The 228,196-nt window shown below is 69.2% G+C and carries 207 protein-coding genes, 3 tRNA genes and 3 pseudogenes (1 of these 213 cut by a window edge); 106 read left to right on the top strand and 107 right to left on the bottom strand.

Features of this window, described 5'->3' with window-relative positions; translation table 11 throughout:
• Window positions 1–717: the 5' portion of an amino acid permease gene (locus ABIC28_RS11965; RefSeq protein WP_097212600.1), read on the bottom strand. It extends 678 nt beyond the left edge of the window; only the first 717 of its 1,395 coding nucleotides appear in the window; the start codon lies at window positions 715–717; its stop codon lies beyond the left edge, outside the window.
• A gap of 336 nt (window positions 718–1,053) precedes the next feature.
• On the opposite strand from ABIC28_RS11965, the gene ABIC28_RS11960 reads away from it, so the two are divergent.
• On the top strand, window positions 1,054–2,415 hold the full coding sequence (locus ABIC28_RS11960; protein ID WP_354579014.1) for an HNH endonuclease signature motif containing protein: 1,362 nt from the start codon (window positions 1,054–1,056) through the stop codon (window positions 2,413–2,415).
• 78 nt (window positions 2,416–2,493) lie between these two features.
• Here the strand turns inward: ABIC28_RS11960 and ABIC28_RS11955 are convergent, their stop codons facing one another.
• A complete protein-coding gene (locus tag ABIC28_RS11955; RefSeq protein WP_097212394.1) occupies window positions 2,494–3,315 on the bottom strand; it encodes a thioesterase family protein in 822 nt (273 codons plus the stop codon).
• A gap of 158 nt (window positions 3,316–3,473) precedes the next feature.
• Between ABIC28_RS11955 and ABIC28_RS11950 the strand changes: the two genes are divergently transcribed.
• Window positions 3,474–4,103 carry a TetR/AcrR family transcriptional regulator gene (locus tag ABIC28_RS11950; RefSeq protein WP_097212393.1) on the top strand — a complete coding sequence of 210 codons (630 nt, stop codon included), beginning with the start codon at window positions 3,474–3,476 and terminating at the stop codon, window positions 4,101–4,103.
• Window positions 4,104–4,146: 43 nt separating this feature from the next.
• The gene (locus ABIC28_RS11945) at window positions 4,147–5,124 is read left to right on the top strand and encodes a pseudouridine synthase (protein WP_209927232.1); all 978 of its coding nucleotides are present in this window, start codon (window positions 4,147–4,149) and stop codon (window positions 5,122–5,124) included.
• Window positions 5,125–5,132: 8 nt separating this feature from the next.
• Here the strand turns inward: ABIC28_RS11945 and ABIC28_RS11940 are convergent, their stop codons facing one another.
• On the bottom strand, window positions 5,133–6,065 hold the full coding sequence (locus ABIC28_RS11940) for a glycoside hydrolase family protein (protein ID WP_354579011.1): 933 nt from the start codon (window positions 6,063–6,065) through the stop codon (window positions 5,133–5,135).
• Between the two features lie 174 nt (window positions 6,066–6,239).
• On the opposite strand from ABIC28_RS11940, the gene ABIC28_RS11935 reads away from it, so the two are divergent.
• Window positions 6,240–6,692 (top strand): hypothetical protein, encoded by a 453-nt coding sequence (locus ABIC28_RS11935; protein ID WP_354579009.1) that lies wholly within the window; start codon window positions 6,240–6,242, stop codon window positions 6,690–6,692.
• Here the strand turns inward: ABIC28_RS11935 and ABIC28_RS11930 are convergent.
• Both ABIC28_RS11930 and ABIC28_RS11925 read right to left on the bottom strand, forming a co-directional pair.
• Complete coding sequence (locus ABIC28_RS11930; protein ID WP_179800595.1) at window positions 6,689–6,916, bottom strand: transposase; 228 nt, start codon at window positions 6,914–6,916, stop codon at window positions 6,689–6,691. The genes ABIC28_RS11935 and ABIC28_RS11930 overlap by 4 nt on opposite strands.
• A gap of 209 nt (window positions 6,917–7,125) precedes the next feature.
• Window positions 7,126–7,497, bottom strand: a complete 372-nt coding sequence (locus ABIC28_RS11925) for a DUF6326 family protein (protein ID WP_354579007.1) — start codon at window positions 7,495–7,497, stop codon at window positions 7,126–7,128.
• 246 nt (window positions 7,498–7,743) lie between these two features.
• Here ABIC28_RS11925 and ABIC28_RS11920 point away from each other — a divergent pair, with 246 nt between their 5' ends.
• The gene (locus ABIC28_RS11920) at window positions 7,744–8,883 is read left to right on the top strand and encodes a sensor histidine kinase (RefSeq protein ID WP_354579005.1); all 1,140 of its coding nucleotides are present in this window, start codon (window positions 7,744–7,746) and stop codon (window positions 8,881–8,883) included.
• Window positions 8,880–9,536, top strand: a complete 657-nt coding sequence (locus tag ABIC28_RS11915; protein WP_072753353.1) for a response regulator — start codon at window positions 8,880–8,882, stop codon at window positions 9,534–9,536. The genes ABIC28_RS11920 and ABIC28_RS11915 overlap by 4 nt, the downstream gene beginning before the upstream one ends.
• Here ABIC28_RS11915 and ABIC28_RS11910 read toward each other — a convergent pair.
• The 3 genes and pseudogenes from ABIC28_RS11910 to ABIC28_RS11900 form a co-directional block, all read right to left on the bottom strand.
• A pseudogene (locus tag ABIC28_RS11910) lies at window positions 9,533–9,859 on the bottom strand (integrase core domain-containing protein); the annotation flags it as partial. The gene ABIC28_RS11915 and the pseudogene ABIC28_RS11910 overlap by 4 nt on opposite strands.
• A gap of 3 nt (window positions 9,860–9,862) precedes the next feature.
• Window positions 9,863–11,308, bottom strand: coding sequence for a phytoene desaturase family protein (locus ABIC28_RS11905; protein WP_354579003.1), 1,446 nt, complete (start codon window positions 11,306–11,308; stop codon window positions 9,863–9,865).
• A 10-nt stretch (window positions 11,309–11,318) separates the two neighbouring features.
• Entirely contained in the window at window positions 11,319–13,031 is a 1,713-nt protein-coding gene (locus tag ABIC28_RS11900; RefSeq protein ID WP_354579001.1) for a DUF3556 domain-containing protein, read from the bottom strand.
• A gap of 165 nt (window positions 13,032–13,196) precedes the next feature.
• On the opposite strand from ABIC28_RS11900, the gene ABIC28_RS11895 reads away from it, so the two are divergent.
• Window positions 13,197–13,787, top strand: a complete 591-nt coding sequence (locus ABIC28_RS11895) for a TetR/AcrR family transcriptional regulator (RefSeq protein WP_269589416.1) — start codon at window positions 13,197–13,199, stop codon at window positions 13,785–13,787.
• A 122-nt stretch (window positions 13,788–13,909) separates the two neighbouring features.
• On the opposite strand, the gene ychF is transcribed toward ABIC28_RS11895, so the two are convergent.
• The 4 genes from ychF to ABIC28_RS11875 all read right to left on the bottom strand — a co-directional run bounded on the left by ychF (window position 13,910) and on the right by ABIC28_RS11875 (window position 16,524).
• Window positions 13,910–14,989, bottom strand: coding sequence for a redox-regulated ATPase YchF (gene ychF, locus ABIC28_RS11890; protein WP_072846694.1), 1,080 nt, complete (start codon window positions 14,987–14,989; stop codon window positions 13,910–13,912).
• A 62-nt stretch (window positions 14,990–15,051) separates the two neighbouring features.
• Window positions 15,052–15,477 (bottom strand): CD225/dispanin family protein, encoded by a 426-nt coding sequence (locus ABIC28_RS11885; protein ID WP_097212381.1) that lies wholly within the window; start codon window positions 15,475–15,477, stop codon window positions 15,052–15,054.
• A 66-nt stretch (window positions 15,478–15,543) separates the two neighbouring features.
• Window positions 15,544–15,921 carry a hypothetical protein gene (locus ABIC28_RS11880; protein ID WP_143548475.1) on the bottom strand — a complete coding sequence of 126 codons (378 nt, stop codon included), beginning with the start codon at window positions 15,919–15,921 and terminating at the stop codon, window positions 15,544–15,546.
• 24 nt (window positions 15,922–15,945) lie between these two features.
• Window positions 15,946–16,524 carry a class I SAM-dependent methyltransferase gene (locus ABIC28_RS11875; RefSeq protein WP_097212379.1) on the bottom strand — a complete coding sequence of 193 codons (579 nt, stop codon included), beginning with the start codon at window positions 16,522–16,524 and terminating at the stop codon, window positions 15,946–15,948.
• A gap of 156 nt (window positions 16,525–16,680) precedes the next feature.
• Between ABIC28_RS11875 and ABIC28_RS11870 the strand changes: the two genes are divergently transcribed.
• A complete protein-coding gene (locus ABIC28_RS11870; protein ID WP_077042527.1) occupies window positions 16,681–17,247 on the top strand; it encodes a LysM peptidoglycan-binding domain-containing protein in 567 nt (188 codons plus the stop codon).
• Window positions 17,248–17,382: 135 nt separating this feature from the next.
• Window positions 17,383–18,972: an FMN-binding glutamate synthase family protein gene (locus ABIC28_RS11865; protein WP_097212378.1), complete on the top strand. Its 1,590-nt coding sequence runs from the start codon at window positions 17,383–17,385 to the stop codon at window positions 18,970–18,972.
• A gap of 21 nt (window positions 18,973–18,993) precedes the next feature.
• Here the strand turns inward: ABIC28_RS11865 and ABIC28_RS11860 are convergent, their stop codons facing one another.
• Window positions 18,994–20,379, bottom strand: coding sequence for a lipase family protein (locus ABIC28_RS11860; protein WP_097212377.1), 1,386 nt, complete (start codon window positions 20,377–20,379; stop codon window positions 18,994–18,996).
• Window positions 20,379–21,665, bottom strand: a complete 1,287-nt coding sequence (locus tag ABIC28_RS11855; RefSeq protein ID WP_354578996.1) for a hypothetical protein — start codon at window positions 21,663–21,665, stop codon at window positions 20,379–20,381. Before ABIC28_RS11855 ends, ABIC28_RS11860 begins: the two co-directional genes overlap by 1 nt.
• A 298-nt stretch (window positions 21,666–21,963) precedes the next feature.
• Here ABIC28_RS11855 and ABIC28_RS11850 point away from each other — a divergent pair, with 298 nt between their 5' ends.
• From ABIC28_RS11850 to ABIC28_RS11835, 4 genes are all read left to right on the top strand, one after another.
• Window positions 21,964–24,354 carry a cellulase family glycosylhydrolase gene (locus tag ABIC28_RS11850; RefSeq protein WP_354578994.1) on the top strand — a complete coding sequence of 797 codons (2,391 nt, stop codon included), beginning with the start codon at window positions 21,964–21,966 and terminating at the stop codon, window positions 24,352–24,354.
• Window positions 24,355–24,511: 157 nt separating this feature from the next.
• Window positions 24,512–25,999 (top strand): DNA-3-methyladenine glycosylase 2 family protein, encoded by a 1,488-nt coding sequence (locus tag ABIC28_RS11845; RefSeq protein ID WP_354578992.1) that lies wholly within the window; start codon window positions 24,512–24,514, stop codon window positions 25,997–25,999.
• Window positions 25,996–26,499 (top strand): methylated-DNA--[protein]-cysteine S-methyltransferase, encoded by a 504-nt coding sequence (locus tag ABIC28_RS11840; protein WP_502945010.1) that lies wholly within the window; start codon window positions 25,996–25,998, stop codon window positions 26,497–26,499. The genes ABIC28_RS11845 and ABIC28_RS11840 overlap by 4 nt, the downstream gene beginning before the upstream one ends.
• Before the next feature lie 107 nt (window positions 26,500–26,606).
• Window positions 26,607–27,731, top strand: coding sequence for an AI-2E family transporter (locus ABIC28_RS11835; protein WP_179800597.1), 1,125 nt, complete (start codon window positions 26,607–26,609; stop codon window positions 27,729–27,731).
• 21 nt (window positions 27,732–27,752) lie between these two features.
• On the opposite strand, the gene ABIC28_RS11830 is transcribed toward ABIC28_RS11835, so the two are convergent.
• Window positions 27,753–30,734 carry an AAA family ATPase gene (locus tag ABIC28_RS11830; protein WP_354578990.1) on the bottom strand — a complete coding sequence of 994 codons (2,982 nt, stop codon included), beginning with the start codon at window positions 30,732–30,734 and terminating at the stop codon, window positions 27,753–27,755.
• Entirely contained in the window at window positions 30,731–31,912 is a 1,182-nt protein-coding gene (locus ABIC28_RS11825; protein WP_354578988.1) for an exonuclease SbcCD subunit D, read from the bottom strand. Before ABIC28_RS11825 ends, ABIC28_RS11830 begins: the two co-directional genes overlap by 4 nt.
• A 120-nt stretch (window positions 31,913–32,032) precedes the next feature.
• Between ABIC28_RS11825 and ABIC28_RS11820 the strand changes: the two genes are divergently transcribed.
• Both ABIC28_RS11820 and ABIC28_RS11815 read left to right on the top strand, forming a co-directional pair.
• Window positions 32,033–33,202: a DNA recombination protein RmuC gene (locus tag ABIC28_RS11820; RefSeq protein WP_097212372.1), complete on the top strand. Its 1,170-nt coding sequence runs from the start codon at window positions 32,033–32,035 to the stop codon at window positions 33,200–33,202.
• A gap of 89 nt (window positions 33,203–33,291) precedes the next feature.
• A complete protein-coding gene (locus tag ABIC28_RS11815; RefSeq protein ID WP_307861279.1) occupies window positions 33,292–34,065 on the top strand; it encodes a DUF6542 domain-containing protein in 774 nt (257 codons plus the stop codon).
• Window positions 34,066–34,116: 51 nt separating this feature from the next.
• On the opposite strand, the gene ABIC28_RS11810 is transcribed toward ABIC28_RS11815, so the two are convergent.
• Window positions 34,117–35,130, bottom strand: a complete 1,014-nt coding sequence (locus ABIC28_RS11810; RefSeq protein ID WP_097212370.1) for a 4-hydroxy-3-methylbut-2-enyl diphosphate reductase — start codon at window positions 35,128–35,130, stop codon at window positions 34,117–34,119.
• Window positions 35,131–35,225: 95 nt separating this feature from the next.
• Here ABIC28_RS11810 and ABIC28_RS11805 point away from each other — a divergent pair, with 95 nt between their 5' ends.
• From ABIC28_RS11805 to ABIC28_RS11795, 3 genes are read left to right on the top strand one after another with little or no spacing between them, the layout of a single operon-like run.
• Entirely contained in the window at window positions 35,226–35,852 is a 627-nt protein-coding gene (locus tag ABIC28_RS11805; RefSeq protein ID WP_097212369.1) for a lipid droplet-associated protein, read from the top strand.
• Entirely contained in the window at window positions 35,849–37,123 is a 1,275-nt protein-coding gene (xseA, locus tag ABIC28_RS11800) for an exodeoxyribonuclease VII large subunit (RefSeq protein ID WP_077042538.1), read from the top strand. The genes ABIC28_RS11805 and xseA overlap by 4 nt, the downstream gene beginning before the upstream one ends.
• The gene (locus ABIC28_RS11795) at window positions 37,120–37,341 is read left to right on the top strand and encodes an exodeoxyribonuclease VII small subunit (RefSeq protein WP_037176321.1); all 222 of its coding nucleotides are present in this window, start codon (window positions 37,120–37,122) and stop codon (window positions 37,339–37,341) included. The genes xseA and ABIC28_RS11795 overlap by 4 nt, the downstream gene beginning before the upstream one ends.
• Window positions 37,342–37,354: 13 nt before the next feature.
• On the opposite strand, the gene ABIC28_RS11790 is transcribed toward ABIC28_RS11795, so the two are convergent.
• The gene (locus ABIC28_RS11790; RefSeq protein WP_354578983.1) at window positions 37,355–38,974 is read right to left on the bottom strand and encodes an amidohydrolase; all 1,620 of its coding nucleotides are present in this window, start codon (window positions 38,972–38,974) and stop codon (window positions 37,355–37,357) included.
• 199 nt (window positions 38,975–39,173) lie between these two features.
• On the opposite strand from ABIC28_RS11790, the gene ABIC28_RS11785 reads away from it, so the two are divergent.
• Both ABIC28_RS11785 and ABIC28_RS11780 read left to right on the top strand, forming a co-directional pair.
• A complete protein-coding gene (locus ABIC28_RS11785) occupies window positions 39,174–39,521 on the top strand; it encodes a hypothetical protein (protein ID WP_097212367.1) in 348 nt (115 codons plus the stop codon).
• Window positions 39,514–40,155, top strand: a complete 642-nt coding sequence (locus ABIC28_RS11780) for a Dabb family protein (protein WP_097212366.1) — start codon at window positions 39,514–39,516, stop codon at window positions 40,153–40,155. Before ABIC28_RS11785 ends, ABIC28_RS11780 begins: the two co-directional genes overlap by 8 nt.
• Window positions 40,156–40,177: 22 nt before the next feature.
• Here the strand turns inward: ABIC28_RS11780 and ABIC28_RS11775 are convergent, their stop codons facing one another.
• The gene (locus tag ABIC28_RS11775; RefSeq protein ID WP_097212365.1) at window positions 40,178–40,747 is read right to left on the bottom strand and encodes a DUF4245 domain-containing protein; all 570 of its coding nucleotides are present in this window, start codon (window positions 40,745–40,747) and stop codon (window positions 40,178–40,180) included.
• Between the two features lie 100 nt (window positions 40,748–40,847).
• Between ABIC28_RS11775 and ABIC28_RS11770 the strand changes: the two genes are divergently transcribed.
• The 3 genes from ABIC28_RS11770 (at window position 40,848) to ABIC28_RS11760 (ending at window position 44,776) form a co-directional block, all read left to right on the top strand.
• Window positions 40,848–42,125 (top strand): hypothetical protein, encoded by a 1,278-nt coding sequence (locus ABIC28_RS11770; RefSeq protein ID WP_354578980.1) that lies wholly within the window; start codon window positions 40,848–40,850, stop codon window positions 42,123–42,125.
• A 116-nt stretch (window positions 42,126–42,241) separates the two neighbouring features.
• Entirely contained in the window at window positions 42,242–43,282 is a 1,041-nt protein-coding gene (gene glpX, locus ABIC28_RS11765; protein WP_097212364.1) for a class II fructose-bisphosphatase, read from the top strand.
• Window positions 43,283–43,372: 90 nt separating this feature from the next.
• Window positions 43,373–44,776: a class II fumarate hydratase gene (locus tag ABIC28_RS11760; protein WP_354578978.1), complete on the top strand. Its 1,404-nt coding sequence runs from the start codon at window positions 43,373–43,375 to the stop codon at window positions 44,774–44,776.
• 4 nt (window positions 44,777–44,780) lie between these two features.
• On the opposite strand, the gene ABIC28_RS11755 is transcribed toward ABIC28_RS11760, so the two are convergent.
• Both ABIC28_RS11755 and ABIC28_RS11750 read right to left on the bottom strand, forming a co-directional pair.
• Entirely contained in the window at window positions 44,781–45,317 is a 537-nt protein-coding gene (locus ABIC28_RS11755; protein ID WP_097212362.1) for an ester cyclase, read from the bottom strand.
• 30 nt (window positions 45,318–45,347) lie between these two features.
• Entirely contained in the window at window positions 45,348–46,001 is a 654-nt protein-coding gene (locus tag ABIC28_RS11750; RefSeq protein ID WP_354578976.1) for a L,D-transpeptidase family protein, read from the bottom strand.
• A 94-nt stretch (window positions 46,002–46,095) separates the two neighbouring features.
• On the opposite strand from ABIC28_RS11750, the gene ABIC28_RS11745 reads away from it, so the two are divergent.
• A complete protein-coding gene (locus ABIC28_RS11745) occupies window positions 46,096–46,581 on the top strand; it encodes a limonene-1,2-epoxide hydrolase family protein (protein ID WP_097212361.1) in 486 nt (161 codons plus the stop codon).
• Between the two features lie 26 nt (window positions 46,582–46,607).
• Here the strand turns inward: ABIC28_RS11745 and ABIC28_RS11740 are convergent, their stop codons facing one another.
• A complete protein-coding gene (locus tag ABIC28_RS11740; RefSeq protein WP_097212360.1) occupies window positions 46,608–47,180 on the bottom strand; it encodes a hypothetical protein in 573 nt (190 codons plus the stop codon).
• Window positions 47,177–49,066 (bottom strand): DEAD/DEAH box helicase, encoded by a 1,890-nt coding sequence (locus ABIC28_RS11735; RefSeq protein WP_354578973.1) that lies wholly within the window; start codon window positions 49,064–49,066, stop codon window positions 47,177–47,179. Before ABIC28_RS11735 ends, ABIC28_RS11740 begins: the two co-directional genes overlap by 4 nt.
• Window positions 49,067–49,231: 165 nt before the next feature.
• Between ABIC28_RS11735 and ABIC28_RS11730 the strand changes: the two genes are divergently transcribed.
• Window positions 49,232–49,357 (top strand): hypothetical protein, encoded by a 126-nt coding sequence (locus ABIC28_RS11730; protein WP_257017522.1) that lies wholly within the window; start codon window positions 49,232–49,234, stop codon window positions 49,355–49,357.
• 43 nt (window positions 49,358–49,400) lie between these two features.
• Here ABIC28_RS11730 and phoH2 read toward each other — a convergent pair whose 3' ends face one another.
• The 3 genes from phoH2 to ABIC28_RS11715 form a co-directional block, all read right to left on the bottom strand.
• Window positions 49,401–50,780 carry an RNA 5'-3' helicase PhoH2 gene (gene phoH2 / locus ABIC28_RS11725; RefSeq protein ID WP_097212359.1) on the bottom strand — a complete coding sequence of 460 codons (1,380 nt, stop codon included), beginning with the start codon at window positions 50,778–50,780 and terminating at the stop codon, window positions 49,401–49,403.
• A gap of 251 nt (window positions 50,781–51,031) precedes the next feature.
• A complete protein-coding gene (glyA, locus tag ABIC28_RS11720; RefSeq protein WP_097212358.1) occupies window positions 51,032–52,345 on the bottom strand; it encodes a serine hydroxymethyltransferase in 1,314 nt (437 codons plus the stop codon).
• Window positions 52,346–52,402: 57 nt separating this feature from the next.
• Window positions 52,403–53,629, bottom strand: a complete 1,227-nt coding sequence (locus ABIC28_RS11715) for a DUF885 domain-containing protein (RefSeq protein WP_209927258.1) — start codon at window positions 53,627–53,629, stop codon at window positions 52,403–52,405.
• Between the two features lie 102 nt (window positions 53,630–53,731).
• Between ABIC28_RS11715 and coaA the strand changes: the two genes are divergently transcribed.
• Window positions 53,732–54,664, top strand: a complete 933-nt coding sequence (gene coaA, locus ABIC28_RS11710; protein ID WP_097212356.1) for a type I pantothenate kinase — start codon at window positions 53,732–53,734, stop codon at window positions 54,662–54,664.
• 69 nt (window positions 54,665–54,733) lie between these two features.
• On the opposite strand, the gene ABIC28_RS11705 is transcribed toward coaA, so the two are convergent.
• Entirely contained in the window at window positions 54,734–55,501 is a 768-nt protein-coding gene (locus tag ABIC28_RS11705) for an isoprenyl transferase (RefSeq protein ID WP_097212355.1), read from the bottom strand.
• Between the two features lie 166 nt (window positions 55,502–55,667).
• On the opposite strand from ABIC28_RS11705, the gene trhA reads away from it, so the two are divergent.
• The 5 genes from trhA to ABIC28_RS11680 all read left to right on the top strand — a co-directional run bounded on the left by trhA (window position 55,668) and on the right by ABIC28_RS11680 (window position 60,692).
• Window positions 55,668–56,333, top strand: coding sequence for a PAQR family membrane homeostasis protein TrhA (trhA, locus tag ABIC28_RS11700; protein WP_209927259.1), 666 nt, complete (start codon window positions 55,668–55,670; stop codon window positions 56,331–56,333).
• Window positions 56,334–56,502: 169 nt separating this feature from the next.
• Window positions 56,503–57,978: a wax ester/triacylglycerol synthase domain-containing protein gene (locus ABIC28_RS11695; RefSeq protein WP_354578969.1), complete on the top strand. Its 1,476-nt coding sequence runs from the start codon at window positions 56,503–56,505 to the stop codon at window positions 57,976–57,978.
• Window positions 57,979–58,166: 188 nt separating this feature from the next.
• The gene (locus ABIC28_RS11690) at window positions 58,167–58,292 is read left to right on the top strand and encodes a hypothetical protein (RefSeq protein ID WP_257017520.1); all 126 of its coding nucleotides are present in this window, start codon (window positions 58,167–58,169) and stop codon (window positions 58,290–58,292) included.
• Between the two features lie 336 nt (window positions 58,293–58,628).
• On the top strand, window positions 58,629–59,678 hold the full coding sequence (locus ABIC28_RS11685) for an alpha/beta hydrolase (protein WP_245221029.1): 1,050 nt from the start codon (window positions 58,629–58,631) through the stop codon (window positions 59,676–59,678).
• A gap of 6 nt (window positions 59,679–59,684) precedes the next feature.
• Window positions 59,685–60,692 (top strand): alpha/beta hydrolase, encoded by a 1,008-nt coding sequence (locus tag ABIC28_RS11680; RefSeq protein ID WP_097212352.1) that lies wholly within the window; start codon window positions 59,685–59,687, stop codon window positions 60,690–60,692.
• Between the two features lie 26 nt (window positions 60,693–60,718).
• Here the strand turns inward: ABIC28_RS11680 and ABIC28_RS11675 are convergent, their stop codons facing one another.
• Genes ABIC28_RS11675 through mca form a run of 3 tightly spaced genes read right to left on the bottom strand, consistent with a single transcriptional unit; the run spans window position 60,719 to window position 63,940 of the window.
• Entirely contained in the window at window positions 60,719–62,746 is a 2,028-nt protein-coding gene (locus tag ABIC28_RS11675) for a thioredoxin domain-containing protein (RefSeq protein WP_354578966.1), read from the bottom strand.
• A gap of 10 nt (window positions 62,747–62,756) precedes the next feature.
• Window positions 62,757–63,047 (bottom strand): hypothetical protein, encoded by a 291-nt coding sequence (locus ABIC28_RS11670; RefSeq protein WP_097212350.1) that lies wholly within the window; start codon window positions 63,045–63,047, stop codon window positions 62,757–62,759.
• Window positions 63,044–63,940 (bottom strand): mycothiol conjugate amidase Mca, encoded by an 897-nt coding sequence (mca, locus tag ABIC28_RS11665; RefSeq protein WP_097212349.1) that lies wholly within the window; start codon window positions 63,938–63,940, stop codon window positions 63,044–63,046. Before mca ends, ABIC28_RS11670 begins: the two co-directional genes overlap by 4 nt.
• Before the next feature lie 196 nt (window positions 63,941–64,136).
• Here mca and ABIC28_RS11660 point away from each other — a divergent pair, with 196 nt between their 5' ends.
• Together ABIC28_RS11660 and greA are read left to right on the top strand one after the other, a co-directional pair.
• Window positions 64,137–64,562, top strand: coding sequence for a DUF4307 domain-containing protein (locus ABIC28_RS11660; RefSeq protein ID WP_097212348.1), 426 nt, complete (start codon window positions 64,137–64,139; stop codon window positions 64,560–64,562).
• A gap of 276 nt (window positions 64,563–64,838) precedes the next feature.
• Window positions 64,839–65,333 carry a transcription elongation factor GreA gene (gene greA, locus ABIC28_RS11655; protein WP_354578963.1) on the top strand — a complete coding sequence of 165 codons (495 nt, stop codon included), beginning with the start codon at window positions 64,839–64,841 and terminating at the stop codon, window positions 65,331–65,333.
• 101 nt (window positions 65,334–65,434) lie between these two features.
• On the opposite strand, the gene ABIC28_RS11650 is transcribed toward greA, so the two are convergent.
• Entirely contained in the window at window positions 65,435–66,391 is a 957-nt protein-coding gene (locus tag ABIC28_RS11650) for a GlxA family transcriptional regulator (RefSeq protein ID WP_354578961.1), read from the bottom strand.
• A gap of 120 nt (window positions 66,392–66,511) precedes the next feature.
• Here ABIC28_RS11650 and ABIC28_RS11645 point away from each other — a divergent pair, with 120 nt between their 5' ends.
• Window positions 66,512–67,024 (top strand): hypothetical protein, encoded by a 513-nt coding sequence (locus ABIC28_RS11645; protein WP_354578959.1) that lies wholly within the window; start codon window positions 66,512–66,514, stop codon window positions 67,022–67,024.
• 20 nt (window positions 67,025–67,044) lie between these two features.
• Here ABIC28_RS11645 and ABIC28_RS11640 read toward each other — a convergent pair whose 3' ends face one another.
• Window positions 67,045–68,367 (bottom strand): C40 family peptidase, encoded by a 1,323-nt coding sequence (locus ABIC28_RS11640; protein WP_097212345.1) that lies wholly within the window; start codon window positions 68,365–68,367, stop codon window positions 67,045–67,047.
• 306 nt (window positions 68,368–68,673) lie between these two features.
• On the opposite strand from ABIC28_RS11640, the gene ABIC28_RS11635 reads away from it, so the two are divergent.
• The 3 genes from ABIC28_RS11635 (at window position 68,674) to ABIC28_RS11625 (ending at window position 70,475) form a co-directional block, all read left to right on the top strand.
• The gene (locus ABIC28_RS11635; protein WP_097212344.1) at window positions 68,674–68,916 is read left to right on the top strand and encodes a hypothetical protein; all 243 of its coding nucleotides are present in this window, start codon (window positions 68,674–68,676) and stop codon (window positions 68,914–68,916) included.
• On the top strand, window positions 68,913–69,701 hold the full coding sequence (locus ABIC28_RS11630) for an FAD:protein FMN transferase (RefSeq protein WP_269589434.1): 789 nt from the start codon (window positions 68,913–68,915) through the stop codon (window positions 69,699–69,701). The genes ABIC28_RS11635 and ABIC28_RS11630 overlap by 4 nt, the downstream gene beginning before the upstream one ends.
• Window positions 69,702–69,767: 66 nt before the next feature.
• Window positions 69,768–70,475 carry a DM13 domain-containing protein gene (locus ABIC28_RS11625; RefSeq protein ID WP_097212343.1) on the top strand — a complete coding sequence of 236 codons (708 nt, stop codon included), beginning with the start codon at window positions 69,768–69,770 and terminating at the stop codon, window positions 70,473–70,475.
• Between the two features lie 68 nt (window positions 70,476–70,543).
• Here the strand turns inward: ABIC28_RS11625 and ilvA are convergent, their stop codons facing one another.
• The 4 genes from ilvA to ABIC28_RS11605 form a co-directional block, all read right to left on the bottom strand.
• A complete protein-coding gene (ilvA, locus tag ABIC28_RS11620; protein ID WP_218840977.1) occupies window positions 70,544–71,707 on the bottom strand; it encodes a threonine ammonia-lyase in 1,164 nt (387 codons plus the stop codon).
• 141 nt (window positions 71,708–71,848) lie between these two features.
• Window positions 71,849–73,006: a cystathionine gamma-synthase gene (locus ABIC28_RS11615; RefSeq protein WP_097212342.1), complete on the bottom strand. Its 1,158-nt coding sequence runs from the start codon at window positions 73,004–73,006 to the stop codon at window positions 71,849–71,851.
• Between the two features lie 21 nt (window positions 73,007–73,027).
• Window positions 73,028–73,570 (bottom strand): hypothetical protein, encoded by a 543-nt coding sequence (locus tag ABIC28_RS11610; protein ID WP_143548473.1) that lies wholly within the window; start codon window positions 73,568–73,570, stop codon window positions 73,028–73,030.
• 43 nt (window positions 73,571–73,613) lie between these two features.
• A complete protein-coding gene (locus ABIC28_RS11605) occupies window positions 73,614–74,996 on the bottom strand; it encodes a cystathionine beta-synthase (RefSeq protein WP_097212340.1) in 1,383 nt (460 codons plus the stop codon).
• 171 nt (window positions 74,997–75,167) lie between these two features.
• On the opposite strand from ABIC28_RS11605, the gene ABIC28_RS11600 reads away from it, so the two are divergent.
• A complete protein-coding gene (locus tag ABIC28_RS11600) occupies window positions 75,168–76,226 on the top strand; it encodes an SGNH/GDSL hydrolase family protein (protein ID WP_097212416.1) in 1,059 nt (352 codons plus the stop codon).
• Between the two features lie 64 nt (window positions 76,227–76,290).
• Complete coding sequence (locus ABIC28_RS11595; protein WP_097212339.1) at window positions 76,291–77,508, top strand: acetyl-CoA C-acetyltransferase; 1,218 nt, start codon at window positions 76,291–76,293, stop codon at window positions 77,506–77,508.
• Between the two features lie 76 nt (window positions 77,509–77,584).
• Here the strand turns inward: ABIC28_RS11595 and ABIC28_RS11590 are convergent, their stop codons facing one another.
• Entirely contained in the window at window positions 77,585–78,454 is an 870-nt protein-coding gene (locus tag ABIC28_RS11590) for a type IV toxin-antitoxin system AbiEi family antitoxin (protein WP_269589436.1), read from the bottom strand.
• A gap of 158 nt (window positions 78,455–78,612) precedes the next feature.
• Window positions 78,613–79,464 (bottom strand): Bax inhibitor-1/YccA family protein, encoded by an 852-nt coding sequence (locus tag ABIC28_RS11585; protein WP_097212338.1) that lies wholly within the window; start codon window positions 79,462–79,464, stop codon window positions 78,613–78,615.
• A gap of 247 nt (window positions 79,465–79,711) precedes the next feature.
• On the opposite strand from ABIC28_RS11585, the gene ABIC28_RS11580 reads away from it, so the two are divergent.
• On the top strand, window positions 79,712–80,053 hold the full coding sequence (locus tag ABIC28_RS11580) for a hypothetical protein (RefSeq protein ID WP_097212337.1): 342 nt from the start codon (window positions 79,712–79,714) through the stop codon (window positions 80,051–80,053).
• Between the two features lie 12 nt (window positions 80,054–80,065).
• On the opposite strand, the gene ABIC28_RS11575 is transcribed toward ABIC28_RS11580, so the two are convergent.
• Window positions 80,066–81,202, bottom strand: coding sequence for a methyltransferase (locus ABIC28_RS11575; RefSeq protein WP_257017518.1), 1,137 nt, complete (start codon window positions 81,200–81,202; stop codon window positions 80,066–80,068).
• 172 nt (window positions 81,203–81,374) lie between these two features.
• Between ABIC28_RS11575 and ABIC28_RS11570 the strand changes: the two genes are divergently transcribed.
• Window positions 81,375–82,787 carry a WS/DGAT/MGAT family O-acyltransferase gene (locus ABIC28_RS11570; protein ID WP_354578952.1) on the top strand — a complete coding sequence of 471 codons (1,413 nt, stop codon included), beginning with the start codon at window positions 81,375–81,377 and terminating at the stop codon, window positions 82,785–82,787.
• Window positions 82,788–82,875: 88 nt separating this feature from the next.
• On the opposite strand, the gene ABIC28_RS11565 is transcribed toward ABIC28_RS11570, so the two are convergent.
• Window positions 82,876–83,598 (bottom strand): M23 family metallopeptidase, encoded by a 723-nt coding sequence (locus tag ABIC28_RS11565; RefSeq protein WP_257017517.1) that lies wholly within the window; start codon window positions 83,596–83,598, stop codon window positions 82,876–82,878.
• 425 nt (window positions 83,599–84,023) lie between these two features.
• Here ABIC28_RS11565 and ABIC28_RS11560 point away from each other — a divergent pair, with 425 nt between their 5' ends.
• From ABIC28_RS11560 to ABIC28_RS11550, 3 genes are all read left to right on the top strand, one after another.
• Window positions 84,024–85,487, top strand: coding sequence for a wax ester/triacylglycerol synthase domain-containing protein (locus tag ABIC28_RS11560; RefSeq protein ID WP_354578949.1), 1,464 nt, complete (start codon window positions 84,024–84,026; stop codon window positions 85,485–85,487).
• A 115-nt stretch (window positions 85,488–85,602) separates the two neighbouring features.
• Window positions 85,603–85,869, top strand: a complete 267-nt coding sequence (locus tag ABIC28_RS11555; RefSeq protein ID WP_143548471.1) for a hypothetical protein — start codon at window positions 85,603–85,605, stop codon at window positions 85,867–85,869.
• Between the two features lie 348 nt (window positions 85,870–86,217).
• Window positions 86,218–86,589, top strand: a complete 372-nt coding sequence (locus ABIC28_RS11550) for a hypothetical protein (RefSeq protein WP_097212332.1) — start codon at window positions 86,218–86,220, stop codon at window positions 86,587–86,589.
• Window positions 86,590–86,599: 10 nt separating this feature from the next.
• On the opposite strand, the gene ABIC28_RS11545 is transcribed toward ABIC28_RS11550, so the two are convergent.
• Window positions 86,600–88,021, bottom strand: a complete 1,422-nt coding sequence (locus ABIC28_RS11545) for a DUF1254 domain-containing protein (RefSeq protein WP_179800587.1) — start codon at window positions 88,019–88,021, stop codon at window positions 86,600–86,602.
• A gap of 297 nt (window positions 88,022–88,318) precedes the next feature.
• On the opposite strand from ABIC28_RS11545, the gene ABIC28_RS11540 reads away from it, so the two are divergent.
• Window positions 88,319–88,507 (top strand): hypothetical protein, encoded by a 189-nt coding sequence (locus tag ABIC28_RS11540; RefSeq protein WP_209927271.1) that lies wholly within the window; start codon window positions 88,319–88,321, stop codon window positions 88,505–88,507.
• A gap of 380 nt (window positions 88,508–88,887) precedes the next feature.
• Here the strand turns inward: ABIC28_RS11540 and ABIC28_RS11535 are convergent.
• The 6 genes from ABIC28_RS11535 to ABIC28_RS11510 form a co-directional block, all read right to left on the bottom strand.
• Window positions 88,888–88,961: transfer RNA gene (locus ABIC28_RS11535), tRNA-Leu, on the bottom strand.
• A gap of 105 nt (window positions 88,962–89,066) precedes the next feature.
• Window positions 89,067–90,011, bottom strand: a complete 945-nt coding sequence (locus ABIC28_RS11530; protein ID WP_097212330.1) for a Ppx/GppA phosphatase family protein — start codon at window positions 90,009–90,011, stop codon at window positions 89,067–89,069.
• Window positions 90,008–90,565: a DUF501 domain-containing protein gene (locus ABIC28_RS11525; protein ID WP_097212329.1), complete on the bottom strand. Its 558-nt coding sequence runs from the start codon at window positions 90,563–90,565 to the stop codon at window positions 90,008–90,010. Before ABIC28_RS11525 ends, ABIC28_RS11530 begins: the two co-directional genes overlap by 4 nt.
• Entirely contained in the window at window positions 90,562–91,299 is a 738-nt protein-coding gene (locus ABIC28_RS11520) for a septum formation initiator family protein (RefSeq protein WP_097212328.1), read from the bottom strand. The genes ABIC28_RS11525 and ABIC28_RS11520 overlap by 4 nt, the downstream gene beginning before the upstream one ends.
• A gap of 22 nt (window positions 91,300–91,321) precedes the next feature.
• Window positions 91,322–92,617, bottom strand: coding sequence for a phosphopyruvate hydratase (gene eno / locus ABIC28_RS11515; RefSeq protein ID WP_077042577.1), 1,296 nt, complete (start codon window positions 92,615–92,617; stop codon window positions 91,322–91,324).
• Between the two features lie 102 nt (window positions 92,618–92,719).
• Window positions 92,720–93,409, bottom strand: a complete 690-nt coding sequence (locus tag ABIC28_RS11510) for a lytic transglycosylase domain-containing protein (protein WP_374102917.1) — start codon at window positions 93,407–93,409, stop codon at window positions 92,720–92,722.
• A gap of 213 nt (window positions 93,410–93,622) precedes the next feature.
• Here ABIC28_RS11510 and efeU point away from each other — a divergent pair, with 213 nt between their 5' ends.
• The 3 genes from efeU to efeB are packed head-to-tail and all read left to right on the top strand — an operon-like array spanning window position 93,623 to window position 96,943.
• A complete protein-coding gene (gene efeU / locus ABIC28_RS11505; RefSeq protein ID WP_257017516.1) occupies window positions 93,623–94,519 on the top strand; it encodes an iron uptake transporter permease EfeU in 897 nt (298 codons plus the stop codon).
• Entirely contained in the window at window positions 94,516–95,664 is a 1,149-nt protein-coding gene (gene efeO / locus ABIC28_RS11500) for an iron uptake system protein EfeO (RefSeq protein ID WP_373560263.1), read from the top strand. Before efeU ends, efeO begins: the two co-directional genes overlap by 4 nt.
• A complete protein-coding gene (gene efeB / locus ABIC28_RS11495) occupies window positions 95,645–96,943 on the top strand; it encodes an iron uptake transporter deferrochelatase/peroxidase subunit (RefSeq protein ID WP_097212325.1) in 1,299 nt (432 codons plus the stop codon). The genes efeO and efeB overlap by 20 nt, the downstream gene beginning before the upstream one ends.
• Here the strand turns inward: efeB and ABIC28_RS11490 are convergent, their stop codons facing one another.
• The 6 genes from ABIC28_RS11490 to ABIC28_RS11465 form a co-directional block, all read right to left on the bottom strand.
• Window positions 96,944–98,374, bottom strand: coding sequence for a sugar transferase (locus ABIC28_RS11490; protein ID WP_097212412.1), 1,431 nt, complete (start codon window positions 98,372–98,374; stop codon window positions 96,944–96,946).
• 256 nt (window positions 98,375–98,630) lie between these two features.
• Window positions 98,631–100,490: a putative bifunctional diguanylate cyclase/phosphodiesterase gene (locus ABIC28_RS11485; RefSeq protein ID WP_097212324.1), complete on the bottom strand. Its 1,860-nt coding sequence runs from the start codon at window positions 100,488–100,490 to the stop codon at window positions 98,631–98,633.
• Between the two features lie 12 nt (window positions 100,491–100,502).
• Window positions 100,503–102,629 carry an Rv1355c family protein gene (locus ABIC28_RS11480; protein ID WP_097212323.1) on the bottom strand — a complete coding sequence of 709 codons (2,127 nt, stop codon included), beginning with the start codon at window positions 102,627–102,629 and terminating at the stop codon, window positions 100,503–100,505.
• 15 nt (window positions 102,630–102,644) lie between these two features.
• Window positions 102,645–103,325 carry a hypothetical protein gene (locus ABIC28_RS11475; protein ID WP_097212322.1) on the bottom strand — a complete coding sequence of 227 codons (681 nt, stop codon included), beginning with the start codon at window positions 103,323–103,325 and terminating at the stop codon, window positions 102,645–102,647.
• Between the two features lie 256 nt (window positions 103,326–103,581).
• Window positions 103,582–104,007, bottom strand: a complete 426-nt coding sequence (locus ABIC28_RS11470; protein ID WP_097212321.1) for a hypothetical protein — start codon at window positions 104,005–104,007, stop codon at window positions 103,582–103,584.
• Window positions 104,004–104,480: a GyrI-like domain-containing protein gene (locus ABIC28_RS11465; protein ID WP_097212320.1), complete on the bottom strand. Its 477-nt coding sequence runs from the start codon at window positions 104,478–104,480 to the stop codon at window positions 104,004–104,006. Before ABIC28_RS11465 ends, ABIC28_RS11470 begins: the two co-directional genes overlap by 4 nt.
• 335 nt (window positions 104,481–104,815) lie before the next feature.
• On the opposite strand from ABIC28_RS11465, the gene ABIC28_RS11460 reads away from it, so the two are divergent.
• Genes ABIC28_RS11460 through ABIC28_RS11420 form a run of 9 tightly spaced genes read left to right on the top strand, consistent with a single transcriptional unit; the run spans window position 104,816 to window position 114,584 of the window.
• Complete coding sequence (locus ABIC28_RS11460) at window positions 104,816–105,610, top strand: glycosyltransferase family protein (protein WP_097212411.1); 795 nt, start codon at window positions 104,816–104,818, stop codon at window positions 105,608–105,610.
• The gene (locus ABIC28_RS11455; RefSeq protein WP_097212319.1) at window positions 105,607–106,257 is read left to right on the top strand and encodes a PIG-L deacetylase family protein; all 651 of its coding nucleotides are present in this window, start codon (window positions 105,607–105,609) and stop codon (window positions 106,255–106,257) included. Before ABIC28_RS11460 ends, ABIC28_RS11455 begins: the two co-directional genes overlap by 4 nt.
• A gap of 1 nt (window position 106,258) precedes the next feature.
• Window positions 106,259–107,284, top strand: coding sequence for an NAD-dependent epimerase/dehydratase family protein (locus ABIC28_RS11450; RefSeq protein WP_097212318.1), 1,026 nt, complete (start codon window positions 106,259–106,261; stop codon window positions 107,282–107,284).
• A complete protein-coding gene (locus tag ABIC28_RS11445; protein WP_354578940.1) occupies window positions 107,284–107,832 on the top strand; it encodes a dTDP-4-dehydrorhamnose 3,5-epimerase family protein in 549 nt (182 codons plus the stop codon). The genes ABIC28_RS11450 and ABIC28_RS11445 overlap by 1 nt, the downstream gene beginning before the upstream one ends.
• Window positions 107,829–109,136: an NAD(P)H-dependent oxidoreductase gene (locus ABIC28_RS11440; protein ID WP_354578938.1), complete on the top strand. Its 1,308-nt coding sequence runs from the start codon at window positions 107,829–107,831 to the stop codon at window positions 109,134–109,136. Before ABIC28_RS11445 ends, ABIC28_RS11440 begins: the two co-directional genes overlap by 4 nt.
• A gap of 2 nt (window positions 109,137–109,138) precedes the next feature.
• A complete protein-coding gene (locus ABIC28_RS11435; protein WP_097212315.1) occupies window positions 109,139–109,933 on the top strand; it encodes a WecB/TagA/CpsF family glycosyltransferase in 795 nt (264 codons plus the stop codon).
• 16 nt (window positions 109,934–109,949) lie between these two features.
• A complete protein-coding gene (locus ABIC28_RS11430; RefSeq protein ID WP_097212410.1) occupies window positions 109,950–111,422 on the top strand; it encodes a flippase in 1,473 nt (490 codons plus the stop codon).
• Window positions 111,423–111,445: 23 nt separating this feature from the next.
• Window positions 111,446–113,488, top strand: a complete 2,043-nt coding sequence (locus tag ABIC28_RS11425) for a glycosyltransferase (RefSeq protein WP_354578936.1) — start codon at window positions 111,446–111,448, stop codon at window positions 113,486–113,488.
• 1 nt (window position 113,489) lies between these two features.
• The gene (locus ABIC28_RS11420) at window positions 113,490–114,584 is read left to right on the top strand and encodes a glycosyltransferase family protein (protein ID WP_257017514.1); all 1,095 of its coding nucleotides are present in this window, start codon (window positions 113,490–113,492) and stop codon (window positions 114,582–114,584) included.
• On the opposite strand, the gene ABIC28_RS11415 is transcribed toward ABIC28_RS11420, so the two are convergent.
• From ABIC28_RS11415 to ABIC28_RS11400, 4 genes are read right to left on the bottom strand one after another with little or no spacing between them, the layout of a single operon-like run.
• Window positions 114,499–115,620 (bottom strand): glycosyltransferase family 4 protein, encoded by a 1,122-nt coding sequence (locus ABIC28_RS11415; protein WP_257017513.1) that lies wholly within the window; start codon window positions 115,618–115,620, stop codon window positions 114,499–114,501. The two genes, ABIC28_RS11420 and ABIC28_RS11415, sit on opposite strands and share 86 nt — an antisense overlap.
• Entirely contained in the window at window positions 115,613–117,121 is a 1,509-nt protein-coding gene (locus ABIC28_RS11410; RefSeq protein WP_354578933.1) for an O-antigen ligase family protein, read from the bottom strand. Before ABIC28_RS11410 ends, ABIC28_RS11415 begins: the two co-directional genes overlap by 8 nt.
• A 4-nt stretch (window positions 117,122–117,125) precedes the next feature.
• Window positions 117,126–118,439: a tyrosine-protein kinase domain-containing protein gene (locus ABIC28_RS11405; RefSeq protein WP_179800585.1), complete on the bottom strand. Its 1,314-nt coding sequence runs from the start codon at window positions 118,437–118,439 to the stop codon at window positions 117,126–117,128.
• A gap of 46 nt (window positions 118,440–118,485) precedes the next feature.
• Window positions 118,486–120,129, bottom strand: a complete 1,644-nt coding sequence (locus ABIC28_RS11400; protein ID WP_502945008.1) for a hypothetical protein — start codon at window positions 120,127–120,129, stop codon at window positions 118,486–118,488.
• Between the two features lie 178 nt (window positions 120,130–120,307).
• On the opposite strand from ABIC28_RS11400, the gene ABIC28_RS11395 reads away from it, so the two are divergent.
• Entirely contained in the window at window positions 120,308–121,099 is a 792-nt protein-coding gene (locus ABIC28_RS11395; protein ID WP_097212311.1) for an FkbM family methyltransferase, read from the top strand.
• A 16-nt stretch (window positions 121,100–121,115) separates the two neighbouring features.
• On the opposite strand, the gene lhgD is transcribed toward ABIC28_RS11395, so the two are convergent.
• From lhgD to ABIC28_RS11370, 5 genes are all read right to left on the bottom strand, one after another.
• Window positions 121,116–122,306 carry an L-2-hydroxyglutarate dehydrogenase gene (gene lhgD / locus ABIC28_RS11390; protein ID WP_097212407.1) on the bottom strand — a complete coding sequence of 397 codons (1,191 nt, stop codon included), beginning with the start codon at window positions 122,304–122,306 and terminating at the stop codon, window positions 121,116–121,118.
• 27 nt (window positions 122,307–122,333) lie between these two features.
• Window positions 122,334–123,224: a nucleoside triphosphate pyrophosphohydrolase gene (locus ABIC28_RS11385; RefSeq protein ID WP_097212310.1), complete on the bottom strand. Its 891-nt coding sequence runs from the start codon at window positions 123,222–123,224 to the stop codon at window positions 122,334–122,336.
• A 4-nt stretch (window positions 123,225–123,228) separates the two neighbouring features.
• Complete coding sequence (gene mfd / locus ABIC28_RS11380) at window positions 123,229–126,915, bottom strand: transcription-repair coupling factor (RefSeq protein WP_097212309.1); 3,687 nt, start codon at window positions 126,913–126,915, stop codon at window positions 123,229–123,231.
• Window positions 126,916–127,011: 96 nt separating this feature from the next.
• Complete coding sequence (locus tag ABIC28_RS11375; protein ID WP_097212308.1) at window positions 127,012–127,647, bottom strand: TetR family transcriptional regulator; 636 nt, start codon at window positions 127,645–127,647, stop codon at window positions 127,012–127,014.
• 166 nt (window positions 127,648–127,813) lie between these two features.
• Window positions 127,814–128,452, bottom strand: coding sequence for a TetR/AcrR family transcriptional regulator (locus ABIC28_RS11370; RefSeq protein ID WP_097212307.1), 639 nt, complete (start codon window positions 128,450–128,452; stop codon window positions 127,814–127,816).
• 139 nt (window positions 128,453–128,591) lie between these two features.
• On the opposite strand from ABIC28_RS11370, the gene ABIC28_RS11365 reads away from it, so the two are divergent.
• From ABIC28_RS11365 to ABIC28_RS11330, 8 genes are all read left to right on the top strand, one after another.
• Window positions 128,592–128,662: transfer RNA gene (locus tag ABIC28_RS11365), tRNA-Gln, on the top strand.
• 59 nt (window positions 128,663–128,721) lie between these two features.
• The gene (glmU, locus tag ABIC28_RS11360; protein WP_354578927.1) at window positions 128,722–130,200 is read left to right on the top strand and encodes a bifunctional UDP-N-acetylglucosamine diphosphorylase/glucosamine-1-phosphate N-acetyltransferase GlmU; all 1,479 of its coding nucleotides are present in this window, start codon (window positions 128,722–128,724) and stop codon (window positions 130,198–130,200) included.
• Window positions 130,197–131,180, top strand: coding sequence for a ribose-phosphate diphosphokinase (locus ABIC28_RS11355; protein WP_077042583.1), 984 nt, complete (start codon window positions 130,197–130,199; stop codon window positions 131,178–131,180). Before glmU ends, ABIC28_RS11355 begins: the two co-directional genes overlap by 4 nt.
• Before the next feature lie 72 nt (window positions 131,181–131,252).
• A complete protein-coding gene (locus tag ABIC28_RS11350) occupies window positions 131,253–131,894 on the top strand; it encodes a DUF2461 domain-containing protein (protein WP_097212305.1) in 642 nt (213 codons plus the stop codon).
• 40 nt (window positions 131,895–131,934) lie between these two features.
• Entirely contained in the window at window positions 131,935–133,164 is a 1,230-nt protein-coding gene (locus ABIC28_RS11345; protein ID WP_097212304.1) for a serine hydrolase domain-containing protein, read from the top strand.
• A 194-nt stretch (window positions 133,165–133,358) separates the two neighbouring features.
• Window positions 133,359–134,009, top strand: a complete 651-nt coding sequence (locus ABIC28_RS11340) for a hypothetical protein (protein WP_077042586.1) — start codon at window positions 133,359–133,361, stop codon at window positions 134,007–134,009.
• 55 nt (window positions 134,010–134,064) lie between these two features.
• Window positions 134,065–134,553 (top strand): GNAT family N-acetyltransferase, encoded by a 489-nt coding sequence (locus tag ABIC28_RS11335; protein WP_354579197.1) that lies wholly within the window; start codon window positions 134,065–134,067, stop codon window positions 134,551–134,553.
• A gap of 124 nt (window positions 134,554–134,677) precedes the next feature.
• Entirely contained in the window at window positions 134,678–136,375 is a 1,698-nt protein-coding gene (locus ABIC28_RS11330) for a cutinase family protein (RefSeq protein ID WP_097212303.1), read from the top strand.
• Between the two features lie 51 nt (window positions 136,376–136,426).
• Here the strand turns inward: ABIC28_RS11330 and egtD are convergent, their stop codons facing one another.
• The 4 genes from egtD to egtA are packed head-to-tail and all read right to left on the bottom strand — an operon-like array spanning window position 136,427 to window position 140,738.
• Entirely contained in the window at window positions 136,427–137,398 is a 972-nt protein-coding gene (gene egtD / locus ABIC28_RS11325) for an L-histidine N(alpha)-methyltransferase (RefSeq protein ID WP_269589450.1), read from the bottom strand.
• On the bottom strand, window positions 137,395–138,153 hold the full coding sequence (gene egtC, locus ABIC28_RS11320; RefSeq protein WP_097212301.1) for an ergothioneine biosynthesis protein EgtC: 759 nt from the start codon (window positions 138,151–138,153) through the stop codon (window positions 137,395–137,397). The genes egtD and egtC overlap by 4 nt, the downstream gene beginning before the upstream one ends.
• Entirely contained in the window at window positions 138,154–139,506 is a 1,353-nt protein-coding gene (gene egtB, locus ABIC28_RS11315; protein WP_354578922.1) for an ergothioneine biosynthesis protein EgtB, read from the bottom strand. It lies immediately after the preceding gene.
• Window positions 139,503–140,738 (bottom strand): ergothioneine biosynthesis glutamate--cysteine ligase EgtA, encoded by a 1,236-nt coding sequence (egtA, locus tag ABIC28_RS11310; RefSeq protein ID WP_354578920.1) that lies wholly within the window; start codon window positions 140,736–140,738, stop codon window positions 139,503–139,505. Before egtA ends, egtB begins: the two co-directional genes overlap by 4 nt.
• A gap of 168 nt (window positions 140,739–140,906) precedes the next feature.
• On the opposite strand from egtA, the gene ABIC28_RS11305 reads away from it, so the two are divergent.
• Window positions 140,907–142,076 (top strand): aminotransferase class V-fold PLP-dependent enzyme, encoded by a 1,170-nt coding sequence (locus ABIC28_RS11305; protein ID WP_097212405.1) that lies wholly within the window; start codon window positions 140,907–140,909, stop codon window positions 142,074–142,076.
• Here the strand turns inward: ABIC28_RS11305 and ABIC28_RS11300 are convergent.
• On the bottom strand, window positions 142,073–142,561 hold the full coding sequence (locus ABIC28_RS11300; RefSeq protein ID WP_097212298.1) for a heme-binding beta-barrel domain-containing protein: 489 nt from the start codon (window positions 142,559–142,561) through the stop codon (window positions 142,073–142,075). The genes ABIC28_RS11305 and ABIC28_RS11300 overlap by 4 nt on opposite strands.
• Window positions 142,562–142,867: 306 nt before the next feature.
• Here ABIC28_RS11300 and ABIC28_RS11295 point away from each other — a divergent pair, with 306 nt between their 5' ends.
• From ABIC28_RS11295 to ABIC28_RS11285, 3 genes are all read left to right on the top strand, one after another.
• Window positions 142,868–143,509, top strand: coding sequence for a 50S ribosomal protein L25/general stress protein Ctc (locus ABIC28_RS11295; RefSeq protein ID WP_097212297.1), 642 nt, complete (start codon window positions 142,868–142,870; stop codon window positions 143,507–143,509).
• 114 nt (window positions 143,510–143,623) lie between these two features.
• Window positions 143,624–144,205, top strand: a complete 582-nt coding sequence (pth, locus tag ABIC28_RS11290) for an aminoacyl-tRNA hydrolase (protein ID WP_097212296.1) — start codon at window positions 143,624–143,626, stop codon at window positions 144,203–144,205.
• Between the two features lie 80 nt (window positions 144,206–144,285).
• Window positions 144,286–144,798 (top strand): hypothetical protein, encoded by a 513-nt coding sequence (locus ABIC28_RS11285; RefSeq protein WP_097212295.1) that lies wholly within the window; start codon window positions 144,286–144,288, stop codon window positions 144,796–144,798.
• 24 nt (window positions 144,799–144,822) lie between these two features.
• Here ABIC28_RS11285 and ABIC28_RS11280 read toward each other — a convergent pair whose 3' ends face one another.
• Entirely contained in the window at window positions 144,823–146,460 is a 1,638-nt protein-coding gene (locus tag ABIC28_RS11280) for a fatty acyl-AMP ligase (RefSeq protein ID WP_097212294.1), read from the bottom strand.
• Window positions 146,461–146,686: 226 nt separating this feature from the next.
• Here ABIC28_RS11280 and ABIC28_RS11275 point away from each other — a divergent pair, with 226 nt between their 5' ends.
• From ABIC28_RS11275 to ABIC28_RS11255, 5 genes and pseudogenes are all read left to right on the top strand, one after another.
• On the top strand, window positions 146,687–148,387 hold the full coding sequence (locus tag ABIC28_RS11275) for a peptide chain release factor 3 (protein WP_097212293.1): 1,701 nt from the start codon (window positions 146,687–146,689) through the stop codon (window positions 148,385–148,387).
• Window positions 148,388–148,391: 4 nt separating this feature from the next.
• Window positions 148,392–149,044: pseudogene (gene pnuC / locus ABIC28_RS11270) on the top strand (nicotinamide riboside transporter PnuC).
• A 100-nt stretch (window positions 149,045–149,144) separates the two neighbouring features.
• Window positions 149,145–149,618, top strand: coding sequence for a hypothetical protein (locus ABIC28_RS11265; RefSeq protein ID WP_354578916.1), 474 nt, complete (start codon window positions 149,145–149,147; stop codon window positions 149,616–149,618).
• Window positions 149,619–149,641: 23 nt separating this feature from the next.
• Window positions 149,642–150,343, top strand: a complete 702-nt coding sequence (locus ABIC28_RS11260; RefSeq protein WP_097212290.1) for a response regulator transcription factor — start codon at window positions 149,642–149,644, stop codon at window positions 150,341–150,343.
• Window positions 150,340–151,680, top strand: coding sequence for a HAMP domain-containing sensor histidine kinase (locus tag ABIC28_RS11255; RefSeq protein ID WP_209927316.1), 1,341 nt, complete (start codon window positions 150,340–150,342; stop codon window positions 151,678–151,680). The genes ABIC28_RS11260 and ABIC28_RS11255 overlap by 4 nt, the downstream gene beginning before the upstream one ends.
• A 22-nt stretch (window positions 151,681–151,702) precedes the next feature.
• Here ABIC28_RS11255 and ABIC28_RS11250 read toward each other — a convergent pair whose 3' ends face one another.
• The 6 genes and pseudogenes from ABIC28_RS11250 to ABIC28_RS11220 all read right to left on the bottom strand — a co-directional run bounded on the left by ABIC28_RS11250 (window position 151,703) and on the right by ABIC28_RS11220 (window position 157,820).
• A complete protein-coding gene (locus ABIC28_RS11250) occupies window positions 151,703–152,560 on the bottom strand; it encodes an SDR family oxidoreductase (RefSeq protein WP_374102919.1) in 858 nt (285 codons plus the stop codon).
• 132 nt (window positions 152,561–152,692) lie between these two features.
• Window positions 152,693–153,697, bottom strand: coding sequence for an enoyl-CoA hydratase/isomerase family protein (locus tag ABIC28_RS11245; protein WP_097212287.1), 1,005 nt, complete (start codon window positions 153,695–153,697; stop codon window positions 152,693–152,695).
• 19 nt (window positions 153,698–153,716) lie between these two features.
• Window positions 153,717–154,419: pseudogene (locus tag ABIC28_RS27240) on the bottom strand (pyridoxine/pyridoxamine 5'-phosphate oxidase).
• Between the two features lie 101 nt (window positions 154,420–154,520).
• Complete coding sequence (locus ABIC28_RS11230; protein WP_097212286.1) at window positions 154,521–155,009, bottom strand: nuclear transport factor 2 family protein; 489 nt, start codon at window positions 155,007–155,009, stop codon at window positions 154,521–154,523.
• Window positions 155,010–155,109: 100 nt separating this feature from the next.
• Entirely contained in the window at window positions 155,110–156,891 is a 1,782-nt protein-coding gene (locus ABIC28_RS11225; protein ID WP_354578912.1) for an ABC-F family ATP-binding cassette domain-containing protein, read from the bottom strand.
• The gene (locus tag ABIC28_RS11220) at window positions 156,891–157,820 is read right to left on the bottom strand and encodes a 4-(cytidine 5'-diphospho)-2-C-methyl-D-erythritol kinase (protein WP_097212284.1); all 930 of its coding nucleotides are present in this window, start codon (window positions 157,818–157,820) and stop codon (window positions 156,891–156,893) included. The genes ABIC28_RS11225 and ABIC28_RS11220 overlap by 1 nt, the downstream gene beginning before the upstream one ends.
• Window positions 157,821–157,913: 93 nt before the next feature.
• Here ABIC28_RS11220 and ABIC28_RS11215 point away from each other — a divergent pair, with 93 nt between their 5' ends.
• Window positions 157,914–158,339, top strand: coding sequence for a VOC family protein (locus ABIC28_RS11215; protein WP_373560261.1), 426 nt, complete (start codon window positions 157,914–157,916; stop codon window positions 158,337–158,339).
• Between the two features lie 12 nt (window positions 158,340–158,351).
• On the opposite strand, the gene ABIC28_RS11210 is transcribed toward ABIC28_RS11215, so the two are convergent.
• A complete protein-coding gene (locus tag ABIC28_RS11210; RefSeq protein WP_143548467.1) occupies window positions 158,352–158,552 on the bottom strand; it encodes a hypothetical protein in 201 nt (66 codons plus the stop codon).
• A 25-nt stretch (window positions 158,553–158,577) separates the two neighbouring features.
• The gene (locus ABIC28_RS11205) at window positions 158,578–159,996 is read right to left on the bottom strand and encodes a WS/DGAT/MGAT family O-acyltransferase (protein WP_097212282.1); all 1,419 of its coding nucleotides are present in this window, start codon (window positions 159,994–159,996) and stop codon (window positions 158,578–158,580) included.
• Window positions 159,997–160,794: 798 nt separating this feature from the next.
• Between ABIC28_RS11205 and ABIC28_RS11200 the strand changes: the two genes are divergently transcribed.
• From ABIC28_RS11200 to ABIC28_RS11190, 3 genes are all read left to right on the top strand, one after another.
• On the top strand, window positions 160,795–166,275 hold the full coding sequence (locus tag ABIC28_RS11200; RefSeq protein ID WP_354578909.1) for an ATP-binding protein: 5,481 nt from the start codon (window positions 160,795–160,797) through the stop codon (window positions 166,273–166,275).
• An 823-nt stretch (window positions 166,276–167,098) separates the two neighbouring features.
• The gene (locus tag ABIC28_RS11195) at window positions 167,099–168,067 is read left to right on the top strand and encodes a helix-turn-helix transcriptional regulator (protein WP_354578907.1); all 969 of its coding nucleotides are present in this window, start codon (window positions 167,099–167,101) and stop codon (window positions 168,065–168,067) included.
• A 110-nt stretch (window positions 168,068–168,177) separates the two neighbouring features.
• Window positions 168,178–168,789, top strand: a complete 612-nt coding sequence (locus ABIC28_RS11190; RefSeq protein WP_097212278.1) for a TIGR03086 family metal-binding protein — start codon at window positions 168,178–168,180, stop codon at window positions 168,787–168,789.
• A 74-nt stretch (window positions 168,790–168,863) separates the two neighbouring features.
• Here ABIC28_RS11190 and ABIC28_RS11185 read toward each other — a convergent pair whose 3' ends face one another.
• Both ABIC28_RS11185 and ABIC28_RS11180 read right to left on the bottom strand, forming a co-directional pair.
• Window positions 168,864–168,989, bottom strand: coding sequence for a hypothetical protein (locus ABIC28_RS11185; protein WP_257017510.1), 126 nt, complete (start codon window positions 168,987–168,989; stop codon window positions 168,864–168,866).
• Window positions 168,989–170,422 carry an MFS transporter gene (locus ABIC28_RS11180; RefSeq protein WP_354578904.1) on the bottom strand — a complete coding sequence of 478 codons (1,434 nt, stop codon included), beginning with the start codon at window positions 170,420–170,422 and terminating at the stop codon, window positions 168,989–168,991. The genes ABIC28_RS11185 and ABIC28_RS11180 overlap by 1 nt, the downstream gene beginning before the upstream one ends.
• A gap of 187 nt (window positions 170,423–170,609) precedes the next feature.
• Here ABIC28_RS11180 and ABIC28_RS11175 point away from each other — a divergent pair, with 187 nt between their 5' ends.
• The 3 genes from ABIC28_RS11175 to ABIC28_RS11165 are packed head-to-tail and all read left to right on the top strand — an operon-like array spanning window position 170,610 to window position 173,981.
• Complete coding sequence (locus tag ABIC28_RS11175) at window positions 170,610–170,819, top strand: heavy-metal-associated domain-containing protein (protein ID WP_077042609.1); 210 nt, start codon at window positions 170,610–170,612, stop codon at window positions 170,817–170,819.
• 8 nt (window positions 170,820–170,827) lie between these two features.
• Window positions 170,828–171,709, top strand: coding sequence for a DUF8832 domain-containing protein (locus tag ABIC28_RS11170; protein ID WP_354578902.1), 882 nt, complete (start codon window positions 170,828–170,830; stop codon window positions 171,707–171,709).
• A gap of 1 nt (window position 171,710) precedes the next feature.
• The gene (locus tag ABIC28_RS11165) at window positions 171,711–173,981 is read left to right on the top strand and encodes a heavy metal translocating P-type ATPase (RefSeq protein WP_354578900.1); all 2,271 of its coding nucleotides are present in this window, start codon (window positions 171,711–171,713) and stop codon (window positions 173,979–173,981) included.
• A 71-nt stretch (window positions 173,982–174,052) separates the two neighbouring features.
• Here the strand turns inward: ABIC28_RS11165 and ABIC28_RS11160 are convergent, their stop codons facing one another.
• The 3 genes from ABIC28_RS11160 to ABIC28_RS11150 form a co-directional block, all read right to left on the bottom strand.
• A complete protein-coding gene (locus tag ABIC28_RS11160; RefSeq protein WP_143548466.1) occupies window positions 174,053–174,310 on the bottom strand; it encodes a hypothetical protein in 258 nt (85 codons plus the stop codon).
• A 191-nt stretch (window positions 174,311–174,501) separates the two neighbouring features.
• Complete coding sequence (rsmA, locus tag ABIC28_RS11155) at window positions 174,502–175,416, bottom strand: 16S rRNA (adenine(1518)-N(6)/adenine(1519)-N(6))-dimethyltransferase RsmA (protein ID WP_179800583.1); 915 nt, start codon at window positions 175,414–175,416, stop codon at window positions 174,502–174,504.
• A gap of 71 nt (window positions 175,417–175,487) precedes the next feature.
• Complete coding sequence (locus ABIC28_RS11150; protein ID WP_209927335.1) at window positions 175,488–176,615, bottom strand: resuscitation-promoting factor; 1,128 nt, start codon at window positions 176,613–176,615, stop codon at window positions 175,488–175,490.
• Between the two features lie 182 nt (window positions 176,616–176,797).
• Here ABIC28_RS11150 and ABIC28_RS11145 point away from each other — a divergent pair, with 182 nt between their 5' ends.
• Window positions 176,798–178,255, top strand: a complete 1,458-nt coding sequence (locus ABIC28_RS11145) for an amino acid ABC transporter substrate-binding protein/permease (RefSeq protein WP_179800582.1) — start codon at window positions 176,798–176,800, stop codon at window positions 178,253–178,255.
• The gene (locus ABIC28_RS11140; protein ID WP_097212272.1) at window positions 178,252–179,016 is read left to right on the top strand and encodes an amino acid ABC transporter ATP-binding protein; all 765 of its coding nucleotides are present in this window, start codon (window positions 178,252–178,254) and stop codon (window positions 179,014–179,016) included. The genes ABIC28_RS11145 and ABIC28_RS11140 overlap by 4 nt, the downstream gene beginning before the upstream one ends.
• Window positions 179,017–179,096: 80 nt before the next feature.
• Here ABIC28_RS11140 and ABIC28_RS11135 read toward each other — a convergent pair whose 3' ends face one another.
• Together ABIC28_RS11135 and ABIC28_RS11130 are read right to left on the bottom strand one after the other, a co-directional pair.
• Entirely contained in the window at window positions 179,097–179,633 is a 537-nt protein-coding gene (locus ABIC28_RS11135; RefSeq protein WP_097212271.1) for a DUF6578 domain-containing protein, read from the bottom strand.
• Window positions 179,634–179,761: 128 nt separating this feature from the next.
• A complete protein-coding gene (locus ABIC28_RS11130; protein ID WP_269589469.1) occupies window positions 179,762–180,589 on the bottom strand; it encodes a TatD family hydrolase in 828 nt (275 codons plus the stop codon).
• 20 nt (window positions 180,590–180,609) lie between these two features.
• On the opposite strand from ABIC28_RS11130, the gene metG reads away from it, so the two are divergent.
• The 3 genes from metG to ABIC28_RS11115 all read left to right on the top strand — a co-directional run bounded on the left by metG (window position 180,610) and on the right by ABIC28_RS11115 (window position 184,525).
• Complete coding sequence (gene metG / locus ABIC28_RS11125; protein ID WP_354578895.1) at window positions 180,610–182,190, top strand: methionine--tRNA ligase; 1,581 nt, start codon at window positions 180,610–180,612, stop codon at window positions 182,188–182,190.
• A 1-nt stretch (window position 182,191) separates the two neighbouring features.
• Entirely contained in the window at window positions 182,192–183,376 is a 1,185-nt protein-coding gene (locus tag ABIC28_RS11120; RefSeq protein ID WP_354578893.1) for a DUF2786 domain-containing protein, read from the top strand.
• A 93-nt stretch (window positions 183,377–183,469) separates the two neighbouring features.
• Window positions 183,470–184,525, top strand: a complete 1,056-nt coding sequence (locus ABIC28_RS11115) for a DUF2786 domain-containing protein (protein WP_245221034.1) — start codon at window positions 183,470–183,472, stop codon at window positions 184,523–184,525.
• Window positions 184,526–184,531: 6 nt separating this feature from the next.
• Here ABIC28_RS11115 and ABIC28_RS11110 read toward each other — a convergent pair whose 3' ends face one another.
• Entirely contained in the window at window positions 184,532–185,455 is a 924-nt protein-coding gene (locus tag ABIC28_RS11110) for a LysR family transcriptional regulator (RefSeq protein WP_097212266.1), read from the bottom strand.
• Between the two features lie 77 nt (window positions 185,456–185,532).
• Between ABIC28_RS11110 and ABIC28_RS11105 the strand changes: the two genes are divergently transcribed.
• The 6 genes from ABIC28_RS11105 to ABIC28_RS11080 all read left to right on the top strand — a co-directional run bounded on the left by ABIC28_RS11105 (window position 185,533) and on the right by ABIC28_RS11080 (window position 191,466).
• Window positions 185,533–186,699: an FAD-dependent oxidoreductase gene (locus tag ABIC28_RS11105; RefSeq protein WP_209927339.1), complete on the top strand. Its 1,167-nt coding sequence runs from the start codon at window positions 185,533–185,535 to the stop codon at window positions 186,697–186,699.
• Window positions 186,696–187,835, top strand: a complete 1,140-nt coding sequence (locus tag ABIC28_RS11100; protein ID WP_209927341.1) for an NAD(P)/FAD-dependent oxidoreductase — start codon at window positions 186,696–186,698, stop codon at window positions 187,833–187,835. The genes ABIC28_RS11105 and ABIC28_RS11100 overlap by 4 nt, the downstream gene beginning before the upstream one ends.
• A 492-nt stretch (window positions 187,836–188,327) precedes the next feature.
• The gene (locus ABIC28_RS11095; protein ID WP_097212262.1) at window positions 188,328–188,909 is read left to right on the top strand and encodes a TetR/AcrR family transcriptional regulator; all 582 of its coding nucleotides are present in this window, start codon (window positions 188,328–188,330) and stop codon (window positions 188,907–188,909) included.
• A gap of 174 nt (window positions 188,910–189,083) precedes the next feature.
• Window positions 189,084–189,308, top strand: coding sequence for a hypothetical protein (locus ABIC28_RS11090; RefSeq protein WP_354578889.1), 225 nt, complete (start codon window positions 189,084–189,086; stop codon window positions 189,306–189,308).
• Between the two features lie 33 nt (window positions 189,309–189,341).
• Window positions 189,342–190,103, top strand: coding sequence for an SDR family NAD(P)-dependent oxidoreductase (locus ABIC28_RS11085; RefSeq protein WP_209927346.1), 762 nt, complete (start codon window positions 189,342–189,344; stop codon window positions 190,101–190,103).
• 115 nt (window positions 190,104–190,218) lie between these two features.
• Window positions 190,219–191,466, top strand: coding sequence for an aminodeoxychorismate synthase component I (locus ABIC28_RS11080; RefSeq protein ID WP_354578887.1), 1,248 nt, complete (start codon window positions 190,219–190,221; stop codon window positions 191,464–191,466).
• Between the two features lie 6 nt (window positions 191,467–191,472).
• Here ABIC28_RS11080 and ABIC28_RS11075 read toward each other — a convergent pair whose 3' ends face one another.
• Window positions 191,473–195,633, bottom strand: a complete 4,161-nt coding sequence (locus ABIC28_RS11075; protein ID WP_354578885.1) for an nSTAND1 domain-containing NTPase — start codon at window positions 195,631–195,633, stop codon at window positions 191,473–191,475.
• 381 nt (window positions 195,634–196,014) lie between these two features.
• Complete coding sequence (rsmI, locus tag ABIC28_RS11070) at window positions 196,015–196,845, bottom strand: 16S rRNA (cytidine(1402)-2'-O)-methyltransferase (RefSeq protein WP_097212257.1); 831 nt, start codon at window positions 196,843–196,845, stop codon at window positions 196,015–196,017.
• Between the two features lie 72 nt (window positions 196,846–196,917).
• On the opposite strand from rsmI, the gene ABIC28_RS11065 reads away from it, so the two are divergent.
• A complete protein-coding gene (locus ABIC28_RS11065) occupies window positions 196,918–198,426 on the top strand; it encodes a dolichyl-phosphate-mannose--protein mannosyltransferase (RefSeq protein WP_097212401.1) in 1,509 nt (502 codons plus the stop codon).
• Window positions 198,427–198,593: 167 nt separating this feature from the next.
• The gene (locus ABIC28_RS11060; RefSeq protein ID WP_354578882.1) at window positions 198,594–200,201 is read left to right on the top strand and encodes an AMP-binding protein; all 1,608 of its coding nucleotides are present in this window, start codon (window positions 198,594–198,596) and stop codon (window positions 200,199–200,201) included.
• A gap of 48 nt (window positions 200,202–200,249) precedes the next feature.
• Here the strand turns inward: ABIC28_RS11060 and ABIC28_RS11055 are convergent, their stop codons facing one another.
• From ABIC28_RS11055 to ABIC28_RS11035, 5 genes are all read right to left on the bottom strand, one after another.
• Window positions 200,250–201,899: a BCCT family transporter gene (locus tag ABIC28_RS11055; protein ID WP_097212255.1), complete on the bottom strand. Its 1,650-nt coding sequence runs from the start codon at window positions 201,897–201,899 to the stop codon at window positions 200,250–200,252.
• 83 nt (window positions 201,900–201,982) lie between these two features.
• The gene (locus tag ABIC28_RS11050) at window positions 201,983–202,411 is read right to left on the bottom strand and encodes a DoxX family protein (protein ID WP_269588914.1); all 429 of its coding nucleotides are present in this window, start codon (window positions 202,409–202,411) and stop codon (window positions 201,983–201,985) included.
• 101 nt (window positions 202,412–202,512) lie between these two features.
• Window positions 202,513–202,872 carry a GntR family transcriptional regulator gene (locus tag ABIC28_RS11045; RefSeq protein WP_097212254.1) on the bottom strand — a complete coding sequence of 120 codons (360 nt, stop codon included), beginning with the start codon at window positions 202,870–202,872 and terminating at the stop codon, window positions 202,513–202,515.
• 28 nt (window positions 202,873–202,900) lie between these two features.
• On the bottom strand, window positions 202,901–203,329 hold the full coding sequence (locus ABIC28_RS11040) for a nuclear transport factor 2 family protein (protein WP_097212253.1): 429 nt from the start codon (window positions 203,327–203,329) through the stop codon (window positions 202,901–202,903).
• A gap of 59 nt (window positions 203,330–203,388) precedes the next feature.
• Window positions 203,389–204,657, bottom strand: a complete 1,269-nt coding sequence (locus ABIC28_RS11035; protein WP_354578878.1) for a PucR family transcriptional regulator — start codon at window positions 204,655–204,657, stop codon at window positions 203,389–203,391.
• 141 nt (window positions 204,658–204,798) lie between these two features.
• On the opposite strand from ABIC28_RS11035, the gene ABIC28_RS11030 reads away from it, so the two are divergent.
• From ABIC28_RS11030 to arsC, 3 genes are all read left to right on the top strand, one after another.
• Complete coding sequence (locus tag ABIC28_RS11030) at window positions 204,799–205,674, top strand: SGNH/GDSL hydrolase family protein (protein ID WP_097212399.1); 876 nt, start codon at window positions 204,799–204,801, stop codon at window positions 205,672–205,674.
• Window positions 205,675–205,751: 77 nt separating this feature from the next.
• Window positions 205,752–207,116: a spinster family MFS transporter gene (locus ABIC28_RS11025; RefSeq protein WP_354578876.1), complete on the top strand. Its 1,365-nt coding sequence runs from the start codon at window positions 205,752–205,754 to the stop codon at window positions 207,114–207,116.
• A 22-nt stretch (window positions 207,117–207,138) separates the two neighbouring features.
• Window positions 207,139–207,483: an arsenate reductase (glutaredoxin) gene (gene arsC, locus ABIC28_RS11020; RefSeq protein ID WP_269588917.1), complete on the top strand. Its 345-nt coding sequence runs from the start codon at window positions 207,139–207,141 to the stop codon at window positions 207,481–207,483.
• A 69-nt stretch (window positions 207,484–207,552) separates the two neighbouring features.
• Here the strand turns inward: arsC and ABIC28_RS11015 are convergent, their stop codons facing one another.
• Together ABIC28_RS11015 and ABIC28_RS11010 are read right to left on the bottom strand one after the other, a co-directional pair.
• Complete coding sequence (locus ABIC28_RS11015; protein WP_209927357.1) at window positions 207,553–207,993, bottom strand: Rv1352/Rv1906c domain-containing protein; 441 nt, start codon at window positions 207,991–207,993, stop codon at window positions 207,553–207,555.
• Window positions 207,994–208,167: 174 nt separating this feature from the next.
• Entirely contained in the window at window positions 208,168–209,400 is a 1,233-nt protein-coding gene (locus ABIC28_RS11010) for an arginine deiminase (RefSeq protein ID WP_097212249.1), read from the bottom strand.
• Between the two features lie 102 nt (window positions 209,401–209,502).
• Between ABIC28_RS11010 and soxR the strand changes: the two genes are divergently transcribed.
• Window positions 209,503–209,967, top strand: coding sequence for a redox-sensitive transcriptional activator SoxR (gene soxR, locus ABIC28_RS11005; RefSeq protein ID WP_027501142.1), 465 nt, complete (start codon window positions 209,503–209,505; stop codon window positions 209,965–209,967).
• A gap of 23 nt (window positions 209,968–209,990) precedes the next feature.
• Here soxR and ABIC28_RS11000 read toward each other — a convergent pair whose 3' ends face one another.
• Both ABIC28_RS11000 and ABIC28_RS10995 read right to left on the bottom strand, forming a co-directional pair.
• Window positions 209,991–210,623: a response regulator gene (locus tag ABIC28_RS11000; protein WP_169310525.1), complete on the bottom strand. Its 633-nt coding sequence runs from the start codon at window positions 210,621–210,623 to the stop codon at window positions 209,991–209,993.
• Complete coding sequence (locus ABIC28_RS10995; protein WP_354578872.1) at window positions 210,620–211,834, bottom strand: sensor histidine kinase; 1,215 nt, start codon at window positions 211,832–211,834, stop codon at window positions 210,620–210,622. Before ABIC28_RS10995 ends, ABIC28_RS11000 begins: the two co-directional genes overlap by 4 nt.
• A 127-nt stretch (window positions 211,835–211,961) precedes the next feature.
• On the opposite strand from ABIC28_RS10995, the gene ABIC28_RS10990 reads away from it, so the two are divergent.
• Complete coding sequence (locus ABIC28_RS10990) at window positions 211,962–213,029, top strand: ABC transporter permease (protein ID WP_097212246.1); 1,068 nt, start codon at window positions 211,962–211,964, stop codon at window positions 213,027–213,029.
• A gap of 51 nt (window positions 213,030–213,080) precedes the next feature.
• Window positions 213,081–213,764, top strand: coding sequence for an ABC transporter ATP-binding protein (locus tag ABIC28_RS10985; protein ID WP_354578870.1), 684 nt, complete (start codon window positions 213,081–213,083; stop codon window positions 213,762–213,764).
• A gap of 91 nt (window positions 213,765–213,855) precedes the next feature.
• Here ABIC28_RS10985 and ABIC28_RS10980 read toward each other — a convergent pair whose 3' ends face one another.
• The 4 genes from ABIC28_RS10980 to ABIC28_RS10965 all read right to left on the bottom strand — a co-directional run bounded on the left by ABIC28_RS10980 (window position 213,856) and on the right by ABIC28_RS10965 (window position 217,336).
• On the bottom strand, window positions 213,856–214,284 hold the full coding sequence (locus ABIC28_RS10980) for a hypothetical protein (RefSeq protein WP_257017508.1): 429 nt from the start codon (window positions 214,282–214,284) through the stop codon (window positions 213,856–213,858).
• A 281-nt stretch (window positions 214,285–214,565) separates the two neighbouring features.
• Window positions 214,566–215,399, bottom strand: coding sequence for an SDR family oxidoreductase (locus ABIC28_RS10975; RefSeq protein WP_181320861.1), 834 nt, complete (start codon window positions 215,397–215,399; stop codon window positions 214,566–214,568).
• 102 nt (window positions 215,400–215,501) lie between these two features.
• Window positions 215,502–216,884: an Ig-like domain-containing protein gene (locus tag ABIC28_RS10970; protein WP_209927368.1), complete on the bottom strand. Its 1,383-nt coding sequence runs from the start codon at window positions 216,882–216,884 to the stop codon at window positions 215,502–215,504.
• A gap of 308 nt (window positions 216,885–217,192) precedes the next feature.
• Complete coding sequence (locus ABIC28_RS10965; RefSeq protein ID WP_179800579.1) at window positions 217,193–217,336, bottom strand: hypothetical protein; 144 nt, start codon at window positions 217,334–217,336, stop codon at window positions 217,193–217,195.
• A 346-nt stretch (window positions 217,337–217,682) separates the two neighbouring features.
• Between ABIC28_RS10965 and ABIC28_RS10960 the strand changes: the two genes are divergently transcribed.
• Complete coding sequence (locus tag ABIC28_RS10960; protein ID WP_097212397.1) at window positions 217,683–219,098, top strand: aldehyde dehydrogenase family protein; 1,416 nt, start codon at window positions 217,683–217,685, stop codon at window positions 219,096–219,098.
• 109 nt (window positions 219,099–219,207) lie between these two features.
• Here ABIC28_RS10960 and ABIC28_RS10955 read toward each other — a convergent pair whose 3' ends face one another.
• The 7 genes from ABIC28_RS10955 to ABIC28_RS10925 all read right to left on the bottom strand — a co-directional run bounded on the left by ABIC28_RS10955 (window position 219,208) and on the right by ABIC28_RS10925 (window position 225,616).
• On the bottom strand, window positions 219,208–220,638 hold the full coding sequence (locus tag ABIC28_RS10955) for an Ig-like domain-containing protein (RefSeq protein WP_209927369.1): 1,431 nt from the start codon (window positions 220,636–220,638) through the stop codon (window positions 219,208–219,210).
• A gap of 268 nt (window positions 220,639–220,906) precedes the next feature.
• Window positions 220,907–220,982, bottom strand: a tRNA-Ala gene (locus ABIC28_RS10950).
• A 122-nt stretch (window positions 220,983–221,104) separates the two neighbouring features.
• Window positions 221,105–221,806, bottom strand: coding sequence for a phosphoglycerate mutase family protein (locus ABIC28_RS10945; RefSeq protein WP_209927371.1), 702 nt, complete (start codon window positions 221,804–221,806; stop codon window positions 221,105–221,107).
• Between the two features lie 10 nt (window positions 221,807–221,816).
• Window positions 221,817–222,566: a divisome protein SepX/GlpR gene (gene sepX, locus ABIC28_RS10940; RefSeq protein ID WP_097212240.1), complete on the bottom strand. Its 750-nt coding sequence runs from the start codon at window positions 222,564–222,566 to the stop codon at window positions 221,817–221,819.
• A gap of 186 nt (window positions 222,567–222,752) precedes the next feature.
• The gene (locus ABIC28_RS10935; RefSeq protein WP_097212239.1) at window positions 222,753–223,409 is read right to left on the bottom strand and encodes a GNAT family N-acetyltransferase; all 657 of its coding nucleotides are present in this window, start codon (window positions 223,407–223,409) and stop codon (window positions 222,753–222,755) included.
• A gap of 3 nt (window positions 223,410–223,412) precedes the next feature.
• Entirely contained in the window at window positions 223,413–224,672 is a 1,260-nt protein-coding gene (gene glp / locus ABIC28_RS10930) for a molybdotransferase-like divisome protein Glp (protein WP_077042639.1), read from the bottom strand.
• Window positions 224,673–224,695: 23 nt separating this feature from the next.
• Complete coding sequence (locus ABIC28_RS10925; RefSeq protein WP_097212237.1) at window positions 224,696–225,616, bottom strand: UTP--glucose-1-phosphate uridylyltransferase; 921 nt, start codon at window positions 225,614–225,616, stop codon at window positions 224,696–224,698.
• Between the two features lie 87 nt (window positions 225,617–225,703).
• Here ABIC28_RS10925 and ABIC28_RS10920 point away from each other — a divergent pair, with 87 nt between their 5' ends.
• The 4 genes from ABIC28_RS10920 to mscL all read left to right on the top strand — a co-directional run bounded on the left by ABIC28_RS10920 (window position 225,704) and on the right by mscL (window position 227,956).
• Entirely contained in the window at window positions 225,704–226,297 is a 594-nt protein-coding gene (locus ABIC28_RS10920; protein WP_257017507.1) for a 5-formyltetrahydrofolate cyclo-ligase, read from the top strand.
• Between the two features lie 88 nt (window positions 226,298–226,385).
• Entirely contained in the window at window positions 226,386–226,688 is a 303-nt protein-coding gene (locus ABIC28_RS10915) for an FmdB family zinc ribbon protein (protein WP_097212236.1), read from the top strand.
• 89 nt (window positions 226,689–226,777) lie between these two features.
• Window positions 226,778–227,467, top strand: coding sequence for an SAF domain-containing protein (locus ABIC28_RS10910; RefSeq protein WP_354578864.1), 690 nt, complete (start codon window positions 226,778–226,780; stop codon window positions 227,465–227,467).
• Between the two features lie 96 nt (window positions 227,468–227,563).
• Entirely contained in the window at window positions 227,564–227,956 is a 393-nt protein-coding gene (mscL, locus tag ABIC28_RS10905; RefSeq protein WP_097212234.1) for a large conductance mechanosensitive channel protein MscL, read from the top strand.
• 145 nt (window positions 227,957–228,101) lie between these two features.
• Here the strand turns inward: mscL and ABIC28_RS10900 are convergent.
• On the bottom strand, window positions 228,102–228,196 hold a 95-nt coding region (locus tag ABIC28_RS10900), incomplete at its 5' end, for an MspA family porin (protein ID WP_354579191.1).

Below are 228,196 nucleotides of genomic sequence, written 5' to 3'. Positions count from 1 at the left end.
GGTGTTGATCGCGCGGGGAATGGTGCGCTCCGGGTCCTCCGCCTCCCCCGCGGTGATACCGATGATCTCGGTGCCTCCGAAGGCGAACATGACGATCGCGAAGCAGCTGACGAACCCACCGAACCCGGTGGCGAAGAAGCCGCCGTCGGTCCACAGATTGCTCACGCCCGTTCCGGTGTCGTGGATCCCGAACCCGAAGATCAGGATCGCGATTCCGCCGGCGATCATCGCGACGATCGCGACGATCTTGACGAGGGTGAACCAGAACTCCACCTCGCCGAAGACCTTCACGCTCAGCAGGTTGATCGCGCCGATGAAGAAGATGATGGAGAGCACCCAGATCCACCGAGGTACGTCGGGGAACCAGAACCCCATGTAGACGCCGAAGGCCGTCACGTCGGCGAGGCACACCACGATCATCTCGAAGGTGTACGTCCAGCCGGTCATGAACCCGGCCAGCGGCCCGAGGTGCTTGCTCGCGTACTCGCCGAACGAGCCCGAAACGGGATTGCTCACCGCCATCTCGCCGAGCGCGCGAAGCACGATGTAGATCGCCGCCCCACCGATGAGGTAGGCGAGCAGTACGGACGGGCCCGCCCGGTTTATCGCTTCCGCCGATCCGTAGAACAGCCCGGTCCCGATCGCCGAACCCAGCGCGATGAACCTGATGTGGCGTGCTGTCAGACCTCGGGTCAGCGCCGCGGCGGTGTCTTTCACAATCGATCTCCCTGGACTGTGCTGGTGGATCCGGCCAGGCCGGCCCCTCGCACTGTGCGGCGAGTCACACCATCGCGATATGTATAGTCCTGTATATACAGCTGCGTCAAGGCTTCGCCGCCGCCCGTTTTTCCCGCCGCCCCTGACGGCCGCAGGCGACTGAGAGGTCAAGGCCGCGGACGGGCGGCCCGAAATGGGCCGCCAACCCGGGGCTTAAACATTTGCGGCGGAGCTCCACAACGTCACCGTCGGCCACCACGCAACCCTCACCCTCCACGTGCAGCGTCAGATCAGATTTCCCTTGTGATCGAACATACATTCGAATAGACTTCGAACATGGATCTCGACGAGATGCTCATCGCGCCACCGGATGTGGTCGCGTGGCAGCTCGCGGATGCCGAACTCCTGAAGTTGGTTCCCGAGTTGTCGTTGCGGATGCGTCAGCTCGAGGCACTGCGGGTGCGTCTGATGCATCAGGTCGATCAGCGGTGCGTGGCCGAAAAGGTCGGCGCCTCATCGCCGGGCAACTGGCTCGCCGGGGCGACCACCATGACCCCCGGCCAGGCCAACAGGATCGTCCGACTCGGCCGGGGACTGGCCGAGCATCCGGAGGTCGCCGCCGCATTCGACGCCGGAGAAACCGACTACGACCAGATCCGGGTGATCGTCGAACTCCTGAACAAGGTGCCCGAGCCCGACGCCCCGGCCCGCTCCGACGACAATGCCGCGACCGACGGCGACGGTGACGCCGAGAATGTGTTCGACATCATCGGAACCGACGCCACCCGAACACAAGCCTGCGCCCGCTACCTGCTCTACGCCGCCCGCACCGAAGACTCCACCACCCTCGCCCGCCGCGCGAAGGCGCTTGCCCTGCTCCTGTGTGAGGACGACAAGAAGAAGTCCGACTCCGAGAACGCGGAACTCAACGAGTTCTACGCCTCACCCGGGCTCGGCGGCCGCGTCCACCTCAAAGGACACCTTGACGCCGCGTCCGGCGAAGCCCTCCTCACCGCCCTGTCCGCCCTGTCCAAACCACGCCCCGGAGCCGACAACCGCGACGGACAAACCAGCAAAGACCAACGCACACCCGCCCAACGCCGGGCCGACGCCCTCACCCATATCGTCCGCAGCTATCTGGACTCCGGGCAGGCGCCCACCGAAGGCGGCGAGCGGCCCCACATCAACGTCTTCGTCGACGCCGACGACCTCGCCGCCACCACCGACGAACACAACCACCACGGGCGACGCCGCGGACCGGCCTGGATGCCCTGGCTCGGACCGATCTCCCTCGACCTCGCCGCCCAGATCTCCTGCGACGCCGACATCACCCCCATCACCATGGATTCCGACGGCAACCCCATCGACGTCGGACGCACCACCCGCCTCATCCCACGCAAACTCCGCCGCGCCCTGAACGCTCGGGACTGCGGCTGCGCCTTCCCTGGCTGCGGACGACCCGCCGCCTGGACCGAAGGCCACCATATTCAGCACTGGTCCAACGGCGGACCCACCAACCTGTCAAACCTGGTACTGCTCTGCCGCTTCCACCACACCACCATCCACCGCGGCGACTGGACAGTGACCATCAGCAAAGACGACGGCCACCCATGGTTCACCCCACCACCATGGATCGACCCCAGACGACAACCCATGCCGGCACACAACCGGCGCAACCAACTCACCTTCGCCGCATAAAAGGTGAAACGACAGGGCACCGCCCGACCACCCGAATACGGGACGAGTCGGAGCGGTGCCCTATGTCAGTCTCGCGGTCTATGCGGTCTGAACCGCGAGTTCTGGCTGCGGACGGACGGTGAGGATCTGTTGCGCACAGCCGACGGGTCCGCGGACATCGTGCAGGACCGTGCTCGTCAGCCCCTGCCCAGTCGGGCCGAACGTGACCGTGGTGTCGAGCCCGGTCCACCTCCCCTCCGGCTGGCGGTACAGATGGATGGTCAGGTCCAGGTTCGGGAACATCCACTCGGCGGGGTCCCGCCGCACTCCGATGCCGTTCGCGGTGTCGACCAGGGCGAGGAAGGAGGCCAGGTCACCGGCCTGCTCCCCGACCACCAGGTCCACCGACGTCGATGCCCAGACCGTCGCGCGTCCCGCACTCGGTGCACCGACCTGCCGGGTGTCGAGCGAAGCGATATACCCGCCGGGCCACACCGAATCCATCGGCCACAGTGTGGCCGACTCTGGGCTCGGCAGGGTGTCGGGTTCTCCGCCGGCGACGAGCGCGGTGTCGAGATCGGCCAGATACCAGGCCCGGGCTGTGACCACGGCACGGCCCGCGATGACCACGGTTGCCTGGACCAGTTCGATGGTCCGGCCGGGCCGGACGGTCTCGACGTGAACGTCGAACTCCTCCAACGCGATTCGTCCGAGGATGTCGAAGCCGATGCGACTCATCGGCAGCGCGGGGCGACCTTCGCGTAGCCGCATCCTCTCGATCTCGTGGACCACCAATCCGGCCAGCGGACTGAAATGCTGCTCGTCGGCCGCCCACGCGCCGCTCGCATGCGGAGTCGGGACGAACCGATTCTCCGAGACCCGCTCGAAGTAGCCGGCCCCGTGTCCTGTCGCCTCGGTCATCGGACGCACCTTTCACCATTTCTCGACCCTTGGGTCGAACTTTATCCCATCTGGTCGAATTACCGCCTCAATGGTTGATCCTGTTCATTCGGTTGAACCCGATTACCTGCCATTTCGCGGTAGATCGTCCCGACCCAGACTCCCGATATGATCGGGCGATGACTTCGACCGTGGAAGGGGAACCCGCCGCCCAAGCGGGGCGCGCCACCCGCCGTCGCGATCGTCGCAAGGCCGAGATGATCTCCGCGGCGCTCGAGATCCTGTCCAGCAGCGGCTACCAGGGCATGCGATTCGAGGACGTCGCCGAGCGCACCGATATCGCGAAAGCGACTCTGTACCACTACTTCCCGAGCAAGGATGCGCTCGTCGCCGAGGCTCTGGAGAAGCTCACCACCGACGTTCTGACCAGCCTTGGCGGGGCGCTCGAAGCCGCCACGGACCTGTCCGCGACCGACCAGTTGCGCGCCCTGATCGCCGAGCAGTTGCACATCCTCACCGTGCGCTACCCCGAGGTCGGCAAGGTGTTCTCGTTCCCCGCACCGTGGCCGCCGGTCCACAGCGAGGCGATCAAATCGATGCGCATGCGCCACGACCAGCTCTTCCGCAGGGTCGTCGATCTCGGCGTCGCAACCGGTGAGTTCGACTGCCCCGATCCGTCGGTCGCCCTGCACTGCCTGCACGGCATTCTCAACCACGCCTCGATCTGGCTCCGCCCGGACGCCGACCCCGACGGTCAGACCCGCGCCGCCGTCGTCGACGAGGCGATGCGTCTGTTCGCGCGCGCCTGACCTCGCGAAACCCCGCGGCACGTCCGCGCCAGTAGTCGGTGGGATGATGATGCTCGTGCCGATGCCCTCACCGCTGCCCGTCAAGAACGGGGTCGGACCGACGCGGCTGCGCGTCCCGACGTCCGGGCCGTGGGCGACGATCGCCGAGTATGTCATCGCGAGGTTCGACCACCTGGACGCGGACGGACTGTACCGGCGGCTCGACGCCGGCGAGATCGTGGGCACCGACGGCAGTCCGATCGGTCGCGGCACGGCGCTGGGCGCGTACCCGTTCGTCTGGTACTACCGCGATCTGCCGGTGGAGGACCCGGTTCCGTTCCACGAGGAGATCCTGCACGTCGACGACGACCTCGTCGTGATCGACAAGCCGCACTTCCTCCCGACCACCCCGAGCGGGCGGTACCTGCGCGAGTCCGCGCTCGTCCGATTGCGGGTCCGCCTCGACAACCCGGACCTGACGCCGATCCATCGACTCGACCGCGGGACCGCGGGCCTGGTGATGTTCTCGGCCCGCCCCGCGACGCGAGGCGCCTACCAGTCGCTGTTCGAGAAGCGGCTGGTCACGAAGGTCTACGAGGCGGTGTCGGCGCGACCGAACGGCTGGGACCCGGACGCACCGACGCTCGCCGGGCGCGTCGTTCCCGTCGTCTACCGCAACCACATCGAGGCGCGGCGGGGCGAGTTGCGGGCCGTCGTCGACGACTCACGCGAGCCCAACGCCGAGACGGCGGTCGAGATGCGCAGCACCGGCGTGAGCGCCTCCGGACGTGCCGTGCTGCACACGGTCCTGCGTCCGCACACCGGGCGGATGCACCAGTTGCGGATCCACCTGGCGGCGCTCGGCGTCGGGATCCTGGGCGACCGCTTGTACCCCGACCTGCAGCCCGAGGCGCCGGACGACCATTCCCTCCCACTCCAATTGCTCGCGCGGGAACTGGAATTCACCGATCCGCTGTCGGGGATGCCGCGACGGTTCGTCACCCGCCGGACCTTGAGCGAGGCGCCCGTGTCGGGGCGCTGAGCATGCGGTTACGCAGGCTCTCTCATCACGCCGACATGGCGCACCGTCCCGGAAAGGCCTGGAAGCTCTTGCGCGGGCGACCAGGTGTTCAGCCCATCCGTGCTGTCGGAATAGAGGTACTTTCCCTCGGTGTAGGCGTCGAGATATATCCGCCAGGCGTTGTTCGGCAACTGAACCAGGGCTGGGCCCTCCAGCATCGAGCCCCAATTTCCGGCCGGGACGAACGAATAGGGTCCCGTCACCGACGGCGCGACCGCATGCTCGATGACCTTCTTCGTCTCGTTCTTGGTGAAGGCGTGATAGGTCGATCCCACCTTGACCACGGTGGTGTCGATGTGGTCCGCGCCGATCCCGTCGAGCGGAACGGGCAGGCCCCAGATTCGGAGCGACGGATCCAGCGCGGTCATCAGATACGGCACGAATCCGCCGCCGGTCGACATCGACAGGATGACGCTGACGCGCTCGCCGTCCACGAACCATTCGGGTGCCCAGGCCTTGGTGGTGAACGGCGACAGCGACGGTCCGTCGCTGAACCCGGCCGACCCCGAGGAGCCCGGCGGGCTCGCCGAGCCCGTTCCGTCCCCCGTGCCCGGCAGGAACGCGCAGCAGAGCGGGACCGGCCAGGCCCCCAGGAACGTCCAGTTGATGCGGTCACTGCTGCGCGCGAAGCCGATGTTCGCACCGTCGACTGTCGTGTAAGTGAGGTAGTAGAGCCCGTCCGTGTGCCGGAAGATGCTCGGGTCGCGCACCACCCCTGACGGCGGCCGATACGCCGACAGTCGTAGGGGCTGGAAGTGAGTGGCGTCCCCCGACTCGTATACATCCAGGTCGTGGTCGCTGATGTTACTGAACGTCACCATCGTGTATCGCCAGTCCGGCGGTGCGGCGCCACTGCTCCCAGGGAGCGCGACCAGCAACCCCGCGACAGCGAGCATCACCATCGATATGGCGGAAAAGCCGTTTCGTTTGGTCGGCATCACCTGTGCAGCATCTCTGACAGCAGGCTCACAATGCGTAGCTTTGGCCGCAGGCGCTGCGGATCGTTACCGATGGCGGTGTGGTCGGATGCGCCCGCTTCTCGGAGAGGCGGGCGTATCGACTCCTATGATGCGGGCATGTTCGAGTTCGTACTCTGGGGCTCCACTGGACTCATCGTGGCTGGGCTCCTCGCATTCTGGTGGCGTCAAGATGTCCGAGAACGCAAGGAGGCCGAGCTCTTCAAGCGGTGGGCCAACGCGACGGTATGGAACAGCGATCCATCGGCGAAGATCGTGGTGATATCTCGGACGGTCGAGAATGTCGCCTCGCTCAGCGACGGCGTCGTGGAGATCGAAGCGATCTTGACCTCAGACTCGCCAGTAGTCGCGGAAGCGGGATGGTATCTCCTCATCACGGGCTGGACGGATGCTCGAGACCGTGCGAAACGTGGCGAACCCATCGCGTTCGGGCCCGCTGAGATCCTCGACTCGTTCCCGCCCCACACGCCTGAGCTCGTAGATCGACTGAGGGGGCGAGGGGATCGACCACCTCGCCTCGCGAGTCGACTGCTCGGGCTCAGGGGACTCTAGGGCGTGTCTCCTACTGCGTTGAGCCAGAGCATGATGGCTCGGAGGACGGCTCCGCCGCGGTATGTGAGGGCGAGATTGTCGTAGCGGGTGGCGAGCCCGCGCCATTGCTTGGTCTCGTTGAAACCGCGCTCGATGACGTTGCGACCCTTGTAGTCCTCGGCGTCGTAGGTGACGGGGCGACCGCCTCGGTAGCCGCGCCGCGTGCGGCGCCCATCTGTACCCACTAATCGGCCCTCACAGCACCTGGACCGCTTCCAAGACTTTGATGCCGTTGCGTTTGCCGGTAGGTGCCTTGGAAGGCCCCTACGCGACGTCCCAGTGGTAGTTGGTGTCCCACCGCCAGGAGGCCCACACCGCGGCACCCGAGGCAGATGGCTCCGAACAGGACTGGGACTGCTCTTGGGTTCACGCTTGCTGTTGGGCGCGAACGGTTTCACGGTCCGGGCTGGTCGCCATGGTCGCCGACGGTGCGGGGCCAGGTCCAGGCGTACCGCACGATGAGGGCGAGAAGGATCAATTCCAGAACGATGCCGAGGCCGTAGAAGTACAGCCAGGACGCGCCCACCGCGTTGAATGCCGTGACGGGGACGTAGAGCGAGGCCACGATGAGGTTCGTGATGCGGTTCGCCCGGGCGGGCAGCGTCATCGACAGCACGACCATGAGGATCGGGATGGCCATGAGGGTCAGCGCCGTGGTCGAAAAGATCTGGGAGAGGTCGAACTCGAAGACCTTGCCGTCGAGGATGTCTTCGATGACGCCGGGCGTGAAGAAGTTGAGAATGTCCACGTAGGCGTATAGGAACATGAAGCTTGTCCACGTTGCGGCGAGCTTGGCTCTCACCGGGATCCGCTGGTCTTCCAGTGTGGCGGTGGGTTGACCTGTTCTCATCATGGGCTCCGTTGTTGTGGTGAGGATCGGTAGGTCTACGATCGCTGAGCCCGGCGGCGGGCGCCTCGGCCCGGAGGCTGGGGTTCGCCTGGCCGATGGCATGGTCTCTCTCTCGTTCTTTCGGCGGGTACGCCGAGGCGCGCCGACCCCTAGGCTGTAGCCGTGGTCACTGTCCGGCGCTCCATCTGGCATGAGCCGCGGCCTGCTGACGCCCCACCCATCGGTCGGCTCGACTGGCTGCTTGTGGGCGTGTTCGCGGCCGCCGCCTTGGTCGAGGGCATCGCTCGGCCGGGCTTGGCCTGGCGACCACTTGTGACGGTGCTCGCCCTGGCGGTGATGCCTGCCCTGCTCTGGCGGCGGGGTCGCCCCCTGATGGCCGCCCTGGTCGGGTGGGGCGTCGCCGGGCTGCTCTCGGTCCTCCAGCTGACTGCGCACGCCGAGGACCTCGGCCTCTACTCCATGATGGCCGTCCTGATCCTGCTCTACTCCCTGGTGCGGTGGGGCTCGGGCCGGGAGATGGTCTTGGGGACGGCGTTCGTGACGGCCGTCGTCGCGCTGGGGATGTACGTCTCCTCCGCGGGCTGGGCTGACGTTTTCGGCGGGAGCGTCCTCTTGCTGTTGTTCGTCGCCCTCGCGGCGGTGTTCCGCTACCGCGCGGACCTCTGGCATCGCCAGCAGCGCGAGATCCGCAATCAGGAGCGCGTGAGGCTGGCTCGCGAGCTGCATGACACCGTGGCCCACCACGTCTCGGCCATCGCGGTGCAGGCGCAGGCCGGTGGCGTGGTTGCCGGCATCGAGCCTGAGAAGGCTGCCGAGATCCTGGCCGCGATCGAGTCTGAAGCGTCGCGAACCCTGGCGGACATGAGATCCATGGTGCGGGTGCTGCGTGAGGAGGAAGCCGTCGCCTACTCACCGCAGCTGGGTGTCGCGGACCTGCCTGCTCTGGCGCGCGCGGACGCGACGCCCACCGTCGAGGTCTCGCTGGACGGTTCGTTAACCCGGCTGGCACGACCCGTGGATGCCGCGCTCTACCGGCTCGCGCAGGAGTCGCTGACCAACGCCGTACGGCACGCCCGGAGCGCGACCCGCGTCGGGATCGACGTACGCCGGGAGGGCGACGCCGTCAGGCTGCGTGTCAGCGACGATGGACAGACCGAGCCGGGGCCGGCCCCGGAGCCTGGGTTCGGCCTGCTGGGCATGGCCGAACGCGCCCAGCTCCTCGGCGGATCGCTCTCCGCGGGGCCGGGGCCCGAGGGTGGCTGGGTGGTCGAGGCCGTGATGCCGGTGGAGGCGATGGCATGAGCATCCGTGTTGTCGTAGCCGACGACCAGGACTTGGTCCGGACCGGGCTGGTGATGATTCTCGGCGCGCAACCCGACCTCGAGGTCGTGGGGGAGGCAGCAGACGGGCTCGCAGCGCTCGACCTGGCGACCCGGCTGCGTCCCGATGTCCTCCTCGTCGACATCCGGATGCCCGGGCTCGACGGCGTCGAGGTGACGCGGCGCCTGGCCGGGCCAGACGTGACGGACCCGATGGCGGTCGTCGTGATCACCACCTTCGACCTCGATGAGTACGTCCTCGGCGCCCTACGCGCCGGCGCCCGCGGCTTCCTGCTCAAAGACGCCGGGCCGGAGCTCCTCGTGCAGGCTATCCACGCGGCGGCCAACGGGGACGCGCTGATCGCCCCCAACGTCACCCGCCGGCTGCTGGCGACCTTCGCCGACCAGGCGCCGGTGGTACCGGTCCAGCCCATCGACCCGCTCACCGAGCGCGAGAAGGAGGTGCTCGCGCTGGTGGCACGGGGCCGGACCAACGCCGAGATCGCCACCGAGCTCTTCGTCGGCCTGAGCACGGTCAAGACCCACGTCGCATCGTTGATGACCAAGCTCGGCGCCCGCAACCGCGTCGAGATCGCGATGTGGGCATACGACACCAGACGCGTGAGAGTCGATTAGTGGGTACAGATTGCAGCGTAGGCCCGTGGGGTTCGGTAGCCCAATGATGAGTGCGGCCGGTCGTGGTTGTACTCCTCCTTCCAGTCGCTGATGGTGACCTTGGCGTGGGTCAGGGACCAGAACAGGTGCATGTTGAGGCGACCGTTGAAGGACTCGATGAAGGGGTTGCGCCACGGCTCCCCGGGTGGGATGAACAGCATCCCGGTCCTCGTGCCAGCCCAGTCGGTCAGCGCAGCAGCGATCATCTCCGGCACGTTGTCCAACCGCAGCACCGCCGTGCCACCACCACGAGTGGCCGTGATCCGGTTCAGTTCAGTGGTAACCCGTCAGTCGGCTCGGCGCCGGAGGGGCTGCACATCGACGCCCAGACTGCGCAACGCGCTGGCGGCAGCGCCTGCCCCGCACATTCCGTGTACGCCCGCACCTGGCGGCGTGGAGGCCGAACACAAGAACATGCCATCGACACCGGTCGCGTACGGGTCGAGCGCGAACCCCGGTCGCCCGACCATCTGGAGCGGCGAGTTCGCCCCTCCCCCGATGTCGCCCCCGACGTAGTTCGCGTTGTGACGCTCGTACTCTGCCGGACTGGTCGCGTGCGCTGCGACGACCCGGCCGCGGAAACCGGGCGCGTACGCCTCGATCTGGTCCAGCACGACCTCCGTCGCGTCCCCGTCGTAGCCGGACGGGACGTGCGCATACGCCCAGATCGGATGCACTTCCTCGACCGACCGGGTCGAGTCGGCCAGGTACTGCTGCCCGACGAGCACGAACGGCCGCTCCGGCATCCGGCCCGCGACGATCGCGGCCTCCGCTGCCGCCACCTCGCCGGCGGTGCCGCCCAGATGGACCGTGCCGGCGTGGCGCGCAGATTCGTTGGTCCACGGGACCCCCTCGCGCACGGCCAGGTCCACCTTGAACGCGGCCGGGCCGAACTTGTAGGACCGGTACCGGCGCTGGCCCCGCCCGCCGAGCCGATCACCCAGGATCTCGGCAACCGCCTGCGGAGTCGTGTCGAACAACGTCACGTCGGCGGCCGGCAGGTCGGCGAACGATCGGACCGGAGCGTTGAACTCGATCTCCCCTCCGCGCTCGCGCAGGAGGGAGACCAGCGCCGAGGTGATCGCCTGCGAGCCGCCCTCGGCGACCGGCCATCCGTGACGATGTCCAGCAGCCACCAACATCACGCCCACCGACGCCGACAGCGGACGGTTCAGCGGCTGGAACATGTGCGCCGCGCACCCCATGAACAGGGCCCGGGCCTGCGGTGTGCGGAAGGCCCTGGCCAGGACGGTTGCCGGGAGTCCGGCCCGGATTCCGAACCTGGCCAGGGCGACCGGATGCCTGGGCACTCGCAGGAGCGGCCCGAGCACCTCGGGGGCGAGGGTGTCGAAGGTGCGCGCGAGGGGCCCGAAGACCCTGCGCCAGGCGTCCGCGTCCACCCCCATCCCGGCGGCCGTGCGATCGACGTCGCCGGCCAGCACACCGGCCGACCCGTCCGCCAGAGGATGGACGAGGTCGATCTCGGGCCACCGCCACCGCAGGCCGTGTTCAGCGAGCGGCAGGGTCGCCAGGTACGGCGAGGCGACCCCGAGCGGGTGCACCGCAGAACAGACGTCGTGCAGCAGTCCGGGCAGCGTCAGTTCACTGGTGCGCGCGCCTCCTCCCGGACTTTCGGCACCTTCCAGCACCGTCACCTTCACTCCGTGCCCGGCCAATCGGACGGCGGCGGCCAGACCGTTGGGGCCGGAACCGACCACGACTGCGGTCCTCACGTTCGCCATGTCAGCGGGCCTGAGGGTTTTCGCTCACCGTCACCGGCATGTCGTCGGCCCACGGTTGCCGGTTGACCATGTCCGCGACCCGAACCGTGCCCCGCTCGAACTCACCGGTGGCGGCGTCCAGCAGCCGGTAGGCCTGGGTCTGCTTGTGGATCGGCTGGGCGTCCAGGACCAGGACCCGCAGTTCACCGGAATCGAAGGCACACAGGCTTTGGAGCGTCTCGACGAGCTGCTCGGAATGCAGGTGACCGTCACCGAAGTTCCAGCCGAGCACGACGCCGGCCACCGTCTCGCCGTCGAGTTCGACGTACTCCGTGGTGGGTTGGTCGGCCAGGAGTCGGGGCAGCAGTGCGGCGTGCGCGCGGCCGTGCGTGTGGATCGCGCGGAACGCGAAGCCGGTGAGCCGCGTGACCCGGGCCTCGTCCTCGCCGCCGTAGATCTTCTCCAGCTGGCGGTGCGGCAGCATCGCGAAGCGGATCGTACCGTCGGTCAGCTTCTGCTCGCCGCTGGGCGAGAGGCACCAGACGGTGGTGTCCCAGTTCCCGGCGTAGTACCGCATCCCGAGCAGGAAGCAGATCCGCTCGGGGAACAGGTTGCCGAGGATCACCAGGAGGAAGCTGACGGCCGGGATCAGCAGGACCGCGGGATGCACGAGGTCGTCGAGCCCCAGGGATGCCTTGTCCACGAACAGCGTCAGCACGGCGAAGATCATGAAGACGTTCCACTCGAGCGGCGTCCCCATCGGGATCGTCACGATGATGTGCAGGTGGAACAGGATCATCACGGTCGCCGCGACCGTCGTGACGGTGCCGCCTCCGGAGAGGATCAGTACGAGCGGGACGCCGAACTCGATCGCGGTTCCGCCGTGGGCGAGCAACTTCGAGAGCCCGGAGGGGCGCAGGTCATCGGGGTACGAGCGGGTGAAGAGGTGCTTGATGCGCTTCGTTCGCCACAGCGGGCTGTTCGCCTCCATCGCCTGCACGACCGACGGGAAGTGCACGTTGAGCTTCGAGACCGCCGCACCCCACCAGATACACAGCAGGACGAACTTGGCGGCCACGATGGAGTCGGGGAACGGGACGAGGAAGGTCACGGCAATCGCGCCGTAGACCTCCGCGCGGGCGGCCAGGAAGATCGTCCGGTCACGCAGTCCTATGACCGCGAGCAGTCCCAGGACGACGGCCACCTTCTGCCAAGGCAGCTGAACCGTCCCGGCAGCGGTCGCGGAGACCAACGCCACCAGCAGCGAGACGAGCAGCGCGGCGTACGCGGCGATGTCTACGACGCCGCGCTTGTCTCCGGAGGTGAGCGGAACTCGCCTCGGCCACGGCGGCATCCGGATGGTTCCACGGCGGAACCAGTAGAGGAACGAACCCAACGGCGGCAGGAAGCGCAGGTTCAGGGGCCCGAATCCGCAGCCCAGGCCGGTGACCTCGAAGAGGATGCACCAGAGCACGACCTTCTGCCACACGACCGGCAGGGCCCACCACTGGCCGACGTCGAGCAGGCCGTCCACGCCGGGTGTGGTCAACGCGAACATTGCCGCGCCGAGAATGAACAGGGCGATCTTCGCGAGGTAGCCGACGTACACCACATCGGGTGTCCCGAAACCTTGTGAGAGGTAGTTCTCCGAGAGGATGCGCATCTGGGTGGGTCGGCGGCCGCGGCGCAACTCGTCCGCGTCGATGTCCGGTTCCACCGGTAGCAGGAATCCCATAGGTCCTCCGTAGCGCTCACCGTTCCGACACGCCGTCGCCTCGGTCGGCGACCGGGCCTCCGCGCGGCCGGTCATGGTGGAGAACGTAGTGCTTTGTAGACACTTTGACACAAGTGTTTACAGAAGAATTCTCCGAACTTTTCGACGCCCTATGATCGAGCGGCAATGAGACCCGACTCCAGCGTCGTGCGCGACCGCATCCTGGACGCCGCCGAACTCTGTCTGGCGCGCGACGGGATCCGCCGCACCACCGTGCGCGCCGTGGCCCAGGAAGCCGATCTCAGCCGCGCCTACCTGTACCGGTTCTTCACCGATAAGGCGACACTGCTCTCGGCGGCACTGATCCGCCGGGGCGCGGACTTCTGGGAGGACGCGGCCGATCGGATCGCGCGACAGGACAGCGTGTCCGGCATGCTGACCGAGGCGGTCGTGCTGTCGAGGCAGAATCCCTTGGGGCCGTTGGCCGTTGAACTGGCCGCCCGGGAACCGCACGAGTACGCCGAGATCATGGGCACCTACTCCCAGGACGTGGTCGCCCAGCTGTCCGACTTCTGGGTGGACCGGCTGCGTGACGCCCAGCAACGCGGCCTGGCCCGAGAGGACCTCGACCTGCCCGGGGCGGCGGAATGGCTGGTCCGGATGCTCGTCTCGCTGGTGGGGACGCCGGGATCGGCAGTCGACGTGGACGACCGGGAGGCTCTGCTGGCCTACCTGCAGACGTTTCTCGGTCCGGCGTTCAGCCCAGCGTCACGCTGAACACCTACAGCCACCGTGGCCCGACCCAGACGACAGAACCCGCAGGGCTGCGGACGAACTACTCCGGGCCTCTGCGGGTTCTGTTACGGGCGGGCGGCCTAACAAGCCGTTCGCCTGGGCTTTTACACGTTGAAGCGGAACTCCACCACGTCACCGTCGGCCATCACGTACTCCTTGCCCTCCATGCGCACCTTGCCTGCAGCCTTGGCCGCGGCCATCGAACCCGCCTCGTCCAGGTCCGCGAAGGACACGATCTCTGCCTTGATGAAGCCGCGCTCGAAGTCGGTGTGGATGACGCCTGCCGCCTGCGGGGCGGTGTCACCCTTGTGGATGGTCCAGGCGCGCGACTCCTTGGGGCCGGCGGTGAGGTAGGTCTGCAGCCCGAGGGTGTGGAAGCCGGTCCGGGCGAGCGCGTGCAGGCCGGGCTCGGACTGGCCGATCGAGTCGAGCATCTCCTGGCGGTCCTCCTCGTCCAGCTCGAGCAGCTCCTGCTCGACCTTCGCGTCGAGGAACACCGCGTCCGCGGGGGCGACCGACGCCCGCAACTCGGCGACCTTCGCCTCGTCGGTGAGCACCGCCTCGTCCGCGTTGAAGACGTAAAGGAACGGCTTGGTGGTGAGCAGGCTCAGCTCACGCAGCAGCCCGAAGTCCAGCTTGTCCTTGACGCTGAAGAGGGTCTTGCCCTCGTCGAGGAACGCCTGGGCCTTGACCGCCTCGTCGTGCAGCGGCTTGAGCTCCTTGTTCTTGCGCGCTTCCTTGTCCAGCCGCGGCAGGGCCTTCTCGAGGGTCTGCATGTCGGCGATGACGAGCTCGGTCTCGATCACCTCGATGTCCGAGGCCGGGTCGACGCGGCCGTCGACGTGCACCACGTCGTCATCGGCGAACACACGAACCACCTGGCAGATGGCGTCGGCCTCGCGGATGTTGGCCAGGAACTTGTTGCCAAGGCCTGCACCCTCGGACGCGCCCTTCACGATGCCGGCGATGTCGACGAACGAGACCGTCGCGGGCAGGATCCGCTCGGAGCCGAAGATCTCGGCGAGCCTGACCAGCCGCGGATCGGGCAGCTCGACCATGCCGACGTTGGGCTCGATGGTCGCGAACGGGTAGTTCGCGGCCAGCACGTCATTGTTGGTCAGCGCGTTGAAGAGGGTGGACTTGCCGACGTTGGGCAGTCCGACGATTCCGAGGGTAAGGCTCACGGTCTCCAGAGTCTACGGACCGGGGTGGGCGCCCTGCACACACCGGTCCGTAGACCTGCGGATCAGTACCCGCTGGTGCTGTCCTCGACGCTGCTGATCCCGGCGGCGAAGATCACCGCGAAGAGGATGACGTACAGCACCCCCAGGCCGATAGCCAGCCACAGCGCGATCTGGCCGAGCTGCTTGGTGCGGTCGGAGGCGTACTGGGCACCCTGGTAGTCACCGAGCGCCCACCTCGGGTACACCGAGGACGAGTGGTTGAACGCGGCGAACGCCAGCGGCCAGAAGAAGACGACCGCGGCCACCGCCCAGCCCGCGTTCGACGGCGGCGGCGCGGGCACAGCGCCGGGAACCGGAGGCCCGTACTGGACAGGGGCTTGCATCGGCTGCGGGGCCTGCGCGTGCTGCGGATAGGACGGGTACGCGGGCTGCGGATAAGACGGCGCCGCCGAGGACGTGGGCGCGCTCGCAAGATCGGTCTCGGACATGGTCCCCCCAGAAAGTCAGTCGGATACAGCGCAAGCACCCTATCCGAGCGAGTCGTCGCCCTGTCGTCAGTGCAGGCCCGGACTGCGGGCCTGCACCCATGGCTCAGCGAAGGCGGGCAAAACGAGTAGCCCACGGCCGTGACATGCGGTCTCCCGGCGCTCACAATGAGAAGAGCGCAATCCGAGGGCACCCCGGAACCGCGCGGTGCGCCACGCCGCCACCAGGAGGATCACCATGACCAGAAATTCACTCCGCGCAGCGATAGTGGCCGCGGCCACGGTGCCGGTGATCGCGTTCGGCCCTGCCATCGCCGCCGCCGGACCGGCATCGCCGATCCCCGCGCCCGTCCAGCCCGCATACCTCAACCCACAGCAGGGCCCCTTGGGTGCCGCGCTGACCTGCTCGCCCTTGGCCTTCATTCCGTTCGCCGGGCCAATCGCCATAGCCTGTTGGGTCTGAGGCGGCCGCTACCCTCGCTTGCGCGCGACCGTCACCGCCCACGTCGCGTCCGGCCGCCAGGGCCTCAGATCCCACGTCGCGAAACGCTGCTCGAGCACCAGCCCGGCCGACTCCAGGTCCGCGTCGAAGTCGCGGACCGTGTACCGGTAGTCGGTGGCGAACCCGGTCACCAACACCCCGCCGTCGGCCAGGTGCGCGGCAAACCGTTGCAGCACAGTCCGTTCCGTCCCTGGTTCGAGGAAGATCAGCACGTTCCCGGCCGCGATGATCGCGTCGAACACCTCGCCCGGCAGGTCGAGTTCGGCGAGGTCCGCCCGGTGCACGGTCAGTTCCGGGTGCGTCCGCGCGGCCTCCACCAACACCGGATCCAAGTCGACCGCCGTGACATGGTGACCGCGCCTGGACAATTCGACGCCGACACGCCCGGTGCCACATCCGGCGTCGAGTACCCGCGAACCCGGCGCGATCACGGCATCGACCATCCGGGCCTCCCCGTGCAGATCCACGCCCTGCGCCGCCAACTCCTCGAAACGCCGGATATAGGCGCGTGATTGCTCTTCGTTACGTTCGTTCTCCCAGCGCGTCACATTGTTCAGACTATGTTCAGATCGCCGTTCAGCCCCAGCGAAACTCTTTCGCGCCGCGTACGCTCTGTGAGCACGCCGAGGGCTGGATCATGCGGTCCCCGTGTGGATCAGCACTACAAGCGCTTCACCGACGATCACCTCTGAAAGGGGAACAACGTGGCGGACACCTTGCAGGCCGGTTCGAGCCTCACGGCCGGACAGTCGATCACCTCCAACAACGGCGCCTACGCGCTGACGCTGCAGGACGACGGCAACCTCGTGCTCAGCGAGGGCGGCAACGCTGTGTGGGCCAGCAAGACCAACGGCAAGAGCGCAGTCAAGGCCGACCTGCAGGACGACGGCAACTTCGTGCTGTACACCGAAGGCAACGACGCCGTGTGGGCCTCCGAGACCTCGGGTAACTCCGACGTCAAGCTGGTCGTCCAGGACGACCGCAACGTGGTGCTGTACGCGGGCGACAAGGCCGTCTGGGCCTCGGACACTGCCGTCGAGGTCGTGGCCGAGCCGGAGCCCGAGCCCGCCCCCGTCGCCCCGGCCGCCGCCGAGGCCCCGCCGGCGCCCCCGGCCCCGCGCACCCACACCGTCGCCCCCGGCGACACCCTCTGGGACCTCGCCACCCACTTCTACGGCGACGGCAACCAGTACCAGCGCATCGCCGACGCCAACGGCATCCCGAACCCGGACGCCATCAACGTCGGCCAGGTTCTGACCATCCCGGCGTAGTACACCCGCTCCACCCGACACGGCGGTCCCGGATCTCATTTCCGGGGCCGCCGTGTCGTTTTCGGCGCCCCGCACGCCGGGTGCAACACTCGGTCGACCCGACCGGCAATGGACGTGACACGAAAAGGATGCACCGTGGTGAGATGGCTGATCGTTGCCGGAGTGTGGCTCGCCGGACTCGCGGCACTGGCGCTCGCCCTCGGCATGGGATCCGGATGGCGGGTCGTCATCGCGATTCTCGCCGCCATCCTCGTGGCGCTCGCGGGCCTTGGCACCTGGGATCTGCTCCAGCGCCGGCACAGCATCCTGCGCAACTACCCCATCCTCGGGCACGCCCGGTTCATGCTCGAGAAGATCCGCCCCGAGATCCAGCAGTACTTCATCGAATCATCCACCGATGGAACGCCGTTCGATCGTGAGACCCGCGATCTCGTGTACGAACGCGCCAAGGGCACCAAGGACGACGAGCCCTTCGGCACCGAACGCGACGTACACGCGCCCGGGTACGAGTTCATGGCGCACTCGCTGCGGGCACGGCACGCCCCCGAGGCGACCCCGACGGTGCGGCTCGGCGGGCCCGACTGCACCCAGCCGTACGACATCGCGCTGCTCAACGTCTCCGCGATGAGCTTCGGCTCGCTGTCCGCCAACGCGGTCGAGGCGATGAACGCTGGCGCCGCACGCGGCGGATTCGCCCACGACACCGGCGAGGGTGGCATCAGCCCCTACCACCGCAAGCACGGCGGCGACCTGATCTGGGAGATCGGCTCCGGCTACTTCGGATGTCGCACGGCGGACGGACGATTCGATCCGCAGGTCTTCGCAGGTAAGGCCGTCGACCCCCAGGTCAAGGCGATCTCGATCAAGCTGTCCCAGGGCGCCAAGCCCGGCCTGGGCGGCGTGCTGCCGGGCGCGAAGGTGAGCCAGGAGATCGCCGACACCCGCGGCGTCCCGGTGGGGGTCACCGTGATCTCGCCGCCCGCACACAGCGCCTTCGACACCCCCGCCGGGCTGATCGAGTTCATCACGACGCTGCGTAGCCTCTCCGGAGGCAAGCCCGTCGGGTTCAAGCTCTGTGTTGGCTCGCGCTCGGAGTTCCTCGGCATCTGCAAGGCCATGCTGGAAGCCGGGACCTCGCCGGACTTCATCATCGTGGACGGCTCGGAGGGCGGAACCGGCGCCGCCCCCGTCGAATTCGAGGATCACATGGGCATGCCGCTGACCGAGGGCCTGATGCTCGTGCACAACGCACTGGTCGGCGCGGGCCTGCGTGACCGGATCAGGGTCGGCGCCTCCGGCAAGGTCGCCAGCGGCACCGACATCGTCAAGCGCATCATCCAGGGCGCCGACTTCACCTTGGCGGCCCGAGCGATGATGTTCGCGGTCGGCTGCATCCAGGCCCAGGCCTGCCACACCAACCACTGCCCGGTCGGGGTCGCGACGCAGGACCGCTCCCGTTCGAAGTCGATCGACGTGCCGGACAAGTCGGCCCGGGTGTACCGGTTCCAGAAGTCGACGGTGGCCAGCGCGAAGCAGCTGATCGCCTCGATGGGCCTGGACGGCTTCGACGAGCTGCGGCCGTCCATGCTCAATCGGCGCGTCGACGCGTTCACCACGAAAACCTATGCGGATCTTTATGAGTGGCTGCAGTCGGGCGAGTTGCTCGAGGACCCGCCCGCGGGCTGGCGCAGCGACTGGATCGACGCGGACGCCGCCCGATTCTGACCGCGCGGCCGGCGCCGCGCGTCAGTCCGCGAAGTTCCTGTCGATCCAGTCGATCGTCTGCATGCCGAACAGGTCGGTCCCCCACCCGTAGGGGTCGGCGAACAGCCGGTTCAGGTTGCAGTCGCTCGGCGCATAGGTGACGTCGGTACCACCGGCCCGGTAGCGGGCCGCGAGGTCACGGGAATCCTGTGCGGGCACAAGGGACATGGGCGAGTCGTCCTTGCCACACGAGGAGATCAGCACCTTGGATCTCGGCGCCTGGCCGCCGAGCCTGTTGTCGTCGTAGACATGCTGGAACTCGGGGATGTCGGCGGGACTCTGACCGCTGGAGAACAGCAGCCGGAGCGGCACGAAGGGCGCCGTGAAGTAGGACGGCATCTGACACTGCACGCGGTACTCGTCCGCCAGCGCCCTGCCGACCGGGTTGAGCTTGTCGTTGATCCGCATCTCCGGATACCAGGGCTCGAGCCCGAGCAGGGTCGCGAAGGCGAACCCCGAACCGACCGAGCCGTCCGCGGTCCGCATGAAGTTCCGCTGATCGATGACCATGCCCTCGAGGACAGTCGATTTGACGTTCAGCTCGGGTGCGTAGCCGGCCTGCATCTCCGCCGCGGAGGCCGCGCCGACTCCGCCGCCCGCGACGCCGAACAGCGCGATGGGGGCCTGCGGGCTCAGCCCCGTCCCGCCGCCCGAGGTGGCCGCGCGCAGCGCGTCGAGCTGGGCATGGCCTGCGAACTTCGCCGCGAAGACGCCGTGCGGATCGGGGTCGGCATCGTTGCCGACATCGGAGATCACGACGGCGTATCCCCTGCCGAACATCAGCGCGAGCGGCCCGAGCGCGGACCACGAGGCGCCGTCGAGGGCGTCACCGCCCGTCCACTGGGTGCTGGGGTGACAGTAGGCGCCGACGCTGTCGTTGGCCTCCTGGTACCCGATGACCTTCTTCTCCGACGCGGGCACGCCGTCGATCGGGATCATCACGAACCCGGTGCTGATCGTCGGGGTCACCCCGTCGTTCCCCGTGGTGACGTACATGATCTTGTACGCCTCGAGGTTTGCCGGCTTGAAGCCGGTGAACATCACCTCGACCCGCTTGGCCTTGAGGAGGGTGCCCGGCTTCTCGGCACCGGTGAGCGGCGGCTCGACGTAGAACGGATCGTTCGGCCGCAGCGCGCCGAGGATCTCGTCGCGGGTGCCGAACTCCCCGCCCTCGAACGCGCCCTCGACGAACGGATTGAACACCTCGCCCTGCAGCGCGGGCGTGTCGACCGCGACGGGCGGCGGCGGGGGTGCCTGCGCCGCACCGACACCCGGCGACAGGATCGCGAGGACGACGGCCGCGGCGGCTGCCGAGAGCGAGCGCACCCCGCCGATGCGGGGACGATGATGGCGCGGATCGGTCGACATCAGGACACCGTCACTTTCGTGTTCTGGAGGGCCGATTGCAGGATCTGCGGAATGTTCATCAACGGCCGGTGGCTCTCGATCTGGATCTCGTACGGGGTGTGGAGCTCCGCCTCGAGCCGCGGCCAGTCGTCTTCCACCGTCGCCTTGTACCTGGGCAGCAACTGGGTGGTGATGTAGTCCCACCGCTCCTCGTAGACCGACCAGTTCCAGCTCGGCAGCGGCGTCGTCAGGGTCGCGGTCCGGCCGTCCGGCAGGGTGGTGGTGATCTCGATGGGACGGAACGAGCGCGGCGGCAGCACGCCTGCGACCGAGGGTGACCCTGCGACCGTGGACAGGTAGCTGACGGCCTCGCCGACGTCGCCCTTGTAGGCCCGCACGTCGTCCCATTGTTCCCGGATGATCACGCCCTGTTCGCGACGCAGCAGGGCCACGTTGCCACGGGCGATCCGGTCCGCATCCGTCGAGGCGATGTCGCGCCACGCGTCCATCACGTCCTGCCCGAACAGCCCCGCCGCGCGCATCTCCTCGAGTGCGGGCAGGCCCTCGGTGACGTACGCGCGGTGCATCGGCATCAGATCCGAGAAGATGTTCTTCTGCATCACCAGGATCATGCCCAGGATGTGGTGCAGGTCGTCGCCGGTGACCGTGGCGCCTGCACCGGCCAACGCGCGCAACCCCTTCGGGAGCAGGTCGACGATCTGCGGTCCCGCGACCTCGGTCGCCGACGCGACGATGGCGCGCGTGGTCTGTTGCAGCTGTGGAAAGTCGTAGATGTTGGTGATCAGCTCGAAATCGATGAGCCCGCCGCCGAAGTCGGCGCCGACCTGCCCGGCCATGCCCGCCCACTGCAACTCGCGGTGCTGCAACTGCAGGTGCTCGTAGTACCGGTACGACCGGATCAGGTTCTCCCGGTTCGACTCCACCCCGGTGCGGGGATCCCACCGCGCCAGGTCGATGCCGGCCTCGGCGGTGACATCGGCCAGCCAGTACTGGTAGAGCAACGCCGCATATGAGCTCGGCGCCGCACCGGACGCCCTGGCCTGGTCGAGCAGCCGCGCGAGCACGCCGCGATCGGTCGGCAGTGCCGGGTTCACCCCGCCCGGTCCGTGCGCGGCATCGCGGTTGACCAGGGGCAGGTTCAGGTAGGTGTCCGCCTCGGACGCGGCGGCGGGCGCAGGCGTGCTCGGTCCCGCCACCGCCAGCCCCAGCACGACGGCGGCCAGCGCGGGCAGGCACCTCCGGAGAACGGAGGACCGCGACGGCGCGCGGGCGGTGCGAGCACTCATGGCTCTCCCGAGGTCGGAACATACCGCGAAGTAGGTTTTCCGAGACTAGTTCACGTTCCGCGAGGCTCTGGGCATTTTCGGCGGACCGGCCCCCCGGCAGCCTTTCTCCACGCCGGTGCCCGCTGCTACTGACCGCCGAGCGTGCAGTTGTTGCCGTCCCTCCTGGGCCGAAGCGACGGCAGGTGCACGCTCGGCCGGGGTCCGGTCCCGCGATTCGGACAATCGTCCAGTTTCGGGCGCGAGCAGAAGCGCAGGCACTTAGGATTCCGAGAACTCCTGAGTGAACGGAATGTGTCGGATGTCTTCGAATCGCCTTGCCTGGATCGCGACCCTGGCCCTGGGTGTGCTGGTGATCGTCCAGGCCGCCGCGGATCCGAGCGGCCTGCTGAGCCTGCTCGGCTGGACCGGCGCGGACCTGTGGCCGATCCGGGCGCCCTGGCAGATCGCGCCGTTCGTCGTCTACCTGCCGGTGCTGCTCGGCGTCACCTGGTGGGCGGTTCGGTCGATCGCCGGGTCCCGCTGGCTGTTCGCGGCCACCACAGGAAGCGTCGTGCTCGCCGTGCTCCTGGCGAAGTTCGCGATGTCGTTGGTGGCGGTGGGCGACCTCGGGACCGCGGCGTGGGGCAGCGGGTTCGCCCTCGCAAAGGCGATTCCCGCCGGACTGATCGTCGCGGGCGTCGTCGCGATCGCGGGCCGCCGCCGCAGCGTGGCCGACGCATCGGACGACGCGCCGTCGGTGTGGGCAGGAGCGCTGATCTTCGGCGCCGTCGCCCCGCTCCTGGCGGGACAGTGGTGGGCGGGCGCCCCCTACGACCGGTGGATGCCGGCGCCCAACGTCCTCAACGGCGTACTCGCGACCGTCGGCGGGATCGCCGTACTCGTCCTCGGCGCCATCGGCTGCCAGCGGGTGCTCGGCCGCCGGGTGACGGGCGGGACCGCGGCCACCTTCCTCGCCGGATGGTTCGCGGCGATGGGCGCGGGCGCGCTGCTCGCCGTCGCCGCATCGATCGTCGGGATGGTCTCCGACGACGGTTTCGCGGGCGACCTCTGGCCGCTGATGGGCGGGTACATCCGGCTCGCGGACGGCGTCGCCTACGGCGCCTGCACGGGATGGATCGTCGGACTCGCGGCGGTCTGGTCGCGGCGGCAGGCGACCCAGCCGTCGCCGATCCCCCGCCCGGCCCTGCGGGCGGGAGCGGTGACGTTGGCCGCCGTAGCGGTGACCGTCCCGTTCCTGGCCCGCCCCGATGCGCAGCCCGTGTCGCCTGCGCCCCTCGACTCCGTCGAGGCGGGAACCCTGCTGCCCCTGAGTGTCTCGGGTGAGGTCATCGCCGATGCGGCCGGCCGCGAGGTGCTGCTGCGCGGCGTCAACGTCAACCAGCTCGTCGACTTCTACGCGCCGCGGCCCGAGGTCCCCTCGACCCTGCCCCTGACCGACGCGGACTTCGCCGGTATCGCCGATCACGGGTTCAACGTGGTCCGGCTCGCGCTGTCCTGGTCCGCCCTCGAGCCGGAACGCGGCCGCTACGACGAGGCCTATGTCGACCAGATCCGGGTCGCCGTCGCGCAGGCCAAGGCGCACGGCCTCTACACCGTGCTCGACATGCATCAGGACGGCTGGTCGAACGCCCCATCCCCCGATGACGTCAGCTGCAGGCCGGGCACCTCGCCCATGTGGGGCTACGACGGCGCGCCCGAGTGGGCCACGATCACCGACGGCGCACCGCGCTGCCAGTTCACCGGGCGCGACATCTCGCCCGCCGGCGGCCGCGCGTTCAACAACTTCTACTACGACACCGACGGCGTGCAGGAACAGCTGGTCCAGGCCTGGGCGATGCTCGCGGGCGAGTTCAAGGACGAGGATGCCGTCGCCGGGTACGACCTGCTGAACGAACCGAACTTCGGCGAGACCGCGCCGCTCACCTCGTCGCTGCTGCTCGGCCGCTTCTACGACCGGACCATCGACGCCATCCGTGAGGCGGGCGCCGAGCAGATCGTCTACTTCGAGCCGAGCATCCTGTGGTCCGGCCTCGGGTTCGACAGCGGCCCCCCGGCCGGCTTCACCGACGACACCAACATCGTCTTCTCCCCGCATCTCTACGCCGAGTCCATCACGATGGACGCCTCGCTTGGCCTGCCGACGATCGTCAGCATCGAACGGGGCTTCACCCTCGCCGACCGAGTGGCGCACAAGTACGGCGACATCCCGGTCTGGACCGGTGAGTACGGCTACTGGGGCGACGGACTCGTCGACAAGGCCGCCCGCTTCGCACAGGAGCAGGACGCGCACATCCAGGGCGGCACCTACTGGGTGTGGAAGCAGGCCTGCGGGGACCCGCAGAACGGCATCCAGGAACTGGGCAACGGGCTGATGCCGGTGCTGTGCAGCACCGGGGAGGACGCCCCGCGGAACACCGCGCTGCTGGACCAGATCACCCGCGCCTACCCGCGATACGCGCCCGGACGGATCACCCACCTCGCGGCCGAGGGAAATCGGCTGGAGCTGACCGGCACCGCGGGCGAGGGCAGCTGCAGTCTCGAGGTCTGGTTCCCCAACCGGGTCGACGCAGGCGCCTCGGCCGTCGACACGGTCGGGGTCGAGGACGTCGCCTTCACTCCGCTCGGCGAGGGCTCGCTGATGACCGGATGCGCCACCGGCGACTACGAGGTCCGTACCCGCGGCGCCTGATCCGTCGAGTGTGCACCTGGGGCACCTCCCTGCACGAAGTGCTCGGGGGAATGTCGCTCGCTCTCGGACGATGCGACCCCAGGTGCACACTCGACGCCAGACAGTGATGTCCGATTTCCGCTAGCGCGGCCGCGGGCGCGCTGCCACAGTGGTGACTGTGACCGCAACGCATCTCGACTTCGACCGCTGCTACCGCGCCGTGTCCTCCCGCGACGCCCGCTTCGACGGGCAGTTCATCACCGCGGTGCGGACCACGGGCATCTACTGCAGGCCCTCCTGCCCGGCGATCACTCCGAAGCCGGGCAACGTCAGCTTTCTGCCGACCGCGGCCGCCGCCCAGCAGGCCGGGTACCGCGCCTGCCGCCGGTGCCTGCCCGACGCCGCGCCCGGTTCGCCGCTGTGGAACGTGCGCTCGGATCTCGCAGCCCGCGCAATGCGGCTGATCTCCGACGGTGCCGTCGAGCGCGGCGGGGTGGAATCGCTGTCCGCCTCCCTCGGGTACTCGTCGCGGCACCTCACCAGGGCGTTGACCGCGGAACTCGGCGCAGGACCGCTCGCCCTCGCCCGGGCACATCGCGCGCACACCGCCCGATTGCTGATCCAGACCACGGCCATGCCGATGTCGGACATCGCCTTCGCCGCGGGATTCTCGAGCATCCGGCAGTTCAACGACACGGTCCGCGAGGTGTTCGCGGTTGCCCCCTCGACGATGCGCACCGAGGCCGCCAAGCGCGCCGACGCACCGCCCGCCAAGGGTACGGTGTCGTTGCGACTGCCCTACCGCAAACCCCTCGACGCCGGCTGGCTGGCCTGGTTCCTGTCCGGGCACGCCGTCGCAGGCATGGAGCGCTGGTCCGACGGCGAGTACCGGCGAACGCTCCGACTCCCCCGCGGCTGCGGGGTGGTCGCGCTGCGTGTCCTGCCCGAGTACGTGCGGGCCGAGCTCACCCTGCGGGACATGCGCGACCTCGCGCCCGCCGTCGCCAGACTGCGACATCTCCTGGACCTGGACGCGGACCCCGAGGCGGTGGACGGCGCCCTCGCCGTGGATCCCGCGCTGGCGACGAGCGTCCGGGCAGCCCCCGGCATCCGGGTACCGGGCAGCATCGACGCGGACGAACTCCTGCTGCGCACGATGATCGGGCAACAGATCTCACTGGCCGCGGCGTCCACCCAGACCGCCCGCCTGGTGGCCGCGCTCGGCGCCCCGGTCGACGACCCGCACCTGACCCACAGCTTCCCCGGCACCGACGTCATCGCCGCGCGCGGCCGCGAGGTGCTCACCGGTCCCGCCCGCCGGATCGACGCCGTCATCGGGGTCGCTGAGGCGCTCGCCGCGGGCACCCTGACCCTGCACGCAGGCCGCACCGCCGAGGATCTGCGCGCGGATCTGTTGTCGTACAAGGGCATCGGACCGTGGACGGCCGACTACGTGGTGATGCGCACCCTCGCGGACCCCGACGTGCTGCTCGACACGGACCTCGTCGTCCGCCAGGGCGCACAGGCGACGGGCGCCGACCTGACCGACTCCTCGCGCTGGACCCCCTGGCGCTCGTACGCATCAATGCACCTGTGGCGTAACGCACTTGCCGCGCGCGGTGCGCTCGATCCCACACCGACCCCCGATACGGAGGACAAGAAATGATCGCCCAGTACGCCACCACCACGACCCCGATCGGCCCGTTCACCGCCCTCGTCGACGACGACGGCGCGGTTCTGGCGTCGGGATGGACGGACGACCCCGAGGAGCTGCGGGCACTGATCCACCCGAGCCTGCGTCCCACCGCGCTCACCCGGCTCTGCGATCTCGGCGCCGTCACCCGCGCCGTCGCCGACTACCACCGCGGCGAACTGACCAGCATCGATTCGATCACCGTCCGGCAACAGTCGGGCGAATTCCTGGTGCACGCCTGGGATGTGCTGCGCACCGTGCCCGCCGGGGACCCGATCACCTACACCGAGTTCGCCGGCCGCTCAGGACGTCCCGCCGCGGTGCGCGGAGCGGCGTCGGCCTGCGCCCGCAACGCCGCCGCGCTGTTCGTGCCCTGCCACCGGGTGCTGCGCACCGACGGCACGCTCGGCGGGTTCCGCTGGGGCCTGCCCGCCAAGCGCTGGCTGATCTCACACGAGGGGCACGCACGGTAGATTCGGTCCATCACCGCCAGGAAGGACCGACCGTGAGCGATCAGCCCACCGCGCCGCCGACCGAGCCGCGTCAGCACCACCCCCGCGACCGCGGCGAGATACTCGGCATGGGCGGCATGTGGCTCGCCAAGTGGTCGCTGTGCCTGGTGCTCATCGCCGCGGGCGGCTGGGTGGTGTGGACCCTGCTCGGCGTCCTGTGGGTCGCGGTCCTGCCGGTTCTGCTGGCGATCGTGGTCTCGACGGTGTTGTGGCCGCCCACCCGCGCGATGACCTCTCGCGGCGTGCCCCCTGGGGCGGCGGCAGGCATCACCCTGATCGCGTTCCTCGGCTTCTTCGGCGGGATCATCGCGCTGATCGTGCCCTCGGTGGTCGACCAGGCGCCCGAGCTCGCGAACAAGGCCAGCCAGGGCATCACGCAGGTGCAGGAGTGGATCAAGGGCCCGCCGATCAACCTGCAGGACGATCAGATCGACTCCGCGGTCCAGGCGATCATCCACAAATTGCAGACCAGTGCTCAGGCCATCGCGACCGGCGTGTTCAGCGGCGTCAGCGCGGCCGGTTCCATGCTCGTGACGCTCACGCTGGTGCTGGTGCTCGCGTTCTTCTTCATCAAGGACGGGCCGCGCTTCCTGCCGTGGCTGCACAGCGTCACCGGCGGTCGCGCCGGACGGCACTTCGAGGAGGTGTCCGTCCGGATCTGGGACACCCTCGGCGGATTCATCCGCACCCAGGCGCTGGTCAGCTTCGTCGACGCCTTCTTCATCGGCCTCGGCCTGATCATCCTGGGCGTGCCGCTGGCCCCGATGCTCGCCCTGCTCACCTTCATCGCCGGTTTCATCCCGATCGTCGGTGCCTTCGTCGCGGGCGCCCTCGCCGTCCTGGTCGCGCTCGTCGCGAAGGGCTGGACGACCGCGCTGATCGTCCTGGTCATCGTGATCGCGGTGCAGCAGCTCGAGGGCAACGTGCTCCAGCCGGTGCTGCAGAGCCGCACCATGAAGCTGCACGCGGTGATCGTGCTGCTCGCGGTGACCGCGGGCGGCTCCATGTTCGGGATCGTCGGCGCGTTCCTCGCCGTCCCGGTCGCGGCCGTGGTGGCCGTGGTGATCCGCTACATCGGCGAGCAGGTCGACCTGAAGCTGGACGATCGGGACCCCGACGCCGGGACCGAGACCGAGGTGGTGAGCGAGGCGGTGCCCGCCGCCGAGCCAGGCGATCTCGCGACCGCGGACTGACGCAGGCGCGCCCGGCCCGCACTATCCCGCGACGACCTCCACGCTCGACCCGGACCGCCCGCGGATCACGTGCAGCCGGCTCGGGATCCGCTGCCGCATCTCGTCGACATGGCTGACGATGCCGACCACCCGTCCGCCCGCACGGAGCTCGTCGAGGACCCCCATCACCGACTCCAGCGCGTCGGAGTCGAGGGTGCCGAATCCCTCGTCGATGAACATGGTGTCGAGCACAAGGCCTCCCGACTCCGCGGCGACGACGTCGGCCAGACCCAACGCCAGCGACAGCGATGCGAGGAATGATTCGCCGCCCGAGAGGGTCTTCGCCGAGCGCACCACCCCGGTGTAGTCGTCGCGGATGTCCAGGCCGAGCCCGCCCCGCTTGCCGCGCGGCCCTGCCCCGTCCGCGTGCACGAATTCGTAACGGCCACCGGACATCCGGCGCAGCCTGGTCGAGGCGGCGATCGCGACCTCCTCGAGCCTGGCGGCGAGGACATAGGACCGCAGCGACATCTTGCGGGCATTCTGTCCCCGCCCGGCGATCACCTCGGCCAGGCCCGCCAGTTCCGCGTGCCGCTCCTGCATCGGGGCCAGCGCGCCGACCTCCTTCGCCAGCTGCGCGACAAGCCGTTCGAGGTCCGCCAGCCTGCGGTCGGCCTCCGACGCGACGGCGATCGCCGAGTTCACCACCGCGTTCGCACCCTCGACCTCGGACTCGGCGACCGACGGGTCGACGGGGTCCATCCCGGCGACGGCGGCCACCTCCGCCTCAGCAAGGACCGATTCGGCCCGCACCCGCTGATCCCGCGCCTGCTCGAGCGCGGCCTCGATCGCCGCCACCCGACGCTCGTCCCTGGTGGCCGCGGCCGCCTCGTCCACCGACTCGAACCCGGCCTCGGCCGCCGCCCTGGCGACCTTCGCGGACAACGCCTCCGCGCTCTCCTGCGCGGCGGTGACCTGCGCGCGCAGGTCTCGCAGTCGCGACACCGCCGCCGCGAGCGCGTCGAGCCGGTCGCGGCGCGCCTGCGGGCTCTCGTCGACGCCCGAGGCCTCCGCGATCCGCTTGCTGATGGTCTCCAGCTGATGCACCGACCCCGCGATCCGCTCGTCGAGGGTCGCGAGTTCGGCCGTGGCGACGCGTGAACGTTCCTGCAGGCCTTCCTGTTCGGCTCGCAGCCCGGACAGGCGATCGGAGAGCGCCTGCTCACGCGCTGCCGACGCCTGCGCGGCCGCGTGCGCCTGGGTGGCCGCCGACAATTCTGCCGCGAGCCGATCCCGGTCGCGGTCGCCGCCCCGCTCGAGCAGGACCTCGATGGCCTGATCGATCTTCGCGAGGCGATCGGTCGCGACATCGACCTCCTGGGCGAATCGCTGCTCCGACACTCGGGCGGCGTCCTCGTCGGACCTGGTCACCATCGTCTCCGACGGCTCGGCCGGGTTCGGGTGCTCGGCCGAACCGCACACCACACACGGTTCGCCGTCGGCGAGTCCGGCCGCGAGCTCGGCCGCCATGCCTGCGAGGCGGCGTTCGCGAAGGTCGAGCAGCTCGCCGCGCGCGTCCTGGTGTCGGCCCCGCGCCGCCGACAGCTGGTCCGCGGCGTCCGCCCGGAGCTGTCGCTGCTGTGCGAGGGCGACGGCGGCGCCCTGCACGTCGGCCGCCCTGCCCCGCGCCTCGTCGAGGGCGGGCAGCGCCGCGACCGCCTGCCGCGCCGCGGCGAGATCGTCCTCGGCGGCGCGTAGCTGCTCGGGCAGCGCGGTCCGACGGAGCTCGAGTTCCGCTGCGGCGGAGGCGAGCTCGCGGCGCCGCTCGCCGAGCCGGTCCACGGTCTCCTGCAGGGCGTCGGCGACCAGCGATTCGGCGATGAGGTCGTCGAGCCGCGCGACCTCGTCGGTCCAGCCGCGGATCGTCGCGGCGATGACGCCGCGGTCCTCGGCGACCTCGGGCCAGGACAGCTGCTCCAGCAGCGCCCTGCCCTCGTCGACCGCGCCGACACCTCCGGCCAGGGTCTCCATCAGCTTCAGTTCCCGCGCAGCGGTTTCCGCCGCCGCGGCGGCCTCGACACGGATCTCGGCGATCGGCGCGGCCCGCACCGCCCTGGCGAGTTCCTCGGTCTGCGCTGCCCGCTCGTCCGCGCCCTCGGCGTGGGTGCGTAGCTCCGCCGCTGCCTTCGCGGCCCGCTGCTGCAGGCCCCGGATCCGGGTCACCTCGGCGAGCGTGGTGGTGGCCCGCGCGGCGACCGCCCTGGCCGCGACGAGTTCCGCGGTGGCGGTGTCCCTGGCCTCCTCCGCGTCGGCCCGCAACTTGTGCGCCCATGTCAGTGGATCGGCGTCGGCGCCCGCTTCGATGCCCGCCGCCGTGGAGACGCGAGCGAGCATCAGGTCAACGGACTTGCGTCCGGATTCCAGCGTCGCCGCGCTCTCGCGCCTGCGTTCGGCGAACCAGTCCTCGACCGTGCCGAACCGGGTGGTGTCGAACAGCCGCTCCAGCAGGTCACCCCGCTCGTCGGTGTCCGCGCGCAAGAATCGCGCGAACTCCCCCTGCGGGAGCAGCACCACCTGGAAGAACTGGTCCGCGCTCATGCCGAGCAGCCGGCCGATCTCCTCGCCGATCTCGTCGAGGCGGGTCAGGTTCTGACCGTGACCGTCCAGCCAGGTGAGCGTCGCCTTCGCGTTCTCCTTGGTGGTACCGGTGCCACGGAGTTTTGCCCGTTCGTATTCGGGGCTGCGGGTCAGGCGGAGCCTGCGGCCTCCGATCGTCGCCTCCAGCACCACCTTCGGCACCGAACCCGCGGCGGCGTGATCCGAGAGCAGTCGCTTGCCCTGCTGCCGGGCACCAGGGACCGTGCCGTACAGCGCGAAGGCCACCGCGTCGAGGATCGTGGTCTTGCCCGCGCCGGTCTGGCCGTGCAGCAGGAACAGGCCATCCGCGCCGAGGGCGTCGAAGTCCACCGTCGCGGTGTCGCCGAACGGCCCGAACGCCGAGACCTCCAGACTGTGCAGCCTCACGCGATCTCTTCCAGGGCCGCCGGTTCGCCGAGCTCGTTCTCGCGGACCGCGGCGCTCAGCGCGCGCTCGACCAGGCGCAGTTCGCTCGCCGTCGGCTCGCCCCGCATATCGGTGAGGAAGCTGGTGGCGATCTGCAGGTCGCTGCGCCCGCGAACGCGCTCCCCGTAGTGCAGGTCCGCGCTGCCCTCGGGTCGCTGCCATTCGAGGTGCACCATGTGCGGGAACCGGGTCTGCAGGGTGCGCATCGGGTCCTGCGGCCGGACCGGATCGGTGAGGATCACCGAGACGTAGTTGTCCTCGTCGGCGGTGAACCGTTCGTCGTCGAGCAGCTCGTCCACGGTGCCGGTCAGCTGGCTCAGCCCGCGCACCACCGGCAGGTCGACGCGGCGCACCTCCGCGAGACCCGCGGCGTCCAGATCGGCGATCCACACCGCCTTGCGGTGGGTCCGCTCGCCGAACGAATACGGCAGCGGCGACCCGGAATAGCGCACCCGATCGGTGAGGGTCTGCGGCGAGTGCAGGTGCCCGAGCGCCACATAATCGACGCCGTCGAACGCGGAGGCCGAGACCGTCTCGACCCCGCCGACCGAGATGGATCGTTCAGAGCCGGTCGCCTCGGCCCCGACCACGAAGGCGTGCGCGAGCAGGACCGCACGCGGCCGGCTGCCGTCGACGGCGCGGCCCCCGAGATCCGCACGGACGCGCGCCATCGCCGCATCCAGGATCTCGGCGTGCGAGCGCGCAGTCGGCACGCCGAGCTCCGCCCGCGTGGTCTCGGGCTCGAGGTACGGCAGGCCGTAGAAGGCGACCTCGCCGTGCTCGTCCTCGAGCAGCACCGGACGGTCCACCTCGGAGACCCGCGTCATCAGGTGCAGTCCGCCAGCGGCCGAGAACGCCGAGCCCGCGCCGAGCCGCGCCGGGGAGTCGTGATTGCCGGAGGTGGCGACGATCACCGCTCCCGCCGCACGGATGGCCTCGAAACCGTTGTTGCACACCGTCACCGCATCCGCGCTGGGGATCGCGCGGTCATACACGTCGCCGGGGACGACGACCACGTCCACCTCGTTCTCCGCGACAAGGGCCGCGATGGCCTCGAGCGCGCTCGCCTGATCGGCGAGCAGGTCCACGCCGTGGAAGGTGCGCCCGATGTGCCAATCGGAGGTGTGCAGGATTCGCATGCGCCGACCGTAGATCACGGCGCCGACACGATCGGTGACGCGCGCCGAGCACGGGCACGAGGGGCGCCCGAGGTCACTCCAGGGCGGAGCGTGTCGGTGCCCTCGTGCACCATCTGCCCCATGGACCCCGTCACCGCCTTCGGACTGCTCGTCGCGCTCGGCCTCGGCATCGCCGTCGGCTGGCTCTGGCACGCCTCCCGGTCCGGCCAGCACGCGGCGCGGGCCGAGGCCCAGCTCGCGGCGCTGCGCGAGAACGAGAGGACGCTGCGACAGTCCCTCGCCGCGGTGAACGAGGACTCGGCTCGGCGCACGTCGGGCGCGGTCGGCGAACAGGTCTCCCACCTGGTCGGCCCACTGCACGACGCGGTCGACGCGCTCGCAAACCAGGTCCAGCAGGTCGAACGCAGCCGGGTGCACGCGTACGCGGGGCTGTCCGAACAGGTCGCGGGCATGCATCGCGCCTCCCAGCTGCTCACCACCCAGACCGGCCAGCTCGTCACCGCGCTGCGCGCCCCGCAGATCCGTGGCCGTTGGGGTGAGATCCAGCTCGAGCGGGTGGTCGAGCTGGCGGGAATGGTCAAACACTGCGACTTCGACACCCAGGTCAGTGGCGAGGGCGTCCGACCGGACCTGCTGGTCCGGCTGGCAGGCGGCAAGCAGATCGTGGTCGACGCCAAGGTTCCCCTCGCCGCGTACCTGGACGCGGCACAGGAAGAGGATCCCCGCATCAGGGACGGTCACCTCACCCGGCACGCCCGACAGCTGCGCACACACGTCGACCAGCTCTCCGCCAAGGCCTACTGGGCCTCGTTCGATCCGAGCCCGGAGTTCGTGGTGCTGTTCGTCCCCGGCGACCCGTTCCTGGACGCCGCGCTCACCGCCGACGCCGAGTTGCTCGAGCACGCCTTCGCGAAGAACGTGATCCTGGCCACCCCGACCACCCTTGTCGCACTGCTGCGCACCATCGCGCACACCTGGCGGCAGGAGACGCTCTCCCGTGAGGCCGCGACCATTCACCGCCTGGGCCGCGAGCTGTACACCCGGCTCGGGGTGGTCGGCAGCCACCTGGACCGGCTCGGATCCCAACTGGGCAAGGCCGTCGACTCGTTCAATCTGACGGCCGCATCCATGGAGTCGCGGGTCATCGTGACCGCCCGCAAGCTCCACGAACTGGAGGTCGGGGACGGTGAGGTCGCCGAGATCGGGCGGATCGACTCGTGGCCGAGGGCCGTCGGCCTCGGCGAGAACTTGCCCACTAACGGTCGCGCCAACGAGGCGATCGGATCGTGAACGGCTAGTGTCTAAGGGTGTCTGCAACCCAACGTGCTCGCTCTGGGGTGCCGCTCGAGATGCGGTCTGTTCTCCCCACTGTGCCCGGCGTGCCCGCAGCGGCAGCCGTTCTCATCGCGGTGGCGACGACCTTCGTTGGATTCGCCATTGACGCGGTCCGTGGCAACGAACTGACGTCCGCGTTCTCCGTCTTCTACTTTCTTGGCTGTGTCGGCGCGGTCCTCGCGGTTCGCAGCCGCGGCCTGTTCGCCGCGATGGTCCAGCCGCCGCTGATCCTGTTCGCGGCCGTGCCGCTGGCCTACCAGTTCCTGACCACGGGATCCAAGGGCGGTCTCAAGGATCTGATGTTCAACGTGGCGATCCCGTTGGTCAATCGCTTTCCACTGATGTTGACCACCACCCTCGCCGTGCTCATCATCGGCGGGGTCCGGCTCTACCTCGGCCAGCAGGCGGTCCGCCCCCCTGCCCGCGCGAAGAGCAGGTCCGCGGAGGCAGGCGCCGCCCGCGGCACCGATCGCCCCGCGACCCGGCCGCAGCAGGCGGCACGACGAACCGATCAGCCGCGCACGGCGGCCCAGCGCACCGCACCGGCGCAACGCCCGCACGGGGCTCCGCAGACCCAGCCCGGACGCGCGGTGTACCGGGACCCGGCGCCGACCCAGGTCCAGCGTCGTCCGGTCCCCCCTCCGCCTGCGCAGGGGAACTCCGGCCGCAGGCCGGAACGCGCGCCGACCGCCGCGACCGCCCGGGTGCAGCCCCCTCGCGGCGCCGCCGACCCGTACACCCCCGTGCACCCGATCCCGCAGGTCCGATACCGGGACCGCGAGGACTCGGCTCACGATCAGCCGCGCGGCAGGTACTGACGCCCGCGGACCGGCTCCATGTGGGCCGGGACCGGGGCGTCACCGCCCGCGCTAGGAACCGGTGTTGCTCGGCTTGCGCAGCTCGCGCGGCAGCGAGAAGACGAGGGTCTCGTTCGCGGTGGTCACCGGCTGCACATCGTGGAATCCGTGCTCGGCGAGAAGCTCGATCACGCCGCTGACCAGGATCTCCGGCACCGAGGCCCCCGAGGTGAGACCGACCGTGGTGACGCCGTCGAGCCACGCGGTGTCGATCTCGCGCGCGTAGTCGACCAGGTAGCTCGCCCGCGCGCCCGCGCCGAGGGCCACCTCGACCAGCCGCACCGAGTTCGACGAGTTCCGCGACCCGACCACGATCACCAGATCGCACTCCGGGGCCATCGCCTTCACCGCGACCTGCCGGTTCTGGGTGGCGTAGCAGATGTCGTCGCTCGGCGGGTCCTGCAGCAGCGGGAACTTCTCGCGGAGCCGGGCCACCGTCGCCATCGTCTCGTCGACGCTGAGCGTGGTCTGCGACAGCCAGATCACCTTCGTCTCGTCGCGCACGGAGACGGCGTCGACCGACTCGGGTCCATCCACCAACTGGACGTGGTCCGGGGCCTCGCCCGCGGTGCCCTCGACCTCCTCGTGGCCCTCGTGCCCGATCAGCAGGATGTCGTAGTCGTCCCGCGCGAACCGCTTGGCCTCCTGGTGCACCTTCGTCACCAGCGGGCAGGTCGCGTCGATGGTCTTGAGGTTGCGCTCGGCCGCGGACTCGTGCACGGCAGGCGACACCCCGTGGGCGGAGAACACCAGCAGCGAGCCCTCCGGCACCTCGTCGGTCTCGTCGACGAAGACGACGCCGCGGTCCGACAGCGTCTCGACCACGTGCCGGTTGTGCACGATCTCCTTGCGCACGTAGATCGGTGCGCCATGCTTCTCGAGGGCCCGCTCGACCGTCTCGACCGCGCGGTCGACACCCGCGCAGTATCCGCGTGGTTCGGCGAGCAGGACGCGCTTGCCGGAGCCGCCCGGAGCAGGGGCGCTGGAACGGGCGATGCCCAGGTTCAGGGGGACTGCGGAAGACATGACACCAGGGTACGGGCAGCCTCGACGGGGCGCCCGATCAGGCACACCGCGCGCCCAGCTACCAAAAGGGGCATTCGTCAGGCAGTCTTAGGGCCATGATTCGTCCCCCTTTCGCTGCGCGGGTCGCTGCCGGGATCGCCGTCACGGTTGTCGAAGAGGTGCAGAAGCTGCCGAACACCGCGGTCGCGCTCCCCATGACCACCATCAGCCACATGCTGCAGACGACCATGCGCGTCCAGCAGTCGATGACGGCGCTGGCGATCAAGGGCGATCAGGCGTTCTCGATGCTCTTCCATCAGGACGAGGAACAGCCGGAGTGGGCGGTCTTCGACGAGGACACCGCGCCCGCGCCGTCGGGCGGCGACGGGGCCGCGGCCAAGCCCACGAACCAGGGCCGGTTCGCGCTGTACTCGATGCAGCCGGAGTCCGAGCCGGACGCACCCGCGGCGACGCCCGCGAGCGCCGCACCCGAGAAGGCGGCCGCGAACAAGTCCGCCAACGGCACGCCCGCGTCGACGAAGGCAAAGCCGGCAGCGACGCGGCCCGAGATCGCCGAGTACCTCGACTACGACAACCTGACGCTCGCCCAGCTCCGGGCGCGGCTGCGGACGTTGTCGGTCGAGGAGCTCGATGCCCTGCTGGCCTACGAGAACGCCGCCCGCGCCCGCGCCCCGTTCCAGACCATGCTCGGTAACCGGATCACCAGCGCCAAGGCAAAGTGAGCTCCGTCCAGCCGAGCCAGACGGGCGCGCCGACCTCGAACTCGCCCGAGCACCCGTGGCCGGTCCGATCCGTCGCGACCAAGGTCTCGCAGTGGATCGATCGCCTCGGCAGCATCTGGGTCGAGGGCCAGATCACCCAGATCAACGTCCGTCCCGGCACCCGCACCGCGTTCCTGGTGCTGCGCGACGCCTCCGTGGACATGTCGCTGTCGGTGACCTGCTCCCCCGCGCTGATCCGCGACTCCCCGGTTCCGCTGACCGAGGGCAGCCGGGTCGTGATGTTCGGCAAGCTGTCCTTCTACACGGGGCGCGGCACGGTGTCCCTGCGCGTCACCGAGATCCGGGCCGTCGGGATCGGCGAGCTGCTCGCCCGGATCGAGCGGCTGCGCGCGCTGCTCGCGGCCGAGGGTCTGTTCGATCCTCGGCTCAAGCGGCCGCTGCCGTTTCTCCCGCACACCGTCGGCCTGATCACCGGGCGGGCCAGTGCCGCCGAGCGTGATGTGCTCAGCGTCGCCGGAAAGCGTTGGCCCGCTGTTCAGTTCGAGATCCGCAACACCGCGGTACAGGGTCCGACGGCAACCGCGCAGATCGTCGCGGCGCTGGCCGAGCTGGACTCGAACCCGGCGGTGGAGGTGATCGTCCTTGCCCGCGGTGGCGGCAGCGTCGAGGACCTGCTGCCGTTCTCCGACGAGACCCTGTGCCGCGCGATCGCCGCGTGCACCACCCCGGTGGTCAGCGCGATCGGCCACGAACCGGACAACCCGCTCTGTGATCACGTCGCGGACGTGCGCGCCGCGACGCCGACCGACGCCGCCAAGCGGGTGGTCCCCGACGCGGTCGCCGAGCAGGCGCTTGTCGCCGAATTTCGGGCGCGCGGCGCGGCCGCACTGCGGAACTGGGTGGCACGCGAGGCGCGGTCGCTGGCCGACCTGCGCAGCAGACCGGTGCTCGCCGACCCGCTCGCCGCCGTCGAGCGGCGGGCCGAGGAGATCGCGCGGCTGCGCGAGGCGGGCAGGCGCGACGTCAACCGGCTGGTCGCCGGTCAGGCCACCGTCGTCGAGCACCTCGCGGCCCGGCTGACCACCCTCGGGCCTGCGGCGACGCTGGCCCGCGGGTACTCGGTGGTGCAGAAGGTGGTGCCCGGGTCCGATCCGGAGGTGCTGCGCTCGGTGGAAGACGCCCCACCCGGCACCCAGTTGCGGGTTCGGGTCGCCGACGGCGCGGTCATCGCCGCCGTCATGGGCAAGGACAAGTCAGGAGAAGCACAGTGAGCCAACCGGTATCGGAGCTCGGCTACGAGGCCGCGCGCGACGAGCTGGCCGACGTGGTCAAGATGCTCGAGCAGGGCGGCCTCGACCTCGACCACTCCCTCGCGCTGTGGGAGCGCGGCGAGGCGCTGGCCAAGCGCTGCGAGGAGCACCTCGCGGGGGCGCGGGCCCGGGTCGAGAAGGCGCTCTCGCACGCCGACGACGAGGGCGACCCGCGCTAGCGCGGAGCAGGCCTCAGCCGCCCGCCGAGTAGGTCGCGCGGCCGGCAAGGTAGGTCGCCTCCACCGTGAGATCGGCTATCGCGGCGGGTTCCACGGCGCGGGGGTCGGCGGACAGCACGACCAGATCGGCATATTTACCGGGGGCCAGCGTCCCGATGATCTCGTCGGCGAAGAGTTGGTGCGCGGGCCAGAGCGTCTGGGCGCGCAGTGCCTCCTCGACGGTGATGCGCTCCTCCGGCGCGAGAACCCGTCCGGTGCGGCTGGTCCTGGTCACAGCGACGGAGATGTTGCGCAGCGGCTCGACCGGCGTGACCGGCGAATCGTTGTGCAGGGAGACCCGGATGCCCGCGTCGAGGGCGGATCGCGCGCGCATCCAGTGCGAGCCGATCTCGTCGCCGAACAGCCCGTCGACGAGCACATCGCCCCAGTAGTAGAGGTGGTCGATGAGCAGGCTGCAGGTCACGCCCAGCCGGGCGGCCCGCCGAAACTGGGCCGCGGTCATCGCCCCGCAGTGTTCCAGGCGCAACCGGTGGTCGGCTCGGGGATGCTCGGTCAGCGCGGCCTCGTACACGTCGAGGATCGTGTCCACGCCGCGGTCGCCGAGGACGTGGCAGGCCATCTGCCACCCCAGCGGGAAGTACGCGCCGACGATCGCTGCGAGCTGTTCGCCCGTGTAGTTCGCCTGGCCACGGTGGTCGTGTCCGAGGCCGATCACGTTGAGCGTGGCGTCGGTGTTGAGGTACGGGAACGAGGTGTCGATGTTTCCCACCCATGGCGACCCGTCGACCCACAGCTTGATGCCGATCTGCCGGAACATGTCGTCACCGTCGTCCGGGGAAGACTCGGAACGCATTTCGGCGGTGGACATCTCGTACGTCCGCAGCCGGACGAGGGGGTGATCGCCCGCGTAGTGGGCGCGCATCAGCGGCAGTTGGTGCGGTGAGAACGCGAGGTCCGCGATCGTGGTGATGCCACGCGCGGCCAGCCCCTGCAACTCGGCACGCCACAGTGCCGCCGGGTCGACGTACCGGCTCTGCATGGGGCCCGCGAGGGCGAAGATCGCCGGGACCTCGTACGCCTTGCCGGTCAGTTTCCCGTCGGCGTCACGCTCGAAATGCGCGCCGGTCGGATCCGGCGCATCCTCGGGCAGACCCGACAGCCGCAGCGCCGCCGTGTTCGCCCACGCGAGGTGACCCGAGTTGTGCATCACCAGAACCGGCCGCTCCCCGGCGAGTTCGTCGAGCCAGGGCCTGGTCGGTTCTGGGAACCCCGATTGGAGCAACGGGTCGAGTCCGCTGAAGACGAGCGGCACCGTCGCGGGTGTGTCCGCCAGGGTGTCGCGCATGAGGGCGATCACCGCGTCCGCGTCCGGAACGATGACGGGACGGATGTCGACGACGGTCTCCGCGTAGCGGGTCATGTCCATGGTGGGGTGGCCGTGTGCCTCCACGAAACCCGGAAGCACCGCCCGTCCGCCGAGATCGACCACCTCCGTGTCGGCGGTCCGCAGCGCGAGGATCTCGTCCGCCGTCCCCACCGCCGAGATCCGCCCATCGCGCACCGCGAGCGCTTCCGCAACGGGCAGAGCCTCATCCAACGTGACAACGATTCCGTTGGTGAAGATCAGGTCCATGTCGCCTCCGAGGAAATTGACACTTCCGGATTCCTCTCACAGTCTGCGGCGTCGATGCGCGAAACCTGTCGAATCGTGCGAAGAGTGTGGGCACTGTTCCCCGACAACCCGGTGCTGGTACCGGTCGTGCGCTGAACGAACTCCCGATGAGCGGGAGCGCCCGCTGCCCACGTCACCGGCGACTCCCTAGCCTCGGCGCATGGCAGGCGAAAAGGTGTACGTCATCGACCGGGTGGTCACCAGGCCGGGGCGCGCACGAGAATTCGTCGACGCATACCTGGCCGAGTACGCCCCCGGAGCCCGCGGGCGGGGCATGACCCTCGAGCACGTGTTGGTGAGTCCGCCGATCTGGTTCGACGACGAGTCGAACACGATCACCGTCACCTGGACGCTCGACGGCGCGGAGGGCTGGTGGCGGATGACGTGGCAGGGACGCCCGGACCCCGGACTCGGGCAGTGGTGGAAGCGGATGGACGAGCTGGTGCTCGAGCGCACCCGCACGATGGCCTCCGCCGCACAGGACGTGGACGGGTTGACCGATGTTTAAGATCACCAAGCTCATTCACCACCGCCCCGACGTCGATGACGACGTCCGGGCCCGGCTGGCCGACGACCTGCGCCACACCGTGATCAAGGCGGGCGCGCACCGCGCGCTGATCCAGCCGACGCTGCCCGGTGTCCGCAACGGCGGCGACTTGCTCGCGCATCTCCAGTTCGACGCCGAGGATCGGTGGCGCGCGGCCGAACCCGCCGTCGATGCGCTCCTCGATCCCGCGGCCGTCGACCACGTCGACGGCGTCGAATACCGCGGCGAGCCCCGCGGACAGCTCGGCGTCGGCGCCGAGGGCGGGGTCTACCGGACGCTGCTGTTGCGTGTCGATCCCGGCGCGGCGGACACCGTGGTGGAGCGGTTCGAGGCCGAACTGCTCCGGATGCCCCGCCATGTCCCCGCGATCCGCGCCTGGCAGCTCAGCCGGGTGTCACGGGCGGAGGGAGCGTCGCCGTGGACGCACGTGTGGGAACAGGAGTTCACGGACCTGCAGGGACTGATGGGCCCCTACCTCGCGCACCCCGTGCACTGGGCGTACATCGACCGATGGTTCGACCCGGAGTGCCCGGACGTGATCGTCCGCGACCGGGTCTGCCACAGCTTCTGCACGCTCGACGGTTCGGCCGTCTAGCGGACCGGACGGAGGGCCCTGATCAGGGCGTCAGCGGCTGGGCCGCGTCGATGGCCGTGGCGAGCTCGGTGAACTCCTCGGTCGTGCCGCTGCCCTTGATGAGGACCCGGACATCGCCGAGATCGGTCACCCAGATCGGCTCGCTGCCCTCCTCGGCGTACTCCACCCACCGATCACCCGCGACCGGGGCGACACCCGTAGGGCTGCGCAGGTCGCCTGCGACCCAGGGCACCAGCGCCTCCTCGGTCGCCGCGCTCTGACTCAGCTGCAGGTAGCGGCCCTTCGGGGTGATGTAGCCGACGGTGGTCACGTCGCCGCCACTGTCACCGCCCACCACTCCGCGGCTGCCGGAGTTCGGCTGCCAGTCCTCGGGCACGGCGGGGTCGCGGACCGGGAACCCGAGCACACCGGCGTCGTACTTGAGCGACGCGTCGACGTCGAACTGCGGCACCGGCCCGGAGGTGGGACCGCCCGGGCTGAACGAGCAGCGACTCGCGACCCCGGCGACGATCAGGCACAACAGGACCAACGGGATGATCGACCACATCATGTCTTTGTTGTTCTGCAGAATCCGGGGTTTCTTCTCGGCCACGCAGCTAGTATCCCAGCCGCGCGTCAGCCGAGGTCCGGCGGTTCCCACCGGCGGACGTAATCGCCACCGGAAATCAAATATATGTTGTTAGATGTCCGGCATGCGCTCGAGGATCTGCATCCGCCCGCCTGCCATTCGCACCGCCGCGATCCGCGGGGTGCTCCTCGCGCTCGGCCTCGCCGCGGTCACCACGGCCGCGCCTGCAGCGGCAGTCGCCCAGCCCGCCGGCTACGCCACCCTGCTCGACATCGCGCCTGCCAACGCGAAGGCCGAGCGGGCGGGCGGGCTCGACCCCCGACTGCCGACCGACCCCGCTGTCCTCGGCAACGCGCTCGGCGAGGCCCGGGCGGCAGGCGTGCCTGCCGGCCGCTATTCCGCACTACTGCACCAGTACTGGCTCGTCCGCGGCGCCCGGTCGGCGGGCATCGACCTGGCCACCTGGGACCCGAACACCGGCCTCGCCGCCAACGCCACGCTGGTGGACCGGGTGTACGAGAACTACGGCCGGTACCAACGCGCCCGCGCCGAGCTGTACTGGGCCGGGATGGCGGGGATGGCGGGCGCGTCCTTCACCGGCGGCTTCTGGGACCTCGACATGGGCCGCATGGCGCTCGGTGTCGACGCCGTCCGCGGCCTCGCCGGCGCGGTGGCCGCGGCCACCGGCGCGCTGCCCGACGCGGCGACGACGCTGCTGCCGCCGGACGCCCGGGTGCTCACGACCGTCGGCCCGACCGTGACGGCGCAGGATCTGGACTGGTACCAGAAGCGCCTGCTGATCATGCAGAAGCACATCTTCTTCGACATGGTCCCGATGCACGAGGCGTACCTCGCGGGCGGGCGGGCCGCCGTCGACGAACTCGACGCGGCCGGCTTGCTCGACGACAACGCCAGGGCCGCGTGGGCGGGCATCTACTCCGGCACCCCGGCCGGCTACGCCGATGCCATGGTCCGTATGGCGGACCGGGAACAGAACCAGGTCGTCGCCGACCAGTGGGACGCCACGTCGGCGGCGCGCGGCGGCGTCGGGCGGGCCCTGACCTATGTGACGACCATCGCCGCGAAGCCCTCGGTCCCTGGCTCGCTGGCCCCTGGGGTGTTCGCCCCGGTCTCGGTCACCGGCGAGGTCGCAGGCGCCACCTACCGGCTGCGGGCGCCGCTGCCCGACTTCAACTGGGCGGATCGCGGACCGCGCTGGTCCTACATCGCCGGAGACATCGCGGTCGCCTATCGGCGCCTCGCCGAGGATCGACCGGGGGTGGCCGCCGCGCTGCTCACCCAGCCGTTCCGTCAGTTCGCCGACCAGCAGCGAGCCGTCCACCGCGCCCCCGACCTGCTCCGCGATCTGAGCACGGGATGGTCGCTCGAGCGGCAGCCGTAGCCCAGCCTCATCCGCGGGCCACCGGTGATGAGACAATCACGCTCGAGTCGAACCCTGACTTCCCCGACGGAATCTATGGCGGCGCCGCATGCGCCGACCACTAGGAGGCACCGCACATGACGGCCAGCACCCCATCGAGTCGCCGCGAGGCGCCGGACCGCAACCTGGCGATGGAGCTGGTCCGCGTCACCGAGGCGGGCGCGCTGGCCGCGGGCCGCTGGGTCGGCAAGGGCGACAAGGAGGGCGGTGACGGAGCCGCCGTCGACGCCATGCGTCAGCTCGTGAGCAGTGTGTCCATGCGCGGCGTCGTGGTCATCGGCGAGGGCGAGAAGGACGAGGCGCCCATGCTCTACAACGGCGAAGAGGTCGGCAACGGCGACGGCCCGGACTGCGACTTCGCGGTCGACCCCGTCGACGGCACCACGCTGATGTCCAAGGGCATGCCGAACGCGATCTCCGTCCTCGCGGTCGCCGAGCGGGGCGCGATGTTCGACCCGTCCGCCGTGTTCTACATGGAGAAGATCGCCGTCGGCCCCGACGCCGCCGATGTCATCGACATCACGGCCCCGGTCGCGGAGAACATCAAGCGCATCGCGAAGGTCCGCAAGTCCTCGGTCTCCGACGTCACCGTCTGCATCCTGGACCGGCCCCGGCACGCCCAGCTGATCGCCGACGTCCGCACGACCGGCGCCCGGATCCGGCTGATCTCCGACGGCGACGTCGCAGGCGCCATCGCCGCGGCCCGCCCCGACTCCGGCACCGACATGCTGATCGGCATCGGCGGCACCCCCGAGGGCATCATCGCCGCCGCCGCCATGCGCTGCATGGGCGGCGCGCTGCAGGGCCGGCTCGCCCCGACCGACGACGCCGAGCGCCAGAAGGCCATCGACGCGGGCCACGACCTGGATCGGGTGCTGCTCACCGAGGACCTGGTCTCCGGCGAGAACGTCTTCTTCACCGCCACCGGCGTCACCGACGGTGACCTGCTGCGCGGCGTCCGCTACAGCGGCGGCGGCGCGCACACCCAGTCGATCGTGATGCGCAGCAAGTCCGGCACCGTCCGGATGATCGACGCCTACCACCGCCTGTCGAAGCTGCGCGAGTACTCCTCGGTCGACTTCGACGGCGACCCGGACGCCCAGTTCCCCATGCCCTGAGGCGCTCCGCGCCTGTGAGTCCTTTTGGTCCGTATAGGGGCCACAAGGACTCACAGGCGGCGCAGCCGCTCGAGTGGCAAGCTGCTAGGTATGACTGAGAACGCCGAATCGCAGTTCCGCATCGAGCACGACACCATGGGCGAGGTCAGAGTCCCGATCGACGCGCTGTGGCGGGCCCAGACCCAGCGCGCGGTGGAGAACTTCCCGATCAGCGGCCGCGGCCTCGAGCGCGCGCAGATCCGGGCGATGGGCCTGCTCAAGGCCGCCTGCGCGCAGGTCAACAAGGACCTCGGACTGCTCGATGCCGTCAAGGCCGACGCGATCATCGCGGCCGCCGAGGAGATCGCCGAGGGCAGGCACGACGACCAGTTCCCGATCGACGTGTTCCAGACCGGCTCGGGCACCAGCTCCAACATGAACGCCAACGAGGTCATCGCGTCGATCGCGAAGGCGAACGGCGTCGAGGTGCACCCCAACGATCACGTCAACATGTCGCAATCGTCGAACGACACCTTCCCGACGGCAACCCACCTCGCGGCCACGGAGTCCGCGGTGAAGGCGCTGATCCCCGCGCTCGACCATCTGCGGCTCGCGCTGTTCGACAAGGCCGCCGCATGGAAGTCCGTCGTCAAGTCCGGACGGACCCACCTCATGGACGCCGTGCCGGTCACCCTCGGGCAGGAATTCGGCGGCTACGCCCGGCAGGTCGAGGCAGGTATCGAGCGGATCATGTCTGCCCTCCCCCGGCTCAGCGAGCTGCCGATCGGTGGCACCGCGGTCGGCACCGGGCTCAACGCCCCCGACGGGTTCGGGCCCTTGGTGGTCGCCGAACTCGTCCGGACCACCGGGATCGACGCACTCTCCCCGGCGCGCAACAGCTTTGAGGCTCAGGCCGCCCGCGACGGATTGGTCGAGGCATCGGGCGCACTGCGGACGATCGCGGTCTCGCTCACCAAGATCGCGAACGACATCCGCTGGATGGGGTCGGGCCCACTGACCGGACTCGGCGAGATCCGGCTCCCCGACCTGCAGCCCGGCTCGTCGATCATGCCCGGCAAGGTCAATCCCGTTCTGCCGGAAGCGGTCACGCAGGTAGCCGCGCAGGTCGTGGGCAACGATGCGGCCGTCGCATGGGGTGGCGCGGCAGGCGCCTTCGAGCTCAACGTGTACATCCCGATGATGGCCAGGAACCTGCTCGAGTCATTTCGCTTGCTCGCCAACGTCTCCCGACTGTTCGCCGACAAGTGCGTCTCGGGCCTTGTCGCCAACACCGATCACCTCAAGACGCTCGCGGAGTCGTCGCCCTCGATCGTGACGCCACTGAATTCCGCGATCGGCTACGAGGAGGCCGCCGCCGTCGCGAAGGAGGCGCTCAAAGAGCGCAAGACGATCCGCCAGACGGTGATCGACCGCGGGCTGGTTCCCGAGAAGCTGACCGAGGCGGAGCTCGACCGCCGTCTCGACGTCCTCGCGATGGCGAAGGTCCAGGAGTAGCGGCTCAGGCAGGCGGCGACTTCCGAGCGCGACTCCTGGCCCACAGCATCCGCACCAGGTAGGCCGGGCTCGGCTGCAACCAGCCGAGTTGCTCGGCCATGCCCAGATCATCGCGGTTGGCCCAGTGCTCGATCACCAGGCTGTCCTCGAGTCGTACCCAATGTGATTGGGTGACAGCGAAACTCCGGCCGGTCGGCGGGAATGCACCGGCGACGGCGCCGCCCTCGTCGAAGTTCAGGAACAGCCCGACGTGGCGACCGCTCATGGTCACCTCGACCGCGACGAGGTCGCCCTCCGCCACGATGTTCCCGATCTCGAAGTGCAGGTCCGCGAACGGCCTGCGCAGCCACAGCGCGGTCGCATGCCAGGATCCCGGTCCGCGGACCCGGGTGTGCGGCGGCTCGGTCTTGGTCTCGTGGTTGACCGCGTCCGGATGGATGATGGCGTCGAAGTCCTCGCGGCTGCCCGCGGCGACGAACTCGATGCTGCGCACGGCGATCGACTTCGCGTCCGCCGAGGGGGTGGATCGATCGCTGTTCACTCCGGCCTCCCGGCAGTCGACGAGCCTTGCTCAGTCCGCGATGGCGATGACCGCACCCGGCTGCAGCCACCGGATCAGCCAGACCAGGGCGCCCTCGCTCACCGCGACGCAGCCCAGCGTGGGTTCGCCGTTCGAGACGTGCAGGAAGAAGGCGCCGCCACCGCCGGGCACCCGCTCCTTGTTGACGCCCATCACCACCGCGTAGCGGTAGGCGGGGATCTCCAGCTCCTCGCTGGCCGACTCGTCGAAGGCGCAGGACCCCGGGGCGCAGACCTGATGCGTGTTGTAGGTCGCGCTGTCCGGATCGCCGTCCCACCAGTCGTTGGCACCCACCTTCCGGTACGGCAGGCCGCCGCCCGGGTTCCCGGCGGTGCCGAACGCCGCGTCCAGGCTGAACACGCCCTCCGGGGTCGCGGGCACGCCGTCCGCGGCCGCATCCGTGAACCCGTCCGCACCGACCTGTGCGGGCAGGCTCGGGGAGATCCGGTGCCAGCCGAGCGGGGAGCGCTGCCAGGCCTCCAGAGTGGCGTTCGAGCTGCCCGACCCGCGGACGGCGATGACCTGGGTGGCCCCTCCGACGGCCCCGTCGAACCAGGGCCCCTGAGCCAGAGCGTGCGGCGCACACAGCAGCGCCAGCACCGTTGCGATGACGGTCGATAGGATCGCGCTCGCCAGTTTGCGCACACCACATGGTGTCCCGCGGGGCCCGCGCGGTCAAGCACCTGGCCGGTACGGTCGGGATACCGTCACCCCCGACCACACGAGCGATCGGACCGACATGAGCCCTGCAACCATCGAACCGAGTTCCGTGGACACACCGGCCGACGTCCGGGTGGTGCGCGCGTTCCTGGCCGCCCTGGCCAGGGCCGATGTCGACGCCGCGGCCGAATACCTGCACCCCGAGATCGCCTGGCACAACGTCTCGCTGCCGATCCTGCGTGGATACCCCACGGTGACCCGGGTGCTCCGGCAGCTCGCCCGCCCCGGCCTGCGGTTCGACGTGATCGTGCATCACGCGGCGGGAGAGAACGGCGTGGTCCTCACCGAGCGCACCGACCTGCTCGGAGCGGGTCCGGTCAACGCCGAGTTCTGGGTGTGCGGCACGTTCGAGCTGCGCGACGGAAAAATCGCGGTGTGGCGGGACTACTTCAGCGTCCGCGATGTCATCCGCGGCATCGTGGTCGGCGTTGCCAGGGCCGTGACCGGCAGGCGCGGCGGACGCGGCACGGGCTACCTCAGTGAGGCTGCTGCGCTGGACGCGTGAGAAGTCGGCGGCCGAGCAGCTTCTCGTCAGCCGTAGAACGACGCCGGGTCCACCTCGGACAGGGTGATCCAGTCCGACGGCTCCAGCGAGCCGGGGCCCGCCGAGCCGACCGAGTCGTCGGATCGTAGCCGGACGGCCAGCGCCGGTTCCTCGTCGATCAGCTGGACGAGGGCGTACACGGTCGCCAGGTGGTGCAGGCACGGCGTCCGGCGGCTCGTGCAGGCACACGTCGCCCCGCACTCCGCCGGTGTCGCCGCCACCGCGATGCCCGCGCCCTGCAGCTCCGCCACGGGCGCATCCGGGAGATCACCGGACGCACCTGCGTCGCCGAGCCCGGCCGCGCCGAGCACCTCGCCCACCCGCGCCAGCGCGGCATCGTCCCAGCGCGGCACCTCGATGGTGACCGCGTGGGACTTCTGCCTCGCCGCCACCTCCGCGCACACCCTTCCTGCGGACACACCCGTGACATTCACCGCGCCGCCCCTGGCGAGGCGCCGGGCCTCGGGCAGCAGCGCATTCGGCGCCGAGGCCGCCGTCGACTCGATCGTGCGGAGCCAGGCCCGACCCCACGCCGTCGCTCCGAACTCTGCCGCCGTCATCGAGCACCGACCGCGTCGAGGTCGAGCAGCGAGCGCAGCTCGTCATCGGCCAGCTCCGCCAGCGCAGCCTCCGAGTTCCCTGAGATCGATTCCGCCAGAGCACGCTTCGATTCGTGCATCGAGGCGATGTGGTCCTCGATGGTGCCGCCGGTGACGAGGGTGTACACGTTCACCGTTCGGCGTTGGCCGATCCGATGCGCCCGGTCCGTGGCCTGGTCCTCGACCGCGGGATTCCACCATCGGTCGTAGTGCACGACATGACTGGCTCGGGTCAGGTTCAGACCGAATCCCGCCGCACGCAGACTCAGGATGAGGACGGGGGCCGAGTCCGGGTCGTCCTGGAACTCCTGGACCATCCGATCGCGCGACCGTGCGCTCAGACCACCGTGTAGGAAGGGGATCTCGCCGACCCCGAGCTCGGTCGTCAGGTGCGTCGACAGCAGCTCCCCCATCGTGCGGTACTGCGTGAACACCAAGGCCCGATCCCCGTCTTCGACTATCTCCGAGAGCATTTCGGTGGCCCGGTCGAACTTGCCCGACCTGCCGCGCAGCGCGCCGCCGTCACCGAGAAACTGTTCGGGATGGTTGCAGACCTGCTTGAGGGTGTTCAGTAGCGCGAGCACGTTGCCGCGCCTGGCGATCCCACTGCCGAGCCCCGTATCGAACGCACGCTCCACCGCGTGACGGTACAGCCGCGCCTGCTCCTCGGACAGCGTGCACGCGACCGTCGAGTACTGCTTGTCCGGCAGCTCGGTGGCGACCGCGGACTTGGTACGCCGCAGCACGTGTGGCGCGATGAGGGCGCCGAGCCGGGCCGCGGCCGTCGCCGATCGTCGGGACTCGATCGGCACCACGAACCGCTGACGGAAGCGTGCCCTGGTGCCCAACAGCGCCGGATTGGCCGCGCGGAAGATCGACCACAGCTCGTCGAGCCGATTCTCGACCGGGGTACCGGTCATCGCGACCCGAATCCGCGCGGACAGCCGCGCCGCCGCCCTGGCCGCGAGGGAATCGGAATTCTTGATCTGCTGCGCCTCGTCGAATATGACCACGTCCCAGGCCGCTTCGCACAGTCGGTCGACGTCCGAGCGCAGCAGACCGTAGCTGGTCAGCACCACGGTCCCCGGAATCACCGTCGCAGGCAGCGCCCTGCCCGCACCGTGATGGACGATCACCGGGAGGTCGGGGGCGAACCGTGCGAGCTCGCGACGCCAGTTCCCGACAACCGAAGTCGGGCACACCACGAGGTGGGGACCCAGCTCGTTCCGGGTGGCGAGCGCACAGATCGCCTGCAGCGTCTTACCGAGCCCCATCTCGTCGGCGAGGATGCCGCCGCCCACCTCCTCGAGAGCCAGGAGCCAGGCCACACCCTGGACCTGGTACGGCCGCAAGGTGGCGCGGATGTGCGCCGTCGCCAGGTCCTCGGTGGTCCGCGCCGCCGAGGTGAAACTGTTCAGCAGGGCGGCCGCGGTATGGATCGCCGACTCGTCCTCGTTCAGCAGAGCATGGGCCGCGGCGGGCATCTGCGCGGCGAGCTCGTCGCTCGCCGCCCGGTCCCCGCCCGCGAGGTGCGCGGCCGCGCACCACGACCGGACGGATCCCCCGGCGCCCCCGTCCGGGTCCATCGCCCGCAACGCGGGCAGCACGTCCACCAGATCGATCAGTCGCGCATCGACCGTGCGAGGCGCGACGGCGCCGCCGACGGGAACCGCGAACCGGCAGCTCGCCGCCCGCCCCTGCGGCAGACCCAACCGAACCAGCTCGGCGGCAACATCGTCTGTGCCCCACCACGCCATCGCCCCGTGAACCGGGATGAAGGTCGCCTGCAGCAGCCTCGGGCGGACCCAGTCCGAATTCGCGTCGATCACTTCGCTCTCACCGTGCACGTCCGCCGATGGTACGGACGCCCCGGCGGTACGCGCCATTGACAGGGGCCTCGAAAAGCCCTGGTGAGGTGTGTTCATCCCGACATTGACCGGTGTCGATCCGGCGTGTCTGTCGCCCCATAGAATTCACCGGATCGACTCACCGATCCGGTACCGAAGGGACCCATGATGGAAAAGCTCCGCAACTACGGCCTGCTCATCAAGTACGTCGCCACCACCCAGTGGCGCAAGCTCCGCGGCACGGACAAGACGGCCCAGACGCCTGCCCAGGACCAGGCTCCGCAGCAGTAGCAGATGGGGAGGCCCGAGCGACCGGGCCTCCCCACCCCGCGCCTCAGGCGGTCGGGCCGAACTCCTCGAGCATCTCGGTCACCAGCGCCGCGATCGGCGACCGCTCGCTGCGGGTGAGCGTGATGTGGGCGAAGAGCGGGTGCCCCTTGAGCTTCTCGATCACCGCGGCGACGCCGTCGTGCCTGCCGACCCTCAGGTTGTCGCGCTGGGCGACGTCATGGGTGAGCACCACCCGGGACCCGGTGCCCAGCCGGGACAACACCGTGAGCAGCACGTTGCGCTCGAGGGACTGCGCCTCGTCCACGATCACGAACGAGTCGTGTAGTGACCGGCCGCGAATGTGGGTGAGCGGCAACACTTCCAGCATCCCGCGGTTGATCACCTCGTCCATCACCTCGGGGCTCGCCAGGCCGTCCAGGGTGTCGAACACCGCCTGCGCCCACGGACCCATCTTCTCGCTCTCGCTGCCGGGCAGGTAGCCGAGCTCCTGTCCACCGACCGCGTACAGCGGCCGGAAGACGACCACCTTCCGGTGGGTGCGACGCTCGAGCACCGCCTCCAGCCCTGCGGTCAGGGCGAGCGCCGACTTACCGGTACCGGCCTTGCCGCCGAGCGAGATGATGCCGATGCTCTCGTCGAGCAACAGATCGAGGGCGATCCGCTGCTCGGCCGAGCGGCCGTGCAGGCCGAAGGCCTCCCGTTCGCCGCGGACCAGCTGCACCCGCTTGTCCGGGGTCACCCGCCCCAGCGCGCTGGAGCTGCCACCCATCAGCCGGATTCCGGTGTGACAGGGCAGTTCTCGCGCCTCGTCGAGATCGATGATCCCCTCGGAGAACAGCTCGTCGATCCGGGTCGAGGCGACGTCGAGTTCGGTCATCCCCGTCCATCCCGACGGGACCACGTCGTGCGCGTGGTACTCGTCGGCGGGCAGACCCACCGCGCCGGCCTTGACCCGCAGGGGAATGTCCTTGCTGACCAGGACCACCTCCTTGCCCTCGGCGGCGAGATTGAGGGCGCAGGCCAGAATCCTGGAATCGTTTGAGTCGGTGCGGAATCCGATCGGCAGGACCGAGGGGTCCGTGTGATTGAGCTCCACCTGGAGCGTGCCGTCGTCGGAGCCGATCGGAACCGGCTGATCCAACCGTCCGTGCTCGATCCGCAGGTCGTCGAGCATCCGAAGCGCCTCGCGGGCAAACCATCCCAGCTCGTGGTGGTGGCGTTTGCCCTCCAACTCCCCGATGACCACCAGGGGCAGCACCACCTCGTGCTCCGCGAAACGCGTGACGGCCCACGGATCCGAGAGCAGAACCGAGGTGTCGAGTACGTAGGTGCGAACTGACCGTTCGGGAGACTTCGTGGTTGCGGACCTCGGGGAGTTCCCGGCATGTCCGGAATGGGCAGATACGGAGCGAGTTGCGGTCACGTGAGGCTCCTACGTCTGCGCGGCACCCGCGCAAACTTCAGTTCGCTGGGCCGGTCCGTCCCTGGTGCGTCAATCCGCACGAGGGCCGGGCGCCGGCCCTCTCGTACTGAATACTTCAGCCACGATCAGAACCTCCCGGACAGGCAACTAGGTCCGCTGCCTGTTACCGGGGACGCTACTGCGATCGGCGCCCTGCTGCACTCGCAACACGCAGGGCGCCGATGAACACGTCGTTAACTCCAGCTCAGGCGCTAGACCGTCTTGGAGAGCAGGCCCCAGTCCTCGAGGCCCTCGTACAGCGGCAGGTCGAGGGCAAGCTTCGAGACCCGGGCGCGCAACGCGGCGAAATCGGTGTCCGAGCCCTGCGCCAGCGCGGTCGCGATGATGTCCGCGACCTCGGTGAACTCGGCGTCGCCGAACCCACGGGTGGCCAGCGCGGCGGTGCCGATGCGCAGGCCGGAGGTGACCATCGGCGGACGCGGGTCGAAGGGCACCGCGTTGCGGTTGACGGTGATGCCGACCTCGTGCAGCAGATCCTCGCCCTGCTGGCCGTCCAGCGCCGAGTTGCGCAGGTCCACCAGGACCAGGTGCACGTCGGTGCCGCCTGTGAGCACGGAGATGCCCTTGTCCGCGACGTCGGCGCCGGTGAGGCGCTCGGCCAGGATCCGGGCACCGGACAGGGTGCGGGCCTGACGGTCCTTGAACTCCTCGGTGCCCGCGATTTTGAGCGAGACGGCCTTCGCGGCGATGGCGTGCATGAGCGGCCCGCCCTGCTGGCCGGGGAACACCGCGGAGTTGATCTTCTTGGCCCACTCCTGCTTGGCCAGGATCAGTCCGGAGCGGGGGCCGCCGAGGGTCTTGTGCACGGTGGTGGACACGACGTCCGCGTAGGGCACGGGCGACGGGTGCAGGCCCGCGGCGACGAGCCCGGCGAAGTGCGCCATGTCGACCCACAGGTAGGCGCCGACCTCGTCCGCGATGGACCGGAACGCGGCGAAGTCCTGCTGCCGCGGGTACGCGGACCAGCCGGCGACGATCACCTTCGGCTTCTCCGCCACCGCGATCTTGCGGACCTCGTCCATGTCGATGCGGTGGTCTTCCTTGCTGACCCCGTAGGACGCCACGTCGTAGAGCTTGCCGGAGAAGTTGAGCTTCATCCCGTGCGTCAGGTGGCCGCCGTGCGCCAGGTCGAGGCCGAGCAGCTTCTCGCCCGGGTTCATCAGCGCCATCAGCACCGCGGCGTTCGCCTGCGCGCCGGAGTGCGGCTGGACGTTCGCGAACTCGGCACCGAATAGCTCCTTGGCACGGTTGCGCGCCAGGTCCTCGATGACGTCGACGTGCTCGCAGCCGCCGTAGTAGCGACGGCCCGGGTAGCCCTCGGCGTACTTGTTGGTCAGCACGCTGCCCTGAGCCTGCAGCACCGCGCGCGGCACGAAGTTCTCGGACGCGATCATCTCGAGGGTGTCGCGCTGACGGGCCAGCTCGCCGTTCATCGCGGCCGCGACCTCGGGATCGAGTTCGGCGAGCGAGGCATTGTTGACGTCGGTGCTGGGCACAGCGGTCATCGAGGAATCTCCAAGCGGGAGCTACGGCAGGGGCACGCTCAGTCTAGGCAATGGCTGTCAACGCAGCGCAGACGGGATCAGCGGCTCGTCCAGCAACCGCCGGAACAACTCGGATCGGCCTGCCGCGTCGGCGCCGCGGTCGAGCCAGCTCCCGAGCAGCCGGTAGCCCTCGACGTAGGTGCTGATGTAGGCGCGCCACAGCGGGTCGGACAGGAACCGCAGCGTCTGCCGGGCCCGCTCCTGCGTGGACAGGGTCCACCGCTGCAGGAACGCGGCGACGTCGTCCTGGCTGCGGCCGCGGTCGTGCAGCAGCAGGGCCGCGTCCTGCCGGACCCCGAGTAGCGAGGCCGACGCATTCGCCAACCGCTCCGCGCGTTCGCCGTCGAAGCGCAGTCCCAGGTCCGCGTAGATCTCCTGGGCCCACGGCCCCCAGCCTGCACCCATGGGAGTTCCGCCGGCTCCACTCCACCCCACGATCGAGCCGAGAGCGTGGTCCGCCAAGCCCTCCGCCATCAGGCACTGCGGCGTGTTGACCAGGAACAGGGTCTGCTCGGCCTGCCCCGCTCCGACCAGTCCCGCCTCCTTGCGGCAGTGCTCGGTGTGGTGGCCGGGATACGACTCGTGGGCGATCAGGTGCGGCAGGTTCGCCATGTGCTGCTTGAGGTCGGAGTTGATCGCCACCTTCGACCGGTAGTCACCGAGGTAGTAGTTGAACCCGGACCAGGGCTTGTCCCCGACCACCTCGTACTCGACCCGCTCGGTCTCGGGCAACGCGTACTCCGCCCGCACCCGGTCGCGCAGCGCGCTGGAGAAGGCCTCGACGCACTCCGGCAGCCGCTCCGGCGGGATCTCGTCGGCGGCGCGGTGCGCCTGCAGCCGCTCGGCGAGCGGGCGGGCGGCGTCGCCCGCCAGCACCTCGTCCATCGCCCGGTGCGCCGCCCGGTACTCGTCCTCGGAGCCCGGCTCGATGCGCACGTCGAAGTAGGCCTGCACCTCGTCGACGAAGCCGATCTGCTCGCCCGCGAACTTCCGGGCGGAGCACTCCAGCGCGCGCAGGTGCACGTCGAGGAACGCGGCCCGTTCGGCGGGCAACCCGGAACCGGCAACCTCGTCACGCAATTCGGCGGCGCGGCGCGCGAGCAGGCGCGGATCGGGCGGCGGCGCGTTCTCCACCTGCCTGCGCAGCGCCTGGTCGCCGGTGAAGGCGTCGACGAAGCCCTCCTCCAACCGGTCGAAACCGAGTCCGAGCAGCAGGTATTCGCGGACGAGTTCGACGGGGTCCATGGTCGTCCACCCTAACCATCGGCGAGTTGTCCGACCCGCCGCCGCCGCGCACAGTGGTGTCGAGCACAATCCGACTATGCAGAGCGAGATCCAGGTGCGCGCATGGCACGAGTGAGCGAGAGCAGCCCCTACGTCGAGTTCGACCGCAAGCAATGGCGAACCCTGCGTAAGTCGACACCGCTCGTGCTCACCGAGGAAGAGCTCCTCGGCCTGCGCGGCCTCGGCGAACAGATCGACCTCGACGAGGTCGCCGAGGTCTACCTGCCGCTCTCCAGGCTCATCCACCTCCAGGTGGCCGCTCGGCAGCGCCTGTTCGCCGCCACCGCGACGTTCCTCGGCGAGAAGCACCCGGATCGGCAGGTGCCCTTCGTGATCGGCGTGGCGGGCAGCGTCGCGGTGGGCAAGTCCACCACCGCCCGCGTGCTGCAGGCCCTGCTCGCGCGCTGGGATCACCACCCGCGCGTCGACCTGGTCACCACCGACGGCTTCCTGTACTCGACGGCCGAGCTGACGCGCCGGGGCCTCATGCACCGCAAGGGTTTTCCCGAGAGCTACGACCGCCGCAAGCTGCTGCGCTTCGTCACCGAGGTCAAGTCCGGCGCGGAAGAGGTCGCGGCGCCGGTGTACTCACACGTCTCGTACGACGTCCTGCCCGGCCAGTACCACCTGGTGCGCCAGCCCGACATCCTGATCATCGAGGGCCTCAACGTCCTGCAGACCGGACCGCGGCTGATGGTCTCGGACCTGTTCGACTTCTCCATCTACGTCGACGCGCGGATCGAGGACATCGAGCGTTGGTACATCAAGCGTTTCCTCGCGCTCCGCAAGACTTCCTTCGCGGACCCGACGTCGCACTTCCACCACTTCTCCGGGCTGTCCGACGAGCACGCCGTGCTGGCCGCGGACGACATCTGGAACTCGATCAACCGGCCGAACCTGGTCGAGAACATCCTGCCGACCCGCCCGCGCGCCACGCTGGTGCTGCGCAAGGACGCCGACCACTCCATCAACCGGCTGCGGCTGCGCAAGCTGTAGGGCGGCTACGCCGCCCGTGCGTGGTTGACGAGTCCTGAGACTCGTCGACCACGCACAGGCGCGAAGCGCCTATGCGCCGAATCGGCGGTGCCGGGCCGCGTAGTCACGCAGCGCGCGCAGGAAGTCGACGTGCCGGAACTCCGGCCAGTACGCCTCGGTGAACCAGATCTCGGAGTACGCGCTCTGCCACAGCAGGAAGCCCGACAGTCGCTGCTCCCCCGAGGTGCGGATCACCAGGTCCGGGTCCGGCTGCCCGGAGGTGTAGAGGTGGCCGTCGATCCCCTTCACGGACATCGCCCGGACCAGTGCGTCGCCGGACAGCCCCTCGTCGAGCTTCTCGCGCAGCAGCGACTTCACGGCATCGGCGATCTCCTGCCGACCGCCGTAGCCGACGGCGACGTTGACGTGCGTGCCGGTGCGGCCCGCGGTGCGCTCGGCGGCCTCGCGCAGGCGGCGCGCCTGCTCCTCCGGGAGCAGGTCGAGGGTGCCGACTATCTTGACGCTCCAGTTCTGCCCGGGACCCGAGATCTCCTCCACCACATCGGTGATGATCTCGAGGAGGGTGTCGAGCTCCTCCGGCTCGCGCCGCAGGTTCTCGGTGGAGAGCAGGTAGATGGTGGCCATCTCGATGCCCGCCTGATCGCACCAGCCGAGCATCTCGGCGATCTTCAGCGCACCCATCCGGTGACCGTGGCTGACGTCGGTGAAACCGTTCTCCCTGGCCCATCGACGGTTGCCATCGCACATCACCGCGACGTGTCGCGGGTGCTGGAGCCCCTCGAGCTGACGGCGAAGGCGTCGCTCGTAGATGCTGTACAGCAGGTTCGGGACCTTCACCTGGACATCACCACGAGAGCCCACATTACGCGGCCCCGGTGCGGCCCCGACGGCCGCGGCTGTAATCGTCGTCTCACCCCGTTTCCGGCGGTTCCGGCGGCCGCTACAGTGGCGACCGACGCCCGAACCTACGCAACCGTAGGTTCACGACCGCCCGGGAGCCGCAATGTCCGAACTCGACCTCGCAGCGCCGCCGGTGAAGCCGCGGATGCGGGGCTGGATCCACCTGTGGGCATTCGTGGTCGCGGTGATCGCGTGCGCCGTGCTCGTCGCCGCCGCGGCGCAGGAATCCGGTCGAGCCGCCGTCGCGACCGCGATCTACTCAGTGACGGTCTGCGGAGTGTTCGGCGTGAGTGCCACGTACCACCGGGTGCACTGGGCGACCACGCGCGGCCGGATCTGGATGAAGCGCGCCGACCACTCGATGATCTTCCTGTTCATCGCGGGCAGCTACACCCCGTTCGCACTGCTCGCGCTGCCGCCCGAAACCGGCCGGACGTTGCTGGCCGTGGTGTGGGCAGGCGCACTGGCCGGGGTGGCGCTGAAGATGCTGTGGCCCACAGCTCCGCGCTGGGTCGGCGTCCCGCTCTACCTGATCCTCGGCTGGGCGATCGTGCCGGTCGCGGGACAACTCGTCGACGAGGTCGGCTGGCTGCCGCTGATCCTGCTCGCGGTCGGCGGGGTGCTCTACAGCGTCGGCGCCATCCTCTACGCCACCAAGTGGCCGAACCCCTGGCCCGACACCTTCGGCCACCACGAGTTCTTCCACGCGGGCACCGTGATCGCGGCACTGTGCCACTACATCGCGGTATGGCTCGTCGTCCTCGGCTGAGCACGCCCGACCGCCCGCGGCCCCCGACCGGGCACCAGCGACCCCATCGAACCCGGCGACCCGATTGGGCAATTGTGACCCCAGGACGGCGCGATGTGCTTAGCCTGGGACACGAACCGCGGCGGGCCCTGCACCGGTCCGCCGCTCCGCACGCATGGGAGGGAGAGCGGTGAGGGTGTCGGGGGCCGGGGTCACGCAGCTGGCACCGCAGGATGCCGAGTTCGTGTACAGCGAGTCGTCACGTCACCGCTCGAACATCGTCGTGGTGTACCTGTTCGACACGTCCGCCGAGGCAGCGCCGCTGACCGAACCCGAGGCGATCGCCTGGATGCGGGCGCGCCTCGGCCACGCCGGGATGTTCACACGCCGGCTACGACGGGTGCCGCTCGACCTCGACCTGCCGTACTGGGCACCCGACCCCCGGATGAACCTGCGCGACCACGTCCACGTGTCGCCGGCCGAGGCCCCGGGCTGGGATCCGTTGCGGCGACAGATCTCCCGCATCGCAGACGCCCCGATCGACCTGACGCGCCCCCCGTGGGAATTGCACTTCATCACCGGAGTCACCACGCGGGAGCGGGGCCTGCGCCGCGACCCGATATCTGCCGGGGACCCCGACCGCATGACGGCGGCCGTACTGAAGTTCCATCACAGCGCCGGTGACGGGATCGCCACCCGCGACCTCGGGCGGCGGCTGTTCGGGCCGGACACCTCGCACCCGCCCGTCCCCACCCGGCCGCGTGACTGGTCGACCGCCACTGCGGTGACGCGCGCGCTCGCCTCACTCCCGGTGCAGTGCCTGCGCTTTCGCCGCGGCCTCGCGGCGGCAGGGGCCGCCGACGAGCGCATCCGGGCGGAGGTGGCCGACGGGACCATCGTCGAACCGGCGTTGTCGCGCCCGTCCTGCCGCTTCAACCGACCGATCTCAGCCGAGCTGACCTTCGATCTGGTGATCCTTCCCGGCGACCAGATCAGGGCGGCACAGGCGGCGGCCGACGGCGCGACGGTCAATGACGTGATGCTGGCGACGATCTCGGGCGCGCTCCGCACCTACCTGTCCGAGCAGGACGAGTCACCAGACGGTTCGCTGGCCGCCATGGTCCCGATGTCCTTGCGCGGCACCGGAAAGGGGGTCGCGGACGGACCCGAGGGCCCCCGCGCGACCCACCTCGCGTTGATGGCGGTGGATCTGCACACCGACATCGGCGACCCGGTCGACCGACTGCGGGCGATCGGCGCCTCCACGCGCCTGGAGAAGCAGCGCAGCCGCAACGAGCACGTGCGACGCTCGGCGCGGCGGATCGAGTCCTCGCCTGCGCTCCTGCTGCGGCTCGCCGGCCGGGCAAAGGCCTTCAAGGACCACTCCGGCCCCACCGTCGAGCGGTACAACACCATGATCAGCAACGTCCCATGGGCAGGGGATGACCTGCTGCTGCGCTCGGCCCCGCTGGTCCGGACGTTCGGCATCCTCGAGATCCTCGACGGCTCGGGCCTCCGGCACCTGATCGTGTCCTCCCGCGGCGACGGGGTCGCGGTGTCCTTCAGCACGGACGCCGCGATGATGCCCGACACGGACCGCTACCGGGACCTCCTGCGCGACTCGCTCCGCGACCTCGCGGAGCCGGCCCACGAAGTCGGCATCTGAGCCCCGCCGCGACCCATCCGTTACCCAAGGTCACGAAACTTTGCGAATTCACAACACAATCATTAACTCGTTGTTACCGTACTGACGTCACGAACCAACCGGTCGTGACGATCCGAACGGTGCATGAGCCCGCGGAATCACTGGCGAGATCACGCACCGCATCCGAGGTATGACTTGAGGAGGCACACGTGGGGTCTTTGGGAGACATCATCGGGGCGATCATCCCCGGGCTGGGGTCGATGATGGCCGCTGACGGGTTGTTCGAGGTCTTCATGGGATCGGTGGAGGGCAGCGTGGGGACGCCGCCCGCCTGAGACACGGGGCGGTCTCCGCGACCGCGCGAATTCGTTGTAACACCAACTACGACACCACTTTCGACCACGCGAGGGCGGATGTGACGACCCTCGTCCTACCTTTGAGGAGAGAAATGGGATCGATCGGTGAAGTGCTCGGACCCATCGTGACGAGCATGAACGACAACGGCCAAAAGGTGATCAACGCGCTGATCGCGCTCAGCGGCGGCACGCCGGGAGCCGGCAAGTAGCCTCGTTCGACTTCGAGTGTGACCTCGGGCCCGCGCGGGTTCTCCCCACGCGGGCCCGAGCCGGGCGAGAACCCGCCGCCTTCCCTGCGTGATCAGGAGGAGCCAGATGGACAGCCACAGCGACCAGATGCCCGCGCGGCGTCGACGCGGTGTTTCCGCGACCCTGATCCTCGGGGTGTGCGCGGCGATCGCGGTCACCGCTCAGCCGACCGCCGCCGCCCAGCCCGCCGGGGCCGCGATCGTCAGCGAGCAACAGGGCCCCGACCGGCGCATCGACATCGAGGTCTATTCGCCCTCGATGGATCGGAACATCCCGCTGCAGGTGCTGCGGCCGAAGGACACGGACCGCCCGGCGCCGACGCTGTACCTGCTCAACGGGGCGGGCGGCGGCGAGGACGGCGCGTCCTGGCAGGCGCAGACCGACGTCGCCCAGTTCTTCGCGGACAAGCACGTCACCGTGGTGACCCCGATGGAGGGCGCGTTCAGCTACTACACCGACTGGCGTAACCCGGATCCCGGTCTGGCGAAGACCAACGAGAACAACGGCAGGAACATGTGGACCACGTTCCTGACGCGGGAGCTCCCGCCGGTGATCGATTCCGCGTTCGCCACCACCGGCGAGAACTCGCTGGCGGGCCTGTCCATGACGGGCACCGCCGTGCTCGACCTCGCCATCCAGGCTCCGACGCTCTATCGCAGCGTCGCCTCCTACAGCGGCTGCGCGATGACCAGCGAGATGCCGGGGCGCCAGTTCGTGACGATGGTGGTCGGGGCGGGCAGCGGGAAGGCAGAGAACATGTGGGGGCCGCCCGGCGATCCCGAGTGGACCGCCCGCGACCCCTACGTGAACGCGGCCAGACTGCCGCGCATCCCCATCTACGTCTCCAACGGCAGTGGGTTGCCCGGCCCGCACGACACGCTGGCCAACCCGAGGCTGAAGGGCAACCCACTCACCCTGGGCAGCCAGATCGTGGTCGGCGGCGTGATCGAGTCCGCCACCAACTACTGCACCCACAGGCTCGCCGACCGCACGCGCGAACTCGGCATGGACAACGTGGTCTTCGACTTCCGGCCCGCCGGAACCCATTCGTGGGGCTACTGGCAGGACGACCTCCACGGGTCGTGGCCGATGATCGCCCGTTCGCTCGGGATCTGAGGCGGCATGCGAGAAGCATCGACAGCGATCGCGGCCATCGCGACGATCGCGGTGGCCGTCCTCGTCGCGCCTGGGGCCGCGGCGCAGACCGTGGTCCCGGACTACGTCCCGGTGGCCGCGGACGCCACGCCCGCCGTCACCAGCGCCACCGAGCTGAGCGGTGGCGTGTTGTTGCTGCAGGTCGCCTCCCCCGCGATGCGACGCGAGGTGCCGGTGAAGGTGCTCCCCGCCGCCGACCGCAGCCGACCCCACGGCGTCTACTACCTACTCGACGGCAATTCCGGACAGGTCGACGACAACAACTGGCTCGACCCCGCTCGGGGCGATGCGGCGGCGTTCTTCGCCGACAAGGACGTCAACGTCGTCTTCCCGATCGGCGGAACCGGCAGCATGTACACCGACTGGGTGCAGGACCACCCGAAATTCGGTCGCGCCCAATGGGAGTCGTTTCTGTCCAAGGAGCTGCCGCCGCTGATCGACGCCCGGTTCGGCACCAACGGCCGCAACGCGATCGGCGGCATCTCGATGGGTGCCACCGCGGCGATGATGCTCGCCGAGCGGGCGCCCGAGGTCTACGACGGCGCCGTGGGATACAGCGGCTGCTATCTCACCGAGGGACCGGCAGGCAAGGCACTGACCGATCTCGTGGTCATCAACGGCAACGGGACCTCCGACCAGATGTGGGGGCCACCTGGCAGCGAGACATGGCGCTCGCACGACGTGTTCCTCGGAGCCCCACGGCTGGCAGGTAAACCCGTGTACCTGTCCTCCGGTTCCGGTCTGCCTGGACCGCACGAGAACCCGAACGCCCCCGGCTTCGCGCAGTCGGTCGTGGTCGGCGGCGTGATGGAATTCGCCGTTTCGCTGTGCACCGACCAGCTCGCTCAGACCCTGCGCGAGGCAGGCGCCCACGTCACCCGCGGCGCCTCCCCGGTGGGGCTGCACGCGTGGCCCTACTGGCGGGACGAACTCGGCAGGTCGTGGCCCACGATTCGTGCGGCGACCGGCGGCTGACCCGAGGGCACCTTCAGCAGCGTCGGCTACGGAGCGTGGACCCCCAGCAGTCCACGCAACTCCTCGGCGCCGGTCACCGGCCGGTCGCAGACGAACCCTCGGCACACGTAGGCGGCAGGTTCGCCGTCGACCAGTGGGCGGTCGGCGAGCAGCGGCGACGTGTCCGGCGCACCGCCGATCACCACCGCACCACCCGGCGCCTCGCGCCGGGCCGCCTCCAACAGGCCGGCGCCGTCGCCGGTCATCGACACCGCCACCTGGATCGGTCCGCGCACCGAGGCTTCGGCCACGGCCAGCCAGTGCCCCGCGGACCTGGCCGCCCGCGCGAGCAACAGCACCCCGCGGTCCAGGGTGTCCGCGGCCGCCGCGGCGTACCGGGCGGAACGCTCGGGACCGGCCAGCGCCGCGGCCGCCAGCAACGCCTCCGCCATCGTGGACGCCCCCGATGGCGTCGCCCCGTCGAAGGGGTCGCGCGGCCGGGTGATCAGGGCCTCTGCGTCGTCGGCGGTGTCGAACCAGCTGCCCGGTTCCTCGGGATCGGCAAAGTGTGCGATCGCCAGGTCGATGAGTTCCTCTGCGCGGGTGAGCCATTCGAGGTCACCGGTCGCCTGGTGCAGGGCGAGCAGCCCGACCGCCAGCGCGCCGTGGTCGTCGAGCACCGCGGCCGCGTCACCGACGACCCCACCGAGCGAGGCCCGGCGAAGCCGGCCGTCGACCAGATGCTCGCCGAGGAGCGTCCGGGCGCAGTGCGCCGCGGCCTCGACCCACTCGGGGCGACCGAGCCCGGCGCCCGCCTCGGCAAGGGCCGTGACCGCGAGACCGTTCCAGGCGGTGACGACCTTGTCGTCACGCCCCGGCTGCGGGCGAGCAGACCGCGCCTCGAACAGCCTGGACCGCACCGAATCCCAGCGCGCGGGGTCCTCGGGGTCCGCGGGCAGCTGCAGCACCGAGGTGCCCGCCTCGAAGGTGCCCGCGGAGCTCACGGCGAGCAGCCCGGCGGCCCACACACCGTCCTCGAAGCCCAGGACCGAGAGCAGCTCGTCCGGGGTCCACGCGTAGGTCAGGCCCTCGATGCCATCGGTGTCGGCGTCCAGCGCCGAGGCGAAACAGCCGGACTCGGTGCGCAGGTCCCGCAGTAGGAACTCGACCGTCTCCTCGGCCACCCGGATCGCCAGCGCCGACCCAGTACGCCGCCCCAGGTGGGCGTACGCCCGCAACAGCTGGGCATTGTCGTAGAGCATCTTCTCGAAGTGCGGGACCACCCAGTCGGCATCCACCGAGTAGCGCGCGAACCCGCCGCCCAGCTGGTCGTAGATCCCGCCGCGCGCCATCGCCTCCGCGGTGCGTTCCACCGCGGCGAGCACCTTCGCGTCACCGCTGCGCTCGTAGCCTCGCAGCAGCCCTTCCATCAGTGCGGACGGCGGGAACTTGGGCGCCGCCCCGAATCCGCCCCTGTCCCGGTCCTCGTCACGCAGCGCGGCGACGATCGCGGCGTCCAACAGGTTCGCGTCGAGGACCACCTGCCCCCCGGGAACCCCGGCGGCGTTGGCGGTCAGCTGTGCCGTGATCGCGGCGGACGCCTCCTCCACCTCTCCTCGCCTGCCCCGCCAGGTGTCCGCGATGGCCTCGAGCAGCTGGGTGAAGGACGGCATCCCGCCGCGCGGCATCGTCGGGTAGTAGGTGCCGCAGTAGAACGGTTCGGCCGAGGGGGTCAGGAAGCAGGTCATCGGCCAGCCGCCCTGGCCGGTCATCGCGACCGTCGCGTTCATGTAGACCGCGTCGAGGTCCGGCCGCTCCTCGCGGTCGACCTTGATGCAGACGAAGTTCTCGTTCATCAGCGCCGCGGTCGCCTCGTCCTCGAAGGACTCGTGGGCCATCACGTGGCACCAATGGCAGGCGGAGTAGCCGACGGAGAGCAGGATCGGCACGTCTCGCTCGCGCGCCCACTCCAGCGCCTCCTGGCCCCACTGCTGCCAGTGCACGGGGTTGTCGGCGTGCTGACGCAGGTAGGGGCTCGTCGCCCCGCCGAGAGTGTTTCGGGCCAGGGCCGACATCGCGCGCTGCCTAGCTCGCCGAGCCGGTCGGCGGTTCGGCGTTCTTCCCGTCGGTGGGCGCCTCGCCCGCCGCGCCCCGATCGGTGCCCTCGTCCGCGGCCTGGTCGAGCTCGGGATGCTCCGGCTCGAAGGTGTCGGGCAGCTTGCGGAGCTGCTTGTTCATCGAGCGGACCAGCAGCACCGTGCCGACGAGCAGCGCGACGATGATGACGAAGCCGATCGGTGAGGCCTTGCCGAACTCCGGCCCGACCGGATTGCTGGGGGTCTGTGCCAGCCAGCCGGCCGCACTTGCCAAGATCACTTCTTCTCCTCAGGGTGGCCGTAGCCGACGTGGTCGATGCCTGCGAACAGGTCGGACTCCGGGATCGCGGTGCGCACCCTCGTCTTCGCGAGCTCGAACTCCTCGGTCGGCCAGATCTTCTGCTGGATGTCCAGCGGCACCGCGAAGAACGACCCGTTGGGGTCGATCTGGGTGGCGTGCGCACGCAGGGCGTCGTCGCGCTGCGGGAAGTAGTCACCGCAGACGATCTGGGTGGTCACCCGCGCCATCAGGTCGCCCTGCTCGGTCCGCCACTTCTTGAGCCACTCCGCCATCGGGAACTCCTCGCCGCGGCGGTCGTACTCGTCCTGGAACAGCAGCAGGCGCTTACGGATGAAGCCGTGCGAGTAGTAGAGCTTCAGCGGCTCCCACGGCTCCCCCACCCCCGGAAAACGCTCGGGGTCGCCCGCGGCCTCGAACGCGGCCACCGACACCTCGTGACAGCGGATGTGATCGGGGTGCGGGTATCCGCCGTTCTCGTCGTAGGTGGTGATGACGTGCGGACGGAACTCGCGAATCACCTTGACCAGCGCCTCGGTCGACTCCTCCAGCGGCACCAGCGCGAAGCAGCCCTCGGGCAGCGGCGGCAGCGGGTCGCCCTCGGGCAGCCCGGAGTCGACGAAGCCGAGCCAGAGCTGCTGGACGCCGAGGATGCGAGCGGCCTCGGCCATCTCCTCCTTGCGCACCTCGCTGATCCGGTCGCGCACGCCGGGCACATCCATCGCGGGGTTGAGGATGTCGCCGCGCTCGCCGCCGGTCAGCGTCACCACGAGAACCTCGTTGCCCTCGGCCGAGTACCGGGCCGTGGTGGCGGCGCCCTTGCTCGACTCGTCGTCGGGATGGGCGTGCACGGCCATGAGACGCAATCCGCTCACAGTGCTCCTTCACCTCAGCTTCGCCTGTAGCGACGTGGTGGTCCGACGCCGACGTCCGCCGACAACGCACCGTTGTCCTTCCCCTATAGTTCCACCCGGTACTTCCGCCGTCAGCCGTGGCCCCGCCCCAGCAGCGCGCGAGGTACACCGACCGGGCCGCCGCAGGCCCGGTGCCGCTGTACGAGAGCTGAGCGATATGACCGAGACGCCTCCCGCCGACCGTTACCCGACGCCAACGCGCGATCTGCGCGGATCCCGGGTGGTGGCGATCATCCTCAGCGTCGGCGTGGTGCTCCTTGGGCTCGCCCTGGCCTTCTTCGCGTACAACAAGTTCGCAGGCGACGATGTCGAGGGCCAGTCGATCGCGTACAACCTGGTGGACGAGTCGACGATCAGCATCCGGTTCACCGTGACCCGCGAGGACCCGTCCGAGTCCGCCGTCTGCATCGTGCGGGCCCGGTCGAGGGACGGCTCCGAGACCGGCCGCCGCGAGGTGTACCTGGGACCGTCCGACAGCGGCACCGTCGACGTGACCACGCTGATCAAGACGTCTCAGCGCCCCGCCATCGCCGATATCTACGGCTGCGGGACGACCGTGCCGGAGTACCTGACCAACGGCTGATCCGGCCGGACCGCCCCGGGCCCGCACCAGCGCGATTTTCATGGAGAAATCCCTGCTCGTGCTAGAATCCTCGGGTACACGGTTCCGGCTTTGGAACCGTGTATTGCTGCATTTGCGTATAGATGCATAGCGGCAGGGTGCACCGCTCACATGACTGAGCGAACCGGGGGGATCCAACCACCGGGGGTAGGCGCGCTCTCGTCGCCGAAGGCCACTGGAGTTCAGTGGCCCGCCCAGGGGACCCGGATGGGTTCCGACTACGAGGAGTGATCGAGCATGACCGAGACCCAGGTGACCTGGCTTACCCAGGAGTCACACGACCGGCTCAAGAGCGAACTCGACCAGCTCATTGCCAACCGCCCGGTCATCGCGGCCGAGATCAACGAGCGACGCGAGGAAGGCGACCTCAAGGAGAACGGCGGCTACCACGCGGCACGCGAGGAGCAGGGCCAGCAGGAGGCCCGCATCCGCCAGCTCCAGGAGCTGCTCAACAGCGCGAAGGTCGGCGAGGCGCCGACCCAGTCCGGTGTGGCACTGCCCGGTTCCGTGGTCAAGGTCTACTACGACGGCGACAAGTCCGACACCGAGACCTTCCTGATCGCCACCCGCGAAGAGGGCGCCCGCGACAACAAGCTCGAGGTCTACTCCCCCAACTCCCCGCTGGGCAGCGCGCTGCTCGAGGCGAAGGTCGGCGAGACCCGCAAGTACACGCTCCCCAACGGCAACACCATGCAGGTGACGCTCCTCAGCGCGGAGCCGTACCACAGCTGAGGCGGCACGCCGCCCGTTCGCGTTCATTTCCACCGGACCCCGGTTCGAGCATCGGCTCGAGCCGGGGTTTCGTGTTTTCCGAGGAAGTCAGGACGCGGTGATCATTGCGCTGCCCCGCGGAACTGGGCGCGGTGGGCCGCCGGACTGGTGCCGAGCATGCGGTGGAAGTGGTGGCGCAGGCTCACCGCGCTGCCGAAGCCGGTGTCACGGGCGATCCGGTCCACCGTCTCGTCGGTCGATTCGAGCAGCAGCCGGGCGTGGTCGGTGCGCTGCTGCAACAACCACTGCTGGGGGCTGGTGCCGGTGCGGTCCCTGAACCGCCGGGTGAAGGTGCGCCGCGACATCAGCGCCCGACGCGACCAGTTGTCCAGGTCGATGCCGGTGTCGAGGTGGGTGCGGGCCCACACCATCGCGTGCTCGATCGGATCGTCGGTGTCGTCGTCGGGCACCGCGACCGGTATGAACTGGGCCTGCGAGCCGTTGCGGTGTGGCGCGGTGACCAGCGACCGAGCCAGGTCGGTGGCGGCGCGGGCGCCCAGGTCGCCGCGCACGATGTGCAGGCAGCAGTCCAGTGCCGCGGCGACGCCCGCGGAGGTGATCACGTCGCCCAGATCGGTCCAGAGGTTGTCGGCACGCACGCGCACCTTCGGGAATGCGAGGGCCATCTCCTCGGCCGCGGCCCAGTGGGTGGTGAGTTCGCGACCGTCGGCCAGCCCGGTCGCCGCGATCGCCCAGGAACCCAGGCACAGCCCGATCAGTCGAGCGCCCCTCTCGTGGGCGGCGTGCACGGCCTCGTTCAGCGCGGGCGACACCCCGCGTCCGCGGAGCCAGCCGGGAAAGACCACCATGTCGGAGCCGGCCACCACGTCGAGGTCGTCTCGCACGGTGATGTCGAAACCGGCTGCGGTGGACAGCGTTCCGGGCTCTTCGGCGCAGACCCGCACGTCATAGGGCGAGTCGGATTCGACGCCGGTGCCGGATCGGCCGAGCACCAGCGTCGGTACCGCCAGGTGGAACGGGCTGATTCCGTCGAACGCAACGACCGCTACCGAAAGCATGACCCGATCTTATCGATGGGTGGCCTCCCGGCCACTGGTCCACGCGAGTCGCGGTCTGCAAATGTTCTCGCCATGTTGCGAAAAATGTGGACCGGCAGTCGGTTGGGTGCGGTTCTGCGCATGCTGCTCGTGTTGGTCGTGCCGGTGGTGGTGCTGGCCGGATGCTCGAGCGGATCGGAATCCGGCGGCCCCGCGCCGAGCTCGGCGTCCACGACCTCGGCCAAGGTGACCAAGTCTGCGCCGCCGACGAGTTCGGTGGCCCCGGGCGCACTGCAGGCCTGGCCGGAATCGTGGGACGGCCACGCGCCCGCCCCGGCACCGGAGTCCTCGTACTACGAGTCGCCGGTCCAGGAGATCCCGCCGGGATACAACTGCGTGCCGGGCCCGGCATGCGGGACCGACAGCTGTGGCCACACCGAGTGCGGCATGACCACTGAAGGGTGTCCGCCCGGGGTCCCCGTCTGCGGGATCGGCAGCAACTGGACGGTTCCCCCGGCCACCACAACCGTCGCACCGCCGATCTCGACCTCGCCGGTGACGCCGTCGAGCGCGGCCACCTCCCCGGCGAGCGCGCCACCGACCACATCCATCGACCCAGCTCCGGCTGTCGCCGCGCCGCCGCTCCAGCAGTAGCGAACTGCGGCGGAGCCGCGTCACACCATCCGGCGGACCTTCATCCCGTCGAACACCGGCCCGACCCGGACCACGTCACCGGTCTGCGGGGCGTGCACCATCTGCCCGTTGCCGATGTAGATCGCGACGTGCCCCGGCCCACCCGACTGCCAGTTGCCGAACAGCAGGTCTCCGGGTCTGGCCTCGGCCAGCGGGATCTCCTCGCCGACGTTCCACTGGGTCTCCGAGGTCCGCGGCAGCTTCAGCAGGTCGCCGGTTGCGGCGTACACCGCGTAGGACGTCAGCCCGGAGCAGTCGAAGCCACCGCCGGAGGGCCCGTTGATGTTGCCGCCACCCCAGACGTAGGGCAGGCCCAGGTAGCGGAGCGCGGCCTCGACGATCTTGCCGCCGATCCCGTCGCCGAAGTTGCCGCCGACGAACGGGGTGAGGATCCCCGCGAATCGAGCCTCGCTGGCCCGGATCTTCTTCACGTACGGCTTGGTCTGGTTCTCGTAGTCGGGCAGCCCGGACGGCATCCCGCCGGACCGCCGCACGGCCCCGACCCCCGCGTTGTACCCGGCGATGGCCAGATCGAGGGTGTCGCCCTTGACCAGGCCCTGCTTCTGCCAGCCCTCGATCTCGGTGTACATGTCGCAGAGCAGGTGCCCCGACGCCATCACCGAGTCCGCGACGCCGAGGATGTCCGCCTTGCCGTCGCCGTCGGCGTCCTTGCCGTACTTGGCCCAGGTGCCGGGCATGAACTGGCCCGGCCCGCGCGCTCCGTCCCTGGACACCGGCGCCGTCGGGCCGTACCGGAAACCGTTCTCCGCCGAATAGAGCGCGGCGAGGACCGGGGGCTTGATGCCCTCACAGATCTCGCCCGCCTTCTTCAGCCACGGCACGAAGACCGCGATCGCGCCGATCGGGGCCATCACCATCTCGGGAAGGTCCGTCAATGCGTCGGGCAGCATCCGGCTCGGGTCGCCGCCGATCGGGGTCGCCTGCAGCGCGGGCGGCGCCGTGTAGCGGGGCGCCTCCGGCACCGGCGGCGCGACCACCGCGGGCGGCGGCACGGCCGGCACCCCCGGTGCAATCTGCGGGGCAGGTGGGAGGTACGGCTTGATTGAATCCTCCACTGCGGCAGCAGCATCCGCGACGGCCTGCTGTGCCTGACCCTGCATATTCTGGGGCAACATGCCGATGACGTCGTTGATCTGCTGCGACGCCGCGGGTGCCGACGCCTCGAAAGACTGAATCGCTTGTGCTGCTTGATCCTTCACCGGTAATGGGATGTCGGCCCCTTGAACGAGGCCGCCGAGGGCAGTGGCAACTGCCACGATCACCGCCGTTGGATCAACCGGCATTCGCAACTCCAAACTTCGAGCGGGCTATCAGGTGCAACGCTAGGTCCCCCGACCCGGCCGCGGGGCGATTTCGATCACATCGATCGAACCGTGTTTCCCGAACCCACACGACGCCTGTATCGCGGCGTGCCGGTCCGGCGTTAGCCGCCGCCGACTGTGCATCTGCCGGCGGATCGGCCCACTTCGGGCGGGGAAAACTGCGCACTCACGGAGCGTATGCCCGCGCACCGCGACATTTCAGGCCAAGAACCAGAATTTCAGCAGACCCTCAGGTCTCTCTCAGGCTCGCGGTGGATCCTGGTCGTCATGAGCGAGCGACCCGCAGAGCAGCCCCACCGGACGTCCCGATTCCGCCGTGCTGTCGCGGCGTCCGGCATCGTCGGTGCGCTCAGCGTCGGGTCCCTCGCCGGCGCCTCGTTCGCGCTCGGAGACGCCCCCTCCTCGGATTCGGGGACGGTCATCGCCGCCGATTCGAACCGCTCGAACGGCGCAGGCCCGGTCGTCACCCGGGGCGCCGGGCAGTTCGACGTGATCTCGGGCGGGTCGTGACCCTCGCGGCGGACAAGGCCGCGAAGAGCTGGTCGATGTGGGGTGTGCGCGCGACGGTGGTCGTGGCAGACCCCGACATGCTGGAATCCGCCTGGAACATGGTCCGCGGCCACCTGGCCGCCGCCGACGTCGCGACCAGTGCCACCCGGGAAGACTCCGAGATCGCGGCACTCAACCGGTCCGCGGGCACCACGACCCGGGTGAGCGTCCTGCTCGCCGAGCAGGTCAGCAGGGCCCTCCTGGCCGCCGAGCTGACGGCGGGCGTCCTCGACCCCACCGTCGGCGGCACGCAACCGGACCGGTGGCGCTCCGTGACCGTCCGCGGCCACGACGTCACCCTCCCCGCCGGGCTGACCCTCGACGTGTCCGCGACCGCCCGCTCCGTCACGGCCGACCGCTGCGCCACCGCCGTCGCCGAGCTGCTCGGCTGCGGGGTGCTGGTCAGCCTCGGCGGCGACGTGGCGACCGCGGGTCCGGAGCCGCGCAGCGGCTGGCAGATCAAGGTCGAGGACCTGCCCGGCGACCCGTCGTGTCAGGTCTCGATCCCGTCCGGCTCCGGCCTCGCGACCGCCAGCACGGTCAGCCCGCTGCACCCGGATCCCGCCGGGGCGCCGCACTGGCGCACCGTGTCCGTGGTCGCGGGCTCCGCCCTGGCCGCCGCCGCGGCGAGCAGGGCGGCGGTCCGCGGGGGCGAGGAGACGCTCGCCTGGCTCGAGGAGCTCGGGATGCCGGCCAGGCTGGTGGACCAGGACTTCCGGGTCACCCGGCTCTGCGGCTGGCCGTGATCGACCGCGTCATCGCGCACGAGAACAACGCCACCGTGGCGAGCACCCGTGCCTACGCTTGACGACATGGCGATGCGATCCGGGCCCGAGATCGGCCCCTTCCGCCGTCGACGGTGGCTGACCGGATCGCTGCTCGTCCTGATCGCCGCGGGCCTGGCCGTGGGTGCCCTCGCCCTGATCTACGAGATCCCGCCGAACCTCATCTCGAACACCTCCACCCATCCCCGGACGCTCGCCATCGGCGCGGCCACCCTCGCCCTGTTCCTGCTGCTCGGCTGGACGCTCTACCGGCTGACCCGCCACGTCTGGATCGGCGCGCTCGCGCAGACCCTGCTCGCCGCCGCGGTCATCGCGCTCGTCATCGTGCCGACGTTCCGCGGCACCGACGTTCGAGAACCCGATCCACTCGTCGGGGTGGCCGTGCTCGAACCGGGCGGGGACCACCCGGGCGGCGCGCACGAGATCGGCGCCGCGAAGTTCGTCGGAATCGACCACGACGCAACGGGTTCCGCACGGCTACTGGACCTGGGCGACGGCCGCCGCGTGCTGCGCTTCGAGAACTTCGAGGTCGAGGCGGGACCCGACTACTTCGTGCACCTCATCGACGGGGCCGATGTCCGGAGCCCAGAGCCGGTCCGGCTGGGGGCGTTGAAGGGCAGCCGCGGCGACCAGAACTACGAGCTGCCCGCCGAGATCCAGATCGGCCAGGCCAGCACGGTGCTCATCTGGTGCCGGGTGTTCGACGTCCCGGTCGCGAACGCGACCATCGCCTAGGCGGCTGCGCCGCCCGTGCGCGGTTGACGAGTGTGGGGACTCGTCAACCGCGCACGGGCGCGGAGCGCCTACTCCTGCACCCGCACGGCGAAGCCGGCGGTGTCGAGGGCGCCCAGCACCTCGTCGCGGTGGTCGGGCCCCCTCGTTTCCAGGGTCAACAGCACCTCCACCTCGTCCAGGCCGAGGTCGCGGGCGGTCCGCGAGTGCACCACGTCCACCACGCTGGCGCCGCGCTCGCTCACCACGCCGAGTAGCCGCACCAGCCCACCCGGGCGGTCCGGGATGGTGACCCGCACGACCAGGTAGCGCCCGGCGGCCCGCAGGCCGTGGGTGATCACGTGGGTGAGCAGCAACGGGTCGATGTTGCCGCCGGACAACACCGCGCACACGGTCCCCTCCAGCCGCAGCTGTTCCGCCGCGCAGCTCATCAGGGCGGCCACCGCTGCCGCCCCCGCCGGCTCGACGATCAGCTTGGCCCGCTCGCTGCACAGCAACAGGGCCCGGGACAGCGCGTCTTCACTGACCGTGACCACCTCGTCCACCAGGGCGTCGACGTGCGCGAACGGCACCGCACCCGGGAGTCCGATGGCGATTCCGTCGGCCATGGTGGACAGGGCCTCCGCCTCGACGGGGGCGCCCTCGGCGAGCGACCTCGGCCAGGCCGCCGCCTGCTCGGCCTGCACGCCGACGAGGCGCACCCGGCGGCCCGAGTCCCGGACCGCCGCCGCGATCCCGGCGAGCAGACCGCCACCGCCGGTCGGCACCACGATGGTCCCTACCTCCGGCAGCTGCTCGAGGATCTCCAGCCCGACGGTGGCCTGGCCCGCGACCACGTCGACGTGATCGAACGGGTGGATGAGCACGGCCCCGGTCGCGGCGGCGAACTCCTTGGCTGCCACGAGTGCCTCGTCGACGGTGTGACCGCGCAGGTGGACCGTCGCACCGTACGCCTTGGTCGCGACGAGCTTCGGCAGCGCCGCGCCGACCGGCATGAAGACCGTGGACTCGATGCCGAGCCGGCTGGCGGCCCAGGCGACACCCTGCGCATGGTTGCCTGCGCTGGCTGCCACCACACCGCCCGCCCGCTGCTCGGGGGTCAGGTTCGCGATCCGGTTGTAGGCGCCACGAGGTTTGAAAGAGCCTGTGCGCTGAAGGTTTTCACACTTGAGCCACACGTCGTGGGCGCAGCGCTCCGAGAGCACCCGCGACGCGACCATCGGTGTCCTGCGCATCACCGGGGCGAGTCGGTCGGCCGCCGCCGCGATCTGTTCCCTCGTCACGAGTTCCACAGCGCCAGCGTAAGGCGCCTGCGGCGCCCGTGCGCGGTTGACGAGTCTCAGGACTCGTCAACCGCGCACGGGCAGCGGAGCTGCCTACTTCAGTGCCTGCTCCACATCGGCGATGAGGTCGGCGGCGTCCTCGATGCCGACCGAGAGCCGGACCAGGTCGTCCGGCACCTCGAGCGCGGAGCCCGCGGTCGACGCGTGGGTCATCGCGCCGGGGTGCTCGATCAGCGACTCGACACCGCCGAGGGACTCGGCGAGCGTGAAGATCTCAGTCCGCGAGCAGAAGTCGAGCGCGGCCTGCTTGCCGCCCTTGAGACGCACCGAGATCATGCCGCCGAAGCGACGCATCTGCTTGGCCGCGACCTTGTGGCCCGGGTGCGACTCGAGACCCGGGTAGATCACCTGCGAGACCGCGGCGTGGCCGGTGAGCAGGTCGACGATCTGCTCGGCGTTCTCGCTGTGCCGCTCCATCCGCAGCGCGAGGGTCTTGATGCCGCGCATGGTCAGGTACGCGTCGAACGGGCCGGGCACCGCGCCCGCGCCGTTCTGCAGGAACGCGAAGGCGGTGTCGAGTTCCTCGTCGTCGGTGATGAGCGCGCCGCCGACGACGTCGGAGTGCCCGCCGATGTACTTGGTGGTCGAATGCAGCGCGATGTCCGCACCGAGGCCGAGCGGCTGCTGCAGGTACGGCGACGCGAAGGTGTTGTCCACCACCAGCTTTGCCCCGGCCTCGTGCGCGACTCCGGCCAGCGCCTCGATGTCGCCGATGTTGAGCAGCGGGTTGGTCGGGGTCTCCACCCACACCAGCTTGGTGTTCGGGCGGATCGCGGCGCGGACCGCGTCCACATCGGACACCGCGGCCGGAGTGTGCTCGATGCCCCACTGGGTGAACACCTTGTCGATCAGCCGGAAGGTGCCGCCGTAGGCATCGTTCGGGATCACCAGGTGATCACCGGGGCGCAGGACCGAGCGCAGCAGGCAGTCCGTGGCCGCCATGCCGGACGCGAACGCGCGACCATAGGTGCCCGACTCGAGGGCGGCGAGGTTGGCCTCGAGCGGACGCCGGGTCGGGTTCCCGGTGCGCGCGTACTCGAACCCGCTCCGCATCCCGCCGACGCCGTCCTGGGCGAAGGTCGAGCTGGCGTAGATCGGCACGTTCACCGCGCCGGTCAGCGGATCCGGCTCGTACCCGGCGTGAACGGCCCTGGTGGAGAACCCCTGCTCTGCGTTGCTGTGCTCGCTCATGCCGGTAAGCCTAGCGAGCCGCTATTCGGTCAGTAATCGGGCAACCGAGACCAGCGCGTCGATGTACTCCGATTCCGTGTATCCCTGGCTGCCGTGGCTGCCGGCATCGACACTGCGACCGGCCATCGTCAGCGTGTACACGGTGTCGTTGACCTTGATCACGAGCCCACCCAGCGCGTCGGCGCGCGGCTCGTCGACCACGCCGAGGCTCGTCTTCCCCCTGGAGGCCTCGAGCATCGCCTCGGTGAACCCGTTGGCCTTGACGCTGACGAAGAGATTGCGCTGGGTCCCGGTGAAGTCCCCGTCCGCCCACAGGCAGAGCGGGTCGGTGGAGCCCGGCAGCGTGCCCTGGTTGGCCAGCGGCATGCCGGCCACCAAGCCGCCCAACGCCCCGGCCATCGTGGCGCAGTCCGGCGCTTCGCCCGCGGACAGCGCCACCGCCGCACCGCCGTCCGAACCCTCTGACTCCGCGACCGGTGTCCCACTGGTCACCGTCGAACATCCGGACACCAGCACCGCGGTCGCCGCGGCGACCATCCCCACCCGAGATCTCATCTCCCCCATGCGGGGATCCTAACGGCACCCGGGCGGGGCGGCCCGGGTCGAGCTATCCCCCGGCGCTGAGGAATCCGAGCAGGTCGTGCCGGGTGATGACGCCGACGGGCTTGCCGTCGTCGACCACCATCAGCGCGTCCGAGTCGCCGAGCGCCTTGGTCGCGGCGGTCACCGGCTCGCCCGAGCCGATCAGCGGGAACGGAGGGCTCATGTGCTTGGCGACCGGATCGGCGAGTTGCGCCCGGCCCTCGAACACCGCCGAGAGCAGGTCCCGCTCGGTGACGCTGCCCGCGACCTCGCCCGCCATCACCGGCGGCTCGGCACCGACGACCGGCATCTGCGAGACGCCGTACTCGCGCAGGATCTCGATCGCGTCGCGCAGCGTCTCCGACGGATGCGTGTGCACCAGGTCGGGCAGCTCGCCCGACTTGCCACGCAGCACGTCGCCGACGGTCGGCTCGTGGACCTTGCCGTCCAGCGGGGTGCGCAGGAAGCCGTACGAGGCCATCCACTTGTCGTTGAAGATCTTCGACAGGTAGCCGCGGCCGCCGTCGGGCAGCAGCACCACGATCACCGCGTCGGGCTCGCGCTCGGCGACCCGCAGCGCGGCCACCACGGCCATGCCGCAGGAGCCGCCGACCAGCAGGCCCTCCTCGCGGGCCAGGCGCCGCGTCATGTCGAAGGAGTCGGCATCGGAGACCGCAATGATCTCGTCGGGGACCGAGGGGTCGTAGGCGGTGGGCCAGAAGTCCTCGCCGACGCCCTCGACCAGGTACGGCCGTCCGGTGCCGCCCGAGTACACCGAGCCCTCAGGATCCGCGCCGATGACCTTGACCTTGCCGCCGGAGACCTCCTTGAGGTAGCGACCGGTGCCGGTGATCGTGCCGCCGGTGCCGACGCCCGCCACGAAGTGCGTGATCTTGCCCTCGGTGTCCCGCCAGATCTCGGGGCCCGTGGTCTCGTAGTGGCTCGCAGGCCCGCCCGGGTTGGAGTACTGGTTGGGCTTCCAGCCGCCGGGCAGCTCGCGGGCCAGGCGGTCGGAGACGTTGTAGTAGCTGTCCGGGTGCTCCGGTGCCACCGCGGTCGGGCACACCACGACCTCGGCGCCGTATGCCTTGAGGACGTTGCGCTTGTCCTCGCTGACCTTGTCCGGGCAGACGAAGACGCACTTGTAGCCGCGCTGCTGCGCGACCAGTGCCAGCCCGATGCCGGTGTTGCCCGACGTCGGCTCGACGATGGTCCCGCCGGGCTTCAGCTCGCCCGACGCCTCGGCGGCGTCGATCATCTTGACCGCGATCCGGTCCTTGGAGCTGCCGCCCGGGTTGAGGTACTCGATCTTGGCGGCCACCAGGCCCGAGCCGGGCTCGACCACCGAGTTCAGCTTGACCAGCGGAGTATTTCCGATGAGGTCGGTGACATGATCCGCGATGCGCATGCCTACATGGTCCCAGAGCGCGCGACGGGGGCAACACCAGGTCCCTTCTCGGGGGTCGCTCCGCCCGCTCCGATCTCGATGTCGGGTCCCCGAGCGCAGACCCCACGCGGCGCGGGCTTTCGCACTAGATTTGTGGCCGGTAGCACTCGCGACGAGCGGAGGGTGGATCCGGTGCCCACCAGCGGATGGAAAACGGCCGCGAAAGCAAGCGCGGCCGCGGTCGTCGCGGGGTCCTCGGCAGGCACCGCGTCGTGGGCGCTCTACAACTACCTGATGGGCCAGGCCACCGCCGCGCGCGGCGTGATCGGCCGCAACGTCGCCAAACCACCCGAGGCCGACGGCATCTACACGCCCGGGTGCGAGGCCCCCGAGCGCTGGCGCCTCGGCGCGGAGTTCGACATCCACCTGATGATCTTCGGCGACTCGACCGCGGCCGGGGTCGGCTGCGCGGTCCCGGACGAGGTGCCAGGGGTGCGGATCGCCCGCGGCCTCGCCGAGGAGACGGGCAAGCGGATCTGGTTGTCCACCAAGGCGATCGGCGGCGCCACCTCGAAGGGGCTCAAGGGTCAGGTCGATGCCATGTTCATCGCGGGCCCGCCACCGGACGCCGCGGTGATCCTGGTGGGCGCCAACGACGTCACCGCCAAGAACTCGATCCACTCGTCCGCCCGCAGGCTCGGCGACGCGGTGGCGCGGCTCCGCCAGGCCGGCGCGGTGGTGGTCGTCGGCACCTGTCCGGACCTGGGGGTGGTCACGGCGATCCCGCAGCCGCTGCGGTCGGTGGTTCGCGAGTGGGGCCACCGGCTGGCCCGCGCGCAGGCGGCGGCGGTGCTGCGGGCAGGCGGCCATCCCGTCGCCCTCGCAGACCTGCTCGCGCCGGAGTTCCTGGCCGCCCCGGACACCATGTTCTCCGCCGACCACTTCCATCCCTCCGCGGCCGGGTACGAGCTCGCGGCCCAGCAGTTGCTCCCCGTCCTCGCCAGCGCGCTCGGGGAATGGGAGGGCGGTCCGCTGCCCGAGCTGCCCGAGGTCTCCGAGGCCGCCGAGTCGCGCCGGATCTCCGCCCGGATCACCGAGGCCGCGAACCGCTTCCTGTGGCGCCGCGACACCGAGCGCCGGGCCAGCAGGGGCGAGCCGGGGGCCGATCAGGTGGCCCCGGAACCGACCTCCGGAGTGCTCAAGATCGTCGATGACCGACGGCGCCGTCAGCGCGCCGCGAGCGCCACGTAACGTCTGGGTCAAATCCACAGTGTGTGGCACCCACCATGCACCCCGATTACTGCAAGGAGTTCTCATGCCTGAGGCCGTCATTGTCTCCGCTGTACGTTCGCCCATCGGCCGGGCCGGCAAGGGTTCGCTCAAGGACATCCGTCCCGACGACCTGGCCGCCCAGATGGTGGCCGCGGCCCTCGCGAAGATCCCGGAGCTCGATCCCGCCGACATCGACGACCTGATGATGGGCTGTGGCCAGCCCGGCGGCCAGTCGGGCTACAACATCGCCAAGGTGGTCGCCACCGCGATCGGCTACGACTTCCTGCCCGGCGTCACCGTCAACCGCTACTGCTCCTCCTCGCTGCAGACCACCCGGATGGCGATGCACGCAATCCGCGCGGGCGAGGGCGACGTGTTCATCTCGGCGGGCGTCGAGTCCGTCTCGTCCTTCACCACCGGCACCGCCGACGGCTGGCCGAACACCAAGAACGCCCTGTACGCCGACGCCCAGGCGCGCACCGAGCTGGCCGCGCAGGGTGGCGTCGCGTGGAAGGACCCCCGCGAGGACGGCCTGACCCCCGACATCTACATCTCGATGGGCCAGACCGCCGAGAACGTCGCCTCGCTGACCGGCATCAGCCGTGAGGACCAGGACCGCTGGGGCGTCCGCAGCCAGAACCGCGCGGAGGAGGCCATCAACCGCGGCTTCTTCGCCAACGAGATCACCCCGGTCACCCTCGCCGACGGCACCGTCGTGTCCACCGACGACGGCCCGCGCGCAGGCACCAGCTACGACAAGATCAGCCAGCTCAAGCCGGTCTTCCGCCCCGACGGCACCGTCACCGCCGGTAACGCCTGCCCGCTCAACGACGGCGCGGCCGCGCTCGTCATCATGAGCGACACCAAGGCGAAGGCCCTCGGCCTGACCCCGCTGGCGCGCGTCGTCTCGACCGCCGCGACCGGCCTCTCCCCCGAGATCATGGGCCTCGGCCCGATCGAGGCCGTCAAGAAGGCCCTCGGCTACGCGAAGATGGCCACCTCGGACATCGACCTGTACGAGATCAACGAGGCGTTCGCGGTGCAGGTCATCGGCTCCGCCCGCGCGCTGAACCTGGACGAGGACAAGATCAACGTCTCCGGTGGCGCGATCGCCCTTGGCCACCCGTTCGGCATGACCGGTGCCCGCATCACCAACACCCTGCTCAACAACCTGCGTGAGCAGGACAAGACCTTCGGCGTCGAGACCATGTGCGTCGGCGGCGGCCAGGGCATGGCGATGGTGCTCGAGCGCCTCAGCTAGTCCTTCTGCACCACCGCGAACGGGCGGTTTCCTGAGCATCGGCCGAGAGGCCCGCCAGGAAACCGCCCGTTCGTCGTCATACCGGAGCCCCAGCCGCGCGGAGTTTGGCCCTCACCCGGCGGACCAGTTCATCCGGCCGGTTGTAGAGCAGCTCCGCACCGATCCGCACCACGGTCCAGCCCAGCGCCTCGATCCGCGCCGAGCGCTCGATGTCCCAAGCTCGCTGGCGGCGATCGGTCCAGTGGTGTTCTCCGTCGTACTCCACGAGGACCGACCACTCCCGCCAGCCCAGGTCCGCACACGCGAACCTCCATCCATCGTTCTCGACGATCGGGATCTGTGTTTCAGGCGGCGGCAGACCCGCGTCGACGATGGCCAGACGAGTATGGGTCTCGGGCGGCGACTCCGCCCCGGCGTCCACCTCGCCGAGGATCGAGCGCAACCGGACGAGTCCACGCGCCCGTGGGTGTTGCTCCGCGAGCCTTGTGACCTCGGCGGGTTTGAGTCCCGTCGCGTTGCAGAGGGCATCCAACGCGACGATCGCGGATACTCGCGACAAGCGCCTGCCCAGATCGAACCCAGCACGCGCTGCCGTGGCCACTCGAATGCCGTCGACGACGGTGATCTCGTCCGGTTCGAGTCGGCAATCGTGGACGATGAGCTTCCTCGTCGCCCGATGATGGCCCGGGCGGATCACCTCCGCAGGCTCGCTGGCGTCGATCCACCTGGACCCGTGCAGAGCAGCGGCGGAGAACCCTGTCAGGACCGCGTCGGGTCCGGCGAACAGCGATGCCGCGCGTGCGCGCAGGGCTGCGGTGATCTCCACACGCTTGCTGATGTAGACGCCCTGGTAGAGGCGCACGAAATCGTGGTAGAGCTGGTGTTCGGTGACCACCCCCGCCGCGATGGCGCTCGATCCCCGAAACGGTGCGTCGTCTGCCCCCATCGCCTCACCATGCCGCGTCGGCGAGGCACCGATCCCGGCGAACCGTCGACCTGTGGACAACCCGCGAATCGATTCCACAACGCCGAACGGGCGGTTTCCTGAACATCCGTCGAGTGACGGAGCAGGAAACCGCCCGTTCGTGGTCAGGCGTGCGGTGACTAGTCGCTGTTGAAGTAGCTCAGCAGTCGCAGGATCTCGACGTACAGCCACACCAGGGTGACGGTGAGGCCGAACGCGACGCCCCAGGCCGCCTTCTCCGGCGCCTGGGCGCGGATCAGCTGGTCGGCGGCGTCGAAATCCAGCAGGAAGCTGAACGCGGCGATGCCGATGCAGACGAGGCTGAAGACGATCGCGAGTCCGCCACCGTCACGGAGGCCGAGGCCACCCGGGGTGAAGAAGCTGGCGATCAGGTTGCCGAGCGAGAGCACCACGACACCGATCAGTGCGCCGATGATCATCCGGGTCAGCCGCGGGGTGACGCGGATGGCGCCGGTCTTGTAGACCACGAGCATGCCGAAGAACACGCCGAAGGTGCCGAGCACCGCCTGGGCGATGAGGGTGGAGCCGCCGGTGCCGCCGAACGTGATGTCGGTGAACATGAACGACAGCGCGCCAAGGAAGACGCCCTCCGCCGCGGCGTAGGCCAGCACGATCGCCGGGTTGTCCATCTTGCGGCCGAAGGTCGCGACCAGGACCAGGACCAGCCCGATGAGTCCGCCGCCGATCACGAACGGCGCCGCGAGGTCGACGTTCGAGTTGACGAGCACGTAGGAGATGATCGCCGCGACCGTCAGCACACCGAGCGTGATGCCCGTCTTGGTGACGACGTCGTCGATGGTCATGGCCCGCTGAGCAGGACCTGTCGTGTACGGCTCAGCCTGCGTGTACTGGGGCTGACCGAACTGCTGTGTCATCTGCCCCGCGCCTGCCGCGGCAGAACCGAACGAGGCGTATCCGCTGCCCTCCTGCTTGGGGAGGTTGCGGAACACCGGGTTACTGGTGGTGCGCACCGTGCGTGTCCCTTCTATAGGTGGATCCCTGGGGATCCTGCCGTGCCGCTGTGGCCCGACCGCGACGGGAAATCCCGTTCTGTTGGTAAAACGTCTCACATGTGACCGTAAGTTCCCAGCGCTTCGAACTTAAACAAGTCGCCAGCCGGAACAGTGGGGACTCTACCGGGCGCGGATCGCGCCCGCCCCGCACGAAAACGAGGTTCACCTGGCACGACATTGCACCCAAGGGTGGCATTATTGACTCATGAGCACCGAGGACGGCCCGGGCCAGACCCTCAACGCCAGCGAGTCGCTCGACTCGGACGAGGTCCGCAACGACGACGGCGATGATGTCGTCGACGCCCCCGATCACTGGAGCGAGGCCGATCGCTTCGGGACCACCGCGGCGGAGGCCGCCGCGGGCGAGACCCTCGACGAGCGGCTCGCCGAGGAAGAGCCCGACACCCCGCTCGACGACGACGGTCAGCAGCCGGGCGATCCCGAGTCCGTCGAGGCGGAGGTGGTCGACGGCGTCATCATCGAGGACCTCGGCATCACCCGCGACCAGTTCGACGGCGACCCGATCGGCGGCGGGCCCGTCAAGTAGCGGGCCGAGCCGTCACACGCCCTTGACCGACCGGGCGACGGTGAACTTCGGGTTCCGTCCGATCAGTTCGGTGGGGCCGACCGACTTCCTGAGCGCACCGCGGTATCCCAGGTGTGAGTTGTAGACGGTCCACAGCTCACCACCCTCGCGCAGCACCCGGCCCGCGCCGCGGAACATCGACAGCGCCGCCCCGGTATGGACGGCCGCACCCACGTGGAACGGCGGATTGCAGACGATCAGGTCGGCGGTGGCGTCGCCGAGGGTGGACATCACGTCGTCTCGCAGCGCGGTCACCCGGTCGCCGACCCCGTTCGCGTGCGCGGTCGCCGCCGTCGACGCGACAGCCGCGGCGGACTGATCGGTCGCGATCACCCGCAGGTCGGCACGGGAACGAGCCAAGGCCACGGCGAGAATCCCTGTGCCACAACCGAGGTCGACCGCCGATCGCGCATCCGGGTTCATCCGGGGCAGGTAGTCGAGCAGGAACCGGGTTCCGATGTCGAGCTTGGTGCCCGCGAAGGCGGCCCCGTGCGCGACCACCTCCATGTCGAGCTCGGCCAGGTGCTCGCGCAGCGGGTAGGTCGGCTCGGCGGGCGGATCGAGCGGGCCGCGGGCGACGAGCACCCGGGACTTCTGCCTGCCACGGGTGGCATGCACGTCGCCGAAGCTGCGGGCGAGCACCTCGTTCATCGCGGGGGTGATGTGCTTGTCGCGGCCGCCCGCGTAGATCACCACCTCCGGATCGGCATGCCGGGCGACGGCCTCGGCGATCTCGGCGAGGGCGGCCAGGCTGCGCGGCAGCTGGACCAGCACCACCCGCGCCCCCGAGAGCAGGGACTCGTCCAGCCCGCAGGACCGGTAGGCCTCGCTCAGTCCGGCTCGCGCGGCGTTGTGTGACAGCGCGAGCTCGCCGGTGATCGGGTCCTGGTGAACCCGGACGTCGGTGACGCCGAAGCCCGCGATCGTCCCAAGGGTGAGGGCGCCGTAGTGGTCGCCGATCACCGCCACCGTCCCGCTCGCCGCGCCCAGCAGCGACGGGCCCGCCTCGTCGAGGATCAGCCGATCCGCGCCGTCGACGGCGAACAGGTTCGGCGCCTCCACGTCGGGGAACCGACGCAGTCGGGACAGGACTTCTTCGGGGACCGGCACCGCTCGATTGTTCCAGGTCCCGGCCCCGACATGGACGAGCGACCACCAGGGCCGTCCGTCCCATGACTGGACAAGTGACAAGTAGCGGGGCGATTCACGAACGGGTACAACAAATTCGACAGAAATCCACAATCCGACCGGGGCAGCGGTCGAGAACCCAGGAGGGCCGCCCATGCCGCTGTCTATGTCTCCCGCCGACTCGATGTGGCTGCTGGCAGAATCGCGCGAACACCCCATGCACGTCGGCGGGCTGCAGCTTTTCGAGCCGCGGGAGGGCGCCACCGCTTCCGATGTCCGCGCGGCATTCGATGCCGCTCTCGCGAAGGACACTGCGGCACAAAGGTTCCGCCAGAAGCCGACGCGCTCGTGGTCCTCATTCGGACAGTGGGCCTGGGAGGAGGACAGCGGGTTCGACCTCGGGTATCACGTGCGCCACGACGCCCTGCCGCAACCCGGCGGCATGCGTGAACTACTCGACCTGTGCTCACAACTGCACTCGGCGCCCCTGGACCGTCACCGTCCACTGTGGGAGATGCACCTGATCGAGGGCATGAACGACGGCCGATTCGCGGTGTACACGAAGTTTCACCACGCGTTCGCCGACGGGGTCTCGGCGATGAGACTGCTGGCGCAGTCACTGAGCGAGGACCCGACGGACCGGGCGATGCCCGCCGTCTGGGACATGAAGGACCCGGAGCCGGCGCGCCCCGCATCGGAGGAACCGTCCGTCGAGACCGGCGACGGTGGCGGCGTCCTCGGACTGCCCGCCGCCGCCGTCCGCGGGGCCGCGTCACTGCTGGGAGGGGCGGCCGGGCTCGGCTCGGCGCTGGCGGGCACCGTGGTCCGCGCGCTCCGCGAGCAGGGCGGCTCCCTGTCCTTTGCGGCCCCGAACACCATCCTCAACGTGCCCATCGCCGGGGCACGGCGCTACGCTGCCAGGTCCTGGCCGATCGAGCGACTCCGCCTGATCGCCAAGGCGTCCGACGCCACCGTCAACGACGTGGTGCTCGCGATGTGCTCCGGTGGCCTGCGCACGTATCTGCAGTCGCAGGAGGCCCTGCCCGAGGTCCCGCTGATCGCCGCCGTGCCGGTGTCGCTGCGCGGCGGCCCCGACGAAAGCCAGGCGGGCAACTCGTTCGGCGTGCTGATGTGCAACCTCGCGACCCACTCCGCCGACGCGGCGCAGCGGCTCGAGACCGTGCGAACGTCGATGCTCGAGGGCAAGGAGTCGATGATCGGCATGAGTTCGTCGCAGATCCTCGCGGTGAGCGCGGCCGGAATGGTGCCTGCGGCGCTGCACGTGGTCGCGGGCAGCAGTGGGGCGGTCCGCCCGCCGTTCAACGTCGTGATCTCCAACGTTCCCGGCCCCCGCACACCGCTGTACTGGAACGGGGCCCGGCTCGACGGGCTGTATCCGATCGCGTTCCCGCAGGAGGGACAGGCCCTGAACATCACCTGCACCAGTTCCGACGACGCGATCGCGTTCGGGCTGACCGGCTGCAGGCGGGCATTGCCGGACCTCGAGGCGATCCTGGGCCACCTCGACACCGAGCTAGAGGCACTCGAGACGGCCGTCGGCATCTGAGACGCCGAACGCGCGGGGCGTGAGCATCGCCGTCTTCCGACAGCGTGCCCACGCCCCGCGCGTGGGGGTCTGAAGCCTGGTCCGGCGCCTAGGCGGCCGGGGCGCTGCCCCAGGTCACCGCGACACCGTTGGCCGCCAGCCACTCGCTCGGGTCCAGCTGGGCACCGTTCGCGTCCCACACCTCGAAGTGCAGGTGCGGTCCGGTGGACTGGCCGCGGTTGCCGACGGTCGCGATCTGCTGACCGGCCTCGACACGCTGGCCGACGTTGACGGTGTACTCGTTGACGTGTCCGTAGACGGTGACGGTGCCGTCGTCGTGACGCACGCGGACCCACAGCCCGAAGCCGGAGGCCGGGCCCGCGGAGATGATCTCACCGTTGGCAGCGGACATGATCGGGGTGCCGAGGTTGGCGCCGATGTCGATGCCGCCGTGATGCGAGCCCCAGCGAGCGCCGTAGCCGGAGGTCATGTGGCCGTTGACGGGCTGCACGGTGCGCGCCTTGAGCGGTGCGACAGACCCGCCCGGGTTGAGCGCGCGCAGCTGGTCGTTGACCCACTGCTGCGCGCCGGTGATCTCGGGCAGCGGCGCCGGTGCGGCGGGTGCTCCCTGGGGCAGCAGTTCCTGCGGAAGCTGGAAGGGCACGGCGGCGAAGGCCTGGTGATCGATCGGCGCAGCGGTCGCGGTGGCGGATCCGAGCTGCATGCCGCCGACCAGGATCGCGCCGGTCGCGACGGCGACGGTTGCACCCTTCAGGCGACGGGCGGTGGTGATCGAGCTGGAACGATTGAACGTCCTGCGGAGAGTTCCCACAGTCTTTACCTCATCTTCGTTGGCTTCTTGGTCGCACCTTTTGGGCCGTGCAACCTCGGACCCCCACAACGAAGGTAACGAAACGATATCGATACGTCCACCGTGATCGAATCTTTATCTAAATACGATCTTGGTCGACTGAACCCCGGCCGGGACGCCGTGCCGGGCACCCTGTCCGCCCGGTGCGACGCGCCGCCCCACCTGCGACAAGTCCCTACTGCGATCCGGAGGACCGTCAAAAATGTGAGGTCAGGCGCGAAAATCCGAGCGAGACAGATTCAGTAACGACGAGATAACAAACCGGCCGGTTTTGCGTCGATCACGGAACCGACCCGCGCGAGACCCGACGGTTTCGAGCTCCCACAGGCGCCGAAAAACTAGTGGCCGACGTCACGCACCCAAGTCGGCCGATTGGAGTCGCGGGGGTGCTAACGACAGCAACCGCCGAGCTGGACGGTACGTTCACCTGGGAATGGCGCTTCGGCCCTCGGGGGACATTGATGATGCAGGTCGATCCGCGCGACGCCGTGTTCGTGTACGTCGAGACACCGTCGGCCAATCAGACCTCCGTCTCGACATTTGCCTTCGACTCGGGTGAGCACCCCGAACCAGGCCGGGACGAGCTGCTGCGGTGGATCACGGAACGGGCCGACCGAATCGGCATCCTGCGCCAGCGCATGATCCGGATCCCCTTCGACCTCGACCACCCGTACTGGGCCGAGGACCCCGCGTTCGCGGCCGAGGACCACGTCGTCTTCCACGACGGGCGAGGCTGGGAGGAACTGCGGACGCTGCTGGCGGACATCCAGCGGCGGCCACTGAACCCCTCGCGACCCCTGTGGGAGATCCACATCGTCACCGGGGTCGCCGGGGTCGCCGAGATCCCGGGGGACGCCACCGTGGTGGCCATCAAGATGCACCATTCGATGGCGGACGGCGGCCTCGGCGCCAAGATCTCCCGGCAGCTGTTCACCGAGAACCTGCCGACCGATGAGCGCCCGGCCGCGGCGGCTGCGATTCCTTCCCGGTTCTCGATGGCCGCCGCCGCGGTTTCCTCTCTACCCCGAAACCTCTGCCTACTCGCAGGCCTTGTGCCCCGGGCGCGACGGGTCCAGCGACTGATGCGGGCGGAGCGTGCGCAGGGGATGTACGAGGTTCCCGCCGCGCTGCGCCCGCGCACCGTGCTGAATCAACCCCTCGGCCCGGAGCGCGTCTTCGACGCCGTGTTCTTCTCGGTCCCCGAGCTGCGGGCGATGCGGAGCGCGATCGGCGGTGTGACCGTCAACGACCTGATGCTCACGATCGTCGGCTCGACCATGCACAGATATCTGTGCGAGGTCGGCACCGCGCCGGAAGGATCGTTGGCTGCCGGGGTCCCGCTCTCGACCCGCAACGCCGCCGAGGCGACCTCCCGGAACCGGTTCGTCACCCTCGCCGTGGACCTGCACACCGACCTCCCCGACCTCGTCGAGCGCGCCCGGGCGATCCATCGCTCGGTGTTGATGGACACGGTGCGCAAGACCGGCCCCGGCGAGACGCAGTTCGACGCGCTCGCCAATTCGATCCCGGGATTCGTGGTGCGGAACGGTCTCCGCGTCCTCGGCGCGCTCCCCACCCGGCAGTCGTCGACCATCCGGCTCGCCAACACCCTGGTCACCAACGTGCCCAAGGGCCCAGCCGACATGGTGCTCTGCGGATCCACCGTCGCCGCGAACTTCGGGGTGGCCCCGCTCGTAGGCCTCGGCGGCGTGGTGCATTCGATCAGCTCGGTGGGTGATTCGCTGGCGGTCAACATCACCGCAGACCCGCGGCAGCTGCGCGACGACGGTCGCTACGTCGAGTTGCTGCGCGAATCCTTCGAGGACCTGAAGGCCGCCATCTACCCGTGAACCGGCCGCCGACGGACCTCTCAACCGGACGCGTCGAACCCGGTGGAGGTCGGCCGAATCTCGCTCTGAAGTGCGACGCTTGCCAGCTTCTGCTCGCGTCGCCACAATGGCCGCGGTGCGCGCAAGAATCGCTGACCCCGCCTATCAGTGGGCAGCCCTCGAGTCCTGGATCCTCGACTGGGAAGTATCGGTGGACCCCGATGCGGTCGTGCTCGGGAAGTGGGAGGTCGGCCTAGCCGCGTCGGCGACCCGTATCGACAAAGGCGTGGTGTGGTGCCCGCGCAGGGGCGTCGTGATCACTCCCACCGGGTACTCGGACAAACGGGTCACCGATCTGCTGCGCCAGTCCACTGCCGCCTTCGCCGGCATCGACGAGTCCTGAGCCGACACCCTCCGGGCGACGGGCCTTCTTTGTGCCAACTCACGTAGCGCGAGAACGTGTTTCACCTCGGTGGAAACCAAGCGTTCCATTGGTGGCCAACACGTGTGACGTGGCATACCTTTGGCTCCGCCGCCTCAACCGAGGCACGCCAACGAGGGAGAACCGTCGCCAATGGCATCGCACGCAGCACCCCGCATCAGGTCGGCCGCAATTCGAGCCGCGGCAGCGGCCGCCCTCGCTACCGGCTTGGTGGCCGCCGCCCTCAAGAGGTACGGCCTCCCCGCCATGCGCTGATTTCCACAGCGGTTGTCCACAGCCAGCCCGATGCGACGCCGATACGATCGAACCGTGCTCGGGATACCCATGGCGGTGGCCCGATTCAACTACCGGTTCGCGCGCCTTCCGTTTCAGCTGGTCGAGGACATCGGCGCAACAAGGCTCGACGAAGGCGCGGCGGTGAGACTGGGGTACGAGCGAATGCTCATCTATTGCGACCGTGCCGCCGCGTATCTACTGCATGACGAGTCCGCCGCCATGCGGGCCCGCGATCTGCGCGAACAAACGAACCCGGCCAGGATCGCCCTGGAGCTCGAGAAACGTCAGGCCGAGCAGCGGGAGCAGGGCGAGGACGTGGACGAGGTGCAGCTCCTCCGCGGGCACCGCGCCAAGTTCCTACACCGCCACCAGGCCTACCGAGGCGAGACGCCACCGAGCTCCTGACGGGCGATCCTCAGCTTGCTTCTTCGATCTCGCCGGGCTGCCAGGCCTTGTCGAACCACGGCTGTAGGGGGCCGTAGAGTCGAAGGATCGGCCACCAGCTCTTGCCGGGGACGGTTCGGATCCAGTTCGCTTCCTTGCCCGCAGGCGCGGTCGGCCCGAACCACAGCACGATCGACCCGTCGTTCTCCTCCTGCACGGTGCCGCTGAGGCTCATCACGCTCGGGTGGGGGTTGTCCGTCTGGAGGAGCGACCGCGTCTGGGTGTCATAAACGTCGACCGACCAGAAGTTCTTTGCCGGCGGGTTCGGTGGCAACACGAGGCGGTAGGTCTTGGCGCCGTCGAGCAGGCGCCCCTGCGAGTCCTCGGCGGTGTAGGTGTATGCGGAACCGGCGCCGACCTGCGCGTGGGCCATCGCCGGCGTGATGACGGTGGCGACGTAGTGAAACAGGGTGCGGGCGTCGAGCAGGCGCGCATGCTCGTGCAGGAATTCGTAACTGCCGCCGACGAACCCGTCCTTCCAGGACGCGCCTTCGAAGGTGAAGTTCTCCGTGCCGCGCGGGAAGTACGCGAGCGCCCGGCTGATGCCCGCGGCGGTCTTCGCCGCCGAGTCGAGGATTTTCTTCAGCCGGTCGTCCGGTTCAAACGGTCGTCCGTGCTTGATGCCGATCCCGGCGAGCTGCCCCGCCCGCTCGGGGTCGAGCGAGCCGGGCGGCTCCTCCTGGATCAGTTCGTCGACCTCGCCGAAGAAGGAGATGTCGTTCGAGTGGACGGTGTTGAACACTTCGTCCGCAATGTTGACGAACGTCATCTCGGGCGGATTGGCCGACTCGGAGAGCCGGTAGACACGGGACTGCTTGACCGCCTCGATCCCGTCGAGTGCGCGGAAGACCACCCAGTTGGTGAAAGTAGGTGTGCGACAGACGAAGTAGCCTTCAGGCTCGTCGCCGGTGTAGCCGGGCGGGAGGAACAGGTACTTTCCGCCCTGCCCCTTGTCCGGTCCGGCGATGCCCATGTCCGTCACGTATCGGAACCAGAAGTCGTCGACGACGCACAGGGAGTTCGTCGGCGGCTCGATGACCACCGGCCCGTCGTGCAGGTCGATGAACATCGTCCCGTACGCGGTCGAGGTGTTCGGGGTCAGGAAGTAGCTCCCCGAGTTGGCCCGGGGGTCGGTGACGCCGAGGACGTTGAGCCCGTCGATCCCGATACTGCGGAATCCGCGCCTCATCGCCACCAGAGACGCTCCTGGCACGGCATTGAGGAAGGCGTCGATGCCTCGGACGAAGTCCAGTCCGTCGTACAGCTTGCGGGTCGACTCGGGTAGCGGTACGCCGTCGAAGAACTCGAATGCGCCGAGCGGTGTCTCCACGCGGTCCGGGACACCGATCCCGGCCAACGCTGCAGTCAGTTCAACGGATCCGGAACCATCCATGCCGTTTCTCTCCTCTATTCGAGTGATCGAGGAGTTCAGATTTTCTCGGATGTGCCACCGACACCTCATCCGGCATGGGTGAAACCCGGATGGGAGGCCCATCTGCCAATCTGGAGAACCGTCCAGTTTTGTACGCGCGAGTAACGACTTGCTCCGTCTACGGTGAGTTCGCGCCACCATCCCTCGATGAGTGGCGTAGGCCCCGTCGACAAAGCCCCCTGCGTCGGCGGGGCCGCCTGTTCATCCCGCCAGAACTCCCATCGCTGACGGGCGCACGCAGTCCCGAGGAGAAGGCGCATGAAGATTCCGGTGTGGATCGGCACACCCGTGGTGCTGGCATTGGCGACGACTGACGCAGTCTTGGACCTCCAGACCCGCGCCGTTGGCGCGTTGACGCGAGCCGTGATGCGCCGAATGTTCATCGGCATCCCCATCGAAGCGCCCCGCCCGACGGGCGAGAAGGACGACATCCGCCGGTCGGCGTAGCGCCGCACGGGCAAGCTCGATCAGTCCGCCCAGGACAACGTCAGCCTTCTGTCTACGGCCGGGATAGGCATCGGCGATGCCGTTTCTCAGTCATTCCTGCTTGAGCTCAGGGTGACGCCGGAGCAGTTCGCTCTCGACTCGGCGCAGCGAGGAGATCTCTGCGTTCACCTCGTCAAGCTGTCGCCTCGATCGGTCCAGGAGAGCCTCGAGTTCGCGGACTCTGAGCAGGAGCTCCTCCCGCTCAACCAGGAGGCGAGCAACTCGTTTCGCAGCAGGGTTACTGCTCATCTGCCCATGATAGGGCGAGGCAATCTCGTTGTGATCGGGTAGCGGCGCGAGGCGGTGGGCGCCCGGATCCTGCCGGGAAACACCCAGACCAGTGCCCCCAGTCGGACTCGAACCGACACTCGGCGGATTTTAAGTCCGCTGCCTCTGCCAATTGGGCTATGGGGGCCGCGGCGCCGACATCGCGACAGCCGCTACCGGTCCGACCGCGGAAACGGTCGAACTGGACACGTGGATGCTAGCTTGCCCGCGGCGACGATTTGCCGGATCGGAGCTACAGGATCGAGAGCGCGATCCCGTCGAGGATGTCGTGCTCGCTGACCACCAGTTCGGTGATCCCCGCCCGGCGCGCGAGCTCCTCGGCCAGGACGTCGGAGACGATCGCTCCCCCACCGATCACGTCGACCCGACCCGGGTGCATCGGCCCGAGGGCGGCGCGCTGGTCGTGGGTCATGTGCACGAGCGAATCGTTCACCTCGTGCAGTCGCGGCAGCGTCATCCGCGACAGGTGCACCTTCTCGGCGTCGTAGTGCGGCAGTTCCAGTGAGACCGCGGCGATGGTCGTCATCGTGCCCGCCACGCCGACCCAGGTGTGTGCCTGCTCCACCGGCACCACATCGAAGGCCTCGGTCAGCTTCGCCAACGCGAACTCGCGCGCCTGCGCGATCTGCTCGGCCGTCGGCGGGTCGTCGTGCAGGCAGCGCTCGGTGATCCGCACGCAGCCGATGTCGGTCGAGTGCGCCGCGTGCACCCCGCCGCCGTCACCGAGGACCACCTCGGTGGATCCGCCGCCGAGATCGACGACAACGAAAGGTCCTGCGGCAGGGTCGAGTTCGCCGACGGCGCCCGCGAAGGACAGCCGTGCCTCCTCGTCCCCGGAGATCACCTCCGCCTCCGCCCCCTCGATCACGGCACCGAGGACCTCCCTGGTCATCGCGAAGAAGTCCTCGCGGTTGGAGGCGTCCCTTGTCGCCGACGTCGCGACCATCCGGACCGCGGTGGCGCCGGTCTCGCGGATCATGTCCGCGTACTCCTGCAGCGCGACCCGGGTGCGTTCGATGGCCTCGGGCGCGAACGCGCCGGTGGCGTCGACACCCTGCCCGAGGCGCACGACCCGCATCTCGCGGCGGACGTCGTGCAGGTGTCCCTCCGCGTCGGCGTCCGCGATCAGCAGGCGGATCGAGTTGGTGCCACAGTCGACAGCAGCGACCCTGGTCATTCGTCGTTCCCGGTCTCGCCGGGTCCCTGGTAGACCGGCCAGTCCGCCGGGATGGCGGTGCCGCGCAGCTTGCCCTGCGCGGCCAGCGCGACCGACTCGTCGCCGAGCGGGTTGAGCCCCGGTCCCTTCGCCAGCGAATGCGCCATCAGCACGTGCAGGCACTTGACCCGGTCGGGCATGCCGCCGCCGGTGAAATCGGTTCCGAGCGAATCGATCTCGTTCCGCTCGGCGAGGTAGGACTCGTGCGCACGGAGGTAGGCCTGCGCCAGCTCCGGATCGCGCTCGAGGCGCTCGGTCATCTCGCGCATCACCCCGGCCGACTCCTGCCGGCTCGCCTCGGCGGTGAGACGCGGATCGGTCAGGTAGTACAGCGTGGGGAACGGCGTGCCGTCCGGCAGCCGGGGCGCGGTCTTGACGACACCTGGCGTGCCGTCCGGTGCCCGGTAGGCGATGGCGAGCACGCCGCGCGGATCGCGGCCGAGCTGCGCGGCCACGGCGGCCAGGTCGTCCTGGGATACCGCGGGGCGGGAAGTGCTGTCAGCCGAATCGGTCACCCGACGGGCCCTCCTTGATCATGAGGAATGGTCATCGAACCCGCGCCGGTCGAATCCGGTGCGGGCGGTGGCGGTCCCGGGACGGGCGGCGCTGGCGTCGCGCTGGGCTCCGGCTGCGGCTCCACGATGGGACGCCACAGGTCGGTGTACCAGGGATCCCCTGTCCGCTTGCGCTCGCTGAGCTGCTCGGGCCTGGTCGCCACCTCGCCGGGGAGCTGCACCTGGAACGGCGTCTCGCCCGGCTTGACGTACTGCAGCCGCTCCCTGGCCTCGGCGGAGATGTACGCGGGGTCGTCGTTCTGCTGCTTCTGCCGGGTCAGCTGCTTGAGGTCTTCCTCGAGTTCCTTCTGCTGCGCGGCAACCCGATCCGCCTCGCTGCGCTGGGTGAGGTAGTTGCGCAGCGGGACGGCCAGGGTGAGCGCGAGGGCGCAGACCACCACCGCCAGCATCACCGCCTTGCCGGTGGAGAGCCCGAGGATGGTGCGTTCGGGCTTGTCCTCGCCCGAGGAGCCGGCGCGCGAACCCCGTGCGCGGATGGGCTTCTCGCTGGACGACTCGGGCTCGAACTCCGGTGCGGGCTTCCCGCCCGCAGCGGGGCCGGAGCCTGGAGCCGACGCGGTAGGTCCGGTCGTACGGCCGCGCGACGGACGCCGCGCAGCCGACTCGTCGCGGGTGCGACGGGAGTCCCGACCGGCCGGGCTGCCGCCCGGACGTGACCTACCGCGTTGGCTCATAGGCTCAGTACCGCTTCCGTTCTCAGCTCGCCGAGCCGTCGAAGGAGAAGCGCGGGAACGCGAGCTCGCCTGCGTAGCGGGCCGCGTCGCCGAGGGCCTCCTCGATGCGGAGGAGCTGGTTGTACTTCGCGACGCGCTCGCTGCGGGCGGGGGCGCCGGTCTTGATCTGGCCGCTGCCGACGGCGACGGCGAGGTCGGCGATGGTGGTGTCCTCGGTCTCGCCCGAGCGGTGGCTCATCATCGTCTTGTAGCCGTTGCGGTGCGCCAGGTCGACGGCGTCCAGGGTCTCGGTCAGCGTGCCGATCTGGTTGACCTTGACCAGCAGCGCGTTCGCGGCGCCCTTGACGATGCCCTCTTCGAGGCGATCCGGGTTGGTGACGAACAGGTCGTCGCCGACGAGCTGGACCTTGTCACCGATCTGCTCGGTGAGCGCGACCCAGCCCTCCCAGTCGTCCTCGTCCAGCGGGTCCTCGATGGAGACCAGCGGGTACGCGGCGATCAGCTCGGCGTAGAAGGCCGACATCTCGGCGGCGGTGCGGATCTTGCCCTCGAACTTGTAGCCGGTGCCCTTGGTGTAGAACTCGGTCGCCGCGACGTCGAGCGCCAGCGCGACGTCGGTGCCCAGGTTCAGGCCCGTCTTGGCGATGGCCTCGATGATCAGGTCGAGTGCTTCCTTGGTGCCCGCGACGTCGGGGGCGAAGCCGCCCTCGTCACCGAGGCCGGTGGACAGGCCCTTGGCCTTGAGGACCGACTTGAGCGAGTGGTACACCTCGGTGCCCCAGCGCAGCGACTCCTTGAAGGTGGCGGCGCCGATCGGCGCGACCATGAACTCCTGGACGTCGACGCCGGTGTCAGCGTGCGCGCCACCGTTGAGGATGTTCATCATCGGGACGGGCAGGACGTGCGCGTTCGGGCCGCCGACGTAGCGGAAGAGCTCCAGGCCGGAGGACTCGGCGCCCGCGCGGGCGACGGCCAGCGACGCGCCGAGCAGGGCGTTGGCTCCGAGTCGGGACTTGTCCGGGGTGCCGTCGAGGTCCAGCAGCGCCTGGTCGACCACGCGCTGCTCGGTGGCGTCGATGCCGATGATGGCCGGGGCGATCTCGCCGAGCACGGCCTCGACGGCCTTCTCGACACCCTTGCCGCCGTAGCGGTCGCCACCGTCACGCAGCTCCACGGCCTCGTGCTCGCCGGTGGAGGCACCCGAGGGCACCGCGGCGCGCGCGAAGCTGCCGTCGTCGAGCAGCACCTCGACCTCCACCGTGGGGTTTCCCCGGGAATCGAGGATCTCGCGAGCTCCGACCTGCTCAATGATGGCCACGGATGGTTCTCCTTTTGGCGGCGTTTCCAGTAGACGATTTCGCTACATAGTGCCAGGTCTGAGCCTAACGGCAGCAACCGGCCGTGTCGTCGCGCCGCGCGGTCACGGCCGGGTCCCCACCGAATACGCGGCCGCGCGGTCGCGAACGTCGGCCAGGTACTCGCCGGACAGGTTGTATGCCATCAGCGACCGGCGCCAGCCCTCCTCGGAGGTCAGGTCGCCGCCCCTGGCGCAGAGATACCGCGCCGCCGTCAGCGCCGCGTCGTCGATGTTGTCCGGATTCGCCACCCCGTCGCCGTTGGCGTCGACGCCCCACCGCTTCCATGTCTCCGGGATGAACTGCAGCGGGCCCATCGCGCGGTCGTGCACGGGGTCGCCGTCCATCGCGCCGCCGTCGGTGTCCGGGATCTCGGCGACGCCCGGTCCCCCGTCCAGCGGTATCCCCCGGATCTGCGGGCTGACGTCGCCGGTCGGCGCGACGGATGAACCGCGATAGGTGCCGTGCCTGCTCTCGACGCTCGCGATACCCGCCAGCGTCGTCCAGCCGATGCCACACTCGGGCCGGCTCTGCGCCATCACCGCGGCCGCGTAGCCGTAGGCCTCGAGCGCGGTGACCGAGATGCCGAGGGCATCGGTCTGGTCGGCGGCCCAGTCCCGCAACTGATCGGCGGTCCGACCGGGCGCGTCGATGTCGATCGGGGGCACGGGCGCACCGGGGCCCGGCGGAATGCCCTGCGGGATGGCGATCTTCGGCTCACCCGCACATCCGGCGAGGATCGCGGCGCCGAGCACGGTCCCGACAACGCACCCGAGCAGTCGTCGACGTCGTGTGGTCACCGCGTCCATGATCCACGTGAATCACGGACGGGCGGCAATCCGGGCAATTCGGACGGGCCGCCGCCTCGACCGGGGCGCACATCTGGTAAGTGCTACCTTAGTTCGGTTCAAGAGAAGGTTCGCCTTGCCTATGTCCGGGCTGCGGACGTGCACAGATGAGGAGCCCCCGTGCTCATACTCGCCGCGGGCGCGAGCGCGCCGAGCGTTGCGACGCAGCTGTTCGGCAGTGGGCTCATCGGGCTCCGCGAGGGGCTCGAGACCGGCATCGTCGTGATGATCCTGGTCGCGTTTCTGGTCAAGTCCGACCGGCGCGACGCCCTCAAATGGGTGTGGCTCGGCGTCGCCGCGGCCGTCGCCATGGTCGCGATCATTTTCGTCGCCATCCATTTCGGTACCTCGACCGTGACCGGCATGGCGGCCGAGCTCATCAGTGGACTCGCGTCCCTGGTCGCCGTGGTCATCGTGACCGCGATGATCCTGTGGATGCGCAAGGCAGCCGCCTCGATCTCCGGGCACCTGCGCGCGGGGCTGTCCAAGGCGCTCGCCGTCGGACCGTTCGCGGTCGCGTCGATGGCCTTCTTTGCCGTCGGCCGCGAGGGGGTGGAGACCGCGCTGCTGCTGGTCGGCTACGCGGAGAACACCGCGGGCAGCATCTGGCCGCTCGTCGGACTGCTCCTGGGGATCGCCATCGCCGCGGCCCTGACCGTCGCTCTCTACTTCGGCGCGGTCCGGATCAACTTCACCGCCTTCTTCCGCTACACCGGCGTGTTCCTGGTCGTCGTCGCGGCCGGGATCCTGGCGTACGGCGTCCGCGCCCTGCAGATCGCCGGCTGGCTCCCGGGCGGATCGAACCTGGCGTTCGATGTGTCGGCACACTTCGACACCTCGACCTGGTATGGCACCGTCCTGCAGGGCATCTTCAACTTCCGGCCGGACCCGACAGTCCTCCAGGTGGTCGCCTGGGCGGTGTATCTGGTCGTCGTGCTCACCCTGTTCCTGCGCCCGGTACCAGCCAAGCCCTCGCAGGCTCCGCTCCCCGAATCTTCACACATCACCGCATCCTGAAAGGCTCCACCGTGCGTCGCACCGTTCCCACCATTGCACTGCTGGCCCTCGCGCCGGTGGCGCTGGCCGCCTGCACCTCCAAGTCCGAGAGCGCCGAGGGCGCGATCGCGGTCACCGCGACGGACACCAGCTGCGAGGTCGCGCGCGACACCGGGGAGACCGGCAACAACACCTTCGAGATCACCAACAACGGTTCGAAGGTCACCGAGTTCTACGTCTACGGCGAGGGCGACCGCGTCATGGGCGAGGTCGAGAACGTCGGTCCGGGCCTGACCCGCCCCCTGATCGTGAACTTCTCCGAGGCCGGCACGTACCACACCGCCTGCAAGCCGGGCATGGTCGGCGACGGCATCCGCTCCGAGTTCACGGTGACCGGCGACTCCTCCAAGGCCGCCGACGAGAGCGGCCAGCTGGCCGACGCCGCGGCCGAGTACAAGCGCTACGTCACGAGCCAGGTCACCGCCCTCCAGGAGACGGCGGCGGCGTTCGTCACCGCGGTCAAGTCCGGCGACATCGAGGCCGCCAAGGCGAAGTTCCCGACGACCCGCACCTACTACGAGCGCATCGAGCCGATTGCCGAGGCGTTCCCCGACGACCTCGACCCGCGACTGGACCTGCGCGAGGTCGACCTCGAGCCCGGCCAGAAGTGGACCGGCTTCCACCGGCTCGAGAAGGACCTGTGGGCGCAGGGCCTGCAGCCGGACACGAACGCCATCGCCGACCAGCTCCTCGCCGACCTCCAGGAACTGTCCGACGGCATCAACTCCCCCGACTTCACCGTCGACCCGATCCAGGTCGCCGGCGGCGCCCAGACGCTGCTCGACGAGGTCTCCCGCACCAAGATCACCGGCGAGGAGGACATCTTCAGCGGCACCGACCTGTGGGACTTCCAGGCCAATGTCGACGGCTCCCAGGCCGCGATCGCGACGCTCCGCCCGATCGTCGACGAGAAGGACCCCGCGCTGGGCACCCGGATCGATCAGCGCTTCGCCGAGCTCGACGCGGAGCTGGCCCTCTACCGCAGCGGCGACGGATTCGTGCTGTACAGCACGGTGACCGAGCCGCAGCGGCAGGCACTCTCGCAGAAGATCGACGCGCTGTCCGCCGAGGTGAGCCAGGTGCAGGGTGTCGTCGCCGGACAGTGACGGCGCCCGCCGTCCCGGGCTCTCGCGGCGGCGGCTCTTCGGCGCCGTTGGCGCCGGGGCGCTCGCGGTGGGCGCTGGCGCAGCGGTCGGTCGCCTGACCGCCCCGGAGCCCGCATCGGTGGACACCCAGGTGGTCGCCTTCCGCGGCGCCCACCAGGCCGGGATCGTCACCCCGGCGCAGGACCGCATGCACTTCGTCGCGTTCGACGTCACCACCGACTCCCGGGACGAGCTGGTCGCCCTGCTGAAGAGGTGGACCGAGATGGCGGAGCGGATGACGGCGGGCGAGGAGGCCGTGCCCGACGGCGCGATCGGCGCGGGCGACTACTCCCCGCCGACCGACACCGGCGAGGCACTCGACCTGCACGCGAGCCGGCTGACGCTGACCATCGGGTTCGGACCATCGCTGTTCGAGCGGTTCGGCCTGGCGGGCAAGCGGCCGACGGCGCTGGCCGAGTTGCCCAAGTTCACCGGCGACTCCCTCGAACCGGCCCGCAGCGGCGGGGACATCTGCATCCAGGCCTGCGCGGACGACCCGCAGGTGGCCGTGCACGCCATCCGCAACCTCGCCAGGGTCGGCTTCGGCACCGTCGCGGTGAAGTGGTCGCAGCTCGGGTTCGGCCGGACCTCCTCGACCTCGACGACCCAGTCGACGCCGCGGAACCTGTTCGGGTTCAAGGACGGAACGCGCAACATCAAGGCCGAGGACCAGGGCGCCGTGGACGAACAGGTCTGGGTGGCCGGGGCCGACGACCAGGAGTGGATGGCGGGCGGCTCGTACCTGGTGGCCCGGCGCATCCGGATGCTGATCGAATCGTGGGACCGCACCGCGCTCCACGAACAGGAGCGGGTGATCGGGCGCAGCAAGGGCACCGGCGCACCGCTCGGAGAGAAGAACGAGTTCGATCCGCTGAACCTCGATGCGAAGGGCGCGGGCGGGCAGCCCGTCATCGACACCGACGCGCACGTTCGGCTCGCCTCCGACGAGGAGCTCGGCGGCATCAAGATCCTGCGCCGCGGCTACAACTTCACCGATGGGTCAGACGGCTTCGGACATCTCGATGCCGGACTGTTCTTCATCGCCTACTGCCGCGATCCCCAGAAGCAGTTCGTGCCGATGCAGTTGTCGCTCTCACGCAACGACGCCCTCAACGAGTACATCAAGCATGTCGGGTCCGCGGTGTTCGCGGTGCCGCCAGGTGTCGGGGACGGCGGGTACTGGGGTTCGACGCTGTTCGAGACCTTCCCAGAGGACGAAGCGGGCAGTGACGCGAAGTAGTCAGAAGGCGCCTTCCGGACGCACCACAGCGGCCGCGGTCTTCCACAGGATCATCACGTCCAGCGCCATCGACCAGTTTTCGACGTAGCGCAGGTCCATCCGCACCGACTCCTCCCAGGAGAGGTTGCTGCGGCCGCTCACCTGCCACAAGCCCGTGAGACCGGGTTTTACGAAGAGTCGCCGCCGCACACCGCCGTCGTCGTACTGCTCGACCTCGGACGCGAGCGGCGGACGAGGTCCAACCAAAGACATCTGTCCGACAACGACATTGAGCAGCTGGGGCAATTCGTCGAGCGAGTATCGCCTGATGAAGTGACCCACCCGGGTCACCCTCGGATCTTCACGGATCTTGAACAGCACACCAGCACCCTCGTTGGCCGAGGCCAGGTCCGCGAGCCTGTCTTCGGCGTCGCGCACCATACTGCGGAATTTGAACATCTCGAACTGGCTGCCGCGCCTGCCGACGCGGGTCTGTTTGAACAGCGCGGGCCCCGGACTCGTCAGGCGGATCGCGCATCCGATGGCCACCATCATCGGTGCGATGACGATCAGTAGCCCCAGCGCGAGCACCCGGTCCATCACCGTCTTGACGAACCATGCTGGGCGGGTGAAGTTCGGCGCGCTCAGCTGCAACAGCGGCATCCCGGCAACCGGCCGAATGTGCAGGCGCGGCCCAACGATGTCCATCAGGGCCGGCGCGATGAGCAGATCCGCTCCGGTCCCCTCCAGGTCCCAGGCGAGCCTCTGGGTACGCATCGGCGACCAACCGGTCGACGGGAGTATTGCCACGGCCTCATACCCGTGCAGGGCCACGAGTCCGACGATGTCGCGGTCGGTTCCCACGACGGGCACGTCATCGATGGCAACCGGGAAGCACTCGGCGTGATCGACGTCGGCGAGGCACACGGCCTGGATCTCCCAGCCCGCGTATGCGTCTCGACGGGTCCTCTTGATGAGTTCCTGAACCGAGTCGATGTCCCCGGCCACCAGCACCGAGCGCAAGAATGCGCCGGATCGCCTGCCGCTGTGCAGCCACTTCCGCAGCGCATACCGCCCGAGCAGCGTGATGGCTGCGGCGAGGGGCAGAGCCCCGAACACCCACGACTGTCCCGCGGCCGTCCCTGCCGCATATCCGAGCAGCGCCAGCGCGGCGATCAACATGACATAGGCGTAGCCCACCCGCCTGAATTCCTCCGCCCCGGAACCGAGCACCCGCGGGTCCCACGCGTGTGCCAGCGCCAACGCGATCGGCGCTGTCAGCGGAACAGCCAGCGCAACAGCGATGTTGGACGGCGACGCGCGCACCACGTCGTTGTTGTAGATCAGGGTGACCACGGCATCGGCGACCAGAAGGCTCAGACAATCAAGGGCGACGGCAGCGCGGCCGTAGCGGCGCTCCCAATCCGGCCGGGCCGGGACCGGGGTTGCCATCAGGGCGCTGCTGTCGTCAGCGGGTCTGTACCGACCTGCGCACTCGGCGCACATGACCATCGCCGATTCGACCGGAGGGGCAGATCCGAACTCGCTTTCGAAGACTCTCTCGCATTCACACATTGGGCAGTTCCAAACTAGAGGGTCGGGCCGCTCACCCCCCGACAAACCCGACCCCAAAAACATACTGCAGGTCTGTTATTTATCGCAATGGCGAACCTGTTCCTCTTTTAAGCCCAAAAACGGGGGTGCAGGTCTATTTGGTGCCGGGGTCCGTCGCCGAGGCCGTCCACGGCCGGATCGCGCCCTCACGGAGGAGGTCACCCGCCTCGTCGGCCGGCAGCGGATGGCTGAACAGGAACCCCTGAGCTCGGTAACAACCGAGCTCGAGAAGGGTTCGCGCGGCCGACGCCGACTCCACACCCTCCGCCACCAGGTCGAGGCCGAACGACTTCGCCAGGCTGACAATTGATTTGACGATGGCGAGGTCCCCCCGGCTGTGGCCGAGATCGCGGATGAACTCCCGATCGATCTTGAGGACGTCGACCTTGAGTTGCTTGAGTTGCGCCAGCGCGCTGAAGCCGGTGCCGAAGTCGTCGATCGCCACCCGGATCCCCAGGTCGGACAGGGCCCGCAGGGTTACCCGGGTTCGATCGAGATCGCTCACCATCGCGTTCTCGGTGATCTCCAGGCACACGCTCTCGCCTGCGATCTCGTACTCGTTCAGGACCTGAGCGGTACCTTCGAGAAAGTCGAGACCGACCAGTTGCGCCGGAGACACATTGACCCGCAGACAGAGGTCGAGATCGGGAATCTCGGATCGCCACCGCGCAAACTGACGGCAGGCCGTTCGAAATACCCAGATCCCGAGTTCGGACGCCAGATTCGTCGACTCCGCGACCTCGATGAACGAGGCAGGCAGCAACAGCCCGAGTGCCGGATGATCCCATCGCACCAGCGCTTCAACCGCAAGCACCGTACCGTTGCGCATGTCGACCTCCGGTTGATACACCAGGTGCAGAGAGTCGTCGTTGATCGACGTCCGGAGACTCAACTCGATGATCGTGCGGATCTCGAACTCCGCCCGCATGTCCTCGTTGAACGTGGCGATAGCGTTGCCCCCCTGCGCTTTTGCCGCCAACACGGCGTGATCAGCCTGCCACAGCAGGTCCGCGCCCGAGCACTGGCCCGGTATCGCGACCGCGATCCCGAAACTCGCGCCACGGCTCACCGACACGCTGCCGAGACGGACGCCCTCGTTGACGATGCCGTTGATATCTGTCGCCTTGACGCGGGCGGCGGCGAGGTCGACCTCCCCACCGAACACGATGACGAACTCGTCCCCGCCCAACCGGGCAACGATGTCCCGGTCGCCCACATACCTGCGCAACCGATCACTCATCTCGACGATGAAGGCATCGCCCGCGGTATGGCCCAGAAAATCATTGAGAGATTTGAGCCGGTCCAGGTCGAAGAACAGGACCGCGACCGGTCCCGGCATCCCGCGCTCCATCCGGCGTTCCAGACACTCCACCAGCACGCGCCGGTTCGCCAGGCCGGTGAGCTCGTCGTGGTCGGCCGTGTGCCGGATGTGCTCCTCCGCTCGTACCCGTTCCTGGACCTGGGTCAGCAGCGCGGCGATCGCCTTGAGCACGTTGACTTCCTCGATACCCCATTCGCGGTCCCCGAACTTGATGAACCCCAACGTTCCCGTCGTGACCTCCCCCGACAGCAGTGGGACCGCGGCCAGGGTGACCTTCGGCACCCCTGTGCTCTTGGCCACCCGATCCTGATAATCGTCGCTGTCCTGTCCCGGACGTACGAAGCCGACCTCCTTCAGGTGCTCCGCCCTCGCGAAATCGGGGTCGGCATCGGCGAAATAGACAATGGCGAGAGGGTCGGGATCGGGCACGAACGGCCGCTTCGGCCACTCCGCCACCAGGATCGTCGCACCGATCTCGTGATCGTTGCGCCGCAGGAAGCAGGCATCGAGTTCGAAGTAGTCGACCAGATCGTGTAGTACCTGCTCGGCCGAGGGCACCCACGTCTTTGCGTCGGTGGCGGTCAGCCGAGAGGCGACGGCGGTGACCAGTTCCTCCAGAGTTCGCACTGACACGCGCGCGCCCCCTCAGTCTTCCGAGCGCCCGGTGGCCGCGCCGAACACGGACGATCGTCGACGGCTGCGAACCGACGCGCGAGGAGCATGGCTCAGCCGCACGATCAGCGCGAGCACCTCGCCTGACAGCATGCCGAACAACTCACGCAACGCCTGCTGCCCTTGCGACAGCTGCCCGGCGTAGGCCGGAGCAAGTTCGTCGAGGTCGGCCCCGTCCAGGCCATAGAGGAACACCGGTGCGATCGGCTGCACCGCGAGTCCATGGGCTTCTGCGCTGATCCACACGCTCTCCACCGCGGCCCCACCGCAGACGAAGTCCCGGGATTCGCACCCACCGACGACGACTGCCGCGAGCGCAGAACTGGACACGACCCGGTCCCGCGTGACGGCGCCGAGCGCCCCACCGAGGTCCCATTCGGCCAGGTGCGCCATCACGTCTGGCCTGCTCACGATCCTGAGCGTCGACAGCTCGGCGGCGTCGAGCTCGAGCGAACGGATGTCGATACCCGTCTCCGACCGGTCCCCAGGACTGCGCAGCTCGCCGATCATCTCGCGGTGCAGTCGAGGGTCAAGCAGACGCACCCGTTCCGAGGCCGCGAAGACCTCCGCAGCCGCGGTGATGTCACGCCTATCGGCGAGCACAGACAGGCGTGCGCCCTCGGCGCGCGCCGCCCCCGCCAGCGCCAGTTCCGTCTCGGGCGCGATGGGCGCAGGAACCCCAACATGGCGATTCGTCCCGCGCCGCAGCATGCCGTCGTAGTGACGGGCGAGTTGCGCGTCGGATCCTTCGCCGAAGGTCAGGGTGGCCACCAGGGTCGGCACGTCGTCACCGCCGAACAACTCGACCGGTCCGAGCTTGCCGTGTGCCGCCGCAGCCACCTTGGCATTGAAGATCGCGGCGCCGAGCGCGACGTAACTGCCACGGCGCTGCACATCCATCGCCGCGGATCGGCCGGCATCGAGATACAGCCGGAGCGCACCCTCGTCGGCGCGCACCTTCCAGGGCTGCGCGTTGCCCCCGGAAGGCGCCCGGCTCACCGCGTGGGCCACCGCACCGATGGCGTCGTCCGGCGGCGCGGCGACGGTCGAGGCCTCGCGACATCGGAGGTCGCGGCTGACGCTCGGTACCCGCAATGCGTCGAGGTGCTCGTCCAGATCGATCCGGACGCGTCCGGACGGCAGGGGCCGACCCAACCCGAACCGTCGCACGGCAGAGGCCATGACCGCACCGCCGAGCAGCACGTCTCCACCGAGCTGTGGCCAGGTCGACAGGGTGCTGCCCAGCTCGACCAGGGATGCCGCCAGACGCGACGAGATGTCCTCGGCTCCCAGGATGCGCAGCGCCGGCCCCACCTTCTGGCGCGCCGACAACCCTGCCACCTCTGCCACCTCGATGTTTCCGAGCAGCCCGTGCAGCAGCGGCCGGTCGGGCTCGAGGTCGAACCGTTCCACGTCGATCAGGCCCCGGTCGCTGGTCTCCATCAGCACCGGGATCTGCCGTGCACGGGCACCTGCCCGCACCGCGACCTTCATGTCCAGCGAGTCGCACTCCTCGATCACGAGATCGAGTCCCTCGAGGAACTCATCGATCGTGTCGGCGTCGACGCCGCCGGTCTGCACCGAGACGGAGAGGTACGGGTCGATCTCGGATATCCGCCTGGCGGCGACGATTGCCTTGTTCACTCCGAGGTCGAAGACCGTAGCGGGTACCCGGTTCAGATTGGACAGCTCGACCGCATCGAAGTCGGCGAGCCTGATGGCACCGCAGCTACCTTCGAGGGTCAGCGCCACCGCAACCGCGTGGCCGACGCTGAGGCCGACAATCCCCACGGCGAGTTGCGCCAGCCGCCCCTGTTCCGCACGAGTGATCTTGTTTCGATTCCGGTCGAGGCGCACCAGCCGGAACCCGGATGGACCGAGGACCCGGACGGCCGCCCGCCGCCACGGGTAATAGGCCCAGGCCGGGCGCTCATCCGATTCCACGGGCGGGAGGATCGCACGAACAGCATTCCGTTGCGCCTCGAGTTCGTCGTGGAAGACGACATCCCCGCCCTCGCGAAGCGTCGCGAGCAAGTCCGCGTCATCGTCGCACCCGTCAGCAAGCAATGTCGCCGTGTACTGCTGGCGGGGCACCTCCATGACACGCTCCGAGCCTCAGTTCGAGCGGTGCAGTCTGATCGATTCATCATCGTCGTCTGCCGGCCACTGCGCACGCATCCGCGTGAACTGATTCGTTCCCTTGACCGCTCCGAGATTCTGACGGTTTCGCCGATCCCACCACATCATTCGCGTCCGGTATCGCTCGTCCGGATACGGTGTCGACGGAATGTGCTGTGCCACCTCGCCGCCCGACGATGCCCACAAGTGCAGCACGTGCTCGGCCGCGGTGGCCAGGAGGAACTGGACGTCCAGTATTTCCAAAGTGCAACAACCGATTCCGGCCAAGGACCGGGTGAGCTCGGTTCGTCGGGCGACTCCGTCCGCCACCCATGCGGCTTTCATCTCGACGACCCCGAATGGAATGCGGTCGGTGATCATCGTGCGCACCGCCCTTGCCCCTGGATGCCCCGCCCACTCCAGGGTGGCGTGAGCCTGTTCCGCGCGCTGATAGGGGCCTTGTGCCCGCAACCCACCCGCCACGAACCCGTCTCCCGCAATTGCGACGAAGAACAACGCCGTCGACTCGCCGTCGCGTGTCCGTTCGTAGTCCAGGGCACCCTCGGCGCCGTACTTGCGGTAGCCGCCCAACGCTCCGGCCAGGTATGCGGACCAGAGCTCCGGCTCCCCGGCAGGACGGGCGGCAACGAATCGACATTGCGACTGTGGGTCCCACACACTTCTGGATTCGATACGCGGTTTTTCCCCCGGAGTTGTCGTGCAGGCAGAGTTACTTGCCATCTCAATTGCTCCATTCCCAGAGTCGAGGTACCGGCCTGGAAGTCATCGGACCGCCGGTTCCAGCAAATTTCTTCCAGCCGACGCTCAGTACCGATGATCTCGCTTATCGTCAACAACTCTTCTCGGTTGTCGCGGCTTTGTCACCATGCGACAATCCGCGGCGTGAAATAGGCGATCCGAGCGAGCGAATCCGCTATACGAGAGAAATGAAGAGCTCTACAGAACTCGACGTACGCGTGAACTCGATCTCCTCGGCGAACGCCCGGTCGATGCGCCCCTCCTTCGCCGCCAGTTCCGCCTGTCGCCATACATCGTCGACCGGATCGTCAACCGGGCCGTCCGAGGTGAACACCGCGAAGTAACCGCCGGGAACTCGCACCAATACGTCACCGAGCACGAGGTCGTCCAGGTCGGCGCACGGGTATCCGATCACCGCGGACGACCGGCCGTCACTGCTCGGAACGTATACGGTCACGATCTCTGCAACCCCACGCTGGAGAATTCGCTCGCGCGTGAACTCCATCAGGCCACCGACTCTTTCGCCTGGCCCGGTCTCGACATTCGGTAGTACCAAGCCGCCGAAGTCCTGCACTCCGCGTTTGACGATTGTGAAGCTCATGCGGACGCCTCCCCGGGCACGGTTCGAACCGAAACATACAGATCGATTCGAAAGGCATTCGGATAGCGTTCGAAATCGCCGGTGAAGGCACGGCTGATCCGCCCCTCTCCCACGGCATCACGTACCTGGTCCCACAATTCGGCGACCACGCCCGGGAATTCACCGAGGGACACGAACCTGGCGTATCGGCCGGCTGGGATCCGGGCGACCAGGTGTCCCCGCCGCACCTCGTCGATCGACGAGCACTGATAACCGACGATCTGCGTGTAGTAGGAATCGTTCTCGGTCGCGTGGTCGGTGTAGATCGAAGCCAACGGCCCCGGCACGTCCTCCTGGAGAACGCCGGACCACGCCGACTCGAGATTGCGGTCTTGCAGCACCCCGAGAGGACGCTTCGGACTTCGCACCGGCAGGCCCGCCACGAGCGTCTCCCCGAGTTCGAGGAATTCGATCTCCGTCGGCCGAATTCTCATGACGACAGATCCTCCCTGGCAACGCGCCACTCGTAAGTTGCCACTGACGGCCCGACTCCGCCGCGCGTAGGTCAACAATAACCGCCCACGCCGCGCCCCGACGCTGCAAAATCAGGACCCGAAGCCGCCACGGATTCGGCACCCACCAACCAGATTTCAGCGGGCAGACCCCGTCGGGCGCAACGCGCATTTAAACCTACTTTCAGTCTGTTTTTGTCTTGTGTAGCAACTTTGGGTGTGGTTAGTCTGGGTAGAGCGAACTCGGCGGAGACAATTCGCCGCCTGCCCCACCCGTAGCTGGGTAGCCGGCAGAACCTCTCCAGGAGGTGAACAGCATGAAGGTCGTCCTGTTCTGTGGCGGATACGGGATGCGAATGCGCAACACCGCGGCGGACCTCCTGCCCAAACCGCTGCAGACTGTGGGGGCCCGGCCACTGCTGTGGCATGTCATGCGCTACTACGCCCACTACGGGCACAACGAGTTCATCCTGTGCCTGGGGTACGGCGCCGAACACATCAAGGAGTTCTTCCTCAGGTACGAGGAAGCCGCCTCGAACGACTTCGTTCTTCACGGCCACACCGTCGAACTCCTCGACTCGGACATCAGCGACTGGTCCATCACGTTCGTCGACACGGGTGTCGAGTCGGCGATCGGCGAGCGACTCCGACGGGTGCGGCCGTACCTGAACGGCGACGAGTGCTTCCTGGCGAACTATGCCGACGTGCTGACCGACGCGCCCTTGGATCGGGTGATCGCCGCGTTCCGCGCCTCCGGTGCCGCGGCATCGATGCTGGTCGTCCCTCCTCAGTCGTCGTTCCATTGCGTCGACGTCGCAGGCAACGGCGAGATCAAGGAGATCACCGCCGTGAGCGACATGCCGATCTGGGAGAACGGTGGGTACTTCGTCCTCACCCAGGAGATATTCGATCTACTTCCCCAGGGCGGCGATCTGGTCGCGGACGCGTGCGGAGCGCTCGCGGGCCAAGGCCGTTTGTTCGGCTACCGGCACGACGGGTTCTGGAAGCCCGCCGACACGTTCAAGGAGCGCGCCGATCTGGACGCCGATTACGCAAAGGGCATCCACCCCTGGATGGTCTGGACGCAGCCTCAACCGGTACCCGGCCCATGATCGACCTGCACGCTCTCAACATCGCCGAGATTGCAGTGCTCGGCGCACACTGCGACGACATCGCAATCGGCGTCGGCGGCACACTCCTCACCCTCACGAACGCAATGCCCGACCTCCGCGTTCGCGCTTTCGTCATGTCCGGCACCGATTCGCGACGAGAGATCGAGGAGCGGCACGCGCTCGCCGCACTGTGCCCCCGCGCCGACCTCGAACTCACCGTTCTCGACATCCCCGACGGCCACGCGCCCGGATACTGGGATCCAATCAAGACCGCGCTCGAGGCGTTCGCGCGAGACGTCTCCCCCGACGTGGTGTTCGCGCCCCAGCGCGGTGACGCGCACCAGGATCACCGGCTGCTGGCCGAACTGGTACCGACCGTGTTCCGGGACCATCTCGTTCTCGGGTACGAGATCCTCAAATGGGAGGCGGACACGCCTCAACCCACGGCGTTCCACCCGCTCACGACCAGAGTGGCCGAGGAGAAGGCCCGGGTGCTGATGAAGCACTACCCGTCGCAGACCACCCATGACTGGTTCGACGAGCAGTCCTTCCTTGGTATGTCCCGGTTGCGCGGGATCCAGAGCCACCGCCCCCACGCCGAGGCGTTCGTGGTGGAGAAGTCGACCCTCCGATTCGGAAGGAAGTGACATGCGCATACTCGTCACCGGAACCGAAGGCTACCTGGGCTGCCTGCTCGCGCCGACCCTGCTCGCCGAAGGCCACGAGGTGACCGGACTGGACACCGGCTACTACAAGGCAGGGTGGCTCTACAACGGCATCGACCAGACCCCGCACACGATCGCCAAAGACATCAGGGACGTCAGCGTGGACGACCTTCGCGGCTATGAGGCTGTCGTCCACATGGCCGAGCTCAGCAACGATCCGATCGGCGATCTGATCGGGAACGTGACGTTCGAGATCAACCACCTCGGCTCGGTCCAGCTGGCAGAACGGGCGAAGGCCGCTGGGGTTTCTCGATTCGTCTACATGTCGTCGTGCAGCGTCTATGGCGTGGCGGACGGCACCGTCGACGAGACGAGCCCGCTCAATCCGCTCACATCGTATGCGCTGTGCAAGGCGCTGGTCGAGCGCGACCTCATGGGGATGGCGGACGACGGCTTCTCCCCCACCGTCCTGCGGAACGCCACCGCATTCGGCGCATCGCCACGGATGCGGTTCGACATCGTGCTGAACAACCTCGCCGGCCTGGCCTGGACAGAGCGCGAACTCGCGATGACGAGCGACGGTACGCCGTGGCGCCCACTGGTCCACGCGCTCGATATCGCCCGGGCGATTCGCTGCACCCTTCGGGCGGACCGGGAGACGGTACATTCGGTGGTCATCAATGTCGGTTCCGACGAGAACAACTACACCGTCCGCGAGATCGCGGAGGCGGTTGGTCGCGAATTTCCCGGCTGCGGAGTGAGTTTCGGTCCGCCCACCGCCGACGATCGCAGCTACCGCGTCTCGTTCGCAAAGATCTATCGGGTCCTCCGGGACTACCGATCCGAGTGGGACGTGGCGGCGGGCGCGGCCCAGCTGCACCGGGTGTTCGACAGCATCGACCTGGACCCATCGACCTTCTACGGACGGGGCCACACCAGGCTCAAGCAGATCGAGTATCTGATCAAGACAGGTCAGGTCGACGGACAACTCTTCTGGAGGGACCGCTGATGGAATACACACGCACAGAGGTGGAGGGTGTGACCATCGTCGACATCGAGCCGCACCGAGACTCGCGTGGGTTCTTCTCACGATCGTTCGACACCGGCGAGTTCGAGGCGAACGGCCTCGCCGCCACCGTCGTCCAGACCAACATCTCCTTCAATCACGCCACCGGGACACTGCGCGGTCTGCATCGCCAGTGCCCGCCCTACACCGAGGCCAAACTCGTCCGTTGCACCCGCGGTGCGGTGGTCGACGTCGCGGTGGACGTGCGCCCGCACTCGACGACTTACCTCGAGCACGTAAAGGTCGAGCTCACCGCCGACAACCATCGAGCGCTCTTCCTCCCGCCGTACGTGGCGCACGGATTCCAGACGCTCACCACCGACACCGAGGTCATCTATCAGGTGAGTGGTCCGTATGCGCCCGCGGGCGAACAGGGGTTCCGTTATGACGACCCCGCTTTCGGCGTCATGTGGCCACTCCCGGTGTCCGTCATCTCGGACAAGGACGCGAGCTGGCCGCTGATCATCCACACCGGAACGCCGGAACCATGATGTACATCGATACCCTCCTGCAGGAACGCGCCAAGGCGGACAACCCCATCAGGGTCGCGATGGCCGGGTGCGGCTTCATGGGCCGCGGCCTCGTCAACCAGATCGTCAACAGTGTTCCTGGGATGGTTGTCTCTGTGATCGCCGTACGCAATCCCGCTCAGGCGAAGCGCGCGCTCATCGAGGCGGGCGTGCCCTATGCGGTCGAGGTCACCGGGCTGGCTGAGCTGAACAGGGCCATTGCCAACGGCACGCCCGCGGTCACCCAAGACTTCTCGGACATCACTCGAGCGGAGTCCATAGACGTGGTCGTCGACGTTACCGGCGCCGTCGAGTTCGGATGCCACCTGGCCCTGGATTGCTTCGAGAACGGCAAGCACCTGGTGCTGATGAATGCGGAGGTCGACGCCACCGCAGGGGCGGAGCTGGGCCGTCGTGCGGACGCGGCAGGGGTGATCTTCACCGGATGCGATGGCGACCAGCCCGGCGTCGAGATGAACCTCTACCGGTTTGTTCGCAGCATCGGACTGACCCCGTTGGTGTGCGGGAACATCAAGGGATTGCAGGACCCCTACCGAAACCCCACCACGCAGCAAGGATTCGCGGAGCGGTGGGGCCAGGACCCGTGGATGGTGACCAGCTTCGCCGACGGCACGAAGATGAGCGTCGAGCAGTCGATCGTCGCCAACGCAACCGGGATGTCGGTGCATCGACGTGGGATGCTGGGCCGCGATCACGACGGTCACGTCGACGATTTGACGGAGATGTACGACGTCGATGAGCTGCGCGGGCTCGGCGGGGCGGTCGACTACGTCGTCTATACGAAGCCAAACCCGGGCATCTATGTTCTTGCTGCACAAGATGATACGAAGCAACAGCACTACCTGGAGCTGTACAAGCTCGGCAAGGGCCCGCTCTACAGCTTCTACACCCCGTACCACCTGTGTCATTTCGAGGTTCCACATTCGATCGCGCGAGCCGCGTTGCTCGGCGACGCCACCGTTCGGGCGCTCGGCACCCGTCATGTCGAGGCCGTCGCCACCGCCAAGCGACAGCTGAAGGCGGGGACCGTCCTGGACCGACTCGGCGGATACGACTACTACGGTGAGGCCGAGAAGGCACACATAGCCAGGACCGAGCGCCTGCTCCCGATCGGCGCGGCACAGGACTGCGAACTCGTCCACGACGTGCCGAAGGATGCAACGCTCACGTACGACGACGTCCGACTTCCCGAGGGCCGGCTCGTCGACCAACTGCTCGCTGCGCAGGCGAAGCTACCGGCGGGCATCCCGCCGATCAGTAGGTAGCGATGGACCGTCGGCCACTGCTGGACCCGCCGGTACGCATGATGGTCTGCGGGGACGTCGTGATGCGCTACACCGAGGACGAGGTGGTGGACCTCGTGCGCTCTCGCCTTCGCCGCGCAGCATCGTCTGCGCTGTCGATCGGTTCGGTGAACCTCGATCACTTGCACCATTTTCGGACCTGCGGCTGCGCACCTGCCGATGCCGCGGATCCGGAGTGGTTGCTGCTCGCAGACGGGATGCCGATCGCGCGACGCGGAAACGCGTTGAGCGGCGCGAGCTGGCCGAGAGTCACCGGCGCCGATCTTCTGCCGCGACTGCTCGGCGTGGCCGAGGCCGAGGGGCGACGAGTCGGGTTCTTCGGAGGCACCGCGGAGTCGCATCGACTGTTGGGGCCGGTCATCGCCAACCGCTTTCCAGGTCTGCCGGTGTCCGGACTGTGGTCACCAACACGCGCCGAGATCGACTGCAGATCTATGGAACTCGCGCAGGAAATCAGGGAGGTCGAGACCGACATGCTGGTCGTCAGTCTGGGCAAACCACGCCAGGAGCAGTGGATCAACCGGTACGGCAGGCATGCCGGGGCGAAGATCATGCTTCCGTTCGGCGGCGCTACGGACTTCCTGGTCAATGTCAAACATCGAGCGCCGCAATGGATGGAGTCGGCCGGACTGGAATGGTTCTATCGGCTCAGCCACGAACCAAGGCGGTTGGCGCGCCGCTACCTCATCGAAGGCCCGCCCGCCCTGGTACGCCTGCGCACCGCCCGGATCCTGGATGCGCACGCGAACCCCGGATGATCCGATGGCGGAGAAGATGCCTCAGGATGCGACCGCTCCCCCACACGTTGCGAACGACCGGATAGTCAGGGCGTTCGGCACCCAGTTGGTGTTCCGCATCTTGGGTATGTCGGCATCGGTAGTCACCGTCGCGCTCACGGCCCGGCATCTCGGCCCGGGTCCATACGGACAACTGACCATCGCGATCGTCTTCATCGGCATGTGGACCAGCCTGACCGAGCTCGGAATCGGCGCCGTCATCGTGCGCCGGGCGACCTCCGGCCGCGGGGAACTCCATCGCCTGGTCCGGGTCAATTCCGGCCTGTCAGTGCTGTACTGCGTCCCGCTTGCGGTGATCGCGGCTGGGTCCGGAATGCTCGTCTACGACGATCCCGCCGTGCGCAGCATGCTCGTCATCGTCGCGATCAGCCTGGTCCTGACCAGCCTGACAACCTGTTTCGAACCGGTGTTTCTGACCACGATTCGATTCACCGCGGTCGCGGTCTCGGACTTCGTCAGTCGGCTGGCATCACTCGGGGCGACTGCATATCTCGTCTCCATCGGCGCCGACGTCATCTGGTTCGCGGTGGTACAGCTGATTCCACCTGCCGTCACGCTCGTCATCCAAGGGGCTGCCGCGGCGCGAATTCACTCCTGGCGTCCGGTGTTCTCCCTCGCAGAGAGCCGGAGTCTGATCCGGGAGAGCCTGCCCCAGATGGGCGTGCTGATCATCGCAGCGCTGTATTGGCGAATCGACGGGGTGATCCTGAGCCTGCTGAGCACTCCGGAGGAGGTCGGCGCCTACGGGCTCGCGTACACGCTCGCGTTCACCACGCTGGTGCTGTCCACCTTCTTCCTGAAGTCGAGCCTGTCCACGATGACCGAGATCTACGCGCGCGATCGATCGGCATTCGCGACCTTCCTGCGACACGGCGTAGAAACGATGTTCTTCCTCGGCGTACCGATCGGGATCGTCGGCGCGATGCTGTCGGGCCCGCTCATCGCACTGCTCGCCGATGAGAAATTCGTGGCCCGCGGCGGACCCACGCTGGCCCTGCTGTTCATCGCGGCCGCAGTCCGCTTCGTCACCGGAACACTCGGGCAGGCCCTCTTCGCGGCACACGACCAGGTCTTCCTGTTCCGCCTGAGCATCGCCACCGTCGGCTTGAACATCGCACTGAACATCTCGCTCGCATCGCACTTCGGCGCGGTCGGGGCAGGCGCTGCACTGGTGTGTACCGAGGTCTTCGGACTCCTGATAGCCACCTGGCAATTGGGCCGAAACTGCGGCTACCGCACGCCCGGGACGTTCCTCTTGCGGCTGCTGGTGCCGTCTGCGGTCAGTGTGGCCGTGGTGCTCGCGCTGAGCGATCAACACGTTCTGGTCACCGGCGCGGCGGCCGCAGCCTCGTACCTGCTGACAAACCTGGCCGTCGGTCCGGTCACCGCGCGGACCATCAGGTCGATCCGAGGCGGCGACGTGATTTCGCATGTTCCGCAACGCATATGAGAATGGGCAAGGAGTGTGCTGAGATGGCACGAGAACTGGATCGAGCTTATCTGCGGCGCGGCCATGACCCAACAGGGCCGCCTGCGCACCCCACACGTACCGCTCCGGCCTTGAGCGTGCTCATCGTCACCTACAAGAGCAACGCCCTTGTTGAAAAGTGTCTGTCCGCAGTCGCCACGCACCTGCCGGGGCGCAGTGTCCACGTCTACGAGAACACCGGCGACGGCCATCCCGGCCGAGAGGATCTCGCGGCCAGGCACCCCGACGTCAACTGGGTCATGGGGTCGGTGAACATCGGCTATGCGGCCGCCGTCAATGCACTTGTCGACCACACGCCACCCGACACCGATCTGCTCTTCCTCAATCCCGACGCGACTCTGTTGGGACCGCTGACCAAGACTCTGGCACTGATCCGCCGGCCGGGGGTCGCCGCGGTGTCGCCGCTGATCAAGGAGGGCGACGGGGACCCAGCGGCACCGGGTCGCAATACGGACTGGGACGTCGCGCGGCGGAAGGTGAACCTCCTGCGAGCTCTGGTCGACACGGCCGGATACTCCGCACGGCTGAGGCGGACGCCGCTGTCCTACAGATACGCGCGGCAGCCCTTCGCGGTCGAGGGGTATGTCGGCGGCGCCTGCTTGGCGGTCAACCGCGACGCGTGGAACGCCATCGGGCCCTTCGACGAAGAATTCTTCCTCTATGGCGAGGAGACGGACTGGCAGTATCGGGCGCGGTCGGCGGGCTGGCGAATACTCCTCGCTGACGAGGTCGGTGCCGAGCACTCCGACCACACGCCACGCGCCGACGGTGACTCCGAAGGCCGACGCAACCAGGACCTGCTCCGCACGAACTCTGCGTTGATCCTGGAGCATCAGCGCGGCGTCCACCGAGCCGACGCCTACCTGGCGGGATCGGCACTGCTCGAGCGGGTCCAACGGTCCACACGCGAGCTGCGTCGAAGCAGACCTGCCCCGCATCCCGATCGACCAGCCGTGATCATCACCTCCAACCGACTCGTCTACGGCGGAGCCGAACGCCAGAAGGCGTTGCTGGCAACAGAATTGGACAAACGCGGTTATCAGGTCACCCTTGTGTGCCTGCAGAGGTACGGCCCCCTGCTGCGAGAGATTCCGCATTCGATACGGGTACTTCGACACCCGTGGTGGGCACCGAGCATCGAGATAAACTCCGGCCCTGCGGTCGTCATCAGCGGCGATACGAACACCGAGGCCGGATTCTCCGCGCTGTGGCGGCGCCTCGGCCCGGATCGGCGCTGGCTGGTCGCCGCACACACACCCCCCGATCCGGGCGGCCCCACGTACTCCCTGGCTCTCGGTGCCGCCATGCGGCAGGCGGACGGGTTCATCGCGCTCGCCGAGAAGCACTGGGAGGAACTCACCGCGTACCAGAATCTGGGAGACCGCTGGTTCAGCGTGCCGAACGGGGTCATCTCCTCGGTCGCTTTGCGAGACCCTGTCGCGAGATCCCCGCGGATCGACAGGCGCCCGCTCCAACTGGTGATGCTCTCGCGGATTGTCGCGCACAAGAATCCGCACCTGCTGATCGAGGCACTCGACGGGCTGCGCGAGCTGTCCTGGGAGCTGTCCATCTTCGGAGACGGACCGGATCGCGAGCGACTGGAGGCGCTGACCCCCCGCGAACTGCGCCACCGGGTGCACTGGCGCGGGTGGTCCGCCGGCCCGGAGCCCGCCCTCGCCGACTGCGACCTGCTCTGTGTCCCCAGCCGCTCTGAGGCCTTTCCGCTGGTGATCCTCGAGGCCATGGCCAGACAGATCCCGGTTGCGGCCTCCGGAGTGTGCGCTGTCCCCGAGATGCTCGCGCACGGCGAGGCAGGGGTCGTGGTCGACCCTGTCTCCGTGGCGAATTGGCGTTCGACACTCGCCCGGTGCATCAACGAGCCCGACGGCCTGCCCGGAATCGGAAGGCGCGGGTTCGAACGCATGCGCGCCAACTACACGATCGAGGTGATGGCGGATGCGTACGTCGCGGCCATCGAGAGCGTGCAGGCGAATCAGGGTGTGGTGCGCGCGGGTGCGAGGCGGTGACATGATGCGAGTTCTCTGGTTGTCGCCGTGGATGCGATCGCTCGCACGGGTCCACGTCGAAGCGCTTGCGGAGCGCGGTGCGGACGTGATGCTGGTGACGACGGATCAGCACCCGCAGTCCGATACCGCCCGTGAATACGAAGCGGTGCTGAACACGCGACTGAAGGATCCCGACAGCTGGAGGCAATTCCTGCACGGGTGGCGCGCGGCCACCCGGTTCTCGCCCGACGTGGTGGTCGCCGAACTGGTTCGAGACCCGCGATGGATGGCGTTCGGTGCGCTCGCGCCACGGGTTCAACTGATCCACGACGACCGGCCGCACGACGACGCCGAGCAGCGGCCGGCACCCGAACGAATCGTGTTCGACCGCTGGGCCGCGAGCTCCGTGGCCACGGTGGCCTTCAGCGAGTACGTCGCCGCCGCGATCAGGGACCGACCCGATGTGCGCCACAGCGCACTGACGGTGATCCCACTCACCAGCGACCTGCCCGCCGATCTGGTGCCGGAACCTTCCCCTGCACACGAGCGTCACGATTTCGTCTTGCTCGGAAGGCTCAACGCCTACAAGAACATCGAGGTCGTGTTCGAGTCCTGGCATGCCCACGTCGGCGGTCCGGACTGGCGCGGTGACGAATTGATACTCATCGGGGACGGCCAGCTATCCGATCCGCTTCCCTCACACACCCGTTGGATCCGTGGGCCGTATTCGTACCCGGACGTGCTCGAGCAGATTTCCCATGCCAAGGGGTCCATCGCACACTATCGGCGGGCGACGCAGAGCGGTGTGCAGGTCCTGTCGATGCAGCTGGGGGTGACGCCCATCGTCTCGCGCGAGGGCGCGCTACCGGAGTTTCAGCCGCCGCACGCTGCGCCGGTCGGTGTCGATGATGTGGTGGGGTTGACCGCGACGCTCGACCGCCTGGCCGATCCGGCGTTCGCCGCGTCGAGCGGCGCCGCGTCTGCGGACCACTACCGGGACCACTACCCGGCCGATCGCGCCGCGGGCCTGTTCATGGAGTTGTTCGACCGCGTCGGCGTCGCGAATCCCGCGCCAAACCGTCCCACACAGAACCCAGTTCGCAATACCAGCGGTTGAGGTCGAACGCGGAGGCCCGATCGCGCGCGGCCGCGGCGAGCCTGGTTCGCAGCGCGTCGTCGAGCACCACTGCGGACAGGGCGTCGACGAGCGCACCCCGATCGCCAGGGGTGACCAACAGCCCGTCCACCCGGTCGGTGATCGCTTCGCCGATGCTGCCGACCGGCGTCGCGATGGGCACCAGCCCGTGTGCCATCGCCTCCAGGAGCGCCATCGGCAGGCCCTCGTCGTAGCTCGGCAACACGAAGACATGCGACCGGCCGAGGAGGTCGTCCCGCTCGATCGGACCGATCCATCCGACCACGGCAACGATGTCCTGCACCCCGGCCTCACGTGCCGCGGTCCGGACCTCCTCGATCTCGCCATCACCCGCGACCGTGACCTGGAGGCGGCTCCGCACCTCCCGTGGAAGGATCGCCAGCGCAGCAATCAAGTCATAGCTGCCCTTTCGCGTGCCGAGCCGGCCGAGCGCGACCGCGCGAACCGGGTCGGCGTCACCCTGATGCACCCGGCTCCGCGGAATCCGCACGGCGTTGTAGAGCACCCCCACCTTGGCCGGCGGCAGCTTCATACAGTCCGCGTACTGCTGCGCCAACCCCTCGCCGAGCACCAGCCACCGAGTGGCGGGCAACGCCGCTCGCACCAACCGCTGAGCGAAAGCAGGAAGCCCCTCGAACCACCCCGCGAAGTCGAAGCTGTGTCCGTGGATCACGGCCGGCACACCGATCGCGCGGGCGGTCAGCAGCGGCAGTGACTTTCGGATCACGCTGCCGCCGTGAGAGAGATGGACGTGCAGCACATCGGCCCGCCCGCGCAGCAGACACCAGGACGCGACGATCATGCCGCGTACGCCCACGCGCAGGCGCTGCGCGAGACTCCCGTCGACGTAGGTCGCCACTGACGAGATCGCGAATCGCGAATCCGGGGTGTCCAGCATGAGCCGCGTGACGGTCGCCATGCCGCCGCGACTGAGCGGACCCGACGGTGCGGGTCCGACGATCAGGACCCGCACCCTCCGCTCGGCCCGGTCAGACACGGAGATCCCTCCCGGTACCCGGTGTGCCGGTCTGTCGCCCGGAGCGAGCCATCGTCGCGAATCCCATTGCCGCGCCGAGAATGCCGCCGAGGACCAGCGCGTTCGGGGGATCGAGCGGTAGCGGGTCGACGATGCAGACGAACAACAGCCCGACGGCAACGGCGGCGCAGATCAGCGCGGGAACCGACCTGCTCGTCAGTGCGCGGACAATCGGCGTGAGCGCGAATACCGCAAGCATCACCGTTCCGAAGACGCCCGCCTTCACCAGCCACCAGAGGTAGAAGTTGTGTGCGTACGTCGTGCCGAGCGTGGCCGAGAATTCGCCCGCCTTCCCGAACGGCAGTTGATAGGCGTACCCGAGCCCATGCCCGAGAAGGGGCGACTGCTCGATGGCCCGTTCGAGGTTCGCGTTCTCGTGCAGCCGCGCGATGGTGGAGCTGTCGACCGCCAGTGCATTCGTCGAGACACCGCCGAACACCCGGATGGTGAAGGCACTGACCTGATCCGACAACCATGTGCCCGCACCGGATCCCCCGAGCAGGTAGAGGAGCAATGGCACGAGTCCGAGAGTGACCACAGCGCCGTAAGCAATCAGCTTTCCCACCCGGACGAGCGTGTTACGACTCATGGCGGCAAGTGCCACGCACGCGACGGTCAGCGCCAGCGCGATCAAGGTGCTCCTGGAGAACGAGAGCAGTGTGGTCACCAGCGACGGGATCCCGAACGCCACAAAGTTCGATGCCCGCGCCACACCCATCAGGTAGGCCGCCGCGAGCACGCAGAGTACCGCCATGCTCAGGGCCTGGGTCGAGGTGAGCAACCGCACCGCTTCGGAAGCTCCGGTTTCGCGGACGAGGCTTTCGGTTCGGCCACTGAGCACCAGCCCGGTGAGGGAGCTGATGACCAGCATGATGGCCGAGAACCACAGTGTCACGCCCACGGCCAGGAGGGCTTGTCGCACGGCGCCCGCCCGGACGATCAACACGGCCAGCATGAACCCCGCCACCATCTCGACAAGAAACTGTGATTCGCGAGCGAGTCGCTCGATGTCGTTACCGGCCTCGTGTCCCCGCGCCGTGAAGATCGCGATGGTGACCAGGAAGATCCAGCCGGGAATCAGGTCGCCGAATCGCACCTCCGTCGAGAACATCAGGAACACGATCGCGAGAACGACCGCCGCTTCGTAGGGGTAGACCGTGAGAGGGCCGACATTCGTGCCCACCCGAAGTGCCGGTGGTAGCGAGGCGAAGCTCAAGAAGATGGCGACGTCGACCATTCGCAGCGGCCGGACCAACAGGAGGACCAGCGACAGCAATCCGCCGATCAGCATGATCCCCTGCGTGTTGTTCCTCGCGGCGATCGCTCCAGCCCCGAAACACACCAGCGCTGACGCTCCCGCGATGGCGGGGCGCACGACGGCTGGTTGGGTCAGCCACAACGAAAGTTCCTCGCCGGCATTGCGGGCCCGCATCGGCAGTCGCAGGTCTGCCACGCTCGACATGGGGTCAGCCCACCCGGGCATTCGTGAACACCGTGCCGATGATCGGCGCTCCCGCACCGTGCAGGGTGTTCACGGCTCGACTCACCTCGTCCGAACGGCTCGTGCCGCGTCGCCCGACCAACAGCGTGCCGTCGATCCGGGTGGCCAGCAGGAGCGCGTCGGCAGCAGACAGCACCGCGGGACCGTCGACAACGACGAAATCGAAGGTCGACCTCAGCTTGTCGATCACCGACGCGAGCGGCGCGGATCCCAACAGTTCGCCCGGCGCCGCGTGGTCCGAACCGGAGGTCATGACCGACAGGTTCTCGTAGTCTGTTTGCGCCACAGCCTGTTCTACGACCGAGGGGTCGCGAAGCACGTCGCTCAACCCCGGCTGGGCATTCACCCCGAAGAGACTGGCGAGTTCGTTCTTTCGCAGATCGCCCTCGACCAGCAGCACCTTGTCGTCGGTCTCCGCGAGGGCAAGGGCGAGATTGACCGCCACCGTTGTCGCGCCCTCGCCGCCGACCGGACCGGTCACCAGGATCATCGGATTGTCAGTGGTCGCGGTCAAATGCAGCAGTCGTGCCCGAAGACCCCGGTAGGCCTCGCTGGACCCGCCATCGCTCCCGAACACCACCGGCGTTTCGCGGCCGGCGGGTCTCGGCCTCCGTAGCTCGCCCACCATCGGCAGATCGGAGGCCTCGTCGAACTCCGCACCCGTTCGGAGCGTTCGGTCCGTTGCATCACGGACGAGTGCGAGCAGGGTGCCCAAGAGAAGACCGACGATGAGGCCGAGCGCCAGATTTCGCTGGGCGTTCGGGCTCGAGCGCCCCTGCGGCGGGGTCGGACGCTCAACCACGGTCGCCTGCATCGCCGCAGGTGGCTGCCCGCCGTCCGCCGGGGACTCCAGCCTGCCGACGAGCGCACTGAACTGATCGGACATCGCGTTCACGAGCGTGACAACCCTGTCCCGATCCGTGTCCGTCACGGTCAACTCGAAAACGAGAGACTCCGGCACGTACTCCACGGCGGTCGCGCTAACCAACTCATCCGGGCTCATGTCGATGCCCAATTGGTCGATGGCGCGGCCGGCCACCTCGCTGCCCCCCGCGATCTCGGCGTACGAGGACAGTCGCAGCGCGGCAGCTTGGGTGGCGTTGTACTTGTCTGTCACGGTGCTCGCATCGGCGACGGAGATGAAGATCTTCGACGAGGCCTGGTAGCGCGAGGGGGGAATCACCGTCGCGGCGACCGCTCCGAGCAAGCAGATCGCCACGGCGGTCGCAACGATCAGCCAGCGGGTCCCCAGGATCCGGACGAACGTGTGAAGGTCCACGAATTGTCCTCTCTGCACTCGGCCCGACCGATGCCTACCGCGCGGGTTACGGCACCGAGAACGTGGCGATTGGGTACTGTCCGGCCGCATCCCTCCCCGACCGTGCGAGCGTCATCGGCGGCAGGTCGACGCGATGGGTGCCGCCGGGCTTGTGCTCGTTCCACGCCATCCCCGCGGTGACGGTGTACTGCCCGGCGGCCAGGCCGGACCGGTCGATCCGCACGGTCTCACGCGCAGTCGACGGACTCGGCTCATCGTCGATCGAATCCAGGGACTGCTCGACGACCATCGACACGGGAGCGAGCTCGGATCCCGTCCGCCGCACGATATTTCCGGCCGCATCGGCGACTTCGTACTCGATTCGCCAATCCTCGAACGCTGGTGCTGCCCCGAAATTGATCCACCTGGCTTCGATCCACTCGGACTCACGCTCGGAATCGAATCTCGGCGAACCCGCGGCCACCGAGTATCGATACCCGGCGAATTTGTTTGTCCGCGCCCAGAGTGCGAACAGCCCCGGTTCCATCGGCTGTACCGCATTCTGATCCGGAAACCCCACGCTCGAGGTCATCGATACATGATAGTCGACCGTGTCACGCAATCCTTTCTCATAGTAAGCGCCCCTCCCCGTCCCGGCCGGGAGCTGGCACCATTCGGTCACGACCGGGGCAGTCGAGAAACGCGCTCTCATCGTGGACACGAGCGGTTCGTCGGAGGTGACGTACACAGAATCCTCGTCGTCGGCCCACGCAGGCAACGGTGTCTGGACACCCAGACAATCAGCGCGTATCCCGACCGGCCGTCTCGTCGCCGGTCCCACGGACTCGTCGGCGAACAACTGTCGCATGATCTCCGGGTTGCCCGGCGCCGCGACGACCTGCGTATCCGGAAACGCCCCCAGGTTCGCCTCGACCAAACGTCGAATCGAGCGGGCGGTAATGCTCTGGTCCCGGAACTGACTGAGGTACCCCAGCCGCCGCTCACTGTCCTCGAGTGAGGGCCCGGGAGAGGCGAGTTCATCGCGGAGGTAGGCAATGTGGTTCTCGCTGAAGTCGCCGTACCCGGAAAACTCGAAAATGCTCAACCTTTCGTCCTTGTTGTAGCGTCGACCCAATTCCGCCAACAGTTGCTCAAAGTAAGCAAGATAATCCTCGTTGTTCCAATCCGGCACGACCTGCTTGATCCCGTCGTGCTCGAAATCCCTGGTCGTGCCCGGAATCAATGCCAACCAGTCCGGGACCGCAATGTTGGTGTTGTTCGGGTAAAACTTGTTGCAGCATGAGTTGTACGAGTAGATGCGCAGCGTCAGTCGTCCGCCCTGGCCTGCGTACCGAGCCAGCGCCTCATCAATCTTGCTGAAGTCGAACCTGGCCTCGTAGGGAGCCTCATTCGGAACGGTGCGAGGATCCAGGGGTTGGAGATCACGCCACGAGATCCGCGTGCTCGCATCGCCTGCGGAGGGCCACGCGGGGTATCGGTTCTGCGCCGGATTCTCCTGCGGGAAAAGGCCTGTCAACAGATTCTGATACTGCCCGCGTAGCGGATTCGCCACGTCAGGGTCCGCAAATGGAATCGTCGTGACGTCGACGGAGCGCGCTCCGGGATCCACCGGAGGCACAGCGGAGCATCCGCTCAGCATTGTCGCGAACGCAACCGCGCCCACGACAGATCCGCCCATCCGGAAGTACATTTCGCCTTCGCCACTCCAGTCACACCCATCCGCAGACAGGACGTCAACAATGACCGCGCGTACTCCTGTGTGAGCTTACCTGCGCGATCGGCCCGGGCGCTTCCACCCGGGCGGACTACCCCGGAGCTCTACACTTGGGTCGAGGCAACTCAGCAGAATTCACGAAAGGCGTCGTCCGATGCCGATCACGCACGCCATCAAGCGCAGCCTGGCTCCGATTGCGAAGCAGGTTGCACCACGACGGTTCTGGCGAAGGCGCTACCGGATCTTGTCCGATTCGGCCCTGCACGACGACGAACTCCTGCTCGTGCGACAGCTCTGCGACCCCACGAAGGTATCGGTCGATGTCGGCGCCGACATCGGCGCATTCACGATCGCGATGCTCGACCGGTCGAGTTCGGTCATCGCATTCGAACCCCGCACTGCGCAGGCCCGGGAGCTCGCCACGATGTTCGACACGATCGGCGCCCCGGTCCGGGTCGAAGCCGTCGCTCTCTCCGAGCACACGGGCGCGTCGACGATGAGAGTTCTCGTGTCCGACCCGGGGAGAAGCACGATCGAGGCTGCCAACGCCCTGGATGACGCCGACGGCAGCCCGGTCGAGACGATCGATGTTCCCAGCAGTCGGCTCGATGACTTCGATCTGGACAATGTGGGATTCATCAAGATCGACGTCGAGGGCCATGAGCTCGCGGTGCTGCGCGGGGCACGTGCCACCATCGAGAGAAATCGGCCCACCTTCCTGATCGAGGCCGAGGAACGTCACCGTGCGAACGCGGTGGGCGAGGTCATGTCATTCCTGGATCGACTCGGATACGACGGGTACTTCTTCACCGGGGACGAACGCCGGTCGATTGCCGACTTCGATCCGGTCGAGCATCAGAACTCCCAGCACATCGCGAGCTGGAAGGACGGTTGGACCCGCACCGGGCAGTACGTGAACAACTTCGTCTTTCTCCCGCATTCGTGAACCAGGGCCGAGCCGATCACCGATCAGCCGTCAGCCGGTCCGCGATCATCGCCGCGATCGGCAACGCGGACGTCGCCGCCGGCGAGGGAGCGTTGAGCACGTGCACGGAGCGCGGGGTCTGCTCGATCAGAAAATCATGCACCAGAGTCCCGTCACGGAGCACCGCCTGCGCCCTGATCCCCGCGACTCGCGGCAACAGGTCCTCCAGTGTCAGATCGGGACAATACTTTCGGCATCTGGCCAGGTAGCCACGCACGAACAGCGAATCCCGCAGCTCGCCCGCGCCGGTGCGAAAGTTCGCACGAGCGACCCGGTAGAACCCGGGGAACTTCGCGTAGTCCCAGACGTCCCGGCGTGCGAAGCTGAACTTCCGGTACCCCTCGCGGGCCATCCCGAGGACTGCGTTCGGACCCACCGTCAGCCTGCCGTCGACGGTGGGACTCAGGTGGACACCGAGAAAGGGCAGGGCCGGATCCGGGATCGGATAGATCAGATGGTGGACGAGGTCCGAGCGGTGCGGCGGAAGCTCGTAATACTCGCCCCGAAAGGGCACGATCCGAAGGTCGATTCGAACCCCCGCCAGGCGGGCCATGCGATCCGCCTGCAGACCCGCGCAGACGACCAGCCGTCGCGCCGACCACGATCCGGCCGGGCCGCCCACCACGACCCGATCGGCCGTCTCGCCGATGTGAGCCACCTCCACGCCGAGACGGATCTCGCCGCCCGACGATCGGACGTGATCTGCCAAGACCTCGGTGACCCTGCGGTAGTCGACGATTCCGGTTGTCGGCACGAAGAGCGCGCCGGTGCCCGTCACCGCCGGCTCACGGCGGAGTAGTTCGGCCCGATCGAGCACGTCGACGTCGAGCCCGTTGATCTTCGCGCGCTCGTACAGCGCCTGCATTCTCACCTGCTCGACGGAGTCCGTCGCGACCAGCAGTTTGCCACGGACATCGAACGGGATGCCGTGCTCAGCGGCGAAATTCTTGGTCAGCTCGGCCCCGCGCCTGCTCAGCTCGGCCTTGAGGCTGCCCGGCTGATAGTAGATGCCCGAGTGGATGACGCCGCTGTTGTGGCCGGTCTGATGCATGCCGAGCCCGTCGGCCTTCTCCAGCAGGAGCAGGCTCGCTCCCGGTCGCCGCAGGAGGATCTCACGGGCGGTGGCGACTCCCACGATGCCCCCGCCGATGACGCAGTAGTCGAACATCGACACCCGCTTTCTGCGGCGGACGACCTACCGCGCTACCCAGTATCGCGCCCAGACGTCCGCGGTGAGGCGGCCCCGTTCGATCCCGCTCACGTGCGCGGCGGCCTCGGTGGCCCTGATCCGCGCCACGAAAGACAGGGTCGCCTTTCGCAGGGCGTCCTCGGCGTTGCCTGCCCCGCCCAGCCGCACCGTCCGGAGCTCGGCGGGGATCAGGTTCGCCGGCAACCCCGCCTTGGTCGCCCGCCCGATCACCTGTTCGGCCAGCGCGAGCGCCGGCTGCGCCATCGCGATGCCGTCGATGCAGGACGCCCGCGACTTCTCCGCCGCCTTCGCGATCTCCCACGCCGCCTCCTGGTCGGCCACGTCGATCGGACCCACGTGACCGTTGGTCAGATGGGGGCTGCGGGAGGCCAACTTGGCGACGAGAGTGTCGGCGACGTCATCCACGGTGAACGGGTCGGTGGCCGATTCCTGGGCGATCCGTGAGTGAAACAGCACCTGCAGCAGCAGGTCGCCCAGTTCCTCGCGCAGGCCGTGGGGGTCGCCCTCCTCGATCGCGTCGAGCAGTTCGTAGGTCTCCTCGAGCAGGTACCGGCGCAGCGAGTCGTGGGTCTGGGTCACCTCCCAGCCGCCGAATCCCCACAGCCGGTCCATCACCTCGACGGCCGCCAGCAACCGCTGTCCGGGCACCGGCGACGCCGCGACCACCTCCTCACCCGAGGACACGCGGTGCCGCGCCTGTACCCCGGCGGGATCTACTGCCACCAGCACGGCGGCACCCGGAGCGTGCGGCAGACCCAGCTCCTCACGTACCCCGACCGGCACGTCGGAGGCGTATTCGACCTGCCCACGCAGCAGCCGCACCGCCGCCGCCGGGATCCGGGTGGGACGCAGCGGGTCGAGCAACACCACCGTCATCGCCTCACGCCCCCGCCTGCACCCTGACGTCCACTGCGCCCGCTGCCCGTCCGTCGAGGGCGAGCAGGAAGTCCGCGATGTACTGCAGAAGCTCCACGTCCCGGACCCGGTCCGCACCGATCCCGCCGGAACCGGTGCGCGGCAACGGAAGCTGTACCATCCCGGTGGTCGCGCGGTACTGCGCACTCGGGTACAGACGCTTGAGTCGCAGCTGCTTCGAGTCCGGCAGCTGCATCGGCGCGATCTTGAGCTGAGTGCCCGCCACCGAGACCTCCTCGAGGCCGAACTCGCGGCACAGCAGGCGCAGCTTGGCGACCGAGACCAGCCGGCCGACCTCCTCCGGCACCGGGCCGTACCGGTCGACGAGCTCCTCGATCACCGCGGCGATGGCCTCTGGGTCGGTGGCGGCGGCCAGCTTCCGGTACGCCTCGAGGCGGAGCCGGTCGCTGGTCACGTAGTCGGGGGGGATGTGCGCGTCCACAGGAAGGTCGATGCGTACTTCTTTCGGAGCTTCGTCGGTCGTGACCGTCCTGCCGTCGGCAACCGCACGGAACGCCTCGACGGCCTCGCCGACCAACCGCACGTACAGGTCGAAGCCGACGCCGGCGACGTGCCCAGACTGTTCCGCCCCCAACACATTTCCCGCACCGCGGATCTCGAGGTCCTTCATGGCGACGGCCATACCGGCGCCGAGGTCGGAGTTCTGCGAGATGGTGGCCAGGCGGTCGTACGCGGTCTCGGTGAGCGGCTTCTCCGGCGGGTACAGGAAGTACGCGTAGCCACGCTCGCGACTGCGGCCGACGCGCCCGCGAAGCTGGTGCAGCTGGGACAGACCGAGCGAATCGGCCCGCTCCACGAGCAGGGTGTTGGCATTGGAGATGTCCAGCCCGGTCTCGATGATCGTGGTGCACACCAGCACGTCGAACTCGCGCTCCCAGAAGCCCTGCACGGTCTTCTCGAGATTCTCCTCGTTCATCTGGCCGTGCGCGACGACCACCCGCGCCTCGGGCACCAGGTCGCGAAGTCGCTTGGCGGCCTTGTCGATCGAGCTCACCCGATTGTGCACATAGAACACCTGTCCGTCGCGCAGCAGCTCGCGCCGGATCGCGGCCGCCACCTGCTTGTCGGCGTACGCACCGACATAGGTGAGCACCGGGTGCCGCTCCTCGGGTGGGGTGAGGATGGTCGACATCTCGCGGATGCCCGCCATGCTCATCTCGAGGGTTCGCGGAATCGGGGTGGCGGACATCGTGAGCACGTCGACGTGGGTGCGCAGCGCCTTGATGTGTTCCTTGTGCTCGACACCGAAGCGCTGCTCCTCGTCGACGATGACCAGCCCGAGGTCCTTCCACCGGACCGCGGTCTGCAGCAGCCGGTGGGTGCCGACGACGATGTCGACCTCGCCGTCGGCCATGCCGGCGATGATCTCCCGCGAATCCCCCGGGTCGGTGAACCGGGACAGACCCCGCACCTTGACCGGGAAGGCGGCCATCCGCTCGGTGAAGGTCTGCAGATGCTGTTGCGCGAGAAGAGTGGTCGGCACCAGGACCGCCACCTGCTTGCCGTCCTGTACCGCCTTGAAGGCGGCCCGGACCGCGACCTCGGTCTTGCCGTACCCGACGTCGCCGATCACCACGCGGTCCATCGGGACCGGTTTCTCCATGTCGGCCTTGACCTCGTCGATGACCGTCAGCTGGTCGTGGGTCTCGGTGAACGCGAACGCGTCCTCCATCTCCTTCTGCCACGGGGTGTCAGGGCCGAAGGCGTGCCCCGGCGCGGCCTGGCGGGCGGCGTACAGCTGCACCAACTCGCCCGCGATCTCGCGAACCGCCTTGCGGGCCTTACGCTTTGTGTTCGTCCAGTCTGAGCCGCCGAGCTTGGACAACGCGGGCAGCTCGCCGCCGACATAGCGGGAGAGCTGGTCGAGGGACTCCATCGGCACGAACAGCCGATCTCCTGGATGACCCCGTTTGCTGGCCGCGTACTCGATCACCAGGTACTCGCGGCGCGCGCCACCGACGGTTCGCTCGACCATCTCGACGAACCGGCCGATGCCGTGCTGGTCGTGCACCACCATGTCGCCCGCCGTCAGCGCGAGCGGGTCGACCTGGTTGCGTCGCTTGGCGGGCAGTCGCCTGCCGTCCCCGACCGCCGCGACACGGTTGCCGGTGAGGTCGGACTCGGTGACGACCACGAAACCCTGTTCGCCCGCGTTCGGGAACATCAGGCCTTCGTGCAGGCTGCCGCAGAGCACCGCGACCACGCCGGGCTCCGGCGCCGCGCCCGGCGCCAGCTCGGTCGCCGGTACCTCCGCCTCGGCGAGCCGTTCCAGCACTCGGCGCGCGGTACCGGAGCCCGCCACCACGATCACGGCCCGGCCGCCCGCGCTCACGTGCGCCCGCAGCGTCACGAACAACTCGGCCAGCAGCTCGTCGGATCCGCGGATCTCCGGCACCGACCGCAGTTCGAGGACCAGTTCCTCGCCGCTGCCCGAGGCCAGCGGGCTGACCGTCCACCAGGGCCTGCCGGACGCCTCGACACTCTCACGGACGTGCCGCAGCGATCGGTAGGCGGAGGCCGCGAGATCGAGGCCCTTGCCGCCGATGCTCGAGGTGTCGATCGCCGACGCGTCCAGCGGCGCGGCGCCGCCCAACGACGCCGCGGTCCACGACGCCTCGAGGAACTCCTGGCCGGTGCGTACCAGGTCCGTCGCGCGGGTGCGGATCTTCTCCGGATCGCACAGCAGCACGTGCGTTTTCGCGGGCAGCGCGTCAGTCAGCAGCACCAGCTCGCCGTTCTGCAGCACGGGCAGCAGCGCCTCCATGCCCTCGACGGGGATGCCCGCGGACAGCTTGTCCAGCATCTCCACCAGCGCCGCGTCGGCCTCATTGTCGGCGGCCAGCGCCGCCGCCCGATCACGCACCGCCGCGGTGAGCAGCAGCTCGCGGCACGGCGGCGCAATCAGGGTGGCGATCTCGAGCTCGGGCAGCGACCGCTGGTCGGCCACCGAGAAGGCACGCAGCTCGGTGACCTCGTCGCCCCAGAACTCGATGCGAACCGGGTGGTCGGCGGTCGGCGAGAAGATGTCGAGGATGCCGCCACGAACCGCGAACTCGCCGCGCTTGCCGACCATGTCGACCCGGGCATAGGCGAGTTCGACGAGCCGGTGCGTCAACGCGTCGAAGTCGTGCTCGGAGCCGACCCGCAGCGTGATCGGTTCGATCTCGCCGAGCCCGGGGGCCATCGGCTGCACCAGGGAGCGGACCGTGGTGACGATGACCTGTAGCGGCGGTCCGTAGTCGGCGTCGTCCGGGCGGGCCAGCCTGCGCAGCACCTCGAGCCGGCGGCCGACCGTGTCCGCGCCGGGCGAGAGCCGCTCGTGCGGCAGCGTCTCCCAGGACGGGAACTGGGCGACCGCGTCGCCGAGCACCTCGCGCAGCTCACCTGTCAGGTCGTCGGCCTCCCGTCCGGTGGCGGTGACCAGCAGCAGCTGCGTGTGCTCGGCGATCGCGGCGGCGATGAACGGCCGGGCCGGCGCAGGCGCGACGACTGCGAGGTCGGTGCGGCCCAGAGCCGCACGCACCCCGTCGAACGCGACGTCCGCAACGGCCGTGGCGAACACCCCCGCCAACGGGTAGGGCGACGAATCCGTGGCTGCCGGGCTCGGGTTGTGCGGAGTACGGGAAGACAACGTCGATGCTCCTGAGCTTGCCGAACGGGTTTCGGACGCCGCGCGGACGACCACAGTGAATTCTAGGCCCGGGTACCGACAGCCCGCGCTGCCCGGTCAGCGACGGAAACGTCGGGCCGCGAACTGCCGGAAGTAGGAAACCTTCTCCTCCCCCACCAACGCCGGGAGCATGTAGTACCACGCGCGTTCAATCCGGGCCGGGAGCTGATCGAGCGTCCCGGTCGCGTGCGCCACCACGCGTGCGCCGAACAGCGTCTCGAAGATGAAGATCCCGATCGCCTCCGCATCGGCGTCGGGCACGATGTCACCCTCCGCGATGGCACGAGAGGCCAGTGCCACCTGATACTTCTGCCAGGTTGAGACGACGTTGTCGCCCGTCCCGCGGTGATCGCCGATCTCGTGGTGCATGCGGAACATCGCGGCCACGATGGGATCCGCGGCGGCCACGTCCGTTATCAGGTAGGGCAGGCCGATCATGACCTCGAGCGCGGGATCTCGCAGGTCGGACAGCGGCGCGCAGGCGGCCTCGAGCCGTCGGTTGCCCTCGTCGATCACGCCGCGAGCCAGATCTTCCTTGGACGCGAAGTGGAAGTACAGCGAGCCCTTCGTGACACCCGACGCGGCGATGATCTCGCTCAGATTCGCCGGCGCGTATCCCAACCGCGCGAACACCTCCGCCGCCGCGAGCAGGACCGTGTTCCGGGTCGCCTCGGCCCGTTCCTGCCTGACCATCCACCCCGCCTCTGGTGACCGACTACCTGTCGAATGTGGTCGAAACGTAACACCTCGCTGGTGAACTTCCCCAGATTTCAACTGCGAGTCGCAGTTGGGGCGAACTCGGCAGTACGGCGCCTGGATCGTCTGCACCATCGACGCCAGGAACCCACCGGACCACCGGCTACTCCCCGAGTTTCGGATCGGCCTCCAGGTTGGTCAGGCCGTTCCAGCACAGGTTCACCACGTGCGCGGCCACCACCTCCTTGGGCGGCGTGCGCTCGTCGAGCCACCACTGCGCGGTCATCGACACCATCCCGACCAACGCCTGTGCGTAGAGCGGGGCGAGCTCCGGGTCGAAGCCGCGCTTGGAGAAGTCCGAGGCCAGGATGTGGCCGACCTGACTGACCGCATCGTTGAGCAGGGACGAATAGGTGCCGTCGGCTGCCGTCACCGAGGAGTCGCGCACCAGGATGCGGAAGCCGTCGGTGCGCTCCTCGACGTAGGTGAGCAGTGCCAGCGCCACCCGCTCGACCCGGACGCGGGACCGATTCTGCGAGAGCGAGGCGGTGATCATGTTGAGCAGGGTCGACATCTCGCGGTCCACGACCACGGCGTAGAGACCCTCCTTGCCGCCGAAGTGCTCGTAGACCACGGGCTTGGAGACGCTTGCGCGGGCGGAGATCTCCTCGATGGAGGTGGCCTCGTACCCGCGCTCGGCGAACAGGGTGCGGGCGATCTCGATCAGCTGCTCTCGACGCTGGGTGCCGGTCATCCGCGTCCGCGGAGGTCGTTCGCCGGGGGCCTGCGGGGGTCGGGACATGCCGCCAGCCTATCCGGCACGCGAATCGATTCAGTCGAGGCGGTTCGACCAAATCCGCGCCAGCATGCGAGGATCGTGGGCGCACAGGCGGGGCTGGGTCGAGCCTCCAGTTTCTGACGCGTTTCCGCAGGTGCGGCAATCCGCCGTAGTGTAATGGCAGCACCTCTGATTTTGGTTCAGATAGTTCAGGTTCGAGTCCTGGCGGCGGAGCGCGATGTACTGGGTGACCCAGTAGCTGTTACAAACCGGTTCGAGTTCGAGGGAGCGTCATGCCAGCCGAGACCGCCGTGGTCGTCCTCGCAGCGGGTGCGGGGACCCGGATGCGGTCCAAGACCCCCAAGGTGCTGCACACGCTGTCGGGTCGGACGATGCTCGCGCATTCCTTGCACGCGGCAGCCGAACTCGACCCGACGCACCTGGTCGCCGTGGTCGGGCACGAGCGCGAGGCCGTCGGCAGCGCGATCGCAGAGATCGCGAGCGAACTCGGTCGCAAGATCTTCGCGCCGGTCCAGGAGCAGCAGAACGGAACCGGGCATGCTGTCGAGTGCGGCCTTCAGTCGCTACCCGACGACTTCGAGGGGATCGTGCTCGTCACCGCGGCTGATGTACCACTACTCGACAGCCACACCCTGCACGGCCTGATCGACGAGCACCGAACGGCGCCCACCCCCGCCGCAGTGACGGTCCTGACCTTCGTCCCCGCCGATCCCAACGGGTACGGGCGCATCGTCCGCAACGCGGCAGGCGAAGTGGTCGAGATCGTCGAACACGTGGATGCCACTCCCGAGCAGATCGCGATCACCGAGGTCAACTCGGGCGTCTACGCCTTCGACGCCCAGGTCCTTCGCGACGCGCTCGGCAAGCTCGGAACGGATAACGCGCAGCAGGAGCTCTATCTCACCGACGTCCTGAAGATCGCCCGCGAAGACGGTCATCATGTGTACGCCGCGCAGCTCGCCGATGAGGCCAAGGTGACCGGTGTCAACGACCGCGTCCAGCTCTCGAAAGTGGCCGCGGAGATGAACAGTCGGATCCTGGAACGACACATGCGCGCCGGGGTCACCGTCATCGACCCGTCGAGCACGTGGATCGACGTCGACGTGGAGCTCGGGCCCGACGTGACCATCGAGCCCGGCGTGCAGCTGCGCGGCCGCACCACCGTGGGCGAGGACGCCGTCATCGGCCCGGACTCGACCCTCAGCGACGTCACCGTCGGCGAGGGCGCCACCGTGATCCGCACCCATGCCGACCGCTCGACGATCGGCGCGGGCGCCACCGTCGGGCCGTACACCTACCTGCGCCCCGGCACCGTGCTCGGCGAGGCCGGCAAGCTGGGCGCCTTCGTCGAGGTGAAGAACTCCGACATCGGGGCGCACTCGAAGGTGCCGCACCTGACCTATGTCGGCGATGCCACCGTCGGTGAGCACAGCAACATCGGGGCGTCGAGCGTGTTCGTCAACTACGACGGCGTCAGCAAGAGCCGTACGGTGGTGGGGTCGCACGTCCGCACCGGGTCCGACACGATGTTCGTCGCCCCGGTGCAGGTGGGCGACGGTGCGTACACCGGTGCGGGTACGGTGCTGCGGTTCGACGTTCCGCCCGGCGCGCTCGCCGTGTCCGGGGGTAAGCAGCGCAACATCGAAGGTTGGGTCGAGCGGAACCGACCCGGCACCGCGGCCGCCGAAGCGGCGGCGCGGGCACAGCAGCAACAAGCCGAAAACACGAACAAGGATGGCGAAGATCAGTGACTAGCGCGAATTGGATCGACAACCAGAAGAACCTGATGCTCTTCTCTGGTCGCGCCCATCCCGAGTTGGCCGAGCAGGTCGCGAAAGAGCTGGACATCCAGGTCACCCCGCAGACCGCCCGCGACTTCGCCAACGGCGAGATCTTCGTCCGGTTCGAGGAGTCGGTGCGTGGATCCGATGCATTCGTGCTGCAGAGCCACCCGGCCCCGCTGAACCAGTGGGTCATGGAGCAGCTGATCATGATCGACGCGCTCAAGCGCGGGTCCGCCAAGCGCATCACCGCGGTGCTGCCGTTCTACCCGTACGCCCGCCAGGACAAGAAGCACCGCGGCCGCGAGCCCATCTCGGCCCGCCTGATCGCGGACCTGCTCAAGACCGCGGGCGCCGACCGGATCATCACGGTCGACCTGCACACCGATCAGATCCAGGGCTTCTTCGACGGCCCCGTCGACCACATGCACGCGCAGGGCCAGCTCGCCGAGTACGTGCGGGAGAACTACGGCACCGACAACATCTGCGTCGTCTCCCCTGACGCCGGCCGCGTCAAGGTCGCCGAGAAGTGGGCGGACGCCCTCGACGGCGCGCCGCTGGCGTTCGTGCACAAGACCCGCGACCCGCTGGTCCCGAACCAGGTCAAGTCCAACCGCGTCGTCGGTGACGTCAACGGCCGCACCTGCGTGCTGATCGACGACATGATCGACACCGGCGGCACCATCGCCGGCGCCGTCAAGGTGCTCAAGGACGCCGGTGCCGGCGACGTCATCATCGCCACCACGCACGGGATCTTCTCGCACCCGGCCGCCGAGCGGCTCGCGGCCTGCGGCGCCAAGGAGGTCATCGCGACCAACACGCTGCCGATCCCCGAGGAGAAGCGTTTCCCGACGCTGACCGTGCTCTCGATCGCGCCGCTGCTCGCGCGCACCATCAAGGAGGTCTTCGAGAACGGCTCGGTGACCTCCCTCTTCAACGGCAGCGCCTAGGCGCTTTCGCGCCTGTGCGCGGTTGACGAGTCCCTGGACCCGTCAACCGCGCACAGGCGCTAGCCTTTTCACATGACCGCGTTCTCCGGGTTCCCCGTCGCCGCCCTGGACTTCTACGAGGACCTCGAGGCGGACAACAGCAAGAGCTGGTGGACGGCGCACAAGGCCGTCTACGACGAGAGCGTGCACGCGCCGATGGCCGCGTTGCTCGCCGAGCTGGAGTCCGATTTCGGGCAGGCCAAGCTGTTCCGCCCGTACCGCGATGTCCGGTTCTCCAAGGACAAGTCGCCGTACAAGACGCATCAGGGCGGCTTCTGTGCGGTGGGGCCGGCCCTCGGCTATTACGTGCAGCTCGACGCCCGCGGGCTCTTCGTGGCGGGCGGCTTCTATCAGGCCGACCCTGATCGGGTCGCACGCTTCCGTGCCGCGGTCGACACCGACCTCCGCGGCGGCCAGCTCGAGACGATCACCCGGGACCTCGAGGCCGCGAAGTTCGAGATCGGCGGCGACCGGCTCAAGACGACGCCGCGCGGCTACACCGTCGAGCATCCGCGGATCGAGCTGCTTCGTCACAAGTCGCTGACGGCCAGTCGCCTGTACCCCTCCCCGAAGTGGCTCGACACCAGGCGCACCGCGACCGAGGTCCGCAAGGCGTGGGAATCGTTGCGGCCCCTGGTCGAATGGGCCACCGATGTGATCGGGGCCCCGGCCTAGAAACCACCAGGTCGGCCCGCCCGATCTGCGATGATCAACTATGGCGATGATTCGGCGCGTTCTCGTGCTCGTGAGCCTGGTCGGCCTCGTGGCCGCGTGCACCTCGACGGACACCGCGTCGCCACCCCCGTCACCCGCCGATCCGGCGCAGACCGATGCCGTCAAGACGATCGTCCGCGAGGCCATGGCCGAGGGCCACCTGAAGTCGGTGATCGTGCGCGCCACCGTCGACGGCAGGGAGATCCTCACCGAGGCCGTCGGGGAGTCGATGACGGGAGTGCCCGCCACCACCGACATGCACTTCCGCAACGGCGCGGTGGCGATCTCCTACGTCTCCACCCTGCTGCTCCAGCTCGTCGACGAGGGGAAGGTGAGCCTCGACGACAAGGTGTCGACCTGGCTGCCCTACATCCCCCACAGTGACCTCGTGACGCTCGGTCAGCTGGCCCAGATGACCTCGGGCTATCCCGACTACGTCCTGGGCGCCACCGAGTTCGACGCGGCCATCTACGCCGACCCCTTCCGCAGGTGGACCCCAGAGGAACTCATCGCCCCCTCGACCGCCAAGCCGCTGCTCTACGAGCCAGGGACCAACTGGAACTACGCGCACACCAACTACGTCATCCTCGGGCTGGCGCTGGAGAAGATCACTGGCAAGCGGATGACGGACCTCATGCAGGAGAGGGTGCTCGGCCCGCTCGGGCTGACCAACACCACCGACCCCGGCACCGCCGCCATCACCGAACCCGCCCTGCACGCCTTCAGTTCCGAGCGTCGCGAGGCCCTCCAGATCCCGGCAGGCGCCCCGTTCTACGAGGAATCCACCTACTGGAACCCGTCCTGGACCATCACCCGCGGGGCCGTCCAGACCACCGACATCTCCGACATGCACGACACCGCGGTCGCGATCGGCACCGGCAAGCTCCTGTCCGCGGAGTCGTACAAGAAGATGGTGTCGACCGACCTGCGCGGCAAGACGACGACCCTGCCCGGGTGCCCCACATGCACCACGATGTCGGAGGGCTACACCTACGGGCTCGGGATCATCATCACCGGCGACTGGCTGATGCAGAACCCGTTGTTCTCCGGCTACGCGGCCGCGGAGGCCTACCTGCCGTCGAAGAAGGTCGCGATCGCCGTCGCCGTCACCTACGACCAGGAGGCCTTCGACGACGCCGGCCTGTACAAGAACGAGGCCGAATCGATCTTCCGGAAGATAGGCGCCCAGCTCGCCCCCGGCGACGCGCCTCCGCCCCCGCCGCAGCGTTGACCCGCGACCCGTCGACCGGCTCCGTTCGACGTCCCGACGGGTGCCGGAACCTCTTGCGCGGCAAGCGTTTGACCGGGTCGCGGCGCGCCGCGCCGGGACATGAACATGAGATTGATCACGCCGGAATGCAGAACCGCAGGTTGGTTGCCAGCCGGTGTCGAGGGCCACTTCGCTCTGCCCTATTGTCATGCGTCGTGATTGACGCGCAGACACTCGATGGCCAGTCCGGAACAACGACGATGCGGACGGCCAGGCGATGGGTCCCAGGAGCCTGCGTCTGGTGCGGAGACGCGGAGTCGGTTGACATGTACCGCAACGAGCCGCGCTGCGGAACCTGCCGCGAGAACGAGGAGATCATCGAGGGCGCCCGGCGCTTCCTCGGGATGTACGGTCTGCGCCCGCTCGGCGGCACGCTGCAGTCCGACGACGAGGAAGAGCGGGAGTGGCGCGTCACCGCCCGCGACGCCCGCGCCGTGCTGAACCAGATCAAGCTCGAGACCCCGCCGGACCCGGCCCTGGTCCGCAAGGCCCTGCGGCCGCGCGCCGCCGCGGTCGTCGCGGAGACCGCGCCCGCACCCCGCCGCACGGCCGCCCCGAAGGCCGCATCCTCGGCCTCGACCCCGGCCGCGTCGGCACCGACCACCACCGTCGACATGGCGACCCTCGAGGCGCGCGTCACCGGCCTGCTGGACCAGCTCGCGTCGGTCGACGAGCAGATCACCGTCGCGGAGGCCGGTCAGGGCCTTGCGGCCCGCGCCCGGCTCACCGATCTCGGCAACCAGAAGGCCTCGATCCTGCGCATGCTGGCCGCGCTGGAGAAGACCCGCCGCGGCATCGACGGCTGAGCCGACGGTCCCGATGCGGCGGACCGTCCCGGTGCGGCACGATGAGGCGGTGAGCCTGTTGATCCGCGACGCCGACCACCACGATCTGCCCGGCATCCTCGAGATCCACAACGAGGCGGTGCTCAACACCACCGCCATCTGGGACGAGGAGACGGTGGACGTCGAGGACCGCCGCGAGTGGCTCGAGGCCCGCCGCAGGGCCGGCTATCCGGTGCTCGTCGCGGAATCCGACGGCCGGGTGGCGGGTTACGCGTCCTACGGCGTGTGGCGGGCCAAGACCGGCTACCGGTACACGGTGGAGAACTCGGTGTACGTGCATGTCGACCACCACCGCAAGGGGATCGCGTCCCAGCTGATGGCGGCGCTGATAGAGCGGGCCAAGGCGGGCAGCGTGCACGTGATGGTGGCCAGCATCGAGTCCAGCAACACCACCTCGATCGCATTGCACGAGCGGTTCGGCTTCCGGACCGTCGCCGTGATGCCCGAGGTCGGGATGAAGTTCGGGCGCTGGTTGGACATGACATTCATGCAGCTGACGCTGTAGCCAAATCAATCATCGAGATCGCATGTAGCACTTCCGACTCGTGTCACGATGTATCTGGTGATGTGACGCACCGCTCGGGGGGTAGTACCGACGCGTGCCTCGGTAGTCGGAATGGGGAGACGACATGACAGTTCGTGGTTTCATCGCACGCCATCGGATAGCCTCGGCCGCCATCGTGCCGGCCGTCCTGGGGGTGACGGCGATACTCGGGCTGACGTGGGCCCTGTCCCCGGCGCCGCGCACCGCGGACACCGAGCTCACATCGTCGGTGACCGAGTGCCACGACATGGTGACCATCTCGATCGCCGGCCGCAATGACACGCCCGTGGCGGGCACCACGAAGATGCTGGTCGGACCCAACGGCGAGGCGCTGCCTGCCGCTTTGTCGAGCGACTACAGCAGCCACTGGGTCGATCCGGTGATCAACGCACCGAACGGTGTCGTCGATCCGAAGGCGTATGCCGCCGTCTACATCGCCTACCCCGCGAACATGAGCAGCTACGAGGGCGCCGTCGCCAAGGGCGTGGCCAACACCGAATCGGTGATGCGCGAGATCCGGGTGGCGTGCCCGGACACGAAGTTCGCCGTCGTCGGGTACAGCGAGGGCGCGGACGTCGCCCGGCGGGTCGCGATGGACGTCGGCCATCAGGACGCGGACACCAACGGCGAATACGGGATCGTGAATCCGGGCAACGTCGTCGGCGTGGTCATCCTGGCCGACGCGGGCCGCGCGAATGGTCAGGGCCCGTTCCCAGGGGCGAAGAATCCGTTTGCCAATCCGGACGGATTCGACCGGCAGTACCAGAACGGCACCAACCCGACCGCAGGAGCGGGCGCCCTCCCGGACACCGGCGGCGACGATTTCGGCGCGTTGGGCGGCAAGGTCGCGTCGTTCTGCTCTGAGAAGGACTTCACCTGCGCGGTGCCGGAGAACATCTCGCTGTTGCAGCTCGCAATCAACGTGGGCAGGCAACTGAACGTCGACACCCTCGAGCGCGAGGGCCTCACGCCTGCGACGGGACAGGATGTCGCCGTCGCACTCAGCCAGATCGCGTTCAACGCGTTCGCGGAGGTTCGGTCCCAGCCGGACTGGATGAAGGGCGACCAGACCTTCCTCGACGTGCTGCTGACGGTGTCCTCCCCGTCGTACAAGCCCGGTGAGGCCGCGAAGGCCCCGGCGAAGGCCCAGTCGATCTCCGCCGACGAGATGTCGCCGCTGGCCTACCTCCCGCAGAAGGTGTTCAAGGAGATCATCGGGCTCATCACGACGAACCAGAACACAATTCCGGTCGTCCTGAGCGATCCCTACCAGCTGACGCTCGCCAAGGACGTCGGTCACCACTTCGACTACTGGCGCGACAACGATGCCGCCAACGGGAAGCCGCTGACCTCCGCCGAGTACGCCGCTGCGTGGCTGACGCATCTTGCTCAGCAGGCACAGAACGGACAGGCGATCGACCCGGCGGCGAAGCCGGACGCCGGAAGCCTGGCCGCGGCCCTCTCGTCGGCCACGGCCACTGCCACGTCCGCGCCGACGGCGCCGAGCACGGCGTCCGTGGCGGGCACCGTGACGGCAACCGAGTCCGCCGCGCCGACCACGACCACGACCACGGCGGCGCCCACCGAAACATCGACGGCTCCGTCCTCCGGATCGGCATCGACACCCACTACGACGCCGAGCGCGGCCCCCACCGCGGAGGCCGCCGCCCCGGTTGACTCGCAGGACTCGGCGCCTGCCGTCGCGAAGCCCCCGACCACCGCTGTGGCGGCCACCACGACCGTCCCGACCACCACCACTCCGGCTCCGAGCCCGGCCGGGTAGCCGTGTCGCAGAGCCGGGCCCGCACGAACACCGTGCGGGCCCGGCTCTGGTCTATTTCTTGTCCGCCAGGATCAGCGCGAATCGTTCGTCCGGATCGGTCCACACCCGATCGCTGCCGAACCCCGCGGCGTCGAGTTCCTTGCCGATGCCCTCCACGCGGAACTTCGCCGAGATCTCGGTGCGCATCTGCTCCCCCGCGTCGAAGCGCACGTCCAGGCCGATACCCGGCAGACACACGCTCATCGCCTCGGCGGCCTCCAGCCGCATCTCGATCCACTCGTTCGTCTCGTCCCAGAGCGCCACGTGCCGGAACCGATCCACATCGAAGTCGGCGCCGAGTTGCTCGTTGAGCACCGACAGGACGTTCCTGTTGAACTGTGCGGTCACCCCCGCCGCGTCGTCGTAGGCCGGAACCAGCACCGCCGGGTCGGTGACCAGCCCGACGCCCAGCAGCAGCTGCTCCCCCTCGTCGAGCACCTCGGCGATCGACGCCAGGAACTCGGCCCGCTCGTCGGGGACCAGGTTGCCGAGGGTGCCGCCGAGAAACGCGATCATCCTCGTGCCGCCCCGCGGCAGGTTGTGCAGGGTGTCGGTGAAGTCGCTGACGATTCCGTGCACGGCCAGCGACGGGAACTCGTCGGCGAGCTGCCCGACTGCGGACGCCAGCGCGGCCTCCGACACATCCTGCGGCACATAGCGCTCCAGCGTTCCGTGCTCGGTCAGCGCGCCCAGGAGCAACCGGGTCTTCTCCGAGGAACCAGAGCCCAGCTCGACGAGGATCTGCGCGGAGGTGGCCTCCGCGATGTCTGCGGCGCTCGCCCGCAGCAGCTCCCGCTCGGTTCGGGTCGGGAAGTACTCGGGCAGCCTGGTGATCTCCTCGAACAGCTCGCTGCCCCTGGCGTCATAGAACCACTTGGGCGGCAGCCACTTCGGTGTCGACGTGAGCCCGATCAGGGCGTCCTCGCGCAGGGAGCCGAGCAGCTGCTCCGGCGCCAAGTGGATCTCCAGGGTCGGTTCGCTCATAGGTGGTCTCCCAACTCGGTGATGTTCAGGTGTCCCGGTCGCGCCTCGACGAGGTGCCCATCCAGTACGGGCTGCCAGCCCGGGTCGTCGTCGATCGGCTCCGACGAGATCATCGCGCTGAGCTCGTCCACCTTCACCGACAGCGAGTGGTAGACGGTGGTCGCCCACAGCGTCGTCCCGTTGCCCAACAACAGGTTCAGCCGCGATTCGGGGGCGGCCTCGAGGACGTCGGCGATCACCGACGCCAGCGCGGCGGCCGGCTTGCCCGCATCCAGGCGGCGCCGCACCAGGGTCCACAGCAGGGCCGAGTCCGTCAGCGCCGGCATCCGCAGCAGCTCCACGGCAGGCAACCACTCGGCGAGCCCGGCCATCGAATCCGGCCAGCCCACGATCCGGCCGTTGTGGCTCAGTGCCCACCCGTCGCCGGTGAACGGGGCGCACGCTGCGCGCTCGAGCGCCATGCCGACCGTCGCCGAGCGGACCGCCGCGACCACGGCACCCGACCGGACCTGACCGAGCACCCCGTCGACCGCGGGGTCCGCCCACATCGGCACCGGATTCCGGTACGCCTGCACCCCGTCCGGCGATCCCGGATCACCCTGCCACCACGCCGCACCGAATCCGTCCGCGTTGATCGTGCCGCCCCTGCGCATGTCCCGCGGCGCCCAGGACTGGTCACGCAGACTGTGCGATCCGGCGGTGATCAGTTCACCCACCGCGCGCGGTGGGCCCAGATAACCCAGATGCCTGCACATCTACGCGCTCTCCTGCACGTCGCGCGCACAGCGGAATCCAGCAAAGATCTGCCGCCGCACGGGATGGTCCCAGTTGCGGAAGGTACCGCGGCAGGCCACCGCGTCGGTGCCGAACGAGCCGCCGCGAAGCACCTTGTAGTCGCCGCCGTGGAAGACCTCCGAGTACTCCCGGTAGGGGAACGCCGCGAAACCCGGATAGGGCAGGAAGTCCGACGAGGTCCATTCCCAGACGTCGCCGATCAGCTGGTCCACGCCGTGCGGGGACCGGCCGCGCGGGTACGCGCCGACACCGGCGGGCTCGAGGTGCCGCTGCCCGAGGTTCGCGTGCCCGGAGCCGGGTTCCTCATCGCCCCAGGGGTATCGGCGAGATCGCCGGGTCGCTGGGTCCCACCGGGCGGCCTTCTCCCACTCGCTCTCGGTGGGCAGCCGCTTGCCCGCCCACCGGGCGTACGCCTGCGCCTCGAAATAGCAGACGTGCACCACCGGCTGGTTCGGGTTCAGCGGCGCGAGCGTCCCGAACGACCTCCGCCACCAGTCCCCCGCCGCGTCGCGCTCCCAGAACTGCGGCGCCGTCAGGCCTGCCGACCGGCGGTGCGCCCAGCCGCGTTCGCTCCACAACTCGGCGCGCTCGTACCCACCGTCCGCGATGAACTCCCGGTACTGCCCGTTGGTGACCGGGGCGACGTCGAGCGCGAAGGTCGCGACGTTCACCGCGTGCGCGGGCCGCTCGTTGTCCAGCGCCCAGGGATCCGTTGAGGTGCCCATGGTGAACTCCCCGCCGGGGATCACCACCTCGTCCGGTGTCACCGCGCGCACGGGGTCCGGCGCCGGGACGGCGCGCAAGACCGCTGGGCCGCTGCGCAACTGGTGGGTGGCCAGCATCGTCTCGTCGTGCTGCTGCTCGTGCTGGGCGATCATCGCGAACGCGAAACCGTCCCGCTCGACCGGTCTGCCAGCCAGCGGCGAACGGTCGAGGATGTCCCACACCTTGTCCCGGACCTCGGCGACGTAGCCGCGCGCCTCCGCCGGGTTCAGCAACGGCAATGCGGGCCGGTCCGCGCGAGCATGCTTGAAGGCGTCGTAGATCTCGTCGATGTCGCGGCGAACCGGTTCGCGGCCGCCCACGTCGCGAACCAGCCACAGCTCCTCCTGGTTGCCGATGTGCGCGAGGTCCCACACCAGCGGGCTCATCAGCGGCGAGTGCTGCGCGATCAGTTCCGACTCGTCGACGCAGTCGGTGAGGGCCGCGCTGCGGGCGCGGGCGCGGGCCAGCACCGTCGCGAGTTGGGCGCGCAGCGCCTCGGGTGTCGGGGTTTCGGGTGCCGTCGGGCGGGTCGAGGGGCCGGCGGTCATCGGTGGTGCTCCTCTGCTGGGGTCATTCCGCGGCAACATCGCTCGGCGGCGGACGCGAGCTCCTCCTCGAACCGGGGCGACCGCGCCGCGGCCAGGAACAGCAATTCGCTTGCGGCGCGGCGCAGTTCGCCGTCACGGAGCCCGAACTCGGCGCCGTCGCGCCACCGTCCCGCGGTCGACGCCGCGATCGCGGTGGCCTCCGCGACGGTGTCCTGGTCGCCGAGCAGCGCGGCCAGCGCCGCGATGGGCACCCGCCACAGGTCGCCCGGCTGTGCGTCCAGGTACCGCACCTCCAGGTGGCCCGCGGCCCGGATGGGAGGGAACAGCGTGGTCAGGTGGTAGTCGAGGTCGGCGAGGTCCGGGCGCCTGTCGATCTCGGCGTCGAGCGCCCCAGCGATCCAGTCCGCGAAAGTGGCACCCGGCGGCGCCGACCAGTCGCCGTCGGAATCCGCGCCCCGTCCACCGGTCACGCAGAGCAGCGGCACGTCGAGCGCCCAGCGGCCGTAGTCGGCGATCGGATCGGCGGTGTGCAGCGGCCGGGTCCGGTCCGGATCGAGCTCGAGCCAGGTCCGCATCCGCTGCGAGGCCCACCCGCCGTCCGGTGTCCCGCGCAGCCGGGGCGAGCAGGCGAAGGCCGCGAGCAACGCGGGCCCGGCGTCGTGCAGCAACCGCCAGCGGGCGGCCACCTCGGGCGGGTCCGCCCCCGCGTCGACGCTCACCTGGGTGGCCGCGGTGTTGCACATCATCAGCCTGCCGAACGGACCGATCCCGTCGAACCGCTCCTCCATGGCCCGGTACCGGGGCAGTCGCAGCAACCGCTCGGCCTGGCGGGACCGGTCGGCGGCATGGGAACGGACGGTGATTCCCGCCGCCCTCAGCAGGCGACGAAGGACGGCCTCGTCGGCGGCGAGCGCGACACACAGGTCCTCGGCCGAGGACAGGGGCGCACTGGAGAGTTCTATCTGGCCGCCGGGTTCGATGGTGACGGCGCTTCCGCTCGGCAGACTCAGAGCGGGTGAAGAGGGGGCAATCGATGTCGGTGCGTGCGGCCCCAGCGCAGCGGCGATGTCGCCGAGGTCCGGCCTGCTCCGCGCGGGGTCATCACGAGCGGTCAGCCATTCCAGTTCGGCACCGATGAGCCGGGGTGGGCCGAGCTTGAAACAGACACCACCGACGTACGCCTCCGCGGCGGCTCGGGTGGTGAGCCGGCGCGAATCCACTGCCATCGCCATCAGCTGCTCCGATCGTCGGCGGCGCGTGTTCGGCAAGTACGAATTCGACAATAGAGACCGTCACCGACACTAAACCGCGATCGCCGATCGCGCACCCGTCGCGCCGACTGCGGCGACGGTACTGTCCGACAGACAACGCCAGCTCAGTCAGTCCGGAGGGCCGTGAAGATGCTCGATCAGCAACGCCTGCGCCGCGATACGCCCGGCTGCCTCGACAAGGTCTTCCTCGACAGTGCCGGCTCGTCGCTGTCCCCCGAGCCGGTGCTCGAGGCGGTCATCGCCCACCTGCGACGGGAAGCCGAGATCGGCGGCTACCTCGCCGCCGGGGAGCGCGCCGCCGACCTGGCCGACGTGAAGACCGCGCTCGGCGAGCTGCTCGGCGCCCAGGCAGGAGACTTCGCGCTGGTGGAGAGCGCGACCAGGGCGTGGACCGACTTCTTCTACGCGGTGCCGCTCGCCCCGGGCGATCGAGTCCTGATCACCGAGGTCGAGTACGCCAGCAACGCCATCGCGGCCCTGCAGCGCGCCCGTGCGACCGGCGCGGTCGTCGAGGTGGTCCCGTCCACGCCGACCGGGGAGATCGACCTCGACGCCCTCTCCCGGATGCTCGACGAGCGGGTGCGCCTGGTGTCGCTGGTGCACGCGCCGACCAACGGCGGGCTGATCAATCCCGTCCGTGAGGTGGTGGACCTGGCGCGCGGCGTCGGCGCGCTGGTTCTTCTCGACGCCTGTCAGTCGGTCGGCCAGATCCCGGTGGACGTCGCCACGCTCGGCGTCGATGCGCTCTCGGCGACGGGCCGCAAGTGGCTGCGGGCCCCACGGGGCACCGGATTCCTCTACGTGCGCCCCGAGCTGGCAGGCACCCTCGAACCCGCCGCGCTTGACCTGCACGGCGCGCAGTGGACGGCGACCGACGGCTACCGGATGGCCGGCGACGCGTCGCGGTTCGAGTTCTGGGAGTGCAGCGTCGCGGGCCGGCTCGGCCTGGGCGCGGCGGTCCGCTATCTGCTCGAACTGGGGATCGACGAGGTGAGCGCCGCGGTGTCGGAGCGTGCCGAGGCCGCGCGTGCCGGGCTGGCCACGGTCCCCGGCGCGACGGTGCGCGATCTCGGCCACACCCGCAGCGGCATCGTCTCCTTCACCGTCGACGGGGTGGCCCCGGCGGCCGTGCGGGAAGCGTTGGCCGCCAAGGACATCACGGTGACCGTCAGCGGCCGCGGCTCGACGCTGGTGGACATGAGCAACCGGGACCTGGAGGCGGTGGTGCGGGCGTCGCCGCACTGCTTCAACTCGTTCGAGGACCTCGAGCGGCTCGTCGAGGCGGTCGCGGCGCTCTAGCCGGTCTGGTCCTGCCTGCGCAGCTCGGCGTGCAGGTGGTGGGTGAGCGGCGTCGCGTCGTGCGCCATCCACAGGTCGTAGGTGAGCAGATCTCCCGCGACCACCCAGCGTCGGCGGATCTCGTGCACGGGCTTCGCGTTCGGGGACCGACTGAGCGTCAGCGCCGTCATCTCGAGCACGCCGTCGCGGACCTCACCCTGATGGATCTCGACGAATCCCGTTGGCTGGCTGACCAGCAGCTCGACGCTGTCCCCGCCGGTGAGCCGCAGGTAACCGTTCTCGGTGTGCATCGGCGGCCCGCCGCCCGGCTTGCGGGTCCGGGACAGGTAGGTCAGGAAGGGCTTCCCGATCGGCGTCAGGTTGACCTGCTCGTCGTATGCGAAATCCTCGATCGTCGGGTAGTGCCCCTCGCCGGAGCCCGCCCAGTGGCCGGCGAACGGGGCGAGCACGCCCAGCGGCGCCAGCGCGGCGGTTACGTCAGTCATCGATGCTCCCTGGAGTTGTGGTGTCCTTCGATCTCCGTCCAAACCTAACGGCCACCCCCGACCCCCGCTCGATTGCGCACCGGACGCGTGTCGAGGCCGATTCGCGGGGGGTCAGGCATCTCCGGTATGCTGGCCTGCGTTGTCTCGGCGAGGGTGAACCACTTCGTTGGCTCACCGTGATCGACGCGGCTACGGCTACCTTTCGAGCAGTTTGCGCTCCGGGCCGTGCGCGTTCGTCCGCCCCCGTCGAGATCACCGCAATGCCACCGAATCAAATCTGATGTGAGCCGTAGGAGCTGTTTCCCCATGTCGACCGATGCCAATCGCCTCGAAGCCGCCGTCCGCACCGAGTTCGGCAAGGGTGCCGCACGCCGCGCCCGCCGCGACGGCCAGGTCCCCGCGGTCCTCTACGGCCACCAGGAAGAGCCGCGCCACCTCGCGCTGAACGCCCGCGAGTTCGCCAAGGTCCTGCGCGCGCACGGCACCAACGCCGTCCTCACCCTCGACATCGAGGGCACGGAGCAGATCGCGCTCACCAAGTCGGTCGTCGTCCACCCGATCCGCAACTACATCGAGCACGCCGACCTGCTGGTCATCAAGAAGGGCGAGAAGGTCACCGTCGAGGTGCCCGTCGTCGTCATCGGTGAGGCCGCAGCCGGCAGCCTGGTCGCCCAGGACGCCGCCACCGTCTCCGTCGAGGCCGACGCCATGAACCTGCCCGAGTCCATCGAGGTCTCGGTCGAGGGCCTCGAGGTCGGCAGCCAGATCCTGGCATCCGCCCTGACCCTGCCCGCGGGCGCCACCCTCCAGGGTGACCCCGAGGTGTTGGTCGTCAACATCGTCGCCGCCCCGTCCGCCGAGGCCATGGAGGCCGAGGGTGCGGGCGTCGAGGGTGCCGAGGCCCCCGCCGAGGAGACCGCCGCCGAGGCCGAGTCCGCCGAGGGCTGAGTCGCTCCACCGCACACATCAGTGCAGCGCTAACGTCAACGGCGCGCCATCCCGCGAGGGACGGCGCGCCGTTGCCGTTCGCGGCCCCACCCCTACGACCGAGAGCCGACCGCGTTGACCCAGCCATCCGAATCAACTGCCCTCGTCGTCGGGCTGGGAAATCCAGGACCGCAGTACGAACGCACCAGGCACAACGTCGGGTTCATGGTGGTCGACGCCCTGGCCGCCCGCGAGCGGGCCCGGTTCACCGCACACAAGAAAAGCGGCTCGGACGCGGTCACGCTGCGCATCGCGGGCCGTCAGGTGATCGTGGCGAAGCCGCGCTCGTACATGAACCTGTCCGGCAAGCCGGTGGCCGCGCTCGCCCGGTTCTTCTCGGTCGAACCCGCGAATCTCGTGGTCGTGCACGACGAGCTGGACCTGGACTTCGGCACGCTCCGGCTCAAGCTCGGTGGCGGCGAGGGCGGGCACAACGGCCTCCGCTCGATCTCCGGCGCGATCGGCACCAAGGACTACCTGCGCGCCCGCGTCGGCATCGGTCGGCCGCCCGGCCGGATGGATCCCGCGGACTACGTGCTCAAGCCGTTCTCATCGGTCGAGCGCAAAGAACTGGACCTGGTCTGCGAGGAGGCAGCGGACGCCGTCGAGTTGCTGCTCCGCGTCGGGCTCGAGGCCGCGCAGAACCAACTGCACTGATCGAACCGGGCTGGCTACTATCTGGGCTATGCGGCGGACGTCGCGATCGTGTGGAGATCGAGAATGACGCAGGGGGCGTAGTGGTTCGGTGGGGTGGCGCAGCAGGTGCCGGGCTCGTGCTGGTGACCGGGATACTGGTGGGCGGCTGCGCGAATTCGGATACCCCAGGGGTGGCCACCGCCGCCGAGGCGGTCCAGGTCGATCCCGCCGAGTATTCGATCGGCGACGGGAAACATGTGTTCCACCTCGTCTCCGGGGTCGCGGGCTGCTGGTTCAACCCCAACCAGGCTGACAACCAGGCGCCGCACATGCTGTGTGACCTCCCCCTGCCGAAGTCGGATCCGCCGATCGTCGACCCCCAGACCGGCGTGCGGGCGCCCGCCGACGCGATCGTCATCGAGCCCGACGGGGTCAGCAAGGTCGTCAACGTCGCCGGGGCCTTCATCACGGGCCAATTGCTGCCGCCCGGCTCGACGCTCACGGTCGGAGAGCTGTCGTGTACCGCCCTCGACGGCAAGTCCATGTCCTGCCGAGGGCCGGCCGGATCGTTCACTTTCGACGGCTCGACCGCCGAGGTCAGCATCCGCGAATAGCCGGCCCGCCGACGCTCCGCCGGATCACGCCCCGCTCACCAGCGACGCCGACCGACCGCGCCGCAGCTTGCCGGAGGACGTCTTCGGGATGCTGCCAGGACCGAGCACGGCCACCGTCCTCGGTCGGACGCCGACCTCCGAGACCACCGCGTGCACCACCTCGTGCTCGATCCGCTTGACCTCCTCGGGGTCCTCGTGGTCGTTGGTCTCCACCGCGACCGCGAACGACTCCCGCTTCTGCCCGGCATCGAGCCGCACCGCGACGGCATTGCCGGGCCGCACCCCCCTGACGGTGCACGCGGCCCGCTCGATGTCGGTCGGGTAGACGTTGCGCCCGCCCATGATGATCACGTCCTTGACGCGCCCGCACACCACCATCAGGCCCTCTTCGGTGAAATACCCGACGTCGCCGGTGTTGAACCACCCGTCCGAGTCCTGCGCGGGCCTGTGCCCGTCCACAGTGAGGTAGCCGGGGGTGACGGACCCACCCCGCAGCTCGATGATGCCGACCGCTCGGCGTGGGAGCACCCGTCCGTCCTCACCGACGATGCGCCCCTCCAGGCCGGACACCAGCGGGCCGAGGGTCGGGAGCCGGCGGGCATTGGCACGGTCGGTCGGCACCGCCAGGCCGCCCGCCTCGAACAGGTCCGGATCCACCAGGTCCAGCACCAATCCCTGCCCCGGCTGGGGCAGGGAGACCGCGAGGGTCACCTCCGCCATCCCGTACGTCGGCGCCAGCGCCGACGGGTCAAGCCCGAATCGTGCCCCCGCCTCCGCGAGCGCGAGCATCGTTTCGGCGTCCACCGGCTCCGCACCGTTGAGCAGGCAGCGCACCGTCGACAGGTCCACGATGCCGTCCTCGGCCTGCGCGAGCCGCCTGGCGAGCAGGGAGTACGCGAAGTTCGGCGCGGCGGTGACCGTGCCCCGGTACTTGCCCATCAGCTCCGCCCACAACAGCGGCGAGGTGAGGAAGTCCATCGGCGTGATGCTGACGATCTCGGCACCGATCTGCATCGGCAGGGTGAGGAAACCGACCATGCCCATGTCGTGGAACAGCGGCAGCCAGCTCACCATCACGTCGTCGTCGACCGAGAACTTGATCCGGGACAGCATCGCCCAGGAGTTCGTGTAGAAGTTCCCGTGCGTGATCTGCACGGCCTTGGGTGACCCCGTCGACCCTGACGTGAGCTGCTGCAGGGCGATGTCGGACTCGGCGGTCCGCACCGGATCGATGTCCGGTCCCGCGCGCAGGTCCCCGATCGTGACGACCCTGATGCCGCGCTCCTCGAGCAGCGGCGCCGCCGCGTCGAAGGGTGCGCCGAGGACGACAGCCTTGGCCGAGATCATGCCGATGACCGTCTCGGTGTCCTCCGCCCAGACGGTCAGGTCGGTGCGCGGAGTCGGCTGGTGCAGCATGGTCACGGAGGCACCGCGCATCCAGATGGCCTGCACGGACGGGGCAATGTCCACCGGCTGACCGGCGAGGATCCCGATCGCGTCGCCGTGTCCGATGCCCGCGGCCGCGAGCGCGCCTGCCATCGCGCGGGCGACCGCATGGATCTCGCTCCAGACCTGGCGGTGCGGACTGTCCGGTTCCCCGGTCACGAGCCCATGGACACTGTCCGCAGCGTTGGCATACATCTCTTCGGTGAACCGGCTCATGACGCCCTCCTCCGCACGATGGAGGGACGAGGCGGTCGGGCGCGGAGGACGCCGCACCGAGGGCCCCAGAGCCCTCACTGGTACTTCCGGAAACGCAATTCGGCCGTTACTCCCGGGGGCCACGGCCTGGTTCGGGGTGCACTCGAGCATAGGCGTCACCCGCACGGGTAGCCTGGCATATTGGCGTTTCGCCATCTTGTCCGTCTCATATCAGTTAGGAATCCCGGTGACCACCGAGCCCGCGCCGGCGTCTGCCTCCACCTCCCCCGACGCCCCCGCGGAGGTCGCCTCGGCCGGGACCCCCGCGACGCCGAAGGGCCTGGCCGCCGAGGCCACCCGGCGACGGACCTTCGCGGTCATCTCGCACCCGGACGCCGGTAAGTCCACGCTGACCGAGGCCCTCGCGCTGCACGCGAAGATGATCTCGGAGGCGGGCGCCGTGCACGGCAAGGCCGGTCGCCGGTCCACGGTCTCGGACTGGATGGAGATGGAGAAGGCCCGCGGCATCTCGGTCAGCTCGACCGCGCTGCAGTTCAACTACAAGTCCGGCGAGTCCGAGCCGAACGATCCGATCAGCGTCATCAACCTCGTCGACACCCCGGGTCACTCCGACTTCTCGGAGGACACCTACCGGGTGCTCACCGCGGTCGACGCCGCGGTCATGCTCATCGACGCCGCCAAGGGCCTCGAGCCGCAGACCCTCAAGCTGTTCCAGGTGTGCCGCCACCGCGGCATCCCGGTCATCACCGTGATCAACAAGTGGGACCGCCCGGGCCAGACCCCGCTGGAGCTGCTCGACGAGATCCACGAGCGGATCGGCCTGACCCCGACCCCCCTGTACTGGCCGGTTGGCATCGCGGGCGACTTCCGCGGCCTGCTGCGGCGCGGCGAGGACGGCGCCCCGCAGGAGTACATCCGGTTCACCCGCACGGCCGGCGGCGCCACGATCGCACCCGAGGAGATCCTCGACGCCGACGCGGCCGCGGCCCGTGACGGCTCCGACTGGGAGACCGCGGTCGAGGAGAGCGAGCTGCTCTCCGCCAGCGGGCAGGACCACGACCAGGAGATGTTCCTGGCCGGACAGACCTCCCCTGTCATCTTCGCCTCCGCGATGCTGAACTTCGGCGTCCGGCAGATCCTCGACACCCTGGTGGCGCTCGCGCCAGCCCCCGGCCCGCGCGACGACATCAAGGGCGCCTCGCGCGAGGTCACCGATCCGTTCAGCGCGGTGGTGTTCAAGGTGCAGGCGGGCATGGACACGAGCCACCGAGATCGCTTGGCGTTCATGCGGATCGTCTCCGGTGTCTTCGAGCGCGGGATGGTCGTCACGCATGCCCAGACCGGCAAGCCCTTCACCACCAAGTACGCGCAGACCGTGTTCGGCCGCGAGCGCTCCACCGTCGAATCGGCGTACCCGGGCGACGTGGTCGGCCTGGTGAACGCGACCGCCCTTGCCCCCGGCCACACCCTGTTCACGGACAAGAAGGTGGAGTTCCCGCCGATCCCCTCGTTCGCGCCCGAGCACTTCTCGGTGCTGCGCGCGGAGAGCGCGAGCAAGTACAAGCAGTTCCGCCGCGCCGTGGAGCAGCTCGACTCCGAGGGCGTGGTCCAGGTGCTGCGCAACGACATTCGCGGCGACGCGGCTCCGGTGATGGCGGCCGTCGGCCCGATGCAGTTCGAGGTGGTGGCCGCGCGGATGAAGGCGGAGTTCTCGGTGGAGGCCCGGATGGAGGGCCTGCCGTACGCGCTGGCTCGCCGCACGGACGCCGAGTCGGCCACCGAGCTGGGCCGCCAGCGCGGGGTCGAGGTCTTCACCAGGTCCGACGGTGTGATGCTCGCCCTGATCAGCGACAAGTGGCGGCTGCAGTACCTGCAGAAGGAGCTTCCGGAGCTGACCCTCGAGCCGCTCGTCGCGACCGCCGACTAGCTCCGTGAACCCGCTGCTCGCCCTGTTCGATGCGGAACTGCACATCGGCGGGGCCACGATCCTGTGGCGCGAGATCGTCGGCAACACCTTCGGCATCGCGTCCGCGATCGGCGGGATGAAGCGCGTGGTGTGGGCGTGGCCGGTCGGCATCGCCGGAATGCGTTGCTGTTCACCGTGTTCATGGGCGCGCTGTTCCACACCCCACAGGAGCTGAACCTGTACGGCCAGGCAGGCCGCCAGCTGATGTTCATCAGCGTGAGCGTGTACGGCTGGACGAAGTGGGTGCGGTCGCGGCACGAGTCCGGCCAGGCGGTGCTGCCCCGGTGGGCGCCGCCGCGGGACCGGCTCCTGCTGGTGCTCGCGATGGGCGCGGGCACCGTGGCGTTCGCGCAGATCTTCGCCCGGCTCGGGTCCTACGGCCCGTGGGCGGAGGCGTGGATCTTCATGGGCTCGATGCTCGCCACCTACGGGATGGCCCGCGGCTGGACCGAGTTCTGGTTGATCTGGATCGCCGTCGACGTCGTCGGCGTCCCGCTGCTGCTCGAGGCCGGCTACTACCCGTCGGCGATCCTGTACCTGGTGTACGCGGGCTTCGTGGTCTGGGGCTTCGCGGTGTGGCTGCGGATCCAGCGCCGGACGATGCCGGTGCGGGTCTAACGAACCCCTAATGATTCGCTAACGGGCGCCGAGTTTTTCGTCCCTACCTTGGGTCGTGTCGAGGCCACTTCCGGCTCCGACAAGACCGAAGGAGACCCCAATGCGTAAGTCCCTCAACACCGTCGTCGTCCGCAAGCGCGCCGGGATCGCGGCCGCCGGGCTTGCGGTCGCCGCCGCGATCACGGTGCCCGGCGTGGCGTGGGCGAACGACGCCATCCCGCAGGGCGCGGCGGTCGCCGTCGGGGAGTCGGGACCTGCAGTGGCCGGCGTACCCCTGGACGAGGCGACCTGCGCGGCGATGGCCGTCGAACTCAGCCCGGAGACGCTGCAGAAGATGATCGAGGACGGCACCGCGGAGCCCGCGGTCATGACCGTCCCGGCCACCCCGGCCGGCGAGGCCGCACCGGCCGAGATCCAGGTGCCGATCCCGGCCGAAGCCGAGGGGAAGGCGGCCCCCACCGTCATTCGCATCCCCGGTCCGGCAGATCTGCCCGCGGAGTTGGCGCAGGTGCTGACCATCCAGATGGACGAGAACGCCCCGGCAGGCGCCGTGACCGTGGCTCGCGCCTGCTAGGACACCCTCGCGGCCCTGGCACCATGGATGCGGTGACCGATACCGCCCGCATCCTCGTCGTCGACGACGACCCCAAGGTCCTGGCCTCGCTGGAACGGGGGCTCCGTCTGTCCGGTTTTCACACCGAGACCGCGACGGACGGCGCCTCCGCCCTGCGGGCCGTGTCCGACGAATGCCCCGCCGCGATCGTCCTCGATGTGAACATGCCGGGCCTCGACGGCGTTGGCGTGGTCACCGCGCTGCGGGCGATGGGCAACGAGGTGCCGATCTGCGTGCTCAGTGCGCGCAGCTCCGTCGGTGACCGAATCGCGGGTCTGGAGGCCGGCGCGGACGACTACCTGACCAAGCCGTTCGAGCTCGGCGAACTGGTGGCCCGGCTGCGGGCGCTGCTGCGGCGGGCGCCCCTGGCCGCGACGCCCGCCGGGACCGTCACGGTCGGGGCCCTGGAGGTGGACCTGCCGGGGCGGCGCGCCCACGTCGCGGGCCGCAGACTCGACCTGACCAAGCGCGAATTCGACCTGCTCGGCGCGCTGGCGGAGAACGCGGGCGTCGTGCTCAGCCGCCCCCAGCTGCTGCGCCTGGTGTGGGGCTACGACTTCGACGCCGACACCAACGTGGTCGACGTCTTCGTCACCTATCTACGCAAGAAACTGGAGGCGAACTCGATGCCACGAGTCCTGCACACGGTCCGCGGCGTCGGCTTCGTCCTGCGGGCGCAACCGTGAGGCGGTCGCTGTCGCTGCGAACGCGGGTCGCCATCGTGTCGGCGCTGTCCGCGGCCGTCGTCATCGTCGCCATCGGCGCGGCCATCGCGGTGTTCCTGCGGGTGAACGGCTCCGAGCAGATCGACCGGACGCTCGACTCGGTGACATTGGCGATGCCGGCCGACACAACCGCCGCCGACACAGTCGACATGGCACCGGCTCTCCCGTTACCCGCCGTCGTATCCGGTGGGTCCGCGGAGGCCGCCGTGGCCGAGGACGCGACCAGAACGGAGTTGATGGCCGGTACCGCGGTCCGGGTTCGCGACGTCGCGGTCCCCGGAGAACCGGGCGCCTTCCTGGCGTTGACCGTCCCGGAGGACCCGTTGACCCAGGCCATCCGGCAGCAGCAGGTGGCGGTCGCGATCGCGGCCGTGGTGGCGATCGCGGCGGCGGGCGGGCTGGGCTGGCTGCTGGCCGGGCGGGCCGTCCGCCCGCTGCGGCTGCTGGCCGATGCCACCCACGACATCGGCGACGATCCCGGGGCTGCTCGCCCGAGCGTGCGCGGGGCCAGGGAGGCCGAGGACCTGTCGGAGGCGATCGGGCACATGCTCGACCGGATCGCCGCGGCCCAGAAGCGGACCGAGGAAGCTCTCGGTTCGGCACGCGACTTCGCCGCGGTGTCCGCGCACGAGCTGCGCACCCCGCTGACCTCGATGCGGACCGACCTCGAGGTGCTCTCGACGATGCGGCTCACCGGCGAGCAGCGCGAGGAGATCCTGCGTGACCTGCTCGGCACGCAGCGTCAGGTCGAGACGACCCTGACCGACCTCGAGCGGCTCGCGGTCGGCGAGCTCTCCGACGTCGCGGACCACGAGCAGCTGGACCTGGCCGAGCTGGTCGACCGCTGTGTGCAGGCAGCCGAGCGCATCCATCCCGACCTGGATATCTCCGTCTCCGCCCCCGAACCCGTTGTCGTGCGCGGCATTCCGACCGGGCTACGACTGGTGCTCGACAACGCCATCACCAACTCGGTCCGGCACGGCGGGGCCGGGCGGGTGCTCGTCACCGTCCGTGCCGACGCCGACGGCGCCGCCGTCATCACCGTCGACGACGACGGGAGTGGCGTGCCGGAGGCCGAGCGGGCGTCGGTGTTCGCGCGCTTCGTCCGCGGCACCGGCTCCGACTCCGCCGGGTCCGGGCTTGGCCTCGCGCTGGTCGCTCAGCAGGCCGAACTGCACGGCGGCACCGTGGAATTGGTGGACAGCCCGCTCGGCGGCGTCCGGCTTGTCCTGCGGCTCCCCCAGCGCCCCGCCGAGTGTGCACCTACCGCCGCCGCCACTCGGGCGATGCCCCGGTAGCTGCACACTCGACCGGCAGCGGTCAGATCCCGGCGCGCCGCACGAGGGCGTCGGTGACCGTCGGGGCGAAGTTGTCGAGGAACCGCAGCAGCTCCGCGTAGGTCGGGAGCAGTTCGACCGGCCGGGTCCGGATCGCGGTGACCAGCCAGGACGCCGCGTCCTCGGGGGTCAGCGCCGGCATCGCGTCGTAGTCCTTGGTCGGCGCGATCATCGGGGTGCGGATCAGCGGGAAGTGCACGGTCGTCACGGACACCCCGCGTCCGTCGAGCTCGGCGCCGAGGTCGCGCCCGAACGCGCTGACCGCGGACTTCGACGCGTGGTAGGCCGCGAACTTGGGCATGACGCCGCCCGGCACGCCCCAGGTGGCCACGTTGACCACGTGCCCCTGCCGTCGCTCGAGCATCTCCGGCAACAGCGCGAGGGTGAGCCGTACCGGGCCGAAGTAGTTCAGGGCCATCGTGCGTTCGAAGTCGTGGAACCGGTCGAGCGAATCCTCGACCGGGCGGCGGATCGACCGGCCCGCGTTGTTGACGAGCACGTCGACGGGACCGAGTTCGTCGCGGACGAGGATCCGCAGCCGGTCCACATCATCCGGATCGGTGAGGTCGCATGGCACGGCGTGCGCGGTCCCGCCCCCGCCCACGATCTCGTCGCGCACGGCCTCGAGCGCCTCCGCGCCCCGCGCGACGAGGATCAGCTCGGCGCCCTCGGCGGCGAGTCGCCGCGCGGCCGCCTCCCCGACCCCGGACGAGGCCCCGGTCAGCAGGATCCGCTTGCCCTCGATCCGGTGCTCGCGGATCGGCAGGAACTTCGCGGCGATCGCCCGGGCGGACGGGATCGGGCTCAGCGCCGCGCGGGCGAGGATCTCGGTGATCACGATTGCTGGCTCCTCCGGTAGGGATGGCGGATTCGATGCTATCCGCGCGCCCCCGAACCCGGCCGAGTGTGCAGCTACCGGGGCATCGCCCGGGAAGGGGCGACAGTAGCTGCACACTCGGCGGGGCGGACGGGGCTAGGCGAACAGGGCGGCGATCGCGTCCCGGTCCACCTCGGCGAGGCTCGACGGCGACCAGGACGGGTTGCGGTCCTTGTCGACCAGCACCGCGCGCACGCCCTCGGCGAAGTCGGGCCCGGTGGTCACCGCGGCGGTCAGCGCCAGCTCACGATCGAGGCACCGCGACAGCTCGTCGTCCGCGCCGCGCCGGATCAGCTCCGCGGTGACGAAGGCGGCGGTCGGCGACACCGCGGTCAGCGCGGTCCGCGCCTGCGTCGTCCACTCGTCGTCCCCGGTCAGCCGGGCCAGCATGTCCGCGGGGGTGCCCTGCGCGAACACCTCGTCGATCTCCGCTTGCCGCGCGGCCAGCGGCGCCTCGGGGGCCTGCTCGCCGAACTTCTCGAGCGCCTCGGCGGCCGAGCCACCGCGGATCGCGTCGGCCAACTCCGCCAACCGCTCGCTCGGCACGAAATGCGTCGCCAGTCCGAACGCGACCGCGTCGCCCGCCGAGGCCCTGGCGCCGGTGAGCCCGAGGTACATGCCTGCCGCGCCGGTCAGCCGCGGCAGGAAGTGGCTCGCGCCCACGTCCGGGAAGAACCCGATCGCGGTCTCCGGCATGGCCAGCACCGCCCGCTCGGTCACCACCAGGACCGAGCCGTGCACCGAGATGCCGAGCCCGCCGCCCATCGCGGCGCCGTCGATCAGCGAGATGTAGGGCTTCGGGTACTCGCCGATCAGCAGGTTGAGCCGGTACTCGTCGGCGAAGAACCCGTGCACGAACTCGCGGTCGCCGCGCAGCACCGCCTCGCGCACGGCCTTGATGTCGCCGCCCGCGCAGAACGCCCGCTCGGAACCGCTGGTCACCAGGACCGTCTCGACCGCGGGGTCGTCGCGCCAGCGCAGCAGCGGCTCGTACAGATCGCGGATCATGCTCGGATCGAGGGCGTTGAGCGCCTTCGGTCGGTCCAGCACGATCTCGCCGACGCCGCCTGCGACGTTGGTCCGGATGAAGCTCATGCACACTCCCGTTCAGATGTTCTGGTCACGGCCACAGGACGTCGGTAATCCACCCAGTGGTCGACCAACTCGCGGACGGCTCGGGCCGCCCGTACCGCAACCGTTGGTGTCTGCGCCCCGGGTCGGCGAGCCAGAACTCGACGCTGTCCGGGACCAGGCACCAAGCCTGCCAGGCCGGCGCGACGAGGCCCGGGTCGGCCTCGATCCGGGAGACCGCCTCGGCGACCGCGCGGTCGTACTCGACCGGGATCGGCCAGGACCTCGCTCTGTCGGCTGGCGGCGGCCACCGCGCGGGCGGTCACCGACCGTTCGAGATAGTCCCGCGCGCTCACCCGCGCCTCCCCCGGCTCGGCGTGGCCGCGGACCCGGACCTGCCTGCCCACCCCGGCCCAGTAGAAGGTCAGCGCCGCCGAGGGGTTCGCCGCCAGCTGACGCCCCTTCGGGGAGTCCACCGAGCCCGAGAACCACCAGCCCCGCTCGTCGACGTCTTTGAGGGTGAGCACCCGGGCGTCGACCCGGCCGCCGTCCTCCGTCGTGGACAGCACGGCCGCCTGGGGTTCCGGCACGCCTGCCGCGACCGCATCCTCCAGCCAGCGCAGGAACAGCGGCGACGGGGTGTGAGTCGGGTCCAGGACGTCGGCGGGCGCCGCCGCGGCCGTCATGGCGGGCAGGGCGCGCAGCCACGCGCGGGTGTCGGCGAACGAGGACCGGGGCGCGATGTCGGGCACGATCGAACCCTAGGCCCCGGCCACGGGTTCGCGCACCGCGAGGACGCGCGCAGACCGAGAGCGCCTCGGGCCGAGCACGATTCGACTCTGCCCGATCTCCGTCAGGCGGAGGCCTGGGTGGCGGCCGGGGTCACCGAGAGCGCCCAGCGGCTCGAGGTGACCTGGAAGCTCGGGATGTCGGCGAGGGAGATGACCACCTCGTAGGTGCGCTCGTAGCCCGTGTGCGAGATGCGCCATCGTCCGTCGGCGCCCTTGGCATACCGATCGTGATAGTAGGCCGCACCGCGCAGCATCATCCCGTCCTCCGGAATGATCACCGTGTCCGAGAGCACCCAGACCCCGGACGCGCTGTCACCGTCCACGTCGATCTCGGGCTGCCCGGTCAGGTGCTCGGTCAGCACGTGCGGGGCCAGCGTGATCTCCATGAAGGAGACGAGCGCATCACGATCCTCGAACCGGAGATGCTCGCCGTAGGTCGCCGTCGCGTCGGGCAACAGGGTGTCGCGGAACGTGGCCCAGTCCTTGGTGTCCAGCGCGCGGGTGTACCGGTATTTGAGTCTGCAGATCTCGGCGACGGCCTCCAGATCCATGATGCACGCCTTCCATGACGGGACTCATGCACAGATACTGACCTGCTCGCAGACTAGTCTTCTTCGCCTGCGAAGGAGACCGGAATGGGTGAGCGCCGGTTCACTCCAGCTCGGCGGCGAGCTCCATCCAGCGCTCCTCGGCGCCGTCCTTGTCCATCACGACCTGCCGGAGCTCCGCGTCCAGCGACTGCAGCTTCGCCGGATCGGTCGCGGCCTCCGCCAACGCCGCGTGCAGCTTCGTCTCGCGCTCGTCGAGCTTGACGATCTGGCGCTCGAGCTTGCTCAGCTCCTTGCGGGCCGCCCGGTCCGCGGCGCCGTCCCTCAGCGGTGCGGGCGCGGACGAACCCGACAGCGCCTGACTGGTGGTACCGGCGGCCTCGACCGCGGCCCGACGCCTGCGCAGGTAGTCGACGATGCCGCCGGGCAGGTTGGTGAGCTTGCCGTCACCGAACAGCGCCCAGGTGGAGTCACAGATCCGCTCGATCAGGTAGCGATCGTGACTGATCACCACCATCGTGCCCGCCCAGCCGTCGAGGATGTCCTCGAGCTGCTGGAGGGTGTCGATGTCCAGGTCGTTGGTCGGCTCGTCGAGCAGCAGCACGTTCGGCTCCGACATCAGGACCCGGGTCAGCTGGAGCCGTCGCCGCTCGCCACCGGACAGATCGCCCACTCGGGTGCGCTGACGGGCCGGCGTGAAGCCCAGTCGCTCGGCCAGCTGACCGGCGGATATTTCCTTGTCGCCCAACACGATCCGCTCGGCGACATCCTTGACCGCCTCGAGCACGCGCAGATCGGTCGGCAGGTCGTCGAGTTCCTGGCGGAGCCAACCGATCTTGACGGTCTGACCCTGCTTCCGTCGGCCCGTCGCGGGCTCGAGTTCGCCCGCGAGGGTGCGCAGCAGCGTGGTCTTGCCGGAGCCGTTGACGCCGACCAGGCCGATGCGCTCGCCGGGTGCCAAGCGCCAGGTCAGATCGTTCACGAGTTCCCGGCCGTCCGGCGCGGCGATCGTGGCGTCCTCGAGTTCGATGACCACCTTGCCGAGTCGGCTGTTCGCGAACGACGCCAGCGCGACCTTGTCCCTGGGCGGGGGCACGTCGGCGATCAGCGCCTCGGCCGCCTCGATCCGGTACTTGGGCTTGGAGGTGCGGGCGGGCGCACCGCGCCGCAGCCAGGCGAGTTCCTTGCGGGCCAGGTTCCTGCGGCGCTCCTCGGAGGCGTCGGCCTGCCGGGAGCGCTCGGCGCGGGCGAAGATCCAGTCGTTGTAGCCGCCCTCGTAGGCCTCGACCTTTCCGCCGACGACCTCCCACGTGCGGTTGGCGACGGTGTCGAGGAACCACCGGTCGTGCGTGACGACCACCAGCGCGCTGCGCCGGTCGACGAGGTGCTCGGCCAGCCACTGCACGCCCTCGACGTCGAGGTGGTTGGTCGGCTCGTCGAGCACCAACAGGTCCAGGTCCTGCACCAGCGCGGCGGCCAGAGCCACCCGGCGCCGTTCGCCACCGGACAGCCCCTCGACCATGCGATCGAGGCCGACTGCGTCGATCCCGATTCCGGTCAGGATCGACCGGATCCGGGCGTTGCCCGCCCATTCGTGTTCGTCGACCCCGAGCGGGGCGAGGACCACGTCGGCGACGCTCGAGCCCGCTGGCAGCACGCCGCGCTGGGTGACCACCGCCATCCGCAGTCCGCCGACCCGGCTCACCCGGCCGGAGTCCGGCGGTTCGACGCCGGCGAGCACCTCGAGCATGGTGGTCTTGCCGCCGCCGTTGAGGCCGACGACACCGATCCGCTCGCCCTCCTGGACGCCGAGCGACACCGAGTCGAGCAGCGGTTTGATCCCGAATGACTTCGAGACCTGCTCCAGATTGATCAGATTCGCCATCAGTGCTCCGTCTTGTCGTCGATCACGCGGGCACCGGGCACCGGGCCGTGGGCTGTTCGCACGGTCCGGCAGACGCCCGCGCCCGCCAGTTCCGCGCTGACCGCCACGGCCGCGTCGGCGTCCGCGCAGAGAAAGGCACAGGTGGGCCCCGAGCCCGAGACGATGCCGGCCAGGGCACCCGCGGCGGTGCCCGCCCGCAGGGTGCGGCGCAGCTCCGGCTTGAGGGACAGCGCCGCGGGCTGCAGGTCGTTGCCGAGCAGGGGGGCGAGCTGATGGGGATCCCCGACGGCCAGCGCGTGCATCAGCTCGTCGGGGTCACCGAGCCGGGGCGGGTCGCCCTCGGCGCGCAACCGGTCCAGCTCGCGGAACACGTCCGGGGTCCGCAGCCCACCCTTGGCGAGCGCGAGGACCCAGTGAAAGGTGTTGCGGGACAGCACCGGCAGCAATTTCTCCCCGCGACCGGTACCGATCGCGGTGCCGCCGCGCAGCGAGAACGGCACGTCGCTGCCGAGCCGGGCCGCGTATTCGTCCAGATCGGCGCGCTCGAGGCCGAGCTCCCAGAGCTCGTCGAGGGCGACCAGGGTCGCCGCGGCGTCGGCGCTGCCGCCTGCCATGCCACCCGCGACCGGGATGCCCTTGGCGATCGCGATCGCGACCGCGGGGTCCCTGCCCGCCCGCTCGGCGAGCAGCTCGGCCGCCTGCCAGACCAGGTTGCGGTGGTCCGTCGGCACCACCCGCGCGCTCTCGCCCTGCACCACGACCGAGAGCTCGTCCGCGTCGCGGACCTCGACGTCGTCGTGCAGCGAGAGCGCCTGGAAGACCGAGGTGAGCTCGTGATAGCCGTCTTCGCGCAGGTCACCGACGCCGAGGTGCAGATTGACCTTCGACGGTGCCCGGACGATCACCGGGCGAGGAACAGCGGACAGCACAAGGCACCAGCGTAGTGGAACAAATGCGGTCCGATGACCGCGCCGAGGGGACGACCATGGAGGTGGACGCCACCAACCCACCAAGGAGCCGTCATGACCGACCCCCGCGACCCCGACCAGCAGCGGACCGTGGTGCCGCGGCCCGCCGCCCTGCCCTACCTGTCCGTGCCCGACGCCCGCCGCGCGATCGAGTGGTACGCCGAGGCCTTCGGCGCCCGGGTCGACGGCGAGCCGGTGATGATGCCCGACGGCCGGATCGGTCACTGTGAGCTGGCGATCGGCGACGGCACGCTGTACCTGGCCGACGAGTTCCCCGAGATCGGTTTCACCGCGCCCGCCCCCGGCCGTTCCGGAGTGAGCCTGATGCTGCCGGTCGCCGACACCGACGCCACCCTGGAGCGGGCGCGCGCGACTGGCGCGGCCGTCGAACGCGAACCGGCGAACGAGAACAGCCATCGCGGCGCCACCCTGCTGGACCCGTTCGGCCACCGTTGGATGCTCGCGGGGCCGATCGGCTGATCGAGTCCGCTGTCAGATCATCACGGCGGCCAGGCCGACGCAGATGCTGGTGAATGCGGCGATCAGAACCCCCGCGAGGGCGGACCCGGTGACCAGGAGCGCTGGCGCGGCGGAGGGGACGGATGCGGCCAGCGCGATGGCCACGGCAGAGCGGACCCGGTGTGGCGCGGGCTCATCTCGAAACAGGGACTGGTCATGTGCGGTGAGCTGCATTGAATCGTCCTCTCCCTCTCCGGTGTCACAATCCGACGGCCCGCTCGAGCGCGGCGAGCTCGTCGTCGAGATATCCGAGTAGTGGCTGCAGCGGCGGCACGCTGCGGCGGCAGCCGGTCAGTCCGAACGCGATCTCGTCGTCGGTGCTGGTGCAGGTGATGTTGAGGGCCTGCCCGTCGACCGGGATCGACAGCGGGTAGAGCGCGCTCAGCCGGGCACCGTTCCAGTAGAGCGGCGTCCCGGGACCCGGCACGTTGGAGACCATCACATTCGCGGGGCGGACCGGCCCACCGAGGCCGAACATGCCCAGCGCCAGCGGGGCGACGCCGAGCGCGCTGGTGGCCAGGACCTGCGCCGTGCTCATGGTGCGCATCGAGTCCTTCCCCTCGCGCATGGCGGTGCGCACCGTGTCGAGGCGGGCCGCCGGATCGTCGAGGTGCGTGGCGAGATTGCACATCAGCAGCCCGATCTCGTTGCCCGCCTTGACCTCATGCGGTTCACGTCGCAGCGAGACCGGCACCATCGCGATCAGCGGGTCGGCCGGGAGCGCGTCGAGTTCGTCCATGTAGGCGCGCAGCGCGCCCGCGCACATCGCCAGCACCACGTCGTTGATCGTGGCGTCACCGCATTTCGCGACCAACCGCAGCCGCTCGATCGGCCAGGACTGTGCCGCGAACCGCCGGGCACCCCCGATCGGCACGTTGAAGATGCTGCTGGGCGCGGCGAAGGAGAGTGACCCGCCGCGGTCGTGCCTGGCCCGGTCGACCGTGCCCGCGAGCGCGGGCAGGAGGCCGACCGCCTCGCCGACTGCGCCACGCGCGACGCGCAGCACCGCGGACGCCAGGTCGAGAGGACCACCACGGGCGGGCTCGACGGAACCGTCGTCGGAGACGTCCGGGACGAGCGCGAGCGCGGGACGCTCCCGCACGAGCGGCTCCCACGGGGCGGGCATCTCGCGCGCCTCCGGATCCTCGCTGAGCGCGCTGCGCAGTAGTTTCATCGCGGACACGCCGTCGGCCAGTGCGTGGTGGATCTTCGTGTAGACCGCGAACCGGCCGTCCTCGAGGCCCTCGATCAGGTGCATCTCCCAGAGCGGGCGGCTGCGGTCGAGCAGGCCGCCGTGCAGGCGGGAGACCAGTTCGAGCAATTCCGTGATCCCGCCGGGCGCCGGGAGCGCCTCGTGGCTGACGTGGTGGCCGAGGTCGATGTCGGTGTCGGTCTCCCAGCCCCACTGTCCGAGCGAGGTCACAGATCGCCGCGCCCGCTTGCGCAGCAGCGGCGAGACCTCACCCCTGGCAAAGGCTGCGTCGAGCATCGCCCGCACGTCCCGCGCCCCTGCACCCTCCGGCGGCGTGAAGAGCGCCAGACCCCCGACGTGCATCGGATGGTCTCGGGACTCCCCCAGCAGGAACATCGAGTCGGTCGGTGACATCGGCAGCAGCATTGCGCGCCTTTCCTGAAATCCCGTGCCCGGAACCGTGAGCGGCTCCGGTCCCCCGGGGACCTGTCTTTCCGCGCTCCGGCCGTGTCGCATTCCCGCAGAGATTCTGTGAGAAAGATCACGAGCCAGTTGCGCGTGAGACCTGTTCTACATCATTCGGAAAACCGAATCCACTTGAGCAAATGTCCAGGTCCGGGGCCTGCCAGAGCCCCGGCAAGATCAACTTGATTTGGCACGCGGAGGCACAATCCATTCACCTGCAGATATCAAGATCAAGTGTTCTCGCCAGGAAATTGATACTCCGCGTAACAGCATCTTTCTCAATATGAAAACTTCGCCTGCCGGTAACCCTACTCGTGAGTAAATCAATTCCTACTCACGAGTACGCGTTATACCTACTCGCCAGTATCAAACTTATTACCGGTTGGTAGTACCGATTCACTCTCCGAACCCCGTCGGGATGCGATCGAATTAGACTGCACTGCAACGACATTAGTCGATCCTTTGCCCCCGGCCGACGCGACATGACAATGTCGACGAAATACTGCATGCTTGCGTACCGGCAGGGTCGACTTGGGACGCCAGGCCGGGCGAGGATTACGCGTGACCGGATCAATTCGCTCGCGCCTCGACTTCGTTTCCATACGAGGTTTCGGGTCCCAACCGCACTCGGTCGGGCATGTCCCAGGCCAACCGGTCCGGACTGCACACCGGCTCCGGCCCCTTCGGGGGTTCGGGACGGCGGACGGTCGCGTAGGCGCGGCGCAGTCGACACACACATTTCGAGAACGGTGGGCGAGGATGTTCAAACGTGTAGCGGTGGTCAATCGGGGTGAGGCGGCGGTACGCCTGATCCGGGCGGTGCGCGAGCTCAATGCCGAGCACCCGTACGGCATCACGACGATCGCGCTGCACACGGACGCCGAGCGGCGGGCGATGTTCGTCCGGCAGGCGGATGAGGGTGTCACCCTGCGGCCGTCCACCACGGCCGCCACCCCCTACCTCGACCACGCCGAGCTCGAGCGCGCCCTGATCGAGGCAAGGGCCGACGCCGTCTGGGTCGGCTGGGGCTTCGTCGCCGAGGACCCGGCATTCGCGGACCTCTGCGCCCGCCTGAACATCACCTTCATCGGCCCCTCGGGCGACGCCATGCGCCTGCTCGGCGACAAGGTCGAGGCCAAGCTGCTCGCCGAGAAGGTCGGCGTCCCGGTCGCGCCATGGTCCGGCGGTCCCGTCGAGACCCGCGCGGACGCCCGCAGGCACGCACAGGCCATCGGGTACCCGCTGATCATCAAGGCCCGCTCCGGCGGCGGTGGCCGTGGCATCCGCAAGGTCTTCGCCGAGGACGAACTCGAGCTCGCCCTCGAGCGCACTCAGGGCGAGGCGGAGCGTTCCTTCGGCGACCCGGTCGTGTTCATCGAGCGCCTGGTCACCGAGGCCCGGCACGTCGAGGTGCAGGTCATCGCCGACGCGCACGGCAACGTCTGGGCCCCCGGCGTGCGGGACTGCTCCATCCAGCGCAAGAACCAGAAGGTGATCGAGGAGTCGGCCTCTCCGCTGCTGAGCAAGGAGCAGGCCGACCACCTGCGCGGCGTCTCCGCCGACCTGGTGCGCGCGGCCGGCTACTGCGGCGCCGCCACTGTCGAGTACCTGTACCAGCCCTCCCAGCAGGTCTTCACCTTCCTCGAGGTCAACACCCGCCTGCAGGTCGAGCACCCGATCACCGAGGCCACCACCGGCATCGACCTGGTCAAGCTGCAGATCCAGGTCGCGGGCGGCGACCCGCTGGTCGGCGACTGCCCGCCCGAATTCGGCCACGCCGTCGAGGCCCGGCTCAACGCGGAGGACGCCGACAACGGGTTCGCTCCGGCCCCCGGCACCGTGCGCCTGCTCAAGTTCCCGCTCGGATCCGGGCTGCGCGTGGACACCGGCATCGCCCAGGGCGATGTCATCCCGCCCGACTACGACTCCATGGTCGCCAAGGTCATCGCCTGGGGCCGGGATCGGTCCGAGGCCCTCGCCCGGCTGCGTACCGCGCTGCGCGAGACCACCGTCGTCCTCGACGGCGGCACCACCACCAAGTCGTTCCTGCTGGACCTGCTGGACCGCGAAGAGGTGATCACCGCCAGCGCTGACACCGGATGGCTCGACCGCACCGGCGCAGGCAGCGCGAACGGCCCGACGCCCGCCGCCGCCGTGGCGTTGCTGGCGACCGCGGTCGGCGTGTACGACGCGGAAGAGGCCCACGAGCGGGGCGCGTTCCTCGCCGCCGCCCGCGGCGGCAGGCCGCGCGCCAAGCACGGTGTCGGCCGGCCCGTCGAACTCAGCTACCAGGGCCAGGCCTACCAGTTCGTGGTCGGTCAGATCGGTCCGCACCGCTACCGGATCGACGGCGACAGCGGCGAGGTCGAGGTCGACGTCGACCGGCTCAGTGAGTTCGAGAGCCGGATCGTGGTCGGCGGCCGCCGGTTCCACATCGTCTCCGTCACCGGACCCGCCCATCACCTCGTCGAGGTCGACGGCATCAGCCACCAGATCAGCCAGGACGAGGCGGGCGTCGTGCGCGCCCCCTCCCCCGCCGTGGTGGTCGCCCTCCCGGTCGCCGTCGGCGACGAGGTGGAAGCAGGCGACACCCTCGTGGTGCTCGAGGCGATGAAGATGGAGACCGCGATCCGGGCGCCCTACGCGGGCACCGTCCGCGAGGTGCTCGCCGTGGTCAACGCCCAGGTGGATGCGGGCGCGCCGCTGCTGCGCGTCGACCAGGTCGCCGAGGAGACGGTGACCACCCAGGCCCCGCGGGTCGAGTTCGTCGCCCCCGAGACCCGCGACCGCGACGACCTCACCGAGGCACTGGCCCGGCTCGACGCCCTGAGCGCGATGATCACCGGCTTCGACGTCGACGCCGCCCGCTCGCGCGCGCTGCTGGCCGAGTACCTCGCCCTGCGCGAGTCGCTCCCCGAGTCCGACACCACCCTCGTCGCCGCCGAGCTGAACCTGCTGACCACGTTCGCCGACCTCTGCGAGCTCTCCCGCAACCGGCCGACCGTCGACGAGGAGGACACCGTCGAGCGGGTGCACAGCCCGCGCGAGCATTTCCACTCCTTCCTGCAGTCCCTCGACGTGGACGTGCACGGGATGCCGGACTCCTTCCGCGCCAAGCTCTCCCGATCGCTGCGTCACTACGACGTCAACGACCTCGAGCGCACCAAGGAACTGGAGGAGGCCGTCTACCGGATCTTCGTCGCGCAGCAGCGGATGGAGACCCAGGTTCCGATCGTCGCCGGCCTGCTCGCGCAGTGGCTGCACGACGGCCGCGTCTGCACGGACAACTACCCCGCCCTTGCGGAGGTCCTCGACCGCCTCGTCCTCGCCACCCAGCTGCGCTACCCGGTCGTCGGCGACGTCGCCCGCAACCTGCAGTTCCGGATCTTCGACGAGCCTGCGATCCGCAAGGCCCGCGAGCAGGTCTACGACGGCGTGCGTGGCAGCCTGCAGTACCTCGCGGAGCGTCCGGGAGCGGTCGACCGTGCGGAGCGGATCGACGCGCTGGTGGACACCCCCGAGCCGCTGGTCGGCCTCCTCGCCGACCCGCTGTCGCTGCCCGGCGACCTGCTGGAGGTGGTCACCCGGCAGTACTACAAGATCCGCGGCCTGCACGACGTCAAGGCCCTCGACGGTCACGGCTTGCCCTGCGTCACCGGCACTTTCGAGCTCGCGGGTGAGCAGCTGAACCTGGTCTCGGTCGCAGCCGAGCGGGCCCGCCTCGACGAGGCGCTTGCCGTCGTCGACGCGGCGGTCGGTCCCGCCCCGGTCAACCAGGTCATCGACCTCTACCTCGCCTGGCCGGACGCCCCCACGAATGGCGACACCCTCGCCGAGTCGCTGCGGACGGCGTTGCAGGAGCACGGCGGAGCGGTGTCATGGCGCCGTGTCACCGTCACGGTGGCGACCCCCGGCGACATCACGGTGCAGCGCGTCGTGACGTTCCGGCCCGCGGCCGAGCCGGATTCGGGGCTGGTCGAGGACAAGATCATCCGCGACATGCACCCGCTGACCGCTCAGCGCCTGAACATGTGGCGGCTCAAGAACTTCGACGGCACCCGCCTGCCCGCCCCTGCCGACACCTTCCTGTATCGCCTCGTCGCCAAGGAGAACCAGACCGACGAGCGGCTGATCGCGATGGCGCAGGTGCGGGACCTGACGCTGCAGATGGACGCGGACGGCGAGATCGCCGCCGCGCCCGCCATCGAGCGGGCCGTCGTGGCCTGCCTCGACGGCATCCGCCGGGTCCAGGCCGAGCGCGGCAGCAAGCGCATCGAGAACAACCGCGTTGTGCTCTACGTGTGGCCGAAGTTCGAGGTGTCGGCCGACCGGATCGCCCGGATCGCCCAGCACGTCGCACCGCTGACCGTGGGCGCCGGACTCGAGCAGCTCACCATCATCGGCCGCCTGCAGGAGACCCCCAAAGAGGCGCCGCGACAGGTGGCGGTTCGGTTCTCGTACCGCTCGGGCGCGGGCCTGCAGGTCGCGGTCACCGAGCCGCCGACCGAGCCGCTCAAGCCGTTGGACGCGTACACCCAGAAGGTGCAGCGTTCCAAGGCCCGCGGCACGGTCTACCCCTACGAGCTGATCCCGGCCCTGTCGGCGGGTGGCACCTTCGTCGAGTACGACCTCGACGAGTCCGGCGCGTTGGTCCCGGTCGAGCGCGCCTACGGGCGGAACACCGCAGGCATCATCGTCGGCCTGGTGACCACGCCCACCAAGCGGCACCCCGAAGGCATGACCCGCGTCGCACTGTTCGGTGATCCGACGAAGGCGCTGGGCACCGTGGCCGAGGCCGAGTGCTCCCGCGTGGTCGCGGCCATCGACATGGCGGAGCGGCTCGGCGTGCCCGTCGAGTGGTTCGCCCTCTCCTCCGGCGCCACCATCTCGATGGAATCCGGCACCGAGAACATGGACTGGGTCTCGCGCGGGCTGCGCAGGATCATCACGTTCACCCAGAACGGCGGCGAGATCAACGTCCTCGTCGCCGGGATCAACGTCGGCGCCCAGCCCTACTGGAACGCCGAGGCCACGATGTTGATGCACACGAAGGGCATCCTGGTGATGACCCCGGACAGCGCGATGGTGCTGACCGGCAAGCAGTCACTCGACTACTCGGGCGGCGTCTCCGCGGAGGACAACTTCGGCATCGGCGGCTACGACCGGGTGATGGGCCCGAACGGCCAGGCGCAGTACTGGGCGCCGAACCTGACGGCGGCCATCGGCGTCCTGTTCACGCACTACGAGCACTCGTACCTCGCTGCGGGCGAACGCTTCCCGCGCAAGGCCGACTCCACGGACCCGATCGACCGCGACGTCCGCACCTTCCCGCACGTGCATCCGTCGAGCGAGTTCACCACGGTCGGCGAGATCTTCTCGCGGGAGACGAACCCGGACCGCAAGAAGCCCTTCGACATCCGGACCGTGATGCGCTCCGTGGTCGATCAGGACCACGCGGTGCTGGAACGGTGGGCCGACATGGCCGACGCCGACACCTCCGTGGTGTTCGACGCCCACCTCGGTGGCAACGCGGTGACGGTGATCGGCATCGAGTCGCGCGCCATCGCCCGTAAGGGCTGGTTCCCGACCGACGGCCCCGACCAGTGGACCTCCGGCACGCTGTTCCCGCGCTCGTCGAAGAAGACGGCCCGCGCGATCAACGCGGCCAGCGGCAACCGCCCGGTAGTGGTGCTGGCGAACCTGTCCGGCTTCGACGGCTCCCCGGAGTCGCTGCGGAACCTGCAGCTCGAGTACGGCGCCGAGATCGGCCGTGCCATCGTGAACTTCGACGGGCCGATCGTGTTCGTGGTGGTCTCGCGCTACCACGGCGGCGCGTTCGTGGTGTTCTCCGGTGCGCTGAACGAGAACATGGAGGTGCTCGCGGTCGAGGGCTCCTTCGCCTCCGTGCTCGGCGGGGCGCCCGCCGCGGCCGTGGTGTTCACCCGCGACGTCAACGCCCGCACCGCGGCGGATCCCGCGGTCCGGGACCTCGAGGCTCGCCTGGCCGAGACCGAGGACAACGCCGAACGCACCCGCCTGCGTGTCGAGCTCGCCGCCGAGCGCTCCGCGGTCCGGTCGGCCAAGCTGGGCGAGGTGGCCGCCGAGTTCGAGGCGATCCACAACATCGAGCGGGCCCGCGAGGTCGGCTCGGTGCACGCGATCGTCCCGGCGGCCGAGCTGCGTCCGCGCCTGGTCGACGCGGTGGAGCGGGGCATGGGCAAGGCTCTGAACACCGTGTAAGGACCGACTGACAGCACAGTGGGCGCCGCCGGAAGTCGTTCCGGCGGCGCCCACTGCTGTGACTGCACTCGCGAGGCGTCAGCCCCAACCGCCCATTCCGGGACGAGCCAAGCAGTAGTTCTGGCCCAGCAGGAGGTTCCGCGCGGCAGCGCAGACAGAGCCGAGCGCCGAGCTTCCCACATTCAGAGGGCTCATGATCTCGTTGGTAACCGTGAAGAGCACGTCCGACGACCCGATCGCGTCCGCAGTCCCCAATATCGCCTCCGACCCCGAGTAGACGGGGTTCGCCGACGGGTCCGAGGAATCTGCCGCCGCGGTTCCAGCACCGCACGCCAGACCCCCTACCAGGGCAGCAGCAACGACGACTGTCGAGATGATTCGGCGCCCGGAATGATGTGTCATCAAGATCCTCCTGTGTGAAAGGGGCAGGACCCCGGATGAGGCCCCGCCGTGGTGGCTGCACGCGGGACCGACCTAGCCCACCCGCCCCCGGTCGAGAAATACAGCTACTCGATGAGACGGATCGAACCGGACGAGACTCCGACGGGATCGGCAGACGCGGTCGTGATTGGGGGTCACCGTACCCTGCGCTCCGCACCCGCGGTCGCGAATTCATTCCACTGCGACACAACATGATTCGTAATACGCAACGAGTCACGCAGACCACACGGCCACGCCAGGCACACCGCTAGTGATCCACTCGACCGAGGGGGAGGTTGTCTGGGGCACCCTCGGTGAGTCGACCCGAGAACGTCCCCCTCGAGCTGGCGTCAGCCTGCTAATGCGGACCACAACTGTCCGCATTGGCTGGCAGGGTGTAGCCATGCGGGAAACCTCGGCGAGACTGCTCCGACTGCTGTCGCTGCTGCAGATGCGGCGGGAGTGGTCGGGCGCGGACCTGGCGGAACGGCTCGACGTGACGCCGCGAACGGTGCGCCGCGACGTGGACAAGCTGCGCGACCTGGGCTATCCGGTCCACGCGAGCGTGGGCGTCGGGGGCGGGTATCAGCTCGGCGCAGGCGCGGAGATGCCGCCGTTGCTGCTGGACGACGAAGAGGCGCTGGCCGTCGCCTTCGGGCTGCAGTCCGGCGCCACCGGATCGGTCGAGGGCCTCGGCGATTCCTCGCTGCGCGCGCTCACCAAGCTGCGACAGGTGATGCCCTCGCGGCTGCGGCACCGCCTCGACGCGCTGCGGATCGACGTGGTGCCGCAGGGTGCGCCCCGGTCCGCGGTCGACGCGAAGGTGCTCTCCGCGATCGCCTCGCTCTGCCACGTGCACGAGCGGCTGCGCTTCGACTACCGCACCAACGACGGCACCGAGAGCAGGCGAGAGGTCGAACCGCACCGACTGGTCCGGGCCGGGGCGCGGTGGTACCTGGTCGCCTGGGACCTGACCCGCGAGGACTGGCGGTCGTTCCGGGTGGACCGGATGACCCCGAAGACACCCAGCGGACCCCGGTTCACCCCGCGCGAGCTGCCGACCGGCGACGCCGCCGCGTTCGTCTCCAGCGGCATCAGTCGAGCCCTCAGCCAGGTCACGGCGCGGGTACTGCTGGACGCCCCGATCGAGCAGATCGCCCCGATGGTCGACGAGTACTGGGGTGCGCTCGAGTCGGCCGACGGCGACCGCTGCGTGATCGAGCTGCGCGGCGAGTCGGCCGCAGGCATCGCCGGATGGCTCACCGCCTTCGGCGTCGACTTCACGGTGCTCGACCCACCGGAGCTCCGCGAGGAGTGTCTTCAGCGAGCCGAACACCACGCGATGCTCAGCGAGCGCTACCGCCGGAGCTGAGCGCGACGGTTCACTGCTCGCCGCCCGGCGGGCGGAACCCCCTTGCTTCGCAAGCCCTCCGAATGGTCAAATAACCGTACGATCGTTCGTACATATTAAGGGAGGTATCGATGGACCTGCGCGAGCACTATCGGGAGGTACTCGGACTGACGGGAGCCCTCGTCGCCGACCTGGGCGAGCATCAACTCGATCTCCCGACACCCTGCGACGAGTGGGACGTCCGGGCGATGATCTGCCACCTGACCGCCAACACCCTGGCGATGCGCTCGCACCTGTCCGGCACCGCCGACAGCACGCATGCGGAACTCACCGGTGACGCACCACGGACACCGAACCCCCGCGCCGACTTCGAAACGGCCGCACGCGAACTCGACTCGGTCCTGACCGACGATGCCGTCCTGAGCCGGAGCGTCGCCGTCGCGGGCTCCGGGACGGTGCCCGGCTCGATCGCCATCGGTGTCCACTTCGTCGACGTCCTCACCCACGGATGGGACCTGAGCCGGGCGGCCGGCATCGACTACCGTCCCGCGGATCGTCGGGTGGCCACCGCGGTGCGGTTCGCCGCCGGCTACCCCGACTCACCCGCCATGCGCGGGCCGGGCGCGCTGTTCGCCCCGGTCCGGCCCCTCGACCCGGACGCCCCCGTCCTCGACAAACTGGTCGCACTCCTCGGTCGCGATCCGCGTTGGGCCCCCGCAGCACGGGCCCGAGATCGCCGGTGATGCTGCGGGGCGCCGACGCGCCGCGTGGAAACTCGCCCACAGCGGAGCGCCGGCGTCCCATGACCCACCGATGCTCAGCGCTCGCCGTCGCGGGAGCGCGGATCCAGCCGGACCCGCATGGCGGCCAGCAGGCAGCCCGCCGCGCAGCGCAGCACGGCCCTGACCCTCGGGTCGTCCAGCCGGACCGCTCCCCCCGCCATCAGACCGTCACCGACTCGGCATCCGGCGCGGACGCCCGCGAACCGCGCAGTGTCAGACCGGCCAGAACGGCGCCGACCAAGGCCACGCCCGCCGCGACCAGGAACGCCGCCGAGAACCCGTCCGTCAGGGCGCCGCGATCCCCGAGTTCGTTCGCCCCGAGCGCGGCACCGACCGCCGTCGCGGCGGCCAGACCCAGCGCGGAGCCGAGCTGATAGCTGGTGTTGACGATGCCCGACGCCAGTCCGCCCTCCTCCGGCCGGGCGCTGGAGATCGCAGTGCCCAGCGAGGGGATGAAGGCCAGTGCCATGCCGAGCGCCGAGACCAGCGACGCGGGCAGCACGTCGACCCAGAAGTTGCCGTCCGGGCGAACCAGCGACAGCCAGGCCAGGCCCACCGACAGCAGGATCAGGCCCGAAACCACCATCGGCTTCGGCCCGAACCTCGCGATCAGCCGGGGCGCGAGCACGATCATGCCGATCATGATCAGCGCCGTCATCGGGATGAGGGCGGCGCCGCTGGGGAACGCCGAGTAGCCGAGCACCTGCTGCAGATACAGGTTCAGGAAGAACCACATCGGGATCCACGCGGCCCCGAGCAGGAACTGCGCCAGGTTGGCGGCGCCCAGGTTGGGGGTCCGAAAGATCGCGAGCCGGACCAGTGGTTCGCGCCGCCGGGACTGGATCACCACGAACCCCGCGATCAGCGCCGCCGCGGCGAGCAGGGTCCCCCACGTCTGCGCGGCGGCCCAGCCGACCTCGGGGGCGCGGACGACACCGAAGACCGCCGCCCCGATGCCGAGGGTGACGGTGAGCGCACCGAGCAGGTCGACGCCGCCGGTCGCGCCACCGCGGCCGCCGGGCAGCAGAGCGGGCGCCGCGACGAGCGCGATCACCGCGATCGGGATGTTGATGAAGAACACCCACGGCCACGAGGCGTACTCGGTGAGCAGTCCGCCAAGGAACACGCCCGCGGTTCCACCGGCCGGTGCCGCGGCGCCGTAGACGGCCAGCGCCCTGGTCAGCTCCCGCGGGGTGGACCCGAACAGCATCATCAGCAGGGTGAGCGCGGCGGGCGCGATCAGCGCGGCGCCCACGCCCTGCACCGCCCGCCCGATGAGTTCGGTGGGCACGTTGCCCGCCAGACCCGCGGCCGCCGACCCCGCCAGCAGGACGAGCCAGCCGAGGCCGAACATCCGGCGCGCGCCGTACAGGTCGGACAGCCGCCCGCCGAGGAGCAGCATCCCCCCGAACATCACCACGTACGCGTTGAACACCCAGGTGAGATTCCCCTGGGTGAAGCCGAGATCCTCGCGCATCTCCGGCAGGGCGACGCCGATGATCGACGTGTCCATGATCACCACAAACTGCGCGAGCGCAATCAACCCCAGCGCCAACCATTTTCGGGTCTGGGCGGGGTCCTGTGTCCGATTCATCTCGTTCACTCCTTCTGATAATCCGGGCGACTGTGTCGGCGAATGCCGTGTGTTGGTTTATACCCCCTGGGGGTATGACGCGCAACACTCGAATGAGACTTGCGGACACCTACCCCCTGGGGGTACCTTCATCCATGCAAGAGCCCATACCCCCCAGCGGTATGGAGCCACACAGAGGGAGAACGACATGACCATCGCGAACTACACCGTCACCGGCATGACCTGCGGCCACTGCGCGGGCTCGGTCCGCGCCGAGGTCGGCAAGCTCGGCGGGGTCACCGACATCGCGGTCGACGTCCCCACCGGCCGGCTCACCATCACCAGCGCCGCGCCGCTCGACGAATCGGCCGTGCTCGGCGCTGTCGACGAGGCCGGCTACTCGGCCACTCCCGCATAGGGACGGCCATGAACACCCCGATCAAACTCGCCGCCTACGCCGGAGGGCTCGCCGTGATCTTCGCGGCGGCCCTCGGGCTGGGCGCGGCAACAGGAAGCCCGATCGACATGTCGAACACCCACGACACCACCACCCACGGCGGACACGCTGACGCGGGCACCGCCGTCGCCACCGCCCCCGCGGGCCTTCAGGTCTCCGAGCAGGGCTACACCCTGTCCGAGGTCACCGCACCCACCGAAGCCAACAACCCCGGCGCACTGAACTTCCGGATCCTCGGCCCGTCCGGCGCCGCGGTCACCGAGTACGACGAGCTACACGAGAAGCAGCTGCACCTGATCGTGGTCCGCAGCGACACCAGCGAATTCCGCCACGTCCACCCGGTCCGGGCAACGGACGGCACCTGGTCCCTCGACTGGAGTTGGCCGAGGGGTGGCACCTACCGCGTGTTCGCTGACTTCCAGCCGACCGGCGGTCCGCAGCTGACGCTCGGCCGCAATGTCGACGTCGCCGGCGACTTCGCCCCGGCCCCGCTGCCCCGGGAAACTCGGGTCGCCGAGGTGGACGGCTACCAGGTCACCCTGTCCGGCGACCTCAGCACCGCGGGCGGACAGCTGACCCTGACCGTGGCCCGCGACGGCAAACCGGTGACCGACCTGCAGCCGTACCTCGGCGCGTTCGGGCACCTGGTCGCGCTGCGCACCGGCGACCTCGCCTACCTGCACGTGCACCCGCAAGGCGAACCCGGCGACGGCGTCACCGCGCCCGGACCGGGCGTCAGATTCCACGCGCAGGCGCCGTCCGACGGCACCTACCGCCTGTTCCTCGACTTCCAGCACGAGAACGTAGTCCGCACAGCGGAATTCACGGTCTCCACCCACGAAGGCCACTGACATGACCACCGAGTACCTCGCTCCCGAGACCACCGACACCGCCAGCATCGAGCTCGCCATCGGCGGGATGACCTGCGCCTCCTGCGCGGCCAGGATCGAGAAGCGGCTCAACAAGATGGAGGGCGTGACCGCCACCGTCAACTACGCCACCGAGAAGGCCAAGGTCGTCTTCGACCCCGCGGTCACCTCGGCCGACCTCATCGCCGAGGTCGAGAAGGCGGGCTACTCGGCCACCGTTCCCCAGCCGCCCTCGACCGACCGCGAGGGCGACGCCGACGCCGAGCCCGAGGACGAGCAGTCGAGGGCACTCACCGCCCTGCGCACCCGGCTGATCGTCTCGGCGATCCTGTCCGTCCCCGTCATCGCCATGGCGATGATCCCGGCGCTGCAGTTCACCAACTGGCAGTGGCTGTCACTCACGCTGGCCGCACCGGTCATCGTGTGGGCGGGGCTGCCGTTCCACAAGGCCACCTGGGCGAACCTCAAGCACGCCGCCGCCACGATGGACACCCTGATCACCATCGGCACCGGCTCGGCGTTCCTCTGGTCGCTGTACGCGCTGTTCTTCGGTACCGCGGGAGAACCCGGGATGACGCACCCGTTCTCGCTCACCATCGGGCGCACCGACGGCGCCGCCAACATCTACCTCGAGGTCGCCGCGGGCGTCATCACATTCGTGCTCGCGGGCCGGTACTTCGAGCAGCGTTCCAAGCGGCGGGCCGGGGCCGCCATGCGCGCGCTGTTCGAGCTCGGGGCCAAGGAGGTCTCGGTGCTCCGCAGCGGCGTCGAGACCCGCATTCCGGCAACGGAACTCACGGTCGATGACCTGTTCGTGGTGCGACCGGGAGAGAAGATCGCCACCGACGGCCAGGTCGTCGAGGGCCGATCAGCGGTGGACATGTCGATGCTGACCGGTGAATCCGTCCCGATCGAGGTGGCCGAGGGCGATGCGGTGGTCGGTGCGACCGTCAACGCAGGCGGCAGGCTCGTCGTCCGGGCGACCAGGGTCGGCGCCGACACCCAGCTGGCCCAGATGGCCGCCCTGGTGGAGGACGCGCAGAACGGGAAGGCCCATGTGCAGCGCCTGGCCGACACCATCGCCGGGGTCTTCGTGCCGATCGCCATCGCGATTGCCGTTGCCGCGCTGGGCTACTGGATCGGAACGGGCAACCCGCTGTCGGTCGCGTTCACGGCCGCGGTCGCGGTGCTCATCATCGCCTGCCCTTGCGCGCTCGGGCTCGCCACCCCGACGGCCCTGCTCGTCGGCACCGGGCGCGGCGCCCAGATGGGCATCCTGATCAAGGGACCCGAGGTGCTCGAGTCCACCCGCAAGGTGGACACCATCGTGCTGGACAAGACCGGCACGGTAACCACCGGCAAGATGACGCTGCAGGACGTGATCGTGGCCGAGGGCACCGACCGCGCCGAGGCGCTGCGCCTGGCAGGCGCCCTGGAGCACGCCTCCGAGCACCCGATCGCCAAGGCGATCGCGACCGCCGCCGCGGCCGACACGACCGGTCCCCTGCCGTCGGTGGAGGGGTTCGAGAACGTCGAGGGCCGTGGGGTCCAGGGCATCGTCGACGGGCACGCCGTGGTCGCGGGCCGGACGTCCCTGCTCGAGGACTGGTCGCTGCACCTGCCGGTGGCGTTGAGCGAGGCGAAGGCGGCCGCCGAGAACGCGGGCAAGACCGCCATCGCGGTCGGCTGGAACGGCGCGGCGCGGGCCGTGCTGGTGGTCGCCGACGCGGTGAAGGACACCAGCGCCGAAGCGATCGCGCAGTTCAAGCGACTCGGCCTCGAACCGGTGCTGCTGACCGGCGACAACGCGGCGGCCGCCAGGAACGTGGCCGATCAGGTCGGCATCGACACGGTGCTGGCGGAGGTCATGCCCGCGGACAAGGTCGACGCGGTCAAGGAGCTGCAGGCCCGCGGGAAGGTGGTCGCGATGGTGGGCGACGGCGTCAACGATGCCGCCGCCCTGGCCCAGGCGGACCTGGGTCTGGCGATGGGCACCGGCACCGACGCGGCGATCGAGGCCAGCGACATCACCCTGGTCCGCGGCGACCTGCGCTCGGCCGCCGACGCGATCCGGTTGTCCCGCAGGACACTCGGCACCATCCGCGGCAACCTGTTCTGGGCGTTCGCCTACAACGCGGCGGCGATCCCGCTCGCCGCGGCCGGCCTGCTCAACCCGATGCTCGCCGGTGCCGCGATGGCGTTCTCCAGCGTCTTCGTGGTGAGCAACAGCCTGCGGCTGCGCCGGTTCAAGTAGCAGCGGCTACGCCGCTTGTGCGCGTGTTGCACCTCAGTTGGGGTGCAACACGCGCACAGGCGCGTCAGCGCCTACATGCCCGGCTTGGGTCCGGGCTCAGAACTCCCGAGAATGTCCATCGCCACGAAACGACCGACCGCGTTGAGAATCTCGCCGAAGGGGCTCGGAATCTCAAGGTCAGAGGATCCGGTGACGTCGGCGAGGGATCCGCCGGGGAGGGAATTGGCCGGGACGGCGGAGGCAGCGCCCGCTCCGGCGGCGAGGCCACCGGCCAGCACTGCCGAGGCGACAACGGTGGCCGCGAGTCGACGCATCATGGGACGAGGCATGGACAGACTCCAATCAGTAGCAAAGATTAGGTCACGCATCGGCGGCGTAGAACCGCACTGGCGCCGAGCACGCTTCGCGTCAACGTACAGTCAACAAGACAGTCCGGCGTAGAAATCCGCATACTGTTGCTGCCCTTGGTGATTCGTTAAACGCAACATGCTCCCAATGGAGCTAAGACGTAAGTGCCGTGTCAGCCGATCGAGTCGGACGGCCCGACCCCCGCCAGCCGCACATAGGCAGCCGCGTCGAGCGTCTCGCCGCGCGCGGACGGGTCGATCCCCGCCGCCACCAGTCGGCGCTCGGCCTCGACGGGCGAACCCGCCCAGGTCGCGAGCGCGGCACGCAGTGTCTTGCGCCGCTGCGCGAAGGCCGCATTGACCACGGCCCACACCCGCTGCCGATGCTCCTCGTCGATCGGCCACGGCGGCTCGGCGTAGCGGTCCACCCGCACCAGCCCGGACTCCACCTTCGGAACCGGCCAGAAGACCTGACGGCCGACGGCACCCGCGCGCCGGACGTCACCGAAGAACCGGGCCTTGACGCTGGGCACCCCGTAGATCTTGTTGCCGGGCACCGCGGCGAGCCGGTCCGCGACCTCCGCCTGCACCATCACCAGGGCGGTGCGCAGGCTGGGGAACTCGGAGAACAGGTGCAGCAACACCGGCACGGCGACGTTGTAGGGCAGGTTCGCGACCAGCGCGGTCGGCGCGGCGGGCAGGTCTGCGGGCATCACCTTCATGGCGTCGGCGCCCACGACCGTCAACCGGTCGGCCAGCTCGGGAGCCCGTTTCGACGCGGTGTCCGGGAGCCTGGCGGCGAGCACCGGGTCGATCTCGACGGCGATGACCGAGTCGACGGCGTCGAGCAGGGCCAGCGTCAGCGAGCCGAGCCCGGGGCCGACCTCGAGCACGATGTCCTCGCGGCCGACACCGGCCGTGGTCACGATGCGGCGCACCGTGTTGGCGTCGTGCACGAAGTTCTGGCCGAGCTGCTTGGTGGGTCGCACGCCAAGCTCGGCGGCGAGCGCACGCACCTCGACGGGGCCGAGCAGAGCTGCCTTGCCGCGCGGGTTCCCCTCGGCGGGGTTCACCTCGGGGCTGGTCACAGGGGGTTCACCTCGGGGTTTGTCACGAGATGAACCTATCGCCTCTGCCGAGCTGCCGCGAAATCCGACACTCAGCGCATGCCGAGGCGGGACGTGCAGGCCGGCCACGCGCCCCAGCCCTGGGTCGCCTGCGTCCTGCTCGCGATGGCGATCTGCTCCTCGCGGGTGGCCAGGTCGGCGCGCGGCGCGTACCGCAGTCCACCCTGCCGCTCCCAGGTGTTCTGGTCGAACTGCACGCCGCCGTAGAAGCCGTTACCGGTGTTGATCGCCCAGTTCCCGGTCGCCTCGCACTGCGCGAGCGCGTCCCAGGTTGCGCCGTTGCTCACCGGCGGAACCTCGGTGCCCGGCTTGGCGCCGACGCGGACCACCTTCGGCTGGGCGGGGGTGGTGACGACGGCATCGAGCTGCTGGCGGCCGGTCTCGGCGCCGTTGACCTTGGTGACCGCAAAGGTGACGTCGTGCACGCCGGGGGCGCCGGGGTTCTCCACGATGGTCTTACTCATGTTCATCGTCGGGTCCTCGATGCGCTGCTCCGGCGGCAGGAGCGGCAGCGTCTCGGTCACGTTCTCGGTGCGCGTGCGGGTGACCGCGATCTGCATGCCGTCCGTGATCTTGGCGTCGGCCGCGGGCGCCACGGTGTCGGTCGGCTCGAGCGGCACGCCCTTGGCGGCCAGCAGTTCGCCCACCGTCGGCGCGGCCAACCGGACCTCGGCCGCGGGGGCGGCGCCGTCGACCAGGCTGACCAGCTTGGGGCTCACCACGTCGAGGGCGGCGCCGTCGAGCGGGAGTCGCTGCGAGCGGGAGGCGGAGACGTGCACGTCCGCCTCGAGCCGCTGCTGCTGCAGGGCCTCGTCCACCGTCAGCGCAGTGGTCCAGATGGTGCGCGGCTCGCCGTCGACGGTGAGCGCGAGCTCGCGGGCGCGACGCAGCACCACCGTCGAGCCGTCGGCGACGGCGGAATCGGCGGCGGGCGCCACCACATCCTTGTCACCGACCGAGTAGCCGGCGTCGGCGAGGACGTCGACCACCTCGGTGCTCATCGTGCTCAACGCGATCGTCTCCCCGTCGACGTCCACGGTGACCGTCTTGTGGCGGAACACCGCGAGCAGTCCACCCGCGATCAGGGTGAGGAGCAGGGCCCCGACGACCACGCGCAGGAGCGGGGAGTTGGCGTTGTTGATCCGAGCAAAAGGTGACACGAGGAGTCCTGAGGGCCGACGGTCATCGGGGGTATTCCCGACGCGGTTCGATCACAGTACGGTAACGAGCATGCAGACTCCTGGCAACCGCGAGTCCCTGACCAGCGCAAATAAAGGTCTCAGAACGGTACACAGCGCCGAGTCGTTTGCTCATGGAATCGTGACCAGGAATGCTCACGCGGATGCGTACACAATCGCGCCGAAGACTCGACCGACTACCCGTCGTGATCGGCCTCCTCGCCCTGCTCGCCCTCGTCCTCGGAGTCGGGACCGCCAACGCACAATCCGACCCCGACAAGACCTACGTCATCGCCACCGACGTGACCTTCGCTCCGTTCGAGTTCCAGAACGAGCAGGGCGACTTCGTCGGCATCGACATGGACCTGCTCAAGGCCATCTCCGAGGACCAGGGCTTCCGGTACCAGGTCAAGCCGCTCGGCTTCAACGCCGCCGTCCAGGCGCTGCAGTCGCGTCAGGTCGACGGTGTCATCGCCGGCATGTCGATCACCGACGAGCGCAAACTGGTCTTCGACTTCTCCGATCCGTACTTCGACTCCGGCGTCCAGATGGCGGTCGCGAAGTCGAACGACGACATCGAGTCCTACGAGGACCTCAGGGGCAAGCGGGTCGCGATCAAGACCGGCACCGAGGGCGCGATGTTCGCCGAGTCCATCAAGGACAAGTACGGCTTCACCACGGTCACCTTCGATGACTCCGCCAGCATGTACGACGACGTCAAGACCGGTAACTCGGTCGCGGTCTTCGACGACTACCCGGTACTGCTGTACGGCATCGCGCAGGGCAACGGCCTCAAGGCGGTCGGCGAGAAGGAGGCGGGCAACTCCTACGGGTTCGCGGTCTCCAAGGGCCAGAACGCCGAGCTGATCCAGAAGTTCAACGCCGGGCTCGCGAACCTGCGCGCCAGCGGGCAGTACGACAAGATCCTCGACACCTACCTCGGCGAGGGTGCGCAGGAGGCCCAGGGCGGGAACAACTTCTTCTCGCTCCTCAAGGACACCTACCCGCAGCTGCTCAAGGGCCTGTGGATGACCATCGTGCTGACCGTGGTCTCGCTGGCGATCGCGCTGGTGCTCGGCCTGATCTTCGGGTTCCTGCGGGTCTCGCACCGCAAGGTCCTGCGCGCCATCGGCGTCACCTATGTGGACATCTTCCGCGGCACCCCGCTGCTGGTGCAGGCGTTCTTCATCTACTTCGGCATCCCGGCCGCGCTCGGCTTCCAGATGCCGGCGTTCACCGCGGGCGTGATCACATTGAGCCTGAACGCGGGCGCCTACATCACCGAGATCATCCGTGGCGGCATCCAGTCCGTCGACAAGGGCCAGATGGAGGCCTCCCGCAGCCTCGGCATGAACTACATGGCCTCGATGCGCAAGGTGGTGCTGCCGCAGGCGGTGCGCACCATGATGCCGTCGTTCGTCAACCAGGCGGTCATCACGCTCAAGGACACCTCGATCCTGTCGGTGATCGGCATCGCCGAGCTCACCCAGACCGGCAAGATCATCATCGCGAGGAACTTCGAGTCCTTCAACATGTGGCTGATCGTCGGCATCTTCTACTTCGTCATCATCATGGCGCTGACCAAACTGTCCGACCGGCTCGAAAAGAGGATCAACGCATGACCGAGTCGTCAGCGGCGCCGGTTGCGTCGCCCACCACCAAGATTCAGGTCTCCGGCCTCAAGAAGGCGTACGGGGACAACGAGGTGCTCAAGGGCATCGACGTGGACATCGCGAACGGCGAAGTGGTCTGCGTGATCGGTCCCTCCGGGTCCGGCAAGAGCACCTTCCTGCGCTGCCTGAACAAGCTCGAGGACATCACCGACGGCACCGTGATCGTCGATGGCTACGACCTGACCGACAAGAAGGTCGACATCGACAAGGTGCGCCAGCACATCGGCATGGTGTTCCAGCACTTCAACCTCTTCCCGCACATGACCGCGCTGGAGAACGTGATGCTGGCGCCGGTGCAGACCAAGCGCGCCACCAAGGAGGAGGCGAGGGCGACCGGGCAGAGACTGCTCGAGCAGGTGGGTCTCGGCGAGAAGGCGAACGCCAAGCCCGCCAACCTGTCCGGTGGGCAGAAGCAGCGCGTGGCGATCGCAAGGGCGCTGGCCATGAACCCGGACATCATGCTGTTCGACGAGGCCACCAGCGCGCTCGACCCGGAGATGGTCGGCGAGGTGCTGCAGGTGCTGCGCGACCTCGCCGATCAGGGCATGACGATGGTCGTGGTGACCCACGAGATGGGCTTCGCCCGCGAGGTGGCCGACCGGGTGATCTTCATGGCCGACGGGTTCGTCGTCGAGGAGGGCACCCCCGCGGAGCTGTTCGGGAACCCGCAGCAACCGCGCACCCAGGACTTCCTCAAGAAGGTCCTGTAGGCCGAGCACGCGCCGCTCGCCGAGTGTGCAGCTATCGTCCATTGCTCTCGGGCGATGCCCCGACAACTGCACACTCGGCGTCAGCCCCGGACCGCCAGCTCCATCACCACCCCGGTCTGCTTGCGGCAGTCCATGCCGGACACGAAGGTCCCGCTGCCGCCGAACCACCCGGGGCTCTTCGATACCGAGGTCCGCACCGCGGTCCCCTGGATTGGGCACCACGCGCCGATTTCGTTCTCGCGGTACAGCTCGTCGAGCAGGTACACGCCCAGAACCGAGCCGGTGGTGCTGTCGAATCCATCCGGGACGTCCGCGCCGTGCACCGTCCCCCACAGCCGCCCGCGTAGCCCGGCGGGATGGTCGGACAGGTCGTCAGGAGCGTCTCGCCAGTAGGCGCTGACGCCCCCGGCGCTGAGCTTGCGGCTGATCCGATCCCAGCGGACGGGTCGGCGGATGACCTCCGGCTCGGTGTCGTCTGCGGTGTAGGCGAGCACCCACGTCGCCTCGCGGCCCACCTCGGGCGGTGGGGCGCAGCACTCGATCTCCCACGCCGCGATGTACACGTCGATGATGTCGACGCCGCGGTCGACGGGAGTCGCATTCGTGAACCCGTGCATTCGTCGCCTACCCGTGCGGCCCAATTTACTCGCCGAGTGAGCAGTTGCCGTCGCTCGCTCTCGGTCGATGCGACCATCCCCCAAGCACTTCGTGCAGGGAGGTACCCCCACTGCACTCTCGGCGGGGGCTAGATCCGGTACACGCGGCGGGCGGTCGCGGTCGAGGCCCGCGCCAGCTCGATCGGGTCCTGGCCGCGCGTGTTGGCCAGCGCCCGGACCGTGTACGGCAGGCAGTACGGCTCGTTCGGTGCGCCCCGGAACGGGTGCGGAGTGAGGAACGGCGCGTCGGTCTCGACGATCAGCTGATCGTCGGGCACCAGCTTCGCGGCCTCGTGCAGCTCGCGCGCGTTCCGGAAGCTGACGGTGCCGGAGAAGCTGAGCACGTAGCCCGCCTCCACGCAAGCCAGCGCCATGTTCGCGTCGGAGGAGAAGCAGTGGAAGATGACCGTCTCCGGCGCGCCCTCGTCGATCAGCACCGCCAGCAGGTCGTGGTCCGCCTCCCGGTTGTGGATCATCAGCGGCTTGCGCAGCCGCTTGGCGAGGTCGATGTGCCAGCGGAATCCCTCGACCTGCTCCTCGACGGTGGCGCAGCCCTCGAGCTTGCCCGGCCAGTAGTAGTCGAGCCCGGTCTCCCCCACGGCGACGGTCCGCGGATCGCCCGCGAGGCGCTCGATCTCGGCCTTGGTCGCGTCGTCGAGCACGTTCGCCCTGGTCGGATGGATGGCGGTCGCCGCGTACACCCTCGGGTCCCAGTTCGCGGCGTCGACCGCGAACCGCGCGGCGGCCAGATCGTCGGCCACCGTGACGACGCGGCCGACGCCGACCCGCTCCGCGCGGTCGACGATCTCGGCCACCGACGCGGCGTCGGTTGCGCCGCACGCGTCGAGGTGGGTGTGTGAGTCGATCAGGGGCTCGAGCGGCTCTGGCAGGTCCGGGGCCGGACGGTCTCTTGGCACGCAGATAGAGTAGGCGCACCATGACTGTGTCACCCGCACCCAGCCGCCCCGAAGCCACCCGACCGCCGTTCTACATGACCACGGCGATCGCGTACCCGAACGGCGCCCCGCACGTCGGCCACGCGTACGAGTACATCGCCTCGGACGCCATCGCGCGCTTCAAGCGTCTCGACGGGTTCGACGTGTTCTTCATGACCGGCACGGACGAGCACGGCCAGAAGATGCAGCAGACCGCGGCCAAAGAGGACATCAGCGTCCAAGAGCTCGCGACCAGGAACTCCGACGTGTTCCAGGCGATGGACAAGACCCTTGGCATCTCCTACGACCGGTTCATCCGCACCACGGATGAGGATCATCAGGTCGCGTGCCAGGCGATCTGGGAGCGCATGGTCGAGGCAGGCGACATCTACCTCGACACCTACGCGGGCTGGTACTCGGTGCGTGACGAGGCGTTCCACACCGAGGCCGAGACCACCCTGCTCGAGGACGGCTCACGCATCTCGACGCTGACGGGCACCCCCGTCGTGTGGACGGAGGAGTCCAACTACCTCTTCCGGCTGTCCGCGTACCAGGACAAGCTCCTCGCGATGTACGAGTCGCAGCCCGAGTTCATCGCCCCCGACACCCGGCGCAACGAGATCGTCAGCTTCGTCAAGGGCGGCCTGAAGGATCTGTCGATCTCGCGCACCACCTTTGACTGGGGCGTTCCGGTGCCGGGCAACCCCGAGCACGTCATGTACGTGTGGGTCGACGCCCTCACCAACTACCTCACCGGCCTCGGCTACCCCGACGTCGAGTCGGAGGCGTTTACCAAGTTCTGGCCTGCGGATCTGCACATCATCGGCAAGGACATCAGCCGCTTCCACGCGGTGTACTGGCCGGCGTTCCTGATGTCCGCGGGCCTGGAGTTGCCGAAGCGCGTCTTCGTGCACGGCTTCCTCTACAACAAGGGCGAGAAGATGTCGAAGTCGGTCGGCAACGTCGTCGACCCGCTCCAGATGGTCGAGCAGTACGGCCTCGATGCACTCCGCTTCTTCCTGCTGCGGGAGATCTCGTTCGGCCAGGACGGCAGCTACAGCCACGAGTCCATCGTCACCCGGATGAACGCCGACCTGGCGAACGAGCTGGGCAACCTCGCGCAGCGCTCGCTGACGATGGTCGCCAAGAACTGCGACGCCCAGGTCCCCACTCCGGGCGATCTCACCGAGGACGACAGCGCGCTGCTGGCCAAGGCCGACGCCCTCATCGAGGCGGTGCGCGCCGACTTCGACAAGCAGGCGCTGCACCAAGCACTCGAGGCGATCTGGCACGTGCTCGGCGAGACCAACCGCTACTTCTCGCAGCAGGAGCCGTGGGTGCTCCGCAAGACCGACCCGGCCCGGATGGCGACGGTGCTCTACGTGACCCTCGAGGTCGTACGCATCGTCGGGATCCTGGTCCAGCCGGTGATGCCGGACTCCGGGGCGAAGATCCTGGACCTGCTCGGGCAGGACGAGGACGCCCGCGACTTCGCCGCCCTGGGCGTGCGGATCGCAGCAGGTACCTCGCTGCCCGCGCCGTCGCCGGTGTTCCCCCGGTACGTGGAGCCCGAAACCGCCTGAGATGACGAACGAGGGCATGCCCGACGACGGCCGACCGTCGGCCGAGGCCGCGGCGCTCCTCGACGCGCTCGCGGGCGCCTACGAGCGAGGTTGGCAACCCGCGGACCTGCTGCACCTGACCCGTAGGGCCGCCGAGTCGCCGCCCGCACTCGCCGCGGCCGTGCTGCTGTACGAGGCGCGGCTGAGCGGTGCGGCGGATCGGGCGCCAACGGAGTGGTCCGATCAGCTGCACGCCGTCGCCGAGCTGTACCCGGACCAGGCTCGCCTGGCGGAGCGGACGCCGATCACCGGTCCGCGAGGCGGGCACCTCGCCGGTGCCCTGACCGCAGGGCGGTCGGGCTTCCTGGGATACCAGCTGTCCGAGCTGGCCGCGGAGTGGAACCGGCTGTCGGGCTGGATGTTCCTCCTGCCCCCGCCGTCGCAGTGGCCGCCCGAAGGCGCGGCCCACCCAGACGCGGAGGCCGCGGAGCCCGCGGCCACTGCGGATCCCAAGGTGCTGGGCCGGATCCGGGGCCTGCTCGCCAAGGCGGAGCGCACCGAGTTCGCGGAGGAGGCCGAGGCATTCACCGCGAAGGCACAGGAACTGATGACGCGGTACGCGATCACCGCCGCGCTGCTGCGTTCACGCGCCAACGCGGGAGGAACCGTTGTGCACAGCCGCCGGTTCCACTTCGAGAACCCGTACCTGAAGGAGAAGGTGCACCTGCTGACCGCGATCGGCGACGCGAACCGGGTTCGCACCGTCCTGTTCGGCGACCTCGACATCGCCACCGCGGTCGGGACCCCGGTCGATCTACAGCAGGTCGACCTGCTGTTCACCTCGCTGCTCGTCCAGTCGGCCCGCGCCCTGCAGTCCGGCGCCGCGGAGGGCCGCAGCGGTGCGCGCACCACGGGGTTCCGGAAGGCCTTCCTCGCCGGGTTCGCCAGCCGGATCGGACAGCGACTGCACGATGCCGACGCCACGGCGACCGAGGCGGCGGCCGCCGAGGAGTCCATCCCGTTGGGCGATCTGCTGCCGGTCCTCGCCACCACCTCCGCGGCGGTCGACGCGGAGTTCACCCGGCTGTTCCCCGGCACCACCAAGGCGAGGGCCCGGTCGGTGGACGCCAGGGGCTGGCATGCCGGGCGGGCCGCGGCGGACAACGCATCGCTGGCCAAGGGTGAGCGCGCCATCAGACGCAAGTAGCGCCGAACCCGCCCCCCACCTGCACCGGGAATACGTGTCGGACCCCCGGTGCAGACTGTCGCCATGAGCGATAATCGAACACACATTCGACAGATGTCCGCAGTCGACGCGCTCGCCCAGGCGTACGAGCGTGGCTGGCAGCCCGCCGATGTCATGCACGTCACCAGACGCGCAATCGACGCCACGGTGACCCCCACCGCGGCGGCGCTGGTCCTGGAAGAATCGCGACGAAGCCGCGCATGGTCGAGGGCTCCCCGGCAATGGCTGGACCAGCTACAGGCGATCGCGGACACGCATCCCGAAGCGCAGGAGATCGCGGCGGTGGACCAGGCGCACACCCGATCGCTCGGGTTCTTGTGGCAGCACCTGGGCCCCTGGACGGCACTGTGCCCACCGCCCTCCGCCTGGCCACGGCAGCGCAACGAAACGACGACTCAGCCCTCTAGCCCGGCAGATCTGAAGGTGTTGAACAAGATTCGCGGACTGCTCGCGAAGGCCGAGAGCACCGAGTTCACAGAAGAGGCAGAGACCCTCACTGCCAAGGCCCAGGAGCTGATGACCCGATATGCGATCAACTCCGCGCTGCTCGAGTCCGGTGAGCCCGGCGTCGGCGTCGGCGTCACCGTGCTCAGCAGGCGGGTCCACCTCGACAACCCTTACGTCAAGCAGAAGGCCCTGCTGCTCACCATGATCGGCCATGCCAATCATGTTCGTACCCTCTACAACTCGCGAATGGCCACCGCCACGATGGTCGGCGCTGCCGTCGATCTCGAACAGGTCGAGATGCTGTTCACCTCGTTGCTCATCCAGGCAACGAGGGCAATGAGCAAAGCGGGCGAGGACGGTTCGCGGTCCACATCGTTCCGCAAGGCCTTCCTGTTCGGTTTCGCCATCCGGATCGGTCAACGACTGACCGAGGCGGACAAGGCCGCGACAGCGCGGGTGGTTGTCGACGCCGAGGTCCGGTTCGGGGACCTGCTACCCCTCCTCGCCGGCCGTGCGGCGGCGGTGAAGGCCGAGGTGGACCGCCTGTTCGGTCCCACGAAGACATGGCAGCATTCCGCGGTCGATCCGCGGGGCGTGCTGGCCGGACGGTCGGCGGCCGACGCGGCGACGCTGTCGGCGGGCGGGCAGGCGATCGCGGGGTGAAGCGGATCAGAGGCGCGTGAGCCCATGCGCCCCTTCCGCGACCATGTCGTCGACCACCGCAATCAGCATGTCCTGCATCGCGCGCGCGGCGTGGGTCGGTTGCACATCGGCCCGGCGGGCCAGGGAAATGGTGCGGCTGAGCTCGGGCGCTTTCAGCCGCGCCGGACGCAGGCCGGGCCGGTGGGCCGCCACCAGCGACGGCACCACGGCCACACCGAGACCGCGCTCGACGAACCGCAGCACCCCCTCCATCTCCGCGCCCTCCACCGCGACCCGCGGCGTCAATCCGGCCCGCTGAAACGCGGCGTCGGTGGCCGCGCGCAGGTCGTACCCACGGTGGAACATCACCAGGGGGGAGCTCGCGAGTTCGTCGAGCGTCAGCGCACCTCGCGCGGTGAGCGGATCGGCGGCGGCCGAGGACACCACGACGAGGTCCTCCCGCAGCAGCGGCGTGACCTCGAGGGCCGCCTCGCCGCGGTCCTCGTTCGAGACGATCAACGCCATGTCGACCAGTCCGCCGGTCAACGCGTCGACCAGCCCGCGCGATCCACTCTCGTTCACGTTCAACGTGATCCCCGGGTACGCCGCGAGATAGCGCTCGAGAAGATCTGCGACGAGGCTGACGCACAGGCTCGGCGGCGCACCCAAGCGCACCCGGCCGCGCCGCAACCCGGTCAGCTCGGCGATTTCGCGGTACGCGAGCTCCTCGTCCGCGAGCATCCTGGTCGCCAACGGCAACAACGCCTCGCCCGCCGCGGTCAGCGCGATGTTTCCCCGCGCGCGGTGAAACAGGCTGGCGCCCAGGCTCTTCTCCAGCGCGAGGATCTGTCTGCTCAGCGACGGTTGGGCCAAGTGCACCTCGCGGGCCGCCTTGGTGAAATGCCCGGTGCGCGCGACGGCGAGGAAACAGGCGAGCTGCGTCAGGGTCATATCTATACGTCTAGTGCATCGAGACGACCCAAACAATGCATTGGAGTAATCATCACCCGCTCCTTACCGTCACAGGCATGACAGATTCGGTTTCTGTGATCGGCGGCGGCCTGGCCGGACTCACCGCTGCGATCGCCTGCGCGGAGGCGGGCGCCCGGGTCACCCTGCACGAGGCACACGGCACGCTCGGCGGCCGAGCCCGCGCCACGGCCGGCCCGTACATCGCCCACGAGGGCGCGCACGTGTTCTACGCGGACGGCCCGCACTGGCAGTGGCTCAAGCGACGCGGATTCGTCGATGGCCTGTGCCTGCCCCCGATCCGCAGCATCGGGCTGCTCGGCTTCCGGTCGCGCGGCAGATTTCGCAGGCGGCCGCCGAGGGGAATGCTGCGCGCCCAGCTCACGCCCTGGGCCACCGCACCCATCGACACGGACTTCCATTCATGGGCCGCACAGCGTTTCGGGCACGACGCCGCGACCGCGATGGCGAACTCCGTCGGCGTCGCCACCTACGACGCGGACACCGGGAGGCTCTCGGCCGCGTTCGTGTGGGATCTGTTTCAACGGATCTACGGGCCGAGGGTGCCCGGCGTGCGCTACGTGGCAGGCGGCTGGCAGGCGGTCACCGACCGGATGGCGGTCCGCGCACGCGACCTCGGGGTCCGGATCGAGCTGGGCTCCCGAGTGGACACGATCCCCGCCACACCGACGATCGTCGCGACCGAACTGTCCTCCGCGCGAACCCTCCTCGGCGACTCGGCGCTGAGCTGGCAGAGCGGACACTGCGTGATGCTCGACCTCGCCGTCCGCGAGGGACGGCGCGACCTGTTCACCGCCGCCGACCTCGATGAGGGCGGCTTCCACGAGTGCTACTCGATGCAGGACCGCTCCGTCGCGCCGCCGAGCGAGTCCCTGTTCCAGATCGACATGCCGGTGCGCGCGGGCGAGTCGGTCGACCAGGCGCGCACCCGTCTACACAGGTTCACCGACCTCACGGTTCCTGGCTGGCGCGACCGCGTCACCTGGCAGCGGACCGCGACGGCGAGGGGCAGGACCGGTGCCATCGACCTGCCCGGCCAGACCTGGCGCGACCGCCCCGCGATCGACCGGGGCTCGGGGGTGTACCTCGTCGGGGACATGGTCGCTGCCCCCGGGATGCGCGGGGAGATCGCGATCAACAGCGCGCTACGCGCGGCCACCTCCGTGGCGGCCGAACTGAAACTGTCGAAGGGGGTGCGCCGATGAGCGCAAGTGTCGTGGTCGTGGGAGCGGGATACGCCGGGGTGATGACGGCGAACCGGCTGAAATCACGGAGCGAGGACACGCAGGTGATCGTCGTCAATCCCCGGCCGGTGTTCGTCGAACGCATCCGGCTTCATCAGCTCGTCACCGGAAGCTCCGACGCCACAATCTCATTCGAGCAGATACTCCACCCTGGGGTGGAGCTGCGCGTGGGGACCGTCGAGCGGATCGACGCGCGGGACGGCTCGATCGTATTGAGCGATGGCGAGCTCCTGGCCTACGACCACCTGATCTACGCGGTCGGCAGCACCGACCGACGCGACCACATCCCGGGGGCTTCCGAACACGCCTTCTCCCTGTCCGAGTTCGAACAGGCCCACCTGCTCCGGCTCCGATTGCGGGCTCTTCCGCGACCGCTCGCCGTCACCGTGATCGGGGGCGGACTGACCGGTATCGAGGCGGCGGCCGAGTTCGCCGAAAACGATCCCGAGATCGCCGTGTCCCTGGTGTCCGACTCCCCTGTGGCGCACGCCCTGCCGCCACGGACGCGACGCAAGATCCTCGATACGCTGACCACGCTCGGCGTCGAGGCGATCGACGGGGACCGGGTGGCCGAAATCGCCGAGGGCAAGGTCACTCTCGCGGACGGGCGGATCCTGCGGAGCGACTGCACGGTGCTCGCGACCGCCTTCGCGGTGCCCGACCTGGCGCGCAGGAGTGGACTCGAGGTCGATGTCGACGGCCGACTGCTGGTCGACGCGACGTTGACCAGCCGGAGCGCCCCGTCGGTCGTAGGAGCCGGTGACGCGGTCGCCGGACCCGCGGACGAACTCGGCCACCTCCGGATGAGCTGCCAGGCGGCCCTCCCGATGGGCGCGCACGCCGCCGACACCGTCCTCGCCCGTCTCGGCGGCGCCGAACCGACGCAGCTCTCGCTCGGATTCGTTGGCCAGTGCATCAGTCTCGGCCGGCGGCGCGGAGCCTTCCAACCGACCCACGCGGACGACTCCCCCGCCTGGCCTGCGATCACCGGCCGCGTGGGAGCACTCGTGAAGGAGCAGGTCTGCCTCACGACGGTGCGCTGGATGACGAAGCAGGCGACTCGCGGGGCGTACCGCTGGCGTCGCGGCCCGCACTGACGGCCCGGTGACGGCTCGATTCGGGTGCGCGGGTGGGGAGCCAGACCTCAGCGTCACCGTGCACAGCAGGCGAGTCCATCTCGACAACCCGTACGCCAAGCAGAAGGCCTTGCCGCTCACCTCGATCGGCCATGCCAATCATGTTCGGACCCTGCATAATTCGCGAATGTCCACCGCCACGAATGGGCGGCGCCCCTGTCAATCTCGAACAGGTCGAGATGCTGTTCACCTCGCCGCTCATCCAGACGACCAGGCCGATGAGCAAGGACGGACAGATGATCGCGGGGTGAGCCGCGGGAATGACCGCAAGGTTCCCGCTTCACGACGGCCCACGCACCCGTCGCGAAAGCGGTTTTCTCCACTACCCCAACCTGATTGGGATGCGCGACTACCCTCCAGCAAGCCCAGCCGCCTCGACCGGCGGCGACACCCGCTGACACCACCACCGTCCATACTTGACCAATCATTCCAATAAAGAGTACCGTCCCAGCCATGGCGAGGACAAAAGCGTTCGACCCCGATGTCGCACTCCAGTCGGCGCTGGAGTTGTTCTGGCGCCACGGCTACGAGGCCACGTCCATGACCGACCTCGTCGAGCACCTCGGCGTCGGCCGAGCAAGCCTCTACGCCACCTTCGGGAACAAGCACGACCTCTACCTGAAGGCGATGGACCGGTATGGAGAAACCCGCGACCCGCGACTGTTCAGCGAACTCTCACAGCCTGGCCCAGCCCTGCCCGCCGTCCGCGCGGTGGTGCGTCGCTTCGCCGACGAGGCCTCCTCCAACCAGCGCCTGAACGGCTGTTTCATCACCAACACGGCAGCCGAACTGGGCCCACACGACACCGACGCTGCCCGTCGGGTCGAGGTGAGCTGGGAGCATATCGAGACCCTGCTCTACTCCGCCCTCGTCCGGGCTCAGGCCCAGGGTGAACTGCCCGCCAATCGCGATCCGCGCGGACTGGCCCGCATGCTGCTCGTACTGATGCAAGGCATGCGGGTGGTCGGTAAGGCCTCGAGCGATCCCGTGCGGGTACACACCGCGGCCGAGCAGGCACTGACCCTGCTGGACTGACCGATCATCCGAGCAGAAGCCTGCCCTTCGCATGTCCACATAATGGAACGATCAGTTCAAAAATACCGGGAATCATGACAGCTACGAAGCCGCAAATCGGCACCGGCCCAGGCGCAGGCAAAGGCCACCGCGCCCGCCTTCCCCCTCCTAGGCACCGTCCTGGCCGACCTGATCTTGCTCAGCGCCGGATACTTGCTGACCTTCGCCGGTCTGCGGGGCTGCTGTCCTGGTTCGGCCTGGTTCCCGGCCTGCTGCTCCCGCCTGCGGGCGCCACGCGCCGTCGTGTTCGCGCTCCTGCTCACCCTCGGCAGTGACGCCTCGTCGCTTGCCGCCACCGCAACGGCGTTCACCCTGGCCGCCCTCCCGCACCTCCGCGCCCACTGCCCGACCACCCAGTAGTCAACCAGCTGTCAACCCAGAGGAGCTCCAACCATGACCGCACGTTTCGCCGGTAAGACCGTCCTCGTGACCGGAGCCGGTTCCGGCCTCGGCCGCGCCATCGCCCTCGCCTTCGCAGGGGAGGGCGCGGCCGTGGTCGCCGCGGGCCGCACCGCCGCACCCCTCGCGGACACCGTCGCGTTGATCTGTGAGCAGGGCGGCACCGCCGCCGCAATCACTGCCGACGTCACCCGATCCGATTCGATGGACGCCCTGGTGCGGGGCAGCGTCGACCGCTTCGGCGGCCTCGACGTCGCCGTCAACAACGCGGGTATCTTCCGCGGCGGACAGCCTGTCGCCGACCTGCCCGAGGAAGACTTTCGGAATCTTCTCGACGTCAACGTCACCGGTGTCCTGCTCGCCATGCAGGCCGAGATCAGGCACATGCGCACGAGCGGAGGCGGCGCGATCGTCAACATCGCCTCCAATCTCGGTGCACACCAACGAATCCCGGGTGTCGCCGGGTACATCGTGTCCAAGGCCGCCGTCTCCGCCCTCACCCGGGCCGCCGCACTCGACCACATCGGGGACGGCATCCGGATCAACGCGGTCAGCCCGGGCGCCTCCGATACGACGATGTCGCTACGACCGGGCGAGACGGAGGCTGAGCGCGAAGTTCGCATCCGGCAGCAGTCTCCACTCGGACGGATGACCGCCACCGGCGAGGTCGCGGCCGCAGCCCTGTACCTCGCGTCGACCGAGGCCGGCTCCGTGGTCGGCGCCGATCTGGTGATCGACGGCGGCGTCTCAGCCTGAGGAGACCCTCGACCGCCGGCTGAGGTTCGCCCCTCCCGCACCATTTCGACCGCGACGAAGGTCTGTCGACCCGCACGATTCGGGTGTGCAGGTGGGGCCGTGTCACGCTTGTCGGGTGCGGATCGAGCGGATTGGTGACGGCGGCGACCCGACCGACGTGTTGCGCGCTCTCGCGAGCCTGGCCGTCGACCGCGGCGCACCCGCTCCCGCGGCGCTGATCGGTGACTGGTTCGGATCCCGGGCGGTACTGGCCCCGACCGTGCACACCCTCCCCGCCGGCCAGGCGAGCACCTTCGACCTCTCGGACCGGGAAACCGGCGGCGACACGGGACCGCGCGCGGACGGCGGCCCGGTGATCGGCGGCGGCTGGATCGGCTATCTCGCCTACCCGGACACCCCGGCAAGCGGGGCCACCGCCGCGCTCCCCGCCGCGGCCGGCGGCTGGACGGACTCGGTGTTGCGGCAGGACGCCGACGGCTGCTGGTGGTACGAAAGCCTGACCGACGACCCCTGCCCGGCGGCGTGGTCGGACGCGGTCACCGCGGCCGCCGCCCCGGCGCAGCCCTGGTGGATCGAGTGGACCGCCCCCGACCGGGAGGCGCACCGTAACGGTGTGCTGCAGTGCCTCGAGGCCATCCGGCAGGGTGAGGTGTACCAGGCCTGCGTGTGCACCCAGTTCCGCGGCCGCGCGGACGGCGATCCGCTGCATTTCTTCGCCGACGCCGTGGCCGCGACCCGTCCCGCCCGCGCCGCCTTCGTGCAGGGCGAGTGGGGTGCGGTGGCATCGCTCTCCCCCGAACTGTTCCTCTCCCGCCACGGGGACTCGCTCCGCTCGAGCCCGATCAAGGGCACGCTGCCGATCGCCGACGATCCGGACCGCCTGCGTGCCTCCATCAAGGACGTCGCGGAGAACGTGATGATCGTCGACCTGGTGCGCAACGACCTCGGCCGGGTCGCGGTGCCCGGATCGGTCACGGTCACCGATCTGCTCGGTGTCTACCCCGCCCCTGGGGTCTGGCATCTGGTCTCCACCGTCGCCGCGACCGCCGCGCCCGGCACCACCACCGCGGCCCTATTGGAGGCCTCCTTCCCACCCGCCTCGGTCACCGGCTGCCCGAAACACCGCGCCCGCCAACTCCTCTCCCAATGGGAGCCGAACCATCGCGGGGTGTACTGCGGCGCAGTCGGGTTCGCGTCCCCGCTCGCAGGCACCGAACTGAACGTGGCGATCCGCACCGTCGAATTCGACCCGGGCGGGAACACGGTGCTCGGCGTCGGCGGCGGCATCACCATCGACTCCGACCCGGATGCCGAATGGCAGGAATGCCTCGACAAGGCCTCGAGCATCATGTCGCTCGGATAGTCGTCCTCACGCCTGCGCGCAGGCCTGCTCGCCCGAACCGGACAGCTCGAAGTCCGCCGCGCGGTCCGCCGACAGCGGCGCCGTCGACGAGCAGATTCGGCGGATGATCGACGGCGCGTCTAGCTCCCAGATCCGCAGCACGCCCTCACCGTCCCCGGAGAGGGCGGCGTGACTGCCGGGCAGGAAGGCCACCTGCCATCGACCGGTACCGGCGGTGGTGAGCGGCCCGCCGACATTGCGCATCGACCCCGCGTCGGCGACGTCCCACAGCCGCACCGTGCCGTCGTCGCTGCCGCTGATCACGTGGCGGCCGTCGGGGTCGAACGACACCGAGTACACGGTGCCGGTGTGTCCGCGCAGCGGCGAACCCCTCATGGCGAGAGAACCGTCGGCTGCCCGGTCCCACAGCACGATCGACTGCTCGTCGCCCCCGGTCGCCAGCATCGTCCCGTCCGGGCTGAACGAGATCGAGTTGATCCCGTCCGCCTGACCGCCGTCCGGAACCGCGACCTCGCGCGGGCTCGCCGCGTCCCGCACGTCCCAGGCGTGCATCCCGCCGTCCGCGTCTGCCGCCACCAGGTTGCGCCCGTCCGGGCTGAAGGCCACCGTGCGAACGAGATTGGTCGGACCGGCGAGCGGTTCACCCCACGGCACCGGCCTTTCCGGATCCGCCAGGTTCCACAGCCGGACGCTGACGTCATCCGCACCGATGGCGAGGGTCGACCCGTCCGGACTGAAGGCCAACTCCCAGGTGAATCTCGTCTGCGTCAGGATCGGTCCACCGAGAGCACGCGGGTGGGCCGGGTCGTGCACGTCCCAGAGCTGCACCTGACCGCCGGAGGTCGGTGCGGTCGCCATCGTCCCGCCGTCGGGAGCCAGCGCCACCACATGGGCTCCGCCGAGCGGGCGCGGCAGGGCGAGCGCACTCGCCAGGGACAACCGTCGGTCACCGTCGACCCGCCACAACCGGATCACCGAGTCGTATCCACCGGTCACCACCAACGATCCGTCGCGGCTCGGCGCGGGCTGGGTGAGCCCCGACCCCGAGACGTGAATCGCGGTCGTCGGCAGGGTCCACACCCGCACCGTCGAGTCCTGTCCCCCGGTCACGATGGCGGAACCGTCGGGCACCAGGGCGAGCGCGGGGACTCCGCCGCCGTTGCCGGTCAACGCCGGACGCAGCTCGCGCAGGGTCCGCGAGGCGGGGTCGAGGGACCAGGTCTTCACCGTGCCGTCCCACGATGCGCTCGCAAGCGTCGCGCCGTCCGGCGCGAAGGCGATCGTCCACACCCCACCGGTGTGGGCCTGGATCGGGGCCCCGATCTCGCCGACCGCCCGCACGTCGGTGGTGTCGAACACCCGGAGGAACCCGTCATCGCTGCTGGCGGCGAGGGTCCGCCCGTCGGGCGCGAACGCCACCGAGTGCACCACGTCGCCGAAACCGGTCAGCACCGACGGCAGCGGGACCGGCGCGACGCCCGCGCCCACCCCGGCGATGTCCCACAGCCGGATGCTCCGGTCATCGCTCGCGGTCGCCAGCACCGCCGAGTCCCCGCGGAACGACACCGTCCGGACCGCGCCCTGATGGGCGAGCAGCACCGTTGACCCGAAGTGACCGGAGAACGGATCCGAGGTGTCGAACATCGTCACGGTGCCGTCGTCGTTCGGCACGGCCAGGATCCGGCCCTCCGGGCTGAACCGGAGGTTGTGGACCGCCCGGGTCCCCACCTTGGTCCCCTCGAGCAGCGGACGCGGCGCGGACCTGTCGGTGATGTCCCAGATGAACACGAGGCCATCGCCGCTGCCCGCGGCCAGGATCCTGCCGTCCGGGCTGAAGGACACCGACGCCATGTACTTCTCGGCCCCGCCGAGAGGGGCGCCGATCGGTCGTGGGTCGGTGCGGTCGGTGAGGTCCCACAGTCGAACTGTGCGGTCGTCGCTGGCCGAGGCGATCGTCGAGCCGTCGCGCGAGACCGCCACCCCGTAGACCGGGCCCTGATGGCCGGTCAGGACGCGGCCCACCGGGGTCGATTCGGTCGCGATCAGGCGTGAGTACGCGGCATCGTTGCCCGGCTTCATCTGCCAGGCCTCGATGGCCAGCCGCGCGGAGGTCGTCGGGTCGGAGTCCCGCAGCGAATCCGTCAGCGCGATCAGCTGGCGGAACTGAGCGGCCGAGCGTTCCGATTCGGCGCGCTGCTTCGCCGTCCATGCCATCGACACCGCGACCAACGCGATCACCGTGGACACCACCAGCGCCGCCATCACGGCCCGCTGGATCCAGGTGTCCCGGCGCACGTGCCCGGTCGAGGTGGCGAGGAACTCCGAGGCCGTCGGGGTCAGGGAGGCGGCCACCTTCGTCGCGCCCAGCCCCTCGACGGCGACCCTCGACGCATCGTGCTCGGCGACCATGTCGAGGCGGCCGCGCTGATAGAGCAGGCTGCTGTTGTGGTCCGCCTGTTCCCAGTTCGCGGCGTCCGCCTCGATCTGCTGGCGCAGCGCGGTATATCGGCGATCCTCCTGGATCCACTGTTTCAGCCGCGGCCAGGCATCGATCACCGCGTCGTGGATGAGCTCCACGCTCTCGGTGTCCGCGACGAGGACCCGGGCCGCGATGAACTGGTCCACCACCTGCCTGCCGGTGGCCGTGTCCTCGCCTGCGAAGGCCAGCAACTGCGGCAGCGAACGACGGATCTTCACGTCGGTGCCGGTGTCCGTGACGTACACCAGGTGCACCAGCATCGCTCGGGCCAGCACCTGGCCCCGCTCGTCCAACGCCGCCCAGGTGCGCTCGGCCGTCGCTGCGACCGACCCACGCACGCCGCCGGTGGCGCGGTAGCTCGCCACGGTGAGCACTCCTCCGCGTCTGCGCTCCCACATCGTGTCGAGCAGATGTGAGAGCAGCGGCAGGACGGTGCCCGCGCCTTCGTCCGAGGTGAGCACCCCGAGATCGTGCAGGATGAGGTCGACCAGCCCCGCCTCGAGTTTGAGACCGATCATCCGGGCGGGCTGGGTGATCACCTCCACCATGTCCTCCCGCGTCAGCGGCGCGAGGACCTTGCTGTGACGTTCGAACGCGCGGGCGAGCACCGGCTGGGACAGCGCGTGCTCGTAGAAGTCCGAGCGCATCGTCGCGACGACGACGGGCGCGGCATCGGGCGTCTCCTCGGCACCGACCGTCGTGGCCGCGAGATCGAGGAGGGTGAGGAAGCGGTCGCGCTCCTCGGGATCGTCACATTGGGTGAACAGCTCCTCGATCTGGTCCACGACGATCAACAGCGGGTTCGGCTCCAGCCGGGCGGCGACCGCGCGGACCGCGCGGCGCACGATCTCCGGCCGAGGATCCGAGGCCGCCTCCCGCAGCTCCGGGAGCGCCTCGCCCAGCGACTGCAACGGACGCGGTCCCGGCGTGAGCACGACCGGCCTGCCACCGGCGTCGGATCCCGGGCCCGCCAGTTCCGCGACGAGACCGGCCTGGACCAACGAGGACTTCCCCACTCCCGAGGCACCGGTCACGATCACCAGTCCGTGCCCCTGCGCGGAGGTGACCGTCTCGACCAGACCGGGCAGGCTGGCGCCGCGCCCGAAGAACAGCCGCGCGTCCTCGGCCCGGTACGGCTCGAGCCCCCGATACGGACGAACGCCGGTCACCGGGACGGCCACCACCTGATCGGCCGGCTCGCCACGGCCGCGCGTGGCGTTCGCGTCGCGGGCACTCGTCCACCACGCCAGCCATTGCTTCATCGAGTACAGGCCGGCCACCGGCGGCTGGGTGCCGTGTAGCGCCTGGGCCGCTCGGATGAGGACCACCAGAACCGGGCGGACGGAGTCGAACGTCGCGGGGACCCGCTTGCCCGAACGCCAGTCGCTCAGTCGCTGGACCGAGATCTGCCGGTCCGTGCCGATGGTTCGGCCGACCGCAGACGCCTCGGAGACGACCTTCTTCAGAGCGGGCCCGCCCGCCGTCGCGAACAGCAGGCGTAACTGATCTGCGAAGTGCAGGCGCGCTTGTGCGTCCGGGTCGCTCCGCGGGCTCCGCTCCTGTGCGTCCGGGTCGCTCCGCGGGCTCCGCGCCTGTGCATCCGGGTCACTCCGCGGGCTCCGCGCCTGTGCATCCCGGTCCCTCCCTGAGGCACTGTCCACCGCATCAGCCGAATCGCCACCGGACATCGTCGATCACCCCAGTTCCTGCCATGGAAATTCCGCTGCGGAAAAGTTCCTCACCCACTGCGAACTGGGACGATACCCGGATACCGGGACGCGGGGTTTGGTTGGGTCCCAGCCACCGGCAAGAGTTGATCTCGACGCACGGGGGGCCCTGCATCACCGCGCCACACCGGCGGGAACTGTTCAGCCCGAGGGGGGGTTGTTCCCGCCGGTGTGCACGTGGCCGACCACACACGACGGAGTGACCATGAGCAGAATCGCCGCCAAGATCGCGTCCACGGTTCCACCGACTCTCGCCGCAGCACTCATCCTCGCCGCCGCGGTCGGCCTCATCATGTTGATGGGCGCACCGCCGAACTGACGCTTCGGCGATGCCGGACCCACTCAGTCCTGACGGGCCGCCAGCACCGCCTCGTAGACTTCACGCTTGGACACCCCGGCGGTCGCGACCATCGCGCATGCGTCCTTGAGCCGCGCCCCGGACTCCACGAGCCGCTCCACCTCCCCGACCAGATCCTCGGGCTCCGCGGCGACCAGTCGCGCGGCCTCCAGCACGACGGTGATCTCCCCGCGTGCCCCCTCGATCGCCCACTCCGCCAGCTCGGCCAGGGTGCCGCGGCGCACCTCTTCGTAGGTCTTGGTCAGCTCCCGGCACACCGCAGCGCGGCGGTCCCCGCCGAGCACCTCGACCGCGTCGGCGAGGCACGCGGCCAGCCGGTGCGGCGCCTCGAAGAACACGCACGCCCGCTGCTCGGTGCGAAGCGACTCCAACCAGGTTCGGCGCTGACCCTGCTTGCGCGGCGGGAACCCGTCGAAGCAGAAGCGCTCGACCGGCAGTCCGGACAGCGCCAGCGCGGTCGTCACGGCCGACGGGCCCGGCAGGCAGGTCACCGGCAGGTCCTTCTCGACACACGCCGCCACCAACCGGTAGCCGGGGTCGCTGACCGACGGCATCCCCGCGTCGGTCACCAGCAACACCGTCTTGCCCTCGGAGACATCGGCGACCAACGCCGGCAGCCGGGTCGTCTCCACCTGGTCGTAGAAACTGACCACCTTGCCGGTGATCACCACCCCGAGCGCGGACGCCAGATGCTTGGTGCGGCGGGTGTCCTCCGCCGCGACGACGTCCGCGGTGGCGAGGGCCTCCTTGAGGCGTTCGGAGGCGTCACGGACCTCACCCATCGGTGTCGCGGCTAGGACAAGACGACCGTTCATGTCCCACAGCCTACGATCGAGCACGTGACCCAGTTGACCGACGAGCGCGCGACGCCCGCAGTCGACACCTTGATCGTCAGCCCGGCGCCGACGGCGCCTGCCCTCGATCCCGGCCCCACCGACCGGATGCGCGGCTGGGCGGTCACCATCTTCCTCACCACGCTGGCGGCGATCACCCGCTTCGTCATGCTCGGCTACCCCACCGACGCGGGCACCCCGGTGTTCGACGAGAAGCACTATGCGCCCCAGGGCTGGCAGGTGCTCACCGGCGGCTGGCTCGAGGACAACCCCGGCTATGGCCTCGTGGTGCACCCGCCGATCGGCAAGCAGTTGATCGCCGTCGGCGAGGCGATCTTCGGCTACAACGGCTGGGGCTGGCGGTTCGCGTCCGCGGTCGCGGGCACCATCCTGGTGCTGCTCGTGGTGCGGATCGTCCGCCGAATGGCCCGCTCCACCCTCGTCGGGGCGATCGCCGGGCTGCTGATCATCGCCGACGGCGTCACGTTCGTGTCCTCGCGGATCGGGATGCTGGACATCTTCATGGCCGTGTTCGTGGTCGCGGCGTTCGGCTGTCTCGTGGTCGACCGGGACCAGGTGCGCGAACGAATGGCCCTGGTGTGGGTCGAGGGCCGCATCCACGACTCCCCGTACGGGCCACGACTCGGCGTGCGCTGGTGGCGATTCGGCGCGGGCGTGCTGCTCGGGCTGGCGTGCGGCACCAAGTGGTCGGGCGTGTACTTCATCGTCTTCTTCGGTCTCCTGAGCGTCGCGTTCGACGTTGCCGCCCGGCGCGCCTACGGCGTCCGCAGACCGTGGATCGGCGCCGGGCTGCGTGACGTGGGGCCGGCGCTCTACGCGCTGGTCGTGATCCCGCTGCTGGTGTACCTGGCGAGCTACTGGTCGTGGTTCGCCTCGGAGACCGGCGTCGACCGGAACGCCGTCGGCACCAAGGTGGGCCTCGGCGGGAACTTCGCGTTCGTACCGGACGCGCTGCGCTCGCTCTGGTACTACAGCGGAAACGTGCTCGAATTCCACTCCGGGCTCACCAATTCCGCGGGCAACCATCACCCGTGGGAGTCGAAGCCGTGGTCGTGGCCGATGGGGCTGCGCCCGATGCTGTACTACTTCGCCGACGGCGAGCAGATCTCCGGGTGCGGCGCATCGAGCTGCGTCAAGGCGGTCATGCTGATCGGCACCCCGGCTATCTGGTGGCTGGCGCTGCCGATGCTCGCGTGGGCGCTGTGGCGCACGGTGGTGTCGAAGGACTGGCGCTACGCGGCCGTGCTCACCGGCTACGGCGCCGGACTGCTGCCGTGGTTCGTCACCATGGACCGCCAGATGTACTTCTTCTACGCCGTCGCCCTTGCCCCGTTCCTCGTGATGGGACTGGCGCTGGCGCTCGGCGAGATCATCGGCAGGGCCCGTGCCTCCGCGGAACGACGCGGCACCGGCCTGCTCGCGGTCTGCCTCTACCTCGGCCTGGTGATCGCGAACTTCATCTGGCTCTGGCCGGTTCTCACCGCGATCCCGATCACGCCGGAGGCCTGGCAGCAGCAGCTGTGGCTGCCGAGCTGGCGCTGACCCGGACTTCGGGTCGCCCCCGCTGAATTCAATCAAGCATGCTTGATTGTTTTTCCGTTCGCGCCTACAGTCGCCTCCCAAGGGGCCGAATGTGACCCCAGTCACCAACCTCGTGGGCGCCCAGCCGTTCGGGTGGCGCGTCCCTTGACGTCCAGTGGAGGCCACGTATGCAAGCCGATCTGTCCGGTCTGACCGCGCTCGAGGTCAATCTGGCCACCCGCACCTCGCTGGGCGACGCCCTCACCCGGTCGGCCCGAATGTTCGGCTCCCGCAACGCGATCGCGGACCGCGGCCGCTCGGTCACCTACCGCGAACTCGACGCCGCAGCGGAGTCCTTCGGGCGCTCGCTCCTCGAGTCGGGGCTGTCCCACCAGCAACCGGTCGCGATGCTGATGGGCAATTCGTGGCAGTTCGTCGCGACCTACTTCGCCTGCGCCAAGGCGGGCCTGGTGGCGATGCCGGTGAACGTAGTGCTCGCGCCCGAGGACATCGCGTGGATCCTGAACGACTCCGGCACCACCACCGTCGTCGCCGATGCCGCCTTCGCCCCGCTCCTCGAGAAGATCCTGCCCGAGCTGACCGGGGTGAAGTCCGTTGTCCTCGTCGGCGTGGAACCGGCCACTGCGGTGGGCGGGCTCGCGACCCGATCCTGGGAGGATCTCGCGTCACGTGCGGCCGCCGGTCCGCTCGAGGTGCTCGTCGAGGACCGCGACGTGGTGCAGTGCCTGTACACCTCCGGCACCACGTCCCGCCCCAAGGGTGTTCTTGTCAGCCACACCGCGGTCTTCGTGGCGGGCCTGACCAACGCGTTGATGCAGGGCGCATCCTGGGGTGGCGAGCACGCGACCCTGGTCAACGTGCTGCCGATGTTCCACACCACGGGCCTGAACACGCTGGTCCTGCCGACCCTGATGATCGGCGGCACGGTGGTGCTGCCCGGACCGTTCGACCCGGGCGCCGTGCTCGACGCCATCGAGGCGCACCGGGCGACCCACGTGATGTTCCTGCCGATCATGTACCGCGCACTGGTGAGCACGCAGGCCGCCGCGGCGCGGGACCTCTCCTCGGTCAAGCTGTGCATCTACGCGATGGCCCCCATGCCCGACGCACTCCTGGATCAGGTCGACGAGGCGTTCCCGAACGCGGCGGTGATCCTCGGGTCCGGTCAGACCGAGGTGGTCCCCGCGACCGTGCTGCAGTGGCCGGAGCACCGCCACACCAAGGCGAACTCGTGGGGTCCGCCGGTCCCGACCGTCGAGGTGCAGATCATGGACAACGACGGCGCGCTGCTGCCCGCGGGCGAGACCGGCGAGATCGTCTACCGGGGACCGCATGTCAGCAGCGGCTACTGGAACAACGCCGACGCCAATCGGGCGGCCTTCGCGCACGGCTGGTTCCACAGCGGCGACGTCGGCCATCTCGACGAGGACGGGGTCGTCTGGTTCACCGATCGACTCAAGGACATCATCAAGAGCGGCGGCGAGAACGTCTCGTCCGTGGATGTCGAGCGTGTCGTCTCGGCGGCGCCGGGGGTCCAGGAGTGCTCCGTCGTCGGTCTGCCGGACGAGCGCTGGGGCGAGGCGGTCTACGCGGTGGTCGTCGCCACTGACGCCACCGTCGCACCCGGCGAGCTCGAAGCCCAGGTGATCGCCCACGCCAAGCAGCACCTCGCCGGTTTCCAGGTGCCCAAGCGAGTGATCGTCGTCGACGAATTGCCCAAGACTGCGACCGGCAAGGCCCGCAAGCATGAACTCAGGGCCGGCTTGAGCCGCTGAGCAGTCCGATGAGACGGAAACCCGTGCTGCTCACGGGTTTCCGTCCCATCAGGCCGAGGAACCGTTACCGACAGATCTACTCGGACCGCGTCGGGGGCGCGGCGTCCGCCGCCGCTCCCGCTTCGCCTCCAGGATCATCGGGTCGTGACACAGGTCCCGGTAGAGCGAGACACACAAGCCGATCATCACCAGGACGAACGGCGCCGCCGCGATGATCGTCATCGTCTGCAGACCGTGCAGCGCGTCCTCGCCGCCCGTCCACAGCAGCAACGCCGCGACCCCGCCGGTGGCCAGACCCCAGAAGATCACGACCCAGCGGCTGGGGTCGAGGGTGCCGCGCTGCGAGAGCGTTCCCATCACCATCGACGCGGCGTCCGCGCCGGAGACGAAGAAGATCGAGACCAGGAGCATCACCAGGACGGTCGAGATGCCGGCCAGCGGCAGATTGTCCAGCATGCCGAAGAGCTGGGATTCGGAGCTACCGCGCCCCGCCAGGTCGATGCCGCTGCGCTGCTCGCCGATGGCCGCGCCGCCGAACACCGAGAACCAGAACAGGCTGACCAGACTCGGGACCAAGATCACGCCGATCACGAACTCGCGGATGGTGCGGCCGCGGCTGATGCGGGCCAGGAACATGCCGACGAACGGGGTCCACGAGATCCACCAGGCCCAGTAGAAGATCGTCCACGAGGACAGCCACTCGGCGGTCTCCGGATTGCTCGATGCCGCTGTGCGGGCGGACATCTCCGCGATCTCGGCGGCGTAGGCGCCAAGGGCGGTGGGTATCAGATTGAGGATCAGCACCGTCGGCCCGAGCACGAATACGAACAGCGCGAGCACCAGCGCCAGCACCATGTTGATGTTCGACAACCACTGAATGCCCTTGGCTACTCCCGAGACCGCGGACGCGACGAACACCAGCGTCAACACGGCGACGATGGCGACAAGCAGCAGCGTGCCCGCCTCGTCCAACCAGCCCGCGACCTCGAAGCCCGAGCCGATCTGCAGCGCGCCCAACCCGAGGGACGCGGCGGTTCCGAACATGGTCGCGAAGATGGCCAGGATATCGATGACCTTGCCGATCGGCCCCTCCGCGCGACGCCCGAGCAGCGCGACGAACGCGGAGCTGAAGAGCTGCTTGCGACCGCGCCGGTAGGTGCCGTAGGCGAGCGCCAACCCCACCACCGCGTAGGTGGACCACGGATGCAGGCTCCAGTGGAACATCGTGGTCGCCATCGCGGTGCCGACGCCCCCGTCGGTCCCCGGCGGCGGGTTCACGAAATGTGCGAGCGGCTCGGCGACACCGAAGTACATGAGCCCGATGCCCATTCCCGCACTGAACATCATGGCGATCCAGCTGACGGTGTTGAACTCCGGCTTCTCGCCGTCCTTCCCGAGCGGGATCCGGCCGTACTTGCTCAGTGCCAGCCACAGGGCGAACAACACGAATCCGGTGGCGGCCAGAATGAACAGCCAGCCCAGGTTGGTGACCAGCCAATCGAGCACGGTGCCGGTGACGGAATCGAGGCTGTCCGGACCGACCAGGCCCCAGACCACGATCGCAGCGACGATCGCGGCGGTGACCCCGAATACCACATGGTCGGTCCGGACACCGCTCGTGCGCGTCAAGACATGACCGATGATCTCGTCGTCGGTGCGGTCGGAATCCTGCTCGGATAGATCGGAATTCGACGCCATGTGCCCCTACGTTGCTTGCCCGCTCCGGCAAATGCAAGCGCGACAGGCGTGGAACGACGACCTTCCCGAGCGGCTCCGTCCCGCTACGCCCTCGACCGTGCCGACGATTTACGGCCGAGAATCCCGTCGACGCTGAACCGTCCGGCGCCGGTCGCGGCGAGCAGCAGCGATCCCACGCCGAGCGCCAGTACCAGCTCGTATCCGCCTTCGCCGACGAAGATGCCCTTGTCGTAGTGCACGATGGCGAACGCCCCGACCATGTTGAGGAACAACAGGATCCCGGCGATCGGCGTGGCGACCCCCGCAATGAGGGCGAAGCCACCCACCAGTTCGATGGTCGCGGCCACGATCGCGGAGAGGTCCGGCATGGGCGCGCCCATGCCCTCGAACGCCACCTGCGTCTTGTCGATCCCCATGGTGAAGAACTTCTGCCAGCCGTGGGCGACGAAGATGACGCCGATGCCGACCCGGGCGATGAGGATGGCGAGGTCACGGAATGCGGCGGATTTCATGATGGAGTCCTTTTCGGTGTGCGGCGCGACGGACGGGAACGGCACCAACTCTGACACACCATGGTTGAAGCGTCAACCATTACCCCGGTCGCGGGACCCGTTCAGGCCCCCCGCAGCGCCGCCTTGAACAAACGCTCGGCGGTCTCGTCGCCGAGGCCGAGTCCGCGGACGGTGGCGACGTAGTCGGTGGCGGCGCGCTGCGCGGCGGCCATCGAGGCGTCTCCGACCGCGGCCACGAAGGACCCCAGCCGCCCCCTCGTCTCGATCGCCCCGAGCTGTTCGAGCTCTCGATACGCCCGGGCCACGGTGTTCGCGGCCAGCCCCAGCTCCTCGGCGAGGGCCCGCACGGTCGGCAGCTTGGTGCCCGCGATCAGCTCGCCGCGCCGGACGCGATCGAGGATCTGCAGCCGCAGCTGCTCATACGGCGCCGTGGACGAGTGTGGGTCGATGTCGATGCGCATGATCAACGCTAACCCCGCGACGCCGCGGTCAGTCCGCGAACGCCTCCGCCACACCGTCGAACCACGCCGACTCCTCGACAAGGCTGCGACTGCGCCAGCCCTCGGGCGTGCGAACGAGCTCGTGGTTGTACCAGCCGCCGCAGAAGAACTGCCTGTCCTTCTTGACGATCATCGGATTGAAGAACATGGCCCGGACCCGGGCCCGGTCACCGTCGAGTTCCACGTCGATGTTCGAGACGAAGTGCTGCGTCTGCGCGAACAGGTCGAGCATCGTCGCGAGCTGCGCGACGACGAACTCCAGGTCACCGACCGGCCCTCCCGCGGTGGAGTAGTCGATGTGCGCGTCCGGGGTGAACACGGTGCGATAGAGATCCCAGTCCTTGCTGTCCACCGCGTGCGCATAGCGGGTGAACAGATCCTGTATCTCGATGCGGTCGGAGATCGTCTGCAGGTCCATGCCGACATACAAACGCACCGGCGGCCCGTCGCGCCGCCGAATGCGCCAACGACTGCCGTTCAGGTCCGCCCGGCGCCCGTGCGCCTCGCCGCGAGCGCCGCGGTGACGCGGACCAGATCCCGCGGCGACGACACGTCCAGCCCGGTCAACGTCGAGAGCTTGCGAAGCCGGTAGAGCACCGTGTTCGGATGGACGTGTAGGGCCACGGCCGCGGCCGCCCGGTCGTAGCCGGCGTCAACGAAGGCTTCGAGGGTGCGCAGGATCGGCTCGTGGGCATCCAACGGGGACAACAGATTCGCCAGCACCGCGTGCGCTGCGCTCGGCCTGGTCAGCTGATACTCGACCGGGACATCCCGCAGCCGGAAGAGCCCGCCGCGGTGCCCGTGACACCGCGCCACCTCGAGTACCTCGCGAGCCTCCTGCAACGCGCCCGGTACCCGGGACGGCACCGCGGCGGAGACCGCGATGACGACCGCGGCGCCGATCGCCCGTTCGAGATCGAGCAGATTGCGGCGCAGCTGCGCGAACTGGGTGCTGTCCCCCCAGTTGTCCTCGGCGGGATCGGAATCGACGATGGGGATCAGCGCCGTCCCGCCGCTGCTGGTCACCGCGCACAGCGCCTTGTCCCTGCCGACGTTGTCGAGTTCGCGCTGCAGCCGCCGCACCTTGCGGCGCTCGGCCACCGCGGTGTCCACCTCCGCCGCGGATTCGTCGGGGTGCGGATCGACGTGGATCGCGACGATCCAGTAGAGCCGGGCGAGCGTCAGACCGACCCGATCCGCGGTCCCGGCCGGGTCGGTTCCCGCGGACAACGCCATCAGCAGGGCGCGCCTGGCGGCGTCGTCCTCCCCCGCGGTCGCATGGTCCGACCCGTATCCGGCCACCACCGCGGACGTCGCGGCCAGCAGGTAGGTGTGCAGCTGCCGCCCGGCCCGCGCCAGGGCCGGACCGTCCCCGTCGGTGGCCAGCTCCGCGATCGCCGCCCACCAGTGCTGGATCCCGAGGTGGTACGCGTGCAGCACCTCGGCGAGCGGTACCAGCTCCTCCGCACGGCGGCCGGCGGAATCACGCAGCTCCGCCACCTCCCCCGGGGTCGGCTCACCCGCGGTCCTCAGCATCGCGATGAACAGTTCCAGGTTCCGGCGCACGATGGCGGTGACGTCGATGCGGATGGCTTCCTCGGGTAGCGACCGGTAGAAGGGCACATCGGTCCGCACCGCGTGCACCGTCTCCGCGACCAGCGCGTGCGTCCGCTGGGCCAGCTGGTCCGCCAGCGACCGACCGCCGATCGTGATGGGCCCGTCCGGGTCATTTTTGATTCCAGACACAAAAACCTCCGAATAGTTGATCGCAATCTACAACCGCGACCAGCAGTTTTCCGATCAATATGTAATCCACGCCACTCTCAGATGCACAAAGGGCGCATCACACGGGGGCGGGCTATGAGAGAAGGAGTCTCGGTGACCAACATGATCCGTCGCGCCACCCGGTCGGGAGCCACGGCCGCCGCCGCACTGTGTCTGCTGGCGGCCGCGGCCGCGGGCAGCGCCGGCGCTGCGCCGCTGCAACCCGGCGCAATCGACTACGTCGCGCTCGGCGACTCCGCCGCCGCCGGGCCGCTGCTCCCCGACCAGGACATGAGCGCACCCGGATGCCTGCGGTCACGGGACAACTACCCCGCGGTGGTCGCCGCGGCCCTCGGCGCCACCCTCACCGACGTCACCTGCTCGTCCGCCAGGACGGCACACATCACCGACACGCGGCAGGGCACGTTCGCCGGTGCCGTGCCCCCGCAGCTCGATGCGCTCGGTCCCGATACCGACCTCGTCACGGTCACCATCGGAGCGAACGACTTCAACCTCTTCAGCACTGCCCTCAGCTGCACCAACCCGCTGCCGCAACCGACCGGCACCTCCTGCCGCGACAAGTTCACCGCGGGTGGGCGCAACCAGCAGCGGGACCTGATCCGCGACTGGGCCCCGACCTGGGGCGCGATGCTCGACAAGATCCGCGAACGCGCACCCCACGCCGAGATCGCGGTGGTCGGGTACGGCACCTACCTCCGACCGGGCGGATGCCCTGCGCAGCAGCCGATCTGGCCGCAAGACGCCGACTACCTGCAGAGCGTGATGGCGGACGCGAACGAGGCGATGGCGGCCGAGGCGGCCCGACGCGACATCCGATTCATCGACATCAGGCAGGCCACCTCCGGCCACGACATCTGCGCGGGCCCCACCCAGGCCCACTATGCGGGTCTGGTCCCGTCGGAGCCCGCGGTGCCGCTGCACCCGACGGTGCTCGGCATGCAGGCGATCGGCGCACACGTCGCCGGCGAGCTGCGCTGAGCGCCACGCCCCATCCCACCGCACCGCCTGCGGCAGTGCACTTTCCGTCCCCACCCTCACCGAACCAGCGAGGCCCCATGTCCGTGCACGAACCAACGGTTGCGCCATCGGCGCTGCCTGCCGCCACGACCAAGGTCGTCAGCGGGGCGCTGATCGCCCTGTTCCTGGCGAATCTGGTCAACTTCTTCGACCGTGCGATCCCGTCGGTGGTCGCCGAACCCATCAAGGCCGAGTTCTCGCTCAGCGACTTGCAACTCGGCCTCATCATGTCGGCGTTCACGTTGGTGTACGCGGTGGCGGGGCTGCCGCTCGGCCGACTCGCAGACCGCGGCGACCGGCCGAAGATCATCGGCGCCGGGCTGCTGCTGTGGAGCGGACTGACCGCGGCGACCGGCGCCGCGGGCAACTACATGCTCTTCATCCTGGCCCGGCTCGGTGTCGGCGTCGGCGAGGCCAGCTTCACCCCGGCCGCGAATTCGATGATCGGCGACATGTATCCGGCGGAGCGACGCTCACGGGCGCTCGGCGTCTTCATGCTCGGACTCCCGGTCGGACTCATGCTGGCGTACTTCACCGTCGGCAAGATCACGGAGGCCTTCGGTTCCTGGCGGGCGCCGTTCTTCGTGGCGGCCGTGCCCGGTGTGCTGCTCGCCCTTGTCATGTTCCGGATGCGCGACCCCGAACGCGGCGGCTCGGAGCACACCGCCGCGGGCGTCGTGCTGGCGGACGACGCCGCGATCACCCGGCCGATCCGCCGACTGCTGTCGATCCCGACCCTGCGATGGCTGATCCTCGCGGGCTTGACCTTCAACTTCGCCGCGTACGCGGTGAACTCGTTCGTGGTTCCGCTGCTGATGCGCCAGTACGAACTGAAGCTGACACCCGCCGCCGCGGTCACCGGGATCATCGTCGGCTTGACCGGGCTGATCGGCCTGCTGGCGGGCGCGCGACTGGCGGACCGCGCGGCGACCACCTCACCGAACGCGCGGCTCACCATCGGAGTCGTCAGCTGCGCGGTGGCCGCGCCGCTGACCGCCCTCGCGCTGATGCAGAACGGCGGGAGCGTCGTGGCCTTCACCGCGCTCTTCGCCGCCGGCTGGCTGCTCGCCTATGGCTTCTACATCAGCGTCTACCCCGCGATCCACGACGTGGTGGTCCCGCGACTGCGCGCCACCGCGACCGCGCTGTTCTTCGCGGCCATGTACCTGCTCGGTGGATTCTCGGGCCCGGTCGTGGTCGGCGCCATCTCCGACTGGTTCGCTCAGCGGGCCCTCGACGCGGCCGGCACCGGCACGCTTGCACAGTATTCGGGCCAGGGGCTGAACTCGGCCATGTACCTGATCCCGCTGATGTTGGTCCTCACGGCCGTGTTCATCTACCTGGCCACCCGAACCATCGCCGCCGACTCCACCCGGATGCGCCGGTCACTGGAGGGCCGGTGAACGGTTCGGGGACAATGACGTCATGGCCGACGCGACTATCTATCACAACCAGCGCTGCAGCACCTCGCGCACCGTTCTGAAGCTGATCGAGGAGGCCGGCATCGAGCCGACCATCGTCAAGTACCTGGAGACGCCGCCCTCGCGCGACGGACTGCGGAAGCTCCTCGACGACGCCGGGCTCAAGCCGAGCGAGGCGATCCGCAAGAAGGAAGCGGTCTACAAGGAACTCGGCCTGACCGAGGCGAGCGAGGACGAACTGCTCGAGGCCATGGTGGAGAACCCGATCCTCATCGAGCGGCCCATCGTGGTGACGGCCAAGGGCACCGTGCTCGCCCGGCCGGCCGAGCGGGTCGCCACGATCCTGTAGCCACACCGATCCGAACACGGCCCCGCCGGCTCACGCCGACGGGGCCGTGCTGCGTTCACTTCTGGATTCCTACGATCCCACCGAACCGAAATCGACCGATCCCAGATCCATCGAGCCGAGATCGAGCGAGCCCGACGCGTCCTCCTCCTCGGTCTCCACCGGCTCCGGCTCCGTGACGACCGGGGTCTCGGGCACCGCGACCTCCTCCGGCGTCCAGACGCCGCAGTTGTAGGTGACGAAGGTGCTGTCGGTGGCCTGCAGCGTGACCGCCGACGGGCCGTTGGTCTGCATGTACTCGATGACCGTCGGCTGCCCGTTCGTGAGCGAGAGCCGCGTCCAGGTGCACGGTGCGCCGAGCGTTGTCGGCCCCGTCGACTCGTAGGTGCCCGGCGCGAGCCCGGCGGTACCCACCTGGAACCCACCGTCGTGGGTGATTACCGGGGTGCCGGCAAAGGCGACGCCCGCGCCCGCGAGAACGCCTCCCGCAACCGCCACGGATGCGATCGACATCGAAACCAGCTTGCGCATAACTTCCTTCCACACTTCGTCCAAGTTGGACAATTGTCCAAGCGAGAAGGTAGCCACAATCGGGGTGATCACACGACGAATCCCGCATTGGTGACGCGGGTCACAGAAGGGGTGCGGCGGCGACGGTTTCGCCTGCCGCATCGGACCTTTGGCGGTTCAGAGCAGATCGCGCGACACCGGGCAGGACATGCACCGCGGGCCGCCCCGGCCCGAGCCGAGCTCGGACCCGGATATGCGCAGCACCTCGATCCCCGATGCCTCCAGCCGCGAGTTCGTCACGACGTTCCGCTCGTAGGCGACGACCACCCCCGGCTCCAGTGCGAGAGTGTTGTTGCCGTCGTCCCACTGCTCGCGTTCGGCAGTGACGTTGTCGAGCCCGGTGTCGATCACCCGGAGCTTGCCGATGCCCATCGCGTCGGCCGCGGCCTTCAGGAACGGTTCGGCGCCTCGAATGCTCACCCCCACGTCCTCACGGTGAATGGTGAACGCGGACAGACTGTCCTGAATGGCGGGATACATCACCACGGCGTCGACGTCGACCATCGTGCACACCGTGTCGAGGTGCATCGACGCTCGCGACTGGGCGATCGGGACCACCAGCACCGAGTGTGCGAGGCCGTCCTCGAAAACGCTGCGCGCCAACGCCTCCGCCCCGGCCGGGGTGGTCCGCTCTCCCACCCCCACGGCCACCACACCCGGCGCGAGCAGCAACACGTCGCCGCCCTCGACCGGCGCGGTATGCGACTCATAGGCCCGCCGCACCCCGAGAAAGCGGGGGTGGTGCGCGTAGATCAGGTCGGTCAGCGAGGCCTCGCGCACCCGGGCAGGCAGGGCCAGCGCGGTGATCGCGACCCTGTCCCCGATCCAGAAGGAGGAGTCCCTGGTGAACAGCAGGTTCGGCAGCGGCTCGATCACGAAGTCGCCGCCGTGGTGCATCCGCCGCACCAGCGATGCGCCGCCGGGCCCGAGCGGGAGCTCGTCGAACGTCATACCCGCGGTCAGGATGGTGGCCAGGGCCGCGGGCTCGACGGACCGCAGGTGCGCGGCGAGTTCCTGGGCGAGCGGGTGGCCGAGCCGGCGGGGGTCGACTGCCGCCGAGATGCCCTGCATGCGGGCCGCTCCGCTCACGGTCAGGGTCTCGGTGAGCACCTCTGACAACAGCAGCACCTCGACCCCACGCGAGCGCAGCAGCGCGGCGAACGCGTCGTGCTCCTCCTGCGCCCGGTCCACCCAGGGCAACCCGTCGAACAGCAGTTGGTCGTTGTTGCGCGGGGTCAGCCGCTTGAGCTCGTCACCGGGGCGGTGCAGGAGCACGGTGCGCAGGGTGCCCACCTCGGAGTTGGCCCCCAACACGGACGGCCCCTCGTTTCCCACTGCGCTGCGCTCCATGGCTAGACGGTAGTGCGCGCCAGGCCGCGCCGCGAGGGCTTCGAATCAGGGGCCTGACCCGATTCCCTCAACTAAGGTCGAGGTCGACGAGGGGAGGCGCCGGTGGAGATGCCGGACTGGAAGGCCAAGGAACTCACCCCGGGGCAGCTGTCCGAGCGCAGCGGGGTGGCGGTGTCCGCGTTGCATTTCTATGAGCGTGAGGGGCTCATAGAGAGCCGCCGGACAAGTGGGAACCAGCGCCGCTATGCACGCGACACCCTGCGCCGGGTGGCCTTCATCCGGATCTCCCAGCAGGTAGGCATCCCGCTCGCGGAGATCCGGGAGGCGCTCGACACGCTGCCCGAGGGACGGACCCCGACCCGGGCCGACTGGGAACGGCTCTCGACGAGCTGGCACGCCGACCTGGACCGGCGCATCGAGCAGCTGACCCGACTCCGGGACAACCTCACCGGCTGCATCGGCTGCGGATGCCTCTCCATGAACAGCTGCGCGCTCGCCAACCCGCACGACCGGCTCGCCACCGCGGGCCCCGGTGCCCGGGTACTGGACGTTCGACTCCGCCGCTGATCACCCGGGCTCGGCGCACGGCCTCAGCGCAGCAGGCCGCGCTCGCGCGCCGCGGCAACGGCGGCCGTCCTGCTGTCCACGCCGAGCTTCGAGAACACATGCACCAGATGCGACTTCACGGTCGCCTCGGTGACGAACAGTTGCTTGGCGATGGCCCGGTTCGACAGCCCGTCCGCCACCAGCCGGACGATCTCCGTCTCGCGGGCGCTCAGGTCGACCCGGGGCTCACGGATCCGCCGGTACAGCCGTTGCGCCACATCCGGATTGAGTACCGTCTCGCCCCTGGACGCGGCCCACACCGCGTCCAGCAGCACCTGCGGATCGCTGTCCTTGAGCAGGTACCCGGCCGCACCGGCCTCGACCGCGCGCAGGATGTCGGCGTCGGTGTCATAGGTGGTGAGCACCACCACCCGCGGCGGATCGGGTCGGGCCATGATCGCCTCGGTGGACTGCGCGCCGTCCATTCCCGCGCCGAGTCGCAGGTCCATCAGCACCACGTCCGGCCGTGTCGTCTCGACCAATTCGAGCGCCTGCTCGCCCGAGGCCGCCTCCGCCACCACGTCCAGGCCCTCGTGCGAGGACAGCAGGGCCCGCAACCCAGCCCGGACCACCGGATGATCGTCGACCAGCAACAGCCGCAGCCGCGGGCCGGTCACGACTGTGCCCCTGAGACGGGAAGCGTTGCCGCCAGGGCAGTTCCGTCGCCCGGCGCCGACTCGACGACCAGCGAGCCGCCCAGCGTCTCGAGCCGGTCGCGCATCGCGCGCAGTCCGAACGAGGCCGGATCGACAACGGAAGCGGGATCGAACCCCACCCCGTCGTCCACGACATCGAGACGCACCTCGTCCTGGTCGTAGCTCAGCGTCACCCGGACGTTCTCGGCCTGCGAATGCAGCCGGACGTTGGCCAGCGCGCTCTGCGCCACGCGCAACAACGCCACATCGAAGTCCATCGGCAGCGGCAGCGGATCCCCCTCGACATGCAGCAGGCCGACGATCCCGGTGTGCGTGCCCAGCTGCGTCAACTGGCGGCCTAACGCGGACTCCAGCGAGGCGTCCTCGAGCGCCGACGGCGTCAGCGCCCCGACCACCCGGCGTGCCTCGGCGAGGTTGTCCTGGGCGGTCTCCGCGATCTGCGCGAGGACCGCCTTGGGGTCATCGCCGCGCTGACCCGCACGAGCCAACAGCACGATGGACGAGAAGCCCTGCGCCAGGGTGTCGTGGATGTCCCTCGCCAGCCGTGCGCGCTCCGCCACCGCGCCCGCCTCGCGTTGCAACGCGTTCAATTCGTCCTGCGCGCTGAGCAATTCGTCGTGGGATCGGGTCAGTTCGTCCAACAGGCGCTGACGTTGCTGGGTGTCGCGCAGCAACTGCTGGTAGATCAGCGCCATCCCCGCAGCGGCGGTCGCACCGAAGATCGGACCGAGGAAGGACGCGACGGTGTTGCTGGTGCCGTGCAAGAGCGTGGCGGCGATGACCACCGCGGTGATCCCGACCGTCGCCGCCAGCGCCACCCTGGTCGAGAGCAGATGGAAGCACAGGAAGAACAGCGGGAACGCGACCCACACGAAGCCGGCACCGAGCACGGACAGCCCGAGCCAGCCGAGCACCAGGACGCCCAGCCACAGCGGTCCGTACCAGTCGCGGCCCGTCGTCTCGGCGGCGCGACGGGCGAACCACACTCCGAGCAGGTACCAGGCCAGCACCGCCGCGGCGAGCACGAATGCGGGCAGCGGATTCGGCTCATCGACGGCCGCCCTGGCGGTCCCGACGGCCAGCAGGACGAGGAACAGCCCGTGCGCGCCGACCTGCATGATGCGCAGCACCGGCGTCGTGCCGCGGGCGTGGCGGTATTCGGGCAACAGCATTTCATCCACGCTAACACCACCCGGGGCTCTGACCGGCCGCGATCCGGGAAGTCCAACTTTCGATTGATCCGGGTACCCATCCGTTGCGCGATGCCGGACCGAACCCTCATTCGCGAGGCTGGAAGCCATGTTCCTCAGTATTCGTGACCTCCGATTCGCCAAGGGCCGCTTCGCTCTGATGAGCGCGGTCCTCTTCCTCATCTCGCTGATGGTCGTGATGCTCTCCGGCCTCACGGCCGGGCTCGGGAACCAGTCGATCGCGGCGATCCAGAACGTGGGCGCCGATCGGTTCGCGTTCGGCGAGCCCGCCGAGGGTCAGAAGGTCGCATTCACCGACTCCCAGGTCACCGAGGCCCAGCGGGCACAGCTCGCCTCCACCCCCGGCGTGGACGAGGCCTCGATCCTCGGCATCGCACCCCTCCGGATCACCGCCGACGGTCGCGATGTCAGCGCCAGCGGCTTCGGCGTCGCGGGCGACTCCTTCGCCGCGCCCGTCCCGCTGCACACCGGCGAGATCGCGGTCGACAGGAAGCTCGCGGACGACAACGGCTGGGCCGTCGGCACCACCGTCGACATCGCAGGACACCCGTTCACCATCGGCACGCTCGTCGACGACTCGTACTACAGCCACCAGTCGGTGGTGTGGCTCGACCTCGCCGACTGGCGCCTGCTGCCGACCGCGGGTGACAGCGAGGGCACGACCATCGCACTGCGCACCTCCTCCGACTTCGACGCGGCGGCCGCCGAATCCCTCACCGGTACCGCCATCACCGACGAGAAGGGCGCCCTCAACGCCATCGGCGCATACTCCTCCGAGCGCGGCTCGCTGCTGCTGATGCAGGGCATGCTCCTGGCGATCAGCGCGTTGGTCGTCGGTGCCTTCTTCACCATCTGGACGATCCAGCGCGGCCAGGACCTGGCGGTCCTCAAGGCCGTCGGCGCCTCCACCCGGTACCTGCTCGTCGATGCACTCGGTCAGGGGCTGATCGTTCTCACCCTCGGCGCGGGCCTCGGCACCCTCGCCGCGATCGGGCTCGGCTCGGTGGCCGCGAGTGCGGTCCCGTTCACCCTCACGGTGACCGGCACACTCGTCCCGTTCTTCGCGCTGATCGCGCTGGGCATGCTCGGCGCCGCGGCGGCCCTGACCCGCATCGTCAAGGTCGACCCGCTGACCGCGCTCGGCGCGGCCAGGTAACCGCCGACCGCACCGCAGGCACACGTAAACCCCACGCCTCCAGGAGTATCCATGAGCATCAGACTGAAGAACACGGTCCTCACCTACCCCGACGGCGACACCCGGCTGCGCGCCCTCGACGACGTGTCCCTCACGGTCGAGCGCGGCCAACTCGCCGCGATCACCGGGCCGTCCGGCTCGGGCAAATCCAGCCTGCTCGCCGTCGCGGGCCTGCTGATCACCCCCGACTCGGGCACCGTCACCATCGACGGCACCGACGTCACCGGCCTGGACCGGACGGCCCGCACGACCGTGCGCCGCCAGCAGCTCGGATTCGTCTTCCAGCAGGCCAACCTGATGGCCTCGCTGACCGCAACGGAGCAGCTGCTGATGATCACCCATCTCGGCGGCGGCAGCGTTCGCGGCCAGCGCGCCAGGGCCAGGGACCTGCTGTCCACGTTGGGGCTCGAGAAGCAGCTGGACCGGCGACCGCACCAGCTCTCCGGCGGACAACGGCAGCGGGTCGCGATCGCGCGCAGCCTGATGAACGATCCGTCGGTGTTGCTCGTCGACGAGCCGACCTCGGCGCTGGACGAGGACCGCAGCCGCGAGATCGTCGCGCTGCTGGCCACCCTCAGCCACGAACGCAACGTGGCGACCGTGATGGTCACCCACGATCTCAGCCAGCTCGACCTGGTCGACGGCGTCTACGAGATGCACAGCGGGATGCTGACGACGGCGACAGTGCCTGCATAGCTGCCCTCGGGGCACCTACACGCGAGTGTGCCCTCGCCGAAAGCGGGGGCACACCAGCTGCGTCGAAGCGCTCGACCTGGACCGTCGGATCTTAGGGACCGACGTCCGGTGCGCCGGGGCCACCGGGACCACCGGGGAGGGGTTCCTTCGGGCCAGCAGGCGGCGCGGCCTGACCCGGATCGAGAACATCGGAATCGCCGACGTGGCCGGGTCCCTCGAAGGGCCCCTTCGGGTCGGCCGGGGGCTCGGCCTGACCGGGATCGAGAACATCGGAATCGCCGACCTTGCCCGGACCCTCGAACGGGCCCTTGGGCGGGCGCGGCGGATCGACCACCGGCGGCACGACAACCGGCTCGACAACCGGCTGCTGCACGGGATGCGCGACCGGAGCCGGGGCAGGCAGAGCGGCCTGCGGAGCGACGACGGGGCCCGGATCAGCGCTGTACGAACCCGGATTCCCGGCACCGCCGTCCTGGGGACCGGGATCGACTGGGCCGGGCTGCTCCCCATCGCGATTCACCGCGTTCTCCCGCTCCACCTGCAGCGGCGCACTCTGTCCCTGGCCCGGTACGGGCGTGCCGACTGTGCTGTCACCGCACGCCGACAAGGTGGCGATACCGGCGAGCGAGAACCCGGCCACGGCGAGTGCGGCGATGACATTGCGGGAAGTGACGTTGCGGGTAATGGGTGCCTCCTGGGGTTTCGGCGAGCCGCTTGGCTGCTACACCCAGCCTCCGGCACCACCGTTGCCCCAGATAGGCACCCAAGGGTCATCGCCACCCACCCTCGAGGGCACTCGATTCAGACCGGCGGCAGGAGCTTGCTGAACTGGTCGTTGGCCTTCTGCATCACGAACTCGTACGGCGGGGCGAACTTGCGCGCCCACCAGTAGCCGAACCGGATGTCGTTCGATGTGTAGACCAGATAGCGGTTCTTCTTGATGCCGCGGACGATGCACTCCGCGACCCTCTCCGGCGAGACCGCACGCTTCTCGAAGCGGTGCACCAGCTTTCGAATCCGCGGATCATCCCGGTCCACCCCGGCGATCTGTACGGTTCCGACCAGCGGGGTCTTCACTCCCCCCGGCACCACGAGGCTGACGCCGATGCCGTGCCGCTTGAGATCGAAGCGCAGGACCTCGGAAACGCCGCGGAGGCCGAACTTGCTTGCACTGTAGGCGGCGTGCCACGGCAACGCGAGCAGGCCTGCAGCGGAGGAGACGTTGACAAGGTGCCCGCCGCGGCCGGCGCGCACCATCGGCGGCACGAAGTTCTCGATGATGTGGATGGGCCCCATCAGGTTGACATCGACCATCGACTTCCAGTGCCGGTGTTCGAGGTTCTCCACGGTGCCCCAGGCGGAGATTCCCGCGACGTTCATCACCACGTCCATGGCGCCGTGCGCATCGTCGATCTCCGTCGCCCACACGGTGACGGCGTCGTAGTCGGACACGTCCAGCGCCTTCGAGGCGGTCACCGCGCTTCCTGCCATGGCCACCGTCTCGGCCAGGCCGACCGCGTTGATGTCGGTGAGGAACAGCTCGGCCCCCTCCGCCGCGGAGGCAAGGGCCGTCGCCCGGCCGATCCCGCTACCAGCCCCGGTGATCAGGCATTTCTTCCCCCGCAGGTCCTTCACGATGGCCTTCCCTCACGTCGTCCCGGTCGCTCACGCGGAGTCTAACGACAACGGCGCCCCGCCCAGGGAGATCCGGGGCGGGGCGCCGTCAGCTGTGAGCGATCAGGAACCGAAGGCCGGGAGCGAGCCGCCGCCGTCACCGGGAACCGGCTCGTCCTGGACGGTGACCGTCGTGGACGCCTCCGAACCGAGGTATCCCGGCGCACCGGAGTACACCGCGCGGACGTCACGCACGCCGCTGGTGGTGAACAGGTAGCTCACGCTGGCCTGCCCGTCCTTCACTCCAGCCGGGTTGCCGAGCGGCTCCGCGCCGCTGAAGAACTGGACGGTGCCGCCGTTCGCCCTCGGGGCGACGTTGGCCCGCAGGAACACGTACACACCCTTCTGCGCGACCGCCGGGACATTCAGAGTGGTCGTGGTCGCGACGTCAGCCGCACCCGGATCCGTGATGTTCAGGGTCTGGGCGACGGAGGTGGAGCCGGCGAACCCGGGGGCACCGGAGAACACCGCGGTGATCGTCTTGTTGCCGGGCACCGTGAAGTTCTGGGTCACGCTGGCCTTGCCGTCGGCACCGACCGGCGCGGTCCCCAGCACGGTGAGGCCGTTCTTGAAGGTGAGCGTGCCTGCACCGGGGAACGGGGAAACCTGCGCCTCGATGATCACGTCGACATTGATCGGGGACGAGGCGGGCATGATGAGCGTCGTCTGCGTCGTCTGATCGCCCGGGTCGACGGTGACCGACTGCACGGCCGACACCGATTCGGTCGCGAACGGCGTCGCGAGGAACTTCGCGGTCAGGTCGTGCGGACCGGCCTGGTTGGCGGCAGGCTTCCACTTGAACGAGGCAGCCCCCGCGGCATCAAGCGCGCCTGAGCCGATCTCGTTCGTGCCGGAGAAGAACTTCACGAGGTCGCCCGCGCGGCCGCCGAGCACCTTGGACTTCAGCGTCGACTCGACGCCCGCCTTCAGCGGACCGACCGGCTCGAGCACGGTGGTGCTGACGTTCTTGGTCACCACGTACGCCGGACCGAGGGTGAGGTTCTCCCCCGAGGACGCGACGGCGCCGTACTTGATGCCGGTGTTCAGAGCCACCTCCCTGGCGCAGTTGGCCCCGATCACGTATTGGAACTCGAAGGTCGGCGAGGTGGACGCATCCCAGCTGCCCGCGACCCGGAGCAGGCCCGCACCGTTGCTCGCCAGCGGCACGGGGAGGCCGGCGACCTTCGCCGAGTCCTTCTTGTAGGTAAGGCAGGTGTTGCGGTGATCCTCGAACCAGTTGACGGTGTCGGTCCCGGCGATCGTGGTGGACACCGTGACCACCTCACCCTCGGCCGGTGCGACGTTGCTGATCGTGCGGGTGAAGTTCTTACCCCCGTCCGCCCATGTGATCGTCGCGGGCGCGGCGCTCGCGCCACCCGCTCCCAGCGTCACCGCGAACCCCGCGATGACCGCGAAAGCGCCTCCCATCGCAATGGTGCGGCGCACAGACCTCCCCGACATGCATTTCCTCCCAAAGACGAGGGCTCCCACACGTGTTGGGGTTGCCCTGTTGTGTCGTCACGTTGTGTCGTCACGGAATCCGACTCACCCGCAGCGGAGCCGTCGGCGTGCACAGAATCGAGCAGAAGTAGACCACGCCGGTCCCGCGCCCGACGTCGTTTTGGCATAAGAAAGTGGACGGTTGTGCAAGTCATCGCGACCCGGTCGCGCACGGCGCCGAGCGGCCGCGAACGGGCGCTCGAACGGAACGCATCTGCGCAGCTACGGCGCGCGCGTCCCGCCCGTCACAGGCGTCACAGCCTGGTGGACATCTCGTCCTGGTAGTCCCGGATCGTCTTCTCGATGGTGTCGGCATCCTCCGGATCCCCATGGCGGCGAGCCTCGTCCGCGCGATCCCGCAACGTCCTGATCGCCTTGCGCAATTCGTTGTCGGTCATCCTGTGATCCATATCACCAAGTGTGCCCGGCTCGGCGACTCGAGGCCAGTGCTGAATCCGGCACGATGCGCGATGGCGAGCCTTGACGCTCACGCCGCACGCGACGAGTGTTGATCACATGTATTCGGGGGCCTCGCGCCCCGATGGAAGGGTCGCGAGGACATTCGCGAAGTCGCATACGTACGAACCGCGCCACGGCTCGTGCGGGCACCCCTTGACCAGCGTGGAGACCACCGGCTCCCGCGCAGTCCGCACCCGCCTCGACCGCGGCCTCCGCCGTTTCGCCCGCGCTCCCGCAACCGATGTGGTGAGTCCGGCCTTCTTCGCACGCAAGGAAGAGGCAGCCATGAAGAGCGATCTGCACGCAGCACCCGAAGTCACCCATTCGCCGGTCCCGATTCCCGAGGTGGTCGCGGCGCTGCGCGCGACCTACGCCTCGGGCCGCACCAGGCCCGCGGCGTGGCGGATCGAGCAACTGCGCGGCATCGAGCGATTGCTGGACGAGCGTGAGGGCGAGATCGCACAGGCCCTCGCCGAGGATCTCGGGCGCGACGCCTTCGAGACGTGGATGTCCGACATCCTCACCGCCAAGAGCGAGGCCGCCTACGCACGCAAACGGGTGCGCCGGTGGATGCGCCCCCGGCCGCGGCCGCTGCCGCTGAACCAGATGCCCGCGCTGGGATGGGTGCAGTACGAGCCGCTGGGGGTGGTGCTCGTCATCGGGTCCTGGAACGTTCCGCTGACGGTAACCCTCGGACCGTTGGTCGGTGCCGTGTCGGCGGGGAACTGCGCTGTCGTCAAGCCGTCGGAGCTGACCCCGGCGACGTCTCGCCTGCTGGCCCGGCTGCTCCCGAAGTACCTCGACGCCGAGGCCATCGCCGTGGTCGAGGGCGACGGGCGTACCACCCAGACCCTGCTCGCCCAGGGCTTCGATCATGTGTTCTTCACCGGCGGCACCGAGATCGGCCGGAAGATCCTGGCCGGGGCCGCGCCGCACCTGACCCCGGTGACCCTCGAGCTCGGCGGCAGGAACCCGGCGATCGTCATGCGGGACGCGAACCTCGCCGTCACCGCCCGCCGGATCGCCTGGACGAAGGTGTTCATCTCGGGCCAGTCCTGCATCGCGGCCGACTACGTGCTGGTCGAGCGCGCCGTCCGGGACGAGCTGGTCGATCGAATAGTCCGCAGTCTCACCGAGTTCCGGTCTGCGGCAACTACGCGGGGCGTTCGCATCGTCAACGAGCGCCAGTTCGACAGGTTGGCCGGGTACCTCGCGAGCACCGGGGCCACAGTCGCGTTCGGCGGCGGTACCGATCGGGCCACTCTGACGGTCGAGCCCACCGTGCTGGTGGACCCGAGCCCCGAGGATCCGGTCATGCGCGAGGAGGTCTTCGGCCCGATCCTGCCGGTGCTTGCCGTCGACTCGTTGGACGAGGCGACCGCATTCGTCAACGCGCGGCCGAAACCCCTGGCCGCTTATGTCTTCACGAGGTCGGCGCGGACTCGCCGTCGGGTGCTGTCCGAAGTCAGCTCGGGCGGGGCGGTGGTCAATCACCTCACCCTCCAGGAGGTGGTGCCCCAGCTCCCGTTCGGCGGCGTCGGCGCCAGCGGGATGGGGCGATACCACGGTAGGTGGGGGTTCGAGACCCTCAGCCACCGAAAGGCTGTGCTGCTCAAGCCGTTCAAACCCGATCCCCGGTTCTTCTACCCGCCCTACACCGACCGGACGATCAAGCTGATGCACAGGATGCTCGGGGTTTGAAGGTCGACGCCGACGGGGCTCCATACGGGTGTGGCCCCCGACGACGAATCGTCGGGGGCCACTTCCGGTGTTCAGCTCGCTCCGCCAGGGACAGCCCGGCGGAACCCGATCAGGATCCGAAGATCGATCCAAGGCTGCCTGCGCCGCCGGGGGTGCCACCGCCGGTGCCCGTCACCACGACGGATTCCTGGTCGGCGGACGCGTTCACGGTGCCCGAACCGGAATACTCGGCGGTGATGACGCGCTGACCCTCGTTCGCGGGAGTCCACGAGAGGCCGGCCTGGCCGCCCGCGTTCACCGGCGCGGTGCCGATGACGATGTCGCCGTCCTTGAACGTGACCGTGCCACCCGCGTCGCCGGGAGTGACCTGCGCCGAGATCGTCTGCGCCGCGCCGACCTTGGGAGCGCCACCCAGGGTGAGCACCGTGGTCGAGTTGGTGTTACCCGCAGGCGCCTCCGCGACGGTCACCGTCGCGTTGGCGGTCGACCCCGTGACGCCGGAGCGCCCGGAGAACGTCGCGGCGATCGAGTGGCTGCCCGCGGTGGACGGCACCCACGTGTAGGTGGCCACGCCATTGGTATCGACCGGCACGTCAGCCAGCGTCGCCGCGCCGTCCTTGAACGCCACGGTGCCGCCTGCGCCCGTGGGCGACACGGTCGCCTTCAGCACGGTGGACCGACCGACCTCAGCGCCCGAGATCGGGGCGAGCACGGTCGAGGACACCGCATCTGCCTGCGAGACCTGCACGGTCTGCACCGGCGACTGCGAGCCCTCGGCCCGCGGGGTCGCCAGGAACTTCGCGGACAGGCCGTGCGCGCCCCGGGTGGCGGGCGTCCAGTTGAACGTTGCCTCGCCTGCACCGTTGAGCGCGGCCTGACCGATCTTCACCGCTCCGTCGAAGAACTCGACGGGATTGCCCTCGGCACCACCGGTCACGGTCGCCTTCAGCGGAACCGACTGGCCGACCTGCACGTTGGGCGGCGTGGCCAGAGCGGTCGTGGAGGTGTTGATCCGCACCGAGACCGTGGGTCCCTTGTCCTGGTAGGTGCCGGAACCGAGCGAGCCGCCGTAATGCACCGTCGTCATCAGCGGGACGGTGCGGTCACAGTTCGCGCCGACCTTGTAGGAGAACTCGAACGTCCGCAGGTTGGGGCTGATGTGCGGGTACAGCGGCCACTCGACGCTGCTGCCCTTCACCTTCGCGAAGTCCGCGCCCTGGCTGTCCAGGCCGCGCGGCGAGCCGTCCACCTTCGCCGAACCGTCCACGTAGGTCAGGCAGGTCGGGTGGACGTCCTTGACCTCGTAGATGTACTCGACGACGCCGCCGGTCCTGTCGAACTGGGTGGTCGAGGTGATGATGTCGCCCTCGGCGGGGGTGGTGTCGCTGATCGTGCGGGTGATCCGCTCGCTGCCGTCGTCCCACGTCACGCTCGCAGGCGCCGCGCCCGCGACACCCGCGCCCACCGTTGCCGCGAACCCGGCCGACAACGCCAGCACGCCGGCCCCGCCAACCACGCGACGAATGCTCTTGTCAGACATACATTTCCCCTCTATGCGGCAGACCGCGGACACAGAAAGACGTCCAGGCCGTCCAGATTTTGTAAATGACCAGCGCCCCTCCGTCGCACCGGCGATGACGTCCCGGGCCGCTGAGGCGAGATGAAGTAGATCACATTCAACATGCGCCGAATGTCTCTTTCGTGAATGACATGGACAGCTGTCCGATAGCCTGTCGGCCGAGCGCTTCCCCGCGGGGTGGGCCGGCAACGCAAAAGGCGCCCCTCCCGGAGGAGAAGCGCCTTTCGACTGGTGGAGCTGAGGGGAATCGAACCCCTGACCTCTTCGATGCGAACGAAGCGCGCTACCAACTGCGCCACAGCCCCGAACCACGCTCCCGTAGGAACGCTCGGCAACTGTAGCAGCCCGGCCCGCCACAGAAAAAATCGCCCGGTCCGGAGGGGATTCACCTCGCAACGGCGGCGTTTCCGACCCTGCCGAACGCGGGTCACTCGGGGCAGGCGACGCCCGCCCGAGTGGTGTCCAGGATGGTCTGTCCCTCCGGGACGGCCCGCCACTGATCGAACGGCTGCTCCAGTGCGAACCGGCCGTCGGCCTGCCGTACCAGCGTCCGGGTCTCGGCGTTGCCCGGGTTGTTCAACGACTCGAAGTATTCGACCGACCAGTGGAACCAGCGCATGCAGAACAGCCGCATGGTCAGCCCGTGCGTCACCACGAGAGTGTTCGGCGGGAACCCGGGCTTGGCGCGATGCCGGTACAGCGTCTCCATGAAGGTGCTCACGCGATCGAAGACGTCGGCGCCCGATTCACCCTCGTTGAACCGATAGAAGAAGTGCCCGTAGGTGTTGCGCAGCCCGGTCTGCCGGGCGATCTCGTCCGGGTCCTGGTAGTTCGCCCAGTCCTGCTCGCGCAGGCGCGGTTCCTCGATCCGACGCTCGATCAGATCGTCGATGCCGAGCGCCTCGAGGGTCTGGTAGGCCCGCAGGTACGGCGAGACGTACACACAGACCTTCTGCCCGTCGAACTGTTCGCGCAGTCGCTCCCCCGCGACCCTGGACTGCTCCACGCCGCGCGCGGTCAACGGGATCCGGTAGTCGGGCACCCGCTCGTAGATCCCCGGATCGATGTTCGCCTCGGACTCGCCGTGCCGGAGCAGCACGATCCTCTCCTGCACGGCTCCGTCCGCCATCCGCGTCAGGCTACTGACCGACGACTCGGCGCATCTCCTGAGGAGCCGCCTCCTCCTCGAACCGGATGTCGTAGTGCTCGAGGTGCTCGAACACCGGGTCCTCGTCGTCCACTTCGAGCACCACCGCCCCGGGCCTGCGCAGCCGCGACGGGATCAACCGCAGCTCGTCGTCCTCGCGGGACTCCACCCCGAGCCGGGAGCGGCTCAGGCGTGCCATGCGGCGACGTCGGATCTCCTGCTCGAACTGGACCTGCCTGCGCATGTAGGCCAGGTACCCGCCGAGGCCGACAAAGGCGGCCGCGGCGACCCACCACAGCATCGGCGTCACAATGAGCGCGAGCGCCGCCGACATGATCGTCAGCAGGATCAGACCGAGGACGGCACGCTGCCGGAATCCGTACCGCGCGGCCCGCGCGAGGGCATCGGCCTCGGGGTCGAACCCGCCGCGACCGCGGCGCTGTGGGACGTACTCACGAGCCGCAGCCCGCTCGTCGTCCAACTCGTCGACTTCTACCTGGGTGTCCATGCGGTCCTCCGCATACCTGGGGCGAGTGGGTTCGCGGCGCCAGTTCGGGTCGCTGCGGTGTCCTGAGGCGGGTCCGCGGTGCTGCTGACGCGCGAGCTGGTCGCGGTCGAGCACACGGGTCGCCAGTGCTGCATCGGTGGTCTGACGGATTCTGGGGCGACGTTTCACCTGCATGGGCAGCAGGACGAACAGCCACATCCCGACCAAGGCGATCCACAGGATCGAGTTCGGCATACCGGCGACCTCCCTCCCAGTCGTCTACCAGCACATATGACTCAATCAGCCCATTCAGGCTAATTGCCACGGCGCGCAGTTCCCCGCAGACGCGCCGACTCAACTTTCCCAACTGTCACAATAGTCACTCGCTCCAGTGGTGTTTTGCACTACCCGTCACCAAGCGGATCCGCCCGGGTCAGGCGGTCACCCCCAGGCGGCCTTGCCCGCCCGGACCAACCGGTCGCTGACGGTGCCCTCGACCTCCTCGATCGTCATCGCCACCAGCAGGTGATCGCGCCACGCACCGTCCACGTCCAGGTACCGGCGCAACAGTCCCTCCTCGCGGAACCCGACGTTGCGCAGCACCGCCTGACTGGCCAGGTTCTCCGGGCGGACGGTGGCCTCGACCCGGTGCAACCCGAGCGCGCCGAAGCTGTGGTCGAGCCCGAGCGCCACCGCGGCGGTGGCCACCCCCTGACCACCCACCTCCCTGGTCACCCAGTAGCCGATCCACGCGGACCGCAGCGCCCCGCGCACGACGTTTCCGATCGTCAGCTGCCCACAGAACTTTCCGTCGAGTTCGATGACCAGTGGCACCATCCGGCCCTTGCGCGCCTCCGAGCGCAGCGAGGCACACAGCCCGGGCCAGTTCCCCATGTGATGGCGGTCCTCCCACGGGCCCTCACCGGTCGGCTCCCACGGTTCGAGATGCTCCTGGTCGCGAATTCGGATACGGCTCCAGGCCGCGGCGTCACGCAGCCGGATCGGGCGCAACGTCACCCGTCCGGCGCCCACCGTCAGCGGACCCAGATGCGCCGGCCAACCCGGGTGAATCGAGTACTTGCGCAGCGATGTGCCCAACCCTCAGCCTCGCTGCGCAAGGAAGGCCACGTCGACCTCGTCGCCGGTCCGGACCTCGGTGACCTCCGGAGCGACCAGGACGAGGCAGTTCGCCTCCGCCAGCGTCGCCAGGAGGTGCGAGGAGGCGCCTGGCGCCCCACCGAGGGCCTGCACCAGGTACTCCCCCGTCGACTCGTCGCGCATCAGCTGCCCACGCAGGAAGCCCTTGCGGTTCTCGATCGAGGTGATCGGTGCCACCGTGCGCGCGGTCACCACCCGGCGCATCGGCTGCCTACGGCCGAGGGCGATCCGGATCAGCGGCCGGACCATCACCTCGAACACGACCAGCGCACTGACCGGGTTGGACGGCAACAGGAACGTCGGCACCTCGTCGCGGCCGAGCTGACCGAACCCCTGCACCGATCCCGGGTGCATCGCCACCCGCTCCACCTCGAGGTCGCCGAGGTCACGCAGCGCCTCCCGGACCTGATCGGAGGCCCCGCCGCCGACCGCGCCCGCGATGACGACGATCTCCGAACGGATCAGCTGACCCTCGACCACCTCGCGCAGGCGACGGGGATCGGTGCCGGCGATGCCCACCCGGTTCACGTCGGCGCCTGCGTCGCGCGCGGCGGCGGCGAGCGCGTACGAGTTCACGTCATAGACCTGACCGGGACCGGGGGTGCGGTCGATGTCGACGAGCTCGCCGCCGACGGAGATGACCGACAGCCGCGGTCGGGGATGCACCAGCACCTTGTCGCGCCCCACCGCGGCGAGCAGACCGACCTGGGCGGCGCCGATGATGGTGCCCGCGCGCACCGCGACGTCGCCGGGCTGCACATCGTCGCCGATGCGCCGGACGTAGTCACCGGAACGGACCGGCCAGAGCACCTTCACGCGGTTCAGGCCGCCATCGGTGCGGTCGAGCGGCAGGACCGCATCGGCGAGGGTCGGCAGCGGCGCCCCGGTGTCCACGCGCACCGCCTGACGCGGCTGCAGCCGGATCGGTTGGCGCGAACCCGCGGCGACCTCGCCGACCACGGGCAGGGTCACCTCGACGGGCTCGTCGTCCTCGCCCCGGTTCTCCCCGCCTGCACCGGCGACATCGACGCTGCGCACCGCGTAACCGTCGATCGCGGCCTGATCGAATCCCGGCAGCGGGCGCTCGGTGACCACCTCTTCGGCACACAGCAGACCCTGAGCCTCCGAGATCGCCACCCGGACCGGCCGGGGTGCGACCGCGGCGGCCGTCACTCTCGTCTGCTGCTCCTCAACCGAGCGCATGTAGTCACTGCCTCCCGACCCCACTAATGTCCCGTCTGCCGCAGTCTCTGGGTGAGCCAGTCGCGCAGTGAAGGACCGTATTCGTCACTGTCCAGGGCAAAGTCAACCGCAGCCCGCAGGTAGCCTCCGGGATTTCCGAGGTCGTGTCTCGACCCACGGTGCACCACCACGTGCACCGGGTGTCCCTCCGAGATCAGCAACGCGATCGCATCGGTCAACTGCAACTCGCCACCCTGACCCGGGGTGATCCGGCGCAACGCATCGAAGATGGCCCGGTCCAACAGGTACCGGCCCGCCGCCGCGAACGTCGACGGCGCATCCTCCGGCTTCGGCTTCTCCACCATCCCGACGACCTTGAGGACGTCCGGATTCGTAGCGTCCGGCACCTCCTCGACATCGAAGACGCCGTACGCACTGACCTGATCCTTGGGCACATCGATCGCGCACAACACGCTGCCGCCGCGCTTCTCCCGGACCCGGACCATCGTCTCGAGCACCCCACGCGGCATCACCAGGTCATCGGGCAACAGGACCGCGATCGCATCCTCGTCGTCGTCGAGCACGCACTCCACGCACCCGACGGCGTGACCGAGCCCGAGCGGCTCCTCCTGGATCACCGACTCCACCTCGAGCAGGCCCTGCGCCTTGCGGACCTTCTCGAGCAGGTGCGACTTGCCGCTGGCCTCGAGCTTGCTCTCGAGCACCAGGTCCTCGACGAAGTGCGCGACGACCCCGTCCTTGCCCTCCGAGGTGACGATCACCAGCCTGCTGGCACCGGAATCGGCGGCCTCACCGGCGACCAGCTCGATACCCGGCGTGTCCACCACCGGGAGCAATTCCTTCGGCACCGTCTTGGTCGCGGGCAGGAACCTGGTGCCCAGACCCGCCGCGGGCACCACCGCCGTGCGGAAGTGCCTGTTCTTGTTGGTGCCGGCCTGTGTCATGAGCACACCCTATCCATCTCGTCCGTGCGCACCGGATTCTAGGGTGAGCACGATGGGAACGCGGATCAGGGGAACAGGGTGGCATCGGTGACCGAGGTGACGACGAAAGCGCAGTGGCGGGCCAGGGTGCTCGCCGCGCGTCGTTCACGCGACGCCGTGACCAGGGAGGCGGAAGACCGCGCCCTCGCCGCTGCAGCGACGGCGCTCGGCGACACGCTCGGACCCGACGCCACGGTCTGCGCATATGTGCCGGTCGGGGTCGAACCGGGATCGACGGCGCTCCTCGACGCCCTCCTGCCTCGGGTCGGACGGGTCCTGTTGCCCGTGGCCAGGGATCCCGGCCCGCTGTACTGGGCGGAGTATCACGGCACCGAGGCCCTGGTCAGCGCACCGTTCGGCCTGCGCGAACCCGGGCAGCCGCACTTACCGCCCTCGGCGATCTCGGAGGCGAAGGCGATCTTGATCCCGGCGCTCGCGGTCGACGAACGGGGGGTCCGTCTCGGTCGGGGCGCGGGTTTCTACGACCGGACCCTCGACCTCGCCGATCCGGCCGCCCGCCTGATCGCGGTGGTCCGCGACGACGAAGTGGTCGGCGAGCTGCCCGACGAGTCACACGACATCCGGGTCGGCTGGGTCCTCACCCCGGTCGGCGGGCTTCGTGCACTGGGAATAGGAAGCTGATTACCGGCGTTGGCACTCCTGACTGTAAAGTGCTAACGCCTGCCGTATCACCACCCAGGCCTGAGTACCCCGTGCGGAGGATCCTTCAGTGCCCACCTACTCGTATGCCTGCACCGAATGCAGCAACCGGTTCGACATCGTCCAGTCCTTCACCGACGACACCCTGACCGTGTGCTCCGAGTGCTCCGGCAAGCTGCGCAAGCTGTTCAACTCCGTCGGCATCGTCTTCAAGGGCAGCGGTTTCTACCGCACCGACAGCCGCGGTAGCGGCGGCACAGCCAGCGAGCCCGCCAAGTCCGATTCGTCGGCGTCCTCGACCCCCGCGAGCAGCCCGTCGACCAGCACGTCGACGTCCACCGCGAGCGCGGGCGCGACCTCGTCTGCCACCTAGCCCCCTAGGTTCTCCACAGCCATCCGATCCCTCCACAGGCGCGCCCTGCGGCGACTCCGACGGCCGGCCACGGCCCCTAGCGTGGCCCCATGGACCGCGCACCGATCCCCGGCAGCCGTCGCGCCGACCGGCTCGACCCGACATGGGCCGACCGGCTCTCCCGACTGACCCGGCCGGGATCGGCCCGCGTCGCCGTCGCCCGCCGGGTGCTCGCCGGCGCACTGGCCCTGACCGCCGTGATCCTGCTGCTGCGCGGCGACCCGTCAGACGATCAGGTGGCCGTCGTCGCGGCCGCACGCGACCTGACGCCCGGCCTGGTCCTGCGCGCCGACGACGTGCGGCTCGTGCAGCTGGGCGCCGCGACGGTGCCCACGGGCGCCCTGCGCGGCATCGAGGACGCCATTGGCCACACCCTGACCGGCCCCGCCAGGGCGGGCGAGACCCTGACCGACCTCCGCATGCTCGGTCCCCGCCTGGCCAACGCGGCCACCAACTCGCCCGACGCCCGCGTGGTTCCGATCCGACTCGCCGACCCCGAAGTGACCGACCTGTTACGCGAGGGCGACCGGGTGGACGTGCTGACCGTGAACTCCGACACCGAGGGGCCCGAGCCCGACGCCCGGGTACTGGCCTCCGCCGCGACGGTGATCCTGGTGTCCCCCAATGATTCCGCCCGAGGTGCACGCGAGCGGGTTGTGATGCTCGCGCTGCCCGCAGGCGAGGCGACCACGGTCGCCGCGGCCTCGTTGTCGACAGCGCTGACGGTCACGTTCCACTGACGCCCGGACGGTCGTCCGGTTGCCCCGCGAGGTCCGGTGTCCATAGCATTTCCCTGTCCGAGAGCATCACCAGCCGACGGAACGGAGACCCAACTCATGTTGAAGGGCTTCAAGGACTTCCTGCTCAAGGGAAACGTGCTCGACCTGGCCGTCGCGGTGATCGTCGGCGCGGCCTTCACCGCCATCGTCACCGCATTCACCACAAATATCGTCGAACCCCTCATCGCCGCTCTCGGCGGCTCGAACGAAATGGGCTTCGGCTTCCAGATCACCGACAGCCCGGAGACGTTCGTGAACATCGGCGCCGTGATCACCGCGGCGATCAACTTCATCATCATCGCGGCCGTCGTGTACTTCATCCTCATCGTTCCCTACAACCACACCAAGGAGCGGTACATGAGGCAGGAGGAGAAGGAGGCAACGGACATCGAGTTGCTCACCGAGATCCGCGACCTGCTGGGCAGCGACACCGCAAGGCATCGGGGCTGAGGAGGCGGACACACGTTGGGCCCGTACCGAATTCGGTACGGGCCCAACGTTTCCAGATCAGGTCGGTGTAGTTTCGAGCGACCTGCAAGCAGTCACTAGCGGCGTAGTTTCGAGCGACCTGCAAGCAGTCGCTAGCGGCGTCTGATCAGCCGATGCTGAAGGGCTGTCCCCAGAGGGTGACGGTGCCCTTGACGTTCTCGGTGTCGACGGTGACGTTGACGTAGGAGCGGGCCTGCGCGT

The sequence above is a fragment of the Rhodococcus sp. PvR044 genome, assembly GCF_040548995.1.
GTDB classification, from domain to species: domain Bacteria; phylum Actinomycetota; class Actinomycetes; order Mycobacteriales; family Mycobacteriaceae; genus Rhodococcus_G; species Rhodococcus_G oryzae.
Note: the sequence above shows the minus strand (reverse complement) of the source record. Positions and strands in the feature narration are given on the sequence as shown.

Coding starts and splice junctions, on each gene's coding strand:
- ABIC28_RS11400 (WP_502945008.1), bottom strand. CDS start 120,129: ATGTACTTCCGGATGGGCGGATCTGTCGTGGGCGCGGTTGCGTTCGCG.
- ABIC28_RS11580 (WP_097212337.1), top strand. CDS start 79,712: ATGAGCACCGAGGACGGCCCGGGCCAGACCCTCAACGCCAGCGAGTCG.
- sepX (WP_097212240.1), bottom strand. CDS start 222,566: ATGCCGAACTCGATCCTGTGGATCGCCTTGGTCGGGATGTGGCTGTTC.
- ABIC28_RS11840 (WP_502945010.1), top strand. CDS start 25,996: ATGATCGCCCAGTACGCCACCACCACGACCCCGATCGGCCCGTTCACC.
- ABIC28_RS11810 (WP_097212370.1), bottom strand. CDS start 35,130: ATGTCTTCCGCAGTCCCCCTGAACCTGGGCATCGCCCGTTCCAGCGCC.
- greA (WP_354578963.1), top strand. CDS start 64,839: ATGACCGAGACCCAGGTGACCTGGCTTACCCAGGAGTCACACGACCGG.
- ABIC28_RS11640 (WP_097212345.1), bottom strand. CDS start 68,367: ATGCCGGTTGATCCAACGGCGGTGATCGTGGCAGTTGCCACTGCCCTC.
- ABIC28_RS10945 (WP_209927371.1), bottom strand. CDS start 221,806: ATGGCGGACGGAGCCGTGCAGGAGAGGATCGTGCTGCTCCGGCACGGC.
- ABIC28_RS10955 (WP_209927369.1), bottom strand. CDS start 220,638: ATGTCTGACAAGAGCATTCGTCGCGTGGTTGGCGGGGCCGGCGTGCTG.
- ABIC28_RS11425 (WP_354578936.1), top strand. CDS start 111,446: ATGGCACGAGAACTGGATCGAGCTTATCTGCGGCGCGGCCATGACCCA.
- ABIC28_RS11370 (WP_097212307.1), bottom strand. CDS start 128,452: ATGTCCCGACCCCCGCAGGCCCCCGGCGAACGACCTCCGCGGACGCGG.
- ABIC28_RS11115 (WP_245221034.1), top strand. CDS start 183,470: ATGTCCGCAGTCGACGCGCTCGCCCAGGCGTACGAGCGTGGCTGGCAG.
- glpX (WP_097212364.1), top strand. CDS start 42,242: ATGACGGCCAGCACCCCATCGAGTCGCCGCGAGGCGCCGGACCGCAAC.
- ABIC28_RS11835 (WP_179800597.1), top strand. CDS start 26,607: ATGGGCGGCATGTGGCTCGCCAAGTGGTCGCTGTGCCTGGTGCTCATC.
- ABIC28_RS11055 (WP_097212255.1), bottom strand. CDS start 201,899: ATGGCGTCGAATTCCGATCTATCCGAGCAGGATTCCGACCGCACCGAC.
- ABIC28_RS11430 (WP_097212410.1), top strand. CDS start 109,950: ATGCCTCAGGATGCGACCGCTCCCCCACACGTTGCGAACGACCGGATA.
- arsC (WP_269588917.1), top strand. CDS start 207,139: ATGGCCGACGCGACTATCTATCACAACCAGCGCTGCAGCACCTCGCGC.
- ABIC28_RS11120 (WP_354578893.1), top strand. CDS start 182,192: ATGACGAACGAGGGCATGCCCGACGACGGCCGACCGTCGGCCGAGGCC.
- ABIC28_RS11615 (WP_097212342.1), bottom strand. CDS start 73,006: ATGAGCGAGCACAGCAACGCAGAGCAGGGGTTCTCCACCAGGGCCGTT.
- ABIC28_RS11960 (WP_354579014.1), top strand. CDS start 1,054: ATGGATCTCGACGAGATGCTCATCGCGCCACCGGATGTGGTCGCGTGG.
- ABIC28_RS11935 (WP_354579009.1), top strand. CDS start 6,240: ATGTTCGAGTTCGTACTCTGGGGCTCCACTGGACTCATCGTGGCTGGG.
- egtD (WP_269589450.1), bottom strand. CDS start 137,398: ATGAGCGAACCGACCCTGGAGATCCACTTGGCGCCGGAGCAGCTGCTC.
- trhA (WP_209927259.1), top strand. CDS start 55,668: ATGTCCGAACTCGACCTCGCAGCGCCGCCGGTGAAGCCGCGGATGCGG.
- ABIC28_RS11050 (WP_269588914.1), bottom strand. CDS start 202,411: ATGAAATCCGCCGCATTCCGTGACCTCGCCATCCTCATCGCCCGGGTC.
- lhgD (WP_097212407.1), bottom strand. CDS start 122,306: ATGTTCGACTACTGCGTCATCGGCGGGGGCATCGTGGGAGTCGCCACC.
- ABIC28_RS11680 (WP_097212352.1), top strand. CDS start 59,685: ATGCGAGAAGCATCGACAGCGATCGCGGCCATCGCGACGATCGCGGTG.
- ABIC28_RS11095 (WP_097212262.1), top strand. CDS start 188,328: ATGGCGAGGACAAAAGCGTTCGACCCCGATGTCGCACTCCAGTCGGCG.
- ABIC28_RS10995 (WP_354578872.1), bottom strand. CDS start 211,834: ATGCTGTTGCCCGAATACCGCCACGCCCGCGGCACGACGCCGGTGCTG.
- ABIC28_RS11850 (WP_354578994.1), top strand. CDS start 21,964: ATGTCTTCGAATCGCCTTGCCTGGATCGCGACCCTGGCCCTGGGTGTG.
- ABIC28_RS11895 (WP_269589416.1), top strand. CDS start 13,197: ATGAGACCCGACTCCAGCGTCGTGCGCGACCGCATCCTGGACGCCGCC.
- ABIC28_RS11825 (WP_354578988.1), bottom strand. CDS start 31,912: ATGCGAATCCTGCACACCTCCGATTGGCACATCGGGCGCACCTTCCAC.
- ABIC28_RS11785 (WP_097212367.1), top strand. CDS start 39,174: ATGGCAGGCGAAAAGGTGTACGTCATCGACCGGGTGGTCACCAGGCCG.
- ABIC28_RS11175 (WP_077042609.1), top strand. CDS start 170,610: ATGACCATCGCGAACTACACCGTCACCGGCATGACCTGCGGCCACTGC.
- coaA (WP_097212356.1), top strand. CDS start 53,732: ATGGCACGAGTGAGCGAGAGCAGCCCCTACGTCGAGTTCGACCGCAAG.
- ABIC28_RS11170 (WP_354578902.1), top strand. CDS start 170,828: ATGAACACCCCGATCAAACTCGCCGCCTACGCCGGAGGGCTCGCCGTG.
- ABIC28_RS11590 (WP_269589436.1), bottom strand. CDS start 78,454: ATGGGGGCAGACGACGCACCGTTTCGGGGATCGAGCGCCATCGCGGCG.
- ABIC28_RS11110 (WP_097212266.1), bottom strand. CDS start 185,455: ATGACCCTGACGCAGCTCGCCTGTTTCCTCGCCGTCGCGCGCACCGGG.
- ABIC28_RS11955 (WP_097212394.1), bottom strand. CDS start 3,315: ATGACCGAGGCGACAGGACACGGGGCCGGCTACTTCGAGCGGGTCTCG.
- ABIC28_RS10910 (WP_354578864.1), top strand. CDS start 226,778: ATGGACCGCGCACCGATCCCCGGCAGCCGTCGCGCCGACCGGCTCGAC.
- ABIC28_RS11945 (WP_209927232.1), top strand. CDS start 4,147: ATGATGATGCTCGTGCCGATGCCCTCACCGCTGCCCGTCAAGAACGGG.
- ABIC28_RS11650 (WP_354578961.1), bottom strand. CDS start 66,391: ATGCTTTCGGTAGCGGTCGTTGCGTTCGACGGAATCAGCCCGTTCCAC.
- ABIC28_RS11140 (WP_097212272.1), top strand. CDS start 178,252: ATGACCGAGTCGTCAGCGGCGCCGGTTGCGTCGCCCACCACCAAGATT.
- ABIC28_RS11440 (WP_354578938.1), top strand. CDS start 107,829: ATGATGTACATCGATACCCTCCTGCAGGAACGCGCCAAGGCGGACAAC.
- ABIC28_RS11940 (WP_354579011.1), bottom strand. CDS start 6,065: ATGGTGATGCTCGCTGTCGCGGGGTTGCTGGTCGCGCTCCCTGGGAGC.
- ABIC28_RS11165 (WP_354578900.1), top strand. CDS start 171,711: ATGACCACCGAGTACCTCGCTCCCGAGACCACCGACACCGCCAGCATC.
- ABIC28_RS11595 (WP_097212339.1), top strand. CDS start 76,291: ATGCCTGAGGCCGTCATTGTCTCCGCTGTACGTTCGCCCATCGGCCGG.
- ABIC28_RS11030 (WP_097212399.1), top strand. CDS start 204,799: ATGATCCGTCGCGCCACCCGGTCGGGAGCCACGGCCGCCGCCGCACTG.
- egtB (WP_354578922.1), bottom strand. CDS start 139,506: ATGACCGCCGGCCCCTCGACCCGCCCGACGGCACCCGAAACCCCGACA.
- ABIC28_RS11635 (WP_097212344.1), top strand. CDS start 68,674: ATGAGCGAGCGACCCGCAGAGCAGCCCCACCGGACGTCCCGATTCCGC.
- ABIC28_RS11570 (WP_354578952.1), top strand. CDS start 81,375: ATGCCGCTGTCTATGTCTCCCGCCGACTCGATGTGGCTGCTGGCAGAA.
- ABIC28_RS11730 (WP_257017522.1), top strand. CDS start 49,232: ATGATGGAAAAGCTCCGCAACTACGGCCTGCTCATCAAGTACGTCGCC.
- ABIC28_RS11685 (WP_245221029.1), top strand. CDS start 58,629: ATGGACAGCCACAGCGACCAGATGCCCGCGCGGCGTCGACGCGGTGTT.
- ABIC28_RS11660 (WP_097212348.1), top strand. CDS start 64,137: ATGACCGAGACGCCTCCCGCCGACCGTTACCCGACGCCAACGCGCGAT.
- ABIC28_RS11180 (WP_354578904.1), bottom strand. CDS start 170,422: ATGAATCGGACACAGGACCCCGCCCAGACCCGAAAATGGTTGGCGCTG.
- ABIC28_RS11760 (WP_354578978.1), top strand. CDS start 43,373: ATGACTGAGAACGCCGAATCGCAGTTCCGCATCGAGCACGACACCATG.
- ABIC28_RS11085 (WP_209927346.1), top strand. CDS start 189,342: ATGACCGCACGTTTCGCCGGTAAGACCGTCCTCGTGACCGGAGCCGGT.
- ABIC28_RS11450 (WP_097212318.1), top strand. CDS start 106,259: ATGCGCATACTCGTCACCGGAACCGAAGGCTACCTGGGCTGCCTGCTC.
- ABIC28_RS11885 (WP_097212381.1), bottom strand. CDS start 15,477: ATGTCCGAGACCGATCTTGCGAGCGCGCCCACGTCCTCGGCGGCGCCG.
- ABIC28_RS11305 (WP_097212405.1), top strand. CDS start 140,907: ATGCTCGATCAGCAACGCCTGCGCCGCGATACGCCCGGCTGCCTCGAC.
- ABIC28_RS11545 (WP_179800587.1), bottom strand. CDS start 88,021: ATGGATGGTTCCGGATCCGTTGAACTGACTGCAGCGTTGGCCGGGATC.
- ABIC28_RS11295 (WP_097212297.1), top strand. CDS start 142,868: ATGTCGACCGATGCCAATCGCCTCGAAGCCGCCGTCCGCACCGAGTTC.
- ABIC28_RS11480 (WP_097212323.1), bottom strand. CDS start 102,629: ATGGAGGTGCCCCGCCAGCAGTACACGGCGACATTGCTTGCTGACGGG.
- ABIC28_RS11915 (WP_072753353.1), top strand. CDS start 8,880: ATGAGCATCCGTGTTGTCGTAGCCGACGACCAGGACTTGGTCCGGACC.
- ABIC28_RS11045 (WP_097212254.1), bottom strand. CDS start 202,872: ATGCGCATCGACATCGACCCACACTCGTCCACGGCGCCGTATGAGCAG.
- ABIC28_RS11950 (WP_097212393.1), top strand. CDS start 3,474: ATGACTTCGACCGTGGAAGGGGAACCCGCCGCCCAAGCGGGGCGCGCC.
- ABIC28_RS11410 (WP_354578933.1), bottom strand. CDS start 117,121: ATGTCGAGCGTGGCAGACCTGCGACTGCCGATGCGGGCCCGCAATGCC.
- ABIC28_RS11790 (WP_354578983.1), bottom strand. CDS start 38,974: ATGGACCTGATCTTCACCAACGGAATCGTTGTCACGTTGGATGAGGCT.
- ABIC28_RS11385 (WP_097212310.1), bottom strand. CDS start 123,224: ATGACGGTGGTGTTGCTCGACCCGCTGCGTCCCACCCGGATCCCGGCG.
- ABIC28_RS11625 (WP_097212343.1), top strand. CDS start 69,768: ATGGCGATGCGATCCGGGCCCGAGATCGGCCCCTTCCGCCGTCGACGG.
- glmU (WP_354578927.1), top strand. CDS start 128,722: ATGCCAGCCGAGACCGCCGTGGTCGTCCTCGCAGCGGGTGCGGGGACC.
- metG (WP_354578895.1), top strand. CDS start 180,610: ATGACTGTGTCACCCGCACCCAGCCGCCCCGAAGCCACCCGACCGCCG.
- ABIC28_RS11715 (WP_209927258.1), bottom strand. CDS start 53,629: ATGGACCCCGTCGAACTCGTCCGCGAATACCTGCTGCTCGGACTCGGT.
- ABIC28_RS11225 (WP_354578912.1), bottom strand. CDS start 156,891: ATGGCGAATCTGATCAATCTGGAGCAGGTCTCGAAGTCATTCGGGATC.
- ABIC28_RS11205 (WP_097212282.1), bottom strand. CDS start 159,996: ATGCTGCTGCCGATGTCACCGACCGACTCGATGTTCCTGCTGGGGGAG.
- ABIC28_RS11210 (WP_143548467.1), bottom strand. CDS start 158,552: ATGCAGCTCACCGCACATGACCAGTCCCTGTTTCGAGATGAGCCCGCG.
- ABIC28_RS11190 (WP_097212278.1), top strand. CDS start 168,178: ATGGACCTGCGCGAGCACTATCGGGAGGTACTCGGACTGACGGGAGCC.
- ABIC28_RS11745 (WP_097212361.1), top strand. CDS start 46,096: ATGAGCCCTGCAACCATCGAACCGAGTTCCGTGGACACACCGGCCGAC.
- ABIC28_RS11195 (WP_354578907.1), top strand. CDS start 167,099: ATGCGGGAAACCTCGGCGAGACTGCTCCGACTGCTGTCGCTGCTGCAG.
- ABIC28_RS11540 (WP_209927271.1), top strand. CDS start 88,319: ATGAAGATTCCGGTGTGGATCGGCACACCCGTGGTGCTGGCATTGGCG.
- ABIC28_RS11215 (WP_373560261.1), top strand. CDS start 157,914: ATGACCGACCCCCGCGACCCCGACCAGCAGCGGACCGTGGTGCCGCGG.
- ABIC28_RS11060 (WP_354578882.1), top strand. CDS start 198,594: ATGCAAGCCGATCTGTCCGGTCTGACCGCGCTCGAGGTCAATCTGGCC.
- ABIC28_RS11015 (WP_209927357.1), bottom strand. CDS start 207,993: ATGTCGATCGCATCCGTGGCGGTTGCGGGAGGCGTTCTCGCGGGCGCG.
- ABIC28_RS11780 (WP_097212366.1), top strand. CDS start 39,514: ATGTTTAAGATCACCAAGCTCATTCACCACCGCCCCGACGTCGATGAC.
- ABIC28_RS11420 (WP_257017514.1), top strand. CDS start 113,490: ATGATGCGAGTTCTCTGGTTGTCGCCGTGGATGCGATCGCTCGCACGG.
- ABIC28_RS10985 (WP_354578870.1), top strand. CDS start 213,081: ATGAGCATCAGACTGAAGAACACGGTCCTCACCTACCCCGACGGCGAC.
- ABIC28_RS11300 (WP_097212298.1), bottom strand. CDS start 142,561: ATGACTGACGTAACCGCCGCGCTGGCGCCGCTGGGCGTGCTCGCCCCG.
- ABIC28_RS11435 (WP_097212315.1), top strand. CDS start 109,139: ATGGACCGTCGGCCACTGCTGGACCCGCCGGTACGCATGATGGTCTGC.
- ABIC28_RS11530 (WP_097212330.1), bottom strand. CDS start 90,011: ATGACCAGGGTCGCTGCTGTCGACTGTGGCACCAACTCGATCCGCCTG.
- ABIC28_RS11200 (WP_354578909.1), top strand. CDS start 160,795: ATGTTCAAACGTGTAGCGGTGGTCAATCGGGGTGAGGCGGCGGTACGC.
- ABIC28_RS11900 (WP_354579001.1), bottom strand. CDS start 13,031: ATGGGATTCCTGCTACCGGTGGAACCGGACATCGACGCGGACGAGTTG.
- ABIC28_RS11330 (WP_097212303.1), top strand. CDS start 134,678: ATGACAGTTCGTGGTTTCATCGCACGCCATCGGATAGCCTCGGCCGCC.
- ABIC28_RS11230 (WP_097212286.1), bottom strand. CDS start 155,009: ATGGATCTGGAGGCCGTCGCCGAGATCTGCAGACTCAAATACCGGTAC.
- egtA (WP_354578920.1), bottom strand. CDS start 140,738: ATGGCGATGGCAGTGGATTCGCGCCGGCTCACCACCCGAGCCGCCGCG.
- ABIC28_RS11280 (WP_097212294.1), bottom strand. CDS start 146,460: ATGAGCCGGTTCACCGAAGAGATGTATGCCAACGCTGCGGACAGTGTC.
- mscL (WP_097212234.1), top strand. CDS start 227,564: ATGTTGAAGGGCTTCAAGGACTTCCTGCTCAAGGGAAACGTGCTCGAC.
- ABIC28_RS11645 (WP_354578959.1), top strand. CDS start 66,512: ATGCTGCTCGTGTTGGTCGTGCCGGTGGTGGTGCTGGCCGGATGCTCG.
- ABIC28_RS11610 (WP_143548473.1), bottom strand. CDS start 73,570: ATGGGGGAGATGAGATCTCGGGTGGGGATGGTCGCCGCGGCGACCGCG.
- ABIC28_RS10990 (WP_097212246.1), top strand. CDS start 211,962: ATGTTCCTCAGTATTCGTGACCTCCGATTCGCCAAGGGCCGCTTCGCT.
- ABIC28_RS11105 (WP_209927339.1), top strand. CDS start 185,533: ATGACAGATTCGGTTTCTGTGATCGGCGGCGGCCTGGCCGGACTCACC.
- ABIC28_RS11675 (WP_354578966.1), bottom strand. CDS start 62,746: ATGTCGGCCCTGGCCCGAAACACTCTCGGCGGGGCGACGAGCCCCTAC.
- ABIC28_RS11160 (WP_143548466.1), bottom strand. CDS start 174,310: ATGCCTCGTCCCATGATGCGTCGACTCGCGGCCACCGTTGTCGCCTCG.
- ABIC28_RS10965 (WP_179800579.1), bottom strand. CDS start 217,336: ATGACCGACAACGAATTGCGCAAGGCGATCAGGACGTTGCGGGATCGC.
- ABIC28_RS11100 (WP_209927341.1), top strand. CDS start 186,696: ATGAGCGCAAGTGTCGTGGTCGTGGGAGCGGGATACGCCGGGGTGATG.
- ABIC28_RS11040 (WP_097212253.1), bottom strand. CDS start 203,329: ATGGACCTGCAGACGATCTCCGACCGCATCGAGATACAGGATCTGTTC.
- ABIC28_RS11770 (WP_354578980.1), top strand. CDS start 40,848: ATGCGCTCGAGGATCTGCATCCGCCCGCCTGCCATTCGCACCGCCGCG.
- ABIC28_RS11345 (WP_097212304.1), top strand. CDS start 131,935: ATGGCGATGATTCGGCGCGTTCTCGTGCTCGTGAGCCTGGTCGGCCTC.
- ABIC28_RS10960 (WP_097212397.1), top strand. CDS start 217,683: ATGAAGAGCGATCTGCACGCAGCACCCGAAGTCACCCATTCGCCGGTC.
- ABIC28_RS11135 (WP_097212271.1), bottom strand. CDS start 179,633: ATGCACGGGTTCACGAATGCGACTCCCGTCGACCGCGGCGTCGACATC.
- ABIC28_RS11075 (WP_354578885.1), bottom strand. CDS start 195,633: ATGTCCGGTGGCGATTCGGCTGATGCGGTGGACAGTGCCTCAGGGAGG.
- ABIC28_RS11145 (WP_179800582.1), top strand. CDS start 176,798: ATGCGTACACAATCGCGCCGAAGACTCGACCGACTACCCGTCGTGATC.
- ABIC28_RS11490 (WP_097212412.1), bottom strand. CDS start 98,374: ATGGCAACCCCGGTCCCGGCCCGGCCGGATTGGGAGCGCCGCTACGGC.
- ABIC28_RS11010 (WP_097212249.1), bottom strand. CDS start 209,400: ATGGAGCGCAGCGCAGTGGGAAACGAGGGGCCGTCCGTGTTGGGGGCC.
- ABIC28_RS11855 (WP_354578996.1), bottom strand. CDS start 21,665: ATGAGTGCTCGCACCGCCCGCGCGCCGTCGCGGTCCTCCGTTCTCCGG.
- ABIC28_RS11375 (WP_097212308.1), bottom strand. CDS start 127,647: ATGGTCAGGCAGGAACGGGCCGAGGCGACCCGGAACACGGTCCTGCTC.
- ABIC28_RS11470 (WP_097212321.1), bottom strand. CDS start 104,007: ATGAGCTTCACAATCGTCAAACGCGGAGTGCAGGACTTCGGCGGCTTG.
- ABIC28_RS11455 (WP_097212319.1), top strand. CDS start 105,607: ATGATCGACCTGCACGCTCTCAACATCGCCGAGATTGCAGTGCTCGGC.
- ABIC28_RS11880 (WP_143548475.1), bottom strand. CDS start 15,921: ATGGCGATTGGCCCGGCGAACGGAATGAAGGCCAAGGGCGAGCAGGTC.
- ABIC28_RS11605 (WP_097212340.1), bottom strand. CDS start 74,996: ATGCGCATCGCGGATCATGTCACCGACCTCATCGGAAATACTCCGCTG.
- rsmI (WP_097212257.1), bottom strand. CDS start 196,845: ATGAACGGTCGTCTTGTCCTAGCCGCGACACCGATGGGTGAGGTCCGT.
- ABIC28_RS11740 (WP_097212360.1), bottom strand. CDS start 47,180: ATGACGGCGGCAGAGTTCGGAGCGACGGCGTGGGGTCGGGCCTGGCTC.
- glp (WP_077042639.1), bottom strand. CDS start 224,672: ATGCGCTCGGTTGAGGAGCAGCAGACGAGAGTGACGGCCGCCGCGGTC.
- ABIC28_RS11395 (WP_097212311.1), top strand. CDS start 120,308: ATGCCGATCACGCACGCCATCAAGCGCAGCCTGGCTCCGATTGCGAAG.
- ABIC28_RS11185 (WP_257017510.1), bottom strand. CDS start 168,989: ATGGCGGGGGGAGCGGTCCGGCTGGACGACCCGAGGGTCAGGGCCGTG.
- ABIC28_RS10925 (WP_097212237.1), bottom strand. CDS start 225,616: ATGACACAGGCCGGCACCAACAAGAACAGGCACTTCCGCACGGCGGTG.
- ABIC28_RS11265 (WP_354578916.1), top strand. CDS start 149,145: ATGCGTAAGTCCCTCAACACCGTCGTCGTCCGCAAGCGCGCCGGGATC.
- egtC (WP_097212301.1), bottom strand. CDS start 138,153: ATGTGCAGGCATCTGGGTTATCTGGGCCCACCGCGCGCGGTGGGTGAA.
- ABIC28_RS11260 (WP_097212290.1), top strand. CDS start 149,642: ATGGATGCGGTGACCGATACCGCCCGCATCCTCGTCGTCGACGACGAC.
- ilvA (WP_218840977.1), bottom strand. CDS start 71,707: ATGCGCAGGACACCGATGGTCGCGTCGCGGGTGCTCTCGGAGCGCTGC.
- ABIC28_RS11025 (WP_354578876.1), top strand. CDS start 205,752: ATGTCCGTGCACGAACCAACGGTTGCGCCATCGGCGCTGCCTGCCGCC.
- ABIC28_RS11805 (WP_097212369.1), top strand. CDS start 35,226: ATGATTCGTCCCCCTTTCGCTGCGCGGGTCGCTGCCGGGATCGCCGTC.
- ABIC28_RS11460 (WP_097212411.1), top strand. CDS start 104,816: ATGAAGGTCGTCCTGTTCTGTGGCGGATACGGGATGCGAATGCGCAAC.
- ABIC28_RS11445 (WP_354578940.1), top strand. CDS start 107,284: ATGGAATACACACGCACAGAGGTGGAGGGTGTGACCATCGTCGACATC.
- ABIC28_RS11520 (WP_097212328.1), bottom strand. CDS start 91,299: ATGAGCCAACGCGGTAGGTCACGTCCGGGCGGCAGCCCGGCCGGTCGG.
- ABIC28_RS11860 (WP_097212377.1), bottom strand. CDS start 20,379: ATGTCGACCGATCCGCGCCATCATCGTCCCCGCATCGGCGGGGTGCGC.
- ABIC28_RS11820 (WP_097212372.1), top strand. CDS start 32,033: ATGGACCCCGTCACCGCCTTCGGACTGCTCGTCGCGCTCGGCCTCGGC.
- glyA (WP_097212358.1), bottom strand. CDS start 52,345: ATGACCGCTGTGCCCAGCACCGACGTCAACAATGCCTCGCTCGCCGAA.
- ABIC28_RS11465 (WP_097212320.1), bottom strand. CDS start 104,480: ATGAGAATTCGGCCGACGGAGATCGAATTCCTCGAACTCGGGGAGACG.
- ABIC28_RS11350 (WP_097212305.1), top strand. CDS start 131,253: ATGACCGCGTTCTCCGGGTTCCCCGTCGCCGCCCTGGACTTCTACGAG.
- ABIC28_RS11925 (WP_354579007.1), bottom strand. CDS start 7,497: ATGTTCCTATACGCCTACGTGGACATTCTCAACTTCTTCACGCCCGGC.